Annotated in this window: 216 protein-coding genes, 1 pseudogene and 1 riboswitch (1 of these 218 cut by a window edge); of the genes and pseudogenes, 124 read left to right on the top strand and 93 right to left on the bottom strand. The window is 71.9% G+C overall.

Annotation, left to right across the window (positions count from 1 at the left end; translation table 11 throughout):
* The first annotated feature begins 168 nt into the window (after positions 1–168).
* Entirely contained in the window at positions 169–1,539 is a 1,371-nt protein-coding gene (locus U5C87_RS17310; protein ID WP_330473737.1) for an MBL fold metallo-hydrolase, read from the top strand.
* A gap of 217 nt (positions 1,540–1,756) precedes the next feature.
* A complete protein-coding gene (locus U5C87_RS17305; protein ID WP_330473736.1) occupies positions 1,757–2,314 on the top strand; it encodes a rhodanese-like domain-containing protein in 558 nt (185 codons plus the stop codon).
* A 121-nt stretch (positions 2,315–2,435) separates the two neighbouring features.
* On the opposite strand, the gene U5C87_RS17300 is transcribed toward U5C87_RS17305, so the two are convergent.
* Both U5C87_RS17300 and trxA read right to left on the bottom strand, forming a co-directional pair.
* On the bottom strand, positions 2,436–2,699 hold the full coding sequence (locus U5C87_RS17300) for a metal-sensitive transcriptional regulator (RefSeq protein ID WP_330476713.1): 264 nt from the start codon (positions 2,697–2,699) through the stop codon (positions 2,436–2,438).
* A gap of 63 nt (positions 2,700–2,762) precedes the next feature.
* Positions 2,763–3,140: a thioredoxin gene (gene trxA, locus U5C87_RS17295; RefSeq protein ID WP_330473735.1), complete on the bottom strand. Its 378-nt coding sequence runs from the start codon at positions 3,138–3,140 to the stop codon at positions 2,763–2,765.
* Positions 3,141–3,329: 189 nt separating this feature from the next.
* On the opposite strand from trxA, the gene U5C87_RS17290 reads away from it, so the two are divergent.
* From U5C87_RS17290 to U5C87_RS17250, 9 genes are all read left to right on the top strand, one after another.
* Positions 3,330–3,656 carry a rhodanese-like domain-containing protein gene (locus tag U5C87_RS17290; protein WP_330473734.1) on the top strand — a complete coding sequence of 109 codons (327 nt, stop codon included), beginning with the start codon at positions 3,330–3,332 and terminating at the stop codon, positions 3,654–3,656.
* Between the two features lie 106 nt (positions 3,657–3,762).
* Entirely contained in the window at positions 3,763–3,930 is a 168-nt protein-coding gene (locus U5C87_RS17285; protein WP_330473733.1) for a hypothetical protein, read from the top strand.
* A 115-nt stretch (positions 3,931–4,045) separates the two neighbouring features.
* The gene (locus U5C87_RS17280) at positions 4,046–4,855 is read left to right on the top strand and encodes a sulfite exporter TauE/SafE family protein (RefSeq protein WP_330473732.1); all 810 of its coding nucleotides are present in this window, start codon (positions 4,046–4,048) and stop codon (positions 4,853–4,855) included.
* On the top strand, positions 4,855–6,138 hold the full coding sequence (locus U5C87_RS17275; protein ID WP_330473731.1) for an MFS transporter: 1,284 nt from the start codon (positions 4,855–4,857) through the stop codon (positions 6,136–6,138). Before U5C87_RS17280 ends, U5C87_RS17275 begins: the two co-directional genes overlap by 1 nt.
* Before the next feature lie 16 nt (positions 6,139–6,154).
* Complete coding sequence (locus tag U5C87_RS17270) at positions 6,155–6,640, top strand: hypothetical protein (protein ID WP_330473730.1); 486 nt, start codon at positions 6,155–6,157, stop codon at positions 6,638–6,640.
* A gap of 174 nt (positions 6,641–6,814) precedes the next feature.
* Complete coding sequence (locus U5C87_RS17265; RefSeq protein ID WP_330473729.1) at positions 6,815–7,012, top strand: hypothetical protein; 198 nt, start codon at positions 6,815–6,817, stop codon at positions 7,010–7,012.
* Between the two features lie 575 nt (positions 7,013–7,587).
* Positions 7,588–8,094, top strand: coding sequence for a hypothetical protein (locus tag U5C87_RS17260; protein ID WP_330473728.1), 507 nt, complete (start codon positions 7,588–7,590; stop codon positions 8,092–8,094).
* Positions 8,091–9,320 carry an NRAMP family divalent metal transporter gene (locus U5C87_RS17255; RefSeq protein ID WP_330473727.1) on the top strand — a complete coding sequence of 410 codons (1,230 nt, stop codon included), beginning with the start codon at positions 8,091–8,093 and terminating at the stop codon, positions 9,318–9,320. Before U5C87_RS17260 ends, U5C87_RS17255 begins: the two co-directional genes overlap by 4 nt.
* The gene (locus U5C87_RS17250; protein WP_330473726.1) at positions 9,320–10,141 is read left to right on the top strand and encodes a hypothetical protein; all 822 of its coding nucleotides are present in this window, start codon (positions 9,320–9,322) and stop codon (positions 10,139–10,141) included. The genes U5C87_RS17255 and U5C87_RS17250 overlap by 1 nt, the downstream gene beginning before the upstream one ends.
* Positions 10,142–10,333: 192 nt before the next feature.
* Here the strand turns inward: U5C87_RS17250 and U5C87_RS17245 are convergent, their stop codons facing one another.
* Positions 10,334–11,521, bottom strand: a complete 1,188-nt coding sequence (locus U5C87_RS17245) for a zinc-dependent alcohol dehydrogenase (RefSeq protein WP_330473725.1) — start codon at positions 11,519–11,521, stop codon at positions 10,334–10,336.
* A gap of 217 nt (positions 11,522–11,738) precedes the next feature.
* Here U5C87_RS17245 and U5C87_RS17240 point away from each other — a divergent pair, with 217 nt between their 5' ends.
* Positions 11,739–14,153 (top strand): molybdopterin oxidoreductase family protein, encoded by a 2,415-nt coding sequence (locus U5C87_RS17240; RefSeq protein WP_330473724.1) that lies wholly within the window; start codon positions 11,739–11,741, stop codon positions 14,151–14,153.
* Positions 14,150–14,632, top strand: a complete 483-nt coding sequence (locus U5C87_RS17235; RefSeq protein ID WP_330473723.1) for a hypothetical protein — start codon at positions 14,150–14,152, stop codon at positions 14,630–14,632. The genes U5C87_RS17240 and U5C87_RS17235 overlap by 4 nt, the downstream gene beginning before the upstream one ends.
* A 453-nt stretch (positions 14,633–15,085) precedes the next feature.
* On the opposite strand, the gene U5C87_RS17230 is transcribed toward U5C87_RS17235, so the two are convergent.
* From U5C87_RS17230 to U5C87_RS17170, 13 genes are all read right to left on the bottom strand, one after another.
* A complete protein-coding gene (locus U5C87_RS17230) occupies positions 15,086–15,664 on the bottom strand; it encodes a DUF2231 domain-containing protein (RefSeq protein WP_330473722.1) in 579 nt (192 codons plus the stop codon).
* A gap of 79 nt (positions 15,665–15,743) precedes the next feature.
* Positions 15,744–16,631, bottom strand: a complete 888-nt coding sequence (locus U5C87_RS17225; protein WP_330473721.1) for an MBL fold metallo-hydrolase — start codon at positions 16,629–16,631, stop codon at positions 15,744–15,746.
* 109 nt (positions 16,632–16,740) lie between these two features.
* A complete protein-coding gene (locus U5C87_RS17220) occupies positions 16,741–17,616 on the bottom strand; it encodes a hypothetical protein (RefSeq protein ID WP_330473720.1) in 876 nt (291 codons plus the stop codon).
* A 200-nt stretch (positions 17,617–17,816) separates the two neighbouring features.
* Positions 17,817–18,485, bottom strand: coding sequence for a lytic transglycosylase domain-containing protein (locus U5C87_RS17215; protein WP_330473719.1), 669 nt, complete (start codon positions 18,483–18,485; stop codon positions 17,817–17,819).
* A gap of 364 nt (positions 18,486–18,849) precedes the next feature.
* A complete protein-coding gene (locus tag U5C87_RS17210) occupies positions 18,850–19,452 on the bottom strand; it encodes a hypothetical protein (protein WP_330473718.1) in 603 nt (200 codons plus the stop codon).
* Positions 19,449–20,189 carry a class I SAM-dependent methyltransferase gene (locus U5C87_RS17205; protein WP_330473717.1) on the bottom strand — a complete coding sequence of 247 codons (741 nt, stop codon included), beginning with the start codon at positions 20,187–20,189 and terminating at the stop codon, positions 19,449–19,451. The genes U5C87_RS17210 and U5C87_RS17205 overlap by 4 nt, the downstream gene beginning before the upstream one ends.
* Positions 20,186–20,833: a helix-turn-helix domain-containing protein gene (locus tag U5C87_RS17200; RefSeq protein ID WP_330473716.1), complete on the bottom strand. Its 648-nt coding sequence runs from the start codon at positions 20,831–20,833 to the stop codon at positions 20,186–20,188. Before U5C87_RS17200 ends, U5C87_RS17205 begins: the two co-directional genes overlap by 4 nt.
* Before the next feature lie 81 nt (positions 20,834–20,914).
* Positions 20,915–21,664 (bottom strand): hypothetical protein, encoded by a 750-nt coding sequence (locus tag U5C87_RS17195; protein ID WP_330473715.1) that lies wholly within the window; start codon positions 21,662–21,664, stop codon positions 20,915–20,917.
* 22 nt (positions 21,665–21,686) lie between these two features.
* The gene (locus U5C87_RS17190; protein ID WP_330473714.1) at positions 21,687–21,890 is read right to left on the bottom strand and encodes a hypothetical protein; all 204 of its coding nucleotides are present in this window, start codon (positions 21,888–21,890) and stop codon (positions 21,687–21,689) included.
* 53 nt (positions 21,891–21,943) lie between these two features.
* The gene (locus U5C87_RS17185; protein ID WP_330473713.1) at positions 21,944–23,530 is read right to left on the bottom strand and encodes a DNA polymerase IV; all 1,587 of its coding nucleotides are present in this window, start codon (positions 23,528–23,530) and stop codon (positions 21,944–21,946) included.
* Between the two features lie 143 nt (positions 23,531–23,673).
* On the bottom strand, positions 23,674–24,459 hold the full coding sequence (locus U5C87_RS17180; protein WP_330473712.1) for an ROK family protein: 786 nt from the start codon (positions 24,457–24,459) through the stop codon (positions 23,674–23,676).
* A gap of 88 nt (positions 24,460–24,547) precedes the next feature.
* Entirely contained in the window at positions 24,548–25,759 is a 1,212-nt protein-coding gene (serA, locus tag U5C87_RS17175; protein WP_330473711.1) for a phosphoglycerate dehydrogenase, read from the bottom strand.
* A gap of 58 nt (positions 25,760–25,817) precedes the next feature.
* Positions 25,818–26,534: a GntR family transcriptional regulator gene (locus tag U5C87_RS17170; RefSeq protein ID WP_330473710.1), complete on the bottom strand. Its 717-nt coding sequence runs from the start codon at positions 26,532–26,534 to the stop codon at positions 25,818–25,820.
* A 16-nt stretch (positions 26,535–26,550) separates the two neighbouring features.
* Between U5C87_RS17170 and U5C87_RS17165 the strand changes: the two genes are divergently transcribed.
* From U5C87_RS17165 to U5C87_RS17155, 3 genes are all read left to right on the top strand, one after another.
* Positions 26,551–29,376: an FAD-binding and (Fe-S)-binding domain-containing protein gene (locus tag U5C87_RS17165; protein ID WP_330473709.1), complete on the top strand. Its 2,826-nt coding sequence runs from the start codon at positions 26,551–26,553 to the stop codon at positions 29,374–29,376.
* 78 nt (positions 29,377–29,454) lie between these two features.
* A complete protein-coding gene (locus U5C87_RS17160; protein ID WP_043415599.1) occupies positions 29,455–29,841 on the top strand; it encodes a VOC family protein in 387 nt (128 codons plus the stop codon).
* Positions 29,842–29,929: 88 nt separating this feature from the next.
* On the top strand, positions 29,930–30,193 hold the full coding sequence (locus tag U5C87_RS17155) for a DUF1905 domain-containing protein (RefSeq protein ID WP_330473708.1): 264 nt from the start codon (positions 29,930–29,932) through the stop codon (positions 30,191–30,193).
* Positions 30,194–30,209: 16 nt separating this feature from the next.
* Here U5C87_RS17155 and U5C87_RS17150 read toward each other — a convergent pair whose 3' ends face one another.
* Positions 30,210–30,593, bottom strand: coding sequence for a MerR family transcriptional regulator (locus U5C87_RS17150; RefSeq protein WP_330473707.1), 384 nt, complete (start codon positions 30,591–30,593; stop codon positions 30,210–30,212).
* A gap of 171 nt (positions 30,594–30,764) precedes the next feature.
* On the opposite strand from U5C87_RS17150, the gene U5C87_RS17145 reads away from it, so the two are divergent.
* Both U5C87_RS17145 and U5C87_RS17140 read left to right on the top strand, forming a co-directional pair.
* A complete protein-coding gene (locus tag U5C87_RS17145; RefSeq protein ID WP_330473706.1) occupies positions 30,765–31,205 on the top strand; it encodes an Hsp20/alpha crystallin family protein in 441 nt (146 codons plus the stop codon).
* A gap of 13 nt (positions 31,206–31,218) precedes the next feature.
* Positions 31,219–31,545, top strand: a complete 327-nt coding sequence (locus U5C87_RS17140; protein WP_330473705.1) for a hypothetical protein — start codon at positions 31,219–31,221, stop codon at positions 31,543–31,545.
* Between the two features lie 279 nt (positions 31,546–31,824).
* Here the strand turns inward: U5C87_RS17140 and U5C87_RS17135 are convergent, their stop codons facing one another.
* Positions 31,825–32,322, bottom strand: coding sequence for a hemerythrin domain-containing protein (locus U5C87_RS17135; protein WP_330473704.1), 498 nt, complete (start codon positions 32,320–32,322; stop codon positions 31,825–31,827).
* 250 nt (positions 32,323–32,572) lie between these two features.
* On the opposite strand from U5C87_RS17135, the gene U5C87_RS17130 reads away from it, so the two are divergent.
* Together U5C87_RS17130 and U5C87_RS17125 are read left to right on the top strand one after the other, a co-directional pair.
* Positions 32,573–33,367, top strand: a complete 795-nt coding sequence (locus U5C87_RS17130) for a histidine phosphatase family protein (RefSeq protein ID WP_330473703.1) — start codon at positions 32,573–32,575, stop codon at positions 33,365–33,367.
* A gap of 1 nt (position 33,368) precedes the next feature.
* Positions 33,369–34,265: an NAD(P)H-hydrate dehydratase gene (locus U5C87_RS17125; protein ID WP_330473702.1), complete on the top strand. Its 897-nt coding sequence runs from the start codon at positions 33,369–33,371 to the stop codon at positions 34,263–34,265.
* 62 nt (positions 34,266–34,327) lie between these two features.
* Here the strand turns inward: U5C87_RS17125 and U5C87_RS17120 are convergent, their stop codons facing one another.
* Entirely contained in the window at positions 34,328–35,284 is a 957-nt protein-coding gene (locus U5C87_RS17120; RefSeq protein ID WP_330473701.1) for an SDR family NAD(P)-dependent oxidoreductase, read from the bottom strand.
* Between the two features lie 122 nt (positions 35,285–35,406).
* Between U5C87_RS17120 and U5C87_RS17115 the strand changes: the two genes are divergently transcribed.
* Together U5C87_RS17115 and U5C87_RS17110 are read left to right on the top strand one after the other, a co-directional pair.
* Positions 35,407–37,005: a phytoene desaturase family protein gene (locus U5C87_RS17115; RefSeq protein WP_330473700.1), complete on the top strand. Its 1,599-nt coding sequence runs from the start codon at positions 35,407–35,409 to the stop codon at positions 37,003–37,005.
* Positions 37,002–37,460, top strand: coding sequence for an SRPBCC family protein (locus tag U5C87_RS17110; protein ID WP_330473699.1), 459 nt, complete (start codon positions 37,002–37,004; stop codon positions 37,458–37,460). The genes U5C87_RS17115 and U5C87_RS17110 overlap by 4 nt, the downstream gene beginning before the upstream one ends.
* A gap of 13 nt (positions 37,461–37,473) precedes the next feature.
* Here the strand turns inward: U5C87_RS17110 and U5C87_RS17105 are convergent, their stop codons facing one another.
* Genes U5C87_RS17105 through U5C87_RS17095 form a run of 3 tightly spaced genes read right to left on the bottom strand, consistent with a single transcriptional unit; the run spans position 37,474 to position 40,633 of the window.
* A complete protein-coding gene (locus tag U5C87_RS17105; RefSeq protein WP_330473698.1) occupies positions 37,474–38,208 on the bottom strand; it encodes a glycosyltransferase in 735 nt (244 codons plus the stop codon).
* Positions 38,205–39,581: a bifunctional PIG-L family deacetylase/class I SAM-dependent methyltransferase gene (locus U5C87_RS17100; protein WP_330473697.1), complete on the bottom strand. Its 1,377-nt coding sequence runs from the start codon at positions 39,579–39,581 to the stop codon at positions 38,205–38,207. The genes U5C87_RS17105 and U5C87_RS17100 overlap by 4 nt, the downstream gene beginning before the upstream one ends.
* Positions 39,575–40,633 (bottom strand): acyl-CoA dehydrogenase family protein, encoded by a 1,059-nt coding sequence (locus U5C87_RS17095; protein WP_330473696.1) that lies wholly within the window; start codon positions 40,631–40,633, stop codon positions 39,575–39,577. The genes U5C87_RS17100 and U5C87_RS17095 overlap by 7 nt, the downstream gene beginning before the upstream one ends.
* Positions 40,634–40,851: 218 nt before the next feature.
* Here U5C87_RS17095 and asnB point away from each other — a divergent pair, with 218 nt between their 5' ends.
* The 3 genes from asnB to U5C87_RS17080 are packed head-to-tail and all read left to right on the top strand — an operon-like array spanning position 40,852 to position 45,874.
* Entirely contained in the window at positions 40,852–43,638 is a 2,787-nt protein-coding gene (gene asnB / locus U5C87_RS17090) for an asparagine synthase (glutamine-hydrolyzing) (RefSeq protein ID WP_330473695.1), read from the top strand.
* Positions 43,635–44,585: a polysaccharide deacetylase family protein gene (locus U5C87_RS17085; protein WP_330473694.1), complete on the top strand. Its 951-nt coding sequence runs from the start codon at positions 43,635–43,637 to the stop codon at positions 44,583–44,585. Before asnB ends, U5C87_RS17085 begins: the two co-directional genes overlap by 4 nt.
* On the top strand, positions 44,582–45,874 hold the full coding sequence (locus tag U5C87_RS17080; protein ID WP_330473693.1) for a YncE family protein: 1,293 nt from the start codon (positions 44,582–44,584) through the stop codon (positions 45,872–45,874). Before U5C87_RS17085 ends, U5C87_RS17080 begins: the two co-directional genes overlap by 4 nt.
* Positions 45,875–45,913: 39 nt before the next feature.
* Here U5C87_RS17080 and U5C87_RS17075 read toward each other — a convergent pair whose 3' ends face one another.
* Positions 45,914–47,194 carry a hypothetical protein gene (locus tag U5C87_RS17075; protein ID WP_330473692.1) on the bottom strand — a complete coding sequence of 427 codons (1,281 nt, stop codon included), beginning with the start codon at positions 47,192–47,194 and terminating at the stop codon, positions 45,914–45,916.
* Between the two features lie 405 nt (positions 47,195–47,599).
* On the opposite strand from U5C87_RS17075, the gene U5C87_RS17070 reads away from it, so the two are divergent.
* The 5 genes from U5C87_RS17070 (at position 47,600) to U5C87_RS17050 (ending at position 53,315) form a co-directional block, all read left to right on the top strand.
* Positions 47,600–48,433: an ABC transporter substrate-binding protein gene (locus U5C87_RS17070; RefSeq protein ID WP_330473691.1), complete on the top strand. Its 834-nt coding sequence runs from the start codon at positions 47,600–47,602 to the stop codon at positions 48,431–48,433.
* A 42-nt stretch (positions 48,434–48,475) separates the two neighbouring features.
* On the top strand, positions 48,476–49,258 hold the full coding sequence (locus U5C87_RS17065) for an amino acid ABC transporter permease (protein WP_330473690.1): 783 nt from the start codon (positions 48,476–48,478) through the stop codon (positions 49,256–49,258).
* A complete protein-coding gene (locus tag U5C87_RS17060) occupies positions 49,255–49,998 on the top strand; it encodes an amino acid ABC transporter ATP-binding protein (RefSeq protein ID WP_330473689.1) in 744 nt (247 codons plus the stop codon). The genes U5C87_RS17065 and U5C87_RS17060 overlap by 4 nt, the downstream gene beginning before the upstream one ends.
* A 139-nt stretch (positions 49,999–50,137) precedes the next feature.
* Positions 50,138–51,244, top strand: coding sequence for a glycerophosphodiester phosphodiesterase family protein (locus U5C87_RS17055; RefSeq protein ID WP_330473688.1), 1,107 nt, complete (start codon positions 50,138–50,140; stop codon positions 51,242–51,244).
* 52 nt (positions 51,245–51,296) lie between these two features.
* Positions 51,297–53,315, top strand: coding sequence for a phosphocholine-specific phospholipase C (locus U5C87_RS17050; protein WP_330473687.1), 2,019 nt, complete (start codon positions 51,297–51,299; stop codon positions 53,313–53,315).
* Positions 53,316–53,351: 36 nt separating this feature from the next.
* Here the strand turns inward: U5C87_RS17050 and U5C87_RS17045 are convergent, their stop codons facing one another.
* The 3 genes from U5C87_RS17045 to U5C87_RS17035 are packed head-to-tail and all read right to left on the bottom strand — an operon-like array spanning position 53,352 to position 55,875.
* Positions 53,352–54,083, bottom strand: a complete 732-nt coding sequence (locus tag U5C87_RS17045; protein WP_330473686.1) for an NAD-dependent epimerase/dehydratase family protein — start codon at positions 54,081–54,083, stop codon at positions 53,352–53,354.
* Complete coding sequence (locus U5C87_RS17040) at positions 53,978–54,451, bottom strand: NAD-dependent epimerase/dehydratase family protein (protein WP_330473685.1); 474 nt, start codon at positions 54,449–54,451, stop codon at positions 53,978–53,980. The genes U5C87_RS17045 and U5C87_RS17040 overlap by 106 nt, the downstream gene beginning before the upstream one ends.
* Positions 54,448–55,875 (bottom strand): glycosyltransferase 87 family protein, encoded by a 1,428-nt coding sequence (locus U5C87_RS17035; RefSeq protein ID WP_330473684.1) that lies wholly within the window; start codon positions 55,873–55,875, stop codon positions 54,448–54,450. The genes U5C87_RS17040 and U5C87_RS17035 overlap by 4 nt, the downstream gene beginning before the upstream one ends.
* Positions 55,876–55,989: 114 nt before the next feature.
* Here U5C87_RS17035 and U5C87_RS17030 point away from each other — a divergent pair, with 114 nt between their 5' ends.
* The 7 genes and pseudogenes from U5C87_RS17030 to U5C87_RS17000 form a co-directional block, all read left to right on the top strand.
* Positions 55,990–56,550 carry a hypothetical protein gene (locus U5C87_RS17030; RefSeq protein ID WP_330473683.1) on the top strand — a complete coding sequence of 187 codons (561 nt, stop codon included), beginning with the start codon at positions 55,990–55,992 and terminating at the stop codon, positions 56,548–56,550.
* A complete protein-coding gene (locus U5C87_RS17025; protein WP_330473682.1) occupies positions 56,547–57,179 on the top strand; it encodes a molybdopterin-dependent oxidoreductase in 633 nt (210 codons plus the stop codon). The genes U5C87_RS17030 and U5C87_RS17025 overlap by 4 nt, the downstream gene beginning before the upstream one ends.
* Entirely contained in the window at positions 57,179–57,616 is a 438-nt protein-coding gene (locus U5C87_RS17020) for a hypothetical protein (protein WP_330473681.1), read from the top strand. The genes U5C87_RS17025 and U5C87_RS17020 overlap by 1 nt, the downstream gene beginning before the upstream one ends.
* A 47-nt stretch (positions 57,617–57,663) precedes the next feature.
* Positions 57,664–58,347, top strand: a complete 684-nt coding sequence (locus U5C87_RS17015; protein ID WP_330473680.1) for a glycosyltransferase family 2 protein — start codon at positions 57,664–57,666, stop codon at positions 58,345–58,347.
* Positions 58,344–59,048, top strand: a complete 705-nt coding sequence (locus tag U5C87_RS17010; RefSeq protein ID WP_330473679.1) for a TIGR04282 family arsenosugar biosynthesis glycosyltransferase — start codon at positions 58,344–58,346, stop codon at positions 59,046–59,048. Before U5C87_RS17015 ends, U5C87_RS17010 begins: the two co-directional genes overlap by 4 nt.
* Entirely contained in the window at positions 59,045–59,806 is a 762-nt protein-coding gene (locus U5C87_RS17005; protein WP_330473678.1) for a class I SAM-dependent methyltransferase, read from the top strand. Before U5C87_RS17010 ends, U5C87_RS17005 begins: the two co-directional genes overlap by 4 nt.
* Positions 59,803–60,663: pseudogene (locus tag U5C87_RS17000) on the top strand (glycosyltransferase 87 family protein); the annotation flags it as partial. The gene U5C87_RS17005 and the pseudogene U5C87_RS17000, both read left to right, overlap by 4 nt.
* A gap of 314 nt (positions 60,664–60,977) precedes the next feature.
* Here the strand turns inward: U5C87_RS17000 and U5C87_RS16995 are convergent.
* The 5 genes from U5C87_RS16995 to U5C87_RS16975 are packed head-to-tail and all read right to left on the bottom strand — an operon-like array spanning position 60,978 to position 69,171.
* Complete coding sequence (locus tag U5C87_RS16995) at positions 60,978–62,225, bottom strand: MFS transporter (RefSeq protein ID WP_330473677.1); 1,248 nt, start codon at positions 62,223–62,225, stop codon at positions 60,978–60,980.
* 28 nt (positions 62,226–62,253) lie between these two features.
* Positions 62,254–63,003 carry a respiratory nitrate reductase subunit gamma gene (narI, locus tag U5C87_RS16990; RefSeq protein WP_330473676.1) on the bottom strand — a complete coding sequence of 250 codons (750 nt, stop codon included), beginning with the start codon at positions 63,001–63,003 and terminating at the stop codon, positions 62,254–62,256.
* Positions 63,000–63,689 carry a nitrate reductase molybdenum cofactor assembly chaperone gene (gene narJ / locus U5C87_RS16985; protein WP_330473675.1) on the bottom strand — a complete coding sequence of 230 codons (690 nt, stop codon included), beginning with the start codon at positions 63,687–63,689 and terminating at the stop codon, positions 63,000–63,002. Before narJ ends, narI begins: the two co-directional genes overlap by 4 nt.
* Positions 63,686–65,401, bottom strand: coding sequence for a nitrate reductase subunit beta (narH, locus tag U5C87_RS16980; RefSeq protein ID WP_330473674.1), 1,716 nt, complete (start codon positions 65,399–65,401; stop codon positions 63,686–63,688). Before narH ends, narJ begins: the two co-directional genes overlap by 4 nt.
* On the bottom strand, positions 65,401–69,171 hold the full coding sequence (locus U5C87_RS16975; RefSeq protein ID WP_330473673.1) for a nitrate reductase subunit alpha: 3,771 nt from the start codon (positions 69,169–69,171) through the stop codon (positions 65,401–65,403). The genes narH and U5C87_RS16975 overlap by 1 nt, the downstream gene beginning before the upstream one ends.
* 287 nt (positions 69,172–69,458) lie before the next feature.
* On the opposite strand from U5C87_RS16975, the gene U5C87_RS16970 reads away from it, so the two are divergent.
* Entirely contained in the window at positions 69,459–70,154 is a 696-nt protein-coding gene (locus U5C87_RS16970) for a helix-turn-helix transcriptional regulator (protein WP_330473672.1), read from the top strand.
* 55 nt (positions 70,155–70,209) lie between these two features.
* Positions 70,210–70,416, top strand: coding sequence for an ANTAR domain-containing protein (locus U5C87_RS16965; protein WP_030146373.1), 207 nt, complete (start codon positions 70,210–70,212; stop codon positions 70,414–70,416).
* A gap of 267 nt (positions 70,417–70,683) precedes the next feature.
* Here the strand turns inward: U5C87_RS16965 and U5C87_RS16960 are convergent, their stop codons facing one another.
* Complete coding sequence (locus U5C87_RS16960) at positions 70,684–71,040, bottom strand: hypothetical protein (RefSeq protein ID WP_330473671.1); 357 nt, start codon at positions 71,038–71,040, stop codon at positions 70,684–70,686.
* Between the two features lie 272 nt (positions 71,041–71,312).
* On the opposite strand from U5C87_RS16960, the gene U5C87_RS16955 reads away from it, so the two are divergent.
* A complete protein-coding gene (locus U5C87_RS16955; protein WP_330473670.1) occupies positions 71,313–73,589 on the top strand; it encodes a molybdopterin cofactor-binding domain-containing protein in 2,277 nt (758 codons plus the stop codon).
* Positions 73,590–73,600: 11 nt separating this feature from the next.
* On the top strand, positions 73,601–74,077 hold the full coding sequence (locus U5C87_RS16950) for a (2Fe-2S)-binding protein (RefSeq protein WP_330473669.1): 477 nt from the start codon (positions 73,601–73,603) through the stop codon (positions 74,075–74,077).
* A 91-nt stretch (positions 74,078–74,168) separates the two neighbouring features.
* On the opposite strand, the gene U5C87_RS16945 is transcribed toward U5C87_RS16950, so the two are convergent.
* A complete protein-coding gene (locus U5C87_RS16945) occupies positions 74,169–74,420 on the bottom strand; it encodes a hypothetical protein (protein ID WP_330473668.1) in 252 nt (83 codons plus the stop codon).
* A 177-nt stretch (positions 74,421–74,597) separates the two neighbouring features.
* The gene (locus tag U5C87_RS16940; protein WP_330473667.1) at positions 74,598–76,349 is read right to left on the bottom strand and encodes a serine/threonine-protein kinase; all 1,752 of its coding nucleotides are present in this window, start codon (positions 76,347–76,349) and stop codon (positions 74,598–74,600) included.
* 195 nt (positions 76,350–76,544) lie between these two features.
* On the opposite strand from U5C87_RS16940, the gene U5C87_RS16935 reads away from it, so the two are divergent.
* From U5C87_RS16935 to U5C87_RS16920, 4 genes are all read left to right on the top strand, one after another.
* Positions 76,545–77,732 (top strand): YihY/virulence factor BrkB family protein, encoded by a 1,188-nt coding sequence (locus tag U5C87_RS16935; RefSeq protein WP_330473666.1) that lies wholly within the window; start codon positions 76,545–76,547, stop codon positions 77,730–77,732.
* A gap of 87 nt (positions 77,733–77,819) precedes the next feature.
* Positions 77,820–79,031, top strand: a complete 1,212-nt coding sequence (locus tag U5C87_RS16930; RefSeq protein ID WP_330473665.1) for an FUSC family protein — start codon at positions 77,820–77,822, stop codon at positions 79,029–79,031.
* A gap of 68 nt (positions 79,032–79,099) precedes the next feature.
* Positions 79,100–79,300 (top strand): hypothetical protein, encoded by a 201-nt coding sequence (locus U5C87_RS16925; RefSeq protein ID WP_330473664.1) that lies wholly within the window; start codon positions 79,100–79,102, stop codon positions 79,298–79,300.
* 32 nt (positions 79,301–79,332) lie between these two features.
* Complete coding sequence (locus tag U5C87_RS16920) at positions 79,333–79,728, top strand: MerR family transcriptional regulator (RefSeq protein WP_229674791.1); 396 nt, start codon at positions 79,333–79,335, stop codon at positions 79,726–79,728.
* A gap of 15 nt (positions 79,729–79,743) precedes the next feature.
* On the opposite strand, the gene U5C87_RS16915 is transcribed toward U5C87_RS16920, so the two are convergent.
* Positions 79,744–80,169: a hypothetical protein gene (locus U5C87_RS16915; RefSeq protein ID WP_330473663.1), complete on the bottom strand. Its 426-nt coding sequence runs from the start codon at positions 80,167–80,169 to the stop codon at positions 79,744–79,746.
* 558 nt (positions 80,170–80,727) lie between these two features.
* Here U5C87_RS16915 and U5C87_RS16910 point away from each other — a divergent pair.
* From U5C87_RS16910 to U5C87_RS16885, 6 genes are all read left to right on the top strand, one after another.
* Positions 80,728–81,381: an MBL fold metallo-hydrolase gene (locus U5C87_RS16910; RefSeq protein ID WP_330473662.1), complete on the top strand. Its 654-nt coding sequence runs from the start codon at positions 80,728–80,730 to the stop codon at positions 81,379–81,381.
* Between the two features lie 22 nt (positions 81,382–81,403).
* Positions 81,404–82,210, top strand: a complete 807-nt coding sequence (locus tag U5C87_RS16905; RefSeq protein WP_330473661.1) for an ABC transporter ATP-binding protein — start codon at positions 81,404–81,406, stop codon at positions 82,208–82,210.
* Positions 82,186–83,757: a hypothetical protein gene (locus U5C87_RS16900; protein ID WP_330473660.1), complete on the top strand. Its 1,572-nt coding sequence runs from the start codon at positions 82,186–82,188 to the stop codon at positions 83,755–83,757. Before U5C87_RS16905 ends, U5C87_RS16900 begins: the two co-directional genes overlap by 25 nt.
* Before the next feature lie 121 nt (positions 83,758–83,878).
* Complete coding sequence (locus tag U5C87_RS16895; protein WP_156035042.1) at positions 83,879–84,052, top strand: hypothetical protein; 174 nt, start codon at positions 83,879–83,881, stop codon at positions 84,050–84,052.
* Complete coding sequence (locus tag U5C87_RS16890) at positions 84,049–84,738, top strand: cytochrome b N-terminal domain-containing protein (RefSeq protein ID WP_330473659.1); 690 nt, start codon at positions 84,049–84,051, stop codon at positions 84,736–84,738. Before U5C87_RS16895 ends, U5C87_RS16890 begins: the two co-directional genes overlap by 4 nt.
* Positions 84,735–85,667: a hypothetical protein gene (locus tag U5C87_RS16885; RefSeq protein WP_330473658.1), complete on the top strand. Its 933-nt coding sequence runs from the start codon at positions 84,735–84,737 to the stop codon at positions 85,665–85,667. The genes U5C87_RS16890 and U5C87_RS16885 overlap by 4 nt, the downstream gene beginning before the upstream one ends.
* Positions 85,668–85,736: 69 nt before the next feature.
* Here the strand turns inward: U5C87_RS16885 and ppgK are convergent, their stop codons facing one another.
* Both ppgK and map read right to left on the bottom strand, forming a co-directional pair.
* Positions 85,737–86,495, bottom strand: coding sequence for a polyphosphate--glucose phosphotransferase (gene ppgK / locus U5C87_RS16880; protein ID WP_330473657.1), 759 nt, complete (start codon positions 86,493–86,495; stop codon positions 85,737–85,739).
* 96 nt (positions 86,496–86,591) lie between these two features.
* On the bottom strand, positions 86,592–87,476 hold the full coding sequence (gene map / locus U5C87_RS16875; RefSeq protein ID WP_330473656.1) for a type I methionyl aminopeptidase: 885 nt from the start codon (positions 87,474–87,476) through the stop codon (positions 86,592–86,594).
* Positions 87,477–87,588: 112 nt separating this feature from the next.
* On the opposite strand from map, the gene U5C87_RS16870 reads away from it, so the two are divergent.
* A complete protein-coding gene (locus U5C87_RS16870; protein WP_330473655.1) occupies positions 87,589–87,807 on the top strand; it encodes a methionine aminopeptidase in 219 nt (72 codons plus the stop codon).
* Positions 87,808–87,897: 90 nt separating this feature from the next.
* Here the strand turns inward: U5C87_RS16870 and panB are convergent, their stop codons facing one another.
* On the bottom strand, positions 87,898–88,791 hold the full coding sequence (gene panB, locus U5C87_RS16865) for a 3-methyl-2-oxobutanoate hydroxymethyltransferase (RefSeq protein ID WP_330473654.1): 894 nt from the start codon (positions 88,789–88,791) through the stop codon (positions 87,898–87,900).
* Positions 88,792–89,035: 244 nt separating this feature from the next.
* Here panB and U5C87_RS16860 point away from each other — a divergent pair, with 244 nt between their 5' ends.
* From U5C87_RS16860 to U5C87_RS16845, 4 genes are all read left to right on the top strand, one after another.
* Positions 89,036–91,357, top strand: a complete 2,322-nt coding sequence (locus U5C87_RS16860; protein WP_330473653.1) for an immune inhibitor A domain-containing protein — start codon at positions 89,036–89,038, stop codon at positions 91,355–91,357.
* 166 nt (positions 91,358–91,523) lie between these two features.
* Positions 91,524–92,861, top strand: a complete 1,338-nt coding sequence (locus tag U5C87_RS16855; protein WP_330473652.1) for a glutamine synthetase family protein — start codon at positions 91,524–91,526, stop codon at positions 92,859–92,861.
* Between the two features lie 50 nt (positions 92,862–92,911).
* Entirely contained in the window at positions 92,912–95,944 is a 3,033-nt protein-coding gene (locus U5C87_RS16850; protein ID WP_330473651.1) for a bifunctional [glutamine synthetase] adenylyltransferase/[glutamine synthetase]-adenylyl-L-tyrosine phosphorylase, read from the top strand.
* The gene (locus U5C87_RS16845; protein ID WP_330473650.1) at positions 95,941–97,209 is read left to right on the top strand and encodes an MFS transporter; all 1,269 of its coding nucleotides are present in this window, start codon (positions 95,941–95,943) and stop codon (positions 97,207–97,209) included. The genes U5C87_RS16850 and U5C87_RS16845 overlap by 4 nt, the downstream gene beginning before the upstream one ends.
* An 81-nt stretch (positions 97,210–97,290) precedes the next feature.
* Here the strand turns inward: U5C87_RS16845 and U5C87_RS16840 are convergent, their stop codons facing one another.
* The 4 genes from U5C87_RS16840 to glnA all read right to left on the bottom strand — a co-directional run bounded on the left by U5C87_RS16840 (position 97,291) and on the right by glnA (position 102,122).
* The gene (locus tag U5C87_RS16840; protein WP_330473649.1) at positions 97,291–98,331 is read right to left on the bottom strand and encodes a peptidoglycan-binding domain-containing protein; all 1,041 of its coding nucleotides are present in this window, start codon (positions 98,329–98,331) and stop codon (positions 97,291–97,293) included.
* Between the two features lie 144 nt (positions 98,332–98,475).
* Positions 98,476–99,951 carry an MFS transporter gene (locus tag U5C87_RS16835; RefSeq protein WP_330473648.1) on the bottom strand — a complete coding sequence of 492 codons (1,476 nt, stop codon included), beginning with the start codon at positions 99,949–99,951 and terminating at the stop codon, positions 98,476–98,478.
* Positions 99,948–100,391 carry a DUF1810 domain-containing protein gene (locus U5C87_RS16830; RefSeq protein WP_330473647.1) on the bottom strand — a complete coding sequence of 148 codons (444 nt, stop codon included), beginning with the start codon at positions 100,389–100,391 and terminating at the stop codon, positions 99,948–99,950. Before U5C87_RS16830 ends, U5C87_RS16835 begins: the two co-directional genes overlap by 4 nt.
* A gap of 306 nt (positions 100,392–100,697) precedes the next feature.
* On the bottom strand, positions 100,698–102,122 hold the full coding sequence (glnA, locus tag U5C87_RS16825; protein ID WP_330473646.1) for a type I glutamate--ammonia ligase: 1,425 nt from the start codon (positions 102,120–102,122) through the stop codon (positions 100,698–100,700).
* Between the two features lie 196 nt (positions 102,123–102,318).
* On the opposite strand from glnA, the gene U5C87_RS16820 reads away from it, so the two are divergent.
* Positions 102,319–102,804, top strand: a complete 486-nt coding sequence (locus U5C87_RS16820) for an RDD family protein (RefSeq protein ID WP_330473645.1) — start codon at positions 102,319–102,321, stop codon at positions 102,802–102,804.
* Positions 102,805–102,918: 114 nt separating this feature from the next.
* On the opposite strand, the gene U5C87_RS16815 is transcribed toward U5C87_RS16820, so the two are convergent.
* From U5C87_RS16815 to lipB, 5 genes are all read right to left on the bottom strand, one after another.
* Positions 102,919–103,653: a DUF4191 domain-containing protein gene (locus tag U5C87_RS16815; RefSeq protein WP_330473644.1), complete on the bottom strand. Its 735-nt coding sequence runs from the start codon at positions 103,651–103,653 to the stop codon at positions 102,919–102,921.
* A 5-nt stretch (positions 103,654–103,658) separates the two neighbouring features.
* On the bottom strand, positions 103,659–104,684 hold the full coding sequence (gene lipA / locus U5C87_RS16810; protein WP_330473643.1) for a lipoyl synthase: 1,026 nt from the start codon (positions 104,682–104,684) through the stop codon (positions 103,659–103,661).
* 108 nt (positions 104,685–104,792) lie between these two features.
* Positions 104,793–105,839, bottom strand: coding sequence for an ABC transporter permease subunit (locus tag U5C87_RS16805; RefSeq protein WP_330473642.1), 1,047 nt, complete (start codon positions 105,837–105,839; stop codon positions 104,793–104,795).
* Positions 105,836–106,807, bottom strand: coding sequence for an ABC transporter ATP-binding protein (locus U5C87_RS16800; protein ID WP_330473641.1), 972 nt, complete (start codon positions 106,805–106,807; stop codon positions 105,836–105,838). The genes U5C87_RS16805 and U5C87_RS16800 overlap by 4 nt, the downstream gene beginning before the upstream one ends.
* A 127-nt stretch (positions 106,808–106,934) precedes the next feature.
* Positions 106,935–107,594: a lipoyl(octanoyl) transferase LipB gene (lipB, locus tag U5C87_RS16795; RefSeq protein WP_330473640.1), complete on the bottom strand. Its 660-nt coding sequence runs from the start codon at positions 107,592–107,594 to the stop codon at positions 106,935–106,937.
* Positions 107,595–107,630: 36 nt separating this feature from the next.
* Here lipB and U5C87_RS16790 point away from each other — a divergent pair, with 36 nt between their 5' ends.
* Both U5C87_RS16790 and U5C87_RS16785 read left to right on the top strand, forming a co-directional pair.
* Positions 107,631–108,698 carry a Gfo/Idh/MocA family protein gene (locus tag U5C87_RS16790; protein WP_330473639.1) on the top strand — a complete coding sequence of 356 codons (1,068 nt, stop codon included), beginning with the start codon at positions 107,631–107,633 and terminating at the stop codon, positions 108,696–108,698.
* A gap of 165 nt (positions 108,699–108,863) precedes the next feature.
* A complete protein-coding gene (locus U5C87_RS16785; RefSeq protein WP_330473638.1) occupies positions 108,864–110,465 on the top strand; it encodes a serine/threonine-protein kinase in 1,602 nt (533 codons plus the stop codon).
* On the opposite strand, the gene U5C87_RS16780 is transcribed toward U5C87_RS16785, so the two are convergent.
* From U5C87_RS16780 to lpdA, 3 genes are read right to left on the bottom strand one after another with little or no spacing between them, the layout of a single operon-like run.
* The gene (locus U5C87_RS16780; protein WP_330473637.1) at positions 110,443–111,351 is read right to left on the bottom strand and encodes a TIGR01777 family oxidoreductase; all 909 of its coding nucleotides are present in this window, start codon (positions 111,349–111,351) and stop codon (positions 110,443–110,445) included. The two genes, U5C87_RS16785 and U5C87_RS16780, sit on opposite strands and share 23 nt — an antisense overlap.
* A gap of 27 nt (positions 111,352–111,378) precedes the next feature.
* Positions 111,379–113,211: a 2-oxoglutarate dehydrogenase, E2 component, dihydrolipoamide succinyltransferase gene (gene sucB / locus U5C87_RS16775; RefSeq protein ID WP_330473636.1), complete on the bottom strand. Its 1,833-nt coding sequence runs from the start codon at positions 113,209–113,211 to the stop codon at positions 111,379–111,381.
* Between the two features lie 31 nt (positions 113,212–113,242).
* The gene (lpdA, locus tag U5C87_RS16770; RefSeq protein WP_330473635.1) at positions 113,243–114,622 is read right to left on the bottom strand and encodes a dihydrolipoyl dehydrogenase; all 1,380 of its coding nucleotides are present in this window, start codon (positions 114,620–114,622) and stop codon (positions 113,243–113,245) included.
* A gap of 200 nt (positions 114,623–114,822) precedes the next feature.
* Between lpdA and U5C87_RS16765 the strand changes: the two genes are divergently transcribed.
* Complete coding sequence (locus U5C87_RS16765; RefSeq protein ID WP_030146335.1) at positions 114,823–115,170, top strand: hypothetical protein; 348 nt, start codon at positions 114,823–114,825, stop codon at positions 115,168–115,170.
* Between the two features lie 130 nt (positions 115,171–115,300).
* Entirely contained in the window at positions 115,301–115,489 is a 189-nt protein-coding gene (locus U5C87_RS16760; protein ID WP_030146334.1) for a DUF5302 domain-containing protein, read from the top strand.
* Positions 115,490–115,558: 69 nt separating this feature from the next.
* On the opposite strand, the gene U5C87_RS16755 is transcribed toward U5C87_RS16760, so the two are convergent.
* On the bottom strand, positions 115,559–117,028 hold the full coding sequence (locus U5C87_RS16755) for a leucyl aminopeptidase (protein ID WP_330473634.1): 1,470 nt from the start codon (positions 117,026–117,028) through the stop codon (positions 115,559–115,561).
* Between the two features lie 194 nt (positions 117,029–117,222).
* Here U5C87_RS16755 and gcvT point away from each other — a divergent pair, with 194 nt between their 5' ends.
* On the top strand, positions 117,223–118,341 hold the full coding sequence (gcvT, locus tag U5C87_RS16750; protein WP_330473633.1) for a glycine cleavage system aminomethyltransferase GcvT: 1,119 nt from the start codon (positions 117,223–117,225) through the stop codon (positions 118,339–118,341).
* Positions 118,342–118,494: 153 nt separating this feature from the next.
* Here the strand turns inward: gcvT and U5C87_RS16745 are convergent, their stop codons facing one another.
* Genes U5C87_RS16745 through U5C87_RS16720 form a run of 6 tightly spaced genes read right to left on the bottom strand, consistent with a single transcriptional unit; the run spans position 118,495 to position 124,247 of the window.
* The gene (locus U5C87_RS16745; RefSeq protein ID WP_330476712.1) at positions 118,495–119,301 is read right to left on the bottom strand and encodes an adenosylcobinamide-GDP ribazoletransferase; all 807 of its coding nucleotides are present in this window, start codon (positions 119,299–119,301) and stop codon (positions 118,495–118,497) included.
* A complete protein-coding gene (locus U5C87_RS16740; protein ID WP_330473632.1) occupies positions 119,301–119,921 on the bottom strand; it encodes a bifunctional adenosylcobinamide kinase/adenosylcobinamide-phosphate guanylyltransferase in 621 nt (206 codons plus the stop codon). Before U5C87_RS16740 ends, U5C87_RS16745 begins: the two co-directional genes overlap by 1 nt.
* Complete coding sequence (locus U5C87_RS16735) at positions 119,918–120,772, bottom strand: ECF transporter S component (protein WP_330473631.1); 855 nt, start codon at positions 120,770–120,772, stop codon at positions 119,918–119,920. Before U5C87_RS16735 ends, U5C87_RS16740 begins: the two co-directional genes overlap by 4 nt.
* Positions 120,769–122,391: an ABC transporter ATP-binding protein gene (locus tag U5C87_RS16730; RefSeq protein ID WP_330473630.1), complete on the bottom strand. Its 1,623-nt coding sequence runs from the start codon at positions 122,389–122,391 to the stop codon at positions 120,769–120,771. The genes U5C87_RS16735 and U5C87_RS16730 overlap by 4 nt, the downstream gene beginning before the upstream one ends.
* On the bottom strand, positions 122,388–123,473 hold the full coding sequence (locus U5C87_RS16725; RefSeq protein ID WP_330473629.1) for an energy-coupling factor transporter transmembrane component T: 1,086 nt from the start codon (positions 123,471–123,473) through the stop codon (positions 122,388–122,390). The genes U5C87_RS16730 and U5C87_RS16725 overlap by 4 nt, the downstream gene beginning before the upstream one ends.
* Positions 123,474–123,488: 15 nt before the next feature.
* On the bottom strand, positions 123,489–124,247 hold the full coding sequence (locus U5C87_RS16720; protein ID WP_330473628.1) for an SCO2322 family protein: 759 nt from the start codon (positions 124,245–124,247) through the stop codon (positions 123,489–123,491).
* A 92-nt stretch (positions 124,248–124,339) separates the two neighbouring features.
* Positions 124,340–124,491, bottom strand: a riboswitch (cobalamin riboswitch).
* Between the two features lie 34 nt (positions 124,492–124,525).
* Here U5C87_RS16720 and U5C87_RS16715 point away from each other — a divergent pair.
* On the top strand, positions 124,526–124,741 hold the full coding sequence (locus tag U5C87_RS16715; RefSeq protein ID WP_030146325.1) for a hypothetical protein: 216 nt from the start codon (positions 124,526–124,528) through the stop codon (positions 124,739–124,741).
* Complete coding sequence (locus U5C87_RS16710) at positions 124,738–126,105, top strand: serine hydrolase domain-containing protein (protein WP_330473627.1); 1,368 nt, start codon at positions 124,738–124,740, stop codon at positions 126,103–126,105. Before U5C87_RS16715 ends, U5C87_RS16710 begins: the two co-directional genes overlap by 4 nt.
* Positions 126,106–126,146: 41 nt before the next feature.
* Here the strand turns inward: U5C87_RS16710 and U5C87_RS16705 are convergent, their stop codons facing one another.
* From U5C87_RS16705 to U5C87_RS16695, 3 genes are all read right to left on the bottom strand, one after another.
* Positions 126,147–126,725 (bottom strand): DUF3043 domain-containing protein, encoded by a 579-nt coding sequence (locus U5C87_RS16705; protein ID WP_030146323.1) that lies wholly within the window; start codon positions 126,723–126,725, stop codon positions 126,147–126,149.
* A gap of 100 nt (positions 126,726–126,825) precedes the next feature.
* Positions 126,826–127,413, bottom strand: a complete 588-nt coding sequence (locus U5C87_RS16700; protein ID WP_330473626.1) for a protein-L-isoaspartate O-methyltransferase family protein — start codon at positions 127,411–127,413, stop codon at positions 126,826–126,828.
* Positions 127,414–127,502: 89 nt separating this feature from the next.
* Complete coding sequence (locus tag U5C87_RS16695) at positions 127,503–128,312, bottom strand: methyltransferase (RefSeq protein WP_330473625.1); 810 nt, start codon at positions 128,310–128,312, stop codon at positions 127,503–127,505.
* Positions 128,313–128,399: 87 nt separating this feature from the next.
* On the opposite strand from U5C87_RS16695, the gene U5C87_RS16690 reads away from it, so the two are divergent.
* A complete protein-coding gene (locus U5C87_RS16690; protein ID WP_330473624.1) occupies positions 128,400–129,770 on the top strand; it encodes a dipeptidase in 1,371 nt (456 codons plus the stop codon).
* A 65-nt stretch (positions 129,771–129,835) separates the two neighbouring features.
* Here the strand turns inward: U5C87_RS16690 and U5C87_RS16685 are convergent, their stop codons facing one another.
* The gene (locus U5C87_RS16685; protein ID WP_330473623.1) at positions 129,836–130,624 is read right to left on the bottom strand and encodes a metallophosphoesterase family protein; all 789 of its coding nucleotides are present in this window, start codon (positions 130,622–130,624) and stop codon (positions 129,836–129,838) included.
* Between the two features lie 6 nt (positions 130,625–130,630).
* Positions 130,631–131,821, bottom strand: a complete 1,191-nt coding sequence (nadA, locus tag U5C87_RS16680) for a quinolinate synthase NadA (protein ID WP_330473622.1) — start codon at positions 131,819–131,821, stop codon at positions 130,631–130,633.
* A gap of 137 nt (positions 131,822–131,958) precedes the next feature.
* On the opposite strand from nadA, the gene U5C87_RS16675 reads away from it, so the two are divergent.
* The 4 genes from U5C87_RS16675 (at position 131,959) to aat (ending at position 135,482) form a co-directional block, all read left to right on the top strand.
* The gene (locus U5C87_RS16675; protein ID WP_330473621.1) at positions 131,959–133,125 is read left to right on the top strand and encodes a glycerate kinase family protein; all 1,167 of its coding nucleotides are present in this window, start codon (positions 131,959–131,961) and stop codon (positions 133,123–133,125) included.
* 130 nt (positions 133,126–133,255) lie between these two features.
* Positions 133,256–133,633 carry an iron-sulfur cluster insertion protein ErpA gene (gene erpA / locus U5C87_RS16670; RefSeq protein ID WP_030146316.1) on the top strand — a complete coding sequence of 126 codons (378 nt, stop codon included), beginning with the start codon at positions 133,256–133,258 and terminating at the stop codon, positions 133,631–133,633.
* A 135-nt stretch (positions 133,634–133,768) separates the two neighbouring features.
* Positions 133,769–134,755: a carbohydrate kinase family protein gene (locus U5C87_RS16665; RefSeq protein WP_330473620.1), complete on the top strand. Its 987-nt coding sequence runs from the start codon at positions 133,769–133,771 to the stop codon at positions 134,753–134,755.
* Positions 134,756–134,807: 52 nt separating this feature from the next.
* Positions 134,808–135,482, top strand: coding sequence for a leucyl/phenylalanyl-tRNA--protein transferase (gene aat / locus U5C87_RS16660; protein ID WP_330473619.1), 675 nt, complete (start codon positions 134,808–134,810; stop codon positions 135,480–135,482).
* Here aat and U5C87_RS16655 read toward each other — a convergent pair.
* Both U5C87_RS16655 and U5C87_RS16650 read right to left on the bottom strand, forming a co-directional pair.
* Positions 135,451–135,711, bottom strand: a complete 261-nt coding sequence (locus tag U5C87_RS16655) for a sulfurtransferase TusA family protein (RefSeq protein WP_330473618.1) — start codon at positions 135,709–135,711, stop codon at positions 135,451–135,453. The genes aat and U5C87_RS16655 overlap by 32 nt on opposite strands.
* Positions 135,708–136,991 carry a cysteine desulfurase family protein gene (locus tag U5C87_RS16650; protein WP_330473617.1) on the bottom strand — a complete coding sequence of 428 codons (1,284 nt, stop codon included), beginning with the start codon at positions 136,989–136,991 and terminating at the stop codon, positions 135,708–135,710. Before U5C87_RS16650 ends, U5C87_RS16655 begins: the two co-directional genes overlap by 4 nt.
* 144 nt (positions 136,992–137,135) lie before the next feature.
* On the opposite strand from U5C87_RS16650, the gene ctaC reads away from it, so the two are divergent.
* Genes ctaC through U5C87_RS16635 form a run of 3 tightly spaced genes read left to right on the top strand, consistent with a single transcriptional unit; the run spans position 137,136 to position 140,235 of the window.
* Positions 137,136–138,062 (top strand): aa3-type cytochrome oxidase subunit II, encoded by a 927-nt coding sequence (gene ctaC, locus U5C87_RS16645; RefSeq protein WP_443082073.1) that lies wholly within the window; start codon positions 137,136–137,138, stop codon positions 138,060–138,062.
* The gene (gene ctaD / locus U5C87_RS16640; protein WP_443082072.1) at positions 138,062–139,828 is read left to right on the top strand and encodes an aa3-type cytochrome oxidase subunit I; all 1,767 of its coding nucleotides are present in this window, start codon (positions 138,062–138,064) and stop codon (positions 139,826–139,828) included. Before ctaC ends, ctaD begins: the two co-directional genes overlap by 1 nt.
* A gap of 5 nt (positions 139,829–139,833) precedes the next feature.
* Positions 139,834–140,235, top strand: coding sequence for a cytochrome c oxidase subunit 4 (locus U5C87_RS16635; RefSeq protein ID WP_330473616.1), 402 nt, complete (start codon positions 139,834–139,836; stop codon positions 140,233–140,235).
* Positions 140,236–140,671: 436 nt separating this feature from the next.
* Here U5C87_RS16635 and U5C87_RS16630 read toward each other — a convergent pair whose 3' ends face one another.
* The 6 genes from U5C87_RS16630 to ctaE all read right to left on the bottom strand — a co-directional run bounded on the left by U5C87_RS16630 (position 140,672) and on the right by ctaE (position 146,404).
* Positions 140,672–141,025 (bottom strand): metallopeptidase family protein, encoded by a 354-nt coding sequence (locus U5C87_RS16630; protein WP_330473615.1) that lies wholly within the window; start codon positions 141,023–141,025, stop codon positions 140,672–140,674.
* A 103-nt stretch (positions 141,026–141,128) separates the two neighbouring features.
* Complete coding sequence (locus U5C87_RS16625; protein ID WP_330473614.1) at positions 141,129–141,692, bottom strand: DUF2231 domain-containing protein; 564 nt, start codon at positions 141,690–141,692, stop codon at positions 141,129–141,131.
* 256 nt (positions 141,693–141,948) lie between these two features.
* Positions 141,949–143,715: a cytochrome bc1 complex cytochrome b subunit gene (qcrB, locus tag U5C87_RS16620; protein ID WP_330473613.1), complete on the bottom strand. Its 1,767-nt coding sequence runs from the start codon at positions 143,713–143,715 to the stop codon at positions 141,949–141,951.
* Positions 143,712–144,821 carry a cytochrome bc1 complex Rieske iron-sulfur subunit gene (gene qcrA, locus U5C87_RS16615; protein ID WP_330473612.1) on the bottom strand — a complete coding sequence of 370 codons (1,110 nt, stop codon included), beginning with the start codon at positions 144,819–144,821 and terminating at the stop codon, positions 143,712–143,714. Before qcrA ends, qcrB begins: the two co-directional genes overlap by 4 nt.
* Positions 144,822–144,870: 49 nt before the next feature.
* The gene (qcrC, locus tag U5C87_RS16610; RefSeq protein ID WP_330473611.1) at positions 144,871–145,680 is read right to left on the bottom strand and encodes a cytochrome bc1 complex diheme cytochrome c subunit; all 810 of its coding nucleotides are present in this window, start codon (positions 145,678–145,680) and stop codon (positions 144,871–144,873) included.
* A gap of 61 nt (positions 145,681–145,741) precedes the next feature.
* Positions 145,742–146,404 carry an aa3-type cytochrome oxidase subunit III gene (ctaE, locus tag U5C87_RS16605; protein ID WP_443082071.1) on the bottom strand — a complete coding sequence of 221 codons (663 nt, stop codon included), beginning with the start codon at positions 146,402–146,404 and terminating at the stop codon, positions 145,742–145,744.
* Between the two features lie 274 nt (positions 146,405–146,678).
* On the opposite strand from ctaE, the gene U5C87_RS16600 reads away from it, so the two are divergent.
* Positions 146,679–147,149, top strand: a complete 471-nt coding sequence (locus tag U5C87_RS16600; RefSeq protein WP_330473610.1) for a response regulator — start codon at positions 146,679–146,681, stop codon at positions 147,147–147,149.
* Positions 147,150–147,152: 3 nt separating this feature from the next.
* The gene (gene trpD / locus U5C87_RS16595; RefSeq protein WP_330473609.1) at positions 147,153–148,202 is read left to right on the top strand and encodes an anthranilate phosphoribosyltransferase; all 1,050 of its coding nucleotides are present in this window, start codon (positions 147,153–147,155) and stop codon (positions 148,200–148,202) included.
* Between the two features lie 72 nt (positions 148,203–148,274).
* Here trpD and U5C87_RS16590 read toward each other — a convergent pair whose 3' ends face one another.
* A complete protein-coding gene (locus U5C87_RS16590) occupies positions 148,275–148,559 on the bottom strand; it encodes an Lrp/AsnC family transcriptional regulator (RefSeq protein ID WP_030146300.1) in 285 nt (94 codons plus the stop codon).
* 19 nt (positions 148,560–148,578) lie between these two features.
* Complete coding sequence (locus U5C87_RS16585; RefSeq protein ID WP_330473608.1) at positions 148,579–150,372, bottom strand: DEDD exonuclease domain-containing protein; 1,794 nt, start codon at positions 150,370–150,372, stop codon at positions 148,579–148,581.
* Between the two features lie 400 nt (positions 150,373–150,772).
* On the opposite strand from U5C87_RS16585, the gene U5C87_RS16580 reads away from it, so the two are divergent.
* A complete protein-coding gene (locus U5C87_RS16580) occupies positions 150,773–151,111 on the top strand; it encodes a hypothetical protein (protein ID WP_330473607.1) in 339 nt (112 codons plus the stop codon).
* A gap of 89 nt (positions 151,112–151,200) precedes the next feature.
* Complete coding sequence (locus tag U5C87_RS16575; RefSeq protein WP_330473606.1) at positions 151,201–152,610, top strand: hypothetical protein; 1,410 nt, start codon at positions 151,201–151,203, stop codon at positions 152,608–152,610.
* Between the two features lie 3 nt (positions 152,611–152,613).
* Here the strand turns inward: U5C87_RS16575 and U5C87_RS16570 are convergent, their stop codons facing one another.
* The gene (locus U5C87_RS16570) at positions 152,614–154,404 is read right to left on the bottom strand and encodes an AMP-dependent synthetase/ligase (protein WP_330473605.1); all 1,791 of its coding nucleotides are present in this window, start codon (positions 154,402–154,404) and stop codon (positions 152,614–152,616) included.
* Positions 154,405–154,632: 228 nt separating this feature from the next.
* On the opposite strand from U5C87_RS16570, the gene U5C87_RS16565 reads away from it, so the two are divergent.
* The 4 genes from U5C87_RS16565 to U5C87_RS16550 are packed head-to-tail and all read left to right on the top strand — an operon-like array spanning position 154,633 to position 157,304.
* Positions 154,633–155,076 (top strand): SRPBCC family protein, encoded by a 444-nt coding sequence (locus tag U5C87_RS16565; RefSeq protein WP_330473604.1) that lies wholly within the window; start codon positions 154,633–154,635, stop codon positions 155,074–155,076.
* Positions 155,077–155,082: 6 nt separating this feature from the next.
* Positions 155,083–155,616: a hypothetical protein gene (locus U5C87_RS16560; protein ID WP_330473603.1), complete on the top strand. Its 534-nt coding sequence runs from the start codon at positions 155,083–155,085 to the stop codon at positions 155,614–155,616.
* Positions 155,613–156,581, top strand: a complete 969-nt coding sequence (locus U5C87_RS16555; protein ID WP_030146293.1) for an ROK family glucokinase — start codon at positions 155,613–155,615, stop codon at positions 156,579–156,581. Before U5C87_RS16560 ends, U5C87_RS16555 begins: the two co-directional genes overlap by 4 nt.
* 39 nt (positions 156,582–156,620) lie before the next feature.
* Positions 156,621–157,304, top strand: a complete 684-nt coding sequence (locus tag U5C87_RS16550; protein WP_330473602.1) for an endonuclease/exonuclease/phosphatase family protein — start codon at positions 156,621–156,623, stop codon at positions 157,302–157,304.
* Positions 157,305–157,314: 10 nt separating this feature from the next.
* On the opposite strand, the gene U5C87_RS16545 is transcribed toward U5C87_RS16550, so the two are convergent.
* A complete protein-coding gene (locus U5C87_RS16545; protein WP_330473601.1) occupies positions 157,315–157,953 on the bottom strand; it encodes a hypothetical protein in 639 nt (212 codons plus the stop codon).
* A 177-nt stretch (positions 157,954–158,130) separates the two neighbouring features.
* On the opposite strand from U5C87_RS16545, the gene U5C87_RS16540 reads away from it, so the two are divergent.
* From U5C87_RS16540 to U5C87_RS16525, 4 genes are all read left to right on the top strand, one after another.
* Complete coding sequence (locus tag U5C87_RS16540; RefSeq protein ID WP_330473600.1) at positions 158,131–158,997, top strand: lysophospholipid acyltransferase family protein; 867 nt, start codon at positions 158,131–158,133, stop codon at positions 158,995–158,997.
* The gene (gene macS / locus U5C87_RS16535) at positions 158,954–160,360 is read left to right on the top strand and encodes a MacS family sensor histidine kinase (protein ID WP_330473599.1); all 1,407 of its coding nucleotides are present in this window, start codon (positions 158,954–158,956) and stop codon (positions 160,358–160,360) included. The genes U5C87_RS16540 and macS overlap by 44 nt, the downstream gene beginning before the upstream one ends.
* The gene (locus U5C87_RS16530) at positions 160,357–161,070 is read left to right on the top strand and encodes a response regulator (protein WP_443082070.1); all 714 of its coding nucleotides are present in this window, start codon (positions 160,357–160,359) and stop codon (positions 161,068–161,070) included. The genes macS and U5C87_RS16530 overlap by 4 nt, the downstream gene beginning before the upstream one ends.
* A 108-nt stretch (positions 161,071–161,178) precedes the next feature.
* On the top strand, positions 161,179–162,615 hold the full coding sequence (locus U5C87_RS16525; RefSeq protein ID WP_330473598.1) for a class II 3-deoxy-7-phosphoheptulonate synthase: 1,437 nt from the start codon (positions 161,179–161,181) through the stop codon (positions 162,613–162,615).
* Positions 162,616–162,696: 81 nt separating this feature from the next.
* Here U5C87_RS16525 and U5C87_RS16520 read toward each other — a convergent pair whose 3' ends face one another.
* From U5C87_RS16520 to U5C87_RS16510, 3 genes are all read right to left on the bottom strand, one after another.
* The gene (locus tag U5C87_RS16520; RefSeq protein WP_330473597.1) at positions 162,697–163,596 is read right to left on the bottom strand and encodes a DMT family transporter; all 900 of its coding nucleotides are present in this window, start codon (positions 163,594–163,596) and stop codon (positions 162,697–162,699) included.
* Positions 163,597–163,606: 10 nt separating this feature from the next.
* Positions 163,607–165,604, bottom strand: coding sequence for a Stk1 family PASTA domain-containing Ser/Thr kinase (gene pknB, locus U5C87_RS16515; RefSeq protein WP_330473596.1), 1,998 nt, complete (start codon positions 165,602–165,604; stop codon positions 163,607–163,609).
* A gap of 71 nt (positions 165,605–165,675) precedes the next feature.
* The gene (locus tag U5C87_RS16510) at positions 165,676–166,641 is read right to left on the bottom strand and encodes a lytic transglycosylase (RefSeq protein ID WP_330473595.1); all 966 of its coding nucleotides are present in this window, start codon (positions 166,639–166,641) and stop codon (positions 165,676–165,678) included.
* 306 nt (positions 166,642–166,947) lie between these two features.
* Here U5C87_RS16510 and U5C87_RS16505 point away from each other — a divergent pair, with 306 nt between their 5' ends.
* Positions 166,948–167,346, top strand: a complete 399-nt coding sequence (locus U5C87_RS16505; RefSeq protein ID WP_330473594.1) for an Rv2175c family DNA-binding protein — start codon at positions 166,948–166,950, stop codon at positions 167,344–167,346.
* 43 nt (positions 167,347–167,389) lie between these two features.
* On the opposite strand, the gene U5C87_RS16500 is transcribed toward U5C87_RS16505, so the two are convergent.
* Positions 167,390–168,496 (bottom strand): polyprenyl synthetase family protein, encoded by a 1,107-nt coding sequence (locus tag U5C87_RS16500; RefSeq protein WP_330473593.1) that lies wholly within the window; start codon positions 168,494–168,496, stop codon positions 167,390–167,392.
* Between the two features lie 94 nt (positions 168,497–168,590).
* Between U5C87_RS16500 and metF the strand changes: the two genes are divergently transcribed.
* Positions 168,591–169,499, top strand: coding sequence for a methylenetetrahydrofolate reductase [NAD(P)H] (metF, locus tag U5C87_RS16495; RefSeq protein ID WP_330473592.1), 909 nt, complete (start codon positions 168,591–168,593; stop codon positions 169,497–169,499).
* A gap of 124 nt (positions 169,500–169,623) precedes the next feature.
* On the opposite strand, the gene U5C87_RS16490 is transcribed toward metF, so the two are convergent.
* The 3 genes from U5C87_RS16490 to U5C87_RS16480 form a co-directional block, all read right to left on the bottom strand.
* Positions 169,624–170,019, bottom strand: coding sequence for a hypothetical protein (locus tag U5C87_RS16490; RefSeq protein ID WP_330473591.1), 396 nt, complete (start codon positions 170,017–170,019; stop codon positions 169,624–169,626).
* A complete protein-coding gene (locus tag U5C87_RS16485) occupies positions 170,016–170,180 on the bottom strand; it encodes a hypothetical protein (protein ID WP_330473590.1) in 165 nt (54 codons plus the stop codon). Before U5C87_RS16485 ends, U5C87_RS16490 begins: the two co-directional genes overlap by 4 nt.
* Positions 170,181–170,318: 138 nt before the next feature.
* Complete coding sequence (locus U5C87_RS16480) at positions 170,319–171,032, bottom strand: DUF4126 domain-containing protein (protein ID WP_030146279.1); 714 nt, start codon at positions 171,030–171,032, stop codon at positions 170,319–170,321.
* A 497-nt stretch (positions 171,033–171,529) separates the two neighbouring features.
* Here U5C87_RS16480 and U5C87_RS16475 point away from each other — a divergent pair, with 497 nt between their 5' ends.
* The 6 genes from U5C87_RS16475 to U5C87_RS16450 all read left to right on the top strand — a co-directional run bounded on the left by U5C87_RS16475 (position 171,530) and on the right by U5C87_RS16450 (position 179,262).
* On the top strand, positions 171,530–171,964 hold the full coding sequence (locus U5C87_RS16475; RefSeq protein ID WP_330476708.1) for a DUF6504 family protein: 435 nt from the start codon (positions 171,530–171,532) through the stop codon (positions 171,962–171,964).
* Between the two features lie 39 nt (positions 171,965–172,003).
* The gene (locus U5C87_RS16470; RefSeq protein ID WP_330473589.1) at positions 172,004–172,453 is read left to right on the top strand and encodes an SAV_6107 family HEPN domain-containing protein; all 450 of its coding nucleotides are present in this window, start codon (positions 172,004–172,006) and stop codon (positions 172,451–172,453) included.
* A 224-nt stretch (positions 172,454–172,677) separates the two neighbouring features.
* A complete protein-coding gene (locus U5C87_RS16465) occupies positions 172,678–176,658 on the top strand; it encodes a DNA polymerase III subunit alpha (RefSeq protein ID WP_443082139.1) in 3,981 nt (1,326 codons plus the stop codon).
* A gap of 63 nt (positions 176,659–176,721) precedes the next feature.
* Positions 176,722–177,486, top strand: coding sequence for a class I SAM-dependent methyltransferase (locus U5C87_RS16460; RefSeq protein WP_330473587.1), 765 nt, complete (start codon positions 176,722–176,724; stop codon positions 177,484–177,486).
* A 42-nt stretch (positions 177,487–177,528) separates the two neighbouring features.
* On the top strand, positions 177,529–178,788 hold the full coding sequence (dinB, locus tag U5C87_RS16455; protein ID WP_330473586.1) for a DNA polymerase IV: 1,260 nt from the start codon (positions 177,529–177,531) through the stop codon (positions 178,786–178,788).
* A gap of 75 nt (positions 178,789–178,863) precedes the next feature.
* Positions 178,864–179,262, top strand: a complete 399-nt coding sequence (locus U5C87_RS16450; RefSeq protein ID WP_030146273.1) for a DUF3040 domain-containing protein — start codon at positions 178,864–178,866, stop codon at positions 179,260–179,262.
* Between the two features lie 135 nt (positions 179,263–179,397).
* Here U5C87_RS16450 and U5C87_RS16445 read toward each other — a convergent pair whose 3' ends face one another.
* A complete protein-coding gene (locus U5C87_RS16445) occupies positions 179,398–179,886 on the bottom strand; it encodes a DUF456 domain-containing protein (protein ID WP_330473585.1) in 489 nt (162 codons plus the stop codon).
* Between the two features lie 71 nt (positions 179,887–179,957).
* Positions 179,958–180,182 carry a DUF7455 domain-containing protein gene (locus U5C87_RS16440; RefSeq protein ID WP_030146271.1) on the bottom strand — a complete coding sequence of 75 codons (225 nt, stop codon included), beginning with the start codon at positions 180,180–180,182 and terminating at the stop codon, positions 179,958–179,960.
* A 351-nt stretch (positions 180,183–180,533) separates the two neighbouring features.
* On the opposite strand from U5C87_RS16440, the gene U5C87_RS16435 reads away from it, so the two are divergent.
* From U5C87_RS16435 to U5C87_RS16405, 7 genes are all read left to right on the top strand, one after another.
* The gene (locus tag U5C87_RS16435; protein WP_330473584.1) at positions 180,534–182,666 is read left to right on the top strand and encodes a DNA gyrase/topoisomerase IV subunit B; all 2,133 of its coding nucleotides are present in this window, start codon (positions 180,534–180,536) and stop codon (positions 182,664–182,666) included.
* A 406-nt stretch (positions 182,667–183,072) separates the two neighbouring features.
* A complete protein-coding gene (locus U5C87_RS16430; RefSeq protein WP_052358264.1) occupies positions 183,073–184,083 on the top strand; it encodes an AAA family ATPase in 1,011 nt (336 codons plus the stop codon).
* A 24-nt stretch (positions 184,084–184,107) separates the two neighbouring features.
* The gene (locus U5C87_RS16425; RefSeq protein WP_330473583.1) at positions 184,108–184,995 is read left to right on the top strand and encodes a DUF58 domain-containing protein; all 888 of its coding nucleotides are present in this window, start codon (positions 184,108–184,110) and stop codon (positions 184,993–184,995) included.
* The gene (locus U5C87_RS16420; protein ID WP_330473582.1) at positions 184,982–185,464 is read left to right on the top strand and encodes a hypothetical protein; all 483 of its coding nucleotides are present in this window, start codon (positions 184,982–184,984) and stop codon (positions 185,462–185,464) included. The genes U5C87_RS16425 and U5C87_RS16420 overlap by 14 nt, the downstream gene beginning before the upstream one ends.
* A complete protein-coding gene (locus tag U5C87_RS16415; RefSeq protein WP_330473581.1) occupies positions 185,455–186,444 on the top strand; it encodes a VWA domain-containing protein in 990 nt (329 codons plus the stop codon). The genes U5C87_RS16420 and U5C87_RS16415 overlap by 10 nt, the downstream gene beginning before the upstream one ends.
* Positions 186,441–187,451, top strand: coding sequence for a VWA domain-containing protein (locus U5C87_RS16410; protein ID WP_330473580.1), 1,011 nt, complete (start codon positions 186,441–186,443; stop codon positions 187,449–187,451). Before U5C87_RS16415 ends, U5C87_RS16410 begins: the two co-directional genes overlap by 4 nt.
* Entirely contained in the window at positions 187,448–188,311 is an 864-nt protein-coding gene (locus tag U5C87_RS16405) for a hypothetical protein (protein WP_330473579.1), read from the top strand. The genes U5C87_RS16410 and U5C87_RS16405 overlap by 4 nt, the downstream gene beginning before the upstream one ends.
* Before the next feature lie 22 nt (positions 188,312–188,333).
* Here U5C87_RS16405 and U5C87_RS16400 read toward each other — a convergent pair whose 3' ends face one another.
* Genes U5C87_RS16400 through U5C87_RS16390 form a run of 3 tightly spaced genes read right to left on the bottom strand, consistent with a single transcriptional unit; the run spans position 188,334 to position 192,820 of the window.
* Positions 188,334–189,596, bottom strand: a complete 1,263-nt coding sequence (locus U5C87_RS16400; RefSeq protein ID WP_330473578.1) for a sucrase ferredoxin — start codon at positions 189,594–189,596, stop codon at positions 188,334–188,336.
* Positions 189,593–192,145 (bottom strand): DNA gyrase/topoisomerase IV subunit A, encoded by a 2,553-nt coding sequence (locus tag U5C87_RS16395; protein WP_330473577.1) that lies wholly within the window; start codon positions 192,143–192,145, stop codon positions 189,593–189,595. Before U5C87_RS16395 ends, U5C87_RS16400 begins: the two co-directional genes overlap by 4 nt.
* A gap of 54 nt (positions 192,146–192,199) precedes the next feature.
* The gene (locus tag U5C87_RS16390; protein WP_330473576.1) at positions 192,200–192,820 is read right to left on the bottom strand and encodes a nitroreductase family protein; all 621 of its coding nucleotides are present in this window, start codon (positions 192,818–192,820) and stop codon (positions 192,200–192,202) included.
* Between the two features lie 55 nt (positions 192,821–192,875).
* On the opposite strand from U5C87_RS16390, the gene U5C87_RS16385 reads away from it, so the two are divergent.
* The 4 genes from U5C87_RS16385 (at position 192,876) to U5C87_RS16370 (ending at position 198,166) form a co-directional block, all read left to right on the top strand.
* Positions 192,876–195,575 (top strand): bifunctional acetate--CoA ligase family protein/GNAT family N-acetyltransferase, encoded by a 2,700-nt coding sequence (locus U5C87_RS16385; protein WP_330473575.1) that lies wholly within the window; start codon positions 192,876–192,878, stop codon positions 195,573–195,575.
* 116 nt (positions 195,576–195,691) lie between these two features.
* Positions 195,692–196,291: a DUF5998 family protein gene (locus tag U5C87_RS16380; protein ID WP_030146259.1), complete on the top strand. Its 600-nt coding sequence runs from the start codon at positions 195,692–195,694 to the stop codon at positions 196,289–196,291.
* 22 nt (positions 196,292–196,313) lie between these two features.
* On the top strand, positions 196,314–197,462 hold the full coding sequence (locus U5C87_RS16375; protein ID WP_330473574.1) for an alkaline phosphatase family protein: 1,149 nt from the start codon (positions 196,314–196,316) through the stop codon (positions 197,460–197,462).
* 11 nt (positions 197,463–197,473) lie between these two features.
* The gene (locus U5C87_RS16370) at positions 197,474–198,166 is read left to right on the top strand and encodes a thymidine kinase (RefSeq protein WP_030146257.1); all 693 of its coding nucleotides are present in this window, start codon (positions 197,474–197,476) and stop codon (positions 198,164–198,166) included.
* Positions 198,167–198,233: 67 nt separating this feature from the next.
* Here U5C87_RS16370 and sepH read toward each other — a convergent pair whose 3' ends face one another.
* Positions 198,234–199,895: a septation protein SepH gene (gene sepH, locus U5C87_RS16365; protein WP_330473573.1), complete on the bottom strand. Its 1,662-nt coding sequence runs from the start codon at positions 199,893–199,895 to the stop codon at positions 198,234–198,236.
* 164 nt (positions 199,896–200,059) lie between these two features.
* Here sepH and U5C87_RS16360 point away from each other — a divergent pair, with 164 nt between their 5' ends.
* From U5C87_RS16360 to U5C87_RS16350, 3 genes are read left to right on the top strand one after another with little or no spacing between them, the layout of a single operon-like run.
* On the top strand, positions 200,060–200,695 hold the full coding sequence (locus U5C87_RS16360) for a trimeric intracellular cation channel family protein (protein ID WP_030146255.1): 636 nt from the start codon (positions 200,060–200,062) through the stop codon (positions 200,693–200,695).
* Positions 200,696–200,753: 58 nt separating this feature from the next.
* Complete coding sequence (locus U5C87_RS16355; RefSeq protein ID WP_330473572.1) at positions 200,754–201,920, top strand: ferrochelatase; 1,167 nt, start codon at positions 200,754–200,756, stop codon at positions 201,918–201,920.
* Positions 201,921–201,928: 8 nt separating this feature from the next.
* Entirely contained in the window at positions 201,929–202,816 is an 888-nt protein-coding gene (locus U5C87_RS16350; protein WP_330473571.1) for an inositol monophosphatase family protein, read from the top strand.
* A gap of 139 nt (positions 202,817–202,955) precedes the next feature.
* On the opposite strand, the gene U5C87_RS16345 is transcribed toward U5C87_RS16350, so the two are convergent.
* Positions 202,956–203,141: a hypothetical protein gene (locus U5C87_RS16345; RefSeq protein ID WP_030146252.1), complete on the bottom strand. Its 186-nt coding sequence runs from the start codon at positions 203,139–203,141 to the stop codon at positions 202,956–202,958.
* A 348-nt stretch (positions 203,142–203,489) separates the two neighbouring features.
* On the opposite strand from U5C87_RS16345, the gene U5C87_RS16340 reads away from it, so the two are divergent.
* From U5C87_RS16340 to U5C87_RS16320, 5 genes are all read left to right on the top strand, one after another.
* A complete protein-coding gene (locus tag U5C87_RS16340; RefSeq protein ID WP_030146251.1) occupies positions 203,490–203,789 on the top strand; it encodes a DUF4193 domain-containing protein in 300 nt (99 codons plus the stop codon).
* A gap of 53 nt (positions 203,790–203,842) precedes the next feature.
* Positions 203,843–204,340 (top strand): dUTP diphosphatase, encoded by a 498-nt coding sequence (dut, locus tag U5C87_RS16335; RefSeq protein WP_030146250.1) that lies wholly within the window; start codon positions 203,843–203,845, stop codon positions 204,338–204,340.
* A gap of 103 nt (positions 204,341–204,443) precedes the next feature.
* Positions 204,444–205,214, top strand: a complete 771-nt coding sequence (locus U5C87_RS16330; protein WP_330473570.1) for a DUF3710 domain-containing protein — start codon at positions 204,444–204,446, stop codon at positions 205,212–205,214.
* 43 nt (positions 205,215–205,257) lie between these two features.
* On the top strand, positions 205,258–205,653 hold the full coding sequence (locus U5C87_RS16325) for an OB-fold nucleic acid binding domain-containing protein (protein ID WP_030146248.1): 396 nt from the start codon (positions 205,258–205,260) through the stop codon (positions 205,651–205,653).
* Positions 205,646–206,374 (top strand): DUF3159 domain-containing protein, encoded by a 729-nt coding sequence (locus U5C87_RS16320; RefSeq protein WP_330473569.1) that lies wholly within the window; start codon positions 205,646–205,648, stop codon positions 206,372–206,374. Before U5C87_RS16325 ends, U5C87_RS16320 begins: the two co-directional genes overlap by 8 nt.
* 26 nt (positions 206,375–206,400) lie before the next feature.
* Here the strand turns inward: U5C87_RS16320 and U5C87_RS16315 are convergent, their stop codons facing one another.
* Both U5C87_RS16315 and U5C87_RS16310 read right to left on the bottom strand, forming a co-directional pair.
* Positions 206,401–207,087, bottom strand: a complete 687-nt coding sequence (locus U5C87_RS16315; RefSeq protein ID WP_030146246.1) for a potassium channel family protein — start codon at positions 207,085–207,087, stop codon at positions 206,401–206,403.
* Between the two features lie 23 nt (positions 207,088–207,110).
* Positions 207,111–207,773 carry a potassium channel family protein gene (locus U5C87_RS16310; protein WP_030146245.1) on the bottom strand — a complete coding sequence of 221 codons (663 nt, stop codon included), beginning with the start codon at positions 207,771–207,773 and terminating at the stop codon, positions 207,111–207,113.
* 204 nt (positions 207,774–207,977) lie between these two features.
* Here U5C87_RS16310 and U5C87_RS16305 point away from each other — a divergent pair, with 204 nt between their 5' ends.
* The 8 genes from U5C87_RS16305 (at position 207,978) to U5C87_RS16270 (ending at position 219,319) form a co-directional block, all read left to right on the top strand.
* Positions 207,978–209,939 carry an APC family permease gene (locus U5C87_RS16305; protein WP_330476707.1) on the top strand — a complete coding sequence of 654 codons (1,962 nt, stop codon included), beginning with the start codon at positions 207,978–207,980 and terminating at the stop codon, positions 209,937–209,939.
* Positions 209,936–211,204, top strand: a complete 1,269-nt coding sequence (locus tag U5C87_RS16300; protein ID WP_330473568.1) for a class I SAM-dependent RNA methyltransferase — start codon at positions 209,936–209,938, stop codon at positions 211,202–211,204. The genes U5C87_RS16305 and U5C87_RS16300 overlap by 4 nt, the downstream gene beginning before the upstream one ends.
* 83 nt (positions 211,205–211,287) lie before the next feature.
* Positions 211,288–211,695 (top strand): acyl-CoA thioesterase, encoded by a 408-nt coding sequence (locus tag U5C87_RS16295; RefSeq protein ID WP_052358121.1) that lies wholly within the window; start codon positions 211,288–211,290, stop codon positions 211,693–211,695.
* Positions 211,696–211,800: 105 nt separating this feature from the next.
* Positions 211,801–212,271, top strand: a complete 471-nt coding sequence (locus tag U5C87_RS16290; RefSeq protein WP_330473567.1) for an Hcp family type VI secretion system effector — start codon at positions 211,801–211,803, stop codon at positions 212,269–212,271.
* A gap of 44 nt (positions 212,272–212,315) precedes the next feature.
* Complete coding sequence (locus U5C87_RS16285; RefSeq protein ID WP_330473566.1) at positions 212,316–213,596, top strand: methyltransferase; 1,281 nt, start codon at positions 212,316–212,318, stop codon at positions 213,594–213,596.
* 86 nt (positions 213,597–213,682) lie between these two features.
* Positions 213,683–216,475, top strand: a complete 2,793-nt coding sequence (acnA, locus tag U5C87_RS16280; protein WP_330473565.1) for an aconitate hydratase AcnA — start codon at positions 213,683–213,685, stop codon at positions 216,473–216,475.
* A 214-nt stretch (positions 216,476–216,689) separates the two neighbouring features.
* The gene (locus U5C87_RS16275; protein ID WP_330473564.1) at positions 216,690–217,841 is read left to right on the top strand and encodes a peptidase C39 family protein; all 1,152 of its coding nucleotides are present in this window, start codon (positions 216,690–216,692) and stop codon (positions 217,839–217,841) included.
* A 131-nt stretch (positions 217,842–217,972) separates the two neighbouring features.
* Entirely contained in the window at positions 217,973–219,319 is a 1,347-nt protein-coding gene (locus U5C87_RS16270) for a peptidase C39 family protein (RefSeq protein WP_330473563.1), read from the top strand.
* Positions 219,320–219,434: 115 nt separating this feature from the next.
* Here U5C87_RS16270 and U5C87_RS16265 read toward each other — a convergent pair whose 3' ends face one another.
* Positions 219,435–220,202: a VOC family protein gene (locus tag U5C87_RS16265; RefSeq protein ID WP_330473562.1), complete on the bottom strand. Its 768-nt coding sequence runs from the start codon at positions 220,200–220,202 to the stop codon at positions 219,435–219,437.
* 31 nt (positions 220,203–220,233) lie between these two features.
* Here U5C87_RS16265 and U5C87_RS16260 point away from each other — a divergent pair, with 31 nt between their 5' ends.
* From U5C87_RS16260 to U5C87_RS16250, 3 genes are all read left to right on the top strand, one after another.
* Positions 220,234–220,626 (top strand): hypothetical protein, encoded by a 393-nt coding sequence (locus U5C87_RS16260; RefSeq protein ID WP_030146235.1) that lies wholly within the window; start codon positions 220,234–220,236, stop codon positions 220,624–220,626.
* Positions 220,627–220,749: 123 nt separating this feature from the next.
* Positions 220,750–222,615, top strand: coding sequence for a 1-deoxy-D-xylulose-5-phosphate synthase (dxs, locus tag U5C87_RS16255; RefSeq protein WP_330473561.1), 1,866 nt, complete (start codon positions 220,750–220,752; stop codon positions 222,613–222,615).
* 78 nt (positions 222,616–222,693) lie between these two features.
* Positions 222,694–223,011, top strand: a complete 318-nt coding sequence (locus U5C87_RS16250; RefSeq protein ID WP_330473560.1) for a hypothetical protein — start codon at positions 222,694–222,696, stop codon at positions 223,009–223,011.
* 37 nt (positions 223,012–223,048) lie between these two features.
* Here the strand turns inward: U5C87_RS16250 and sigJ are convergent, their stop codons facing one another.
* Positions 223,049–223,966 carry an RNA polymerase sigma factor SigJ gene (gene sigJ, locus U5C87_RS16245; RefSeq protein WP_229674799.1) on the bottom strand — a complete coding sequence of 306 codons (918 nt, stop codon included), beginning with the start codon at positions 223,964–223,966 and terminating at the stop codon, positions 223,049–223,051.
* Between the two features lie 50 nt (positions 223,967–224,016).
* A complete protein-coding gene (locus tag U5C87_RS16240) occupies positions 224,017–224,949 on the bottom strand; it encodes an NAD-dependent epimerase/dehydratase family protein (protein WP_443082138.1) in 933 nt (310 codons plus the stop codon).
* Between the two features lie 288 nt (positions 224,950–225,237).
* Here U5C87_RS16240 and U5C87_RS16235 point away from each other — a divergent pair, with 288 nt between their 5' ends.
* Both U5C87_RS16235 and U5C87_RS16230 read left to right on the top strand, forming a co-directional pair.
* A complete protein-coding gene (locus tag U5C87_RS16235; RefSeq protein WP_330473557.1) occupies positions 225,238–226,464 on the top strand; it encodes a substrate-binding domain-containing protein in 1,227 nt (408 codons plus the stop codon).
* A 16-nt stretch (positions 226,465–226,480) separates the two neighbouring features.
* On the top strand, positions 226,481–226,942 hold the 5' portion of the coding sequence (locus U5C87_RS16230) for an ABC transporter ATP-binding protein (protein WP_330473556.1). It continues 273 nt past the right edge of the window; 462 of the gene's 735 nt are visible here — the first part of the coding sequence; it begins with the start codon at positions 226,481–226,483; its stop codon lies off the right edge, out of view.

The raw sequence follows: 226,942 nt of genomic DNA, 5'->3' as shown, positions 1-226,942 counted from the left end.
GTGTCAGCCCGATCGACCCGGGCCAGCATGGCCCGGGTCGATCCGATTTGACCCTCGGGCCGGTCCGTGTGAGGTTTGACGGCATACCCCTTGGGGTACCAGTTGGGATGAGCGTTGCTCGCGAAAGACGTTCGGACGCAACGAAGCCGAGACGAGAGGGATAACCGCATGCCCCGCATCATCACGATCGAGACGCCGAGCCTCGGCGACCGCACGTACCTCGTGCACGACGGCCGCAAGGCCTTCGTCGTCGACCCCCAGCGCGACATCGACCGGGTCACGGAGGCGGCCACCCAGGCAGGCGTCACCATCACCCACGTCTTCGAGACCCACATCCACAACGACTACGTCACCGGCGGGCTCGCGCTCGCCCGTGCCACGGGCGCGAGCTACCACGTCAACGCGGAGGACTCGGTGTCCTTCGAGCGCACCCCGATCCGTGCCGGCGAGACCGTCGCGGTGTCGGAGTCCCTGACCGTGCGGGCCATCGCCACCCCCGGCCACACGTTCACGCACCTGTCCTACGCGCTCGAGGAGGACGGCGAGAACGTGGGCGTCTTCACCGGCGGCTCGCTGCTCTTCGGCACCACCGGACGCCCGGACCTGCTGGGGCCCGAGCACACCGACGCGCTGGTCCGCCACCAGTACGCGTCGGCCCACCGGCTCGCCGACGAGCTGCCGGACGACGCCAGCGTGCTGCCCACGCATGGCTTCGGCAGCTTCTGCTCGGCCGGATCGGGCGGTGGTGGCGACTCCTCCACGATCGGCGCCGAGAAGAAGGCCAACGCCGCCCTCACCGACACCGAGGAGGCCTGGGTGGCCGACGTGCTGGCAGCGCTCGAGGACTACCCGGCCTACTACGTCCACATGGGGGCCGCCAACGCCGGAGGTCCAGAGGCGCCCGACCTCAGCGAGCCCCGTCGGGTCGACAAGGAGGCCATTGCTCGCAGCCTCGAGGCGGGGGAGTGGGTCATCGACCTGCGCACCCGCACCGCATATGCCGCCGGCCACGTGCGCGGCAGTCTCAACATCGGCCTGGACGGCCAGTTCTCGACCTACCTCGGCTGGCTCATCCCGTGGGGCACCCCCCTGACGCTGCTGGGCGAGTCCGCCGAGCAGGTGGCCGACGCCCAGCGCGAGCTCGTCCGCATCGGCATCGACGAGCTGCAGGGCAGCGCCACCGGAGGACCGCGGGACTGGAGCGAGGGCGCGCCCGGCGCATACGAGCGTGCGACCTTCGCCGACCTCGAGCAGGTGCGCCACCACCGCAAGGTGGCCGTCCTCGATGTGCGGCGCGCCTCGGAACACGCCGCCTCGCACATCGAGGACGCCGTCAACATCCCCATCCACCAGCTGCTCGAGCGCCTCGACGAGGCGCCCTCAGGGGAGACGTGGGTGCACTGCGCGAGTGGCTACCGCGCCTCGATCGCCGCCTCGGTCCTCGCGGCCGACGGTCGACACGTCGTGCTCGTCGACGACGACTTCGACCAGCACGTCAAGGACGCCGCCCTTCCCGTCGTGGAGGACGCCCGCGTCTGACACCACAGACCCGGGGTCGGGTCCTTCCCCCAGAGCCGACCCCGTGCAGCGCCCACCGGTGTCTCGAAGACCGGGCGGCGCAGCCCGTTCGAGTCGCGCACCCCCCCGCGCGGCTCGAACGGGCGACCCCCACACCAACCAACCCCTCAGGAGACGCATGTCTGCCCCCTTCCCTGCATCTACTTCGCGGACGACCGCCTCTGCCACACGACCCACCGTGCTCGACGCGACCGCCGTCGAGGAGTGGCTCCAGCAGCCCGACGCCCCGACTCTCATCGACGTGCGGACGCCGGGAGAGTTCGCCGGTTCCCACATCCCCGGCTCCTACAACGTCCCTCTGGACCTGCTCAAGGAGCACCGCAAGGAGCTGAGCCGTGAGCTCCAAGACCATTTCGTCCTCGTGTGCCGCAGTGGCGCGCGCGCCGAGCAGGCCAAGGAGTCGCTGGCGTCGGTGGGCGCCGCGCTGCCCACCCTGCACGTGCTCGACGGCGGGCTCGCCGCCTGGGAACGTGACGACCGGCAGGTCGTGCGCGCCCAGCCGCGCTGGGAGCTGGAGCGCCAGGTCCGGCTCGTCGCCGGCTCCATCGTGCTGGCAGCCGTGCTGCTGTCGGTCCTCGTGCCCGGCGCCAAGTGGGTGGCTGCTGCCATCGGCGCAGGTCTGACCCTCGCGGCCATCTCGAACAGCTGCCTGATGGGGATGATGCTGGCCAAGCTTCCCTACAACCGGCGCACGTCCCCCAGCATCGATGAGGTCCTGGCCGCGTTGCGGCCCTGATCGGCCTTCACTCGACGTGACACATCGCCCCGGACGGAAACCCGTCCGGGGCGATTCGTCTCGACCGGCTCACCGGCAGCCGTGTGCGCCCGAGGCAGCACCCGACGAACCGCATGGCCGTTCAGGCCAAGGTGAGGAAGAGCTTCTCCATCAGCTCCCGGTCGGCGGTCGAGTCGCTCTCCGGATTGGCCAGACACTCGCGCAGGCCCGAGGACACGACCGCAAAGCCCGCCCGGTTCAGGGCGCGGCTGACGGCGGCGAGCTGCGTGACGATGTCCTGGCAGTCGCGGCCCTCCTCGATGAGGCGGATGACACCGCCGATCTGGCCCTGAGCGCGCTTGAGGCGGTTCAGGACGGGAGTCATGTCGTCGGGATCGAGCGTCACCATGCTGGCGGTCCTTCGTCGTGCTGCGGGTGGGGGATGGGTGCTGTCATGCCAGGAGCAGTCTCAGACGGACGCCGCGTCGGAGCGCTGCGCGGCGACCTGGCGGCGCACGTCGTCCATGTCGAGACCGCGCACGGCGGCGATGACCTGCTCGAGCGCTGACGCGGGCAGGGCCCCGGGCTGGCTGAAGACGAGGATGCCCTCGCGGAAAGCCATCAGCGTCGGGATCGAGGTGATGCCGGCGGCCCCGGCCAGCTGCTGCTCGGCCTCCGTGTCGACCTTGCCGAAGACGACGTCAGGGTGCTGCTCCGACGCCGCCTCGTAGACGGGCGCGAACATGCGGCACGGGCCGCACCACGAGGCCCAGAAGTCGACGAGCACGATGCCTTCGTCGGTGACGGTGGACTCGAAGTCGGCGCTGGTGAGGTCACGAGTGGTCATGAGGTGCTCCTTACAGAGGTTCTTATACCCGGTGGGGTATACAACGAGAGAGTCGGTCGACTCATTCCCACCTGGGGCGTGGGCCATGTTGCGAGACGTGCATCGATTGGCGCGAGGCCTCGTCTTCGGTTATCTTCAAATGGATCTTATACCCCCAGGGGTATCATTGCGAGACTGAAGGAGTCTTCCATGACCGTGACCGTCACCATCGATGAGCTCGCCGCGGCCCGTGCCGACGGTGCGGTCGTCGTCGACGTCCGCGAGCCCGGCGAGTACGTCGCCGGCCACGTCCCCGGTGCCCGGCTCATGCCGATGGGCCAGCTGGCGTCACGCGCCGCAGACCTGGACGTCGCGCAGCCCGTCTACGTCATCTGCGCCAGCGGCAACCGCAGCCGCGCCATGGCCGACCTGCTCGTGCGCCTGGGCTTCGATGCCCGGTCCGTCGACGGCGGCACCAGCGCCTGGCACGGCTCCGGCCGGCCCGTCGTCACAGGCGCTCGAGCCGACGCAGCCTGACCGACGCAAACCCGCCACGCGGCATACGCCCCTTCCATCACCCCCCACCGCGCCCTGCGCGGGAACCCATCCCCGGCACCCGCCGACAACACCAAGGAGAACCACCATGTGTCGACCCGCCACCTGCCGGACCTGCGGCAAGACGACCTGGGCCGGCTGCGGCCAGCACGTCGACCAGGTCATGCGCAACGTCCCCGCCGGCCAGCGCTGCGCCGGCCACGAGAAGAGCGAGTCCGCGTCGGGCGGCTTCCTCTCGAAGCTCTTCAACCGCTGAGCCGCGCCCCGTACACCGTGACGTACCGCCGGTCAGCCGCAGCAGCCGCTGACCGGCGGAGCGTCGGGGGACACCCGGTGTCCCGACGACCACTCCCACGAGAGGACCACCCCGCATGCTGATCGCCATCCCGCTCGGGATCGCCATCGGACTGTCGCTCGGCGCACTCGGTGGCGGCGGCTCCATCCTGACCGTCCCCGCCCTGGTCTACGTGCTGGGACAGGATGCGCGAACGGCCACGACGAGCTCGCTCGTCATCGTGGGCCTCACCTCCTTGCTCGCCCTGGTGCCGCACGCCCGGGCCAAGCGCGTGCGCTTCACCCAGGGGCTTCTGTTCGGCCTCCTCGGCACCGCCGGCTCCTTCGCCGGGTCCGCGCTGTCGACAGCCGTGCGCCCGACGACCCTGCTCACCGCGTTCGCCGCCCTCATGCTCCTCGTGGCGGCCCTGATGATCCGTCGCACCGTGAAGGCATCGCGCGAGCTGGCGCACGCCATCGACCCCACCGTCGAGCCCATGCTCACACTGCGCCCCTTCAGCTGTGCCTGCCCGCGGGTCGCCAAGGTCGTGGTCACCGCGACGGTCGTCGGTCTGCTCACCGGCTTCTTCGGCGTCGGCGGCGGCTTCGCCCTGGTCCCCGCCCTCGTGCTCGCCCTCGGCTTCCCGATGCCGGTTGCCGTCGGCACCTCCCTGCTCGTCATCGCCGTCAACAGCGCCACGGCGCTCACCGCCAGGCTCGGCTCCGGCGCAGGTCACCTCGACTGGAGCCTCATCGGGGTCTTCACGGCTGCTGCCGTCGTCGGCAGTCTCGTCGGCGGACGCATCGCCAGCCGCGCCAACCCGCGGCACCTCACCCTCGCCTTCGCCACGCTGCTCGTGCTCGTCGCGCTCTACACGGGCGCCCGGTCGCTCGGCCTGGTCGGCTGATGGTGCAGACCGCCGGTCATCGGGGCGAGCGCGGCGTCGTGCTGGGGCTGCGCCCCAACCTCCCGCAGTTCGTGCTGCTGGTCGCGGTCAACGCCCTGGTCGGCGGGATGCTCGGCCAGGAGCGCACCGTGGTGCCGCTGCTGGGCAAGGACGTCTTCGGGCTGACCGGCTACACGGCCGGGCTGGCGTTCATCCTCGTCTTCGGTCTCGCCAAGGCCGCCACGAACTATGTCGCCGGGACCTGGATGGACCGCTTCGGCCGCAAACCGGTGCTCGTGGCCGGCTGGGTCGTCGCGCTCCCGGTGCCGTTGCTGCTCATCTGGGCGCCGAGCTGGGGGTGGGTCATCGCGGCCAACATCCTGCTCGGTGTCAGCCAGGGCATGACCTGGTCCACCACCGTGGTCATGAAGATCGACCTCGTCGGCCCCGCCCTTCGCGGGCTGGCGATGGGGTTCAACGAGGCTGCCGGGTATGCCGCCGTGGCCGTCACGGCGCTGGCCACCGGCTACCTCGCGCAGGCCCACGGCCTGCGCCCGGTCCCGTTCTTCCTCGGCATCGCCTACGCTGCCCTCGGCCTCGGCCTGTCCACCCTGGTGGTCAAGGAGACGCGCGGTCACGCCCGCCTCGAGGCGGCAGGCCACGTGGGCCGCCCGGACGGTCGCCACGACCACCTGCACGGCGAGCTGACCAACCGGCAGGTCTTCACCCAGACCAGCTTCCGCGAGCCGGCTCTGTCCGCGGCGAGCCAGGCCGGGCTGGTCAACAACCTCAACGACGGCCTCGCCTGGGGCGTCTTCCCGATCCTCTTCGCCGGCGCCGGTCTGTCCGTGGCGAAGATCGGCATCCTCGCGGCCATCTACCCGGCCGTGTGGGGCCTCGGGCAGCTCGCCACGGGTGGCCTGTCGGACCGTGTCGGGCGCAAGGGGATGATCGCCTCGGGGATGATGCTGCAGGCCGGGGCTCTGGCGGTCATCGCCGCGGTCGACTCCTTCCCCCTCTGGGCATTCGCTGCGGGCCTGCTCGGGGCCGGCACCGCCATGGTCTATCCGACCCTGCTGGCCGCCATCGGCGACGTCGCACACCCCGCCTGGCGCGCCCGGGCCGTCGGGACCTACCGGCTGTGGCGCGACGCCGGCTTCGCCGCCGGCGCAGTCCTGGCTGGAGTCGTCGCCGATGCCTTCGGGGTGCGCGCTGCCGTCTGGGTCGTCGCCGCCCTGACCGCCCTCTCCGGGCTCGTCGTGGTCATGCGCATGTACGAGACCCGCCACCATCCCAGGTCCTGACGCCGGGGATGGCAGCATGAGTCCCGCCACCGGCCGCAGTCGCCGGCCGGCATCGGAAGAAGCCTCGGTCGCCGGCTGGCTGCTCATCGCGATGGGTGTCCTGACGATCGTCCTGCCATCCCTCAGTCTCGGAGGCCGCTGGTCCAGCGTGCTCGCTGCGGCGTCCGGGCGAGCCGCGTCCGGAGTGGCCGGTGCGTCCTCGGCCCGTGGCCGCTGGCTCTCGACCCTGGTGCTCGGTGCGGTCTACGGTCTGGCGGGGTTCTGCTCGGGGCCGGTTCTCGGTGCCATCCTCACGCTCGACTCCTCCGCCCTCGAGTTCGGCGCGCAGGACGCGGTGGCGGCGTGGACTGCTGACGTGCCGGTATGGGTCGCCCCGGTCGCAGTGGCGCTCGTGGCCGGGGTCGTCGCCATTCGACGTGCCGCTTCGCGGGAGCATGCACCGAGCGGCAGGGGTCACGATGCGGAGGATCCGTCCGGCCCCCATCGAAGCTACGACCCTTGACGGTCCCGGCCGCCAGGGTGCCTCGGGTCCGCTGCGTTCGGCCAACGTGGCGACCCATACGGATGTCGTCCTCGTCGACATCCGTATGGCGGGGCCGGCTGGAGTGCGCCCGAGTGGGTACCCACAACAGGACTCGGAGCCACGACGGCCCCGGCACGACGGCCAGGAGGAAGCATGGAGATTGAGAGGCGACAGCTCGTCGAGATCCTCGAGAACCGGGGCGACCACGAGCAAGCGCAGCAGGCTGAGGCTGAGCTCCCGGACCCCGTCGACACGGAGCAGCACGAGGACGACCTGAGGCGTTTCCGCATCAGACACGACGAGCTGCCTGGCTGGCACAGCGGGCCGGTCGGCGAGGGCGGGGACTCCTGACCTCATCCGGACGAGGTCCCGGGAGCGCGACGCCCCTCATCCCCGTTTCGCGGTGGTCGCCAGTCCTCACGGAGTGACGCTGCGCGAAGGCGAACGGTCTCCCGGTGCGCTTCTCCGGCGGCGGAGATACCCGATCGTCTTTCGGAGAGAGGGCGCTGCCCGTGAGGCAACGAGCGTCACCGCGCGTTCGCGCGGCCCTCCGTTACACCCTCCCGGTGCGGGGTATTCGAGTGACGTGCAGAAGTCGGTGCGAGAGCTCATCGGAGAACTGGCTCAGGTGGAAGACGAGATCCGTCTTCTCACCGTCCGTGAACGGGGTGGAATGCCAGCGGGATACGCGGGGAGCGTGCCGACCTCCAGTGGCTGGATCGACTCCCACTCCGCCGAGCTCCATGCACTCCGCGCTCGCGCCGACGAGCTCTGTCGGCTCCTGAGAGTGCACGACAGTGACGAACCCGACCGCGACTGACTGGGTAGGGGGAGGGCATGACCGAGGGCTTCGCACTTGGCGGGGGATGGTTGCTCTACGTCCTTGGTCTGGGCTATCTGACGTGGCGGCTGCTACGGAGCCACCGATGACGATGCCGGCCGCACGCCCGCCGGATCTCGTCCATGGCGAGCCGCGCTCACGCGGGGGGTGGCCCCGTGCCACAGCGTTCGCGGCCGCGCTGGCAACCGCCTCTCTGACTGCCTGCGTCGCACCGGCGCTGGATTCGGGAGCCTTCCAGCGCAACGCGATCGAGGCGCTGGACTCGGCCGTGAGTGACACCCGCACCGGCGCCGTCGCAGTGGAGGGGCTCCTCGAGGGACGACTGACACGGCCCTTCGCGGACACCGTGATCACCCAGAGCGAGGACGCCATCGGTCCGGTGGAGGACAGCTTCGGCTCGGTGGACCCTCCGGGCTCGAGCGACGTCCGGTTGCGCAAGGACGTCGGGGACCTGCTCTCGGACGCCGGCGATGCGCTGGCCGATGCCCGCATCGCAGTGCGCCACGGGGACCGGACCGGGATGGCGCAGAGCGTGATCCGCCTGCGGGCCCTCGCCGACCGTCTGGAGGCACGGGCGGAGCGACTTTCGTGAAGAAGCTCTTCGCCGTCGCCCTGGGAATCCTCACCGCCATAGGCGGATTCGTCGACATCGGCGACCTCGTGACCAATGGGCTCGTCGGGGCCAGGTTCGGGCTGTCCCTGGCCTGGGTCGTGGTCGTCGGCATCATCGGCATCTGTGCCTTCGCGGAGATGAGCGGAAGGGTCGCCGCCGTGAGCGGCCGCGCCACCTTCGACCTCGTGCGCGAGCGGCTGGGTCCGCGAATGGGCCTGCTGAACCTCGGTGCGTCCATGGCGGTCACGTTGCTGACGTTCGCCGCAGAGATCGGTGGTGTGGCCCTGGCCCTTCAGCTCGCCACCAGCGTCAACCCCTATCTGTGGATGCCGGTCGTGGGTGCGGCCGTGTGGATCGTCCTCTGGAGAGTCAAGTTCTCGGTGCTGGAGAACGCGTTCGGGCTTGCGGGGCTCGCACTGGTCGTCTTCGCGGTGGCACTGTGGAAGCTCGGACCGGACTGGGCGGACCTGTGGCGTCAGGCTTCCCGTCCGTTCGTGCCGCACGACGAGAGCCACACGACCTACTTCTACTACGCCATCGCTCTGTTCGGTGCTGCCATGACCCCCTACGAGGTCTTCTTCTTCTCGTCCGGGGGAGTGGAGGAGCGATGGACAACCGACGACCTGGGCACGATGCGGGCCAACGTCTTCATCGGCTTCCCGCTGGGAGGTCTGCTCTCCGTCGCGATCGCGGCCGTGGCTGCCGTCGTCTACCAGCCACAGCGCATCCAGGTGGAGAGCCTCGGACAGATCGGCATGCCCGTGGGGCAAGCCCTGGGCGTGCTGGGTGTCGCCCTCGTGCTGCTGGGATTCTTCGCCGCGACGTTCGGGGCCGCCTGCGAGACGGGACTGTCCGTCGGGTACAGCATCGCCCAGTACCTGGGCTGGCAGTGGGGCAAGTACGTCACCCCTCTTCGGGCGGCGCGCTTCCACACCGTCGTGCTGCTCTCCACGGTGATCGCCGTCGGTCTGCTGCTGACCACCGCGGACCCGATCATGCTGACGGAGTACTCCGTGGTCTTCAGCGCCGTGGCCCTACCGCTGACGTACTTCCCCATCCTGGTCGTCGCGAACGACCGCACGTACATGGGGAGTCACGTCAACGGCCGCTTCGCCAACCTCCTCGGGACGGCGTACCTCGTGCTGATCCTCGTCGCGGCTCTCGCTGCCATCCCGCTGATGATCGTCACGAGGGCGGGCCAGTGATGTCCCTGCGTGCCGAGGAGGCACAAGACGTCGTGCTCCGCCTGCTGGACCACCAGATCGTCGGTCCGGACCAGCAGCTGCTGGGCAACGTCGACGACCTCGAGGTCGTCGGTGGCGGGACGCAGTGGTCGGTGACCGGCATCATGGTCGGGCCTGCGGCACTGAGCGGGCGCCTTCCCGGATTGCTGGGTGAGTGGGTGTATGCCGTGTGGCATCGGCTGCACCCGGCCGCGGACCCCTTGCCTGTCGTCATCCCCATCGAGCACGTGACCTCCATCGACTCCGCGGTGCACGTCGACCCCGCTGCTGCACAGGCTCTGACGAGCTCGTTCGGTCTGGAGTGGTGGCTGCGCGAGCACGTCGTGTCGCGGCTGCCATGGGCGACCTCCGGCGCGGACGACCTCACCCTCAGCGGGAGCCCCTCCTCGCCTACTCAGACGGGTTCGGGCCCGCAGCCACCGGCGCGGGTGCCGCTGAGGGGAGCCCGAGGGATCAGCAGCATCCTGGGACGCGACGTCCTGACGCCGGATGGCCGACGTGCCGGGCGGGTCAGTGAGCTGCGCTGTCTCGGTGCCCCTCGGGAAGGTCCCCAGAGGGCGCTGCAGGTCCGTTGGGTCATCTTCACCCGCCATCTGGCGGCCTCCCAGCTCGGCTACTCCGTCGACCGGCGACAAGGTCCGTGGCTGGTGCGTCGCCTGGTTCGTGCGTGGCAGCAGCACGATCGCCTCGTGGAGGTGGAGCACCTTGCGGGGCTGGACGCCCCGGACGACAACTTGACACTTCGGAGCTCGGCTCGCGCGCGACATCCGCACGACGCATGACGCATGACGCATGACGCGCCACCGAGTCACGTCAGGGCGGAGCCCGGGGTGCACGGCACTGTGGTTTCAAGGCCGTGCACCTGGGCCGATGGTGGCAGTCCTGTCGCCAGCAGGTCTCTAGTCCTGTCCACCGTTGCCGCCGAGGCGACAGCGCCGCGCTCGGCGCCCCTCGGGCGGGTGACGCGGACCACCTCAGCCGTGCGGCTTCAGCTGCACCTTGATGTGCCCGTCCCTCTTCTCCTGGAACGCCTTGTACGCCTCGGGCGCCTCTTCGAGTGGAAGTCGGTGCGTGGCGAAGTCGTCCACCCCGAGGGGGTCGTCGTCCGACAGCAGGGGCATGATGTCGTCGACCCACCGCTTGACGTTGCACTGGCCCATGCGCAGCTGGATCTGCTTGTCGAAGAGGGTGAGCATCGGCAACGGGTCTGCCGCCCCACCGTAGACGCCGCTGAGCGAGATCGTGCCGCCGCGGCGGACGATGTCGATGGCGGAGTAGAGCGCCCCGAGACGGTCGACCCCCGCCACCTCTTGGAGAGGTGCGGCGATGAATCGTGGGAGGAGCCCGGCAGCCTTCTGCACCGCCTTGGTCGCCGGCGAGCCGTGGGCCTCCATGCCGACCGCGTCGACGACGGCGTCCGGCCCTCGCCCCTGCGTCAGGTCGCGGATGACATCACCGAGGTCCGACTCGTGCTCGGCGAGGTCGAGGACCTCGATCCCGCGGCCGGCCACTCGTCGTAGCCTCTCCGGGACGAGGTCGACGCCGATGACGCGGTATCCCTTGAACGCGCCGATGCGGCACGCGAAGTCACCGACCGGCCCGAGACCGAGGACGACGAGCGTGCCTCCGTCGGGCACGGCGGCATACTCCACCGCCTGCCACGCGGTGGGCAGGATGTCCGAGAGGTAGGCGAAGCGGTCGTCCGGCGGACCCTCGGGCAGCTTGATGTGCGTGAACTGCGCCTGCGGCACGCGGAGGTACTCGGCCTGGGCTCCGGGCACCTGGCCGTAGAGCTTGGTGTACCCGAAGAGGGCCGCGCCCGTCCCCTGGTCGCGGACCTGCGTCGTCTCGCACTGGGTGAACAGCCCGGCCGAACACATCCAGCAGTGCCCGCACGAGATCTGGAACGGGATGGCGACCCGGTCACCGACCTTGAGGTCGCCGGTCTCTGTGCCGACCTCCTCGACGATCCCCATCGGCTCGTGACCGATGATGTCGCCCGGCGTCATGAAGGCCGCCAAGGGCTCGTAGAGGTGCAGGTCCGACCCGCAGATGTTGGTGGTCGTCAGTCGGACGATCGCGTCGGTGGGTTCCTCGATCCGGGGGTCGGGCACGTCCTCGACGCGGACGTCCTGCTTCCCCTGCCAGGTGACTGCTCTCATGTGACGGCTCCGTAGCTGGTAGCGGTCGGGCCAGACTCTGAGCCCGATGATGCTTCCCCCGTGCCCATCACTGCAGTGGCGTAACGGCTTTCTCGGGATCTTCGACGCGATGCGGGGCGAGGGCCGCTCCGGGGGTAAGGGAGGCGCGACGGGTCGGCCGCGCGGCCGGCTCATGACGCCGCTTCGCCGACGGCCTGACGCCATGAGGAGAGCCGCTGTGCCCACGCACGATCGCATCATCGATGTCTGGGGAGACCGCACCCCGTATGCCAGGGGTGGCCGCTGGCCCGAACGAACGGACCAGCACCTCGCGGCCGGCACCACCGACCAGGAGGTGGAGAAGTGGGTCAGGTCGGCGTCCACGCTGCACTCCAACGGCGACGCGTTCGACGTGGCCGTGCGTGACGGGCGCGTCGTCGGGGTGCGTGGCCGGGCCGGAGACCGGGTCAACCACGGACGGCTGGGGCCCAAGGACCTCTTCGGCTGGCAGTCGACCCACTCAGCGGACCGCCTGACCACGCCGCTGGTCCGACGCGATGGCCGGCTGGTCGAGTGCTCGTGGGACGAGGCCATGGACGCAGTGGTCGGCCGCACGAAGCAGCTCCTCGAGGAGCAGGGGCCCAGTGCCGTCGGCTTCTACACCACCGGTCAGCTCTTCCTCGAGGAGTACTACACGCTGGCACTCGTGGCGCACGGCGGGATCCGCACCAACCACGTGGACGGAAACACCCGACTGTGCACGGCCACGGCCGCCGAGGCGCTCAAGGAGTCCTTCGGCAGTGACGGCCAGCCCGGCTCCTACACCGACGTGGACCACGCCGACGTCATCGCGCTCTTCGGGCACAACGTCGCGGAGACCCAGACCGTGCTCTGGATGCGGATGCTCGACCGCCTTGCGGGTGACGACCCACCAGCCCTCATCTGCGTCGACCCGCGCCGCACGCCGGTGGCCGAGCACGCCACGGTCCACCTGGCGCCACGTCCGGGCACCAACGTCGCGCTGATGAACGGGCTGCTCCACGAGATCATCGCGTCCGGCCACGTCGACGACGCCTGGGTGCAGGCGCACACCGTCGGCTACGCGGACCTGGAGAAGCTCGTCGCCCGATACACCCCCGAGGTGGTCGGCACCATCTGTGACGTGCCGGCGGCCGACGTCCGGGCCGCCGCCCGCCTCATCGGCGAGGCGGACGCGCTGCTGTCGACGGTGCTCCAGGGCTTCTACCAGTCCCACCAGGCGACCGCAGCTGCGGTGCAGGTCAACAACGTCCACTTGTTGCGCGGCATGATCGGGCGTCCCGGCTGCGGCATCCTGCAGATGAACGGGCAGCCGACGGCCCAGAACACCCGCGAGTGCGGTGCAGACGGCGACATGGCCGGCTTCCGCAACTGGAGCAACCAGGCCCACGTCGAGGATCTCGCCAAGGTGTGGAACCTCGACCCGAAGAAGATCCCGCACGCCACCCCGCCGACCCACGCGATGCAGATCATGCGCTACGCCGAGGACGGCTCCATCCGCCTGCTGTGGGTGTCGGGCACCAACCCAGCGGTGTCGATGCCGGAGCTGTCGCGCATGCGCTCGGTCCTCTCCCAGGAGCGGCTGTTCCTTGTCGTGCAGGACATCTTCCTCAGCGAGACGGCGCAGCTCGCCGACGTCGTGCTGCCCGCCGCGGCGTCCCACGAGAAGACCGGCACCCTCACGAACGCCGACCGCACCGTCCACCTGTCGGAGAAGGCGGTCGATCCGCCGGGCGAGGCGCGCTCGGACCTCGAGATCTTCGCCGACTTCTCCCGGCGAATGGGTCTGCAGGACAGGGACGGTGACCCGCTCGTCCCGTGGTCGACCCCCGAGGAGGCGTTCGACGCCTGGCGCGAGTGCAGCCGAGGGAGACCCTGCGACTACAGCGGGCTCAGCTACGGGAAGCTGCGTGGGGCCAGTGGCATCCAGTGGCCCTGCACGGAGGCAGCGCCCGACGGAACGGAGCGCCTCTACGAGGGCGGGGTCTTCTGGGCTGCTCCCGACGAGTGCGAGACCTACGGGCGGGATCTCGAGACCGGTGCGCCCGTGGAGGCTGGGGAGTATCGCGCCCTCAACCCGTTCGGTCGGGCCGTCATCAAGGCGGCGGACTACCGACCCGCGCACGAGCTGCCCGACGAGGCGCATCCGCTCCAGCTGATCACAGGGCGCACGGTCTACCACTTCCACACCCGGACCCGCACGGGACGGGCGCCCGAGCTCCAAGCGGCGGCGCCCGAGGTGTGGGTGGAGGTGTCGGCGCACGACGCGCGCACCCATGGCCTGTGCGAGGGTGACGTCGCCGAGGTCCGCACCCGTCGCGGGGAGGTGAGGGCGCGGGTGCGGGTGAGTGGAATCCGGCCCGGGGTGGCCTTCCTCCCGTTCCACTACGGCTACTGGGACACCGAGCTCGGCCACCGCCCCGGCGAGCACGGTCGGGCGGCCAACGAGCTGACTCCCACCATGTGGGACCCGGCCTCGAAGCAGCCGATCTTCAAGACCGCTGCCTGCTCCGTCCGCAAGGTCGCCGACGGCGACGGCACTCCGGCACCTGCACCGGACATCGCCGCCTCTGCGCGCGTGTCCGCCGAGACCACGGAAGGCGCGTCACGATGAGGATCGGCACCGTCCTGAGGGACCTGCACCACGACGAGAACGAGCTGTGCCAGACCCTTCTGAGGATCGCGGACAAGCACCGTGCCGACCACGAGGTCTACTACGTCGGCCGGGACCTGGCCCAGTGGAGTGCGCGACACGTGCGCGAGATCGCCGCGATCGCCGGCGAGTTCGGGGAGGACCTGGACCCCTCGGCGGACGGTTCGCCCTCGGTCGCCGACCAGGCTCGTCGCTGGGTGTCCGAACGCAGCGCTCGAACGTCGCAGATGGAGCTCGTCATGGTGCGCGACCTTCGGGAGGTCTACCTGCGCGCCTCCAGCGTGCTGACGGACTGGGAGATGATCGGCCAGGCAGCGCAGGCCATCGTCCACGACGACCTGCTCGCGCTGGCGACAGCATGTCAGGCAGACACCAAACGCCAAGCCACGTGGGCGAACTCGAAGATCAAGGAGTCCTCGACGCAGGCGCTGGTCGTGTGAGCTCCGCGGCGCAGGACGAGCCTCCAACCATGGCGGCTCGGGCCCACAGCCCGAGCTGCGGGTCGTGGTGCGTCCACTCGGGAGCCCCCTGCCGCTGGGCTTTCTCGGCCTCATGGTCGCCGCGGTGGCCACGGTGGCCTCAGCGATGCTGCAACTGGCAGGCCCCTCCGTTTCGCCGTGACGGGCATCGGTGAGCTCGCCGCGTCGCGGGGCTGGGTCTCGAGCGCCGACGGCGTCGGTTTGCTGCTGGGACTCGATACCACCTAGGCAGCCCTCTCGTTCGAGCTCGAGGACGTACGGCACCGTGACGTGCTGTCGACCGGTCGCCGTGGCGCCGGTGCGAACGTCATGACGGCGTCGGCCGCGGACGGCTTGGTGTCGGTCCCTCACGAGGGCGGGGTTCGCGAGGAGCTGTGACGGTCGGGCCACACTGCGCGACAACGCCGCTCGCGCTCAGGACGGCGTGGGCCCTGTCGCGGTGGACGAGCTCGTGCCGACCTTCTCGCCGATGGCCAGGTGCCCGCCCAGGTAGGCCGAGGCTCCGGACACGGACAGCCCACCCAACGCCAGGCCCACCCCGAGACCTCGCCGACGCGGCCGCACCGCCCACGACGCGGCATACAGCACGAGCGACGCCGCGTTCAGGGAGGCGTGGACGGCTGCCACGCGACGCTGCCGCACCCCGAGGCCGTCGTACTCGGCGAGTCCGGTCAGCACCGCGGCTGGGGCAGAGGCGAGCCCTGCGGCGACGAGCCGTCGCGCCGCGCCGGCGGCGCCCGGTCCGCCCGCCACGTCGAGCAGCGACGCGGACGTCCAGAAGCCGATCGGAAGGTCGGTCAGGAACGGGTGGGCTGCGTGGCCCACGACCTGACCGGTGACCACCCGTCTCCAGGTCCCGCGACCCTTGGCCAGCGCGGCCAACGGCGCGAGCGCGCCTGCAGGGGCGTCGATCGCGGCGCGATCCTCGACGAGGCGCCCGAGCAGTCGGGTGGCGGCGGGGGAGCGGGTCGTTGAGCTGTCAGTGACGTCCATGCCCGCCCTCTACCCGCTCGCCGAGCCGGTGAACCGCCAGCCACCGAGGAGGCGGCGGTCACCAGATTGGCACGGACGCTCAGCCGGGCCGCCGGGGGAACCGACCCGCTTCCGGAGGGAGGCCCGGGTCCGTGAGGTCGAGCCGCTCACCCGGTCCGACCGGACGGATGACGCGCAGGCCGGCATCGTCCGTCGCGCGGAGGAAATCCCGCAGTGGCGAACGGAAGACGCCGTAGTCCGAGTGGTGCACCGGCACTGCTTGTCGGGGAGAGGTCCTCCGGACGAAGTCCACTCCCTGGTCCGCGTCCATGGTGACGGTGTGCATGAGGATCCGTGTGCCTCCGAGATGGACGACGGCGGTGTCGATGTCGGGGAAACGTGACCGGATCCCGTCGAGGTGGCTCCCCGTCAGAGTGTCACCGCTGACGTAGAGGCGGTGCCGCAGCCTGCCCGCGACGCGGTGCTCGACGACCGAGCCCATGACGGGCGGGAGGGCTGCGCGCAGCAGTCCGCGGGCGTGGATCGCCGGGACGGACGTGATGGTCAGATCCTCCTCACCGTGCGACATGCTGACCTGGTCCCAGAAGGAGAGCCCCTGGGTCGTGAAGCCCCAGCGGCTCAGGCGACGGGCCGCCTGTTGAGTGGTCACGACAGGAACGTCACGGCTCAGTCCGTGGCGGGCTACTCGGTCGAAATGGTCTCCGTGCAGGTGGGAGAGCAGGACCGTGTCGAGACGCGGGAGCTGCTCCACGGTGATCGCAGGGTCGGTGAGCCGACGCGACCACAGGCCCTTGCCGAGGTAGGCCCGCTGGCCCCGGTGCAGGAAGTTGGGATCCGTGAGCAGGGTGAACGAGCCGAGCTCGATCACCGTCGTGGCCGTCCCGATGAAGGTCAGTGCGGCTTGGGGGAGCGACGTCGGCTCAGCGTCTCCGGTCCGCGCGGTGTCGGCAGTCGACGAGTCGTCCATGAGATCTCCGTCGGCGCTCGGGCGGACCGTCGATCCGGGCCCGCATGCGATGGGAGTACCCACTTGGCGCGCCACAAACCCTCGGCTGTCCGGGTGCGGGCCGCACGGCTCAGCTCTGCTGTGGCGATGGCCCTTCGGCGCCCACAGGATGGTGGAGGACTGTTCGGGCGTAGGCAGCTATCGGCGGCTCGGTGCTCAACCGCGGGGCGCAGGCAGCGGTGCATCGGGTGAGGACCGTGCTTGCGGCCGTGAGCGCCTCTCGCAGTTCGGCGGCGTCGACGCCGGCCACCGTGTCCTCGATGTGCGGCGGCAGGTCCTCGGGGCTGTCGTCGAGGACCTGCGGCAGTCCGTGCTGTGGATACGACGTTCCCCTTCCTGCGGCCCACAGCTGCCAGATGACCTCTCGCGCCTCGTGCAGCCGAGCATGCGCTTCCCACAACGATCCCCGGTGCAGATACTTGTCGGCATCGAGCAAGGCGCGCCACCCGCGAAACGCCCATTCGTGGAGCTGCTCCGCCGACACCGCGTACGCGGATCGTTGTGCGTCGACCGATGGGGGAGCGGTGGCGGCCCGGTAGACCGTGATGAAGTCCGGCGCAGCATCACCGCGGCGCACGTCCTCCTCGGCGACCACGGCGAGGTCCAGCTGGAGGCGATCGGCGTACTGGACGAACACACGCCGGATCACGCGCTCGTGCGAGGTCGAGCCGTCCCGCAGCACGTCGACCACCTCGCCCGCCTCGCCGAGTGAGGCGACGAGCGCGCTCTCCACCTCTTCGATGACATCTCGTCCGACGAGCCCACGGGGTGCCATGACACCGATGGCGGCGTCTACGTCGGACAGCTCATCGGCGACCCCGCGGCCGATCGAACACCCCACTGACAAGGACGACACGTCCGCTCGATCGGAGCACCACGCCGCGAGCCACTCGATCGCGCTCCGCTGCCGCGCCGGTGCGAGCAGCTGGGAAAGGGTCTCGTCCACACGAGCCATCGTCCCAACTCGACCCTGCTTTTGGGCCGTGACGTCCAAGGATGAAGCCAGCCCCACGACGTCGACGCGTAGGTCCGAATGATGGTGCGACCGGAGCTGAGCGGCCACCGGGGCCACCTCGGCGGTGCGGTCAGGTTGCCCGTCCCATGGCGGCCGATGCGGATGGGTTCGGTGTGCTTCGAGCTCGCCTGTCAGCCTTTCGAGGCCGACCGGCCGTAGGCCTCGGCGGCGCTGAACACCTTGCGGACATACGCGTCGGAGGCGTTGTAGCGCAGCACGGCTCGCGTCCAGCCCGAGCCACTTCGAAGGTCGAGCCCGCCTGAGCACAGGTGCCGCGCCGCCCCGAAAGCAGCATCGTCGATGTCAGAGGCGTCCACGACGCCGTCCGCGTCTGCGTCGGCGCCGAAGGTGCGCCATGAGCTGGGAAGGAACTGCATCGGGCCGATGGCGTGCTCCCAGGTGTCGTCGCCGTGCATGCGTGCTCCGTCCGGGTCGGGCCGGATCGCGGCCACCCCGCCTTCGCCGTCGAGCGCCGGACCCACAATGCGCGGGGAGGTGCGGCCGTCCTTGAGCAGGCGAGTTCCGGCGATCGTCCCGTGGGCGGACTCCACCTCACCGATGGCTGCCAGCGTCGCCCAGCCCAGGTGGCACCCGGGGCGGGACGTGGCCTCGAGGATCGAGGCCCTGCCGTAGGCGCGCAGAGCCACGAGAGGGATCCCGGTGCGCTTGGCGGTGCGCGCCAGCCACGCCGGGTCAGGTGCGGCCATGACCCCTTCAGCGTTGGCATCACGGCCGTCCCGCGTTGACCCTGCCTCGGCATCGCGCACGGCAGGCGCGGTCAGGGCGGAGATGTCGACCATGTTGACGAGGGACCTTGACGCCGGCGCCTCGACGACTCTGCCGGACCGGTGGCCGGCGAACCATGCCGCGCCCAGGAGGGCGAGGGGGAGGACGAGTACGGCCGCTTGGGCCGAGAAGGGGCGCGGGCGTTGTCGCGAACGTCTGGGCACCGTCAGCCGAACCGGCCGGTGAGGTCGTCGGCGGTCAGTTGCCGCTGTGCCGCCAGGGCGGCCTTCATGGCCGCACAGGACCGGACATCCAAGGAACTTCCACGCATACCGCCATCTTGGTGGATCAGACTCCAGAGCCGTGTCAACGGTCCTGCCGGCGCGCTGTGCGGGACATCGGCGCGGAGCCGACGTGTCGGGCGCTGTATGCGTGCTGTCAGGAGTCGAGCTGGTGGGTGCCGGTCGACGACGAGCTCAGTGCGCTGGCGGACCGGCTTGCGAGGTAGATCTGCACGTTCTCGGCAACGCGCTCGAGCGGTCTCGGTGGCAGGTAGGCGTGGGCGCCCGCGTCGAGCAGTCGGCCGACGGGGCCGGCGATGTCCAGGCAGAGGTCGGGGTCGAGGATCTCGGTGACGATGATCTGCGCGTGGGGGAAGAGCTCGCTCCAGCGGTGGATCAGCCGCGGGCTGTACGGCGAGGTGAGAACGACGTCGGCGGTGTCCGGCGCGTCGTGGAAGTCGAGGACGACCCAGTCCCGCCCGAAGGACTCGCGCAGGAGCTCACGCGCCCGGCCGCTGAGACGCATCGTCGTCGCGAGGACCTTGGGACCTTCGCGCAGGTCGCCGGGGGCGTCGGTGTGCGCGGTCGATGAGGGCGGCATGAGTTCGCCCTCGAGGACCGCGGGCGCGTACACGAGTGTCCCGACGGTGGTCCCCTCTCGCCGAAGCAGGACCGACCCGGACGCCAGGAGGCCCTGAAGCCACGCACGGCGACCTGCGTCGAGTGCGTCGAGGTCGATGACGGCGGGCGGCGCGGTCATGGCGACTCGAGGACGAAGAACAGGAAGCAGATGAAGCGGCGCCCCGTCGGGGGCAGCAGCTCGCTGGGAGTCTCGGGGACGGCGGCTGGCTCGGTCACCGCGGTGATGACCAGGCCGGAGTCGAGGAAGGCGTCGAAGACGTCCTGCAGGGGCCGGTGCCAGTAGGTCAGGGTGAACGAGGCGCCGTCGTGCTCATGGTCCTCGGAGTACCGGGTCAGGGCGAAGTAGTCCTGGTCCTGGTAGCAGAACGCGTAGACGAAGGGGTGGATGATCGAGATGAGGAGCTGCCCGCCGGGCTTGAGGACCCGGCGCAGCTCGGCAAGGGCCGGCGCCCAGTCCTGCACGTAGTGGAGTGCGAGCGAGCAGGTGACGACGTCGAACTCGTCGTCGTCGTACGGCAGCGGTTCGGACAGGTCAGCGACCCGGACGTCGGCGTCGCTGCCGAGGCGCTCCCGGGCGATGCCGACCATGGCGGGGCTGAGGTCGAACCCGACCACGTCGGCGCCGCGCTCGCGCAGATCGGCCATGAGCGGACCGTGGCCACAGCCCGCGTCGAGGACTCGCTTGCCGGTGACGTCGCCGGCGAGGCGCAGCATCTCGGGTCGGGCGTACCAGGCGTTGAACAGGCTGGTGTCGTTGGCTGCCGCGTACGTGGCGGCGAAGTCGTCGTAGTCAGCTGCGACAAGGGCGCCAGGGGCATCGGGCGTGGAAGGGACGGTGTAGGCGGTGTCGGTCATGGATGCTGCTCCCTCTGAGGTGCGTCGTCGACGGCGGAGATGTCCTGGACGAGGGCGCCCAGGACGACCCCGTAGTACGCGTGGCGCTCCTGGCCGTCCTCGACCTCGGTCAGGGTGCGGGAGATGTCCGTCCAACGGTCGAGGAGCTCGGCCACCTCGCGGCGCATCTGCTGCAGCTCGGTGTCGCTCAGGCGCACCGCGAAGTCGTCGCTGATGGTGCGGCGCTCGCCGCTGGGGACGTCCGTCGGATCCGGCGTCCGGTGGACGGCCCGATGCAGCGCAAGGACGTGAGCTTCCGCCACACGCCGGACCGTGACCACCGCAGGCTGACCGCCGTCGCGGCGCAGCATCGCGTCGAGGTCGATCTCGAAGCCACGGTCGGAGGTCAGGCGCCACCAGCGCTCACGCCCGTTCTCGGCCCGCTCCGGGTTCTCCTCGATCAAGCCGTGCTTGGCCAGCTGACGCAGGTGGAAGCTCACGGAGTTCGCCGGCTCATCCACCGCCGCAGCGAGATCCACGGCGCGAGCCGTTCCGCTCCGGGACAGCTCCCCGAGCAGTCGCATTCTGACCGGATGCGTGACCGCGAGAACCGCTTTCGGGTCGATGAGCCGGGTGGGGGACAGGCGCGGTGGGTCATCCGTCACGCCGCCCACGGTGCCCTACTGCCAGAGAAAGCGCAAGAGGGCTTGCGCAAGAAGACTTGCGAATCAGCTCACGCGCTTTTCTCAGCGAGTGCGGGCGGTCGTCGGCCGGGTCGTGGCGTCGAGAAGCACCGATGTTCCGGTCTTCGGAGCAGGCTCGCCCGGCGCGCTGACGAAGGCGTAGACCCTGCCGGGTGAGGGGCGCAGCACCTGGGTGCGGGCGAACTCCAGGACCGTGGCCGCCGAAGGGCCCCGGACGTACAACGTCAGCTGGTCGTTCTCGACGAAGGGGCCGTGCACCGTCACTCCCGCTTGTGGTCCTGCGGCCGCGGCCTGCCTGAGGGTCTGCGGGAGTGACCGCCACCACGTGGCCACGGGTATCTCCGTCCCGTAGGAACCAAGGACGAGCCGGGCCTCGACCTGGTCAGGCGGGACGGGCTCGCGCTGGTACCGGGGCGCTGGAGGCAAGCCGTCTGCGGTGATGGTCCAGTTGTCCGAGCTGCAGGCGCCCTCGCGGCGGGCGACCACGGTGCCCTGCAGGTCGCGAGCCACGAGCTGGTCGCGGTCGCACTGCTGGCTGCCGGACGCCTGCCAGTACCCCTTCGTGCCCCACACGAGCGAGCTCCACCCCGCCCCGCCCGGAGAGTTCAGGGTGTCCGCACGCTCGATGAGCAGCGGGCGACCGGTCTCGTTGGAGACGTCGAGATACGGATACGGCTCCCGCAACCCGTAGAAGAGCAGCAGCATCAGGCCGACATAGCCGGCGACGCCGACACCGATGACGATGAGGACGACCCGCAGCGCCTTTCCGGCGACGGCCTTGGTCCCGCCCATCACGTCCCCCTGTCCTTGCCCGTCAGGCTAGAAGCGGCAGCCGATCAGGTCTGCCGATCGCGCGACAGCGTGCGGCAATCGTGACCTCGGCGCCGGTGGGCGCCTCATGGATCCGGCGACAGGTCACGAGGAACGCGTTGGCGACCACGTCCGCGGTGTCAGACGGCTGCGCGACGCGGCATGCGGCATACGTGAGCACTTCCAAGTGCGTGCCGGCGAACAGCACACCACGCGACCCGACGGGCCGACGTCCATCACCTGTCCACGACGGGGAGAGCGTTACACCTGAGAGTCACGAGAGCCCGCAGGCGTGCCCGCGGAACCGTCCGGGGTCCGGCGAGTCGACTCGTCCGGCAGCAGCATCGCGGTGAGCTCATCAGCCTTGCCCAGCGTCGCCAGCGATGTCAGGCGTGCCGGGGGGCATGGCTCCGGCGGGTGCACCCGCATGAGCAGCTCCCGACGGATGTCGAACCTGCGATCCGGTCCGGGGCGGGTGTTCGGGCCCTCGAACCGGACGGTGACCAGACCGTCCTCGTCCCGCACCACCCAGCCCGCGCCGTGATCCGGGTGCGAGACGTCGAGGCCGAGCGCGACGGTGTGTGGGGTCAGGGGTGCCGGCAGCCGTTCCTCGTCCCCGTCGTCCGCATCGTCCTCCAAGGCGAGGCGGCCGACGACCTCATCGAGCGTTGCATCGTCCGGGAGGTGGCTCTCGTCCGGTGTCGGGACAGGATCCAGCGACGTCGAGCTGCCGGTGGGCTCCTCTGCAAGGACCTCAGAGTCCAGCAGGCCGTCGACAGCAGCGCCGCCGGCCTCGTCCTGCGGCAGACGCAGCTGCGCCCAGTGGGTCAGCCCGGACAGGGACACCCCCAGGAGGCGGACCGGCTCGACCGGGTTCGCCGCCGTGAGCGCCGCGTCTGCGGCCTCGCGCAGCTGGTCGGCCTCGGCGGTCGGGTGGGCCAGGGTGACCGAGCGGGTCAGGGTGGTGAAGTCGGACAGGCGGACCTTGACGGTGACCGTCCGTGCCCCGCCGCCCTGGCGCCCGAGCCGGCGCAGCGCCCGTGCGAGGACGTCCTCGAGCGCGCCCGGCAGCTCCCACCGAAGCAGGTCCTGGGCGAAGGTCCGTTCTGCACCCACGCTCTTGGCCTCGCGCTCCACGACGACAGGGCGGGGGTCGTCCCCGCGCGCGAGCCGATACAGGTTCCATCCTGCGGCGTCCCCGAGGACCCGCACCAGGTCATCACGCCCGGCTGCGCGCAGGTCCGCGACGGTGCGGATGCCCAGGGTGCGAAGGGTGGCCTCCGTGGCAGGGCCGACACCCCACAGGGCGCCCACCGGCTTCGGCATGAGGAACTCGTCCTCCTTCTCACCGGGCACGACGGTGAACCCGTGTGGCTTGTCCGCGTCGGACGCCAGCTTGGCGATGAGCTTCGAGCGGCCCAGCCCGACGGAGACCACCAGCCCTGACCGGTTGTAGATGAGCCGGCGTGCCAGGTCAGCGGCCGTCACCGGGTCGGCAGCGAACGGTCCCGCGGCCAGGTCGACGAACGCCTCGTCGAGGCTGACGGGCTGCACGAGCGGTGACAGCTGCCGCAGCGTGTCCATGATCAGGGCGCTGTGCGCGGCGTACGCGGGGAAGCGGGGTGTGAGCACGGTCGCGGCCGGGCACAGGACCCGCGCCTGGGACATCGGCATGGCCGACCGGCACCCGACGGCGCGCGCTGCGTAGTTCGCGGTGGCGACGACCCCTCGTGGGCCGGTCCCGCCGACGAGGACCGGGGACCGCGCCAGGGACGGCTTGTGCCGGGTCTCGACCGAGGCGAAGAAGGCGTCGGCGTCCACGTGCATGACGCTCGCGTCCTCACGCACTGCTCCGCCCTCCTCCCGCGTTTTCCTGGGCCGGCGGCTCCCGTGGGTCGCCGGACTACCGACTCACTCTGCCGTACGCGGACGGACGAGCAAGCAGGCCCGTCCGCTCGAGCCGGATCGCCGTCTTCAGGAGAGCGCGCCGGTCAGACCGGGGCTGCGGCTGCGCGTGCGGCATGCGTGGCGCCGCGCACCACCAGGGTGTCCGGGTCGGGGTCCACCTGGACGGCGCAGGCGAGCCAAGGATCGGGCAGGGCGAGCCCTGCCGCGGCCTCGATCGCGGCATCGACGTAGCCCGGGTAGGCCAGGGTGCCGCCGGCCAGCACGACCAGGCGCGGGTTGACGAGGCAGACGAGGGTCGCCAAACCTGCACCGAGGGCCTGTCCCGCCGCGGTGATCGCGGATCGGACCTCTGGATCGCCGGCGCGGGCGCGCGCCGTCACGTCCTCGGGTGTGAGCTGCAAGGCCTTCAGCACCGCTGCACCCGAAGCCAGCTCGTCGAGCGTTCCCGGACGTCGAGCCGTGGGGCCGGGCGCCACGAGCGGGATGCTGCCGAGCTCGCCGGCCCAGCCGTTCGCCCCTGCATGCACCTGGCCCGCCCCCGTGAAGGCCGTGGCGATGCCGGTGCCGACCACGACCACCGCCACGTCACCGACCTGTGGCTGTTCGGTGAGCACGCCGGTCAGGGCGGCGCGCACGTCGTTGAGGAGGGTGCCGACCGGGACCGCGACGCCGACGGCCCGCACGGCATCGAACGACGTGGGATCGCCGGGTGGGTCGAGGTCCTCGACGAAGGCGTCGATGGCCGCGTCGAGCTCGGCCGGCCGAGCCTCGGGGCCGGTGGCGGTCCGGCGCTGGGCGACGACGTGACCGTCGGCGTCGACGGCACGGCAGAGCAGCTTCGTCCCTCCGATGTCGACGCCCACGTACATGCCGTGACCCTCTCACGGGCGCGGCTTCCTGGCTGGCGCCAGGACGAGGTCCGCGAGCCCGTTCGTCAGCGAGCCCGTGCTCAGACCGTCAGGCGGAGGTGTCCTGGTGCCAGGTCTCGAGGTGGACGGCCTCGGCGACGTGGCGCAGCGACTCGAGGGTCTCGGGAGTCACGTGGTCGTCGGTGTCGGTGACGACGTAGCCGAGCTCGCCGCGGGTCGCGAGCGACTGGCCGATGACGTTGGCGCCGGCCTCGGCCAGGGTGCGGTTGATCGAGGCGAGCACTCCCGGGACGTTGCGGTGGAGCAGCGCGATCCGGAACGCCCCCTCGCGTGCGGCCGGGGCGACGTCGGGGAGGTTCACCGACAGCGCGGTGGCGCCGTCGAGGATGTATGCGGAGAGCTTGCTCGACACGAACGTGCCGATCTCCTCCTGTGCCTCCTCGGTCGACCCGCCGACGTGGGGCGTGAGGATGACGTTGTCGAGGCCACGGAGGGGTGACTCGAACAGGTCGCCCTGGGCCTTGGGCTCGACCGGGAAGACGTCGATCGCGGCGCCCGACAGGTGACCGCTCAGGATGTGCTCGCGCAGGGCCAGGTCGTCGACGACCATGCCGCGAGAGGCGTTGATGAAGACTGCGCCGGGCTTCATCTTGGCGAACTGCTCCGCGCCGAACAGGCCTGCGTTGCCGGGCCGGCCGTCGACGTGGAGGCTCACGACGTCGGACTCCTCGAGGAGCTCGTCGAGCGAGCCCATGCGCTGGGCGTTGCCGTGCGCGAGACGGTCCGCGGTGTCGAAGAAGGCGACGCGCATGCCGATGGCCTCGGCCATGTTGGACAGCTGCGTGCCGATGTTGCCGTAGCCGACGATGCCGAGCGTGCGGCCGCGGGTCTCGTAGGCACCCTTGGCCGACTTGTCCCAGACGCCGTCGTGCATCCGCTGCGTCTTCTCGGGGAGGCGGCGCGCGAGGGCGAGGATCTCACCGATGACGAGCTCCACGACGCTGCGGGTGTTGGAGAAGGGCGCGTTGAAGACGCCGATGCCGAGCTTCGTCGCGTGCTCGAGGTCGACCTGGTTGGTGCCGATGCAGAAGCAGCCGATGGCGCGCAGGTCGGGGGCGGCGTCGAGGACGGCGCGGGTCACCTTGGTGTTGGACCGGATCCCGACGACCGAGACACCCTTCAGGGCCTCGATGAGCTCGGCCTCGCCCAGTGATCCCGTGCGCGTCTCGACGTCGAAGCCGTGGCGGCGGAACGTCTCCTGGGCGACGGAGTGGACGTTCTCCAGCAGCAGCACCTTCACGCGTGTCTTCTCCTTGGTGTCGTGGTCGTTGTCGGGTCGTGTCGCTCTTCAGGCTGCCTCATCCGGCGGCCGCGGCGTGCCGGTGGGCGCTCTGTGAGACGCCGGTCGGCGCAGCAGGGTCGGCCCGCAGGGTGCGGGCCAGGAGGCCGCCGGTGTGCTCGAGGTGGTGGCGCATGGCGCGTTCCGCCGCGGCGCCGTCGCGCGCGAGGACCGCAGCGACGATGGGCTCGTGCTCGTCGCAGATCTCCGGCAGGGTGCGTCCGGCGGTGGTCGTGGGCGGCCCGAGCAGGGCGGTCGTGGCCCGGAGCCGCTCGATGATCGCGGCAGCGCGGCGGTTGCCGCCGGCCCGCACCAGGCAGTCGTGCAGCTGCTGGTCGGCGACCCAGAAGCGGTCCTCGTCGTGGACGGCCGCGCCCAGGGCCTCGAAGGCCGCCCTGATGGCTGCGTGCTCGTCGTCGCTCGCGTGCTCGGCGGCGCGGCGCGCGGCGTCCGGCTCGAGGGCGAGGCGGATCTCGAAGATCTCGAGGATGTCGCTGGCCCGGGGGAGCACCACCCGGAAGCCGCGGTTGCGCTCGATCTCGACGAGCCCGGCCTCGGCCAGCCGCAGCAGGGCCTCACGGACCGGGCTGCGCGAGACGTCGAGCACCTCGGCGAGCTGGTAGACGGAGTAGGTCCGGTCCGGCACGAGCTCGCCGGCGACGACGCCGGCGCGGATCGAGTCCACGACCGCGTCGGCCAGCGAGGGTGCGCCGCGGGAGAGGGACAGCCGAACCATGCGTAACATGTTACTCATGGTCGAGGTGGTTGCTGACGTGGTGCACGCGCTCGAGCGCGCCGGGCTCGAGGTTCGCGCCGACGCGGGGACGCGCAGCATGTACTCCTCCGACGCGTCGCTCTACCGCATCCCCCCGCTCGCCGTCGTGCGGCCGCGTGACGTCGACGACGTCGCCGCCACCTTGGCCGTGGCCCGCGAGACGGGCGTCCCGGTCACGTCCCGCGGTGCCGGGACGTCGGTAGCGGGCAACGCGGTCGGTCGTGGTGTCGTGCTCGACTTCTCCCGTCACCTGGGCCGCGTGCTGTCCGTCGACCCCGAGACCCGCACGGCCGTCGTGGAGCCGGGGACGGTGCACGCGGTGCTGCAGAAGGCGGCCGCCCCGCACGGCATACGCTTCGGTCCCGATCCCTCGACGCACCCACGCTGCACGATCGGCGGGATGATCGGCAACAACGCGTGCGGCTCCCGCTCGCTGGCCTACGGACGCACCTCCGACAACGTCGCGGGACTCGAGCTCCTCACTGCCGCAGGGCAGTTCCTCTCCACCGGCTACGACGAGAGTGGTATGCCGTGTGCCCGGGGAGCCGACGACGTGATCGCCGGCGTCCGTGCCGTGATGTCGCGTCACCTCTCGACGGCGCGCACCGAGTTCGACCGTTTCGGGCGACAGGTCTCCGGCTATGCAGCGCACCACCTGCTGCCCGAGCGCTTCGACCTCACCCAGGCCCTCGTCGGCTCGGAGGGGACGCTCGGCGTCATCACGCAGGCGACCGTCAAGCTCGTCGTCGACGCGCCGGTGCGCGTCGTCGTCGTCCTCGGCTTCCGCGACATCGTCAGCGCCGGACAGGCCGCGCCCGCAGTCGTCGCGCACGGTCCGACCTCCTGCGAGGGCCTCGACTCCCGACTCATCGACGTCCTCCGTGCGCGTCGCGGCCCCGATGCGATCCCGCCTCTGCCACGCGGGCAGGCTTGGCTGTTCGTCGAGTTCGCGGGTGAGGACCTCGGTGAGGTGACCGCCCGAGCCCGCGCGCTGGTCGGGGAGGGCCTCGCTGACGACGCGGTCGTCGTCCAGGACCCGCGCGTGCAGGCACGACTGTGGCGCATCCGAGAGGACGGTGCCGGGCTCGCCGGCCGGGCCCCGTCGGGCAAGCCGGCCTGGCCCGGGTGGGAGGACGCCGCGGTGCCGCCCGCTCGGCTGGGGGAGTACCTCGCCGCCTTCGACGAGCTCGTCAGCTCCTACGGCATGACCTCGGCACCGTTCGGCCACTTCGGCGACGGCTGCATGCACGTCCGGCTCGACCTGCCGCTCGACCAACCGCACGGCACGGCGACCATGCGCGAGTTCCTCACCGAATCCGCCCGCTTGGTAGGCGGATTCGGAGGATCTCTGTCCGGTGAGCACGGCGACGGACGAGCCCGCTCCGAGCTGCTGCCCCACATGTACTCCGCCGACGCGATCGCGCTCTTCGGCGGCATCAAGCACGCCTTCGACCCCGGCAACCTGCTCAACCCCGGCGTGCTCGTCGATCCCGACCCGGTGGACGCCGACGTGCGACCGGCCGGCCACTTCCCGGTCCTCAGCCTGGCGATGGCCTACCCGCACGACGACGGGAACCTCGCCCAGGCGGTGCACCGCTGCACCGGGGTCGGCAAGTGCCGGGCCGACAACTCAGCGGCCGGTGGCGTCATGTGTCCCTCGTACCTCGCGACCCGTGAGGAGAAGGACTCCACGCGCGGACGCGCGCGGGTGCTCCAGGAGGTCGTCCGCGGTGAGCTGCCCTGGTCGCACCCGTCCGTCCACGACGCGATGGACCTGTGCCTGTCGTGCAAGGGGTGCGCGTCGGACTGTCCCACCGGCATCGACATGGCCACCTACAAGTCCGAGGTGCTGCACCAGACGTACCGTCGTCGGCTGCGCCCTCGCTCCCACTACACGCTCGGCAAGTTGCCGATGTGGTCACGCCTCGCCGGACGGGTGCCCGGGGTGGCCAACCGAGCTCTCACCCTGCCGCTCCTCAAGCCCGTGGCCCTGTGGATGGCGGGCGTCGACCGCCGACGCACGATCCCGGCCTTCGCCGCGAGGCCTTTCCGTCGCACCTTCGCGCCACGACGGTCCGAGCTGAAACCCGTTGTGCTGTTTGCCGACTCGTTCACGGACTCCTTCTCGCCCGAGGTGGCCGAGTCCATGGTCCGGGTGCTGCGCGACGCCGGCTACGAGCCGAGGCTGCCGAGCGGCTCGGTGTGCTGCGGCCTCACCTGGATCACGACGGGACAGCTGGACTCGGCCAGGAGCATCCTGCGGAAGACCGTCGCCGCGCTCGCCCCCGACGCGCGGGCCGGCATCCCCGTCGTCGGCATCGAGCCGTCCTGCACGGCGGTGCTGCGCTCGGACATCCACGAGCTGCTCCCCGGCGACGAGGACGCCGCCCTCGTGGCGTCGAGCGTCCGCACGCTGTCGGAGCTGCTCGCCGAGACGCCGGACTGGACGGCCCCGGACCTGACGGGCACGACCGTCGTGGCCCAGCCGCACTGCCACCACCACGCGGTCCTCGGCTGGAAGGCCGACGCCGACCTGCTCGCCGCCACCGGAGCCACGGTCCAGACCCTGTCCGGCTGTTGCGGGCTCGCCGGCAACTTCGGGGTCGAGATCGGCCACTACGAGGTGTCGGTCGCCGTGGCGGGCCAGAACCTGCTGCCCGCGATCGACGCGGCGCCCGATGCGGTCGTGCTGGCCGACGGCTTCTCGTGCCGCACCCAGGTGGCGGACCTGCGCGAACGGCCGTCCGTGCATCTGGCGCAGCTCCTCGACGCGGCACGTCCGGGCGGTTCCTCCACAGGGTGATCCGACGCGCGGGCACCGGCACGGGGATGGCCGGGCGTCCGCACTGCGCGTCGCGAGTCGGTCGCCTAGCGTGGGCACGTGGTCACCTCCGGCTTGGTCAACGTGTTCACCCAGGACATCGAGAAGGCTCTGGGCTTCTACCAAGGCGTGCTCGGGCTGCCCGAGTACTTTCGGACGCCGAGGGAGGGAGTCCCCGAGCACGTCGAGATGAGGGCCGGTGGCTTCGTCCTGGCGATCAGCTCGGCAGAGGCGGCGAAGCGCGTGCACGGTATCGAGGTCGAGACCGGGCGCGCGGCGATGTCGCTCGTCTTCTGGGTCGACGACGTGGACGCCACGTTCCACGCGGTCACGGCCGCAGGCGTTACCGCGCTGACGGCGCCGCACGACACCGGCAACGGCAACCGCAACGCCGTCGTGCGTGACCCCGACGGCACGCTCGTCGAGTTCGTCGCCAAGCGGTCCTGAGCGGCCAATCACCTCGCGGGCCGTTCCTCTGCAAAGACCCGGGTCAAGGCTGGCATCGTGTGTCGCCCCGGCCACTAGTGTCGCTCGCATGACGACCTTCAGGACGGTGCTCGAGTCCACCGGCGGCAACAACGTCGGCATCGTGGTGCCCGAGTCGACCGTGCTGGCGTTCGGCCGCGGGAAGCGCGTGCCGGTCATCGTCACGATCGACGGTGGTTACACCTATCGGACCACCATCGGCGTCATGGGCGGCCGCTACCTCGTCTCGTTCAACGCGGAGACCCGGAAGCAGACGGGCCGCGGTTCCGGCGACGAGGTCGAGGTCGATCTCGGCGCCGATCCGGAGCGCTGACCTCGGCCGTCGCCGATCAGGCGCCGGACTGCCGCGCCGCGGCCCGGGACCGGGACTGTCCATCCGGTCGGGCGTCGATCTCCCTGCGCAGCCGGGTGTTCTCGTCCTGCAGGTCGAGCAGCATGCCGACGCCGGTGAGGTTCACACCGGTCGCCATGAGCTCGGCGATCCGCCGCAGCCTCGTCAGGTCGTTGGCGCTGTAGCGGCGAGTGCCTCCACTGGTGCGGTCCGGCGTCAGCAGGCCCCGTGACTCGTAGAGCCTCAGGCTCTGCGCCTCGAGGCCGACGAGCTCCGCGGCCACGGTGATGCCGTACACGCCGCGATCGAGGTCGTCCTCGGGGTCGTTGGCGGGGTCGTTCGCGGGGTCGTTCGCGGGGTCGGAATCGGGTCGGCTCGGCACGTCCGCGCGCCTCCTCTCCTGGGATCCCGTGAAGGGCCCGACGTTCCTCGCCGCGACCTCTTGCATGATCATCTCGTGGGTGCTACAAAAAATCTATAGCGCATGCCATAGATCGCAACGGGCGATCGTGGTCACCGTGGAGCATCACCTGACACGATGGAGGTGAAGACGATGCTGATGCGCACCGACCCCTTCCGAGAGTCCTTCCGAGACCTGGACCGCGTGGCCCAGCTCGCCTTCGGGGCGGCCGGCACCCTCGCCCGACCCTCGGCCATGCCGATGGACGCCTGGCGCGACGGGGACACCTTCCACGTCGAGCTCGACCTGCCGGGCGTCGACCCGCGCTCGATCGACCTCGACGTCGAGCGCAACGTCGTGACCGTCAAGGCCGAGCGGCCGCCGCGGGCGAGCGACGCGGACCTCATCGCCGCCGAACGTCCGAGGGGCGTGTTCAGCCGGCAGCTCGTGCTCGGCGACAGCCTCGACACCGAGCGCATCGAGGCGAGCTACGACGCAGGAGTCCTCTCCCTGTCGATCCCTGTGGCGGAGAAGGCCAAGCCGCGCAAGATCGCCATCGCCCACCAGGACGAGCGTCAGGCCATCACGAGCTGAGGCGGTGGCGGTCGTGGTCACGCCGATCCTCCCTGGCGACTCCTTCCCTGCCGTCGAGGAGGCCGTCGACGAGCTCTTCGTCGAGCTGATGTGCGCCGACGAGGAGCTGCTGGCCGCTGAGTTCGAGGCGATCATCGCCGCCGGGTGGCCGGAGCAGCCACGGGTTCCTCCGCCGCACCGGTGCGAGCCGACCGAGCCCGGCAGGCGTCCGGACGGACGCGTCGTCTCCGAGGCGGTCCGGGTCGCGAGTCGTTCATGGCGTATGCCGTCACGCCAGCCGGAGCGGGAGCGCTCGCCCCCGTTCGGGCGAGGACCAGTCCGGACGGGTCAACTGAGCTGAAGGAGGAGGTGGGTTCACCGAGATACAGCCACGACACGCAGGTCGCGTCCTCGGGTGGGTTCGTGCCACCCGAGGACGCGACGTGTGTGCGCGAGGGTCAGGCTGCGTGGCTGCAGCGCGAGCAGGTGCAGTCCTCGCAGCTGCACGAGTCGCACGTGCAGCCTTCAGGGCAGTTGGCGCAGTCGCAGGGGCTGTCGGGCTCGGTCTCGATGGGGACGGGGGGGATCTGTCCGCTCACAGGGTGCTCCTTCTCTCGATTGCTCGGTATCGCCGGTGTCGTCAGGAGACGACGGCGTCGATGGCCTTCTTCATGGCGCTCGGCTGCTCCGGACGTCGCGGGGCCTTCTTCTTCGCCGCCAGCAGCTCCTCGCCGAGCTCCTGCAGCTGCTTGCGCCCGAGCCCCTCGCGGACCTTCGGGAACCAGTCCTGCTCCTCCTCCTGCATGTGGTGCTCGACGTTCTCGATGAGGACCGTCGTCTTGGCGTCGAAGCGCTCGTCCGTCGCGTCCATGGTGGAGAGCTCGACGCACAGCACATCCGCGACGTGGTGCTCCTCGTACGACTCGAGCACGTCGTCCTCGAGGTCGGGCAGCAGCTCACGGACGCGTGGGTACATCACCTCGTTCTCGATGTAGGTGTGCACGGTCAGCAGCTCGAGGATCGTGTCGACGATCCCCTGCTTCTGCACGGGCGTCAGGTCGGCCTTGCGAAACGCTCGGAACTGCTTGCGGACCTCCTGGTGGTCGTCCTTGAGCAGGACGATGGCGTCCGTCGACATGTGGGCTCCTCCGGGTGTGGCTCATCTGGTGTCGGGGCGCCGGTGGCGACCCCTCGTGGTCCTCGTACCCATCCCGCCCGACGGCCAACGAGCTCTTTCTGCGCTCGAGCCCGTCCGTGGACCGCACCGGGCGCGTGGCGTGACCGGCATGAGCTCCCCGGTTGGGTCGGCGCGTGGTGGGTACCCGTCAGGCACCCGGCAGCGGGACCGGGCGCTCCTCGGGGGCGTCCGTCGACGAGGAGGAGTCTGCGTGTCGTTCGAACCCACTGATGCAGGACCCGGCCGTGCAACCGCCGAGCCAGGAGGCCCGCAGGTCGCGGAGCTCGTGCTCGTGCGCCACGGCGAGAGCGTCGGCAACGTCGCCGACGACGATGCTCGCCGACGCGGCGCCGGTCGCCTGGAGCTCGACACCCGTGACCCTGACACCCCGCTGTCCGAGCGCGGAGAACGACAGGCGCAGGTGCTCGCCCGCCACGTGGCGACGGGTGAAGCCGACGCACCCGAGGTGGTGCTCTCCTCGCCGTACGCCAGGGCCGCCTCGACGGCGCACGTCGTCGCCTCGGCGGTCGGGCTCGACCCCGTCCTCGACGAGCGGCTGCGCGAGCGTGACCTCGGCATCCTCGACGGGCTCACCGGCGTCGGGATCCGCGAGACCCTGCCGGACGAGGCGGAGCGGCGGGCCCGTCTGGGGAAGTTCTACTACCGGCCGCCGGGAGGTGAGAGCTGGACCGATGTCGCGCTGCGGGTGCGCCACGTCGTCCGCGACCTCGCACAGGTCTACCCGGACCGCCGGGTGTGGGTCTTCACCCACCAGGCGGTGATCATGAGCTTCCGGCTCGTGCTCGAGGGGCTCGACGAGCAGTCCCTCCTCGACGTCGACCGCAACGAGCCGCTGGGCAACTGCTCCCTGACCCGCTACCGGCGCCGGGACGGCGCGAGCCTCGAGCTCGTCAGCTTCGCAGACACCCGGCACCTCGACGTCTCGGCGGTGGAGAGCACCCGTGAGCCCACGCCCGAGCCCGCCGTAGAACGAGGGAGCGCCTGACATGCAGAACGAGACACCCGTGCCCGTCGACCCTCAGCTGTTGCGGAGCATGCCGCTGCCGGCCACCGACGGGGACAAGTCGGAGCGCGGCACGGTGCTGGTGGTCGGAGGCGCCCGCCAGACACCGGGAGCCGTCCTGCTGGCCGCCGAGACCGCGCTGCGCCTCGGCGCCGGCAAGGTGCAGGTCGCCACGGCCGAGGACACCGCGGCCGCGGTGGCCGCAGCGCTGCCGGAGGCCTTCGTCGAGCCCCTGCCCGCCACGCACGACGGGGAGCTCGCCGTTGCCGGTGCCGACCGCGTGGTCGAGCTCGCGGAAGGGGCCGACGTCGTGCTGGCCGGTTGCGGACTCGGGGACCCTGAGGCCGCGAATCTCTTCCTGGCGGACGTCATCCCGCAGATCGAGGTCGACCTCGTCCTCGACGCGCTCGGGACGGCCTACCTGACGCATCGCGCCGACGGGGTGCGTCATCTCGAGGGCCGGGTGCTGCTCACCCCCAACGTCACCGAGGTCGCCGCCATGCTGGGACGGTCCGACAAGGCGGTCGAGAAGGACCTGCTCTCTGCAGTCCGCGAGCTCGCGGAGGCGACGGGGGCCGTCGTCCTCAGCGGCAGCGACACCTCCTACGTCGCCACGGCTGACGGTGACGCCTGGTGCTCCGACGCCGGCCCGACCTCGCTCGCCACAGCGGGCTCCGGTGACGTCAAGGCAGGCGCCGTCGCAGGGCTGGTGGGGCGGGGCGCATCTCCCCAGGTGGCGGCGCTGTGGGGCGCCTGGATCCACGCCCGGGCGGGGGAGCGCCTCGAGCAGTCACGACCGGGATTCCTGGCCCGTGACGTCGTCCTGGCGATCCCCGAGGAGCTGGCCAGGACGGAGGCAGAGGAGCACGGCCGGGAGTGACGCCCCGCGTGCCCGGCTCGCCTCGGGGTGGACTCCCGCCCAGGAGGCCGGCCGTGACGGGACTACGTCCGACGACCGAGGCCCCGTCGCACCGCAGTGCTCACGTGCCTGATGGCGGCGCCGACACCTGAACCGTGCCCGCCCTCGAGGCGGTTGTCCTCAGGGACGCTGCGCCGCACGTTCCCCTCCGTCGGCGGCATGACGTCGGACCGGTCGGACGCGAGCCGGCCGAACAGGGGCCCGACCCAGGCGTCGAAGACCCGCGGCAGCAGCACGAAGCCGAGCCGGGTGACCCCGTCGAAGGCGCCGCCGTGCGTGACCGGCCGCGGGTGCTCGAGGACGTGGGCCACGAGGCCGCCGGCTTTCTCGGCCGACCACACGACCGGTGGCGGCTGCCCGGCCGGCCCCCCGGCATACGCAGCCTGTCGGTAGATGGGCGTGTCGATGCCGGGCAACGAGACGTAGGAGACGTGCAGGCCGGGCACGTCGCGGTTCTCGACGAGCGCCTGCCGCGCGAGCGCGCGCACGCCCCACTTGCTCACGGTGTAGGCGCTCATCGTGGGGACGGCGATGTGACCGATCATCGAGCCCACGAGCACGACCGAGCCGCGGCGCCGGGCGCGCAGGTGCGGGAGCGCGTGCCGCAGCATGTTGGCCGAGCCGAGCAGGTTGGTCTGCACCACGGCGTCGAAGAGGTCCGCGGACAGCTCCTCGAGTCGCCCGTAGGCCACGACGCCTGCGCAGCTGACCACCCCGTCCAGGCTCCCCTCGAGCCGCACGACCTCGGCGACCGCACGTGCGACGGCTGCGTCGTCGCGCACGTCGGCGGGCAGGACCAGGACCGACGGGGCGCCGAGGGCGCGGCACTCCTCGGCCGCCCGTCGCAACGGCTCCTCGCCGCGGGCGAGCAGGGCAAGTCGCCGGCCGCGTCGCGCGAGCTCGTGGGCGGCCGCGAGGCCCACCCCGCTGGAGGCGCCCGTGACGAGGACGACCGGCGTCGGGGGAGAGGTCTGGGGCATCGCCGGGCTCCCCGGTGTCGTCGGATCCATGCAGGCGACGTGCCCGGTGCGGGTGTGTCGCAAACGTCCGGTTAGCCCGCGAGGGCAGCGGGTACGGCACGACCACCGGACGAGAGGACATCGTGACGACGACGGATGCCGTGGTCATCGGCAGTGGGCCCAACGGGCTCGTGGCTGCCAACCTGCTCGTGGACGCCGGCTGGTCGGTCGTCGTCCTGGAGGAGCAGCAGACCCCCGGGGGCGCCGTCCGCAGCGACGACTCGGTCGCGCCGGGCCACGTCCACGACACCTTCAGCTCGTTCTACCCCCTCGCCGCCGGGTCCCCGACGATACGTGGTCTCGGCCTCGAGGAGCACGGCCTCGAATGGGTCCAGGCGCCCTCCGTGCTCGGCCACGCCTTCCCCGACGGTCGGTGGGGCGTGCTGCACCGCGACCGTGGCGCGACCGCTGCGGGGCTCGACGAGCAGGCCCGCGGCGACGGCGACAGCTGGCTGGCGCTCTGCGACACCTGGGACCGCGTCGGGGACGACCTCATCCGTTGCCTGCTCAGCCCGTTCCCTCCCGTCCGCGGGGGTGCGGGGCTGGGGCGCCAGGTCCTGAGGCCCGGGGGCATGGAGCTGGTGCGCGAGATGCTCATGCCCGCCCGCAGTCTGACGGAGAAGCTCTTCCGCGGCGAGGCCGCCCGCATGCTCGTCGCGGGCAACTCGGCCCACGCCGACATCGGGCTCGAGTCGCCCGGCTCAGCCGCCATGGGACTCCTGCTCGCCCTGCTCGGGCAGACCGTGGGCTTCCCGGTCCCGCGTGGCGGTGCCGGCGAGCTCTCGGCGGCCATGGTCCGTCGCCTCGAGTCCCGCGGAGGCGAGCTGTGCCTCGGGGAACGAGCCGAGGGCGTACGCGTGCAGGACGGTCGCGCGGTCGCCGTGCGGACCGCGTCCCGCGAGCTCTCCGTCGGACGGGCCGTCCTCGCCGACGTGTCGGCGCCTGCGCTCTACGGCGGCCTCGTGCCGTGGGACCAGCTTCCGACCCGCCTGCGGCATCGCATGGGCCGCTTCGAGTGGGACCCCTCGACGATCAAGGTGGACTGGGCCCTCGACGGCGCCGTCCCGTGGGCGGGTGCGCCCGAGCTGTCACCGGGCACCGTGCACATCGCGGAGTCGCTGGACGGACTGAGCCTCTCGGGGAGCCAGGTCGCCGCCGGGCTCGTGCCGGAGCAGCCGTTCCTCCTCGTCGGCCAGATGGGCGTCGCCGACCCCAGCCGGGTGCCGTTGGGGCACGAGGCCCTGTGGGCGTACACCCATGTGCCACAACGAGTTCGGGGTGATGCGGGGGCCGGCAGGTCCGACCTGCGCGAGGTGCGTGGCACCTGGGACGAAGCCGACCTCGACGCGATGGCCGAGCGCATGGAGCAGCGTGTCGAGAGCCGCGCCCCGGGGTTCCGTGACCGCATCATCGCCCGTCGAGTGCTCAGTCCGCGCGAGCTCGAGGCCCGCGACGCCAATCTCGTGGGAGGCGCCATCAACGGTGGCACCGCCGGTCTGCATCAGCAGCTCGTCTTCCGCCCCGTCGCGGGTTCCGGACGGCCCGAGACACCGGTCAAGGGGCTCTACCTCGCATCGGCCTCGGCCCACCCCGGCGGCGGGGTGCACGGTGCGTGCGGCGCCAATGCCGCCCGAGCCGCCCTGTGGCACCACACGATCCGACCCCCCTGGAGGCGCACATGAGCACCACGACCCGTACGATCCACGCCACACCCGACGCCGTCTTCGACGTGCTGTCCGACGGATGGAGCTACGGCCAGTGGGTGGTCGGGGCCTCGCGCGTGCGAGACGTCACTCCCGGCTGGCCGGCGGAGGGCTCCCACATCCACCACTCCGTCGGCGCCTGGCCGATGCTCATCGACGACGCGACGACAGTCCGCGCCTGCGAGCGTCCGACGCTGCTCGAGCTCACGGTGCGAGCCTGGCCCTCGGGGGAAGGCACCGTGCGCATCTCGTGTCGCCCCAACGGTGCCGGCACCGACGTCACGATGGAGGAAGACGCCACCAAGGGCCCTGCCGCCCTGATCCCCAAGGCCGCTCGGGACCTCGTGCTCGACCGTCGCAACCGTGAGTCCCTGCAACGACTGGCGATCCTCGCGGAGCAGGCCTCGGCGGGCGGGGACCGCTCCGAGCCCTGACCGACGACCCGCGTCAGCCGGCGAGCGACGTGCTCTGGTCGAGCTCGCTGAGGAAGTGCGCGAACCCGCCCGGCGCGCGCCCACGCATACGACCGGATGTCCGAAGGTGCAGGGCGTCGGAGGCCACGCAGGTGCCGCCCGAGCCGCGCACGCGCTCGACGAGGCCCACGTCCTCGTGCACGACGAGGGCCTCGAAGCCGCCACTCTCCACGTAGCTCGACAGGCGCACGCCGAGGTTGGCGCCATGGACGTGGTGGTGCCCCTCGCGGAGCTGGTGGAGCGATCGCCATCGCGCCAGGACGGCAGGGTCGAGGTCGTGGTGGTCGGGCTCGACCGTGCCCGTCACGAGGTCCACCCCGGCATCGGCCAGGATCGCCTGGCGCACGAGCCAGTCGGCGGGGACGGCGCAGTCCGCGTCGGTGTTGGCCACCCAGTGGCGACCGCGCTCCGTGGCCGGCACCCAGTCCGTCGCGGACGCGACGCCCTGCGCCCGGGCGGCACCGACGTTGCGACAGCCCACCTCGACGACGCGCACGTCCGCGTGTCGACGGGCGACGTCACGCGACCCGTCGGTGCACGCGTCGAGCACCAGCGTCACGTCCACCGCGATGGCCGGGCGCGCGGCGCGGAGCTCGGCCACGGCGGCGTCCAGCGTCGAGAGCGTGCGGGGCAGCAGCTCCTCCTCGTCGTTGGCGGGCACGACGACGTGCACGTGCGTCAGGTCTCCGGTGGGTGCAGCGGCGCTCACGACGACCCCGCCCGGTGCGCCGTGGTGCGGGAGAGCACGTCCAGCCGGAAGTCGTCCTCGACGTGCGTCACGACGACGGGCAGCCGGGAGGCATCGCGCCAGATCTCGTGCACGCGTGCCCCGTCGAGGGGCCAGCCGCGCACCGGGTGCCGCCAGTGGCACAGCACGACCGCACCGTCCTCGTCCAATGAGGCCTCGACGCGGGCGACCAGCTGCTGCAGGCGTTTCGGGCTGAGGAAGTAGCCCACTTCGGAGACGACGACGAGGTCGAAGCGGCCGTCCGGCCACTCCTCGGGGACGCTCCGCTGCTCGACGGACACCGCGCCGATGCCATCCGTCGAGTCGAGGAACTCCCGCGCGGCACGGGTCGCGCTGGCGCTCTCGTCGACGACGGTGAGCCGGTCGCACCGCCGGGACAGCTCTGCGGAGAGCGCTCCGACCGAGCCGCCGACCTCGAGGGCGCGGGAGTAGCGGCGACGGGGGAGCGCGGCCAGCGTGACGTCCCGCTTGCGCTGCTCGTACCAGCTCGTGTGCACCTCCCACGGGTCGTCGGCCGACTCGTGGAGTCGCTCCAGGGTGTCGTCGCGCACGGGCCCGAGCCGGAGGTAGACCTCGACGTCCCGACGGAAGTGCTCGAGCATGCCGTCGTGGAGCACGGCCTCGTCTCCTGCGGCGTCCGAGAGCGGAGCCACCTGGGTCCGGTGCAGGGCCACGGCCGCGTCCTTCGCCGCTCGCGCCTCGTCGGGCAGGGGCAGCACCTGCAGGTCGGCCCACGGCGCCTGCGCCGGCTCGCACCAGTGCCAGAGCCAGACGGGGTACTCCCACAGCGTCGCGTCGGTGCGCCACGCGGCCACAGCCGCCGCGCGCCCGGCGGCGTCGTGGTCGGAGTGGCCGTCGGCGCGCCAGGGAGCCACGAGCAGCGTCCTGCCGCCCTCCTCCCCGACGACGTCGACGAGGGCCGTCACGACGGCGTCCTCGTGGTCAGGGACCGACCCGTCGGGCAGGCCGAGTCGCTGCAGCATCCCCTCCGGGGCCAGGCGGCGCAGGGCTGCGCGGGACTCCTCGACCCGGAGCCGCGCCAAGTCATCCGGACTCGTCGAGGGAGACCCGGGGTGCGATCCCTCGCCGTCCGTCAGCAGCAGGACGACGACCTCGAGGCCGTCCCGCGCCGCCTGGTGGATGAGACCGCCGGCGCCCAGCGTCTCGTCGTCCGGGTGGGCCGCCACGACGACCAGGCGCCGAGCGCCGGTCTCGGCCGGGCGACCCACGCGGACCGCGTGATCCCACTCGGGACGCTCGCGCCACAGGTCCTCGGGGGTGCCGGCCTCGGAATGGGTGAAGTCCCGGGCCGGACTGCCGGGGGCCGTCACCACGGCGGTCCGGTCCGGGCGCTCCGGTCGCCGTCGAGCAGGAGTCGCCCGAGGGCCGCCTCGTCACGCTCGGCATGCTCCTGACGGAGGTAGAGCTGGAGGTCTGCCACCCGTCCGGCGTGGTCGTCCTCGAGGGCGAGCGGCGCGGGGCCGGTCGCGTGGCCGACGCGTTCGAGCACCGTCTCCGCGGCCCGGGCCACGACGTGGCGGACGCGGAGCGCGAGTGCCGAGCCGTCGGCCCCGGTCGCCCGCCCGTCGTCGACGCGCACAGCCGCGTCGGCCAGCGTCGTCCTCGCCGCCCAGAGAGCGGCATCGACCGCGCCGAGGTGCATCTGCGCGATCTGGTCGGGCTCACGTCCGCCGCCGACGAGCCGGCGCGCGACCCCGACCGCGCCACCGAACCAGATCGCGGCGACCCCCATGGCGCCCCAGGCGAACCCGGGTCGCTCGAGGTACCACCCGGTGGGCCCGACGGGGGCGGCCCCGCTGTGCTCGAAGGCCACGGGACCGCTCGTCACCGTCGGGAGGCCGCGGGCGAACCACGCCGCAGGCTGGACCGTCACGCCGTTGTCCTCACCCAGCGGGACGGCATACAACCTCCGCGTCGTCTCCCCGTCCCACGCGGTGACGAGGGCGTGCGAGAGGGTGCCCGCGAGCGAGCACCACGGCTTGGTGCCGTCGAGACGCGCACCGAGGGCGCCGGCGGCCCCGTCGTCCGTCGCGGTCAGCCGCACCCCGGGGCCCTCCGCCGCGAAGACGCCCCACGTCGCCGCCTCGGTGGTGTCCGGGACCGCGTGGCCGGCCGAGCGCGCCTCGGCGAGGATCGACAGCGCGTCGAGGTGCGGCTCGACGGCGCGGGCGGCGGTCAGGCTCACGGCGGCGACCGACGCGAGGGAGGTCCACAACGCAGCGGTCTCGCCGCGTCCCGGCAGCGGGAAGGCGCTCGGGTGGCGCCGCACGAGCTCGAGGGCGGCGAGCGGATCGGCCTGCGGGTCGAGGTCGGCGATCACCGCCTCGACGGTCGCGTCGCGCGGTGGGGCGTCAGCAAGGTGCACGGGCCGCACCATCACGAGGGCTCCGCGGTCGAGGTGGACAGGACGCCGGGAGGGAGGGTCACGAGCGACACATACCCAAGCTCCGCCGAAGGCCGGCGAGGTGCGGCGCACGCTGGGAAACTGGTGGGGCCCGGCCAGTGTGCGGCCTGCGCCCAGCGTCCTCTCAGGCGCGTCTGTCAGACATGGCCGGTCAGACAAACGTTGGGAAGGGACTGCCCGTGTGTGGCATCGCCGGCTACTTCGGCCTCGGCCCGGACCGTGGGCTGCTCGAACGGATGGGCGCGGCCCAGCGGCACCGCGGACCGGACGACCAAGGCACTTTCGTGGACGGTCCGGTCGGCCTGGCCCACCAGCGCCTGTCGATCATCGACCGTGAGGGTGGGCGCCAACCCATGGCCACGGCCGACGGGCGCTTCGTCCTCGCGTACAACGGCGAGGTCTACAACTACCGGACGCTGCGCGCCCAGCTCGAGGCGGAGTCGCGCACGTTCGTGACGCAGAGCGACACCGAGGTCGTGCTGCAGGCGTATGCCGCGTGGGGGGCCGACGCCTTCGACCGGTTCAACGGGATGTTCGCCCTCGCCGTCTGGGACCGCGACGAGCAGACCCTGACCCTGGCCCGCGACCACTTCGGGATCAAGCCGCTGCACCTCAGCCGGGTGACGACTCAGGACGGCGGCGTGGGCGGAGCGACCGGGACCGGCGAGGCGTGGCTCTTCGCGAGCGAGATGAAGCCGATCCTCGCCACCGGCCTGCGGGACCCGGCGCCCGACGAGCGCACGATCTACCGCTACCTGCGCCACCGGGTGCACGACGACGGGGCGTCGACCTTCTTCGAGGGCATCGAGCGGCTGCTGCCGGGGGAGATGGCCACGATCAGCGCGCGCGGTCTCGAACGGCGCCAGTTCGCCACCCTGCAGCAGGACCTCGTCGCGACCCGTCCGCCGGCCACCGGCGCGGGTCCCGAGACCGTCGCTGCGATGCGGGAGGGGCTCAAGGAGTCCATCGCGCTGCGGCTGCGCGCCGACGTGCCCGTGGGCACCTCGCTGTCCGGCGGCCTCGACAGCTCGGCGATCGCCGTCGGCATCGACCGGCTGCTCACCGCGCACGACGACTCGGCCGTGGCCGTCGGTCACCGTCAGCAGACCTTCTCGGCGGTCTTCTCGGGCTATCGCAACGACGAGGAGCGCTGGGTCGACGACGCGGTCGCAGCCTGCTCGGACCGGGTCGAGTCGCACCGCGTACGGCCCACGTCCGACGAGATGTTCGCCGACCTCGCCGACTTCGTGCGGACGCAGGAGGAGCCCGTCGTCTCGACGGGTCCGTACGCGCAGTACCGGGTCATGAAGGAGGCGAGCCGTCACGTCACCGTCATGCTCGACGGGCAGGGCGCCGACGAGATGCTCGCCGGCTACGTGCCCCAGACCGTGACGCACCTGCGCGACCTGCTGAGGCGCGACCGCCGGGCGGGCATCGCCGAGGCGTTCGCCACCCGTGACGTCCTGGGCACCGTGGTGCGGGCCCGGCTGCGGACCCGCATCCGTGGCGGCGGATCCTTCGGCGAGCTGCTGCGACCGGAGTTCGTCGCGGACCACGCCGACGACAGGTATGCCGTGGCCGGGGCCGACCTGCGCCACCGGCTCGTCCACGACCTCTTCGTCGCGTCCCTGCCGGCGCTGCTGCGCTACGAGGACCGCAACTCCATGCGCTTCTCCGTCGAGGGGCGCGTACCCTTCCTCGACCCGCAGCTGGTGCGCACCGTCTTCGCCATGCCCGACGACGCGATCATCAGCGGCGGCTGGAACAAGGCGGTCCTGCGGGACGCGGAGCAGGACGTCCTGCCGCCCTCGATCACGCGGCGCCGCAACAAGATCGGGTTCACCACGCCGCAGAACGAGTGGTTCCACGAGCAGCGCGAGCAGATCTACCGGGTGTTCCTGTCCGAGTCGTTCGCGCGCCGGCCGTACTTCGACCAGGCCGAGGTGCTCAGCGCGTTCGACCTGTGGCTGAGCGGCCGAGGGTCGCTGGACTCGATGGCCTTCTGGCGCATCCTCAACCTCGAGCTCTGGCTGCGCGAGTTCATCGACCCACGACCCGAGCCCGAAGAGTCGGCCCGGCCCGCAGCGGTTCCCACGGTCGGGACCAGCCGCGGCACGGCGGTCGACCTCGTGCTCTCCGACGGCTCGCTGGCGCGCCGGCACCTGGTCGGCACGCCTCGCGTCACCGGCCAGGACGACCTGACGAGCCTCGTCGTCCAGCACGTCACCGCGTACCTCGACGGGTTGGGGGACGAGCGACCGGCCGCGGCCCGGTCCCGGCGGTGGTACGTGTTCGTCTCCGGGAAGGTCGTGGCCACGACGCAACACCGGACGTTCGACGTCTGGGACATCCCGGTGACCCGGACCGCGCGGCTGCTCAGCCGGCAAGCCGCCCGTACCGGTGCAGGCATCGGTTTCGGTTCGCCCTTCGCGATGCAGCTCGCGATCGACGAGGTCGGCCTGCCCCGCGTGCTCACCGCCGCGGCGGCGGACGCCGCGGGACGACTGGTGGGGCGCCGTGGCCTCTTCGAGAGAGAGGTCGGCAGCATCGTGGCGGGCAGCGACGATCGGGAGCAGGGCTCCGCACCGGCAGCGAACACGTCGTTCAGGCTCGCCCCCAAGGACCCGGCAGCCGTGGCAGCCACCCTCAGCAAGGCACTTCGTCAGGCCCTGCCGGACGCGCTCGCCGCGACGTTCTGCGGCACGGTCGTGGTGGACGCAGACGATCGCGGGTGCACCGTCCTCGGCACGGACGCTGCGACCCCCGTCGTCCGTCTGGAGCAGATGCTCGCCGACGACCCGTGGGGTCGCGGCGCCGGGCAGACACCCCTCGCCCTCGTCCTCGACGACCGTCGCGTCGCCTCCGCAGAGCCACGGGGTCGAGACCACCATCGGCAGGCGTCGGTCTCGCCGCTGTCGGTGCCGGCGCGAGCTCGTGTCGGCCACTCGACCGGATGGCCGGGATGACGGATCCGCAACCGGACACCACCGTGCCCGACGGCCCGGACGCCAGCGAGCTGCCTTTGCCTGCCGACGCATCCGCATCCGAGGACCACTCCGCCAGCCCCGCGGCCTCCCGCCGCACCGTGCTGGCCGCCGCTGCCGGCGTCATCGGCGCCCTGGGTGTCGCGGCGTGCTCGCCCGCCGGGACGTCAGGGGCGCCGGGGACGCCGACGACCGGGGGACCGGTCGGGACGAGTGCTGCGACAGGGCTGGCGGCCTCACCGAACCCCAGGACCACCGGCAGTGGAGCCCGGGTAACGACGGGCACCACGGCGTCCCCGACGCCGGGACGGCAGTCGGTCCTGGCCTCGGCCGGAGAGGACATCGGCTCGGGACCGCGGGACGTCCCGGCGGTCGCACTCACCTTCCACGGGGCCGGTCCCGCGGCGCGGACGTCCGCCGTGCTCGCCGTCGCCCGCGCGCACGGCGCCCACCTCACCGTCTTCGCCGTCGGCCAGTGGCTGCGGGCGAACCCCGCTCTCGGGCGGGCGATCCTGGCGGAGGGACACGACCTGGGCAACCACACGTGGAGCCACCAGCCGATGCGGCGGCTGACGGCGGCCGAGGCCGAGACGGAGGTCAGCCGAGGAGCCGCCGAGGTCGCGTCGGTCCGAGGATCCGCCGGCCTGCTGTTCCGTCCCTCGGGGACCCCGACGAGCACGGCGGTCATCCGGGCAGCGGCCCGCGCCGCGGGCTACCAGCGGTGCATCTCCTACGACGTCGACCCGCAGGACTTCCTCGACCCCGGCGCCAGCGCGGTGCGGGACCGCACGCTGGCGGCAGTCCGCGCCGGGAGTATCGTCAGCCTCCACCTGGGTCACGCCGGCACGGTGGCCGCGTTGCCCGGCATACTCTCCGGCCTGCGGACACGCGGACTCCGGGCGGTCACGGTCACCGAGCTGCTCGCATGACGGGCACGCTTGGGAGAGTGGGGTGCTCGCGTGCCGCAGTCGTGGGCCGGGCCGCCGTGGTCGTGCTGGCCGTGGCCTCGGTGCTCGCGAGCTGTTCGGTCGCCCAGACGTCCGCGACGGGTGCGCCGTCGACGCTGGAACCGGGTGCCACGTCCGGGACGACCACGACCTCCGGACCGAGCCCGTCCTCGAGCCCGACCGCACGGGCCGCGTCCGAGCTCTCGGGACCGTACGCATTCACCGGGGCCTCGAACCTGTCGACGGAGGCCGAGCGCGCCCGGCCCCTCGTCTACGTGCCGAACCAGCGCGCCGGGACCGTCCAGATCATCGACCCGAGGACGTATGCCGTCATCTCCACCCGGGCCGTTCCCCGCTCACCCGAGCACGTGGTGCCGTCACACGACCTGCGCCGGCTCTGTGTCAACAGTGACGCGGGCAACGCCCTGACCCCGATCGACCCCCGCACCGGCAGGATGGGCGCCCCCGTCCCCGTGCGCGACCCGTACAACCTCTACTTCACACCTGACGGGAAGCATGCCCTCGTCATGGCCGAGCGGCTGCGGCGGGTCGACGTCCGAGACGCCCGGACGATGGCCCTGCAGAGGTCGTTGCCGGTGCCGTGCAAGGGCGTCAACCACGCCGACTTCACGGCTGACCTGACCCGCGTCGTCGTCAGCTGCGAGTTCAGCGGGCAGCTCGCCGTCCTCGACGCGTCAGCCACCCGAGTGATCCGCATCGTCGACCTCAACCGGGTCGCGACACCCGGGGCGACGTCCCCGACACACGCGCGGTCCATGGGTGGGCCCGCCGGCATGCTCGCGGCGGGCGCGAGCTCGATGCCGCAGGACGTCCGGCTCGCTCCCGACGGACGGTCCTTCCTCGTGGCGGACATGCTCCGCAACGGGGTGTGGGTGCTCGACGCGGCCACCTTCGCCGTGCAGCGCTTCGTGCCCACGGGCCGCGGGGCGCACGGCATCTACCCCTCCCGTGACGCGCAGCGCATCTTCGTGAGCAACCGCGACGAGGGGAGCGTCACCGTGCTGGACGCCGTCCACCTGCGCCGGCTCGCCACCTGGCGCCTGCCCGGTGGCTCGCCGGACATGGGCGGAGTCACCGCGAACGGACGCGAGCTGTGGTTCTCGGGGCGCTACGACGCCTGCGTCTACGTGATCGACACCGTCACCGGGAGGCTGACGCACCGGATCCCGGTGCGACCCGGTCCGCACGGCCTGCTCGTCTGGCCGCAGCCGGGCCGCTACTCCCTCGGGCACACCGGCAACATGCGCTGACGAGGCGGCGCGGTCGGCGACAGATGTCCGACGGGCGGGTCAGCCGCCCCCGATCCGCCCGGCGATGATGCTCGTGATGACGACGGAGGTGATGGTCACGGTCGAGAAGCCGGCCACGATCATCTTCGGCAGGATCTCGTGCTCGATCGCCGCGACCTCCTCGGGCGTCTCGCCGGCACCCTTGGCCGCCTCCTGGGACAGGATCATCGTGCCGGGGAAGCCGTAGAGCGAGGTGAGCCCGATGGCAACCGACATCGGCACGCTGTAGCCGAGCAGCTTGCCGACGAGGGCCGAGAAGCCGGTGATCCCGACGACGCCGAAGACGAACGCGATGAGCAGGGGGCCGGCCAGGGCGGCCACGTCCGACGGCTTCACCGTGGCGAGCGGACCGAAGACGAGGATCATGACCGCGATCATCATGAGCCCGAACGCGTCGATGCCCGAGAGCACCGACGGCCTGAGGATGCCGGCCGTCCGGAGGGCGATGCCGAGGACGAGCGCCACGACGAACGTGTTGAGGATGCCGTCGGTGAGGTTGTTGATCCCGAGGCTGACGAGGACCACGGCCCCGACGACGAAGAGCGTCCCCGCCGTCGTGCGCAGGAAGGCCGGCAACCTCGTCTCGGGTGCGGGGTCGGGTGCGGGGGCGGGTGCGGTGTCTGGCGCGGGTGGGGCTGCGCCCGTGGACGGGTTGTCGTCGGCGGCGGCCGACGCGGCGCCTCCCGCCGCGACGAGCGTGCCCGCGCGGTACTCGGCCTTGAGCCGGGCCGCCTCGCGCCGCAGGATGATCGAGGTGAGGGGGAAACCGATGAGGCCCTGAAGCGCGGCGATGAGCACGGGGAAGACGGCGATGCTCGTCAGGCCGACCCCGAGGGCGGCCTCCTGGACGATGAGGACCGAGATCGCCCCACCGCTCAGCGCACTGGTGCCGGCGATGACGAAGTCGAGTGCCTGCGCGTAGCCGTCGGCCGCAGAGCCGCTGATACGCGGCCCGAAGAGGAAGCCGGCGAGCAGCAGGGTGAGCCCGATGCCGACCACGGTCGCGATGCCGACGAGCAGCGTCTTCCACTGCTTCTTGAAGTCGTCGAGGCTGATCATCGTGCCGAGGTGCACGATGACGAAACCCACGACGACGCCGGCCAGCGCCAGCAGGCTGGAGCTGGCGAGGAGGTCCTCGGGGAAGACGTCGGTGAGGAACCCGACGAGGAAGATGATCGAGGCGACGAAGAGCGAGGACAGCAGCGACTGCGTCTTCTTCGCGACGAGGTCGCTGACGGTCCAGACGAGCATGACGATGACGAACGCGAGCACCGGGTTCACGGTGGCCTCAGCTTCCTCGTGGCGGGTCGGTGGGGCGTGGGTGGTGCACCGAGCGTGCTGGACCCGGCCGCACACGGATTCCCCCTCGGTGGGTGATCCGCACCGTTCCCGGTGCTCAACCCTGCATCCGTGCGTGGTCGCTGCTGGGCGGAGCCGGCGAAGATGGACCCGATTATCACTTCGCGTTACTCGTCCTATAACGTTCTGTAGGTCAGGACGTGCGCCGGCGACGCCACTCGTCCTGTCAGGCCGTCCGGTCGCGCGTCGACGACGATGCGCGCGGACACCGCACTCCTGCAGCGACGCTCGCGCACCCGGCGCTTCGCCATGCCCTGACGCACCCGACCTGCCGACCTGCCCGAGCTGCTGACCTGCCCGACCTGCTGACTCCCAAGGACCTCACCCATGCCTCTGCTCACGCGCTCCGTCACCGCCTCCGCCGTTGCCCTCGTCGCCCTGTCGCTCGCAGCCTGCGGCGGTGGGTCCACGGCGACCGAGAGTGCAGCGGACAACCCCTACGACCTCCAGCAGCCCGGGACGCTCCGTGCGGGCACCCTGACGGACGCACCGCCGAACGTCTTCCTCAAGGACGGTAAGTTCACCGGCTTCGACAACGACCTGCTGACCGCCGTCGCCGCCAAGCTCGGCCTCAAGGTCGAGTTCGTCGGGACCGAGTTCAGCTCACTGCTGGCGCAGGTCAAGACGCGCAAGTTCGACGTGGGCTCGTCCTCGATCAGCATCACCGAGGCGCGCAAGAAGACCGTCGACTTCACGAACAAGTACGACTTCGGCTTCCTCGGCCTCGACGTGCCGAAGGGCTCGAGCATCACCTCCTTCGACCAGCTCGCCGGCAAGCGCGTCGTCGTCGTCCAGGGCACGGTCCAGGACGACTACGCCACGCGCGAGAACCTCGACCCCGTCCGCGTGCCCGACTACAACGCGGCGCTGAACCAGCTGCGCACCGGCACCGCCGACGCCTGGATCACCCCCGCCGAGATCGGTGAGAAGACGGCCGGCGAGTCCGGGGGCAAGGTCCTCGCCGTGGCCAAGCAGCTCGACCCGGGCGGCATCGCGTATGCCGTGGCGCCCGGCAACGACAAGCTGCGCGCGGCGCTCGACAAGGGCATCGACGCCGTCGTCGCCGACGGCACGTGGGCGAAGCTCCAGAAGCAGTACTACCCGAGCCGCGAGATCCCGGCCGACTTCAAGCCCGGCAGCGGCTCCGCCGCGTCGCAGTGACGCGACCGTCCTAGACCACACCATCACCGAGAGGAGGGCCGGATGGACATCCTGACCACGTTGCGGGAGACCTTCTTCGACCTCGACGCCATGCGCGAGGCCCTGCCGGAGCTGCTCCGCGTCGGCCTGCCCAACACGCTCATCCTGGCCCTCACCTCGGCGGTCATCGGCACGGTGCTCGGCATGGTGCTGGCCGTGTGCGGGCTCTCGCACCGACGCTGGTTGCGTTGGCCTGCAAGGGTGTTCACCGACATCTTCCGCGGTCTCCCTGCTGCCGTGACGATCCTGCTCATCGGGGTCGGCCTGTCGCCCGTGGGGCTGCAGATCTGGGGTCCCAACCCCTACCCGCTCGGTATCCTCGCGCTCTCGCTCATCGCGAGCGCCTACATCGGCGAGATCTTCCGGTCCGGCATCCAGAGCGTCGACGACGGGCAGCTCGAGGCGGCCCGGGCGCTCGGCTTCAGTCGTCCGTCGGGCATGCGCCTCGTCGTCATCCCGCAAGGGGTGCGGCGCGTCCTGCCAGCGCTCGTCAACCAGTTCATCGCGCTCATCAAGGAGAGCTCGCTCGTCTACTTCCTCGGCCTGCTCGCCAGCCAGCGCGACCTCTTCCGGATCGGGCAGGACGCAGCCGCCAACACCGGTAACCAGTCGGCACTCGTCCTCGCCGGCCTGTTCTACCTTCTCGTCACCGTCCCGCTGACCCACGCCGTCAACGCCATCGACCGCCGTCTGCGGGAGGGCCGCCGCGCCGACGGCGCCGACGGCGGTGACGGGGTGGACGACCGCGTCGAGGCGCCCGTCGCCCAGACCCAGGAGGCCCGATGACCACCGCTCCCGTCCACGGCGTCGCCGTCGCGACCCGCGACGTCCACCTCGCCTTCGGCGCCAACCGCGTGCTGCGAGGCGTGGACCTCGAGGTCGCGGCCGCGACGACGGCCTGCGTCATCGGTCCCTCGGGCTCGGGCAAGTCGACGCTGCTGCGCGTCGTCAACCGGCTCCTCGAGCCGGACCGTGGCGACGTGCTGCTCGACGGGCGGAGCGTGCTGCGCGACAACCCGGACGCGCTGCGGCAGCGGGTCGGCATGGTGTTCCAGCACTTCAACCTCTTCCCGCACAAGACCGTCCGTGCCAACGTGACGCTCGGTCTGACCAAGCTCAAGGGACTGCCCAAGGACGAGGCGGACGAGAAGGCCCTGCACCACCTCGACCGCGTGGGCCTCGCGCACAAGGCCGACGTGCGCCCCGGCAACCTTTCCGGCGGCCAGCAGCAGCGCGTCGCCATCGCCCGCGCCCTCGCCATGGAGCCCGAGGTCATGCTCTTCGACGAGGCCACCTCGGCCCTCGACCCGGAGCTCGTCAAGGGGGTCCTCGCCACGATGGCCGAGCTCGCCGCCGAGGGCATGACGATGCTCGTCGTCACGCACGAGATGGGCTTCGCCCGATCGGTCGCGCAGCAGGTGCTATTCATGGACCACGGGCGGGTCGTCGAGTCCGGAGCCCCCGACCAGCTGTTCGAGGCGCCGGAGACCGAGCGCCTGCAGCGCTTCCTCTCCCAGGTGCTCTAGCCCCGATCAGGGGTGTTCGTCCCGTTTTCGCCGCTGTTGGGCGAGGGTTCACGGCAGCGCCATGTCATGGGCACCTCGGCGGGGTGAGCGGTCCCTAGCGTCGAGGGGTCAGTCCGGCCCCGAGCAGAGGACCCCCCCGATGCGTGTGCGACAGCTCCTGATCAGCCTGGCCCTGGCGGGCCCCTTCGCGGCAGGAGCCCTCGGGCAGGCCGCCGCCACCGCCGCCACCGTTGCGACCACCGCAGGGGAGACCGGTCACGGCTACGGCGTCCGGCCGCAGAAGACCCACTTCGACCTGCAGGCCCACCGCGGCGGCATCGGCATGACGACCGAGGAGTCGCTCGAGGGCTTCGCCAAGGCCATGCGACTCGGTGTCACGACGCTCGAGCTCGACACGCAGGTCACCAGGGACGAGAAGGTCGTTGTCAACCACGACCGGCAGGTCAGCGCGACGAAGTGCCGCGACACCGCGCCGGTCACGCTGGGGGACCCGATGTACCCGTACGTCGGCAAGTACATCAAGGACCTCACCCTCGCCCAGGTGAAGTCGATGGACTGCGGCTACCAGCAGCTCCCGGGCTTTCCCGACCAGGAGCGGGTCGCCGGCTTCCGGATAATCGAGCTCAAGGACGTCCTCGACCTCGTCAAGGCCTACGACGCCAAGCAGGTCACCCTCAACATCGAGACCAAGGTCGAGGCGGGAGCCCCCGAGCAGACCGCCCCGCGTGACCTCTTCGTCCGCCGGGTCTACGAGGAGATCCACGCCTCCGGCATCGAGGACCAGGTCACCATCCAGTCCTTCGACTGGGGCGCGCTCAACGTCATGCACCGGCTCGCGCCGACGTGGCCGCTCGTCGCCCTGACCAACTACGACTTCCTTCAGGTCGGCAGGCCCGGCGCGTCGCCGTGGCTCGGTGGCGTCGACGCCGACGACTTCGGCGGTGACTACGTCGCGACGGCCGCTGCCGCTGTCCCCGGCCTGACGGCGCTCTCGCCCAACTACGGCTTCCCGCAGAACGGCACGGTGGCCGACCCCGGCTTCCGCTTCTACCCCGACCGAGCCATGGTCGAGTCGGCCCACGCCCGCGGCCTGAAGGTCATCCCGTGGACCTGCGACGACCCGGCGACGGTGAGCGCCCTCATCGACCTCGGCGTCGACGGTGTCATCACCGACTACCCCAACCGGGTCCGCCAGATCATGGTCGACCGGGGCATGCGCCTGCCCAAGGCGTACGCGCCCCGCTGAGCCCCACGGCATACACCACCTTCACGAATCCTCCACCACACCAGGAGTTCCCATGGTCGACCTCGACCGACGTCGCTTCCTCCGGATCGCCGGGGGAGCCGCGGCGGCGACGATGCTCAACGAGAGCATCGCGCGCGCTGCCTCCATCCCCGCCAACCGCGCGACCGGCTCGCTCAAGGACGTCGAGCACATCGTCGTCCTGATGCAGGAGAACCGGTCCTTCGAGCACTACCTCGGCAGCCTGCGCGGCGTCCGCGGCTTCGGCGACCCGCACCCCGCGCGCCTGCCCAGCGGCAAGAACGTGTGGCACCAGTCCGACGGCGCGCGCGACGTGCTGCCCTTCCATCCCACCGTCGACGACCTCGGTGCCGCGTTCCTCGAGGGCCTGCCGCACAGCTGGACGGACGGCCAGGCGGCGGTCAACAAGGGGCACTACGACGGGTGGGTGCCGGCCAAGGGCACGACGACGATGGCTCATCTGGAGCGTCAGGACGCGGCGTTCCACTACGCGCTCGCCGACGCCTTCACGGTGTGCGACGCCTACTACTGCTCCTTCATCGGCAACACCGACCCCAACCGCTACTACCTGTGGTCGGGGTGGACGGGCAACGACGGCAAGGGCGGCGGCCCCGTCCTCTACAACGACGAGCTCGGCTACGACTGGCGCACCTACCCGGAGCGGCTCGAGCAGGCCGGCGTCTCGTGGAAGGTCTACCAGGACGAGGGCACCGGCCTCGACGGCGCGGGCTCGTGGGGCTGGACGTCCGACCCCTACATCGGCAACTACGGCGACAACTCGCTGCTCTACTTCAACCGCTACCGCGACGCGAAGCCGGGAGATCCCTTCTACGAGAGGGCGCGTCGCGGCACGAGGGCCCGAGACGGACAGGACTACTTCGAGCTGCTCCGCCGCGACGTCGAGGCAGGCACCCTGCCGTCCGTCAGCTGGATCGCGGCGCCGGAGGCCTTCAGCGAGCACTCGAACTGGCCGACGAACTACGGGGCCTGGTACATCTCCAAGGTCCTCGACACCCTGACGTCGAACCCCGAGGTCTGGGCCAGGACGGTCCTGCTCATCACCTACGACGAGAACGACGGCTTCTTCGACCACCTCGTGCCGCCGCACCCGAACTCGCCCGTCATCCCCGGCGCGTCGACGGTCTCGACGGTGGACGAGTTCTATGACGGTGAGCACGGTCCAGGCGCCTACGGCATGGGCCCGCGCGTGCCGATGTTCGTCGTCTCGCCGTGGAGCACCGGCGGCTGGGTCAGCTCGGAGACGTTCGACCACACGTCGGTGATCCGGCTCATGGAGACACGCTTCGGGGTCAAGGAGCCCAACATCACCCCGTGGAGGCGCTCGGTCGCCGGCGACCTGACCTCGGCGTTCGACTTCGGGAAGATCGAAGAGAAGGTGCCAGCACTCCCGAGCACGACGAGCTGGAAGCCGTTCGACGACCAGCGTCACCCGTCGTACCGGCCCACGCCGCCCGCCGAGGCGTCCATGCCGTCGCAGGAGCCGGGCACGCGTCCTGCGCGCCCGACGCCGTACGCGCTCGAGGTGCGGGAGGTCGCCACGCGTGGCGCCGTCACCGTCGACCTCGAGAACCGCGGGCGCCGCGGCACGCACGTGCAGGCACGCCTGGTCGAGCCTGCGGGTGCGCCGCACAGCTACACCGTGGGCGCGGGCGACGAGCTGCGGGCGAGCTGGCCGGTCAGTGGGGAGTACGACATCCACCTGCACGGCCCGAACGGCTTCTTCCGACGCTTCGCCGGCGACACGCGGACCGACCGGGTGCGCGTCGAGGTCTCGAGGATCGGGCGCACGCAGCACCTGTCGGTGGCCGTCGAGGCGCCCCGCGGGGTGCGCGTCACGATCGACGACGCGTATGCCGGGACATCCGTCGTCGGGAAGCGGGCCTTCGTCGTCGACACCTCCGTCAACGGCGGGTGGTACGACCTGACCGTGGTCGCGCACGACGGCACGTTCCTGCGGGGACTGGCCGGTCACCTCGAGACGGGTCGCCCGTCCATCAGCGAGCCGGCCCTGGGGCGCACGGCCACGCGCTGACGCGGCCCGGCCCGCAGAGGGATCGTCCCGCCCCGCTCACCCGGCACGCCGTCTGGTGGGCGGGGCGGAGCCGGCCGGTGGCCGCAGCGGCGCGTGCGCGAGCTCGAGCATCCCCTCCTCGAACCCGATCCGGGCCCGCCACCCGAGCTCGGCCGCAGCGCGCTCCGAGCTGGCGGTGACGTGCCGCACGTCACCGCTGCGGTATCCGCCGGTGACGACCGGGGCGAGCCCGCCGGCAGCGGTGCTGAGCGCCGCGGCGAGCTCCCCGATCGTGTGCACGACGCCGCTGCCGACGTTGTAGGGGCGCATCGTCGCGGGCGGTCGCGACCCGGTGGCCTCGAGCGCCACGGCCACTGCGTCGGCCACGTCGCGCACGTGGACGAGGTCGCGGCGCTGCGCCCCGTCCTCGAGGACGAGCGGTGCGTCACCCCGTTCGACGGCCGACCGGAAGATGGAGGCGACACCCGCATACGGGGTGTTCATCGGCATCCGCGGACCGTAGACGTTGTGGAAGCGCAGGGCGATGGCGCTCCCACCGCAGGAGAGCGCCCAGGCCGTCGCGAGGTGCTCCTGGTGCAGCTTCGTGGCGGCATACACGTTCTGCGGGTCGAGCAGCGAGCCCTCGCCGACGAGCGTGGGCCGGAGCGCCCCACCGTCGACGCCTACGGGATCGAACCGTCCGGCCTCGAGGTCGACGCGGCGGCGCGGGCGCGGACGCACGACCGTGCCTGTCTCGTCGAGGTAGTCGCCGTCGCCGTAGACGACCATGGAGACGCCAGCACGAGACGCCGGACGTCGGCACGGGCCATCGCCCCGAGAAGCACGGCGGTGCCGGTTGCGTTGGTGTGCACGTAGTCCTCCGTGTCGGCGAAGTCGACGCCGAGGCCGACCTTGGCCGCCAGGTGCACGACGCGGTCACAGCCCACGAGGGCGCCCGCGACGTCGCGCGTCGAGGTGGTGTCACCCACGACGACCTCGACGCCGCGGAGCCCCCGGAGCGGGCTGAGGTCCGGCGCCGGTCCGTGCACGTCGGGTCGCAGCGAGTCCAGGACGCGCACCCGGTGACCGTCGCGGACGAGGGCCTCCACGACGTGCGACCCGATGAACCCCGCGCCCCCCGTGACGAGCGTGGTCATGCGAGCACCTCCTCGTGCGCGACGGCGCGCGGCGTGCCGGCGCGGCGTCTCAGGAGCCATCCGGCCACGACGACCACGACGGCGAGAGGGACCACGCCGCGCATCACCGCGACCTCCGGGACGAGCAGGTGGGCGGTCATGACGACGGGGACCACGAACCACTCCCAGCGGCCGGTGAGGGCGATGAAGGGCACGAGCACGAGCGCGTACCACGGGTAGGGCGAGCTCAGGACGAGGAGCATGGCGCCCGCACCGACGAGCTGCGCGGTCCACGGGTCGTCGGGGTCGGCGAGGCGCCACTGGGCCACGGCGACGACGACGAGGGCGACGACCGACACGGCGGAGGCGGCCGGCCCCGGCACGACGAGGTTCGCCAGGGTGAAGCCGTCACCGCTCTCGTATCCCTGCTCCCGCAGGTAGCCCGGCAGGTAGCCGAGCACGGCCCCGCCCGAGACGAGCACGAACGGGACGTAGACCACGACGAACGTCACCGCTGCGGCGGTGACCACCTTGACCGGGCTGAGGCGGACGAGGGGCAGGGCTGCCGTGCCGGGCACGAACTTGACCGCAGCGGCGAGCCCGAGCAGCACCCCGACGAGAACGGGACGTCGTGTCGCCGGCCCGGGGTCAGCCCGGCCCGTGCGGCCCGGCACGACCACGAGGGCAGCCGCCGCGAGAGTGGCGCCCACGACGAGCGCCACGCCGAGCGCGTCGACGTGGGAGTTCGTGACCGCCTCCGAGGCCACGAACGGGCACCACCCCCACCACGCCGCCCGGCACGGGTCGAGCCCGCGGCGGGACAGCAGGCGCATCACCATGAGCGTGACCGCCACGACGAGGACCAGGCCGGCCAGCTGCATCGGCCACCACGTCGCGCTCGGAGGGACTGCGCCGCGCACGAGCGCGAACCAGCCCTGCGCGACCGGCGGGTAGATGGTCGGGACGGACGGGCGGTTCAAGGTCGTGCAGAGCATGTCTCCGTCCGGGACGCTGCGCGTCGTGACGACGCGCGAGCCCGCGCAGCGCGCCGTGCCGTCGGACGCGGCCGTCGCCGGTGGGAAGAGCCAGGGCTCGCGCACCCCGTCCAGGGCGTCGGAGACGGGCGCGTGGGCGTACGGCGAGATGCCCGCGTCGCTCACGATCCCGTCCCAGGCGTAGCGGGCCGAGTCGGTGCTGGTGTTCGGCGGGCCGGCCATGGCGGCGACGCCGATGGCCACCGTGCCGAGCACCACGAGCGCGGCCGCATGCCGCCGGGGCAGCCCCCGCTGGGACCACCACGCCACCGCGAAGAGGACCCAGGCGACCGCGGTCCACCCGAGCAGGGGCAGCGCGTCGGCCCCGTCGAAGATCGACTCGGCCGCGATGAGCCGGGACGTCACGACGGCGAGCGCGACGAGCGTCAGGGTGGTCAGGGCGGTTCTCACCCGACCGATCATGCCGACGTCGGCGCCGCCGGAACGCTTCCGCACCAACGGCGTTCGCACTTCGTAAGAAGTCCGTCATGGTCGTGGCGGAGCTCGCACCCGACGCTGGAGAGCGTGAACCGACTCACGCAGAACATCGACGACCTCGTCGTCCCACGGCTGGAAGCCGTCCGCCGCGGGCTCGACTCGCCGGCGCGCACGACCCGGAACGCGGTCGTCATCGGGCGGCTCCTCGGAGCCGACCTGGTGGTCGTCCTGCTCACGGGGATGTGGAGCCACGTCGTGCAGGAGCCGCCGACGTGGCTCACGCTGCCGACGCGTCCGGCCGGCCTCTACCAGTGGACGCAGGGCGCGCACGTCCTTCTCGGCACCATGATGCTGCCCCTCGTGCTCGCCAAGCTGTGGGTGGTCTACCCGAGGCTCTTCGAGTGGCCTCCGGTCACCTCCCTGCCCGGTGCCGTCGAGCGGCTGTCGGTGGCGCTGCTCGTGTCGACCAGCCTCCTCCAGCCGGTGATCGGCCTCGTCAACACCTTCCAGTGGTACCCGTGGCCGTTCCCGTTCCGGCAGACGCACTACGCGCTCGCCTGGGTGATGGCTGGAGCGGTGCTCCTCCATGTCGCGGTGAAGCTGCCGCTGATCGTGACCCACTGGCGTGCGGGAGGTGGATCCCGTTGAGGCGCCGAGAGATCGATGCCTCGAAGTCAGCCGACCAGGTGTCGCGGCGCACGTTGCTCACGTCCACGGGCCTCGGAGTCGCAGCGCTGGGTCTGCTCGGCGCCGGACAGACCGTCGGCTGGCTCGAGCCCCTGGCCCGGGTCGTCCCGCGGGACCGGAACGTCGGGCCGCAGGGCGTGCCCGTCAACCGCACCGCGGCGCAGGCCAGGGTCACCACCGCCGCGATCGACCCCGGGTGGCGGCTGCTCGTGCGCACCCCGACGTCGAGCACCTCCTTCTCGCGGGAGAGCCTGCTGGCCATGCCGCAGTCGCGCTCGGCGCTGCCGATCGCCTGCGTGGAGGGCTGGAGCGCCGACGGCGTGTGGGACGGCGTCGCGCTGCGGGACCTGCTCGTCGCGGCCGGTGCCTCGCCGGGGTCGCGCCTGCGCCTGACGAGCCTCGAGCGGGACGGCGCCTACCGGGTCACCGAGATGCCGGGGGAGTATGCCGCCGACCCCCTGACGCTCGTCGCGCTCGCCCTCGGGGGCCGACCCCTCCACGTGGAGCACGGCTACCCGGCACGGGTCATCGCACCCGGACGTCCCGGGGTGCTCCAGACCAAGTGGCTCTCCTCGATCGAGGTGCTGTGATGCGAGCCGTCCGGGTGCTCCTCGTGGTGGTCGGTGCGGGCCTCGTCGCCGTCGGGGTGGCCGAGGCCCTCGCGCACCTCACCGTCGGGCAGCTCGGGGGCCTCGGTGTCTGGCTGGCCGGTGCCATCGTCGTGCACGACGCACTGGTGGCGCCGGCGACCGCAGTCGTGTCGCGGATGATCGAGCGGGGCGGTCGCGCCCTGTCGCCTGCCTCTCGTGGCATCCTGCGCGTCGGTCTCGTCGTGGGCTCCGTGCTGACCCTCGTGCTGGTCCCCGGTGTCGTGGCCCAGGGTCGAGGCACCTCCAACCCCACGGTCCTCACCCACGACTACGCGGTGACGCTCGGCGTCGTCTGGGCTGTGGTCGCTGTGGTCGCTGTGGTCACTGTCGCGAGTGTGCTTGTGTTGCAGCGTCGTTCGGACGTTCGCGGTTCGTAAGGACTTCGCAACACCGTTGCCCGTGCCGGCCTCCTAGCGTCAGTGACGTGCATCCGACGTCAGCCAGCAACGTCCTCGTCGACATCATCCTCCCGTGCCTCGACGAGGCCCGGGCCCTGCCCGCGGTGCTCGCTGCCGTGCCGACCGGTTGTCGTGCGGTCGTCGTCGACAACGGTTCGACGGACGGCAGCGCGGCCATCGCGGCGCGGCTCGGCGCCCTGGTCGTCAGCGAGCCCCAGCGTGGCTACGGAGCGGCGGCCCACGCCGGTCTGTGCGCGGCCACCGCGCCGCTGGTGGCCTTCTGCGACGCCGACGGCTCGCTCGACCTGGCGGACGTGACCCGGCTGGCCAGGAGGGTCGTGGCCGGCGACGCGGACCTCGTCCTCGGACGGCGTCGCCCGGTCTCGGGTGGGGCGTGGCCCCTGCACGCACGGCTCGCCAACCGCGAGCTCGCGCGGAGGATCCGGCGCCGGACCGGACTGGTCCTCGCGGACCTGGGCCCGCTGCGGGTCGGTCGGCGCGAGGCCCTCCTGGGTCTCGGACTCACCGACCGGCGCAGCGGCTACCCGCTCGAGACGGTGCTGCGGGCGCAGGCGGCCGGGTGGCGCATCCGCGAGGAGGACGTGGCCTATGCGCCCCGGGTCGGGCGCTCGAAGGTGACGGGCACGGTCCGGGGCAGCCTCCAGGTGGTCCTCGACATGTCGCGCTTGCTCGCGGAGACGGCACGATGACGACGCTCGCGGTCGTGGCCAAGGAGTGCGTGCCCGGTCGGGTGAAGACCCGGCTGTGCCCGCCCCTGACCCCGGCGCACGCCGCGCTCGTCGCACGGGCAGCCCTGACGGACACCCTCAACGCGGTGCGTCGTGCCGGAGGCCGCCCGCTCCTCTATCTCGACGGAGTCGAGACAGACTGCGCTGCAGACGGTTTCGAGGTGATGACGCAGTGTGATGGGCCGCTCGACGTGCGTCTGGCCCATCTGCTCGACGCGTGCGAGGGGCCGACGGTGCTCATCGGGATGGACACCCCGCAGGTCGACGCGCGGCTGCTCCGTCGGCTTGCGTCCGAGCCGTGGCCCGACGACGTCGACGCCTGGTTCGGGGCGGCGGCCGACGGCGGCTTCTGGCTGCTCGGGCTGCGGGAGCCGACGGGCGACGTCGTGCGCGGTGTCCCGATGTCCCTCGCGTCGACGGGGGACGAGGTGCGCGGCCGTCTCGACGCGGCCGGCCTGAGGACCCGCGACGTCCCCGTCCTCGTCGACGTCGACACGGCGGCCGAGGCCGTCGCGGTCGCTGCTGCGGCGCCGCGGAGCCGGTTCGCGGCCCAGTGGCACGCCTCGATCGCCGAGCTCTCCGAGACCGCCGAGCTCGCCGGCGCTGCTCGGGCCACTCCCGGGTCCGTGCCGGCGGCGCCTCCCGCCGCGGTGGCGTCATGAGGCTCTCCGTGAGCGCCGCGGTGACGACGGCGTCGCAGGAGCCGGTGGAGGCCACGGCCCACCCTGGGACGGGGCCGGCAGAAGGCCGCACCGTCCACTTCGGTCACGGGGGAGCCCTGCCCTACGAGGTCGCGCTGGCTCTCGGCATCGGCACACTGCTCCTGCGGCCGCGGGATGCGCCGGGGGTGACGCCCTGGGTCGTCGAGGTGGCCCGCTACCTCGACGACGCGGACCGCGTCGACCGCCTGCTGCTGCGGCGGACGTCCGGCTCCGTGCTCGACGTCGGCTCCGGCCCGGGACGCATGGTGGCCGAGGCCCGTCGGCGCGGCCGGGTCGCGCTCGGCATCGACGTCTCCCCGGCCGCCGTCGCGGTGGCCCGTGCCGCCGGACGGCCGGTCGAGCACTGCTCGGTCTTCGACGACGTGCCCGGGGAGGGCGGTTGGGGGACGACGCTCCTGCTCGACGGGAACATCGGGATCGGCGGTGACCCGGAGGTGCTGCTCGCCCGGTGCGCCGAGCTCACTGCCCCAGGCGGCATCGTGGTCGTCGAGAGCGACCTCGACCCCGAGCGTGACCACCGTTTCGCCGCAGTGCTCGTCGCAGCGGATGGCTCGGGCAGTGCTGCCTTCCCGTGGGCGGTGGCCGGCTCACGAGTCGTCGAGTCCGTCGCGAGGACGGTCGGTCTGGCTCCGCACGGACGGCTGAGGCGCGGTGGTCGGCACTTCGTCCTCCTGCGTCGCGGCGACGCACGGCAGTGACCGTGCCGAGCACGTGGGCCACATGTGTCAGGTGGGCCACGTGGGTCAGGTGGCCAGGTCGGGCGCTGCTCGCCGTGGCGCTGGTCGTCGCGACGATCGTGGCGGTCCGTGGTGGGCACGTCGACCTCGAGGTCTACGAGCGTGCCGGTGAGCGCTGGCTCTCGGGTCTCGACCCGTATGCCGTGCGTCCGGAGTACCCCTTCACCTACCCGCCGTTCGCCGCCGTCCTCGCCGCCGCTGTGACGCTGGCGCCGTCGCTCAGCCTCGTGGTGCTCGGGGTGACCACCGCCGGAGCGGCCGCCTGGGCGGCGCAGACCGTCTGGCTGTCCGACCCCGACCCTGCGGACGGCGCCGACGGGGGAGCGGTCCTCGCGACGGCCCGCGCCGACCGCCTCCCCGTGGTCCTGGCCCTCGCCGTCGGCAGCGAGCCGGTGCTGCGTGGGCTGCACCTCGGCCAGGTGAACGGCGTCGTCGTCGGGCTCGTGCTCGTCGACCTGCTCGTGGTCCCGGCGCGTCACCGGGGCTGGCTCACCGGGCTGGCCGCGGGGCTGAAGCTGACGCCGCTGGTCTTCGGGTTGCACCTCGCGGTGCGTCGGGAGGGCCGCGCACTGGCCCACCTGGCTCTCGGCTTCGTCCTCACGGTCGTGATCGGGCTGGTGGCGCTGCCGCGGTCGGCCGTCCGCTTCTGGAGCGAGCTCGTCGTCAGGGCCGACCGGGTCGGCGACCCCGGCTACGTGGACAACCAGAGCCTCCTCGGAGCCGCGACCCGAGCCGTGCCCGGAGCGGCGGTCCCGGTGTGGGTCGTGGCCGGCGTGGTCGTGCTCGGGCTTGCGGTGGTGGCCATGGTCCGGCGACGCAGGCGGCCTCCCGTCGAGGGGGTCGTCGTCGCCGGCCTGGCCGGTCTCCTCGTCTCCCCGATCTCGTGGTCGCACCACTGGCTGCTGCTCCCCGCGGCGGGCCTGCTCTGCTGGCGCGAGGGCGCACGGCTGCTGGCCGGCGTGACGGTCGTGGTGGCCGTCACCGCACCGCACTGGTCCACGGCGCTCACCGGGCTGCCAGGCCCGGTCGGGCAGCTCGCGGCGAGCTCGGTCACCGTGGTGGGCGTCGCGTGCCTGGCCGCCCTCGCCCGGCCCGCACCCGCACCCGCACCGACGGCGGGCCGGCCGGTGGCTCAGGCCCGACGGGGCCGCCGCTCCGGTGAGCTCGTGACGGCCGACCGGATGCCGATCTGGGAGAAGACCAGGGCCGTGGCGGCGACGACGGCGAGCAGCACGAGGCCCACGCCGTACTGCGGCAGCAGCTTCTCGTACGTCGCGCCGAGCACGAGCGGTGGGAAGTAGCCACCGAGGCCGCCCGCCGCGCCGACGAGGCCGGTGACGCTGCCGACCCGCTCGGCCGGCGCCGCCTTGGCCACCCAGGCGAAGACCCCTCCGGTGCCCAGGCCGAGGAAGAACGCGATGGCCACGAAGGAGATCCCGGCGGGCAGCTCGAGCGGGGGCCGGAGCGCGAGCACGACCGCGAGGACCGTGGTGCCGGCGAGCGAGATGGCGAGCACCCGGCGCGGGCCGATGCGGTCGCTGAGGCTGCCGCCGAGCGGGCGGGCCAGCACCGCCGCGATGGCGAAGCCTGCCGTGCGGGTGCCGGCTGCCGTGAGGTCGAAGGAGTAGACGTCCTTGAGGTAGGTCGGCAGGTACGTCGAGAAGGCGACGAACCCACCGAACGCGACGGCATACAGGAACGACATCTGCCAGGTGATCGGCAGGCGCAGCGCTGCGGCGAGCTTGGGCACGACGGGGTCGGTGTTGGGGTGCCAGACCGGCGAGTTGCGCATCCACGTCCAGCAGATCGCGGCGGTCGCCGCCAGCGCGACGGCGAGGATGACGTGCGTCGTCGTGTAGCCGAACCACGTCACGAACCGCGGGGTGAAGAAGGCCGACAGGGCGGTGCCACCCATGCCGGCGCCGAACACGCCGGTCGCGAAGCCGCGCCGGTCGGCGCGGAACCACGCGTTGACGAAGGGGATGCCCACCGCGAACGTCGTGCCCGCGATGCCGAGGAAGAAGCCGAAGACGAGCATGAGCGGGAAGGAGTGCGCGTTGCCCGCGACGGCGACGAGCAGCACGAACGGGATGCTCGCCAGGGTCAGCAGGGGGAACATGACGCGGCCGCCGAAGCGGTCGGTCAGCGCCCCGACCGGGATGCGCCCGACCGAGCCGACGAGCACGGGAGTCGCGACGAGCAGCGCCTTCTGGCTGCTGCTCAGGCCCATCTGGCCGGTGTAGCGCACCCCGAGCGGGCCGATGATGTTCCAGGCCCAGAACGTGATGGTGAAGGCGAAGAGGGCGAGCGCGAGGTTGCGGGTCTGGCCGGACAGGTCGGGTTCGGCGTCCGCGCGGGGGCTGGCCGCGGTCTGGCTCATGGTGGCTCCTGGTGGTGGGTCGGGCCGCTCAGCGGCGAGGGTCGCGGTCTGTCGTGCCGACGCCGCTCCAGCCGGGACGGCTCGCTCGGTTGCCGGAGGTCTGGCGGTCGCGGGACCGGTAGACGATGTAGGGACGGAAGAGGTAGTGCAGCGGCGCCGTGAAGGCGTGCACGAGCCGCGTGAAGGGCCACAGCGCGAAGAGCAGCATCCCGACGATCGCGTGGATGTGGAACTGGATCGGTGCCGCGGCCATCGAGGCGACGTCGGGCCGGAGCAGGAAGACCGACCGGAACCACGGCGAGACCGTCTCGCGGTAGTTGTGCGCCTCGCTGCCGGCCCCGACGCTGACGAGCGTCGTCCAGAGGCCGAGGACGATCGCACCGACGAGCAGGACGTACATCAGCTTGTCGTTCCGCGTCGTCGCCATGAAGACGGGCCCGGTCGTGCGGCGCCGGTAGACGAGGATGAGGATGCCGGCGAGCGTGCACACCCCGGCGATGCCGCCGAAGAGCAGGGCGTTGAAGTGGTAGAGCCCTTCGCTGACCCCGACGGCGTCGGTCCACGACTCCGGTATGACGAGACCTCCGACGTGCCCGAAGAAGACGAGCAGGATGCCGAAGTGGAAGAGCGGCGACCCGATGCGCAGGAGCCGCGACTCGTAGAGCTGCGACGAGCGGGTCGTCCAGCCGAATTTGTCGTAGCGGTAGCGCCACACCGTGCCGCCGACGAGGCTGGCGACGCACAGGTAGGGGAGCACGCCCCACAGGAAGGTGTTCATGACGGCGCCCCTGACGTCGAAGCCGACGGGATCGGTTGCAGCGGAAGCAGTCTCGGGTCGTAGGGCTCCAGCCCCACGGACTCGCTCGGGTGCGGTCCCGTCATCCCGACCATCTCCATGACGGCCGCGCGGTCCGCCGGGGAGTCCCCGGGAAGGGTTGCGCACACGGCGACGACGGCACCGGCATACGGACTCTGCCTCTCCTGCAACGCGATCCGCAGCAGCTCGAGGCTCGCGCGGTAGTCCTGGAGGATGGTGCGACCCGCGTCGGCGTCCACCCGAGCGGCGAACTCGAGCACCATCGGGAGGTAGTCGGGCAGCTCACCGTGCGTGTCGACGACGGCTCCACTGCTGCGGTATGCCGTCTTGAACCGTCCCAGCACCTCGCCGCGTCGGCGGGTGTCCCCGTCGGTCCAGTAGGACAGGTAGAGGGCATGCTTGCGACTGAGGTCGAAGGTGTCGACGTAGGTGCGCTGGACGTCGGCGAGCGGCCCAGAGCCCAGGTGGTCGAGGACCTCGGCGAGCGGTGTGGTGGCTGGGGAGGGCCCCCGCTCGGCCAGCGCCCGCCGCATGGCCGGGACCTCGGCGACGAGCTCGGCGGTCGGGTAGTCGAGGCAGCGACCGGCCACGAGGTGCACGACCCGGTCGTCGGCGACCGGCGCTGCCCGGCGTCGCAGCCCGATCACGACGCGTCCCCGGTGCGGCCGCCGTCGCTGCCGTTCGCGCTGCCGTCGGGGAAGAGCCCGGGAGGGGCGCCGCGACCGTCCCAGTTGAGCAGGTTGACGCGGCCGCGCAGCTCGCCGGAGGCCGTGGTCGGAGTCGTCGAATCGGACGTCTGGCGCTGCTTCAGCGCGTTGAACGTCTCGACCGCGACGGGCGCCGGCCGGCCGCTCGCCTCACCGAACGGACCCGACTCGTACATCCCCGGACCCTCGTCGAAGTCGAGCGAGCAACCGATCTCCTCGAGCTCGTGCGCGCGCTCGACGTGGGCGGTCGGGATGACGTAGCGCTCGTCGTACTTCGCGATCGCCATGAGGCGGTACATCTCGTACAGCGTCTCCTCGTCGAGGCCCACGGCCGCCGGGATCGACGGGTCCCCGTCGCGCCCCAGTGCGACGTCGCGCATGTAGGCGCGCATCGCGGCGAGCTTGCGGAGCACGTCCGTGACGATGTCGGTGCGCCCGGCGGTGAAGAGCTCGGCGAGGTAGTCGACGGGGATCCGGAGCGCCTCGATCGCTCCGAAGAGCACGCCCCGGTCCTCGGCGTCATGTCCTTGCGCCGCAAGGAGATCCACGACCGGAGAGAGTGGCGGGACGTACCAGACCATCGGCATGGTGCGGTACTCCGGGTGCAGCGGGAGGGCGACGCGGTACTTCTTGGCGAGGGCGTAGACCGGTGACCTCCGCGCAGCGTCCATCCAGTCGTCGGGTATGCCGTCGCGCCGGGCGGCCGCGATGACCTCGGGGTCGCTCGGGTCGAGCAGGAGGTCGAGCTGCGCCTCGTAGAGGTCAGCCTCGTCGGGGGTCGCGGCTGCCGCGGTGACGCGGTCGGCGTCGTAGAGGAAGAGCCCGAGGTAGCGCAGCCGGCCGACGCACGTCTCGGAGCAGACGGTGGGCAGGCCGACCTCGACGCGCGGGTAGCAGAAGGTGCACTTCTCGGCCTTGCCGCTCTTGTGGTTGAAGTAGATCTTCTTGTACGGGCAGCCGGTGATGCACTGGCGCCAGCCGCGGCACCGGTCCTGGTCGACGAGGACGATGCCGTCCTCCTCGCGCTTGTAGATCGCGCCGGACGGGCACGAGGCCATGCACGAGGGGTTGAGGCAGTGCTCGCAGATGCGGGGGAGGTAGAACATGAACGTCTGCTCGAGCTCGAAGCGGACCTTCTCCTCGGACTCGCGGCGCACGGAGTCGTTGAGCTTGGCGACGATCGGGTCGAGGTGGCCCATCTCGCTCGTGCCGCCGAGGTTGTCGTCCCAGTTCGCCGACCACGTGATCTTCGTGTTCTCACCGGTGATGAGCGACTTGGGCCGCGCGACGGGGAAGTCGTCGCCGAGGGGTGCCTCGACGAGGGTCTGGTAGTCGTAGGTCCACGGCTCGTAGTAGTCCGCCAGCTTGGGCTGCACCGGGCTCGCGAAGATGCCGAGGAGCTTCTGCACGCGGCCGCCGGCCTTGAGCTTCAGGCTTCCCCGATGGGTGAGCGTCCACCCGCCCTTCCACGTCTCCTGGTCCTCGTAGCGGCGCGGGTAGCCCTGACCGGGACGCGTCTCGACGTTGTTGAACCAGACGTACTCGGTGCCGGCGCGGTTGGTCCACGCCTGCTTGCACGTGACCGAGCAGGTGTGGCACCCGATGCACTTGTCGAGGTTCATCACCATGCCCATCTGGGCCATGACTCGCATCAGTAGGTCACCTCCTGGGAGCGCTTGCGGACCGTGGAGACCATGTCGCGCTGGTTGCCGGTCGGTCCGAGGTAGTTGAACGTGTAGGACAGCTGGGCGTAGCCGCCGATGAGGTGGGTCGGCTTGACGAGCAACCGCGTCACCGAGTTGTGGATGCCGCCCCGGCGCCCCGTGGCCTCGGACTTCGGGACGTCGATGGTGCGCTCCTGGGCGTGGTGGACGTAGACGACGCCCTCGGGCATGCGGTGGCTGACGATCGCGCGTCCGACGAGCACGCCGTTGTCGTTGACGCACTCGACCCAGTCGTTGTCGGCGACGTCGATGGAGCCGGCGTCCTGCGGGCTCATCCAGACGGCGGGGCCTCCGCGCGAGAGCGAGAGCATGAGCAGGTTGTCCTGGTACTCGGAGTGGATCGACCACTTGGAGTGGGGCGTCAGGTAGCGGACCGTCACCTGCTTGCCGCCGTCGGGTCCGAGCCTCGGCTCGCCGAAGAGTCGGTGCATGTCGAGCGGTGGCCGGTAGATCGGCAGCGCCTCGCCGACGTCCTGCATCCAGTCGTGGTCGAGGTAGAAGTGCATGCGGCCGGTGAGGGTGTGGAAGGGCTTGAGCCGCTCGATGTTGACGGTGAACGGCGCGTAGCGCCGGCCGCCGGTCTCGGACCCGGACCACTCGGGCGAGGTGATCACCGGCACCGGCTGGACCTGCGTGTCCGCGAAGGTGATCCGCTTCTCCTCGGACCCCTCGGCGAGGTCGACGAGCTTCTTGCCGACGCGCTCCTCGAGGCTGCGGAAGCCCTGCACCGCCAGGTGCCCGTTCGTCGTGCCGGAGAAGGTGAGGATCGCCTCGGCCAGCTTGGCGTCCGTGTCGATCGCCGGGCGGCCGTTGCCGGCGCCACCCAGCATGACACCGTTCTTGGCCGCGAGCCGGCCCACCTCCTCCTCGACGCGGTACGTGACGTTCTTGACCGTGAAACCGAGCGTGTCGGCGAGCGGTCCCACGGAGGCGAGCTTCTCGGCGATGGCCGTGTAGTCGCGCTCGACGAGCTGGAAGACAGGCATCGTCTTGCCCGGGGTGCCGGGCTGCCCGGTGGTGCGCCAGTCGACCGCGCGCCCTCCGGGCTGGGCGGTCTCGCCGACAGTGTCGTGCATGAGTGGCACGCTGACGAGGTCCTTGCGCACGCCGAGGTGGGTGCGTGCGAGGTCCGAGAGCTTCTCCGCGAGCAGGTGGAAGAGCTCGAAGTCGCTCTTGGCCTCCCACGGCGGGTCGATGGCCGGGGTGAACGCGTGCACGAACGGGTGCATGTCGGTCGAGCTGAGGTCGTGCTTCTCGTACCACGTCGCCGCGGGCAGCACGATGTCCGACAGGAGCGTCGTCGAGGTCATGCGGAAGTCGGCCGACAGCAGCAGGTCGAGCTTGCCCTCAGGCGCCTCGTCGTGCCACTTCACCTCGGACGGCCTTGGTGCGTTGGGGTTCTCGCTGCCCATGACGTTGTGGTGCGTGCCGAGCAGGTTGCGCAGGAAGTACTCGTTGCCCTTGGCCGAGGAGCCCATGAGGTTGCTGCGCCAGAGCACCAGCGTGCGCGGCCAGTTCTCGGGGGCGTCGACGTCCTCGACGGCCGAGGTGAGCGAGCCGTCGTGCAGGGCACCGGCCACGTATGCCGCGGGGCTGGCGGCGGTGCCCGCGTCGACGGCGGCCTGGGCGTCCTCGGCCACCTGGAGCGGGTTGGTGCCGAACTGCGGGTAGAAGGGCATCCACCCCATCCGCGCGGACTGCGCGATGGTGTCTGCCGTGTGCTTGCCGGCCAGGTGGCCCTTGGCGAGAGGGGAGTTCAGCGAGTCGGCCGAGTAGCCGTCGTTGCGCCACTGGTCGGTGTGCATGTACCAGTACGACGTTCCCGTCATGGTGCGTGGCGGCCGTCCCCAGTCGAGCGCGTTCGCCAGCGAGATCCAGCCGGTGATGGGCCGGCACTTCTCCTGGCCGACGTAGTGCGCCCAACCGCCGCCGTTGCGGCCCATGCAGCCGGTGAGGACGAGCAGCGAGAGGATCGCGCGGTAGGTCGCGTCACCGTGGAACCACTGGCAGATGCCGGCACCCATGATGATCATCGAGCGGCCCTGTGACTGCTCGGAGTTCGTCGCGAACTCGCGCGCGATGCGGATGCACTGCTCGGCGGGGACGCCTGTCACCTCGGCCTGCCACGCCGGCGTGTAGGGCGTGGTCACGTCGTCGTAGCCAGTCGGCCACGCGCCCGGCAGACCCGGCCGCTCGACGCCGTACTGGGCGAGCATGAGGTCGTAGACGGTCGTCACGAGGTGGCCGCCGACGCGGCGGGCGGGTACGCCCCGGCGCAGCACCGAGCCGGTGCCGTCGGGTTCGACGAAGGCCGGGAGCAGCACCTCGACGGGTTCGGTGTCGCCTCCGGCCATGGTGAGCGCCGGCGTGACGCCCTCGAGGTCGAGGTTCCACCGGCCCTTGCCGGAGTCCGCGTAGCGGAAGCCCATCGAGCCGTTGGGCACGACCGGCTGACCGGTCGTGCCGTCGAGCAGCACCGTCTTCCAGGCATCCTCGTCGGCGACCGTGGCGCCGTCGGCCGCGAGGTCGGCGGCGGTGAGGAACTTGCCGGGCACGAACGCGCCGGCGCCCGCGTCACCCGGCGCGGCGGCATACTCACCCTCGGCGTCCTCGAGACGGATGAGGAAGGGCAGGTCGCTGTAGGTGCGCACGTAGTCGGTGAAGAAGTCGACCTCGCGGTCGACGAAGAACTCCTTGAGCAGCACGTGTCCCATCGCCATGGCGAGCGCCGCGTCGGTGCCGGCCTGGGCGGGCATCCACTCGTCGGCGAACTTCGTGTTGTCGGCGTAGTCAGGACTGACCGTGACGACCTTGGTGCCGCGGTAGCGCACCTCCGCCATCCAGTGCGCGTCGGGCGTGCGGGTGACGGGGACGTTGGAGCCCCACATCATGAGGTAGGTCGCGTCCCACCAGTCGCCCGACTCGGGGACGTCGGTCTGGTCGCCGAAGACCTGCGGGCTCGCGACGGGCAGGTCGGCGTACCAGTCGTAGAAGCTCGTCATGACGCCGCCGATGAGCTGGATGAAACGCGTGCCCACGCAGTGCGACACCATCGACATGGCCGGGATCGGTGAGAAGCCGGCGACCCGGTCGGGGCCGTACTCCTTGATGGTGTGCACGTGGGCAGCGGCGGCGATCTCGACGGCCTCTCCCCACGAGGCGCGCACGAGTCCGCCCTTGCCGCGAGCGCTCTGGTAGCGCCGGCGCTTCTCCGGGTCGGTCGTGATCTCGTGCCAGGCCGCGACCGGGTCGCCGAGTCGCGCCTTGGCCTCGCGGTACATCTCGAGCAGGACGCCCCGCACGTAGGGATAGCGCACGCGCGTGGGGGAGTAGGTGTACCAGGAGAAGGCCGCGCCGCGGGGACAGCCGCGGGGCTCGTACTCCGGTCGGTCCGGGCCGACAGAGGGGTAGTCGGTCTGCTGCGTCTCCCAGGTGATGATCCCGTCCTTGACGTAGACCTTCCACGAGCAGGAGCCGGTGCAGTTGACGCCGTGGGTCGACCGGACGACCTTGTCGTGGCTCCACCGGTCGCGGTAGAAGACGTCGCCGGCGCGGCCACCCTCACGGAAGACGGCGCGGCCGTCGTCGGACTCCTCCCACCGCGTGAAGAACCGTCCGGTCTTGAGCAGTGCCGCCGAAGCCGGGCCGTCGACACCCCCGGACGCCTGCGCTGGGCTGGAACGGTAGGCGGCACTCACGGGCGCTCCCACGGTCGGACGGTGAGGTGGGACTGGGGGCGCACGGATCCTCCAAATCGGCGACGGAGATCGTCCAAACGATCGGTTGCACTGCGCTCGAGGAAAGGCGCAGTGCCGCCGCCCGCTGCTCGAACTGGGCCTCACGCTACTGCTGCGAGGGCGGTTCGGCGCGGCAAACACGGGGGCAGAACGCCGTTTTTGGCCCTGGCGGCTCGAGTTTGCCAGGTCGTCGCTATCCTCCAAATCAACGAAATGGAGAGTGCGTGCCAGAGAACGACAGTGACGTCATGGCGTCATCGACCCGCAGAGCCGTCCTCGAGCTGCTGCAGGATGCCCAGCTACGACCGGACCCCGGAGTCACAGCGGCCGAGGTGGGGGACGCGCTGGGCCTGCACGTGACGACGGCGCGGTTCCACCTCGAGCGGATGGTGACCGCCGGCATCGTCGTGACGGCCGAGAGGCGAGGGTCCGTGGGGCGTCCGCGGAAGATCTACCTCGCGGCCGAGGCTGGGACCGCACCGCTCGCGAGCCCCGAGGCGCTGCAGGCCTTCACCGAGCTGCTCACGAGTGCGTATGCCGGTGCGGCGGACGGGTCGCCGGTCGACCCCGAGCAGGCCGGGCGGCGATGGGTCGAGGAGCGGAGCACGGCGCCGGCGCCGCCGTCGGCAGCGAGCGCCGGAGCCTGGCTCGGCAAGGTCGGGATGGCTGTGGACCTGCTCGACGAGTGGGGCTATCGGCCCGAGCTGCGCACCACGGGCCGCGGTCGCACCGTCGAGCTGACCCTGCAGGAGTGCCCCTTCCTGACCATGGCCAAGGCGCACCCGGACGTCGTCTGCGGCATCCACCGCGGCCTCATCCGCGGCACCATGGCGACGGTCGGCGAGGAGGCCGCCGAAGTGGACCTGCAGCCCTTCGTCACCGAACGCACCTGCCTGGCCAGGCTGACGACGACGGCCGACTTCCGCCGCGACGCCCTGTCCTGAGCCAGCCCCCGGCTCCGACCGCTCGTACGGGTCGTCGGGTGGGTATGGCGGTGGTGTGAAGGAACTGCCCCAGCCCGCCCCGTCCTGCTCGCAGGACGGCATCGACGTGGCGGTGGCGATCGACCTCGTCATGCTCGAGCGGGGACTCAGCGCCGACGAGGCCTACGAGCTCATGCGGGTGGGCGCCGAGAGGACCGGGCGCGACCTGCGCTCCGTGGCGAGCGACGTCATCGACCTCGGGACCTCTCGCCTGCCGCGCTGACCCTCCTGCCCTGAGGCGGCACACCGGCAGCGCCACGAGCCAGTCCCGTGTCCGCGGCCGCACGGCACACGACCACGTCTCGAGCGACATGCTCCACCGCCCCGACAGGAGCCAGGGCTGTCGACGTCAGGCGTCGACGTCAGGCGTCGACGTCAGGCGTCGAGGTCAGGCGGCGAGCTCAGGCGGTGGGGTCGAGGCCCCGTGTGGACGGCACGAGCAGCCGCCGCACCGCAAGGCGGCTCACGAGCAGGGTGAGGATGAGCGCCGTCACCGGCACGAAGCTCCCGAGGCTGACCCGGTCGCCGAAGACGAGGTCGACGAGCTCGAGCACGACGAACTGCTGCCGACCAGGACGCCCCAGAGCAGCAGCCCCGCCACCACCTTGCCCAGCGGGGTCCGGGCCGCCGTGAAACGCGCCCGCGCACGCTTCTTGATGCGGACGACGACCTCGAGAACGCCCTTGAGCAGCACCGCCGTGAGCAGCGAGAGCGTGAACGTCTCGCTGATGACCGAGGGGAGGTACTCGACGAAGAGGCCCAGCACCACGACGTAGACGAGGACGTCCACGAGGTCGGGCGCCCAGCGGCTCATCGCGGTGGGAGTCGAGTCGTCCTGGGTCGCCACCGGGGTCACTCTAGGGCGACCGCGAGGACCAGGCCGTGACATCGCGTCGACCGGCTCGTTGAGTCAGGGCAATCCGTGGCCGTCCGCACGACGAACCACGGACGAACGAGCACGAAACCGCACGAAGCACCACCACGCGCAGGCCAGCCTCCACCCCCGGCACCCCGGCCCCGCGTGACCGTTCCGAGAAGGGACTCCTGTCGATGACGACAACCTCTGGCCACCCGCATGCCGAAAACGCCGCCCGAGAGTCGGGCTCGCCGCCCGGTGGAGTGTCGCGGAGGAGGTTCATCGGCTTCGTCGTCGCCGGTGCCACCCTCACGGTCGCGGCGGAGATCGGGGGCGCGGAGCCCGCGTCGGCCGCGGTCCCCAGCGTCCCGCAGGTGCCCGAGCTCTACGACCTCGGCGACCTGCAGACGCACTCGGCCCTGCCGACCTCGCAGCTGATCCGCATCACCGTCGACGACCACGGGCTGGCCCACTTCGCCATCCCACGCATGGAGGTCGGCCAGGGCATCACCACCGCTGCGGCGATGATCATCGCCGAGGAGCTGTCCATGCGGGTCGAGGACGTCCGCGTGACGCTGGCGCCGGCCCGACCGGAGCTCGTCTTCAACCAGCTCACGGGCGGCTCCAACACGATGCAGTCGATGTTCACGCCGATCCGCGTCGCGGCCGCCGTGGCCCGGGGCGCGCTCCTGCAGGCCGCGGCCACCGAGCTCGGTGCGACCGTGGCCTCGCTCGTGGCCAAGGGCGGCGTCGTCACCGCTCCCGACGGCAGCAGTCGGACGTATGCCGAGCTGTCGGGCGCCGCTGCGAGCTCGACGACCACGGCCGTCGACGTCGAGCTGTCCCCGACGAGCTCGTTCGACGTCGTCGGCACTCCCCGCAGCAGGGTCGACGCGCTCGAGGCCGTGACCGGTCGCAAGCGCTTCACGATGGACCTCGACGTGCCCGACGCGCTGCCGACGATGGTCTGCCGCCCTCCGACGCTCAACGGCTCGCCGCGCAGCATCGACAACCTCGCTGCTGTCCAGGGCATGCCGGGGGTCACCGACGTCGTCGCCGTCGACACCGGCGTCGCCGTGCGCGCAGCGACGTTCGGCCAGTGCATCGACGCCGTGCGGGCGCTGCGCGTCACGTGGGCCGGAGGAACGGTCGAGGGGGAGTCGGACGACTCGGTGCTTGCTCGTCTCAAGGCCGCGGAGCTGCCGATGGCCGTGCCCAAGGTGCCGCTGCTGACCCAGACCGTCGACATGAGGTTCGAGTTCATGTTCCGCAGCAGTGCGGCCCTCGAGCCGAACTGCGCGATCGCGGACGTCCGTGACGACCGCGCGACCGTGTGGGCCGGACTCAAGGCGCCGATCGTCGCCCAGCGCAACATCGCCAAGGCGCTCGGCCTGCCGATCGCGAAGGTCGACGTCAACGTCGTCACGGGCGGAGGGTCCTTCGGGCACAAGCTCTTCGGCGACGCGGCCATCGAGGCCGCGAAGATCTCGAGGGCGATGCGCAAGCCCGTCAAGCTCCTGTGGCACCGGGCGGACGAGCCTCGCCAGGGGCGTACGCACCCGATGGCGACGTCGCGCATCCGCGCCACGCTGCTCGCGGGCGAGGTGCTCACCTTCGAGCAGCGGCACACGAGCATCAAGACCGACTTCTCGCACGGGCTCGGCGAGCGGCTCACGGCGATGGCCTCCGAGCTGCCGGCCGGTCTGGGCAACCTCGGCCTCGCCGAGTCGATCTTCACCCTGACCCAGGAGCTGCCCTACGACTTCGGCGTCGTGACCCAGCTGCTCAGCGAGGTCGACATGGGCTTCAACACCGGCAGCATGCGCAACATCTACTCGCCCGACGTCGCCTGTGCCAACGAGCTGTTCATCGACCAGCTCGCCAGGAAGGTGCGCAAGGACCCGCTCGCCTTCCGCCTCGCGTTCCTGCGCAACGAGCGCGTCAAGGCGTGTCTGCGCAAGGTCGCCGAGGTCGGGCAGTGGGGCCGGTCGATGCCGGCCGGCACCGCCCAGGGGATCGCGATCCACTCCGAGTACAAGGGCGCGACGGCGGTCCTCGTCGAGATCGACTGCCGTCCCGAGACGGTGGGGCGGCAGATCCGCGACGCCGTCACGGGACCCCGGGTCACCAAGGCGGTCATCGCCGTCGACGCGGGACTCGTCGTCAACCCCCGCGGCCTGGAGGCGCAGATGATGGGCGGGGTGTCTGACGGCATCGCCCTCGCGCTGACGAGCAGCAACCACCTCCAGGACGGCCACTTCCTCGAGGCGAGCTGGGACAACTACTTCTACACCCGCCAGTGGAACGTGCCGCCGAGCTTCGAGTGCATCGTCATGCCCTCGGATGCGCAGCTGCCCGGCGGGGCGGGGGAGGCCGGCGTCGCCGCCTCCGTCGCCGCGACGGCCTGCGCCTTCGCCCGGGCGACCGGCACCGTCCCGACCCGGTTCCCGATCAACCACGGGACGGTGTCGTTCACCCCCAAGACCTTCGTCCCGCCGGTGCCGCCGTCGCCCACCGACGGCCTGACCCACACCTACTGAGGAGCATCTCCATGGCACAGCACACCTTCCGGGTGAACGGCGAGGCCGTCACGGTCGACGTCGCCGACGACGTCAGGCTCCTCTGGGTCCTGCGCGACGTCCTCGGCATCACCGGACCGAAGTACGGCTGCGGGATCAACGTCTGCAAGGCCTGCACCTCGCACATCAACGGCAAGGCCTTCAACCCCTGCTCGGTGCAGGTCAAGGACGTGGGCCCGGACGACGAGATCACGACGATCGAAGGCCTCCCCGACACGGTCGGCGCCGACCTGCACCCCATGCAGGAGGCGTGGCTCGAGCGGGACGTCGCCCAGTGCGGCTACTGCCAGCCGGGCCAGATCATGGCTGCGGTCGCCCTCGTGCGCAAGGTGCGGGCCGAGGGTCGCCAGATCACCGACGAGGACCTGGACGGCATCCGCAACGTCTGTCGGTGCGGCACCTACAACCGCATCCGGGAGGCGGTCCGGGACGGCGCGGCCCGAATGTAGCCGACGTCTGAAGGGCCTCCCAGCAATACCGTCGCGATACCGTGGCTTGCACGTTCCTTGAGACTTTCTTGCAGAAATCGGGCATTAAGGATCATTGGGCCGAATGGGGCTGGTACACCTGTACCTGGCAGACCGGCCGCAGCGACGAGCCGGCCACCGCGACCAGGGAGACCTCGATGAGCGCAATGACGCCGAGCGACGACGAGACGATCGCCACGGTGATGACGGGGACCGAGCGAGCCGCCATGCTCGAGCGTCTCGTGCAGGCCTGCACGACGAGCGTCGTCGCACCGGTCGGGGCCTCGCGGAACCGGGCAGGGCACTCCACGCGTTCACTGGTCATGTGGCGCTGCCCGTGACGAGTCGCCGCGTCGTCCGCTGAGCCCCATCCCGAGCACCCCGCCGACCGCGGCGCCCCGCCCACGATCTGAGGGCATGGCCACCCGAACGCGGTCGGCGGGGCTCGGTGCGTCCGGGGCCGGACGACGTGGTGCAGCGCCCACGCGTCAGCCGGCCGCGCTCAGAGCCGGCGGCTGCTGAGCACCGACGAGCGGTCGATCTTCAGGACCCCGCCGTCGTCGACGAGCGTGTACGACGTGCGCTCCTCGTAGCGGCGGCCGTCGGCGAAGGCGTAGCGCAGGGTAGCGACGACCGATCCCGGTGCCGACCCCGACGCCTGACGGACGCTCACGGAGTCGACCGACGACCAGAAGCGCTCGTACGTCGAGCGGCTGCCCGCCGTCGTCGACCGGTAGCGGTCGGTGAGGCGGGCCCACCCGGCGTCCCTGTTGTCGGGGAGCAGGGCGTAGTAGTCGCGCACGGCCTTCGCGAGCTCGGCGTCGGTCGTGCCGGCGGGCGCCGTCGAGGGTGTCGTGGACGGCGCCTTCGAGGGCGTCGACGGCGTCGACGGCGTGGGGGTGGGCTTGGCCGGCGTGCTCGCCGAGGGCTGCTCGGCCTTGGACGTGCTGGGAGCCGGAGTGCTCGGCCGCGGTGCGGCGCTCGAGGTCACCGGGGGCGGTGCGGCCTGGCCGGCCGAGGGGCGTTCGCCCTGCAGGGCCCAGACGACCAGTCCGAGACCCACGAGCACGATGACGCCCGCCAGCAGGAGCAGGCGCCGGCGTCGCTCGGCCGGTGCCTCCCGGGTGGTGCCCGGAGGGATGGCGTATGCCGGGTGGCCGCCCCGGTCCTCCACAGCGGGCTCGCGAGTGGGCTCCTCGACGGGCCCCATGGTGGGCTCCGGGGCGGGCTTCTCGACCGGCTCCACGGGCGCTGCGGCGGCGGACGTCGCGGGTGCCGCGGCTGCCAGGCGGGAGGTGGGCGCCGTCGTCGGCGCCGACGGTTCGGCGGCTCCTGCAGCGGCTCCTGCAGCGGCGGCGGCCCCTGCCACGGGCAGCACCCGCGTCCGGTTCGGGCGGTCCGTGTCGGGCCGGTCGTCGACGTCCCGGGTCGCGCGCCCCGCGGCGATCTCGGCGAGCTGGTCCGAGACCTCCCGCATCGACGGGCGGTCCTCGGGCGCGGCGGCGAGCATCGCGAGCAGGAGCGCGGTCAGGGGTCCGTCCGACGGCGGGTCGATCGAGCCGGAGGCGACCCGGTGCAGCAGCGCCATCGCGTTGTCGCCGGTGCCGAAGGGCGGCGAGCCCTCGACGGCGGCATAGAGCGTCGCGCCGAGGGAGAAGACGTCCGAGGCCGCGCTCGACGACGTGCCGCGGGCGACCTCGGGTGCGAGGTAGGCCGGGGTCCCGGTGACCATCCCGGTCGACGTGAGCGAGGCGTCACCCAGCGCGTGGGAGATGCCGAAGTCGGTGATCCGCGCCGTGCCGTCGTCGGCGACGAGGACGTTGCCGGGCTTGACGTCGCGGTGCACGATGTCGGCCCGGTGCGCGGCGGCGAGGGCCGCGGCGAGCTCGCTCCCGATCCGGGCCACCTCGCGCGGCGGCAGCGGCCCGCGCTCGGTCAGCACGGCCTGGAGGCTGCGCGAGGGGAGGTACTGCATGACGAGGCACGGCGAGCCCTCGTGGTCCACGACGTCGAAGACGGGAACGGCGTTGGGATGGTGCAGGCGCGCCGTGATCCGGGCCTCGCGCATGGCACGGTCATGGGCGACGCGGGCCTCGTCGTCCGGCAGGCCGACGGGGGAGTGCAGCTGCTTGACGGCCACGGCGCGGTTGAGCCGCTCGTCCCAGGCCAGCCACACGTGCCCCATGCCGCCGGTGCCGATCCGGTTCATCAGCCGGTAGCGGTCGGCGATGAGGACGGGAGGTGCTTCCGCCATCCTCGTCTCCTTCCGGTGCGCGCGCGGGATCGGGCTCGTCGCTGCGTGGTGCGTGGTGGTGCATGGGTGGTGGTGCGTCTGGGTCGTACCCACACCAGCGCCCCATGCTGCCACTGGTCCGCCCGACGCATCGAACCGGGTGCTCGAGGCGCCGCTGCGGGTGCGCCGTCCCCGTCCACTGGGTACGCGGGGGGCATGGCTCCAGCAGACGACCACGTGCGCGACCCCTCGAAGCACAGCGACCGCGCTCCCGACTCTTCCGGCGACGTCGCTCGCGACTCCGCCCACGACTCGGCCCGCGACCCCGCCCACGACTCGGCCCGCGACTCGGCCCGCGACCCCGCCCACGACTCGGCCCGCGACTCGGCCCGCGACTCGGCCCGCGACTCGGCTCCCGAATCGCCCCGTGACTCGGCGCCGGACAGCCCGACGGACCTGCCGCGCTCCTCCCTCGTCGCCGTGCTCAAGCGCGCGCGCGTCGAGTTCAAGCGTGACAACCTCACCGACCTCGCGGCGTCGCTGACCTACTACGGCCTGCTCTCGATCGCGCCGGCCCTCGTCGTGCTCGTCGCCGCTCTGGGGCTGCTCGGCCGTGATGCCACGGCCCAGGTCGTCGACCAGGTGCAGGCCGTGGCACCGGGCTCCAGCGCCGACTTCGTGCGCACCCTCATCGCCCAGGCGCAGGCCAACCGGACCGGTGCCGGCCTGGGCGCGGTGCTCGGCCTGCTCGTGGCGTTGTGGTCGGCCTCCGGCTACGTGTCGGCGTTCATGCGAGCCTCGAACGTCGTCTACGACATCCCTGAGGGCCGTCCGATCTGGAAGACCGTGCCGATCCGGGTCGGGGTCACCCTCTTCGCCGTCGTCGTGATGATCGTCAGTGCGGTCATCGTCGTGGTGAGCGGTCCGGTCGCCGAGCAGGTCGGGGGGCTCGTCGGGGCGGGCGACACGGCCCTGCTCGTCTGGGGCGTGCTCAAGTGGCCCGTCCTGCTGATCCTCGTCTCCGTGCTCTTCGCGGTGCTGTTCTGGGCCAGCCCCAACGCGAAGCAGGGCGGCGTCAAGTGGGTCAGCCCCGGCGGCATCATCGCCGTGCTCATCTGGCTCGTGGTCTCCGGGCTCTTCGCCGTCTACGTCGCCTTCTTCTCGTCGTACAACAAGACCTACGGCTCACTCGCCGGGGTCGTGGTGTTCCTCGTGTGGCTCTGGCTGACGAACATCGCGATCCTGCTCGGGGCCGAGGTCAACGCCGAGCTCGACCGCAGCCGCGCCATCGCGGAGGGGGTGCCCGAGGACCTCGAGCCGTTCGCGGAGCCGCGCGACACCCGTGCCATGGACGACATCGACAAGCGGGCGGTCGCCGAGGCCGCCGAACGCAGGTCGAGCTGACCTCCGGGGCCCCCTAGAGTGGGGCTCGTGGGAGACGACGCACGCGTCGTGCCGGGCGTGTGGGCACCCCGCGGGGGGCGGTGACCGGTGAGCCAGTGGCAGGACGACACGAGACAACGCCTGCGCGCCCTGCGCCGGGCGCTGCACCAGCCCGGCCCCGAGCGCGACGCGCTCCTGCTGCTCGTCAAGGCCGCCATCGCGACGGTGCTCGCGTGGCAGTTCGCCGTCCGGGTGCTCGACAGCCCGGTTCCGTTCTACGCACCCATGGCGGCCCTGCTCGTCGTCGACCGCACGATGGTGCGCTCGCTCTCGGCGAGCGCGCAGCGCATCGCAGCGGTGGTCCTGGGCCTCAGCGTCGCCTGGGTCGTGGCGACCGTCTTCGGCGTCTACTGGTGGACGATGTTCGGGGTCATCCTCGTCTCGCTCGTCATCGGGCGGTGGTCGAGGCTCGGCGACCACGGCATCCAGGTGCCGGCGATGGTGCTGCTGTCGCTCATCACCGCAAAGGGGACCAACGAGGAGTTCACCTACCTCACGATCGTCGAGACGATCGCGGGCGGCGTCATCGGGGTGGCCACCAACGCGATCGTGTTCGCGCCGCTGCACCTGACCAAGCCCCGCCAGCGGGTGTCGGCCCTGGCCCGGCAGGTGCGCGAGCTCCTCGACGAGATGGCGGAGGGGCTGCGCGGCGACTGGGACGCGACGGCGGCGAACCGGTGGTACCGCCGCGGCACCGAGATCGCCGAGAAGGCGCCCTATGTCCTCGAGGACATCCGCACGGGGCGCGAGAGCATGCGGTTCAACCTGCGCGACAACATCCGGCCGGCCGACATCGACTGGGAGGGCTACGAGCACACCGTCAAGACGCTGCGCCGGATGCTCTGGCAGGCCACCGGCATCGCCCGGACCCTCGTCGACGCCGCGGACGAGCGACGGCACCAGCCCACCCCGTCGGAGTCGTTCCTCGCGGAGTACGCCGACGCCCTCGGAGGTCTGGCGCGGGCGGTCTCGCAGTTCGGGAAGCACGACGACGAGGCGGCCGCGAAGTTCGACAACGGCATCCGGACGGCATACGACGTGCTGACCAGGCTTCGCGAGGAGGTGCGCACGACCCCGCTCGAGGACCCCGACGAGTGGCCCGTCTACGGCTCGCTCATCAGCGACTCGTTGCGGGCGCTCGCCGAGCTCGAGGCCGCCCGCGAGTCCGCGGTCGTGCCCACCGACACGGGGTCCCTGCGGCTGCCGCCGGCGTCGTCGCCGGTCTGGTCACGCCTGCGGCAGGGGCGCAGGAGTCCCTGACGGAGGCTGCGTAACCTGCCCGGCGCTCTGCTCGTTCCCAGACAGACCGTCGACGACAGGAGACCGCCGTGCCGCACCCGAGCTCCAGCCAGGACCCGTCGACGAGCCCGCCGTCCGCCGAGTGCCGGTGCTGGACCTGGCCGGCTGCGCAGCAGCGCCGGCTCTCGGGGGTCCTCGGCGTCGGACGGTCGCGGCAGCGGCGCCTGCGCTCGACCCTGTGCCGGGTCACGGACGACGGTCGCGAGCACCCCTCCACGCCGCACGCTTGACTTCGAGTGCACTCCAACCCCGACCATGGGGGGTGACTGTCACCGCACCGGCCGAGGGACTGACCATCGCCGAGGCCGCCGAGCGCACCGGCCTGACCCCGCACACCCTGCGGTACTACGAGCGCGACGGGCTCATGCTCCGGGGCGTGCGCCGCACGAGCTCCGGCCACCGCGTCTACACCGAGCGCGACCTGACGTGGGTCACGATGCTGACGCGCCTGCGCGCCACGGGGATGTCGATCCGCGAGGTCAAGGCGTATGCCGCCCTGTGCCGTCAGGGCGACGGCAACGAGACCGAGCGACTGGCCCTCCTGCAGACCCACCGGGCCCGGGTGCTCGCGCAGCTCGCCGAGGTCCACGACCACCTCGCGGCGATCGACGTCAAGATCGAGATGTACGAGGCCAGACTCACGCACGTCGACGCCTGACCGTACGCCGATCTCCTAACGACGCAGCGCGTCCCGCAGGTTGACGACGAGGACGACGACCGCGACGGACACGAGGACCCAGTAGCTGACGATTTGCCAGTGGCCTGCGAACTCGCCCGCGAGCACCACGGCGCCGATGACGAGGACGACGCGGACGGCATACGCCAGGAAGAAGCCGCGGGTGAAGGCCTCGATGCCGAGGAGCAGCGCGAGCAGCACGACGACCCCCAGCGGACGGTCGGTGACCTCGGGCTTGAAGAGCCCCGCGACGAGGTAGATGACGATCGGCGTGCTGACGACGGCCCAGGCCCCGAGCAGCCGGTCGCGCGAGCGCTCGCTGGAGGTGATCGGGGTCCGGCGGTGGGACAGGTGCGCGTGCGGCGACGGCGTGGAGGTAGTCGCCGGGCAGGTAGGCGCCCGAGTGGGATCCGGCGCCGGCATGGACGACGGGGTGCCGTCCGTCGACCGTCGCGAGGTCGGGGTCGTCCCAGCGGCGCCGGAGGTCGTCGCCCGTCTCGTCGTGGGCGCTGAAGACCACCCAACGGGGCGGGGGCAGGCCGTCGTCGTCGAGCGTGCCGGTGCCGTCGAGGTAGACCGTCACCTGCTCCCAGTCGCCCTCGTGCTCGTTGACGCCCGAGAAGCCGGACCGCCAGTTGTTGAAGGCGTAGAAGAACCAGTACTGGCAGACGACCCACCCGTCGCTGCGCACGACGCGGCCGTAGTACGTCGGGCGGTCGGGGGAGAGGTGCTCCTGCTGCGCGGCGTACGCGGCTGCTGCGCTGCCACCGGGCACCGAGCCGCGCAGCAGCAGCGAGAGGCGGCTCAGCGTGTCGATGCTCCGGCCGAGCAGGCCCACCTGGGCCAGGCGGCTGCCGGCACGGAAGCCGGGTCGGGCGCCGGGCCGCGCCCGCCGGAGGCGGCCACGCACGCAATGGCTTGGCCGCAGGCGTGGGCTGTGTCTCCCCCGTCGGCCGACCCGGCGCGTGGTTAGGTGGAGCCATGCGCGTGACTCACCTCGGACATGCATGCCTCCTCGTCGAGGCCGCCGACCGTCGCATCCTCATCGACCCGGGCAGCTTCTCGTCGGGGTTCGAGGACCTCTCCGACCTCGACGCGGTGCTCGTGACCCACAACCACGCGGACCACTTCGACGCCGAGCGGGTCGCCGCGCTGCTGCGCTCCAACCCGAGCGCCACGGTGCACACCGACCCCCTGACGGCGGAGAAGCTGCGCGCCGAGGGGCTCGACGCGGTGCCGTCACGGCAGGGCGAGGACTTCGCCGTCGGCGACGTGACCGTGACACCCGTCGGCGAGCTGCATGCGTTCAACCACGCGAAGATGCCGCGCATCCCCAACGTCGGCGTCGTCCTGCGGGCCGACGGCGAGCCGTCGCTCTACCATCCCGGCGACGCCTACGACGGCGAGCCCGGACAGGTCGACGTGCTGGCGCACCCCCTCAACGCGCCCTGGGCTGCCAGTCGCGACTCCATCGACTTCGTGGGCCGCATCGCGCCCCGGGTGTTCATCCCGATCCACGACGCGCTGCTGAGCGAGCTCGGGCACCGGATGTACTCCGGCCACGTCGAGCAGTTCTCGGGGGTGGAGGGCCTGACCTACGTCCCCCTCCGAGACGCCGAGTCCGCGACCTTCTGACGCTCGACGTCGGGGGAGCGACATGAGCGACATCACCGATCTGCCTGCGCCGCAAGGAGGCCCGGCCGACGGGCCGGCCATCGCACTGCGCGGCCTCGGCAAGCGCTTCGGCGACCTCATCGCCGTCAAGGGCATCGACCTCGACGTGCCGCGGGGCTCGTTCTTCGGTCTCGTCGGACCCAACGGTGCCGGCAAGACGACGACCCTGTCGATGGTCACCGGGCTGCTGCGACCCGACGCCGGCCAGGCGTTCGTCCTCGGCCGCGACGTCTGGTCCGACCCGGTCGCGACCAAGCGCCTCATCGGGGTCCTCCCCGACGGGCTCAAGCTCTTCGACCGCCTCACGGGCCTCCAGCTCATCACGTATGCCGGGCTGCTCCGGGGCATGTCCCGCGAGCTCGCGTCGGAGCGGGCTGCCGAGCTCGTGGCCGCCCTCGGCCTGACCGAGGCCCAGGGCAAGCTGGTCGTCGACTACTCGGCCGGCATGACCAAGAAGGTGACCCTGGCGTCGGCGCTCGTGCACGGCCCACGGGTGCTCGTGCTCGACGAGCCGTTCGAGGCCGTCGACCCCATCTCGGCCGCGACGATCCGGCGGATCCTCTCCGGGTTCGTCGAGTCCGGTGGCACGGTCGTCCTCTCGAGCCACGTCATGGACCTCGTCGAGCGCATCTGCACCCATGTCGCCGTCATCTCGGACGGCACCGTCCTGGCCGCGGGCGAGCTCGACGCCGTCCGGGGCGGCCGCACGCTCGAGGAGCGCTTCGTCGACCTCGTCGGCGGGTCCACCGAGGTGGTGGGGCTGTCGTGGTTGCGCACCTCGTCCGACTGAAGCTCACCCTGCTGCGCAACATCTTCCTGCGCAGCCGGGCCCAGGCGATCGGCGCCGTCGTCGGCATCGTCTACTTCGCCGTGCTCGTGGCCGGGCTCGCCGTCATCCTCGCGACCTTCCGGGCCTCGCTCGATGCCGCGCGCGTCGTCATCCCGCTGGCCGGCGCCGCCGGGATCATCCTCTGGACGGTCGTGCCGCTCTTCTCGTTCGGGTCGGACCCGACGCTCGACCCGGGGCGCTTCGCCACCTTCGCCGTGCCGCACCGCGACCTCGCCGTCGGCCTCCTGGCGGCCGCGCTCGTCGGGCTGCCCGCGATCGCCTCGACGGTGCTCGCGCTCGGTGTCGTCGTGGCGTGGTCGCACACCGCGCTGTCGACGGCCGTCGCCGTCGTCGCGACCGCCATCGGCCTGCTCACTGCCATCACGACGAGCCGCTGGGTCTCGGCGATCATGACGAGCGCCATCTCGAGCCGCCGGGGGCGTGACGTCGTCGCGGTGCTCGGGCTGCTGCTGCTCGTCGTCCTCGGCCCGGCCGTGTCCGTGGTCGCCAACCTCGGGAGTGACCTGCGCGGGATCGCCACGACGGCTGCGGGGATCGTCGCCTGGTCGCCCCTCGGCTGGGCCTGGGCCGCGCCGGGCGACGTGGCCGCCGGTGACCTGGGCGTCGGGATCGTCCGGCTGCTCCTGGCCGCAGGCCTGCTCGTGGTCGTCTTCCAGCTCTGGTCGAGGGTGCTGCGCGACGAGATCGACAACCCGCGCGCAGTGTCGCGCACCGACTCGGGTGCGTCGCTGGGCGACGACCTCGGACTGCTAGCGCGGCTGCCCGGCACGCCGCCCGGCGCCGTGGCCGCGCGGGTGCTGACCTACTGGCGGCGTGACCCGCGCTACCAGATCAGCATGGCCATGACGCCGCTCGTCCCGCTCGCGCTGCTCGTGCCGTTCATCGCCGGCGACGTCCCGTGGACGCCGCTGCTCATGGGCCCGCTCGTCGCCTTCCTCCTCGGCTGGAGCGAGCACAACGCGGTCGCCTACGAGTCCGACGCGCTCTGGCTGCACGTCGTGTCCGGGGTGTCGGGCCGCGACGACCGGCGCGGGCGCATCGTGCCGGCACTGCTGCTCGCCGCCGTCCTCGTGCCCGTCTACGTCCTCGTCGGGGTCGCCGTCGCCGGACGGTGGGACCTGCTCCCGGCCGTGCTCGGCCTGTCGGTGGGCCTGCTCGGGTCGGGGTATGCCGTGTCGAGCGTCATGAACGTCGTGCTGCCCTACCCCGTGCCGGAGTCGGGGGAGAGCCCCTTCAACGCGCCACCGGGGGCCGCGGGGATCACCATCGCGGCACAGTCGATCGCCAGCCTCGCGACCATCGCGCTCACGGCCCCGACGGTCCTGCTCGCCTGGCTGGCGTGGCAGGGGTCGGCGTGGGCCGGTTGGGCCGCCGGACTCGTCGGGGTCTGCCTCGGCGTCGTCGTGGGTCTCGTCGGGGTGGCGACGGGTGCCCGCCTCTACGACCGGCGCGCGCCGGAGCTGCTGTCGACCCTCCGACGCGCCTGAGCGTTCCCTGCGAAGTTCCGGTTCCGGTGCGCACCGGCCCCGCAGCGACCTACTCTTACGTCGTGTAGTAGATCTGCGCCGGGCAGGAGGACTCACATCTTCGCGCTCCCGGAGGCCAGACATGATCACCCAGTTGCTCGCCGTGTCACAGCCGGTGCCCGCAGGGCCAGTCGTCCAGTGGGGCTGGCTGACGATCACCGTCGCCAACCTCGTCGTCATCCTCGCGATGGTCGTCGTCTTCGTGCTGGCGCTCGTGCTGCCGTTCCCCTCCGACCGTGAGGACGAGGACCGATGAGCAGGGCGGAGGTCTCCCCGCGCGCCACGTCGGCGGCGTCCTCGGCCGGTGCGGGACGCACGACCTGGACCACCGCCGTCACGCGGTGGGTCGAGGGCCTCGTTCCCAAGGGCCAGTGGCTGCCTGACCGGCAGCCGGTCTACGTCGCGTCGTGGATCTACGTGTTCGGGGTCGCCTGTCTCAGCAGCCTCGTCGTCATCATCGTCTCGGGCCTGGTGCTGACCCTCGGCGGTGTCACGTGGTGGCACACGAGCTCGTTCGGGCACTTCGTCAACTCCGTGCACCTCTGGAGCGTCGAGCTGTTCTTCGCCACGATGGTGATCCACCTGTGGGGCAAGTTCTTCATGGCCTCGTGGCGGGGCAACCGCGGAATGACCTGGGCGACAGGCGCGCTCGCCTTCTTCGGCTCGTTGGGGACGGCCTTCACGGGCTACCTCATCCAGACCAACTTCGACTCGCAGTGGATCTCGACCCAGGCCAAGGACGGGCTCAACGCTGCCGGCATCGGGGCGTACTTCAACGTCATGAACCTCGGGCAGATGGTGCTGTGGCACGTCTCGCTCCTGCCCCTGGTCGTCGGCGCCATCGTCGCCGTGCACGTGGTCCTCGTGCGGCGTCGGGGCGTCGCGCCACCCATCGGCGCGACGGACCCGACGGCTGATGCCGGTGGGCAGGTGGCGCCATGAGCAGGGGGACCGGTGGATGGGGACCCACGCCCGACGCGCACGCCTTCCCCACCCGCCGCTACGACCTCGTCAAGGAGTTCGTCATCGCGCTCGCGGTGGTCTCGTTCCTCTCCGTCGTCGCCGCGCTCGTCTTCTCCTCGCCGGACGAGCCGGCGATCTCCTTGCAGCAGTGGGCTCCTCAGGCTCCGTCCGACGTGGTCGCCACGGCCGCCGGTGAGCTGGCCGGGACGACGACGAGCGCCGGCTACGGTCCGCCGTACAACACCGCGAGCGAGGGGCAGAGCCTGGGGCCGGTCGACCTGCAGTCGCTGCCGGGTGTCACCCAGCCGGTCGACTCGGCCAAGGACCTCGTCCTCGACCCGGTGCGCACCCTCACCTCCGACGCCGCCTCCAGCGCCGCCGTTCGGGTGTGGGACGCGGCGTCCGCGGACCGGCAGCAGGCGTGGGCCTCGGCCTACGTGGACGCGCTGGCCGCCGCGCCGGACGGTGACCCGGCCAAGGTCGCAAGCGGGGACTACGGACCGGTCCCGGCCATCGCCGCAGCCGAGCTGCGACTGGCCGAGAGCGGCTCGCTCGAGGGCCTGCTCACGTCGCGCACGAGCTTCTTCGGGGTCGACAGCACCAAGGCGCTGCTGCTCCTCGCGGACGGCACCCACCTCGAGGACGCGGCGCGCGCGCAGAACCTCGGCGGGGACCAGTGGGGCATCATGAACGAGACGGGCAACTACCCGGGCCAGCCGTGGCTGTGGCTGTACTCGCTGTGGTACCAGGTGCCGCCGTTCTCGACGTCGGACAACGCCGAGATCGCCGTCTGGGCCCTGATGATCGTGCTCAGCATCGGCTTCGTCTGCATCCCGCGGATCCCCGGGCTGCGGACGCTGCCGAAGCACCTCGGGGTGCACCGCCTGGTCTGGCGCACCCGACGCTGAGAAGCGCACCGAGAAGCGCACGTTGGCGTATGCCGGGTGGCGGGCCACCCGGCACACGCCGACGTCTCGTCAGGCCAGGTCGACGGCCAGGTGCGCGGCGCCGATGATGCCGGCCTGGTTGCGCAGCTGCGCCGGGACGATCGGGCAGCGCAGCTTGAGCTTCGGCAGGAAGTCGTCGCTGTCCTTGGAGATGCCGCCACCGACGATGATGAGGTCGGGGGAGAAGAGCTTCTCGATGGTGTCGTAGTAGGTCTGGAGCCGCTCGACGTACTCGTCCCAGGACAGGCCCTCGATGTCCTTGATCGACGACGCGGCGCGGTCCTCGGCGTCGTAGCCGTCGATCTCGAGGTGGCCGAGCTCGGAGTTCGGGACGAGCCGGCCGTCGTGGATGATCGCGCTGCCGATGCCGGTCCCCAGGGTCGTGAGGATGACGAGGCCCTTGACCCCCTTCGCGGCGCCGTAGTACATCTCCGCGAGCCCGGCTGCGTCGGCGTCGTTGAGGACCGTGACGGCACGGCCGGTGTGCTCCTTGATGAGCGCCTCGGCGTCGGTGTTGATCCACGACGGGTCGATATTGGCGGCCGACAGCACGGTGCCGCGGATGACGACGGCCGGGACCGTCACGCCGATGGGGGAGTCGCCCGTCACGTCGGCGAAGTGGTCGACGATCTGGTCGACGACCTCGGCGACGGCGTCGGGCGTGGCCGGCTTGGGCGTCAGGATCTTGAGCCGCTTGCCGGCGAGCTCACCCGCCTTGAGGTCGACCGGGGCACCCTTGATGCCGCTGCCGCCGATGTCGATGCCGAGGGGCTTGCCGTGCTTGGCCATGGTCCGTGCTTCCTTGTCGAGGACGTGGTCGGGTCAGCGGGTGGTGCTGGTGGTGCGAGTGCGGGGTGCGCGTGAGTCCCCGCGCAGCAGGACGGCTCAGGCGGCGCCTGCGCCTTCCTCGGGAAGGGTCAGGATCTCGTTGCCGTCGTCGGTGATGACGATGGTGTGCTCGAACTGGGCCGAGCGCTTGTGGTCGCGGGTGACGACGGTCCAGCGGTCGTCCCACATGTCCCACTCGTGGGTGCCGAGGTTGAGCATCGGCTCGATGGTGAACGTCATGCCCGGCTCGATCACCGTCTCGTAGTGCGGCGCGGCGTCGTAGTGCGGGACGATGAGGCCGGAGTGGAACTCGAGGCCGATACCGTGGCCGGTGAAGTCGCGCACGACGCCGTAGCCGAAGCGCTTGGCATAGCTCTCGATGACGCGGCCGATGACGTTGATCTCGCGGCCGGGCCGGGCCGCGCGGATGCCGCGCATCATGGCCTCGTGGGTGCGCTCGACGAGCAGCCGGGACTCCTCGTCGACGTCGCCGACGAGGTAGGTCGCGTCGGTGTCGCCGTGCACGCCGTGGATGTAGGCCGTGACGTCGATGTTGACGATGTCGCCGTCCTCGAGGGGGCGCGCGTCGGGGATGCCGTGGCAGATGACCTCGTTGACGCTCGTGCACACCGACTTGGGGAAGCCCTTGTAGCCGAGCGGCGAGGGGTAGGCGCCGTGGTCGAGCATGTACTCGTGGGCGACGGCGTCGAGCGCGTCGGTCGTGACGCCGGGAGCGATGGCCTTGGAGGCCTCGACCATGGCCGTCGCGGCGATGCGCGAGGCGATCCGCATCTTCTCGATGGTCTCGGCGTCCTTGATCCGCACGTCGCCGTCCTCGCGCGGGTTGGGCACGTCGACGTAGTGCGGCCGTTCGATCGAGGCGGGCACCGGTCGGCGCGGACTGAGGGGGTGTGGCGACACCCGCGGCTGGAGCAACGGCATACGGTGGAGTCTAGGTCGTCGGCGGGTGGCGTCCACGCGTGGCGTTCACGACGCGGACCCGTCCGCTCCGACGGTGAAGTGGCAAGAGTCCGAGGAGAGAAGGAGTGCGCACGTGAGCTTCTGGTACAACGTCGACACGGGTCAGGTCGAGACCGATGACAACCGCAGCCGTGGCGAGCAGGTGCTCGGCCCGTACGCCACCGAGGCGGAGGCGCGGGCAGCGCTCGACACCGCCCACAAGAAGACGGAGCAGTGGGACTCCGAGGACCGCGACTGGAACGAGCGCGGGGCCACGGGGTCCGGGGCGGCGTCGGGTGACGGCGACGCCTGAGCCCGACGGCCGGTCCTGATCGAGGACGTTCCGGCCCACACGCCCACGGCGCCCGTGCGGTCCTCCTCGGACCGGACGGGCGCCGGCGCGTCAGGACTCGAACGAGTGCTCGGCGTCGGGGAAGGCGCCCGACTCGACGTCCGCGGCATACGCCCGTGCGGCGTCGAGCAGGGTGCCGCGCAGGTCGGCGTACTTCTTGACGAAGCGCGGGGCCTTGCCGGTGCGCAGGCCGGCGAAGTCGCTCCACACGAGCACCTGGGCGTCGGTGCCGTTGCCCGCGCCGATCCCGATCGTCGGGATGCTCAGCACCTCGGTGACGCGGGCGGCGACGGGTGCCGGCACCATCTCGAGCACCACGGCGAAGGCCCCGGCGTCCTGCAGGGCGCGCGCCTCGTCGACGAGGGCGTCGGCGGCGTCACCGCGGCCCTGCACCCGGTAGCCCCCGAGCTGGTGCTCGCTCTGCGGCGTGAAGCCGACGTGGGCCATGACGGGGATGCCGGCGTCGGTGAGCGTCTTGACGAGGGGGACCATCGCGGTGCCCCCCTCGAGCTTCACGGCGTGGGCGAGGCCCTCCTTCATGAGGCGGACGGCGCTGGCGAAGCCCTGCTCGACGGAGGCGCCGTAGGAGCCGAACGGCAGGTCGGCCACGACGAGGGCGCGGCGCGCGGCCGAGGACACGGCCCGTACGAGCGGGATCATCTCCTCGAGCGTCACGGGGACGGTCGTCTCGTAGCCGTAGACGTTGTTGCCGGCCGAGTCGCCGACGAGCAGGACGGGGATGCCCGCCTCGTCGAAGATCTGGGCGGCATACATGTCGTATGCCGTGAGCATCGCCCACCTGCGACCCTCGGCCTTCATGGCGTGCAGGTGGGGGATGCGCACCTTGCGGGGTGACGGAGCGCCGCCCTCCGCCGGGGTGGGGGCCTGCGCACCCCTGCTGCCGGCACCGTAGGGACTCTGCTCCTCGGGAGCGTCTGTGCTCATCCGGGGAGCATATCGGTGAGCCCGAGAGCCCGGTCTGTGACGGGTGGGACCCGTATACGACCGGGGCGGGTTAGCCAAGACCTGGCACCCACTCCTTTACGAAGATTTTACGTTCTTGGCGACGAACTGCCTTACGGCACAAGTTTTTTCGATTTGCCTGTGACTGGACGCCACATTGTCTGTGATCTGTGCTGTTATACGCGAGGTGCCGGATCACGGCGCCTTGTGACCAGGAGGACAGAACGTGAACAAGCGCCATTGGAGCGCTGTCTCGGGGTTGGCCGTTGGGGCGCTCGTCGTCACCGGCCTCACCGCCCCGATGCAGGCTCAGGCAACGCCCGTCGCCAAGGCCCCGGTGAGCGGTGACCCCGCGGCCGCGCAGGCCTCTCGGCCGGACAACCTGCCCAACCCCCTCGCCGAGGCCCAGAGCGCCGAGCGCAAGGACGCCGTCGCCAAGCTCCTCAAGGGCGAGGCCACGACCAAGACCATCAACGGCAACCGCGTCATCGAGGTCAAGGGCAAGGGCAAGGACGGCAAGCCGGGCAAGTCCCGGTACGTCAACTACCCGGTGAACCGTGAGGAGGACATCTTCACGATCCTCACGGACTTCGGCACGCAGACGAAGTCCCCGTTCGACACGACCCCCGGTCCGGTGCACAACCAGATCGCCTCGCCGGACCGCAACTGGGACGGCAACAGCACCGACGACAACTCGACGTACTGGACCAAGGACTTCAACCGGGACCACTACCTGGAGATGATGTTCGGCAACGGTGAGTCCTTCAAGGACTTCTACCTCAAGCAGTCCAACGGCCGCTTCCTCGCCAAGGGTGACGTCTCCGACTGGGTGACCGTCCCCTACAACGAGGCCCGCTACGGCGCCAAGAACAACGCCGACGGCTACTGGAACTACGTCAAGGACACCGCGACGGCCTGGTACAACGCGCAGAAGGCGGCCGGCAAGAGCGACGCCGACATCAAGACGTACCTCGCGCAGTTCGACAAGGTCGACCGCTACGACTACGACGGCGACGGCGACTTCAACGAGCCCGACGGCTACATCGACCACTTCCAGGCGATCCACGCCGGCGAGGGCGAGGAGGCCGGCGGTGGTGCGCAGGGCGTCAACGCCATCTGGTCGCACCGCTGGTACGCCTTCTCCACCGACGCCGGCAAGACCGGCCCCGACTTCAACAAGCTCGGTGGCGTGCCGCTCGGCAGCTCCGGCATGTGGATCGGTGACTACACGACCGAGCCCGAGAACGGCGGCCTCGGCGTGTTCGCGCACGAGTTCGGTCACGACCTCGGCCTGCCCGACCTCTACGACACCAACGGCGGAGACAACAGCACCGCCTTCTGGACGCTCATGAGCGGCGGCTCGTGGCTCAACCGCGGCAAGGGCTCGATCGGCACGACGCCCGGCTACATGGGCCCGTGGGAGAAGCTCCAGCTCGGCTGGCTCGACCACAAGGTCGTGCCGTTCGGTGAGGACACCTCGGTCAAGCTCAGCCAGGCCGACCTCGCCACCAAGAGCGGCTCGGTGCAGGCCCTCATCGTGCCGCTGCCCGAGCGCACGGTGACCTCCGAGCGCAACACGCCCCACTCCGGCAAGGCCGAGTGGTGGAGCGGGTTCGGCGACAACCTGAACTCGACCCTCTCGCGCACGGTCGACCTCACCGGTGCCAAGACGTCCGCGTCGGTCAACGCCTGGGTCCAGGGCAACCTGGAGAAGGACTACGACTACATGTACGCCGAGGTCTCCACCGACAACGGCGCCAACTGGACCCAGATCGGGACGCCCGTCAACGACGTCTTCGGCTGGACCCAGAAGTCGTGGGACCTCTCGGCCTACAAGGGCCAGAGCGTCCTGTTCCGCTTCCGCGTCGCCACCGACGGCGGCGTCTCGAGCGAGGCCTTCGTGGACGACGTCAGCGTGACCACGGACGGCGTCGCCGGCCCGGTCGACGACGTCGAGTCGGGTGCAGGTGCCTGGACGGCCAAGGGCTTCTCGATCATCGACGGCACGTCGTCCAAGAAGGTCCAGGACTTCTACCTCGCCGAGAACCGCGTCTACAGCGGCTACGACGCGACGCTGAAGACCGGTCCGTACAACTTCGGCTGGGGCAACAGCAGGCCCGACTGGGTGGAGCGCTTCCCCTACCAGAACGGCATGCTCGTCTGGTTCGCCAACGGTGAGTACGGCGACAACAACACCATCGACCACCCCGGTGGCGGTCAGGTGCTCCCGGTCGACGCCCGCCCGGCGCCGGTCATGCTCAACAACGCCACGGGTCCGCAGACGATGCTCGGCAACCGCCGTCAGCCGTTCGACGCGACCTTCGGCCAGGAGCGGACCGACGCGGTCACCTTCCACCGCAACGGTGTCGAGACGGTCGTCCCGTCGCAGCCGGCGATCCCGACGTTCGACGACTCGGTCGTCGACCGCTACTGGTCGGCCAAGAACCCGCTCGGCTCCACCAAGGTGGCCGGTTCGGGCACGACGATGACGGTCACCAAGACCCGTGACGGCGGCAACGAGCTGCAGGTCAAGGTCGCCTTCAAGTGACCTCCGACTGACGTCCGCGTCATGAGACCGAAGGGCCCCCGGGACACCTCCCGGGGGCCCTTCGCACGCGCACCACACGGCATACGACCCCGTTGACGACGCACCTGCCGTCCCGAGGATCGTGTGTCGCAACATCCGTGAAACAGCCATGCGGCAGGATCGAGACATGAACCGTCAGGAAGAGTTCGTGCTGCGCACGATCGAAGAGCGCGACATCCGCTTCGTCCGTCTGTGGTTCACGGACGTGCTCGGCACCCTCAAGTCCGTGGCCGTGGCCCCGGCCGAGCTCGAGGGGGCCTTCGCGGAGGGCATCGGCTTCGACGGTTCGGCCATCGAGGGCTTCGCCCGCGTCTACGAGGCCGACATGCTCGCCAAGCCCGACCCGTCGACCTTCCAGATCCTTCCGTGGCGCGGCGACCCGCCCGGCACCGCCCGGATGTTCTGCGACCTCCAGCTGCCCGACGGCACGCCGAGCTTCGCCGACCCGCGGCACGTGCTGCAGCGAGCCCTCGGCAAGGCTGCCGACCTCGGCTTCACCTTCTACACCCACCCCGAGATCGAGTTCTTCCTCCTCGAGCAGGGCCGCGACGCGCAGGGACGCCCGATCCCGGTCGACGACGCCGGCTACTTCGACCACGTGCCGCACGGCACCGGCCACGACTTCCGCCGGGCCGCGATCACGATGCTCGAGAACATGGGGATCTCGGTCGAGTTCAGCCACCACGAGGGTGCACCCGGCCAGAACGAGATCGACCTGCGCTACGCCGACGCGCTGAGCACGGCCGACAACATCCAGACCTTCCGCACGGTCGTCAAGGAGGTCGCCCTGAGCCAGGGCATCTACGCGACGTTCATGCCCAAGCCGTTCTCGGAGCACCCGGGGTCCGGCATGCACACGCACCTCTCGCTCTTCGAGGGCGACTCCAACGCCTTCTTCGAGGCGGGAGCGCCCTACCAGCTGAGCAAGGTCGGCCGTCAGTTCATCGCCGGCCTGCTGCGGCACGGGGCCGAGATCGCCGCCGTCACCAACCAGTGGGTCAACTCCTACAAGCGCCTCTGGGGCGGGGGAGAGGCGCCGGCCCACCTGACGTGGGGGCACAACAACCGGTCCGCCCTCGTCCGGGTCCCGATGCACAAGCCCAACAAGGGCCAGTCCACCCGCGTCGAGGTCCGCTCGCTCGACTCGGCCTGCAACCCCTACCTCGCGTTCGCGGTGCTCCTCGGCGCCGGGCTCAAGGGCATCGAGGAGGGCTACAAGCTGCCGCCCGAGACCGAGGACGACGTCTGGAGCCTCACCGACTCCGAGCGCCGCGCCATGGGCATCAAGCCGCTGCCGTCCTCGTTGGGCCGCGCGCTCGAGGTCATGGAGGAGAGTGAGCTCGTCGCCGACATCCTCGGCGAGCACGTCTTCGACTTCTTCCTGCGCAACAAGCGTCAGGAATGGCTCGACTACCGCCACGAGGTCACCCGCTTCGAGCTCGAGCGCTACCTGCCCCGTCTCTGACGGAGCGCGAAACACCCACTCACACCTGGCGATTCGACGGTCCGGCACTCATGTCATCACGCACCAGCACGACCGAGGGCGCTCTCGCCCGGCTCGGCTTCGCCGACCCCGACCGAGCCGTCGGTCTCGTCGACGACCGGGCGCTGCTGCCGATCCGGGCCGCCGTGGCCGACGGTCAGCTCGACGAGATCGCCGGCGTCATGGCGGAGACCGCCGACCCCGACCAGTGCCTGCTGGGCCTCGTGCGGGTCGCGGAGTCGCTCGCTCGGCTCGCGGACGACCCGGGCTGGGGGATCACGGCGTTCGCGACCGAGCTCGCCGCGCCGGGCGTCGGGCGTGAGCGCGTCCTGGGCGTGCTCGGCGCCTCGAGCGCCCTCGTCGACGAGCTGGTCCGCCACCCGGAGCACTGGGTCGACGCCGCCCGCGCGGAGCGGCGCCCGGGTGACCAGGTGCGCACCGATCTCGTCGACGCCGTGGGTGAGGGCCGCGGGGACCACACGGCGCACGACGCCCTGCGGATCGCCTACCGGCGTGGGCTGCTGCGCATCGCCGCCCTCGACGTCACTGCCGCAGACCCGCTCGCCGAGATGCCGGCGGTCGGCGAGGCCCTGGCCGAGCTGGCCGAGGCCGCCCTCGAGGCCGCGCTCGTCATCGCCCGCGAGGAGTACGGCGACGGCCACGAGGCCTGTCGGCTCGCGATCATCGGGATGGGCAAGACCGGCGGCGGCGAGCTCAACTACGTCAGCGACGTGGACGTCATCTTCGTCGTCGAGCCGGCCGACGGCGCCGACGAGGAGACCGCCCTGCGCGTCGGCACCGCCCTCGCAACAGCGACCATGCGGGCCTGCTCGACGCCGACCCCGGAGGGCAGCCTCTGGCCCGTCGACGCGGCGCTGCGACCCGAGGGCAAGCAGGGGCCGCTCGTGCGCACCATCAACAGCCACAAGGCCTACTACGAGCGCTGGGCCAAGACGTGGGAGTTCCAGGCCCTCCTCAAGGCGTGGGTCTCCGCAGGGGACAAGGAGATCGGGCTGCGCTACAAGGCCGAGATCTCGCCGATGGTGTGGGAGGCCGCCGGGCGCGACCACTTCGTCGAGGACGTGCAGGCGATGCGCCGGCGGGTCGAGCAGCACGTCCCGGCCAACGAGGCGGCCCGCCAGCTCAAGCTCGGCCCGGGCGGCCTGCGCGACGTCGAGTTCAGCGTCCAGCTGCTCCAGCTCGTGCACGGGCGCACCGACCCCAGCCTGCGCTCCGCGACGACGCTCGAGGCGCTCTCAGCCCTCGCCCGTGGCGGCTACGTCGGACGCGAGGACGCCGCCGTGCTCGACCGGGCGTACCGCCACCTGCGCTGCCTGGAGCACCGCATCCAGCTGCACCGTCTCCGGCGCACGCACCTCATGCCGGTGGCCGAGGCCGACCTGCGCCGGCTCGGTCGCGCCATGGGCCACCGCACGCACCCGGAACGCGCCGTCGTCGCCGACCGGCAGGCCGCCGCCCGCGAGGTGCGCCGGCTGCACGAGCGCCTCTTCTACCGGCCGCTGCTCGCGGCCGCCGCCAAGCTCAGCCCCACCGAGGCTCGGCTCAGCCCGGAGGCGGCGCAGCAGCGCCTGCTCGCGCTCGGCTTCCGCGACCCGGCCGGCGCCATGCGCCACATCGAGGCCCTGACGACCGGTGTCAGCCGCCGCGCCGCGATCCAGCGCACCCTGCTCCCGGTCATGCTCGGGTGGTTCGCCGACGAGGCCGACCCCGACGCCGGACTGCTGTCGTTCCGTCGTGTCTCCGACGGGCTCGGCACGACGCACTGGTACCTCAAGATGCTTCGCGACGAGGGCCGTGCCGCCGACCGGCTCGCGCACTGCCTGGCTCGCAGCCGCTATGCCGCCGACCTGCTCGTGCGCTCCCCGGAGAGCGTCTCGATCCTCGGCGACGACAACGGACTGACGCCTCGGAGCCGTGACACGATCACCGCGAGGATGCAGTCCGCGGCCGGTCGGCGCGACTCGGCCGCCGATGCTGTGGCCGCGATCCGCGCGATCCGGCGCCACGAGCTGCTCCGCATCGTCATGGGTGATCTCGTGGGGGTCATCGACCTGGCCGGGGTCGGCCAGGCCCTGACCGACCTCACGGGCGCGACGATCCAGGTCGCGCTCGAGGTCGCCACCCAGGAGGTGGAGCGGCGCGAGGGCCGCCCCGTCGGGGGCGACATCCTCGTCGTCGCCATGGGCAGCCTCGGCGGCCGGGAGCTCGGCTACGCCTCGGACGCCGACGTCATGTTCGTCCACCAGCCGCACCCCGGCTCCTCGGAGCAGGACGTCCAGACCCTCGCGACGATGGTCGTCCAGGAGCTGCGCAAGCTCCTCTCCGGGTCCGGACCCGACCCCGGTCTCGGCCTCGACGCCGACCTGCGCCCCGAGGGCAAGGCCGGCCCGCTGGTGCGCAGCGTCGACTCGTTCCGCACCTACTACGAGCGCTGGGCCCTCACGTGGGAGTTCCAGGCCCTGCTGCGGGCCACCCCGATCGCGGGACCGCAGGAGCTGGCCGACGCCTTCCTCGCACTCATCGACCCGCTGCGGTGGCCCGAGGGCGGCATCAGCGAGAGCCAGGTGCGCGACATCCGCACCCTCAAGGCTCGGGTCGAGAGCGAGCGCCTGCCTCGGGGCGCCGACCCCCGGACCCACCTCAAGCTCGGTCGTGGCGGCCTCACCGACGTCGAGTGGGTCGTGCAGCTGCACCAGCTCCGGCACGCGCACGAGCGTCCGGCGCTCCGGGTGACCGGCACCATGGCGGGCCTCGCGGCACTGAGCGAGGAGGGCCTCGTCTCGGTGGAGGATGCCACCGCTCTCCGGGAGGCCTGGCGCCTCGGTGCGCTCATGCGCAACGCCGGTGTGCTGTGGCGCGGCAGGGCCATCGACAGTGTCCCGTCGGACCTGCGCGACCTCGACGGGATCGGGCGCATCATGGGCCGTTCCGCCGGTGAGGGAGCGGCCTTGGCCGAGCTGTGGCGCCGGGTGGCGCGGCGCTCGCGCCACGCCACTGATTTCAACTTTTACGAGTCCCCACCTCGGGGTAGCGTCGTCCCGTGATTCGGAGCGAGGGCCAGGCCGGCAGTGTGCCGACGTACGGCGCCGTTCTCCGGGTGCCGCGCTACCTCCCGATCTTCCTGGCCAACGCGCTGTCGATGTGGGGCGACTACATCGCCCGCGTCACGGTCGCGGCCGTGGTCTACGAGCGGACGAGGTCGCCGCTCGCGACGGCGACGACCCTCGCCGTCAGCCTCGTGCCGACCTTCTTCGGACGCAGCCTCGTGGGTCCCATCGTCGACCGCTTCCCCTACAAGTGGGTCCTCATCTGGTCCCACCTCGTCCGGGCGGCGTGCGTGCTCGTCATCATGTGGCTCGTCTTCACGACCTCCACGTTGTGGCTGATCTTCCTCGTCCTCTTCGCGCTCGAGCTCGTCGGTGGTGCCTCGACGGCGTCCAACATGGTGCTGCTCACCGACCTCTTCGAGGACCGTCACCTCTACGCACGTGCCGTGGGGCTGGGTGCCATGTCGGAGCAGTTCAACCAGGCCATCGGTCTGGCGGTCGGTGGCGGGCTCGTCGCGCTCGTCGGCGCCGAGACCGGGCTGCTCCTCGACCTGCTCACGTTCGTCGTCGCGGCTCTCGTCATCCTCTTCGTCGTGCCGCTGCGGCCGGTCACCGGGGAGCGCGGCAAGGGCTTGCGTGGATTCGTCCGCGACCTCTCCACCGCCGCGGGCGACCTCGCCCGTCACCCGGTCCTCGCGCGCCTCGTCACGTTGAGCGCCGTGGCCAGCCTCGGCATCGCGGCCCCCGAGGCCCTCGCCATCCCGATCGCGGGCCGCAACGGCTGGGGCGGAGCGCTCATGGCCGCGCCGATCATCGGGGCCGTCGTCGGCATCCTCGTCGTCGGCCGGCGCGACGTGCACCAGCAGAACCAGTCGATCGTGCCGCTGGCCCTGCTCATGCCGCTGCCGCTGCTCGCGACCGCGCTGCACCCGCCGATCTGGGTTGTCGCGGCGCTCTTCTTCGTCTCGGGCATGCTCCAGGCGTTCATGGTCCCGCTGCAGGCGACCTTCGCGCTTGTCACCGAGCCCGCCCTCCGGGGCCGTATTTTCAGCCTCGCCGGCAGCGTGTCCATCGCGGCGGCCGGACTGTCGTTCCTGGCTGCGGGCTGGGTCGGCCAGCACACGAGTGCCCACCAGGGCGTCGCGGTCTGTGCCGCCGTCTGCCTGGCCCTCATCATGGTCGTCGCCGCCACGTGGCCGCACCGCCGCGTGCGCACGGCCGTGGACCACGCGTATGCCGCGACGTCCTCCCGCGCCGCCTGACCGTCGCGCAGCAGGCACGTCACACGAACATGGTCGCCGAGGCCCGTGGGCCTCGGCGACGGTGGTGGTGGACGTGGTGGGTCAGCGACGCATGCCGTTGGCGGCCAGCAGCGCCCGCCACGTCGGCGAGTACATGACGCCGCTGGCCGGGAGACCGTGCTTGCTCTGCCAGGCCTTGACGCGGCTGGTCGTCGTGGAGCCGAAGGTGCCGGTCGCGGGCGAGACCCCGACAGCCTTCTGCAGGATCGTCACGGCCGGGCCCTTCATGCCGGGGCGCAGCACCATCCCGGACCGCGGCACGAGCTCCTTGAGCAGCGCGCTGGCACCGGAGGGCGCCTTGACGGTGGCGTAGCGCGGGCAGGGCCGGGCGTTGGGGGCAGCGTTGCCGGACGACCAGTTGAGGTCGGCGGGGCGACAGGGGCCCCAGTCGACCGGGGCGACCGCCTTGGTCCAGAACGAGGTCCGGCCGTTGGCGCCCTCCCACGAGAGGCTGAGGTGGATGTGGTTGCGGTGGCACGCCGTGTCGTAGGACGTGGACGGCGTCGTCGCGCAGGTGCTGTAGGGACGCCACCCCTCGGCGGGGCGGTAGGAGCTCCACATCTTGTTGTTCCAGATGATGTACATGACGCCGAGGCGACGGGCGTTCGCGTAGGGGTTGCCGGCCTTGTCGGTGCTGAGCAGCCAGCTGATCAAGGCGGTGGCCTGCGCTCGCTGGGTGGCGTTGCGCACGTTGAAGAAGGTGTCGACGGCCCGGCCGTCGAAGTGCTCCGAGGACGGGGTGAGCGCCGAGGTGCAGGGACGCGACAGTCCGTAGGTGTTGGCATACGTCGCCTGGATGAGCTGGGCGAGCTTGAGCGAGCCCGTGCGCGTGCGCAGGTCGCACCCGGTCGGCGGCACGTAGGGCGAGAGCCCCTCGATGGCGGCGGGCAGGCCGGTGGGCGTGGCGGGGACCGGGACGCCGCCCGCGGAGGCGCTCGGCGCGGCGGCCGGCAGGAGCACGAGAGAGGCGAGGACGGACAGCACGAGGCCGAGGCGCCCGAAGCCCCGGAGGGCTCCGAGGCCCCGGAGGGCTCCGAGGGCTCTGGTGCCTCCGGGAGGGGGAGTCGCTGAGGTTGGCTTCATCGGAACTTCCAGACACGGTCGTGAGGCGAGGCCACCGACCGGAGCGCCGATGACGGTTCGATTCAAACCTTTTGTCCCTTTTCGGCGCAGCCGTTTGACGAAACCGGTTCGCTGCGACCGGCGTGTCGTGCTGGACGTATGCCGTCAGGCGTCTCGTGCGCGCCGGCGCCGACCCCGGAGGTCGAGGGCGCTGGCCAGGAGCGCGACGGCGACGAGCACCGCCGCGACCCGCAGGGCCGCGGAGGCTTGGAGCCCCTGTCCGGAGGCGGCTCCGGAGTAGAAGACCGCGCCCACGAGTGCGATCCCGGCAGCCGTGCCGATGCGCTGGCCGGTCTGGAGCAGACCACCCGCGGTGCCAGCCCGCTCGACGGGCACCCGGTCGACGGTCAGGGTGATGTTGGGGGAGATGACGAGGCCGCTGCCGATGCCGGCGACGAGGAGGGGGCCGGCGAGCCACCAGCCGAGCGAGGAGCCGTGGACGGTGCCGAGGACGACGTCGACGGCGATGATGCCGACGAGGACGATGCTGAGCCCGACGGTGACGAGCGACCGTTCGAAGCGGCTGACGAGGCGGCCTCCGATCGTCGAGGTCACGGCCGAGCCGGCCGCGAACGGGGTGACCGCGAGACCCGCGAGCAACGGCGTGTAGCCCAGCTGCTGCTGGAAGAAGATCGTCAGCACGAAGAAGATGCCGGTGAAGCCGGCGAAGTAGATCGTGCCGACCGCAGCCCCTGACGCGTAGCCGGGTACCTGGAAGAGCGCGAGGTCGACGAGTGGGCTCCGGCCGCGGCGGGTGTAGGCCCGCTCCCACGCGAGGAAGCCGACGAGGAAGGCCAGCCCGACGACGGAGACCCACCACGGGACGCTCGCACCGCCACGTCCGCTCTCCACGACGGGCAGCAGGATGCCGAGCACACCGGCGCCCAGCAGCACCACGCCGACGGGGTCGCCGTCGATGCGCCGGGTGCGGTCGCGCTCCGGCGGGTCGGGCAGCCAGCGCATCGCCAGCACCACCGCCGCCGCGGCGATCGGGAGGTTGACGAAGAAGATCCACCGCCAGCCGGTCTGCTCGCCGAGGCCGTCGAGGATGAGGCCCCCGACGACGGGCCCCACGGCCGTCGAGATCCCGATCGTCGCGCCGAGCAGGCCGAAGGCGCGCCCGCGTTCGGCGCCCCGGAAGAGCTGCTGGATCAGGCCGGAGACCTGGGGGTTGAGGATGCCGCCGGCGGCCCCCTGCACGAGCCTTGCCACGACGAGCAGGGCGCTGCCGGGCGCGAGTCCGCAGGCGAGGCTGGCGAGTCCGAAGAGCACGACACCGACGACGAAGACGGTTCGCCTGCCCAGGACGTCGCCGATGCGGCCGGAGGGCACGAGGGTGAGGCCGAAGGCGAGGGCATAGCCGGACACGACCCACTGCAGGTCGCTCGGCGTGGCCTGCACCCCGGACTGGATCGAGGGCAGGGCGACGTTGACGATGCTGACGTCGAGGAGCGTCATGAAGCCGGCGACGAGGCAGACCCACAGGGCCTTCCACCGTCGCGGGTCCGGACTGTCGGCAGTATCCGTGACCGGGGCGGAGTCTCTGGTGCCGGTGTCGCGGTCGGCGCGCTCCACGGTCACGAGCCGAGGATCCCGGTCGTGGCGTCGTCGCGGCGGCCACCGAAGAAGTGCTCGAGCACGCGCGCGAAGGGCTCGGCGTCGGCAGGGTCGTCCGCTGCTCGCTCGAAGAGCGTCATCGACGAGCGCAGCTTCGTCGCGTCGATGGAGCCGAGCACCTCGACCGGGTCGCTGGTGTCGAGGCCGTCCAGCGCCTGCGCACACTCACGGAGGCGGGGTCCGAGAACGGGATGGCGCAGGTAGGCGCGTGCCTCGGGGAGGCCCGACACGGCATACGCCCTCGCTGTCTCGCTGCGTCCGAGACCCGCCACCTGCGGGAAGACGAACCACATCCAGTGACCGCGCTTGGACCCGGCCCTCAGCTCGGCCAGCGCGGACGCGTAGGTGCCGCCTGCATCCTGGGCGCGCACGAACCGCTCGAGGTCGGGGGAGTTCTCGGTCATGCTCAATGACGTACCCGACGTGGGTCGCGACCCGACGAAACCCTCGACAGCCGCACCGCTGCCGGACGCGCGGAACGCGGGCCCCGGTGTCGGGACCCGCGTTCCGGGCTGTCACAGAGCTGTCGCTCCGTCGGATGTCGCTCCGCTGCGCTCCGCTCAGAGGTCGCCGAGTCTGATGTTCGACCTCTGGCTCCGCTGCGCTCCGCTCAGAGGTCGCTGAGTCTGATGTTCGACCTCTGGCTCCGCTGCGCTCCGCTCAGAGGTCGCTGAGTCTGATGTTCGACCTCTGGCTCCGCTGCGCTCCGCTCAGAGGTCGAAGTACATCTCGAACTCGTGCGGGTGCGGGCGGAAGCGGATCGGGTCCACCTCGTTCTTGCGCTTGTACTCGACCCACGCCTCGATGAGGTCGGCCGTGAACACGTCGCCCTCGAGGAGGTAGTCGTGGTCGGCCTCGAGCGCCGCGAGGACCTCGGGCAGCGAGCCCGGGACCTGCTGGATCGCAGCGTGCTCCTCGGGCGGCAGCTCGTAGAGGTCCTTGTCGACCGGCTCCGGGGGCTCGATGCGGTTCTTGATGCCGTCGAGGCCCGCCATCAGCTGGGCGGCGAAGCAGAGGTACGGGTTCGCCGACGGGTCGGGAACGCGGAACTCGATGCGCTTGGCCTTCGGCGACGTGCCCGTGATCGGGATGCGGACGCACGCCGAGCGGTTGCGGGCGGAGTAGACCAGGTTGACCGGGGCCTCGTAGCCGGGGACAAGGCGGTGGTAGGAGTTCACCGTCGGGTTGGTGAAGGCGAGCAGCGACGGCGCGTGCTTGAGCAGGCCGCCGATGTACCAGCGCGCGATGTCCGACAGGCCGCCGTAGCCCCGCTCGTCGTAGAAGAGGGGCTCGCCGTCCTTCCAGAGCGACTGGTGCGTGTGCATGCCCGACCCGTTGTCGCCGAAGAGCGGCTTCGGCATGAAGGTCGCGGTGTGGCCCTGCGCCCAGGCGGAGTTCTTGACGACGTACTTGAACTTCATGAGGTCGTCGCCCGAGTGCAGCAGCGTGTTGAAGCGGTAGTTGATCTCCATCTGGCCTGCGGTGCCGACCTCGTGGTGGCTGCGCTCGACGTTGAGACCGACCTCCTTGAGCTCGAGGCAGATCTTGTCGCGGAAGTCCGCGAAGTGGTCGACGGGGGAGACGGGGAAGTAGCCGCCCTTGTAGCGGGTCTTGTAGCCCCGGTTGCCGCCCTCCTCCTCGCGGCCGGTGTTCCACGCGGCCTCGATGGAGTCGAGGTAGTAGTAGGACGCGTTCGCCTTCGTCTCGAAGCGCACGTCGTCGAAGATGTAGAACTCGGCCTCGGCGCCGAAGTAGGCGGTGTCGGCGATGCCCGTGGACTTGAGGTACTCCTCGGCCTTGCTCGCGATGTTGCGCGGGTCGCGGCTGTAGCGCTCGTCCGTGAACGGGTCGAGGATCGAGAAGTTCATGACCAGCGTCTTCTCGACGCGGTACGGGTCGATGAACGCGGTGGCGGGGTCGGGCACGAGCTTCATGTCGGACTCGTGGATCGCCTGGAAGCCGCGGATCGAGGACCCGTCGAACATCTGGCCCACGGTGAAGAAGTCCTCGTCGACCGACTCAGCCGGCACGTTGAAGTGCTGCATGACACCGGGCAGATCACAGAACCGAATGTCGACGAACTTGACGTCCTCGTCCTTGATGTACGCAAGGACCTCGTCGGCTGAGCTGAACATCCAACCTCCTGATGTGGGGCGAGGTCGTCCGGTCCTGGTGCTCCTCAGAGCGTCAGGGGGCGTGGGACGGCCCCGTGCTGTCGGTGTCGACACTATCGACAACCGATTTCTCTGCCATGACCCTCATGTTTCGCCGGTGTTACGGATGGACAGGCCCGGGCAAACCGTAGGGACCGGGTCTCGTTACGCTGGTCCCGTGGTGGACCGCAAGGACTTCGGGTCATGGCTCCAGGGCCCCCGTGAGCGCACGAGCGCCGACGCGCAGTACCGGGGCCGCGACCTCGGCCTGCCCCAGCACGGACCGGGGTCGGTGGCCGGCTTCGGCATCCGCCTCGTCGGCGTGCTCATCGACTGGGCGATCGCCTCCGTCATCGCACGCGGTCTGTTCGGCGTGCCGCTGCCGTTCTCGCAGCCGCCGGCCTCCGGAGGCCAGAGCTTCATCGTGCTCGCCGTCTTCGGCGTCATGCACCTGCTCCTCGTGGGCACGGTCGGGTTCACGATCGGTCACCGGATCGTGGGCCTGCAGGTGCGCTCCCTCGGCGGCAGCGGTCGGGTGCTGCCGGTGCAGGCCCTGGCGCGCACCGTGCTGCTGTGCATGTTCATCCCTGCCGTCGTCTGGGACCGCGACGGCCGCGGCCTGCACGACAAGGCTCCGGGCACCGTCATCGTGCGCACCCGTTGATCTGGCGCTGACCTCGCGTCGCACATCGACTGCCGGCGTATGCCGGAAGACCGGCTCCCACGGGGAGCCGGCCTTCCGCATACGTGAAGTTGGTGCCGCTGACGCGGCCCGGGATCACTTGCCGCGCAGGGCCTTGCGGTCCATGCGGGCCCGCATCGGGTCGACGCCGGGCGGCAGGGGAGCACGGAGGCCACCGAGCGCCTTGAGGCGCTTGTTGACCAGGGCCATCTCGTCCTTGGTGATCTGCGGCTTGAGGCGCTGGACCTTGCTCGCGAGCTTGGGGAGGGGGACCTCGTTCTCGCCCGAGCCGACGCGCATCGTCGTGACCGGGACACCGGGGGCGACGCGCTCGACGCGCTTCTTCTCGGTGGCGAGCAGCTTCTGGACGCGGGCGGTCGGACCCTCGCCGACGAGCACGACGCCGGGGCGACCCAGCGCGCGGTAGACCATGGCGGCCGAGTTGATGTCGCCGGGACGGGCGACATCGGCGGCCACAGGCTCGCGGTCGGTGTACCAGCCGCGGCGGATCGAGGTGAGCGCAGCCCCGGCGGCGCCGGCCTGGCCCTCGATCTGGCTGTAGGCCGCGCGCTCGGCACGCCGGCTCATGATGATCGTCGCGGCGAGGATGCCGAACAGCACGCCGAAGATGCCGAAGATCCACGGCAGCTTGACGATGAAGCCGACGACGAGGAGCACCCCGAAGACGACGAGGAACGACAGCAGCATGAACCAGCCGATGACCGGGTCAGCCTGCTTGGAGACCCGATAGACGTCTCGGATCTGGGACAGTCGTCCCTGCTTCTTCTCCTGGGGCGCGCTGCTCGCGTCGCCGTCCTTGTTGCGTGCCATGGTGCTCAGGATACGGCGCCCTGGCCGCGCGCCACCAACGACGCCGCCTCCTGGCGGGCGGGGGACTCGGCGGCCTCGGCGAGGTGCGACAGGTGCGCCGGGATCTCGCGGCCCCACTTGCGCATCGCGGTCGCCCACAGGCGGCCGGCGCGGTACGACGAGCGGACGAGCGGACCGGCCATGACGCCCTTGAAGCCCATCTGCTCGGCGACCTCGGACCAGTGCACGAACTCCTCCGGCTTGACCCACCGGTCGATCGGGTGGTGCAGCTTCGAGGGGCGGAGGTACTGGGTGATCGTGAGGATGTCGCAGCCGGCGTCGTGCAGGTCGCGGATGGCCTCCTCGATCTCGGTGTCGGTCTCACCCATGCCGAGGATGAGGTTGCTCTTGGTGACGAGCTGCGCCTCGCGCGCCATCGTCAGCACCTGCAGCGACTTCTCGTAGGTGAACGCGGGACGGATGCGCTTGAAGATGCGCGGCACCGTCTCGAGGTTGTGGGCGAAGACCTCGGGCCGCGCGTCGAAGACCTGGCTCACGAGCTCGGGCTTGGCGCCGAAGTCGGGCGGGAGGATCTCGACGCCCGTGTTGGGGTTGAGCAGGTGGATCTGGCGGATCGTCTCGGCATAGAGACCGGCCGCGCCGTCGGGCTGGTCGTCGCGGGCGACGCCGGTGACGGTGGAGTAGCGCAGGCCCATCTGGGCCACCGACTCGGCCACGCGGCGCGGCTCGTCGAGGTCGAGGGAGGTCGGCCGGCCGGTAGCGATGTCGCAGAAGTCGCAGCGCCGGGTGCAGACGTCACCACCGATGAGGAAGGTGGCCTCCTTGTCCTCCCAGCACTCGAAGATGTTGGGGCAGCCGGCCTCCTGGCACACCGTGTGCAGGCCCTCGGACTTCACCATCGAGTGCAGGGCGGTGTACTCGGGACCCATCTTGGCGGTCGTCCGGATCCAGGACGGCTTGCGCTCGATGGGGGTCTCGGCGTTGCGCGCCTCGACGCGCAGCAGACGACGGCCGTCGGGAACGACAGACACACGGGCTCCTTGGTCGGGATTTGCTGCTCCGCACAGGTTACGCCCCCGTGCGGACATCCCCGGACGCGGCCGATGGCGTATGCCGTCTGCCGACGTCCCCGGCGCCCCTCAGCTCACGTCGCGCCTCCGGAACGCGACGAGCCCGACCGCCACGATGGCCACGACGACCCCGAGCAGGAAGACCCAGCCCTGGGTGTAGGTGATGGTGTGCTGCGTGTACTCGCAGCGCGCGTCGGTGCACGACTCGGCGAAGTACGTCGAGCCCTTCTCGACGAAGGCCTCGATGTTGTGCAGCACCGACCAGCGCTGGAGCCGGCCCTGCAGGAAGGACTGCACGGCGATGCCCTCGACGACGACGGCGTAGCCGAGCACGACGCCGACGATCGCCGCGGTGTGGCGCAGCAGCAGGCCGAGGGCCGCGCCGATGAGTCCTGCGCCCACGGCGAGCGCCACGACGCGCAGCCCGAGCAGCGCCAGCGGGTCGGTGAGCTGCGGCGGGTCGGGCAGGACGAGGTCGTCGCCGGGCCGGTTGACGACGGCGACCATGCGCGCGCCCAGGTTGCCCAGGACGAGGCCGAGCAGGGCGACGCCGGCGCCGGCGAGGGCTGCCGCGGTCAGCTTGCTGGAGGCGACCCGCAGCCGCCGCGGGGCGAAGGTCAGCCACGTCCCCATCGAGCCGGTGGAGAACTCCGCCCCGACGAAGCTGGCCCCGAGCAGCAGGGCGACGAAGGCGAGCAGCAGCGCCCCGACCTTGGCGATGCCCTCGGTGATGACGTCCGCCACGGGCAGCACGAGACCCATGTCCTCGAGCGTGGGGGTCTGCTGCTGGTCGCAGCCGAAGTCGATCGCCGGGTCGCCGCTGCGGTCGCGCTCCATCGCCTCCTGCTTCTTGCACTCCTCGAGCATCTGCGGGGCCTGCTGCGTCATGGTGCGGAAGTCATCGAGCTGCTGGGCCAGCCGCTCGGGAGCGCTCGCCGTGTAGGCGTTGTAGACCATCGCGCCGGTGAACAGCACGACGGCGACGGCGGTGGCCTTGGTGAGGTGGCGCCACCACAGCCGGCGCAGCTCGACGCCGACGAGCCCGGCGAACGAGGTGCCCTTGGGTCGGCGTTCGGTGCGGGGCCGGGAGTCGGGGGAGACGAGGGTCTCGCTCATGACGCACCTCCGTCCGAGCGGCCACCGGCGACCCGGTCGGCCTCGCTCCCGAGGCCTTCACCGGCGGTGAGTGCGAGGAACGCCGACTCGAGGTCCGCACGCACCGGCACGAGCTCGCTGACGTAGAGGCCGTGGCCCGCGAGCGACCGCGTCACGGCGGAGGGGTCGTCCGTCCCGACCAAGAGGTATGCGTCGTCGCGGGTCAGCGTGAAGCCCTCGGCCTGCAGGACCTGGGCGGCCCGATCGGGCGAGGCGACGCCCACCCGGACCTGGCCGACGCCGCTGGTGCCGGCACCGCCGAGGATGTCGCTCACGCGGCCCTCGGCCAGGAGCGAGCCGTGCCCGATGATCGACACGGTGTCGGCCACCTGCTCGACCTCGGCGAGGATGTGGGAGCTGACGAGCACCGTCTTGCCTTGTGCGCCAAGGGATCTCATGGTGTCGCGCACCTCGCGGATGCCGGCCGGGTCGAGCCCGTTGGTCGGCTCGTCGAAGATCAGCAGGTCCGGGTCCTTGAGCAGCGTGGCCGCGATGGCGAGGCGCTGCTTCATGCCGAGGGAGAAGCCCGAGTAGCGGTCACGTCCTCGGTCGCCGAGGTGGGTGGCCTCGAGCACCTCGTCGACGCGGTGGCGCGGGCTGCCGATGGCCCCGGCGAGCAGGACGAGGTTCTGTCGGGCCGTGAAGGTCGGGAAGAACTTCGGCGACTCGACGATGGCGCCCACCCGGTCGATGACGTGCGGCAGGCGCTTCGGGACCGCCTCGCCGAAGACCTCGGCCGTGCCGGAGTCGGCGCGCACGAGGCCGAGCAGCATCCGGATCGTCGTCGTCTTGCCCGACCCGTTGGGGCCGAGGAAGCCGTGCACCCCGCCGAGCGGCACGGCCATCGACAGGCCGGTGACGGCGACGCGTCGCGATCCTCGGCTCAGGTACGTCTTGCGTAGGTTGACGGTGCGGACGGCGACGTCCATCGATCCCCCTGGTTCGACCGGCTGGTGGTCGTCACCCTAGGGGGTGGCACCTGGTCTCGCAGCGGACGCGACGGTCACGACACGGCATACGCCAGGACCCGCGTCCGGACGGGCGCGGGGCGCGTCGTCAGGCGAGGACGCGGCGGTTGGGCTGCAGCGTCGGCAGGATGTCGGCGAGGTGCTTCTCGACGTGCGGCAGCACCTCGGTGACGGGCACGTCGCGACCGAGCTCGAACGACAGCGAGGTCACGCCCGCCCCGACGATGCCGCACGGGATGATCACCTCGCCCCACGAGAGGTCGGGGTTGCAGTTGAACGCGAAGCCGTGCATCGCGACCTGGCGGCTCACGCGGATGCCGATGGCGCCGATCTTGCGTCGGGGGCCGCGGTCGTCCTCGGCGATCCACGTGCCGCTCTCGCCCTCGACCCGGCCCGCCTCGACACCGAAGTCGGCGCAGACGCGGATCATCATCTCCTCGATGTGGCGGACGTAGCCGACGACGTCGATGGGGGCGGGGAGCCGGACGATGGGGTAGCCGGTGATCTGGCCCGGCCCGTGCCAGGTGATCTTGCCGCCGCGGTCGACGTCGATGACGGGCGTGCCGTCGTTCGGTCGCTCCTGCGGCTCGGTGCGCTTGCCGGCGGTGTAGACCGCCCGGTGCTCGAGGAGGTAGACGGTGTCGGGCTCCTCGCCCGCGACGACCTTCGCGTGGGTGTCGCGCTGGACCTGCCAAGCCTGCTCGTAGTCGACGAAGTCGGGGTCGAGGCCGAGGTGGACGAAGCGCATGCGGCCACCCTACGCCGGGCGGCATACGATGCCGGAATGCCTGCCACCGCGCCGTCCCCGTCCACTCCGCTGCGCGTCGGGCTCGTCGGCTACGGCTCGGCCGGGCGCGGCATCCACGCCCCCCTCATCGGACGGGCCGGGCTCACGGTGGCGGCCGTCTCGACGTCCAACGCGACCCGCGCCGACGAGGTGCGCGCCGACCTGCGGGAGGCCGAGGTCGTCCCCGACCTCGAGACCCTTCTCGGCGTCGACGGACTCGACCTCGTCGTCCTCGCGTCCCCGAGCGGTGTCCACGCCGAGCAGGCGGAGCGGGTCATCGAGGCCGGCCTGCCGCTCGTCGTCGACAAGCCGCTCGCCGTCGACGCCAGCAGCGCCCTCGACGTCGTCGACCTCGCGGCGCACCACGGCGTCCCGCTCACGGTCTTCAACAACCGGCGCTTCGACCCGGAGCTCGCGGCGCTGCGCATCGTGCGCGACGAGGAGCTCGTCGGCGAGATCTGGCGTGCCGAATACCGTTGGGACCGTTGGCGTCCCGTGCCCAAGCAGCGCTGGCGCGAGCAGGTGCCGGCCGAGGAGGGCGGCGGCCTGCTGCTCGACCTGCAGACCCACCTCGTGGACCAGGCCGTGCTGCTCCACGGAGAGGTCGAGTCGGTCTACGCCGAGGTCGACTCGCGCACGACCGTGGCGGAGGACGACACGTTCCTCGCGTGCCGGCACACCTCGGGCGTCGTCAGCCACGTCATGTCGAGCTCGGTCAACGGCGCCCCCGGCCCGCGGGCCCGGGTCAACGGGTCGGCCGGGTCGTTCGTCATCGGCCGGCAGGTCGACGACGTCAGCGCCTTCACCGAGTTCGAGAACGACGGCGACGCCATCGGCTGGGTCGTGCGCGGCGACGAGCGCGTGCCCGGACCCGTCGTGACCGACGCGGACCAAGCCAACTTCTACCGGGCCGTGGCGGCCGCCCTCGTCTCGTCCGACCCGCAGGCGACGATGCCCGTCGACCCGCGCGACGCCGTCCACGTCCTCGCCGTCCTCGACGCCGCCCGGATCAGTGCCCGTGACCGCCGCGTCGTCGAGGTCGTGACGCCGGGCCAGACGCCCTGACCCGGCCGACAGACCTGACTCGGCCCTGACGGGCTCGCTCGCGTATGCCGGGTGGCGGGGCCCCCGGGTCTTGCCGGTCGGCCGGCGGGGTGGTCGCAGGGCTCGTCCTCGATGGCCTGTGGATGACCAGCCCGGGGCTCGTCCCCGGACTGCTTGCATGAGCGGGTGACCGACAACGAGCGACCGCAGACCCCGCAGCGGCCCGACGTCCCGGGGCACCGCGTCGAGGCGGTGATCGGGACCGGGGCCTCGGCCGTCGTGTGGTCCGGCACCGACGCCACCGGTCGACGGGTCGCGATCAAGGTCCCGCACCGCGGCCGTGACGAGCTCGACCGCCAGCAGTCCGTCGCCGAGCAGCAGGTGCTGCTCGCGGTGCAGCACGACCACCTCGTGCCGCTCCGCTCGGTGGTGCCCCTCGCCGACGGTCGCGAGGCCCTGGTCTTCGACCTCGTCCGGGGCGCGCAGCTCGCGGGCATGGTGCGCAGCCGTGGACACCTCCGCCCCGGCGAGGTCGTCACCGTCCTGACCCCCGTGTGCGAGGCTGTGGCCCGCCTCCACTCGGCTGGGGGCCTGCATGCCGACATCTCACCCGGCAACATCACGGTGACCGACGACGGCCGCCCGGTCCTGCTCGACCTCGGGGCCGTCCGGGTGGCCGGTCGCGACCCCGGTGCCGTGCACGGCACGCCCGGCTTCGTGGCCCCGGAGGTGCGCCTCGGATCCGAGCCCGACGAGGCGGCCGACGTCTACGCCCTGGGCGCCGTCGCGTGGTTCTGCCTGACCGGCAACGGCGCCCCCGACACGACGATCCGCCTCGACCCCGAGACGATCGTGAGCCATCTCGGTCCCGAGCTCGCCGAGGTCGTCGGGGCCGCCATCGACCCCGAGCCGACCCTGCGACCCGGCGCCGCCGAGCTGGCGCGGCTGTTCTACGACGCCGCGACGCCCGAGCCCGTCGAGGTGGTCGTCGGCCCGGACGAGGCGTCGGCCCTGACGCACCGGCTGCGCGCCGACGCGGGCCGTGAGCCGGTGCCGGCTCCGTCGCCGCCACGCCGCTGGCCCCGCCGGGTGCTCGCGTCGGTGCTCGTCGCGGCCCCCTTGCTCGCTGCTGCCGGTTGGGCCCTGACGGCCCGAGGCGCCGACGCAGCCCCTGAGCCGGCTCCCCATGCAGCGGTGACGGGCCGCGCCACCTCCGCCGCCGCCCCCTCCGCCGCCCCCTCCGCCGCCCCCACCGCCAGGTCCTCCGCCAGGCCCAGCGCCTCGACCGCAGCCGCCGGTGCTTCCGCTCCCCGTCCGCCGGTGCCTCGGCCCACGGCGTCCCGAGCTCCGGCTCCGGCGGCTCCGGGCCTCGACCGGGTGCTCACGGACCCGTCGAGCCCGTCCCGGCAGGCCGAGGACCTCGTGCAGGTCCTGAGCGACCGCCGCGCCGCGTCGCTGGTCGCCCGAGACGCGGCCACGCTGACGGGCGTGCACGCGCCGGCCTCAGCCAGTCTCACGAGCGACCGGGCCCTCGTCAGCGGGCTTCTCGAGACGCACACCCGGTGGGAGGGGCTCCGCCTCGAGGTGGCCGACGCCGTGTTCGTGTCGGGGACGTCGACGGAGGCTGTCGTGCGTGCCCGCGTCGACTGGACCGCCTACGTCGTCGTCGACGCCGCGGGCGCGCGCTCACCCCGCCCGGCCGACGCCGGGCGTCAGCTCGACTTCCGCCTCGTGCGCGGGGAGCCGGGGTGGCGGATCAGCGCGATCAGCGCTGCACCAGCCACCTGACGGCGCCCTCGAGGTCGGGGTGCTCGAAGGTGAAGCCGGAGGCGAGCAGCGCCTCGGGCTCGACGCGCTGGCTCGCGATGACGTAGTCGGCGAACTCGCCGATGACGGCCCGTAGGGCGAAGTGCGGGGCCGGCACGAAGGCCGGACGCGACAGCGCCGACCCGATGGCCGACGCGATCTCGCGCTGCCGGGCCGAGCCCGGCGCGGTGAGGTTGAACGGGCCGGTCAGGTCCGGCCGGTCGACGAGGTGCAGGATCGCGCGGACCTCGTCGACGAGGGTGATCCACGGCCACCACTCACGGCCCGATGCCATCGGACCGCCGAGGCCGAGGCGACCGAGGAGCACCACCTGCTCGAAGGCTCCGCCCTCGTGCGCCATGACGAGACCGGTGCGCGTGAAGGCCACCGGGAGCCCCGCATCGACGGCCGGCTGCGCGGCGCCCTCCCAGCGCACGACGACCCCGGAGAGGAAGTCCTGCCCCGGCGCGCTGGACTCCGTGAGGTGCTCGTCGCCCCGGTCGCCGTAGTAGCCGACGGCCGAGGCGTTGACGAGACGGATGGCCTCGCCCGTGCGCTCCTGGTGGGAGACCAGCGCCTGCGCGACCGTGCCGGTGGCGTCGGTGCGTGAGCGCTCGACCTCACGCTTGTGCTCGGCGTTCCAGCGGCGGTCGCCGATGCCGACCCCGGCGAGGTTGACGACGGCGTCGACGCCGTCGAGCGCGGAGGGGTCGAGCCGGCCCGTGGCGGGGTCCCACTGGACCTCGTCCGGAGCCGACGGGGAGTGGCGCACGAGTCGGACGACCTCGTCGCCGCGCTCGGCGAGCGCACGACGAAGCGCGCCGCCGATCAGGCCGGACGAGCCGGTGACGGCGACGCGCTTCGTCATGGGGTGCTCCTCATGGTGTGGGGGACCTCAGGCCTCGAACTGGCCCTCTTCGAGCCGGGCCTTCATCGTGCCGAGGAACCGAGCGGCGTCGGCCCCGTCGACGATGCGGTGGTCGTAGGACAGCGCGAGGTACATCATCGAACGGATCGCGATGGTCTCGCCGCCGTCGGCGTCGGTGACGACGACGGGCCGCTTGACGATCGCGCCGGTGCCGAGGATGGCCACCTGCGGCTGGTTGATGATCGGCGTGTCGAAGAGCGCACCGCGGCTGCCGGTGTTGGTGATCGTGAAGGTGCCGCCGGCGAGGTCGTCGGGCGTGATCTTGTTGCTACGGGTGCGTGCAGCGACGTCGGCGATCGCACGGGCGAGGCCGGCGATGTTGAGGTCACCGGCGTTCTTGACGACCGGGACGATGAGGCCCTTCTCGGTGTCGACGGCGATCGAGAGGTTCTCGCTGCCGTGGTAGACGACCTCGTCGCCCTCGATGCTCGCGTTGACCATCGGGTGCGCCTTGAGCGCCTCGGTGGCGGCGAGCGCGAGGAACGGCAGGAAGCTGAGCTTCGTGCCCTCGCGGGCCTCGAAGTCGCCCTTCACCTTGGCGCGCAGGCGAGCCACCTTGGTGAGGTCGACCTCGACGACCGTGGTGAGCTGGGCCGAGACCTGCAGCGACTCGACCATGCGCGAGGCGATGACCTTGCGCAGGCGGGTCATCTTCTCGCGGGTGCCACGCTTCGGCGAGACCGAGGCGGCGGCGCTGGGGGCGGACGGCGCCGGAGCGGCGGCCGCAGCCGGTGCGGACTGGGCGGCGGGCTGGGCTGCCGGTGCCTTGGCGGCCTTCGCGGCCTCGGCGGCGTCGAGCACGTCCTGCTTGCGGATGCGGCCACCGACGCCGGTGCCGGTGACTGAGTTCAGGTCGACGCCGTGCTGTCCGGCGAGCTTGCGCACGAGCGGGGTGACGTAGGCGGCTGCGTCGTCCCGCGACGGAGCCTCTGCGGGAGCCGCAGCCTCGGGGGACTGCTGGGCCGGCGGGCGCTCGGCGTCGGCGGCCTTACCTGCAGCTTCCTGGGTGGCCTCCTCCGGCTTCTCCTGCGCGGGGGCCTTCTCCGGCTCGGGCGCCTTCTCGGGCTCCGGGGCCTTCTCGGGCTCCGGGGCCTTCTCGGGCTCCGGCGCCTTTTCCGGCTCGGGCGCCTTCTCGGCCGGCGCGGCGGGGGCGGACCCGCCGATGACGGCGAGGTCGGCGCCGACGGGCACGGTGTCGTCCTCCTGGACGAGGATCTTCGTCAGCTTCCCGGCGACCGGGGAGGGGATCTCGGTGTCGACCTTGTCGGTCGAGACCTCGAGGAGCGGCTCGTCGACGGCGACGTCGTCGCCCTCGGCCTTGAGCCAACGCGTCACGGTGCCCTCGGTGACCGACTCGCCGAGGGCCGGCATCGTCACGGTCTGGCCGTCGCCACCGCTCGAGGCGGACGCCTCTGCCTGCGGCTTCTCGGCGGCGTCGGCCTCGGGCTCGCTCGTGGCCGGCTGGGGCTCCTGCTCGGTGCTCGGCGCCTCCGGGGCGGGAGCGGACTCCTCGGCCGGGGCCGACTCGGCGGCGGGCGCGTCGTCACCGCCGGACGGGGCAGCGCCGTCGCCGATGACGGCGAGGTCGGCGCCCACGGGGACGGTGTCGTCCTCCTGCGCCAGGATCTCCTGCAGGGTGCCCGCCACGGGGGAGGGGATCTCGGTGTCGACCTTGTCGGTCGAGACCTCGAGCAGGGGCTCGTCGACCTCGATGCGGTCACCGACGTTCTTCAGCCAGCGGGTGACGGTCCCCTCGGTGACTGACTCACCCAGGGCCGGCATGGTCACGCGTTCTGACATGACGTGTTCTCTCCTCTTCCCAGTTTCTGGCTCAAGCGTGTGCGTGCAGGGGCTTACCCGCCAAGGCCAAGTGTGCCTCGCCGAGAGCCTCGTTCTGTGTGGGGTGCGCGTGGATGAGACCGGCGACGTCCTCCGGGTGCGCCTCCCAGTTGACGATGAGCTGTGCCTCGCCGATCTGCTCGCCCATCCGGGCGCCGATCATGTGGACGCCGACGACGGGTCCGTCGACCTGGCGCACGAGCTTGACGAAGCCCTGCGTGCCGAGGATCTGGGACTTGCCGTTGCCGCCGAGGTTGTACTCGTAGGTCGCGATCTGGCCGTGCTTCTCGCGGGCTTGGGCCTCGGTCAGACCGACGCTCGCGATCTCGGGGTCGCAGTAGGTGACGCGCGCGATGCCGCTCTCGTCGATCGGCGTCGGCGCGAGTCCGGCGATCTCCTCCGCGACGAAGATGCCCTGGGCGAAGCCGCGGTGGGCGAGCTGCAGCCCCGGCACGATGTCGCCGACGGCGTAGACGCCCGGGACGCCGGTGCGCAGCCGCTCGTCGGTGGTCACGAAGCCGCGGTCGACGGTGACGCCGGCGGCCTCGTAGCCCAGGCCGTCGGTGACGGGGCCGCGTCCGACCGCGACGAGGAGCAGGTCGGCCTCGATCGTCTCGCCGGACTCGAGCGAGACCGTGACGACGTCACCCTGCTGGGTGGCGCCGGCGAAGCGCACGCCGGTCTTGAAGGCGATCTTGCGCTTGCGGAAGGAGCGCTCGAGCTGCTTGCTGATGGCCTCGTCCTCCGCCGCGACGAGCCGCGGGAGGGCCTCGACGATGGTGACCTCGGAGCCGAAGCTCTTGAAGACGGAGGCGAACTCGACGCCGATGACGCCGCCGCCGAGCACGACGACGCGCGCCGGCACGTGGTCGATGGACAGCGCCTGCTCGCTCGTCATGATGCGGCCGCCGATCTCGAGACCGGGGAGCGACTTCGCGTAGCTGCCCGTGGCGAGCACGACGTTGCGGCCGGTGAGGCGGCGGTCGCCGACGACCACGGTGTTCGGGCCGTCGAGGACGCCCGCGCCCTCGACGTAGTCGATCTTCGCTGCCTTGACGAGGCCCTGTAGCCCCTTGTGCAGGCGGCTGACGACGCCGTCCTTGTAGGCGTTGACGCCGGACATGTCGACGGACTCCAGCGTCGTCCGCACCCCGAACGAGGCGCCCTCGCGGGCGACGTCGGCCACCTCCGCCGCGTGCAGCAGCGCCTTGGTGGGGATGCAGCCCTGGTGCAGGCACGTGCCGCCGAGGCGCCCCTTCTCGACGAGCGCCACCGAGAGCCCCAGCTCTGCCGACCGGAGGGCACAGGCGTAGCCGCCCGACCCTCCACCGAGAATGACGACGTCGTAGTCGCTGGCGGCATCAGCCGGCATCTGGATGTGCTCCTTCTGGGTGGATCGTCCGCTGGGGCCGTCGTGCGGCACAGGGCGGGAACGTGCAGGAGTACGCGGTGGTGGGCGTACGGGGGGTCGTGCAAGAGCATCTTGTCATTGATCGTGTGCGAGGGCACAGGCAGGTCGGGCCCGGCGCGTGCCGACCTCGTGGGCACGGCCTGACCACGTACAGTGCCGCCATGGGCTGGTTCTCACGACGCGGCAGCCGCAAGGGCGCCGTCTTTCCCGGCCGCTCCGACGGGCCGAAGATGGAGATCGACCGCAAGGCGGTCGAGCAGCACCTGCGCAGCTTCGTGGAGTCCCGCCTCGGGGTCGAGGCCTACGTCGAGCCCGCCACGAGCGTCACCCCGACGACGATCGTGCTCATCGCCTGGGACGGCGAGTGGACGCGCCGCGCGGTGGGCTCGCCCAAGGACGGGTTCGAGATCAGCCAGAAGCTCGGCGTCCCCGTCTACGACGTCAACAAGACCGGCTACCCCAACCGGATGCGCGAGTGGAGCAAGCGCCGACGGCAGGGGGACGCCTGACCGCACGACCCGGCATACGACCCGACACCAGGTCGCCGAAAGCGAGTGGACCGGGCCCCGGTTCGCTGACAGGGTGAAAGGCGTCCAGTCCGTGCCGGACTCGGCGCCGCAGCACACAGGAGGTTCTCGAATGTCGAAGCAGGATGGCGCGTCCAACGGGCCGAGCGAGGAGATGAAGGCCAAGTTCCGGGCCGCGCTCGACAAGAAGCACGCGCACGGTGGCAAGGACGTCTCCGACGACCACGACCACTCCAAGGTGCACGGCGCCCACGGCCCCGCCAAGGCCCAGCAGATGTTCCGTCGCAAGTCCGGCGGCTGAGCCCCGCCGCAGCGACGCGAAGAGGCCACGTCCCCGAGCGGGACGTGGCCTCTTCGCGTGCTGCGCGGCTCAGACGTAGGACTCCGCGATCCCGACGAGGGTCCGCACGCCGAAGCCGGTGCCGCCCTTGGGCCAGTAGCCCGTCGGGGCCTTGTCGTTGAAGGCGGGCCCGGCGATGTCGAGGTGGCTCCACGGGATGCCCTCGCCGACGAACTCGGACAGGAAGATCCCGGCCGTCAGCATGCCGCCCTCGACGCCACCCTTGTGGGCCAGGTCGGCGTTGATCGACTCGAGCGCAGGACGCAGCTCCTGGGGCAGCGGCATCGGCCAGACCGCCTCGCCCACCGAGGCGGCGGCGTCGACCACGCGGGCGCGGAAGGCGTCGTCGTTGCCCATGACGGCCGCCGTGTTCGCGAGCGCGACGACCTGCGCGCCCGTCAGGGTGGCGATGTCGACGATGGCGTCCGGCTTGCTCTCGGAGGCCAGCGCGATGCAGTCGCCGAGCACCATGCGGCCCTCGGCGTCGGTGTTGAGCACCTCGACGGTCTTGCCGCCGCGCATCGTCACGACGTCGCTCGGGCGCTGGGCCGTGGAGCTCGGCATGTTCTCGGCCAGGCCGAGGTAGCCGGTGACGGCGATCGGCAGGCCGAGCTCGGCGATGGCGAGGACGGCGCCCGCGACCGCGGCGGCGCCGGCCATGTCGCACTTCATCGTCAGCATCCCGTTGGCCGGCTTGATGCAGAGGCCGCCCGAGTCGAAGGTGATGCCCTTGCCGACGAACGCGATCGACGCCTTGGGCCGCGAGGGCGCGTAGCTGAGGACCGCGATGCGCGGGTCGTTGGCCGAGCCCTGCCCGACGCCCACCGTGCCGCCGAAGCCGCCGGCACGCAGTGCCTTCATGTCGTAGGACTTGAGCTTGACCTTCGTGCCCTTGATGCGGTCGGCGAGCGAGTCGACGAACGTCTCCGGGTAGAGCAGGTTGGGCGGCAGGTTGACGAGGTCACGGGTGTAGGCGACGGCCTCACCGAGCGCTGCCGCCCGCTTGACCGCCTTGCGCGAGCTCGCGTCGGCCGGGCCGACGAGCGCGACGGCGTCGACGGCGTCGGTGCTCGTCGTGCCGGCCTTGGACACGGCGTACGCACCGAGCGCCACTCCCTCGGCGACGGCGGAGACGATCTCAACCGACGTGCCCGGCACGACGACGGCGACCTTCTTCTTCTTGTTCAGCGAGCGGATCGCGCCGCCGATGCCCTTGCGCAGGTCCTCGAGGTCCGCGGCGTCGCCCGAGAGGGCTCCGACACCGACGAGCACGACGAGCTTGGCGGTGACCTCTGGCACGGCCGCGAGGGTCGTCACCTCGCCGACCTTGCCGGCCAGCTCGAGGTCGGCGACGACGGACTTGAGGTGCGAGACGGTCTTGCGCGGGAGGCCGTGGCCGGGCGCCAGCGTGGCACCGCCGTCGCCGGGCACGAGCGCCACGACGAGGGCGTCGCCGGGGGTGTCGGCGGCCGAGCGGTTCGAGATGGTCAGGTTGGCCACGTGGGACTCCTTGGTCGGGGTGCTCCCGGGCGGACGATGTCCAGCGTCCTCGGGTGCCGCGGGAGCGGATCTGGTGATGCGCGTCGTCGGTGCAGGGTCGGGTGCTCCAGAGTGCCCCCGTCGCCCCGCGGGTGGGCGGCGTTCGATGATAACGAGCGCAGGCGGCATACCCGGTGGGCGGTAGGTTGGCGCTCATGACGACAGCGACGTCGGGGACGACCGCCCCGCTCACCTCACCCCTGCACGACCGCCACGTCGCCCTTGGCGCGAAGATGGCCGACTTCGGCGGCTGGGACATGCCGATCGAGTACCCCGGCGGCGGCGTCGTCGCCGAGCACACCGCGGTGCGCGAGCGCGTCGGCATCTTCGACGTCAGCCACCTCGGCAAGGCCTCGGTGACCGGCCCGGGCGCCGCCGACTTCGTCAACGCGTGCCTCACCAACGACGTGCGCCGGATCCAGCCCGGGTCAGCGCAGTACACGATGTGCTGCGACGAGGCCGGCGGTGTCGTCGACGACCTCATCGTCTACCTCAAGGCCGACGACGACGTCTTCCTCATCCCGAACGCCGCCAACACCGCCGAGGTGGTGCGCCGCATGCACGCCGCCGCGCCCGAGGGCATCACCGTCACCAACCTGCACCGTGACTACGGCGTGCTCGCCGTCCAGGGCACGAAGAGCGACGAGGTGCTCGAGGCGCTGGGGCTGCCGACCGGTCACGACTACATGTCCTTCGTCGAGGCCGACTGGAACGGCGCGCCGGTCATCGTCTGCCGCACCGGCTACACCGGCGAGCGCGGCTACGAGCTCGTCCCGCGCTGGGACGACGCGCCGGCCCTCTGGGACGCCCTCGTCGAGGCGATCGAGCCGTTCGACGGCAAGCCGTGCGGCCTCGGCGCGCGCGACACCCTCCGCACCGAGATGGGCTACCCGCTCCACGGGCAGGACCTGTCGCTGCAGATCTCGCCGGTCCAGGCGCGCGCCGGCTGGGCGGTCGGCTGGAAGAAGGAGTCCTTCTGGGGCAAGGCCGCGCTCGAGTCCGAGAAGGCCAGCCCGACCCGCCTCATGCGCGGCCTGCTCGTGACGGGTCGCGGCATCCCGCGCGCCCACTGCACGGTGTCCTTCCAGGGCGCAGCGGCGGGAGAGGTCACCTCGGGCACCTTCTCGCCCACGCTCAAGCAGGGCATCGCGCTCGCGCTGCTCAACCCCGAGATCGCCGACGGCGAGACCGTGTCGATCGACGTGCGTGGTCGCGCGCTCGAGGCCACGGTCGTCAAGCCGCCGTTCGTGCAGGTCCAGGTCCGCGAGAGCTGACCTCGCGCTCTGCCGATGGCGTATGCCGGGTGGCGCGCTCTGCGAGCCACCCGGCACCCAGCCCCACCGTCGAGAGGCCACGAAAGGCCCCCGTGGGCACGTCGAGAGGCCACGAGTGGCCGTTGCGACGGTCGCGACGTGGTGGCGTGACGGTCAGGCGTGGGGGAGAGCGGTCACGACGACCGAGGCCGTGACGAGGCCGGCCGCTAGGGCGATCTCGAGGGCGGCGCCGATGACGTCCCCCGTGACGCCACCGAGGCGTCGCACGGCATGGGCCCGGGTCGCGACCGACGCTGACGCGCCGGCGAGGACGACGAGCACAGCCCCCAGCGCGCCTGTCCACCCAGCGAACCCGCCGAGGGGGGCGAGGGACGTCCCCAGCGCCGCGGACACGACACCCATCGCGACCACGAGGCCCAGCAGGCCGGCCCTCGTCACGGTCCCTGCCACGCCCTGACCGAGGCCCTCGGTGCGCGCTGCCGGTATGCCGGTGCGCGCGCACACCGCGCACGCGAGCCGGCTGGCCACGAGGGCCACGACGGCCAGGACGGTCCCGGCGGCGGTGCCGAGCAGGACTGCGAGGCAGGCGGCGTCGAGGAGCAGGACGAGGACGAGGGCCGCAGCCCCGGCGGGCCCGGTGTCACCCCGACGCATCACCTCGAGCGACCGGACCGGGTCGTGGCCCGACGTCAGGCCGTCGGCCAGGTCGGCGAGACCGTCGAGGTGCAGGGCGCGCGAGAGCAGCGCCGTGACGACGAGAGCCAGCACGGCGACCACTCCGGACGGCGCCCACCCCGCGGACGCGGCGACGCCCAGCGCGACCCAGGCGAGGGACGCGGGGACCGTCGTCAGGGGAGCGAGGAGCATCGCCCGACCGAGGACGGTCCGGTCGACGTGCACCGGCTGCGGGACCCGGAGTGCGGTGAACGTGCCGACCGCGAGCCGCCACGCGTCACGCATCACGCGTCCAGGGTCCGCGGTCTCGGCTGCCACGGCACGACCGGCGCGTCACTGAGGTCGACGATGCGGCCGGCCACGACGAGGTGCACCCGGGCGGCTGCCCGCGAGACGAGGGCGTTGAGCCGGCCCAGCTCGTCCTGGAAGAGCCGTCCGGAGGGTGTCGTGGCCACGAGCGACCATCCGACCTCGTTGGTCACGACCACGACGGGAACCGTTGCGGCGCAGAGGGACTCGATGAGCCGGTCGGCCTCCTGCCGGACCCTGGCCGAAGCGGCCTCGAGGTCGTCCCATCCGGCGTCGTCGACGACGGCGGTGAGCCACGTGCCGAGGCAGTCGACGAGGAGCGCACCGGTGGCGTCAGCGACGGCCGTCGCCACGTCCGTCGTCTCGAGGGTGCGCCACGACCCGGGCCGGCGCCGGCGGTGGCTCTCGACGCGCCGGCTCCACTCAGGGTCGGCCGGGTCGGCCGGTCGGCCCGTCGCGACGTAGGTGACGTCGGGGTGGTCCCAGAGCAGGTCCTCCGCGTGGCGGCTCTTCCCGCTGCGGATCGGGCCGGTGACGAGGGTCGTCGTCCGCGCCGCGCGGGCGCCCGTCGCGTCGGGCCTGTGCGGGCTGCTCATCGCCGAGGCTCCGCAGGCGTCAGAGACGCGGGAGCGCTCAGGTCGCTCCGCGGTGCGTCGAAGACGACGGGCACCCCGAAGGCCGCGCGCCGGGCGCCCCGTCGGAAGACGCGCAGGAGCGCGGGCCCGGCGAGCAGGACGAGCACCGCGTTGAGCACGCCTCTCGGCAGGTCCCAGCCGAGCGAGGTCGCGAGGTAGAAGAGGCCGTAGTTCGCGAGGTTCTCCGAGAGGGGGGCGCCCGGGACGAAGCCCATGCCGCTGGGGGCGTTCGTGCCGAGGAACGGCCAGAACCAGAGGTTCATGAAGAGGCCGAACGCGAGGCCGGTCACGAGGGCGTAGGCCGCGAGGACCCAGCGCTCGGCGCGTCCGCCCGCCCGGACCGGGAGCAGCCCGGCGCCGAGGCCGATGCCGCCGGCGCAGATCATCTGGAAGGGCAGCCACGGGCCGACGCCGCCCGTGAGCAGGGCTCCCGTGGTGACGGCGAGCGCGCCCGAGACGAAGCCGACGCCCGGGCCGAGGACGCGTCCCGCGACGATGACGACGAAGAACATCGGCTCCAGTCCGGCGGTGCCGGCGCTCAGCAGCCGGAGGCCCCCGCCGGCGGCTGCCGCGACCCCGAGGACCGCGATCGTCTTGGCATCGAGACGTCCGGCGGTGACCTCAGCGAGGCAGACGACGGCGAGCAGCCCGAGCAGCACGGCGAAGAGCCACGGTGCGTCGTTGCCGTGGTCGCGCGCGAAGTCGCCCGTGACGAAGAAGGGCCACGTGAAGGCGACGAGGCCGACGATGCCGACGACCGAGACGGCCACGACGGCCGGCCAGCGCAGCGGGATGACCCGCCGGCCGGTCACGCGATCCTCGCCAGTGCGCCGGCGACCTCGGCGACCGTGAGCCAGGTCTGGGGGAGGAGGACCTTGGTCACCTGCGGCGCGAACGCCGGGGAGGACGCGAGGACCTCGCGGGCCGGGCCGTCCGTGACGACCTCACCGTCGGCAAGGATGACGACGCGGTCGGCGACCTCGGCCGCCAGCTCGACGTCGTGCGTGGCGAGCAGGACCGTCGTCCCTTGGGCGGCCAGGCCGCCGAGCACCTCGCCGAGACGCTTCTTGGCGCCGTAGTCGAGGCCTCGAGTGGGCTCGTCGAGCAGGAGCACCTCGGGGGAGCCGGCCAGGATGACCGCGAGCGCGAGCTCGAGTCGCTGCCCCTCGGACAGGTCGCGCGGGTGGACTTCCGGGTCGATGCCGCCGGAGATGCGCTCGAGCAGGGCGCGGGCCGTGCCGGGTGCTGCCCCGAAGTCGTCGTCGGCGGCAGCGCACTCCGCCGCGACCGAGTCGGCGTAGAGGAGGAGCTCGGGCTGCTGGGGGACGAGCCCGACGACGCGCACCCGCTCGCTCGCCGACCGGGCGTGGGGGTCGACGGCATCTGCACCGACCCGCACGTGCCCACCGGCGAGCCGGTGCTGGGCCGCGACGGCGCCGAGGAGGGTCGACTTGCCGGCACCGTTGCGGCCCATGAGCGTGGTGACCGAGCCGCGGGCGACGGCGAGGTCGATCCCGTCGAGGACGACGCGCCCGCCGCGCGAGACGCGGACGCCGGCGAGGGTGACGGCGTCGCCCGGGCCGATGACCCGCAGGTCCGCGGCCGGGTGCGGCGTGCTGGCGCCGAGGGCCTCGCGCAGGGACCCGGCCTTGCGGCGGGCGTCCCGGATCGACAGGGGGGTCGGCGACCAGCCGACGAGACGGGAGAGGCCCACCACCGGCGGGTAGATGAGCGAGCGGAGCATCGCGTCCGCCGGGTCGAGCAGCTCGGACACGCGGCCCTCGTCGACGAGGACGACGCGGTCGGCGTGGTGGACGACCCGCTCGAGCCGGTGCTCGGCCAGCACGACGGTGACGCCGAGGTCGTGCACGATGCGGTGCAGAGACGCCAGAACCTCCTCTGCCGCAACAGGATCCAGCGCCGACGTCGGCTCGTCGAGCACGAGCACGCGGGGCCCGGCGGCGAAGAGGGCGGCGATCGCCACGCGCTGCTGCTGACCGCCCGAGAGGGTGCGCAGCGACCGCGCACGCAGCGGGGTCAGGCCGAAGAGGTCGAGCGTCTCCTCGACCCGGCGACGGATCGTCGTCGGGTCCAGACCCATCGTCTCCATGCCGTAGGCGACCTCGTCCTCGACGACGTCCGTGACGAACGTCGACGACGGGTTCTGCTCGACGAGCCCCACGACGGTGGCGAGGTCGCGGGGCCGGTGCTCGGCGGTGTCGAGCCCGTCGACGGTGACGCGGCCGGTCAGCGTGCCGCCGCTGAAGTGCGGGACGAGCCCGTTGATGGTGCGCAGCAGGGTCGACTTGCCGCTGCCCGTGGGACCCACGACGAGGACGAGCTCGCCCTCGGGGATCTCGAGCGTGACGTCGTGGAGGCTGGGAGCCGGGGCATCGGCGTACTGCACCGACACGTGCTCGAAGGTGATCACGGAGCGACCTCCCGGGGACGGGGTGTGAAGAAGGCCGGCGTCGCGGCGACGAGCACGGCGAGCACCGCGAGCAGGGGCACGGCGGGCAGCTGCGCCTGCTGGCTCGGCACGACGCCGTCCCAGCCCTGCGCGGAGGCGACGACGAGGACCGCGGCGGGCACGGCTCCGACGAGGACGGTGACGGTCTCGGTCCACGTCCACCGCTCTCGCCGGTGACCCGAGCGGTGGTCCCGCGAGGCCCCCACGAGCAGGCTCGACCCCGAGAGCACGGCGCCGAGCACGAGGACCGGCAGCCCGAGCACCCCGCCGGCCGAGGAGTCGAGCAGGCCGTAGAGACCGGCGAGGACGCCGACGAGACCGGCGAGCGCGAGCCCCGTCGCCGCGCGACGGCTCGTCGTGGTCGACCGGACCGCGCGACCGTAGCCCCGGGACTCCATCGACGCGGCCAGGCCGAGCGAGCGCTCGAACGCCGTCTCGAGCACGGGCACCGTGAGGCGCGCCATCTCCCGCAGGCCACGGCCGTCGCGGCCGCGCAGGGTGCGCGCAGCGCGCACGTCGCGGGCGTCGGTGAGCAGCTGCGGCGCGAACGTCAGGCCCACGACGACAGCCGTCCCGACGTCGTAGAGCGTGGCGGGGAGGTAGCGCAGCAGGCGGCGCGGGCTCGCGAGCGCGTTGGCCGCCCCGAGGCACGCGAGGACCGCGGCGAGACGCAGGGCGTCGTACGCGGCATACAGCAGCGACTCGAGCGTGACGGTGCCGCCGATGCGCACGGCGGCCGCCCAGTCCGGCAGCGGGACGCTGGGCAGGGTGAGCACGACCGTCTCGCCGACGATCCCGTTGCCGAGCAGCGCGGTCATGACGACGCGGAAGGCGACGACGACCGCGCCGATGACGAGGAAGGCCGGCAGCGGGTTGACGGTCGCGGGGTCACGGCGTTCGGAGACGACGAGGACGCAGACCCCGATGACGAGGAGCAGCAGGACCGGGTTGGTCGTGCGCGACGCGGCCGTGGCGAGCCCCAGACCCCACAGCCACCAGGCTGCGGGGTGCTGGAGGCGGGCCTTGTGCCGGGGCCGCGTCACGCTGGCCGGTGCTCCTCAGCCGTCCTGCCGGGCGCGCGACCGCGACCGCACGAGCAGGTAGCCGATGAGGGCGAGCAGGACCAGGCCGGCGATGACGTATGCCGCCACCGTCCCACCCGAGGTGCCCGACGCCGGCGTCGTGGTGACGTCGCCGGCCGTGGCTGCCGCGGGGGTGGTCGCTCCCGCTGACGGGGTTGCGGAGGGGGTGCTCGCCGGGGCCGCGATGGTCACGGGCTGGTCGGCGGCCTTGGCCTCGGGGGAGACCTCCTTGACTGCTCCGCCGCAGTCGGTCGTCGGGTAGCCGGCGACGCCGCAGACCAGGCCCTTCTCGGTGCGCACGTCGCCGGCGGTGGCGAGCACGGCCGCGCTCGTGGCGTCCGCGGCGACGACGGCACACAGCGCCTTGGGCTCGGGCGGGGTCGCGCCGTCGGCGGCGTCGGCCGGGCGGCCGAAGTCGACGACGAGACCGACGCGCTTCTTGCCCGCCTCGGCCGGCGTGCTGCCGCAGACCTGGTCGAAGGTGAGCACGGCGCGCGGGTAGCGGGTCGAGGCCTCGTCGGCGACGGCGAAGCGCCAGCCGTCCACGCTGCCGTCCTTGGGGACCGTCTGGTCCGGGCCCTTCTGCGCGAAGGTCCACGCGCCGTCGGCGAGCTGGTAGAAGCCCCAGTAGCGGTAGGCGGCGGCCTGGGCGGGCGCGACCGTCAGGGCGGACAGCGCCGCCGCGACGAGCGCGACGAGGACGACCCGGAACGGGGCACGACGGACAAGGGACACGGTTTCCTCCTCGCGGTCGGACACCATGTCGGGTCTGCTGGCTGACGCCGGCCCGGCGGGGTGACTCCGGTCCGCATTCCACGACAGACTGACAAAGGAGCCGGTAGGACGCGGGTTTTCCGACTGGTCACCCAGGGCCGGCTGGCGGCAGGGAGTGGCTTCACGGTTGCGGGTCAGCGCCGGAGTCTCACCGGCTTGCCCCATCGTCCTTCGGGTAAGGCGAACCGTCGCACGGCGGGCGGCCGCCCGTCAAACGAGCAGCCAACTAGGGTGTCGGCATGAGCGCTGACTGGTCCTGGCTGTTCCTCGACGCCCACGGCAACCCGATGGAGGGGGAGGGCCTGACCACCACGGGCTTCCCGACCCAGAGCGACGCCGAGAGCTACCTCGGGGAGTCGTGGCGTGAGCTGCTCGACGCCGGGGTCGAGGCCGTCACGCTGCGCGAGAACGACGCCGTCGTCTACGGCCCGATGAGCCTCCGGGCGGCGGAGTGAGCGCGTCCGCGACCGGCACGACCGGCACGGGCCTGTCGGCCGGGCTGGAGCGGGACCTGCTCGCGCGCGTCGTGACGGCGCAGCGCTCGTGGCGCTCGCCCGGCGTCAGCGTCGGCGTCGTCCGGGACGGACACCTCGTCTGGTCGGCGCACGTGGGGTCCGCCCGTCTCGGGACCCGCCCTGCCCCGGCGACCGACGACACGCAGTTCATGATCGGCTCGGTGACCAAGACGTTCACGGCGCTGACCGTCATGTCGCTGCGCGACGAGGGCCGGTTGTCGCTCGACGACACGCTCGAGACGTACCTGCCGGGCACAAGGCATGGCCGGGTTCCCGTGCGGCAGATGCTCGCCCACGCCTCCGGCCTGCAGCGCGAGCCCGTCGGCAACATCTGGGAGAGCCTCGAGGCGCCCGAGCGCGAGGAGTTCCTCGCCGGGGTCGAGCAGGCCGAGCAGGTGCTCCCCGGGCACCACGCCTTCCACTACTCCAACCTCGCCTACGGCCTGCTCGGTGCGGTCGTCGAGCGCGTCACCGGACAGGAGTGGGAGCACGTCGTGCGCGAGCGGGTGCTGGAGCCGCTGGGGCTGACCCGCACCGGGCTCGCCCCCGCCGACGATCGCGCCCTCGGTTACCAGGTCGACCCCTATGCCGGCACCGCGCGCGAGGAGCCGCTCTTCAGCCTGGGCGCGACGGCTCCCCTCGGCGGGCTGTGGTCGAGCGTCGCCGACATGGCTCGCTACGCCGCCTACGTCGCGCGGCCCGACGACCGGGTCGTGCGTCCCGAGACGGTCGAGGAGATGTGCCGGCCGCTCATCATGACCGACGTCGACGGCTGGAGCGGCGCCTACGGCCTCGGCTTCGGCATGGGCCGACGCGGCGACCGCGTCTACGTCGGGCACGGGGGCGCGATGCCGGGCTTCCTCACCGGCCTGCGAGTGCGGCGGGCGGACGGTGTCGGCGCCGTCGTCTTCGCCAACGCGACGTCCGGAGCGCTGACGCTCGGGCTCGCCACCGACCTCGTCGAGGCCGTCGTCGAGGCCGAGCCCACTCTCGCCGCGGCGTGGGTGCCCGAGGTGGAGCAGCCGGCCCTCGCGGAGCTGCTCGGCCTGTGGTGGTCCGAGGGGTCGCCGATCACGTTCTTCGTCCGCGACGGCGAGCTGTGGTCGCGCTTGTCCGACGACGAGCCGCTCTCCGAGACGCGCTACGCCGCCGAGGGAGCAGACCGCTTCCGGGCCGTGGCCGGTCGCGAGCGGGGCGAGGTCCTCGAGGTCGTCCGGTCAGCGGACGGGTCGGTCGACAAGCTCTACTTCGCGACGTACGCCGTAACGCGGGCGCCGCTGTCGTTCGCCGAGCTCCAGGGCTGAGCCTGGGGCTCGGCCCGGCGGACAGCCTCAAGCAGAGAGGCTCAGGCCGGGTGCTCGCCGCGGGCGACCTGCGGCTTCGGCATGCGGGTGCGGCGCATCTGGAAGGCGCGCATGATCGCGTACCACGCGTCGCCCTTCTCGGCCCCGCCGAACTTGTCCTCGACCTTGCGACGCGTCCGGCGCCACATCAGCACGGCGTCGCCGATGGCCACGAGGATGAGGCCGTAGACGAGCACGAAGACCAGGAGCAGCGCCCAGTTGGTGCGCACGAAGCTGAGCAGCAGCACGATGAGCATGATCGGCAGCATGAACTCGCCGATGTTCCAGCGGGCGTCGACCGTGTCGCGGATGAAGCGGCGGCGGGGGCCCTTGTCGCGGGCGGGGAGGTACTTCTCCTCGCCCGTCATCATGCCGGCCCGCTGCTTGGCCATCGCCTCACGGCGGGCCGCCTTGTCCTGCGCTCCGGCCGCCTTGCGGTCGGTGACGATGAGCGGACGCTTGTTGAGGGCCTCCTGCTCGCGCCGCTTGGGCGTGGGCCGGTTCTTGGCACCGGGGCGCGCCGGGTCGGTCGTGACCGTGGTGGCGAGCTCGTCGTTGAGGGTCTTCTTGCGTCCGAACACGTGCACACTCTAAGCCGAAGCGGGTCCCGGCCCTGCATCGCGGCCACGGCCACACGGCATACGACCGCGTCCGCTACCACCCACGACCGCGTCCGAGCGCTCAGGTCGTGCTGCCGGGCGCGGAGCGCAGCGGCACGAACCGGTAGTGCCCGTGCCGGCTCGTCGTGACGGACCCGTGGTCGCGGAGGACGAGCGTCAGGGAGCCTGCGACCGGCATGACGAGCCGACCGGGGTCGGCGAGCTGGTCGACCAGGGCCTGGGGGAGCGTCGGCGCTGCGGCCGACACGAGGATCCGGTCCCAGGGTCCGTGCTGCGGGTCGCCGAGCACGCCCGGCTCGGCCTCGTGGATGCTCGCCCACGGCGCATCGGCACCGGCGAGGTTGGCCGCGCCCCATCGCGCGAGGTCCGGCTCCAGCTCGACCCCCACGACCTCGCCGCCCGGGCCGGTGAGGTGGGCGAGCAGGGCCGTGGTCCAGCCCGAGCCCGAGCCGACGTCCAGCACGCGCTGGCCGGGGTGGACGTCGAGGAGGTGGAGCAGGTCGGCGACCGTGCTCGGCTGCGAGCACGTCTGGCCGTGGCCGATGAGGATGGGGATGTCGTCGCCCGCGCGCGAGCGCGCACCGCGGGGGAGGAAGGCCGCGCGCGGGACGGCCGCGAACGCCTGCTCGACGGGGTCTACCCGGTCCATCCTCAGACCCAAGCACGTCGGGGCCGCATCGTCAGCCCCGCCGGCAGCCCGATAGGAGCCCGATGGCAGCCCGATGGCAGCCCGAGAGGTCAGGCCCTGCGGCGCGCGATGACGTGGACGAGGGTGCCGAGGGCGCGGTACGGGTCGGTGGAGCCCAGCCGCTCCTCGACGTCGAGGAGCGCGGACAGCTCGTCACCCTCGGGGGCCGCCTCGTCGACGGCGACGTCGTCGCTCGCCACCCGGACGCCGTACCACGCGGCGACCTCGAGGCCGGCGGCCTCGCAGTCCGCGGTGAGCGAGGCCAGGGTGTCGGCTCGTGCGTCGACGCCGATCTCGTTGCGGTAGCGGGCGTCCCGGCCCTCGTCGGCGGCCCGTCGCTGCTCGTCGAGCATGGCGAGGGCTCCGGCCCAGTCGTGGCGGACGGCGGGTCGCCAGGCCATGGCCCCACCGTTGCGCGCGACGATCGACACGACGCCGCCGGGGGCCGCACGACGAGCGAGCGCGGCCACGGCGGCCCGGCTCTCGGGGAGGTACATGAGCACCCCGTGGCACATGACGACGTCGTATGCCGTGGGCCGCGTGACGCTGGCCAGCCCCGCGAGGTCGGTGGCCACGAGGGTGACGTGCTCGCGCTGCTGCTGGGTGAGCCCGGCGGCTGCCTGCTCGAAGGCTGCCCGCATGCGCCCGTCCGGCTCGACGGCGGTGACGGAGTGCCCCTTGCGGGCCAGGCGCAGCGCCTGGGTGCCCTGGCCGGCGCCGACGTCGAGGACGCGGAGCGGTCCGCGGGGGAGGTGGGCAGCGAGCTGGCGGGTGACCATCTCCTGGCGCACGACGTTGCGCAGGTTGCCGAGGCGCTCGAGCCACGGCTGCTGCCCGGCGACGAAGGTGTTGTCTCCCATCCCGCCGAACCTACCCAAAGGGGATGACGGGGGATGACGGCCCCGGCGGCAGGGACGTGCCGCGGCGGCGTCGGTAGGGTCGGGCTCGTGACTGACGCTGCCCTCACCCCCGACCAGATCCAGCAGATCCGCGACCGCGTGGCCGAGCTCATGCCGCACGTGCGCGCCGACCTCGAGGAGCTCGTGCGCATCCCGAGCGTCTCGGCGACGTCGTTCGACCAGAGCCAGGTGGCCCGCAGCGCCGAGGCCGTGGCCGAGCTGCTGCGCCGCGAGGGGCTCGACGTCGAGATCGTCGTGGAGGGCGGACGCCCGGCCGTCATCGGCCACCTCGACGGCCCCGAGGGCGCACCGACCGTCACCCTCTACGCCCACCACGACGTCCAGCCCCCCGGCGACGACGCCGACTGGGACACCCCGCCGTTCGAGCCCACCGAGCGCGACGGCCGTCTCTACGGACGTGGGGCGGCGGACGACAAGGCCGGCGTCATGGCCCACCTCGCGGCGCTGCGGGCCCACTCGGGCGCGCTGCCCGTCGGTGTCACCGTCTTCGTCGAGGGCGAGGAGGAGTTCGGCTCGGCCTCGCTCCCGACGATCCTCGAGAAGCACGGCCACAAGCTCGCCGCGGACGCCATCGTCATCGCCGACTCCGGCAACTGGGCCATCGGAGAGCCCGCTCTCACGACGACGCTGCGCGGCGGCGTCCGGGCCGTGGTCCGCGTCGAGACCCTCGACCACTCGGTGCACTCGGGCATGTTCGGCGGCGCCGCCCCCGACGCCGTCACCGCCCTCATCCGTCTGCTCGCCTCGCTCCACGACGACGCGGGCAACGTCGCCGTGCAGGGCCTCGACGAGGGCACGGCCGCCGACCTCGACTACGACGAGGCGCGCTTCCGCGAGGAGTCCGGGCTGCTCGACGGCGTCGAGCTCATCGGCTCCGGCTCGATCCTCACCCGGCTGTGGAACAAGCCGTCGATCACGACGATCGGCATGGACGTCACCTCGGTCGAGAAGGCCTCCAACACGCTCGCGGCGCGTGCGGCGGCCAAGGTCTCGATGCGCCTCGCGCCCACCCAGGACCCGCAGGCGGCGTTCGAGCTGCTCCGCACGCACCTGCTCGACCACGCGCCGTGGGGCGCGCGGGTGACCGTCGACCTCGAGGAGCACGGGTCCGGTTTCGCCGCCGACGCCGACGGACCCGTCTACGACGAGGCGCGCGCGTCGTTCGCCGACGCCTGGGGCACCGACCCCGTCGACATGGGCGTCGGCGGCTCGATCCCGTTCATCTCCGACTTCGTGGCCCGCTTCCCCGAGGCCTCGATCATCGTCACCGGTGTCGAGGACCCCGACACGCGCGCGCACGGCGCCAACGAGTCGCTGCACCTCGGCGAGTTCGAGAAGGTCTGTGTCGCCGAGGCGATCTTCCTCGCCCGGCTGGGAGCGCTGCGACCCGCCCACTGAGGCAGACGGCATACGCGATCGACGGCGGTCCCGGCAGCGTGCCGGGACCCCGCCGTCGTCGGTGCTCAGGTGGCGGCGACCGCGGACCCGCGGTAGCGCTGCTCGCGCAGCTCGAGGGCGTACGCGTCGGCACCCGGCATGCCGAGCCGCTCGGCCACCGCGACCTCCGCCTCGACGTCGTAGGGCACGCGGACGAACGAGATGCCGACATGGCCCGGCCCCTCGGCCGCGCCGGCACCGGCACCGGCACCGGGGGTGCCCTCGAGGACGACGTAGGGCGCGCCCGGGCCGTCGAGCGCGTTGCCGACCGACCCGGCGTTGAAGACGGTGATGCCGTAGTCGACCGAGAGATAGGCGCCGTGGATGTCGCCGTAGCCGACGATCGTGGGCACCGGGCCGCCGCCGGTGAAGTCCGTCTGCGCGACGAAGGCGCGGTGCTCGTCCTCGGTGGTCGGGGCGAAGACGCGATGGAACTCGCTGACCGCCGAGGCGTGGAAGAAGCGGATCGGCTGGCCGCTCAGCACGAGCTCGTGCACGTTGGGCAGCGCTGCCAGCCAAGCGAGCTCGTCGTCCGACAGGCGGTCGCGGACCCACTGGGCGTGCTCCCAGGGCTGCACGGCGTCACGCGCGATGAAGGTGTCCCAGTTGCCGCGGACGGTCGGGATCTCGCGCTCCCTCGTGAGGCGCACGCACTCGGACCCGCGTGGTCCCTTGCCGATGACGTCGCCGAGGTTGAGGACGTGCCGGATGCCCCGTCGGTCGATGTCGTCGAGCACGGCCTCGTAGGCCGTGACGTTGCCGTGGACGTCCGACAGGACGGCGACACGGTGGAGCTCGTTCGTGCCCGGCGCCACCCCGCCTCAGTCCTTGTGGGTCTTGCCCGGCAGGGCGAGCATGCGGTCGAGGGCGGCCCGCGCCTCGGCAGCGACCGTCGGGTCGACGCGGATCGGGTTGACGACACGCCCCTCGACGAGCGACTCGAGGGCCCAGACCAGGTGGGGCAGGTCGATGCGGTTCATCGTCGAGCAGTAGCAGACGTTCTTCTCCAGGAAGGCGATCCGCTGCTCCGGGAACTGCCGGGCCAGGCGCTGCACGAGGTTGAGCTCCGTGCCGACGACCCAGGAAGTGCCCGCGGGCGCGGCCGCGATGGTCTGGATGATCTTCTCCGTCGAACCGACCTCGTCGGCCAGCTCGACGACCTCGTAGCGGCACTCGGGGTGCACGATCACCTTGACGTCGGGGATGTCGCGGCGGGCGGCCTCGACGGCCTCGACCGAGAAGCGGCCGTGCACCGAGCAGTGACCCCGCCAGAGGATCATCCGGGCGCCCTCGAGCTGCTCGCGCGTCAGGCCGCCGTTGGGGCGGTGCGGGTCCCACACGACGCAGTCGTCGAGGGAGAGCCCGAGCTCGCGCACGGCCGTGTTGCGACCGAGGTGCTGGTCGGGCAGGAAGAGCACCTTGCCCTGGCCGTCGACGCCGCCGACCTGCTCGAAGGCCCAGTCGAGCGCGGTCCGGGCGTTGGAGCTCGTGCAGATCGTGCCGCCGTGGCGACCGGTGAAGGCCTTGATCGCGGCGGAGGAGTTCATGTACGTCACGGGGATCGTCCGGTCGGCGACACCGGCCGCGGCCAGCTGCTCCCAGCAGTCCTCGACCTGGGCGATGGCGGCCATGTCGGCCATCGAGCACCCGGCGGCGAGGTCGGGCAGGATCACGGTCTGCTCGTCGCTCGTGAGGATGTCGGCCGACTCGGCCATGAAGTGCACGCCGCAGAAGACGATGTGGGGCGCGTCGGGCCGGGCGGCCGCGTCGCGGGCCAGCTTGAAGGAGTCACCCGTGACGTCGGCGAACTCGATGACCTCGTCGCGCTGGTAGTGGTGCCCGAGCACGAACACCGAGTCGCCCAGAGCGGCCTTGGCGGCACGGGCGCGCTCGACGAGTCCGGGGTCGGAGGGTGCGGGCAGGTCGCCGGGACACTCGACGCCGCGCTCGGTGTGCAGGTCGGTGCCCTGACCGAGGACGAGGAGGGGGAGCGGGGCCGGTGCCGTCGTCATGCCCAGATCGTATGCCGCGTGCTGCCCTCCGAGCGCCACCGCCCGGGCCTGGCTCGGGGCGAGCGACGGGCGAGCGCCGGGCGAGCGCCGGGCGAGTGCCGGGCGAGCGCGGAGCGAGCAGTGGCAGGATTCCGAACGTGCACGTGATCATCGCCCCCGACTGCTACACCGGCACCCTCACCGCCTCCCAGGCCGCGGCCGCCATGGCCGACGGCTGGGCCCGCACGGCGCCGGGCGACCGCCTGACCCTCGTGCCCCTCTCCGACGGCGGCCCGGGCTTCGTCGACGTCCTCGCCGAGAACCTCGACGGAGAGGTCCACGCGGTCGTGACGACCGACCCGCTGGGACGCGAGGTGCCCGGCACCATCCTGCTGACGACCGGCGCAGGTGGGCGCACGGCATACGTGGAGTCAGCCCAGGCGGCCGGGCTGCACCTGCTCGCGCCCGACGAGCGCAACCCGACGCGCACCTCGACGACCGGTGTCGGGACGCTCGTCCTCGCCGCGCTCGACGCGGGCGCCCGACGCATCGTCATCGGTCTCGGCGGGTCCGGCACCAACGACGCCGGGGCGGGCCTGCTCGGCGCGCTCGGGGTCGGCCCGGCGGCCCGGCTCGGCCAGGGCGGACTGGCTCTCGGGGCGACGACGCCGGACGACGTCGCCGGGCTCGACGCCGCCCGCGACCGGCTCCGCGGCGTCGACCTCGTCATCGCGAGCGACGTCGACTCGCCGCTGCTCGGGCTCAAGGGCGCCAGTGCCGTCTTTGCTCATCAGAAGGGCGCGTCGGAGGAGGACGCGCAGCGCCTCGAGAACGCCCTCGGCCACTTCGCGAGCGTCGTGGCCCGCGTGCGGCCGCCGGCCAAGGACCTCCTCACCGGCACGCTGCTCAAGCCCGAGCGCGAGCCCGGTGCGGGCGCGGCCGGGGGACTCGGCTACGCCCTGCACCTGCTCGGTGCCCGCCGCGTCTCCGGTGTGGAGGCGGTGCTCGATGCGGTCGGCTTCGTCGACCTCGTGGCCTCTGCGGACCTCGTCGTCACGGGGGAGGGCACCTTCGACTGGCAGTCCCTCCGCGGCAAGGTCGTCGTCGGCGTCGCCGAGGCGGCCGCCCGCGTCGGGGTCCCCGTCATCGCCGTTCCCGGGCAGTCGCTCGTCGGCCGGCGCGAGGCCATGACGGCCGGCCTGTCAGGGGTGTACGCCGTCGCCGAGCGCCCCGACCAGGTGGCGGCATCGCTCGCCGAACCGGCTGCCCGCCTCGCCGAGCGGACCGCCCGCGTCGCCCGCACGTGGTCGCCGTCCGCGCCCTGAGGTGTCCGATCCGGGGGAGGATGCGCGGTTCCGGCAGGGCCCGACGTATCCTTGGAAGCGCCGGGAACACATCCGGCGCGGCATGGGTTCTCACCTCTGACCCATGTTCCACGACGTGAAGGACCAACACATGAGTGTCGAGACGAACGCATCTGCAGCCGAGGTTCAGACCGAGGCTCCCGCCCACGGTGTCGTCCTGACGGACGTCGCGGCCACGAAGGTCAAGAGCCTGCTCGAGCAGGAGGGTCGTGACGACCTCCGCCTGCGCGTCGGTGTCCAGCCCGGCGGCTGCTCGGGCCTGATCTACCAGCTCTACTTCGACGAGCGCAGCCTCGACGGTGACCTCGTCCGCGACTTCGACGGTGTCGAGGTCGTCGTCGACCGCATGAGCTCCCCCTACCTCGAGGGCGCCACGATCGACTTCGCCGACACGATCGAGAAGCAGGGCTTCACCATCGACAACCCCAACGCGGGCAGCAGCTGCGCCTGCGGCGACTCCTTCAGCTGAGCCGCACCGCACCACGCACGTCCGAAGGGCCCGACCGCACGGTCGGGCCCTTCGTCGTCCTCGCTCCTCGTCATCGCGGGCTTCCTCCTCCGAGGCCTGCGTGGGAGGCAGCTCGCAGGCGGGTAGGTTCGTCCCGTGCAGATCGCCATCACCGGTTCCATCGCCACCGACCACCTCATGACCTTCGACGGGCTCTTCGCCGACTCCCTCGTCGTCGAGCAGCTCGACAAGATCTCGCTGTCGTTCCTGACGTCCGACCTCCAGGTCCGCCGGGGCGGGGTCGCCGCGAACATCGCGTTCGGCATGGCCAACCTCGGCCAGCGTCCGCTGCTCGTCGGCGCGGTGGGTGAGGACTTCACCGACTACCGCAGCTGGCTCGAGCGCCACGGCGTCGACTGCGGGGCGGTGCACTACTCCGATTCCCAGCACACGGCGCGCTTCATCTGCACCACCGACAGGGACATGGCCCAGATCGCGACGTTCTACGCCGGCGCGATGAGCGAGGCCCGCGACATCGAGCTCGCCCCGGTCGCCCAGCGCGTCGGCGGCCTCGACCTCGTCGTCGTCGGCGCCAACGACCCCGAGGCGATGATCCGCCACTCCGACGAGTGCCGCAGCCGCGGCATCCCCTTCGCGGCCGACCCCTCGCAGCAGCTGGCCTTCTGCGACGGCCCGACGATCGCCCGTCTCATCGACGGCGCCGAGTACCTCTTCACCAACGAGTACGAGAGCCACCTCGCCTGCCAGAAGACCGGCTGGTCCGAGGACGAGCTCGCCGACCGCGTCCGTGTGCAGGTCAAGACGCGCGGCAAGGACGGCGTCACGGTCCGCGTCCGCGGCGAGGAGCCGGTCGAGGTCGGCATCGCCCGCGAGGTGCGCAAGGCCGACCCGACGGGTGTCGGCGACGCCTTCCGCGCCGGGTTCCTCACCGGCCTCGCCGTCGACCTCCCGGTCCGTCGCTGCGCCGAGCTCGGCTCGATGCTCGCGACCTACGTCATCGAGACCGTCGGCACCCAGGAGTACGTCCTCGGCAAGGAGCGCTTCCTCGAGCGGCTCGCCGAGGCCTACGGACCCGAGTCGGCCGCCGAGATCGGCCCCCACCTGTCCTGCCCGCGGCCGTGACGCCGCAGCCGGCCGGGCGCTGACGGCCCGCCCCCGAGACCGGAGCCCGTCCGTGCCCACGCCGCCGCCGCCCACCCCCTGGGACTTCGCGCTCGAGCGCGTGCCGCCTGGGGAGGATCTCATCGGCATCGGCGCCGACCTCAAGGTCGCGACCCTCTTCGAGGCGTACTCCGTCGGGGTGTTCCCGATGGGCATCGGCGACCACGGGACCGAGCCGATCGGCTGGTGGTCACCGGACCCGCGCGGCATCCTGCGCCCGCGCGAGCTCAAGGTGAGCCGGTCGCTGCGCAAGGCGGTCGCGCACTTCGAGGTACGCGTCGACACCGACTTCCGGTCGGTCGTCGAGGCCTGCGCGGCGCCGGACCGGGACGGGCGCTGGATCACCCCGGAGATCGCCGACGCGTACGTCGAGCTGCACGAGGCCGGGTGGGCGCACTCCATCGAGACGTGGCAGGACGGCGAGCTGGTCGGGGGCCTCTACGGTGTCGCGATCGGTGGCCTCTTCGCCGGGGAGTCGATGTTCCACCACGTCCGGGACGCCTCGAAGGTCGCCCTCGTCGGCCTGTGCGACCTGCTGCTCGCCGACGGAGACCCCCGCCGGCTCGTCGACGTCCAGTGGCAGACGCCGCACCTCGCGACGCTTGGCGTGCGCGAGGTGCCGCGCGACGAGTACCTCGCGATCCTGCCGACCGTCCTCAGGGCACCCCTGCCGGCGTGCTGGGCGTGACCACCTCGACCACGTATGCCGTGTGGCCCGCCTCCGCGCGCGCCTCGACGAAGAGGTGGCCGCGCATCCGGCACCACGCGGGGACGTCGTGCGCGGCCGCCGGGTCGGTGGCGAGCACGGTGACGACCCGCACGCCGGGGCGCTCGGCCACGACACGGGCCAGCCGGATGACGGGCAGCGGGCAGCGCTCGCCGCGGGCGTCGACGACCGCCTCGTCGTCGTCGCTCACAGGTCACCGACGCCGAGACTGTCGCGGACGCCGCGGACCGTCGGGGCGATGGCGGCCGTGAACGCCGCGACGTCGTCGGCCAGGCCGGGCGAGACCGCGGGCAGGGGAAGCGTGACGCGGACGTTGCCGTGGGTCAGCACCCCCATCGCCGCGAGCACGTGGCTGGGCTCGAGGGTGCTCGACGTGCAGGCCGAGCCGCTCGCCACCGCGTAGCCCGCAGCGTCGAAGGCCCCGACGAGCGCCTCACCGTCGACGTAGAGGCTCGAGAAGGTGACGACGTGGGGGAGTCGGTCCTCGGGGTCACCGACGACCTCGGTGTCGGGCACGGCCGCGGCCGCCGACCGGATGTCGTCGACGAGGCCCCGGGCGACCCGGGCGTCGTCCGCCCAGGTGGCCGCCGTCTGCTGCCAGGCCTCCGCCGCCGCGAGGACGAGCGGCACCCAGGGCGTGACGTCCGTGCGCCCGTGCTCGACGTCGGCCCGCGCCTGCGACCACTGCCACCGCACCCCCTCGCGCACGACGAGCACGCCGAGCGGTGGCCCACCCCACGAGCGCGCGTCGCCCACGAGGACGTCCCACGCCGTCGGCACGTCGTCGCGGCCCAGCGACGCCATCGCGTCGACCACGAGAGGTGTGCCGTGGGTGCTGGCCGCCTCCCGCGCAGCCTCGAGCGGCTGCCGGGTGCCGACCTCGCCGTTGGCGCTCTGCAGGACCGCGACGACGCTGCCCGGCACGGACAGGGCCGCCTCCCAGGTGTCGAGGTCGAGCCTCCCCGTCGGGTCGACGGCCACCTCGGCGAGGAGCGACGGGTCGTCGGCAGCCGCAGCCCGCGCCCGGCCTGGCACGAGGACCGCAGAGTGCTCCACCGCGGAGGCCACGGTGCGTGCGCCACGCCGGCGGGCGGCATACGCCATCCCGTCGACGGCCCGCTCCAGCGCGGTGGGACCGCTGGGCAGGAAGCTCACCTCACCGGGCCGCACGCCGAGCCCCGCGGCCACCACCTCGCGCGACCGGTCGAGCAGCGCCCGGGCTCGGCGCCCCTCGGCGTGCAGACGGGCGGGGTCGGCCCACCCGACGTCAAGGGCGGCGAGGAGGGTCTCCCGGGCGACCGGGTGGAGTGGGCCGGCGGCGGCGTCGAGCAGTCTGCGCGCGCCCTGCCCCGAGGTCTCGCGTGGGTCTTGTCGAGGGTTGTCGGAGAGCCCGCTCGACCCGCGCCGGGAGCCTCCGTGCGGGGCCGGAGGGACGAGTCCAACGTTCGTGCCCGGATCGTGACTGACCACTCCGCAACGTTAGCCGCCCCCTGCGGACAGCGTGACAAGTGGGACGGTAGGGTTGCGCCGTGGGCCTTGCTGCCCAGACGGTTTGACGTGAACACGTTCGACGCGCGCACTGCGCGCCCACGTACGGAACGAAAGGTGCACCTGGTGCCTGAGCACGAAGACACCCCAGCGGCATCGCCGGTGGTGACGTCGGTGGTAGGCGGGACCGGGCGGCGACGCACGGGACTGCGCATCGCCGGGATCGCCGCCCTCGCGGCACTGGCCCTCAGCGGTTGCCAGGGACAGGTGTCCAACGGATACCTCCCGCCCGTGGTTTCCGACAGCGGCCAGCGGGTGACCGACCTCTGGGTCGGCAGCTGGATCGCCGTTCTGGCCGTGGGTGCCATCACGTGGGGACTGATGCTCTACGCCGCCATCCGCTACCGCAAGCGCAAGGGTGACGAGACCCTCCCGGTCCAGCTGCGCTACAACGTGCCGATGGAGCTGCTCTACACCGTCATCCCGGTGTTCATGGTGGCCGTCTTCTTCTACTACACCGCGCGCGACGAGGCCGCCCTTGTCGACACGAGCACGAAGAAGGACCTCACGGTCAGCGTCGTCGCCAAGCAGTGGAGCTGGGACTTCAACTACATCGACTCCAACGTCCACGAGACCGGGGTCCACACCGAGCTCGACGGCACCGAGGGCAAGCGCGCCCAGATGCCCGTGCTCTACCTGCCCGTCAACAAGCGCGTCGAGTTCGTCCTCAACGCCCGTGACGTCATCCACAGCTTCTGGGTGCCGGCGTTCATGATGAAGATGGACATGCTCCCGGGCAAGACCAACAAGTTCCAGCTCACCCCGACCCAAGTCGGCACCTTCCAGGGCAAGTGCGCCGAGCTCTGCGGCGCCTACCACTCGCAGATGCTGTTCATGGTCAAGGTCGTGCCGCAGGCCGAGTACGACCAGGAGATGGCCCGCCTGAAGTCCATCGGCAACGAAGGCCTCATCCCCGTCGACGCCAGCCGCGAGCAGATGGTCCCCGGCGACGCCAACAAGATCCCCGCACCAGCTCGCACCGGGAGCAACTGATGACATCCGCAACGCTCAACCGTGAGGCCCAGGCCCCGGGCATGACGGCCGCGCGGCCGCGCCTGGCCAAGGGGCAGACGTTCGTGAAGTGGGTGACGACGACCGACCACAAGGTCATCGGCAACCTCTACTTCATCACCTCGTTCGTCTTCTTCCTGCTCGGCGGGCTGATGGCGCTGCTCATCCGTGCCGAGCTGATGGCGCCGGGTCTGCAGATCGTGGACAACCCGGAGCAGTACAACCAGCTGTTCACGATGCACGGCACGATCATGCTGCTGCTGTTCGCGACGCCGCTGTTCGCCGGCTTCGCCAACGCCGTGATGCCGCTGCAGATCGGTGCGCCGGACGTGGCGTTCCCGCGCCTCAACATGTTCGCGTACTGGCTCTACCTCTTCGGCGGCCTCATCGCCTCGGTCGGCTTCCTGACGCCCCAGGGTGCGGCCGCGTTCGGCTGGTTCGCCTACGCCCCGCTCTCGGACGTCAGCTACAGCCCCGGCGTGGGTGGTGACCTGTGGGTCTTCGGCCTCGCGCTCGGTGGTTTCGGCACGATCCTGGGAGCCGTCAACTTCATCACGACGATCATCTGCCTCCGCGCGCCCGGCATGACGATGTTCCGCATGCCGATCTTCACGTGGACCGTGCTGATCACCTCGCTGCTGGCGATCCTCGTCTTCCCGATCCTCGCGGCGGCGCTGTTCGCCCTCGGTGGTGACCGGCGGTTCGGGATGCACATCTTCGACCCGGAGAACAACGGGGCGATGCTGTGGCAGCACCTGTTCTGGTTCTTCGGGCACCCAGAGGTCTACATCATCGCGCTGCCGTTCTTCGGCATCATCAGCGAGGTGCTGCCGGTCTTCTCCCGCAAGCCGATCTTCGGCTACAAGACCCTCGTCTTCGCCACGATCGCGATCGCGGCGCTGTCGGCGAGTGTCTGGGCGCACCACATGTACGTCACCGGACAAGTGCTCCTACCGTTCTTCGCGGTGATGACGATGCTCATCGCGGTGCCGACCGGGGTGAAGTTCTTCAACTGGATCGGCACGATGTGGGGCGGCAAGGTCGTCATGGCCACCCCGATGCTGTGGGCCATGGGCTTCCTGGTCACCTTCCTCTTCGGTGGCCTGACCGGCGTCATCCTGTCGAGCCCGGCGCTCGACTTCCACCTGTCCGACAGCTACTTCGTCGTCGCGCACTTCCACTACACCGTGTTCGGCACCGTGGTCTTCGCGATGTTCTCCGGCTACTACTTCTGGTGGCCGAAGCTGACCGGGCGGATGCTCGACGAGCGGCTCGGCAAGATCCACTTCTGGATGCTGTTCATCGGCTTCCACATGACCTTCCTCATCCAGCACTGGCTCGGTGTCGAGGGCATGGCCCGCCGCTACGCCGACTACCTTCCGGAGGAGGGGTTCCAGGCGGCCAACATCGTCTCGAGCCTCGGCTCGTTCCTGCTGGGCGCGTCGATGATCCCGTTCGTATACAACGTGTGGAAGACGTGGCGCAAGGCTCCGCTCGTGGAGTCCGACGACCCGTGGGGCTACGGCGCCTCGCTCGAGTGGGCCACCTCGTGCCCGCCGCCGCGGCACAACTTCACGTCGCTGCCGCGGATCCGCTCGGAGCGCCCGGCGTTCGACCTGCACCACCCCGAGGCCGCGGCAGGTGTCGCGCCCCTCGCCGACCAGGGCACCCTCGTCCAGGTCATGGGCCCGGCGGACGTCGCCGGAGCCGAGAAGACCACCGCCAGCACCGAGAAGCGTGAGGACTGACCCCGATGCGCGTCGAGACCAAGCTCTTCCTCTACCTGTTCGTCTTCTTCGTCCCCGTCACCCTCATGTACGGCTTCTGGTCCAAGTGGGAGGAGCCGATCGGTGTCACCGCGCTGATCCTGACAGCCCTGCTGTTCGCGCTCAGCGGCTTCTACCTCTACATGACCGGCAAGAAGCTGCCGCTCCGACCGGAGGACAACGCGGCCGGTGAGATCGAGGACGCCGAGGGCAACTACGGCTACTTCGTCGCCAGCTCCTGGACGCCGCTGTGGCTCGCGGCCTCCGGCGCGATCATGTTCGCCGGGCTCGCGATCGGCTGGTGGCTCTTCATCATCGGTGCGATGTTCGCCATCGTCGCCGTGTGTCTCTGGGTGTTCGAGTCCTTCTCGGGCGAGTACTCCATCTGAGCCTGACTGACACACCACGAAGGGCCCCGGTCGACGATCGGGGCCCTTCGTCATTCTCGTCTCGTGCTCGTGCTCGTGCTCGTGCGCGTCTCGTGCTCGTCGGGGGAGGGCACCCTGCCCGGACAGCGGGAAGGGGAAGGCCGTCGGCCTTCCCCTTCGATCCGAACCCGGGCCTTCACGGCCCGTGCGGCTCGCAGTGCGATCGTGTGGGAGAGAACATCCGGTGCGCACCTCCATCCGATCGGTTGAGCGGTACCTCGACCGTAACTCCGCCGTGAGGTGACGTAAAGGGGCACTTTGACCGCACCCGACAAAGCGTCCCGGATGCGAGACGCCGTGCGCAGAGGGTCCTGCGCGGCGAGCCGCCGGAACGGGGAGCACGATGCCCGGGCCGTGACCTGGGGGCCTCGTGTGAGCCCGGGCAGCCCGTCACGCTTCAGCCCCAGCCGAGCTCGTGCAGGTGTGCGTCGTCGATCCCGAAGTGGTGGGCGATCTCGTGGACGACGGTGATGGCGATCTCCTCGCGCAGCTCCTCGGCGGACTCGCAGAGCCGCTCCAGGGGGCCCTGGAAGATCGTGATGCGGTCCGGGAGGGCCCCGGCACCCCACCAGCCGTCACGCTCGGTCAGCGGGGTCCCGTCGTAGACCCCGAGCAGGTCGGGATCCTCGTCCGGTGGCTCCTGCTCGACGAGCACCACGACGTTGTCCATGGCCTGCGCGAGCTCCGGCGGGATCGAGTCGAGGGCGTCTCCCACGGCTTTCTCGAACTCGGTGTCGGAGAGGTGGTGCATGGCCCGAGTCTGTCACGCGCGCTGGGGCGCACGAGCGTGTGCTCGCGCGCCCCAGCAACGGCAACCGTGACGGCCGAGATCGACCGGAGAGCCTTGGTGGTGCTCAGTTGCCGTCGTCGTCGCCACCGGACGGGGGAGTGGTCTGCGAGACCGCGTCGCCCCAGGCGGCCTGAGCGCCGCTGTGCCCGATGCGGACGACCTGGGTCGCGGTGCCCAGGGCAGCGACGAGCCCGACGACGGCGCCGCCCATGAGGAGCCACCGCGGGACGGCGTGGGTGCGGGTGGGGACCGCGCCGCTGCCGCCCGCGGCGGAGTGCGCGGAGTCGAGCTCGCGAGCCTTGCACTCACGTCGCGCCACGACGTAGAGGGCAGCGGCTCCGACGGCCAGGACGGCGACCCACGGGAGCAGGCCCTCCGCCAGCTGGGAGTGGGTCTCGATGAGGTCGCTGTGCTCGACGTGACGCTCGAGCGCCTCACCTGACTCGGTGGACAGGGGAGTCAGGACCACAGCCGCCACGGACAGGGCCAGAGGCATCCAGCCGGCCCACCGACGGAAGCGGGGCCAGACGGCGGCGAGGAGCACGGCCACGGCGGCCGCCGGCACCACCACGGTGGTGGCATGGACGATGAGCGGGTGGACCGGAAGACCGAAGATGGTGTCGAGCATGAACCTGCCTGTCGTTCAGGGGAGCGGGGACAGTCGTGCCCCCAGATGCTCTCGTCGACATCTCAGAGACTTCTCATAACGGACATAGGTCGCGCATGCGGGTTCGTCGACGCCTGGGGAGCTGGAGGACGCCAGGGGATGGCCGGGGACCCAGGGGATGGCCGGAGACGAGTGCGGACACGACGAGAGGGACCTCCCGCTGGCGGGAGGTCCCTCTCGTGTGTTTCGTGTGCCTCGGGTGAGGCGAGCGATGACGTCAGTCGTGCTGCTTGTCGGCCTTGATCGTCTCGCGCTCCCGGCCGGCACCCGTGGACTCGATGGCCTCGTGGCCGCCGTCGGGCACGTCGCCGTGGTCGCCGTGCTCGTGGTGAGCTGCCTCGAGCTCCGAGGGCGTCGCGGGTGCGACGCGGTCGCGGAAGTAGAAGTTCGAGAACTTCGCGCGCAGGCGCTCCTTGCGGGCGATCGGGCTGTCGACGCCGTTGGCGTCCTTGCCGGCCGTCAGCTGCAGCGGCTCCTGCGACTCGTGCTGGACCAGGACCCAACGCTCGTCGGGCGTGAGCGGGGCGTGGACCTCCTCGAAGCGACCGTCGGCGTAGCGCCAGATGGTGCCCGTCTCGCGGCCGTGCAGGACCTTCTGGCGGTCGGCACGCTGCAGGCTGAGGCAGATGCGCTTCGTGATCCAGAACGCCACCGGCGGGGCCACGAAGAACAGCACGCGCAGGGTCTGCGTGATGTCGTTGATCGACAGGTGCAGCTTGATCGCCATGAGGTCGTTGCCGGCGGCGAGGAAGAGCACGACGTACATCGAGATGCCTGCGATGCCGATCGCGGTGCGCGTGGGCGCGTTGCGCGGCCGGTCGAGCAGGTGGTGCTCGCGCTTGTCGCCGGTCACCCAGGCCTCGACGAACGGGTAGACGCCGATGATCGTCCACATCAGGGGCAGCAGCACGAGCGAGCCCGGGAAGATGTTCATGCTCCAGGTGAAGTTGCCCCACGAGACGAACTCGAGGAAGCCGGGGAGCAGTCGCAGGGCGCCGTCGGCGAAGCCCATGTACCAGTCAGGCTGCGAGCCCGCGGTGATGGGGGACGGGTCGTAGGGACCGTAGGCCCAGATCGGGTTGATCGTCACGACCGCCGAGATGAGGGCGATGACACCGAAGACGATGAAGAAGAAGCCACCGGCCTTGGCGATGTAGACCGGCAGGAGCGGGTAGCCCACGACGTTCTTGTTGGTGCGGCCCGGTCCGGGGAACTGCGTGTGCTTGTGCAGGAAGACCAGCAGGATGTGGGCCGTGAAGAGGCCGACGAGGATGGCCGGGATGAGCAGCACGTGCGCCGAGTAGAGGCGCGGGATGATCGCCTCGCCCGGGAACGCGCCACCGAAGATGAAGTAGCTCATGTACGAGCCGATGACCGGCGCCGACTGCATGAAGCCGTTCATGGCGCGGATACCGGTGCCGGAGAGCAGGTCGTCGGGGAGCGAGTAGCCGGCGAAGCCCTCGATGCAGGCCAGCAGCGACAGGATCGTGCCGAAGACCCAGTTGATCTCGCGCGGCTTGCGGAAGGCGCCGGTGAAGAACACGCGGGCCATGTGCACGAAGACCGAGACGACGAAGATCAGGGCGGCCCAGTGGTGGATCTGCCGGATGAGTAGACCGCCACGGATGTCGAACGAGATGGCGAGCGTCGACCGGTAGGCGTCCGACATCGTCACGCCCTGGAGCGGGACGTACGAGCCGTCGTAGACGACCTGGCTGGCGCTCGGGACGAACCAGAACGTCAGGAAGGCGCCCGTCAGCAGGCAGACGATCATCGAGTACATCGCGATCTCGCCCAGCATGAAGGACCAGTGGTCGGGGAAGACCTTCTTGGCGAGGAAGGAGACGCCCTTGGCGCCGCCCAGCCGGTCGTCCATCCACCCGGCGATGCCGCCGAGCGGCTTCGCGGCCGCGGCCCGCTCGTCGGCCTGACTGTCGCCGGCGCGCAGCGCGTCGGCGGGGCGAGTCTCGTTGATGGTGCTCATCGCGCACGCTCCCAGAAGCTCGGTCCCACGGGCTCGGCGAAGCCCTCGGGGGCGACGAGGTAGCCCGCGTCGTCGACGGTGATCTTGAGTTGCGGCAGCGGCCGCTTGGCCGGACCGAAGATGACGGCGCAGTCCTCGGTGAGGTCGAAGGTCGACTGGTGGCACGGGCAGAGCAGGTGGTGCGTCTGCTGCTCGTACAGGCCGACGGCGCAGCCGACGTGGGTGCAGATCTTGGAGTAGGCGACGACACCGTCGACACCCCAGTCCTTGGCCTTCTGCACCTTGATGAGGTCGGGGTCGAGGCGGATGAGGATGACCGCCGCCTTGGCCTTGGCCTCGAGGACGTGCTTGCCCTCGTCGAGGTACTTCTGCAGGGTCTCGGGCATCACGTGGAAGACCGAGCCGCTCGTGACCTCGTCGAAACGGATGGGCGTCATCTCGGGGTCGCGCATGAGCCGGATCGGCTTGCCGCCGTTGTCCTTGACGTCCCAGATGGTGTGCTTGAGCTCCTCGATGTCCGTCGGGCCGAGCGACCCGGCGACCTGCAGGCCGAGGGGGAGCGCGAAGAGGCCCAGGGCGCCGCCGAGGGAGTACTTGATGAGCGGGCGACGGGGGAGCTGCGTGGACTCGACGCCGGCGTTCACGACGGCGACGGCCTTGGCGCGGTCCTCGGGGCTCGAGGCCTGCTCGTGCCGCTCCTCGACGATCTCCTCGTCGGACATGAGCGTCTTGGCCCAGTGGACCGCACCGATGCCGATGAAGAAGATCGAGAAGCCGAGCGACAGACCGAGGACGACGTTCTGCGTCTTGGCCAGGCCGATGCCGGGGAAGAAGAAGGTCGCCTCGTCCGGGACGGCGAAGTAGCTGACGATGAACACCAGCGTGCCGAGCATCGACAGGGCGAACATCGTGGCGACCTGGCGCTCGGCGCGCTTGGCGGCCGCCGGGTCGTCGTCGGCCGCACGGTGCACGTGGGGAGGCAGACCGGGGTTCTCGAACTGGTCGACACCGGTGATGAGCGAGGCGGGCAGCACCTCGCGTCCCTCGCCGGACGTCCGCACGAGCGAGGTGCCCGTGCCCTGGTCCGTGGTCTCGTTGTCGTTCATCGGGTCGTGGTCCTGTCGTCGTTCGTGATCGAGGCGATGCAGCGCTGGCTCATGCGGCCTTCTTGCCGAGCCAGACCGCGCAGCCGATGAGGATGCCGAGCGCGAACACCCAGGCGAAGAGGCCCTCTGACACCGGGCCGAGGTTGCCGAGCGTCAGGCCGCCGACGTTGGCCTGGCTCTCCTGGGCCTTGAGGTAGGAGATGACCTTCTGCTTCGACTCGGGAGTGAGGTTCATGTCGTTGAAGACCGGCATCGACTGCGGGCCGGTGACCATGGCCTCATAGATGTGCTTCGGCGTGGTGTTGTCGAGGGCCGGGGCGTACTTGCCGCGGGTCAGCGCGCCGCCGGCGCCGGCGAAGTTGTGGCACATGGCGCAGTTGACGCGGAAGATCTGGCCGCCCTCGGCGATCGCCTTGTTGTTCTCGGGGGTGCCGGGCTGGATGACCGTCGTGTACTTCTCGTCGGGCACCGACGGGCCGGGGCCGAGGGAGGCGACGTAGGCCGCGAGGGCGGAGATCTGCTCGTCGTCGAACTTCACCTTGTTGACGGGCGCCTGCACGTTGGGGCCGGCCAGTGGCATGCGACCGGTGCCGACCTGGAAGTCGACCGAGGCGGCGCCCACGCCGACGAGGGAGGGGCCGGACTTGGTGCCCTGCGCGGCGACACCGTGGCAGGTGGCGCAGTTGGCGATGAAGAGGTCCTTGCCCTTGGCGACGTCGTCTGGGGCCGCGGTCGTCGCGGCGGCGTTGGCGTCCTTGGGGGCGAGGAACGAGTACGCGCCACCGGTCACGAGGAGGCCGAGCAGCAGCAGCACCGCGATCGCGGCGGGGTGTCGGCGTCGGGCGGCCAAGGCGTTCACTGTGGGTTCCTGTCGTCCATGGAGGTGGGGTTCGGGTTCGGGCGCGCGCTCATGCCGGAGGTCAGCGCAGGATGTAGATGGTCGCGAAGAGCGCGATCCACACGACGTCGACGAAGTGCCAGTAGTACGACGTCACCACGGCGCCGGTGGCGTTCGCGTGCGTGTAGCGGCGCGTCGTGAAGGTGCGGGCGATGATGAGCAGGAAGGCGATCAGGCCACCGGTCACGTGCAGACCGTGGAAGCCGGTCGCCATGTAGAAGACCGAGCCGTAGGCGTCGGAGCTCAGCGTGACGTTCTCGGAGACGAGCTCGGAGTACTCCATGACCTGGCCGGCGATGAAGAAGGCACCGAAGAGGTAGGTCAGGACGTACCACTCGCGCATGCCCCACCCCTTGAGGTCGAGCAGCTTGCCGGTGCGGGCCTTCTGGCCGCGCTCGGCCTTCCAGACGCCGAGCTGGCACCAGACGGAGGAGATGACGAGCACGAGGCAGTTGACGCTCGCGAACGGGAGGTTGAGCTTCTCGGTCTGGACCTGCCACAGGTCTCCGCGAACGGACCTCAGCTGGAAGTAGACCGCGAAGAGACCCGCGAAGAACATGAGCTCGCTGGAGAGCCACACGATGGTGCCGACGGCAACCATGTTGGGGCGCGTCGCCGGTCCGTGATGGGCCGGGGTCGCCACTGTGCTTGAAGGAACTGCCGATGCTGTCGCCACGTTGGACATTATTCCCACATTCCTGTCCGGCTGTGCGAGTGACCCCCCGCTTCGGGGCCCTTTCTCGCGCGGGTGTAGAGGATTCGTGACCATTCCGACACGAACCCTGAACAGCCGTGCCGCAGGCCGTTCGGGACCACCTTCCCACGGGCCTCCGGACCGTGGTCCCGCGGGTCGTCCTGCCGGGGCTCCGACCGGTCGTCCAGAGGCGCGTGCTGCGGGGCGTCGCGCCCGCACGAGGTCGGTGCTCCGGGTCACCGGCCGCCCCGGTAGCATCGGGCGCATGACCGCCTCGAACGACAGCGCAGCGCAGGCCACGTCCACCGACATCACGACGCCGGCGGCGTCGCAGCGACCGGTGGCCCGGGTCAGCGTGCTGCTCTACAGCGACGACATCACGACCCGCGACGCGGTGCGCGCGGCGGTCGGCCGTCGTCCCGCCAAGGACGTCGAGGTCGTCCGCTGGCACGAGTGCGCCACCGCCGACGCCGTCATCACCTCCGTGGAGTCCGAGCGGTTCGACATCCTCGTCCTCGACGGCGAGGCGGCCAAGGTCGGCGGCCTGGGCCTAGCCCGCCAGCTCAAGAACGAGATCTTCGAGTGCCCGCCGATCATCGTGCTCACGGGTCGGCCGCAGGACAGCTGGCTCGCGGCATGGTCGCAGGCCGACCTGGCCGTTCCGCACCCGCTCGACCCGATCGCGCTGACGTCGGCCATCGCCACGCTCGCGCGCTCGGGCGTGCCCACGGCCTGACGCATGGCGCCGGACACGACCACCTGGCCCTCCGTCCTCAGCGACCTCATCGCCGGTCGAGACCTCGACCAGGCGACGGCCGAGTGGTGCATGGGCCAGATCATGACCGGTGAGGCCACGCCCTCGCAGGTCGCAGGCTTCCTCATCGGGCTGCGCGCGAAGGGCGAGAGCATCGAGGAGATGCGAGGCCTCGCCGAGCAGATGCTCGCCCACGCCCGCCGCATCGAGGTCCCGGGACCCAGCCTCGACATCGTCGGCACCGGCGGCGACCGGGCCCACACGGTCAACATCTCGACCATGTCCTCGATGGTGGCCGCGGCAGCAGGCGTACGACTCGTCAAGCACGGCAACCGAGCGGCCTCGTCCTCGTCCGGGTCGGCGGACGTGCTCGAGGCCCTGGGCGTCGACCTGTCGCTGGCGCCCGAGCGCGTCGTCGAGGTGGCGTCCGAGGCCGGCATCACCTTCTGCTTCGCGCAGACCTTCCACCCCTCGTTCCGTCACACGGCCGTGCCGCGCCGTGACCTCGGCATCGGGACGGCGTTCAACTTCCTCGGCCCGCTGACCAACCCGGCCCAGCCGACGTATGCCGCGGTGGGCTGTGCCGACGCGCGCATGGCGCCGCTGCTGGCGGGCGTCTTCGCCGACCGGCGCAAGGACGCCGCGGTCTTCCGCGGCGACGACGGCCTCGACGAGGTCACCGTGTCGACGACGACCCACGTCTGGTGGGTCCGTGGCGGACTCGTCACCGAGCGCTCGCTCGACCCCACGCGTCTGGGGCTCGAGCTGCACCCCATCGAGGAGCTGCGCGGCGGTGACGCGGCGCACAACGCCCGCGTGGTCGTCGACACCTTCGCGGGGGCCACCGGCGCCGTGCGCGACGCGGTCCTGCTCAACGCCGGCATCGCACTCGCCCTGACACGGCCGGACTCGGGGTCGACGGACGCGGACTTCGACACCGACCTGCGGGCCGGGATGGATCGCGCCGCGCACGCGATCGACAGCGGCGCCGCCACGGATCTCGTGCAGCGATGGGTCAGCGCCACCCGGAGCTGACGAGGCACGTCCACCCGACGGCTCTCGGCTCCGGCCGTGCGAGGTCGAGCCGGAGCTCGGCAGACGGAGGCGTCAGTCGCCCTCGAGCCCGAGGCTGAACGCTGCCTCGAGGTCGTGCGAGGAGTAGGTGCGGAAGGCGATGTGCGTCGAGGTCCCGACGATGCCCTCGACCTTGTTGAGCTGGTCGGCGATGACGTCGGCGAACTCCTCGTGCGCCTTGACCCGCACCATGGCGATGAGGTCGGTGTCGCCCGTCACCGAGTAGACCTCGGAGACGGCCGGGATGTCGGCGATGGCCTCGGCCACCTCGGGGATCCGGTCGACCTCGCAGCTGATCATGACGATGGCGGTGATCACGAGGACACCCTAGCCGGGCCTACCCGGCCCGGCGCAGGCCGGCCGCGCGACCGGTTGCGCCGCCGTGGTCGGATCGACCGCCGGGACCTGACCGTGGGCCGGGCACGTCGTTGTCGAAGCCGACGGCGTCGTGGGCGGACGCGACGACTGGTTCGAGCTCGCTGCGAACCGAGCCGGCCCCGCCGACGGGACAGGTCCAGGACCCGTCGAGCTCGACGATGCGCACGCCCGGCGCCTCGAGCCACCGGAGCAGGATCTCCGTCTCCTCGGTCAGCGCGGAGGGGCGCTCGGGGGTGGGAGCGGGCACGACCTCGGCCGTGGCCTGCATGGACCGGACGTAGGTCATGGGGTCTGCCCCTCGCGGGCTGACGACGGTGCCGGCCAGGCGGCCGTGCCGGATCGAGACGAGCTCCCAGCCACCGAGGCCGCTGCGGCGGGCGGCGACGATCTCGGGTGAGCGGACGAGCGGCGCGAGCCGCTGGGCACGCGCCGCGCCGCGCACCAGCTGCAGGAAGCGGTCACGGACGCGGGCGGCGTCCTCGAAGCGCTCCTGCGAGGCCAGCTCCTCGAGCCTGGCCCGGAGGAGCTCGGCGCTGGGACGGGCGTTGCCGGTGAAGATGGCACGGCACTCCGCGACGACCACGGCGTAGTCGCCCTCGGACTGCGCGCCGGTGCACGGCGCGCCGCAGCGGCCCATGTCGGCGAGGGCGCAGGCCGTGCCGCGTCCGTTGAGGCGACCGGTGCACTGGCGCAGCGGCACGACCTCGTGGACCGCGTCGATGGCCGACTGCGCCGTGATGCGGGACCGGAAGGGGCCGATGTAGTGGGCCCCGTCGTCCTTGACCTGCCGGACGATCGACAGACGGGGGAAGCGCTCCTGCGTCAGCTTGACCCACATGACCTTGCGGCCGTTCTTCGATCGGCGGTTGAAGCGGGGCTTGTGCTCGTCGATGAGGCGCAGCTCGCGCACCTGCGCCTCGAGCGAGGTCTGGCACACGACGGGGTGGACCGCCTGGGCCAGACGGACCATCTCGGCCATCCGGCTGCGCTGCTCCGAGGCGGTGAAGTAGCTGCGGACACGGGTGCGGATGTCGCGGCTCGTGCCGACGTAGAGGACGCGGTCGCTGCCGTCCTTGAAGAGGTAGACCCCCGGGGCGCTCGGGAGCGGGTCGGCGAGGAAGCGCTTGCGGCGCTGCGACGGCGTGACCCGGGAGCTGTAGCTGGCGAGCTCCTCGAGGGTGTGCACACCGAGGTTGCCGACGCGCTCGATGAGGCCGTGGAGCACGTCGACCGTGGCGCGCGCGTCGTGGAGGGCGCGGTGGTCGGGCGTCGTCGGAGAGCCGAAGACCTGGGCCAGCGAGGAGAGCCGGTGGTTGGGCGACTCGTCCCGGACGACGAGCTGGCGCGCCAGCTGGAGGGTGTCGAGCACCGGGAAGCCGGGCCAGCGGGCTCCCGTCCGCGCGGCCGCGGCCTTGAGGAAGCCGATGTCGAAGCCGGCGTTGTGCGCGACGAGGACGCTGCCGGCCGCGAACTCGAGGAAGGCGGGGAGCGCACTGTCGATGCGCGGGGCGTCGCGGACCATCGAGTCGGTGATGCCGGTCAGGACGGAGATGAACGCGGGGATGGGCTCGGCAGGGTTGACGAGCGTCTGGAACTCGCCGAGCACCTCTCCGCCGCGCACCTTGACGGCGCCGATCTCGGTGATGCCGCACTGGGCCGGGGTGCCGCCGGTGGTCTCGAGGTCCACGACGACGAACGTGACACCGGCGAGGGGGGTGCCGAGGTCGTCGAACGTGGACTGGATGGCCTGCATGTCCTTGACCGTATGCCGGGGCGCCGACATCGCCACGGAGGCGCGGCGGGCGCACCCCCAGACGAACGCCCCGGCATCGCGACCGCATCGCCTTGTCCCGCAAGGGCGTCGGGGTCGCGGTCGGGCTGTCGGCGCGCCAGCGCAGCCGTCGTCGGGTGCCACGGACGGAGCTCCGGACGGCGCTCCCGACGGCACCGCAGGTGACCGCCGGCGAGGGCCGCGGTGAGTGCCGCGAGGGGCGGGAATGCAGGCCCCGGGTCCGACGTGTCGGCGGGGAGTGTCGGTGGGCGCACCTAGCGTCGGTCACGACAGATCGCAACGAGAGACGAAGGGTTGGACCGAGATGATGCTCGTCGACTGCCACACCTGCCCGGTGCGGGACGTCCACTGCGCAGACTGCATGGTGACCGCCCTGACGACGATACCGATCCGCTCGCACGCCGACGGACCCACCGCCGAAGGCCGGCGCACCGCACACGACCGGGGGCGTCGCACGGCCGTGGGCCACGGCGACCACCCCGACCACCACGACGCCTACGAGGTCGTCACGGCGCCCCTCGACCGAGCCGAGCGACGTGCCGTCTCGGCCTTCCTCGCGGCGGGGCTCGTCTCGACGGCGACGGCCAACGCCGTCCGCGCCGAGCTGGACCCCGTCGACCTCCGTCCGGTCGACCTCGTCCCGGTGGACGGGCGTCCGGGCGAGCTGGGCTCCCTCCGCCGGACCCGCAGGGCCGTCTGACCGCGGGGCCGTCCGGCCGCGGGGCTGGACAGCGGTCTCGTCCCCAGCGCCCGAGCCCCGGCCGCCGCGCTGCGTGACACGATGACGCCGTGTCCAGACCGAGCGGTCGTCCTACCGGTGCAGGCCGCGCCACCGGACGCGCCCCGGCTCCGGGCGCCGGCGCTGCCCGGCGTCGGGTGACGACCGGGATCGTCCTGGCGACGACGGCAGCCGTCCTCGTCAGCGGTTGCAGCACGGCCGCGCCCCCCGCGCCGTCCGACGTCACGAGCCGGCCGGGGACGGTGGAGGCGGCGACGACACGACCTACGTCGACCGACGTCGACCCCCGGGCCTGGGCCGGTGCCCGCAGTCGCGCCGCGACGGAGCTGCTCCGGGCCCGCGCCGCGGCCGCCGACCGGGGCGACGAGGCCGGATGGTTGGCGGCACTGGGCGACGGCGCCACGTCGCTGCGCACCGACCAGTCCGCCGTCCTCTCGCGCATGGTGGCGATGCAGGTGGGAGACCTGCATCTCGTGACGGTGCGCGAGGTGACGGAGCCCGTGCCCGCACCGAGCGGCACCCGAGTCGAGTGGGACGTCAGGGCCAGCTTCACCTACCGGCTTCGCGGCTTCGACACCACGCCGCGCAGCTTCGACCTCGACCTCACCTTCCAGGCTGACCCGGCTCGGGTGCAGGGTCTGAGCATCACCGCCTCGTCCCCCTCGGGCCGGCCCCAGCCCTGGGACCTCGCCGGGCTCGTCGTCCGTCGGTCGGCGGGCTCGCTCGTGCTCGCCGTCGGCGACGAGGCCCGGGTCCAGGAGGTCGTGCGTCGCGCGCGCACGGCCGCCTCGCGCGTGGCTGCGGTATGGGGCACTTCGCGACCCGCCGTGTGGGTGTCGCCGGCCAGTGACGCCGACGCCGCCAGGCTGCTCGGCCGCACGCCCGACCAGCTGCGTGGGGTGGCGGCCGCCACCGACGGTCCGCTGACCCCGGGCGAGCGGGCGGGTGCCGACCGCATCGTCCTCGTGCCCGGTGCCTGGTCCTCGCTGCGACCCGACGGGCGCGACGTCGTCATGACCCATGAGCTGACGCACGTCACGGTCCGGGCGTCGACGACTCGCGCCGTGCCGATCTGGCTGTCGGAGGGGTTCGCCGAGCTCGTCGCATACCAGCCCATCGACCTGCCGGAGGCGACTGCCGTCGCGCCGGCGCTCGACCGGGTCCGGTCGTCGGGCCTGCCGGCAGCCCTTCCTGCGGACGCCGACTTCGAACCGGGCTCGGGCTCGATCGCCGCTGCCTACGGGCTCTCGCTGTTGGCGTTGCGCACCGTGGCGGACCGCTACGGCACGCAGGCCGTCGTCCGCCTCTACCGTGCAGCGGCGGGCGGGATCACCGAGCCGACCGAGCGCCTCGACGACCGTGAGGCAGCCGTCGACGACGCGTTGGAGGCGACCGTGGGCCTGAGCCGGTCGGCGCTGGTGCGCCAGTGGCAGGCGCGCATCCGCGACCTGCTCCGGTGAGCCTCAGGCGTAGAGCTTCTCAACCTCGTCGCCGAAGTCCTTCATGACGACGTTGCGCTTGAGCTTGAGCGACGGCGTGAGATAGCCGTTGGCCTCGGTGAAGTCGCCGGGCAGGACCGAGAACTTGCGGATCGACTCGGCCTTGGAGACGGCGTCGTTGGCCCGGTCCACGGCCTCCTGGAGTGCCTCGAGCACCTTGGGGTGGGTGCGGGCCTGCTCGAGCGAGACGCCCTCGACGCCGTGGCTCTTGGCCCAGAGCGGCCACATCTCCTCGTCGAGCGTCAGGAGCACTCCGACGAAGGGCTTCTGGTCGCCGACGACGATGCATTGCGAGACGAGGGGATGGGAGCGCAGGCGGTCCTCGAGCACGGCGGGCGCGACGTTCTTGCCGCCGGCCGTCACGAGGATCTCCTTCTTGCGACCGGTGATCCGCAGGTAGCCGTCGTCGTCCATCTCGCCGATGTCGCCGGTGTGGAACCACCCGTCGACGATCGCGTCGGCGGTCGCCGTGGGGTTGTCGTGGTAGCGGGTGAAGACGCCGACGCCCTTGAGCAGGATCTCGCCGTCGTCGGCGATCCGGATGCCGGTGCCCGGCAGCGGCGGACCGACGGTCCCGATCTTGATCTTGTCGGGGGTGTTGACCGCGACGGGCGCGGTGGTCTCGGTGAGGCCGTAGCCCTCGAGGATGACGACGCCGATGCCGCGGTAGAAGTGGCCGAGACGGGTGCCGAGGGGGGCGCCGCCCGACACGGCATAGCGCACGTGGCCACCCATGGCCGCGCGGAGCTTGCCGTAGACGAGCCGGTCGAAGACAGCGTGCTGGACGCGCAGCCCGAGCCCGGGCCCACCGGTGTCGAGGGCCTCGCTGTAGGCGATCGCCACGGTCGCCGCGCGCAGGAAGATCTTGCCCTTGCCCTCCGCGGACGCCTTGGCCTCGGCGGAGTTGAAGATCTTCTCGAAGACGCGGGGGACCGCGAGCACGAAGGTCGGCTGGAAGCCCGCGAAGTCGTCGAGCAGGGTCTTGATGTCGGCCGAGTGGCCCATGCGGGCCTTGCCCGCGACGCAGAGCACCTCGATGAACCGCGCGAACACGTGCGCGAGCGGGAGGAAGAGCAGCGTCGAGGCGTTGTCGGTCAGCACGACCTGGCCGAGCTTCTCGATGGCGTTCTCGACGAGGTCGAGGAAGTTGCCGTGGGTCAGCTCGCAGCCCTTGGGCCGTCCCGTCGTGCCAGAGGTGTAGATGATCGTCGCGACGGAGCTGCGGTCGAGACCGGCGCGGCGTGCGGCGAGGTCGGCGTCCGCGACCTCGCGCCCCTGCTCGCGCAGCGCGTCGAGCCCGCCGCCCTCGATGGTGACGACGTCACGGAGCGAGGGCAGGTCGCCCCGGACCTGCTCGACCGTGGCTCGGTGGGCGTCGGTCTCGACGATGGCGAGGTGGGTGTCGGAGTCGGAGAGGATCCACTGCACCTGCTCGGCGGACGAGGTCTCGTAGATCGGCACGACGACGGCGCCCGCGCTCCATGCGGCGAAGTCGACGAGCGTCCACTCGTAGCGCGTGCGCGACATGAGGGCCACCCGGTCCCCGGGCCCGATGCCCGCGGCGACGAGTCCTCGGGCCACGGCCGTGACGTCGTCGGCGAACTGGGCCCACGTCACGTGGGTCCAGCCGCCCGAGGGTGTCTTGCGCGAGAACGCGGTCTCGGTCGGGTTCTCCCGGGCGTTGCGCACGGGGAGGTCCGCGAGGCTGCCCTCCGTCGTGACGGGGGCAAGGGGTGCGACGACGTTGTCCTTCACTGTCACTCCTGATCGCGGGGGTCCGAACTCTGCTGCACCTTACCGAGCGGTAACTGCCACGACCACGTCGCCATGATCACAGGGCGTCCTGCGGTCCCGGGCGCGTCGCCCCTCGGGGCAGGGCTGCCGCCGTCCCCATCTTGGCACGGGGCGGAAGCCCGACGGTCGAGGTCGCGTTGGCGGCCGGGTCGAGCGGCGCCGGCCGGTGGTCGCGATAGCCTTCGGCGCATGGCCGATCGCACCGAGTCCTCCATCGTCATCGACGCTCCTCCCGGTGAGGTGCTCGACGTCATCGCGGACTTCGAGGCCTACCCCGAGTGGGCCGGCGAGGTGAAGGACGTCTCCGTGCTCGCCGAGGAGGGTGACGGCTGGGCCGACCAGGTGCAGTTCACGCTCGACGCCGGTGCCATCAAGGACACCTACGTGCTCGACTACGAGTGGGACGTCGTCGAGGACGGCACGGGGGTCGTCTCGTGGTCCCTCGTCTCGGCGCAGGTCCTCAAGGCGATGAACGGCTCCTACACCCTCACGTCCGAGGGCACCGGCACGAAGGTGACCTACCGCCTCGCGGTCGACGTCAAGATCCCCATGATCGGACTGCTCAAGCGCAAGGCGGAGAAGGTCATCGTCGACACCGCGCTCAAGGAGCTGAAGAAGCGCGTCGAGGCCTGACCGACCGTGACGCCGTACGACGCACCCGACCCTCGGCCGGGCACCGTCGCCGAGGAGGCGGCGCTGCTCGTCGACCTGCTCTCCCAGCGCGGCTGGGGAGGCGGCTCATCGCGTATGCCGTCGGCCGCGCACCACGGGCACGCGGCCTCCTCGGGTGGGGAAGCCGACGAGGACGCCCGGTCGACCGACGGCCCGACCAGCCCGAACGGTTCGGCCGACCCGGACGCCCCACACGACCCGACCGGCTCGACCGGCTCGACCGGGGCGAGGTCCGAGTGCACCTGCGGCGGCACGACGCCCGCCGCCTGCCGGGTCTGCCCGGTCTGCCAGCTCATCGCCTTCGTGCAGCAGGTCAACCCCGACACCATCGACCGGGTCGCCGACTTCGTCGGCTTCGCCGCCACGGCGCTGCGTGACCTCGCGACCGCGCAGCGCGAGCGGCGCCCGGAGCCCGGCGCCGCGGACGCCGACACCCGCACCGACAGCCGCCCTGAAGCCAGCACCGAGAGCGACAGGACCCGACCGGGAGACAGCGCATGAGCAGGCGACTCGCCATCGGCATCGACATCGGAGGCACGAAGGTGGCCGGCGGCGTCGTCGACGAGACGGGGGCCATCACCCACCGCACGCGTCGTGACACCCCGCACCGCTCCACCTCACCCAGCGTCGTCGAGAACACCATCGTCGAGTCGGTCGAGGAGCTGCTGCGCCAGGTCGACCCCGACGACGTCGTCGCCGTGGGCATCGGGGCGGCCGGCTTCGTCGCCGAGGACCGTGCCACGGTCGTCTTCGCGCCGCACCTGTCGTGGCGCAACGAGCCGCTGCGCGCGGCCCTGTCGCAGCGCATCCACCTGCCGATCACGGTCGACAACGACGCCAACGCCGCTGCTTGGGCCGAGGCGTGCTTCGGCGCGGCTCGCGGCGAGTCGCACGTCGTCGTCATCACGCTGGGCACCGGCATCGGCGGCGCGCTCATCATCGACGGGCACGTCGAACGCGGACGGCACGGCATCGCCGGCGAGTTCGGCCACATGCAGATCATGCCCGGCGGCATCCGCTGCGAGTGCGGCAACCGCGGCTGCTGGGAGCAGTACGCCAGCGGCAACGCCCTGGTGCGCGAGGCCCGCGCCATGATCGAGGCCGGGTCGCCCGTCGTGGCCGACCTGCTGGCCCGCCTCGGTGGCGACGCTGCCGCCCTGACGGGGCCGTTCATCACCGAGGCCGCCCGTGAGGGTGACCCGACGGCTCGCGAGCTGCTCGCCGACATCGGCGAGTGGCTGGGCATCGGGCTGGCCAACCTCGCCTCGGCGTTCGACCCGGGGCTCTTCGTCATCGGCGGGGGAGTCAGCGCCGCGGACGAGATGCTCATCGGCCCGGCGCGCGAGGCCTTCCGCCGCCAGCTGCCCGGGCGCGGCTACCGTCCCGAGGCCCGCATCGTGCGCGCGGTCCTCGGCAGCGACGCCGGGCTCATCGGAGCCGCCGAGCTGGCCCGCGCCGGCCGCTGAGCGGTGCGCGCGGCGCGGCCGCAGCACCTGCTGCGGGTCATGAGCTACAACGTCCACGACCTGCTCGACGACCGCGCCGCTGCCGCTCGGGTCGTCCGCGGCGTCGACCCCGACGTGCTGTGCCTGCAGGAGGTGCCGCGCCGGCTCACGACCGAGCTCCGTCTGCCGCAGTTCGCCCGCGAGTGTCGTCTCCTCTGGAGGCGCGGCCGGCTCGGCACCGGCGGGACGGCGGTCCTCACAGCGCCACGCGTGGTCGTCCACCACGTGTGGCGAGGCCGCCTGCCCGTCCGCTTCCCCGACCGGACGCGGGGGTATGCCGCGGCCTCCGTCTCGCTCGGAGGTGACGCTTCCGGCGCTCCCGAGGTGACCGTCGTCAGCGTGCACCTCGGGCTCAAGGCTCCCGAGCGGCTGCGCCACGCCGCACTCGTCCTCGAGGGACTCGGCGACCGCGCCGTCGTGGCAGGCGACCTCAACGAGGGACCCGGCGGCACGGCATACGACCTCATCGCGGCGCGTCTCCCGCTGGCGTCCGCGGGCGCGTCGACGTTCCCGGCCCGACGCCCGACCGTCGCCCTCGACGCCATCTTCGCCGGACGCGCCCTCCGCGTCGTCCCGTCGTCCGACGTCCGTGACGGTCGTGGTGACGGGGTCGACGAGCTCGACCTCGCGGCGGGATCGGACCACCGTCCCGTCTGGGTCGATCTCGACCTGACGCCGAGGTGACGTGGCGGTCCTAGACGCGGGTGCCGTCGTCGAACGGGTCGCGCTCGTTGCCGCCGCGCAGGACGAGCAGCACGAAACCGACGACGACCATGGTCAGGGCCGTCACGACCCACCAGCCGCTGCCGTCGCGGTCGAAGAAGAGCACGTAGAGCAGCAGGAGGGGTCCACCGACGAGGCCACCGACGATGGCCCAGAACATCGGGTCCGTCTCGGCCGACGGGAGGGCGATCTCGGACGGCGGCACGAAGTGGTCCTCGTCGTCCACCACGCCGTCGGCGTCGTCCCGCGAAGGCGCGCCACCGCGCCACACGTGCGCGGTGGTGGGTGCGATCGGCAGCTCCAGCAGGCCGGAGGGACCGGACGGGCCGGCCGGCCGCTGCGGGGGCGCCGCCGGGTCGGTGCCATGGGGTGCCTGGGGCCGCTCGGGCTGAGCACGGTCGGACTGGGCCTGCTCGGACGAGGACGGCTCCGCCCCGGGGCGGTCCGTCGCGGCCACGGTCGAGGCTGCCTCGGACGCGTCCGCCTGGCCGGTGTCCTCGACGGTGTCGGTCGGGTCGGAGGCAGCGGCGCGGGGCAGCGGGTCAGGTGCCTCGGCGTCCCACCCGGCGATGATGCGCGCGAACTCCGCGTCGAGGTCCGGGTCGCTCACGGTCGGGGACTCCGGGTCCGTCGCGCGGGCAGGCCTGAGGCGGCTGCAGCGTCGGCAGGGACCGTCACGGTGGGACTCCTCGGGGGAGGCGACTGAACCCACTGATCCTCGCATGCCCCGCTGTGCGGGCGCGAGTGTCGTAGAGTTCGAGCCGTCACGGACGGAAGGCGGACACGGTTGTTCTACTGGTTCCTCAAGACGATCGTCATCGGGCCGATCGTCAGGCTCGTCTTCCGCCCCTGGGTGGAGGGCGAGGAGCACATTCCCGAGGAGGGTGCCGCGATCTTCGCGAGCAACCACCTGTCCTTCTCCGACTCGATCTTCCTGCCGCTCGTCGTGCCGCGCCGGATGACGTTCCTGGCCAAGAGCGACTACTTCACCGGCCGCGGCATCAAGGGCCGGCTCACCGCTGCGTTCTTCAAGGCCATCGGCCAGGTGCCCGTCGACCGTTCCGGCGGCAAGGCCAGCAACGCCGCGCTCAACTCCGGCCTCAAGGTGCTGCGACGTGGCGACCTGCTCGGCATCTACCCCGAGGGCACGCGCTCGCCCGACGGCCGCCTCTACCGCGGCCGCACCGGTGTGGCGCGGATGGCGCTCGAGGGCAAGGTCACCGTCATCCCCGTCGCCATGATCGGCACCGACAAGGCGCAGCCCACCGGCAAGGTCATCCCGCGGATCATGCGCGTCGGCGTCCGGGTCGGCAAGCCACTCGACTTCTCCCGCTACGAGGGCATGGAGGACGACCGCTTCGTCCTGCGCTCGATCACCGACGAGATCATGTACGAGCTGATGCTGCTCTCGGGCCAGGAGTACGTCGACATGTACGCCACCTCGATGAAGGACCGGCTCGTCTCCGCCGCCCGCGCCAAGGCGCGCGAGCTGCAGGAGGCCGCGAAGCCCGGCAGCGCCGCTCCCGAGCTCGAGGAGGCGCTCGATGCCGCCGAGGGCAGGGACCGTCCGTCGACAGGTGACCCGGCCACCGCGGAGGCGGCCGGTCCCGATGACTCCGACGACGGCGACGCTCCTGTCGTGGCGGCGTCCTGACGCGATGGCCGCCATGCGCTCCGGCGCCGGTCAGGACCACACGGGCGAGCCGGGAGGCCTTGGCTCGGCCGTGACGCCGGCGTCCGTGCCCTCCCTCCAGTCCTCGCCGTACGCCGACGCGACCGCCGTGGCCGCGTCGACGCAGGCGGTGCTGGACGACGAGCACGTCGTCGTCCGAGGGCTGTGGCGGGCCGTCGACGTCTTCCGCTGGCTCGCCCTCGCGTATGCCGTGTGGGCGGCCTGGGAGCGCCACGAGCAGATCGCGCACCTCGCCCTGGGCGTCGCCGTCCTCGGCGTCCTCGCCGGCTGGACCCTGGCGGTGACCCTGCGCCCGGTGCGCATGGTGCGTGCCTACGCGATCGAGCTCGCCATCGGCTGCTCGGCCATCCTCGCGACGCGCCTCGTCGACGACCCGGAGGTCATCACAGCGGGCGCCAAGACGATCCCGTCCATCTGGCCCACGGCCGCCGTCGTCGGGTTCGCGGTGCTGCGCGGCTGGCGCGGCGGGCTCGCCGCCGCGTCGGTCGTGGCGGCCTGCTCGTTCGTCGAGGTCGTCGAGCCGACGCCCAACACGATCACCAACTCGATCTTCGGGCTGCTGCTCGGCGGGTGCATCGGCTACTGCGTCGACCTCGCCCGCTCGAGCCACGCGGCGCTCGCCGAGGCGATGCGGCTCGACGCCGCGCGCGCCGAGCGCGACCGGCTGGCGCGCACCGTCCACGACGGAGTGCTGCAGACCCTCGCCTTCATCAACCGTCGGGCGAGCGACCTCGGGGGCGAGGCGGCCCGGCTCGGGGCGATGGCGGGGGAGCAGGAGCGCATCCTGCGCACGCTCGTCAGCCAGACCGACCTCGCCGAGGTGGGTCGCGCGGTGAGCGGCGACGCGGACCTGCGCGGGCTGCTGCGCCACGTCGAGGACGACGACGTGCAGCTCGTCTCCCCGGCCGATGCCGTGCTGCTGCCGCGACGCGTGGCCGACGAGGTCGTCGCCGCGGTCGAGGCGGCTCTCGACAACGTCCGACAGCACGCCGGCGACGACGCCAGGGCCTGGGTGCTGCTCGACGACGCCGGCGACGAGGTGGCGGTCACCATCCGCGACTCCGGGCGCGGCGTGCCGACCGGCCGCCTGGCGGAGGCCGTCGCGCAGGGCCGCCTCGGTGTCTCCTCGAGCATCCTGGGCCGGCTGGCGGACCTCGGCGGCACGGCCACCGTCACCTCGGGCCCCGCCGGCGGGACGACCGTGGAGATGCGGATCCCCAATCGCCGGACGGCAGGGTCGGCCAGCCGCCACCATGGTCGCCAACCGGACCGCCGCGCCGAGCGTCGGGCGGACGACGGTACCCACGGACGAGGAGCATCGTGACGGAGCAGGAGGACGCCATGCCGCAGCAGGGGAGCAGCACGCCGCCCGAGCACATCAGGGTCGTCGTCGCCGACGACCACCCGATGTGGCGCGACGCCGTGGCCCGCGACCTCGCCGACGCCGGTTTCGAGGTCCTCGCCACGGCCGACGACGGCCGCTCAGCCGTCGCCCGCACGCGCGCCACGGTGCCGGACGTCCTCGTGCTCGACCTGAACCTCCCGGGCCTCACCGGCGCACAGGTCTGCGCGGCCCTCGCCGCCGCGCAGGTGCCCACCCGGATCCTCATTCTCTCCGCGAGCGGCGACCACCAGGACGTCCTCGACGCCGTCAAGGCAGGCGCCCTCGGCTACCTCGTGAAGTCGGCGGGCCGAGAGGAGTTCCTCGCCGCCGTGCGAGCCACGGCCGCAGGCGAGCCGGTCTTCACCGCCGGCCTCGCGGGGCTCGTGCTCGGGGAGTTCCGTCGCGTCAAGGCGGCGGGCGGAGGCAGCCCCGAGCGACCCATCCCGGAGCTCACCGACCGCGAGACCGAGATCCTCAAGTACGTCGCGACGGGCATGGGCTACAAGGAGATCGCGGCGACGCTCTTCCTGTCGCACCGCACCGTCCAGAACCACGTGCAGAACATCTTCGGCAAGCTCCAGATGCACAACCGCGTCGAGCTCGTCCGCTTCGCCATGGAGCGGGGCCTCGACCTCGCGGACCCGACCTGACCGGACCGGACGCGTGCTGACCCGACCGACTGACGACCGGGCTGGGGCAGCGTCCGGCGCGACACGGCATACGCCATCGGTGGGCGCACGCCCCCGGGAGGTTTCGGGATGCGGACCCGGGCGGGAGCGGTACCCGGCGGCGTCTACGCTGACGGGGTGAACACGAGGACCGTCACCGCCGATGCCGGCCTCGAACCCGATCCCGGGTCCGAGGCTCTGGCCGCCCTCACGGCTGCCGCCGCCGAGCTCGAAGCCCAGCAGCAGCCTGCCTGGCCCGACACGGCCGCGCTGGCCGAGGTGATCGAGACCCTTGCCTCGTATCCTCCGCTCGTCTTCGCGGGCGAGTGCGACATCCTCACCGAGCGCATGGCGAAGGCCGCCGTCGGCGAGGCCTTCGTCCTGCAGGGCGGCGACTGCGCCGAGACGTTCGCGTCCGCGACCGCCGACAACATCCGCGACCGCATCAAGACGATCCTGCAGATGGCGGCGGTGCTGACCTACGGCGCCTCCGTGCCCATCATCAAGATCGGGCGCATGGCGGGGCAGTACGCCAAGCCGCGCAGCTCCACCGTCGAGACCCGCGAGGGCGTCACGCTGCCCGCCTTCCGAGGCGACATGGTCAACGACTTCGCCTTCCACGAGACCGCGCGCATCCCCGACCCGCAGCGTCTGGTCCGCGCCTACCACGCGAGCTCGGCCACGCTGAACCTCGTGCGCGCTTTCACCACAGGCGGATTCGCCGACCTGCGGCACGTGCACGACTGGAACCGCGGCTTCGTCGCCAACTCCGCCAACCAGCGCTACGAGAAGATCGCCAAGGACATCGACAAGGCCATGAAGTTCATGGCCGCGTGCGGCGCCGACTTCGACGCCATGCGCACCGTCGAGTTCTACGCCGCGCACGAGGCGCTGCTGCTCGACTACGAGCGTCCGCTGACGCGCATCGACTCGCGGTCCGGTCGCCTCTACGACACGTCGGGCCACTTCGTGTGGGTCGGCGAGCGCACCCGCCAGCTCGACGGCGCGCACGTCGACTTCGTCTCGCGCATCAGCAACCCCATCGGGGTCAAGCTGGGCCCGAAGGCCGACATCGACGAGGTCCTGCGCCTCATCGACAAGGTCGACCCCAACCGCACCCCGGGTCGCCTGACCTTCATCACGCGCATGGGTGCCGGCACGATCCGCGACGCCCTGCCGGCGCTCGTCGACAAGGTGACGGCGTCCGGTGCCACCGTTACGTGGATCTGCGACCCCATGCACGGCAACACGTTCGAGAGCCCGTCCGGCTACAAGACGCGCGACTTCGAGGACATCGTCGAGGAGGTCCGCGGCTTCTTCGAGGTGCACCAGTCGCTCGGCACGATCCCCGGCGGCATCCACGTGGAGCTCACCGGCAACGACGTCACCGAGTGCCTCGGCGGTGCGGAGAAGATCATCGACTCCGACCTCGAGAAGCGCTACGAGTCGGTGTGCGACCCTCGCCTGAACCACCAGCAGTCGCTCGAGCTCGCGTTCCTCGTCGCGGAGATGCTCGGCCAGGCCTGAGCGTCCTGCCAGTCCCGACTCGACGACCTCGCCCCCGGCGAGGTCGTCGAGTCGTCTCGGGCGGTCGGGGTTCGGCTCCCGTCAGACCTCGTGGTGGAGGGCCTCGGCCGGCAGCTCGCCCGGGCGCCGACGCGCGAGGAGCTCGACGGCATACATGGCCGTGAGCACGAGCGCCCCGCCCACGACCATCCGCAGGGTCGCCGCCTCGTCGCCGAGCGTCACGGCGAAGAACGCGGCGAAGACCGGCTCGAGCGTCATGACGATGGCCGCCCGGGTCCCCGACATGTGCGCCTGGGCCCACGTCTGGGCCCACAGCGCGAGGATGCTCGCGAACACCACCATGTACAGCACCGTGCCCCACTGTCCGGGAGTGCTCGGCAGCACGATGCCGCCGGGGAGCGCGCCGACGACGCAGATCACGGCGATGACGACCATCTGGACGACGGACAGGCCGGTCGCGATCTCCGAGGCGCTGTGCCGCCCCAGCCCGACGATGTGCAGCGCGTAGCAGGCCGCCGCCATCAGGGTGATCGCCTCGCCGACGCCCACCGACAGGCCGTTGAGCGACAGCAGGGCGAGACCGCCCGTCGCGAGTCCCACTGCGGCCCAGGTGGATCCGGGCACACGCTCACGCAGCAGCACCGCGGTGAAGACCGGCGTCAGCACGACGTAGGTGCCGGTGATGAAGGCCGAGACGGAGGCCGGGGTCGTCGCGAGTCCCTGCGTCTGGAAGATCTGGGCCAGCCCGTAGAGGGCTCCGAGACCCGTGCCGACGAGGACCTGGCGACGGCTGAGCGCACGGACGGGTCGCCAGAAGAGGACGAGCATGATGACGGCCGAGATGGTGAAGCGGACCGCGAGGAAGTCGATGGGAGGCAGGGCCCGGACGAGGTCGCGGATGAGGTAGAAGGTGGAGCCCCACACCGCCGTCAGGGCGACGAGCAGGATCGTGGCGAGGCGCGTCTGCGCCGCATGCTGCACGGCGGGCGCCTCAGACGATCGTCAGGTGGATCGTCGTGCCCTTCGGCACCGACGTGCCGGCGGCCGGGTCCTGGGCACGGACCTTCTTCTCGAAGAGGTCGCCGAAGGGGTACTGCTTGTCGACCTTGAGGCCGAGGTCGGTCAGCGCCTTGTCGGCGGCCGCGTCCGGCTGGTCGACGACGTTGGGCACCTGCACCATGACGGGGCCCTTGGACACGACGAGCTTGACCGCGTCGCCCCGGTGGAGCGTGCCCTTGTCAGGTGACTGCGAGACGACCTGCCCCGCAGGCACGGTGTCGCTGTTGACGTCCTCGCCGCGCTGTACCGTCAGCCCGGCCTTCGTCAGGGTGGCCGAGGCGGCGTCGAAGGTCGCGCCCGTGACGGTGGGGACCTCGATCGGCCGGCGTCCCTTGGAGACGACGACGGAGACGGCGGTGTTGCGCTTGACGGACTCGCCCGCGGCGGGGTCCTGGGAGATCACGACCCCCTCGGGGACCGTCTCGCTCCAGGCCTGCGACCTCTCGCCGAGGCGTAGGTTCAGCGGCGACAGGGCGGCGCCGGTCTCGCCGACCTTGGACCCGACGAGGGTCGGGACGGCGTAGCGCTCCTTGCCCTTGCTGACGACGAGGCGCACCGTGGAGTCCTTGCCGAGCTCGCTGCCCGCGCCGGGCTCGACGCTCAGCACCACACCCTGCGCCTTGGTCTCGGAGAACTCCTCGACGAGCTCCGTGGAGAGGGCGGCCTGCTGCAGCTCGCCCTCGGCCTGCGACACCGGCTGCCCCACGACGGCGGGGACGAGCGTCGAGCCACCCGGGCCGGCCGTGAACCACCAGCCGCCGAACGAGACCCCGCCCACGAGGAGGAGACCGGCGAGCCAGAGCGGCCACCGTCGGCGCGCACCGCGGCGACGGCGTCGCTCGATCGGCATGGCCGCGGTGTGCTCGAGGGCCGGTCCGTCCTCGTGGACCGGCAGGCCGGCGAGGGCCGCGGGGCCCATGTCGTGGGGACGGGTCCGGTGGCGCTCGGGGGATCCGGCTGCCTCGGAGCGGCGAGGACGGTCGGTGGGGGAGAGCTGCGTCGTCGAGGAGACGGGTGCCAGCACCGCGGTGCCGGCTGGATCGGTGCCGACGGCGGTGGCGCGCCGGTCGAGCTCGCCGGCCGACAGGCCGCGCCGGACCTCGCGCAACGCGGTCACGAAGGTCGTGGCGGACTCGAAGCGGTCGTCGGGCTCGACGGCGGTCGCGCGGGCGACGAGGTCGTCGAGCACCTCGGGGACGCCGGGCACGAGCGTCGACGGCGCGACGATCGAGCCGTGCACGTGGTTGTACGCGATCTGGATCGGGGTGCCGCCGGTGACGGCCTTGCGCCCGGTGAGCATCTCGAAGAGCAGCAGGCCAGCGGCGTACACGTCGCTGCGGGTGTCGGCGACCCCCCGCTCGACCTGCTCGGGCGAGAGGTAGGAGACGGTGCCCAGCAGGACGCCGGTCTGGCTCGTCGCGGCTTGGTTGGTGATCGCGCGGGCCAGCCCGAAGTCGGCGACCTTGACCTCGCCGTCGCGCCGGACGATGACGTTCTCGGGCTTGACGTCGCGGTGGATCATCCCGGCCGCGTGGGCGGCGCGCAGGGCGAGCAGGATCGGCTCGAGGATCGCGAGCGACTCGCGAGCGGTGAGCGGGGCCTCCTCGTGGATGACGTCCCGCAGGGTCTTGCCCTCGACGAGCTCCATCGCGAGGAAGACCTCGCCGTCGTCCTCGCCCTGGTCGTAGACGGCCACGACGTTGGGGTGGCTCAGGCGTGCCGCCGAGCGCGCCTCGGCCCGGAACCGCTCGACGAAGACGTCGTCGGTGGCGAGGCCGGGGCGCATGATCTTCAGCGCCACCTCCCGGTCGAGGCGTCCGTCCAGCGCAACGTAGACGGAGGCCATGCCTCCGTCTGCGAGGTGGGAGAGGATGCGGTACCGGCCGTCGATCACCCGACCGACGAGGGCGTCCGCCACGCTGGACGTCACGACGCGAAGTTTACGGGCTGATGCCGTGCATCCTGTGCAGGCCAGCCGCGGCGGGCCTGCACAGGACGCCCTCAGAGGCGGTTGTAGACGGCCAGCACGCTCGCGACGTAGCGCTTGGTGTCCTCGTACATGCCCTTGGTGCGGACCGAGTAGAGGCCCTGGTAGTAGCCGGCGATGGCCTGCTCGCGCGAGTCGGCGCTGGCCTGGAGGGCGCGGATGATGAGGACGCCTCCGGTGATGTTGTCCTGCGTGTCGAAGCGGTCGAGCGAGCGGCCCGCGAGCTGCGAGGCCCACGTCTGCGAGACCGGCATCAGCTGCATGACGCCCACGGCGTTGGTGTAGGACACGGCACGCTGGTACCAGCCGGACTCGAGCCATCCGATGGCGAGCGCCAGCTTGGGGTCCACGCCGTGCCGGGTCGCCGTCGCGCTGATCATCGCCTGGGTCTGCGCACGGGTGGGCACGGTCATGGCGGCGAGCTTCGCCTTGCTCTCGGCGACCGCCTGGGCCGTCTTGCTCGGGTACTGGTAGCCCGGCGGGGGAGTCGGCGCGGGGGACGGCGTGCTCGGCGAGGCCGCGGACCCGGTGCCCGGGACGGTGATCTTCTGGCCGACGAAGATGATGGTCGTGCTGCTCATCCTGTTGGCGGCCAGCAGCTTCGTCAGGGAGACGCCGTAGCGCTGCGCGATGTCGCTCATCGTGTCGCCGGAGCGCACGACGTAGGTCGTGTCGCCGGCCGACGGCTTCGGGGCCGAGCTCGTCGGACGCGTCGGCGTGACCGGGCCGGGCTTGGGCGCCTTGGTCGGGCCGGAGGCGCGGCCGGGGACGAGCAGCTTCTGCCCGGGCATGATCAGGGCGCCGCCGCGGGTGAGCCGGTTCTTCTCGACGATGGCGTGGACGGTCGTGCGGTGCGCGATCGCGAGGTGCCACAGGGTGTCACCGGGACGGACCGTCACGGTCTTCCACGGAGTCGTGGCCACGGGGGCGACAGCGGCATGGGCAGGCAGCGCGAGCGCGGCGACGTCGGCGAAGGGCATGGGCTGTGGAGTCCTTTCCTGGGGCCCGAGCTGAGTTCGTGGAGGGGCGTTCGGAAGGGGCGTCGGGTTCGGCGATGGTCCGCCTCCCGCAGAGACCTGCGGGAGGTGTGCGGTGGTGCAGGGTCGTGCAAGGTGCTCTTCGTGCTCGTGGGGCTTTTGTGAACGGAGTGGCGCCTGTGACGATAGCGCACAATTGAGCACTAAAGTTTAAATACACCAGTGTAATTCGTGCTCCGGACCCAGCTCGCTCGGCCTCGCCCCGCCGGGTGCACGGGGAGCGCGCCGACGGTGGCAGACTCTTGCCCCGTGAGCGAGACCCCTGCACCTCAGTCCGACGAGTCCACCAGCCGCGACCTCGAGTCCCTCGTCGGGGAGTGGCTGACCGTGCCCGACGCCGCCGAGCGGATCGGCGCGCCCCTGTCGCGCGTGCGTCAGTTCATCGCCGACCGCGAGGTCCTGGCTGCCCGCATCGGCGAGCGCCGGGTCACCGCGATCCCCGCGAAGTTCCTCGACGAGGCCGGCCCGCGCCCCGAGCTGCGAGGCACCTTCACCGTCCTCGCCGACGGGGGCATGGACGACGAGGAGATCATCGAGTGGCTCCACACCCCTGACGCGACGCTGCCCGTCGAGGGCGCGCCCATCGACGCGATGCTCGCCGGCTTCAAGACCGAGGTCCGCCGCCGTGCGCAGGAGCTCGCCCTCTGAGGTGACGCCGGCACCCCCCCGCGTATGCCGTGTGGCGCGGCCGTCAGGACCGGCGGGCCGTCGAGACCGCCACGAGCGCCTCGAGCACGTCGAGCGCCGACGCGTCGTAGGAGCCGGTCGCGCGCGCCCGGTCGACGGCCCGGACGGACTCGTCGGCCAGCACCGTGATGAGGCTCTCGACGCGCTCGACGGCGCCCGTGTCGACGAGCACCTGACGGATCGACTCGACGCCGCCGAGGTCGAGGTCGTCACGGCCCAGGAGGCTCTCGACGACCTCGCGCTGCGCGTCGGACGCCGCGTCGAGCGCGTGGGCGACGAGGACGGTGCGCTTGCCCTCGCGCAGGTCGTCACCCGCGGGCTTGCCGGTGGCCTCGGGGTCGCCGAAGACGCCGAGCAGGTCGTCGCGCAGCTGGAACGCCTCGCCGAGCGCGAGTCCGTAGTCGGAGAGCGGCGCGAGCGAGCCGTCGGGCGCGCCACCGACGAGGGCGCCGATCAGCAGCGGGTGCTCGATGGTGTACTTCGCGCTCTTGAAGCGGATCACCTTGCGAGCCGAGGCGATCCGGGCCTCGAGATCGAGGCCGTCCCAGCCGCGGGCCGACTCGAGCAGGTCGAGGAACTGGCCGCCCATCAGCTGCGTGCGCATGGAGTCGAAGAGCTGACGACCGCGGGCGAGCTCCTCGCCGGGCAGCCCGCACGTGGCATACAGCTCGTCGCACCAGGTCAGGCACAGGTCACCGGCGAGGATCGCGGTGCCCTCGCCGAACCGGTCGGCGTCGCCCGCCCAGCCACGCTGCTGGTGCAGCGAGGCGACGGCACGGTGCGCGGACGGCATACCGCGTCGGATGTCGCTGCGGTCCATGACGTCGTCGTGGAGCAGCGCCGCGCCCTGGAAGAACTCCATGCTCGCCGCGAGGCGCACGAGCGCGTCGGAGTCGGCGCCGCCGGCGGCGCGGTAGCCCCAGTAGAGGAAGCCGGCGCGCAGGCCCTTGCCGCCGGTCAGCAGGCCGGACACGGCCGACACGAGCGGAGCGGTCTCCTCGCCGATGGCGGCCAGCGACTGCGTGGCCCCGGCGATCTGCCCGTCGATCGCCTGCTGCACCCGACGGCGCAGCACGTCGAGGTCGGTGGGGGTCTGCACGGGGTCCTCCATCGAGTCGCGGGAATCGTGGTCAGCCTACGCGGCGCGCCGGCCGCCCCGTGAACAGCCCACGCACCGTGGACGCGCTCGGCCTAGGGTGTGCGGCATGGCACACGGCACGGCATCCTCGATGGCGCGGGCGGAGCGGTTCACGCGGTCCATCCCGGCGATGATCGAGGCCGACACCCCGACCTTCAGCTTCGAGTTCTTCCCGCCCAAGGACGACGCGTCCGAGGCGCAGCTCTGGGACGCCATCCGCCGTCTCGAGAAGGTGTCCCCGAGCTTCGTGTCGATCACCTACGGCGCCGGGGGAGGCACCCGCGACCGCACGGTGCGCCTGACCCAGCGGGTGCTCGAGGAGACGTCGCTGACGCCGATGGCGCACCTGACGTGCGTCGGCCACTCCGTCGCCGAGCTGCGCGGCATCGTCGGGTCGTATGCCGCCGCCGGGGTCCGCAACATCCTGGCCCTGCGCGGTGACCCGCAGGGCGGCCTCGGGCAGCCGTGGGTCGCCCACCCCGAGGGCCTCGACCACGCCGACGAGCTGGTCTCCCTCGTGCGCAGCCTCGGTGACTTCACCGTGGGCGTCGCGGCCTTCCCCGACGGTCACCCCGAGTCGGGCGACATCAGCGAGGACGCCGAGACCCTCGTGCGCAAGGAGCGCGCGGGCGCGGAGTTCGCCATCACGCAGATGGTCTTCGACGTCGACAACTACCTCCGGCTGCGCGACGAGCTGGCGCGACGCGGCTCCCGGCTGCCGGTGGTCCCGGCGATCATGCCGATCACCAACGCCCGTCAGGTGGTGCGCATGGCCCAGCTCGCCGGCCAGCCGATGCCGACGTCGGTCACCGAGCGCCTCGAGCGCCACGGCGACGACGCCGCCGGCGTGCGCGCCGAGGGGATGGCCATCGCGACGGAGTCCTCGCGACGCCTGCTCGACGAGGGCGCACCGGGCATCCACTTCATCACGATGAACCGCTCGTCGGCGACGCTCGAGGTCTTCGGCAACCTCTGACCCGAGGCAGGGTGAGAGCCGAGGACGACCGGCCCCCAGGGAAGGGCCGGCCGTCCGGTCGGGTGTTGCGTGCCTGGGCTGCTCAGGTGCTCAGGCGCGCTGCTCAGGTGCTCAGGCGCGCTGCTCAGGTGCTCGAGGGCGTGGTCGTCGCCGTGCCGTTCGGGGACGCGGGCACCTCGCCTTGCTGGGACTGCTGGCCCGACTGGCCCGGCTGCCCCTGCGGGCCGTCGCCGTCGTGGTCGCCACCCCGGCCGCCGGGCCCGCCCGACCCGCCGGGGCCGCCCTCCTGGACCGCCGTGACGGTGAAGGACGCGTCCACCTGCACGGTGATGCGGGTGCCGTCGGCCCGCACCATGTGGGCCTCGTAGACGCCGTCCGAGTCGGTCTCGACGCGCTCGATCGTCGCCGTCGGCTCCTTGGCCTTGGCGGCCGCCGTCACCTTGGCTGCGGTGTCGCCCGTGAGCAGCTTCTCGTCCGAGCGCATGGGCTTGCTCGGGTCGGTGTTGCCGTTGCCGTTCATGCCCGGGCCCCGGCACGCTCTCCGACCTGTCCGTAGGCGCCGCTCGTCGCGGTGCCGGTGCTGCCCGTCTCGTCCGCGCTCGCGAGGGCTGCCCCGCCGAGCGCGAGCGCCGACGCGGCCACGATGCCGGCCCCGGCCAGCGCGATGGTCTTGTGCTTCATGCGTTCCACTCCTTCGATGGGCTGGCCTCGTGCCAGCTGTGTCCACCGTCGGTGGCGGCCCTGTGCCGACCCCCTCGTCGGGGTGGGGAGGTCCTGTGAGACCGGGGTCGACCTGTGAGCCCGGTCAGGCCGAGGGCGTCAGGTCTCCTGGTCGAAGGGTTGCTCGAGCCGTTCGTCGGCTCGGGGTGGCGACGGAGGTGTGAGCGGCGGTGGAGGCGGCCCGGTCGGCGCGTCCTGCCCTCGGCGTCCGGACGGCACGGCGATGCCCACGCGTTCGCCCCACGCGTCGTAGCGGCGCTTGTAGCGGCGGATGCGGCCGGCCACCTTGTAGACGAGGAACGCCCCGAGCAGGAGCAGGACCAGCGCGATCGCCGCAGCCCACCACGGGTGGGCGATGGCCAGGGCCGTGACACCGGTGACCGTGACGTCCTCGGTGGTGCTGACGAGGACGTTGCTCGCCGGCTCGGGGGAGGTGTTGACGGCCGCGCGCAGGCCGGCCTTGATGCCGTGCGAGATGAGGGCGGTGACGCCACCGGTCGCGGCGCCGATCGCCGCGTCGAGGCTGGCCGTGTCGTGGCCGATGAGGTAGCCGATGGTGGCCCCGACCGCCGGCCTGACGACCGTGTGCACCGAGTCCCAGACGGAGTCGACGTAGGGGATCTTGTCGGCGAGCATCTCGACCGCGAAGAGGATGCCGGCGCCGATGAGCACGTCGGTGCGCGCCAGGGCGTTGGGGATCTGGCTGAGGTTGAAGATCTTGTCGGCGAGCCCGAGGACGAGCACGACCGCATACGCGTTGATTCCGCTGCCCCACCCGGTGGTGAAGGCCATGGGGATGAGCTCGGCGCCCACGACACTCCTTCGGTCGTGCGCCGGCGGGTGCGCCGGTGCGTCTGCTGCCGGGCCGGACGGCCGAGCACAGGTCCAACGTCCCTGACGCTCCCGCATTCCCGGAGGTCGCGCAACGGGGCGCGCTGCGGGTGCGGCGGACAGTGGGCGGACAGTGGGCGGACAGCGGAACGGGCCCGATCCGTGAGCGGACGGGACCCCTGCACCCCTCCGTTCGCGGACCGAACCCGCGGCTCCACCCTGCCGGTGGGGGCGACGGGCGGACCTGAGCACACGTACTCAGATCCGCCCGTTTCGTGCCATGTGCGTGGACCGTGCGGGTTGGCCCTGCCCGTGGAGCCGCGTCGCGCGGAGCGGCTCCCAGGGTCGTCTCGCCGGGGTTCCGGGCGCGTCCACGCCGTTCTTGACACGGTGTCGGCGGCGGGGGTTAGGGTTGTCGTATCGAACAGGTGTTCGAATAAAGATGTCAGTTCAGTCGTCGGTTGGTTGTCGGACCGCTCGTGTGGGGCGCGGGTGGTTCGGGTCGTGATGTCCGGCCTCGACGGGTCCGAGGGAGACGTGTCGTGGTGCGCAGGTTCAGTGACTCCGTGCAGGTGAGAGTGCGGGAGCAGGAGCAGTCCGGGGTGTCCCGGCAGCCTCCAGGAGGCGAGGCTTCCGGGGTGTCGCCCGAGGCCTTCATCTGGCGTGGTCGTCTCTACGTCGTGCGCGGCGTCCTCGCGCATTGGCGCGAACGACGGGCGTGGTGGCGCGACGCGCTCGACGCCGACGAGGCGCAGGTGCGTCCCGGCGAGACGCTCGTCGCCGCCGCGAGCGAGCAGCACGTCTGGCGGGTCGAGGCGAGCCCGGGCTGGTCGTTCGCCCCCGGGGTCTACGACCTCGCCCACGACGAGCTCCCGCGCGGCGACCACTGGTCGCTCGTCCGGGTCGCCGACTGAGACCACCCGTCAACACGTCCGGAAGAAGAGGAGACCACCGTGACCACCGCCCACTTGCGCCGCCCACCCATCTCGGTCGCCGTGCTCGACCTGCTCGAACGGGCCCGCACGACGCTCGAGTCCGCCTGCCGCACCAGCGAGGCGTCCGAGCGCTACCGCGACGCCCACCTCGGTGCCCTGCGCGCCGCGGCAGCCATCGTCGCGGCCCGCACCGCCCCGACCCCACGAGCGCGGCCCCGCAGCGTCTGGCAGGTGCTGCCCGGCGTCGCGCCCGAGCTGGGGGAGTGGGCCGCCTTCTTCGCCGCCTGCTCGGCCCACCAGTCGGTCATCGACCGCGGCGGCCACCTCAGCGCGCGCGAGGCCGACGACCTGCTGCGCCAGGCCGAGATGTTCCTGGAGATCGTCCAGGACCTGCTCGGGATCCCCCTGACGGTCCCGCTGCCGCAGTCGATCACGCCCGTCTCGAGGGGCCGGGCGACCGGAGGGTGACGACGAGCATGACAACACCCAGCATGACGACTCCCACCACGACGACGGCCAGCACGACGGCCAGCACGACGGCCAGCACGACCGGCTCCTTCGCGAGTCGCCTCACCAGCGCGCCGAGCCGTGCGGCCGGCGCGGCCGGCGCGGCCGGCGCGGCCGGCGCTGCCGGCGCTGTCGGCGGCACGGCCGAGAGCTTCGTGCACCTGCACGTCGCCTCCGGCTACTCCATGCGCTACGGCACGGCCAAACCCCACCAGCTCGTCGAGCGCGCGGCCGCGTTCGGGCAGCCCGCTCTCGCCCTGACCGACCGCGACGGCCTCTACGGGGCGGTCAAGTTCGTCCGTGCCTGCATGGAGCACGACGTCGCCCCGATCCTCGGGGTCGACCTCGCCGTCGGGCCCGAGCAGCCCGAGCGCCACCGGCCTGTCCGCACCCCGGTCCGCGGTGGCGCGCTCGTCGACCCACGACTGCCTCGCGTCACCGTGTTGGCCCGCGGCAGCAGCACCGGTCTCGCTCCGGGCGAGGGATGGGCGGCGCTCTGCCGCCTCGTCACCGCGACACACCTGCGCGGCGAACGCGGCAACCCCGTCACGACCGCGAGCCTCGTCGCCGAGCACGCCGGCGCGTTCGCGACGTCTCCCACGCCCTCGCCCGCCACCTCGCCCACCACGTCGCCCACCACGTCGCCCACCACGTCGCCCACCACGTCGCCCACCACGTCGCCCACCACGTCGCCCACGGCGGCGGCCGGTCGACGCATCGAGCCCGGCGGACGGCATACGCCATCGGTGGCGGACGGTAGGCCCTCCCGTCTCGTCGTGCTCCTCGGTCCCGACTCCGACGTCGGTCGCGCGGTGCTCGCCAAGAGGCGCGACCGTGCGCGGTCGGCCCTCGAGCGCTGGGTGGCCCTGCTCCCGCGCGGCGCCGTCGTCGTAGAGGTCGTGTGCCACGGCGGTCCCGAGCACCAGCCCGGCAGCCTCGGCCAGGCAGCCCGCATGCTCGCGCTCGCCCGCGAGGTCGGCGTGCCGAGCGTCATCACGGCAGCGGTGCGCCACACCGACCCGCAGGACGCCGCCATCGTCGACGTCCTCGACGCCGCCCGCCGGCTCGTCGCCCTCGACGCGCGCCACCTCGACCGCGTCACGACGGCCGGGCACCTGTCACCGACGCCCCTCATGCACGCGCTCGCCCTCGACGTCGTCCAGGTCTCCGGACCCGGTCTCGTCGGCGGTGGGGCGCTCGCCCGCGAGCAGGCGCGCGAGCTGCTCGCCCGCACCACGGCGCTCGCCGCCGAGTGCGTCCAGGACCCACGGGCCGACCTCGGCATCGGCTCGGTGCACCTGCCCGAGCCGGGGGTGCTCGGCATCCGGCCCGGCACCAACCCGCACCGCGTCCTCGCACGCCGCTGCCGCGAGTCCATCCCGGCCCGCTACCCGGGCCGCACCGAGAGCGAGCTCGTCGCCGTCAGCGACCGGCTCGAGGACGAGCTCGGGGTCATCGAGACCCTCGGCTACGCGACCTACTTCCTCACCGTCGCCCAGGTGTGCGACCTCATCCGCGAGATGGGGGTCCGGGTCGCGGCCCGCGGGTCCGGCGCGGGCTCGCTCGTCAACTACCTCCTCGGCATCTCCGGCGTCGACCCGATGCGGCACGGCCTGCTCATGGAGCGCTTCTGCTCGCCGCTGCGGGCCGAGCTGCCCGACATCGACATCGACGTCGAGTCGGCCCGGCGCACCGAGATCTACGAGCGCATCCTCGACCACTTCGGCGGCGACCGCGTCACCTGCGTCTCGATGATGGACACCTACCGGGTGCGCCACGCGATCCGCGACGCCGGCGCGGCGCTGGGTCTGCCGCCGCCCGAGATCGACGCCATGGCCAAGGCCTTCCCGCACATCGCGGCCCGCAACGTGCGCCACGCGCTCGCCGAGCTGCCCGAGCTGCGGGCCAGCGGCCTCGACGTGCCGCGGCTGCAGCTGATGTTCGACATCGTCGAGCGGCTCGATGGGCTGCCGCGGCACATCGCGCTGCACCCGTGCGGGGTCGTGCTCTCCGACTCCGTCCTGCTCGACCGCACCCCGGTCGAGGCGAGCTGGCTCGGCTTCCCGATGAGCCAGTTCGACAAGGACGACGTCGAGGAGATGGGGCTGCTCAAGCTCGACGTCCTCGGCATCCGCATGCAGTCGGCGATGGCCCACGCCGTGGCCGAGGTCGAGCGGGTCGACGGCGACCACGTCGACCTCGACGACGAGTCGCAGGTGCCCTTCGACGACGAGCCGACCTTCGAGCTCGTCCGGTCGACCAAGACCCTCGGCTGCTTCCAGATCGAGAGCCCGGGCCAGCGCGAGCTCATCGGTAAGTTCGGCCCGCGCACCTTCGAGGACCTCATCATCGACATCTCGCTCTTCCGGCCCGGGCCGGTCAAGAGCGACATGATCATCCCGTTCCTCAACGCCCGGCAGGGGTGGAAGGACCCCTCCTACCTCCACCCGACTCTCGTGCCGGCGCTCGAGGAGACCGAGGGCGTCGTCGTCTTCCACGAGCAGGTGCTGATGATCGTCGCCGAGACGACCGGCGTGACCCTCGCCCAGGCCGACGAGGTGCGCCGGGCGCTCGGCACCCCCGACGGCCAGAAGCGCATCGAGGCGTGGTGGCGGCCTGCGGCCCGCGACCGCGGCTACGCCCCCGACGTCGCCGACAAGATCTGGGAGGTGCTCAAGGCCTTCGCCTCGTTCGGCTTCTGCAAGGCCCATGCAGCAGCGTTCGCGCTGCCGACCTACCAGTCGGCGTGGCTCAAGACGCACCACCCGGCCGCCTTCCTCTCCGGGGTGCTCACCCACGACCCCGGGATGTATCCCAAGCGGCTCATCCTCGACGACGCCCGCACCTTCGGCATCGCGATCCTCGGCCTCGACGTCAACGTCTCGACCGGCGCCTACCGCTTCGAGCGCACCGACGACGGCGGCGAGGCCATCCGCCTCTCGCTCGCCGACGTCCACGGCATCAGCGAGGCCGAGGTCGCGCAGATCGTCGCCGGCCAGCCCTACTCGAGCCTCGCCGACTTCTGGCAGCGTGCCCACGTGTCGCGACCCGTCGCCGAGAAGCTCGTGCTCGCAGGTGGGTTCGACGCGCTGCACGACATCGACCTCGGTGGCCCGTCCCGTCTCGACGAGAGCGGGACCGGCGTCGTGGGCCGGTCCCGGGGCGGTCTCGGACGTCGTGGCCGGGTCACCCGGCGCGACCTGCTGCTCCACGTCGCCGAGCTCGACCGGTGGTCGTCCTCCCAGCGCTCGTCGCGCCGGTCCGGCTCCCGGGTCTCGGCCGCGAACCGGTCTGGCTCGACGCGGGGACGGGTCACGTCGGTCTCGGCCACCGGCGACATCAGGGCCCTCGCCGCCGCGCAGTCCCAAGCCTCCGCCGGGGCGCCCGAACACCTCGCGACGCAGCTGACGCTCGACCTCGGCGACACCCCGCGCCTCTCCGCGACGAGCGGACTGCCCGAGATGACCGGTCCCGAGCAGGTCCGGGCCGAGCTCGAGGTGCTCGGGCTCGACGCCAGCGGGCACGTCGTCGACTTCTACCGTCCGCTGCTCGACGCGCTCGGCGTCACCCGGGCGCGTGACCTCCTCGCCGGGCGCAGCGGGCGCGAGGTCCTCGTGGCCGGGGTCAAGGTCGCCACCCAGACCCCGCCGATCCGCACCGGGCGCCGGGTGGTCTTCCTCACCCTCGACGACGCCACCGGCCCGTCCGACCTCACCTTCTTCGAGGACGTCCAGGGCCCGTATGCCGCGACCGTCTTCCACTCGTGGCTGCTGCTCTGCCGCGGGGTCGTGCGGCGCACCGGCCCGCGCGGCGTGTCGATCCGGGCGACCGGTGCGTGGGAGCTCTCGGCGCTGCAGGACGCGTGGACCTCCGGCGGGATCACCGCCGTGCGTGACGCGCTCGACGCCGCCGACCGCGCTGCCTGGGACCGGGCGACCGCGCTCGCCGGAGCCGACGGGTCACCGGCCGGGGTCGGCGAGGGGCCCGAGGGTCGGCGGGTGCTCGTCCACGCGTCCGGGTTCAAGCAGTCCCCGTACGCCGACATCAAGCCGGCGGGCGAGGACGTCAGGGGTCCGCGGGGCACGAGCGGGCTCGTGCCCTCCGACACCGTGGGCGGTCCGCCACGCAAGCTGTGGCACGCGAGCCCGGGAAGCTCGGGGCACTAGGGTGAGGACGCACACGAAGCCCACGCAGCACCACGCGTACCACGTTCCCAGACGGAGGATCCCGTGCCCGACGAGCAGCGCCCCCAGCGACGTGGAGGGGTCCGGCCGTCGGCCGTCGTCTCGGCCGTGGGCCGCATCGCCGACGAGTGCAGCACCCACCTCGGCCGTCCGCTCGAGGTGCTCGACCTCGGCGGTGGCACCGGTGGAGTCGCCGTCCCGCTCGCCGAGGCCGGCCACCACGTCACCGTCGTCGACCCCAGCCCCGACGCGCTCGCCTCGCTTGCCCGACGGGCCCGCGAGGCCGGCATCGAGGGCCGTGTCACCGCCGTCCAGGGCGACGGAGACTCCCTGGGCTCCGTCCTGGCCGGTCGTCACGTCGACCTCGCCTGCTGCCACGGCACGCTCGAGTTCGTCGACGACCCTGCAGCCACGCTCCACGCGATCGCTGAGGCCCTCGGCAAGGGCGGCGTCCTGTCGCTACTCGTCTCGGGCCGGCTGTCCGTCGTCTTCGCCAAGGCCATCGCGGGAGAGTTCGGCCAGGCCAGGGCTGCCCTCGTCGACCCATCGGGCCGCTGGGGGAGCACCGACCCGCTGCCGCGCCGCTTCGACGTCGAGCAGCTCGAGTCCCTGCTCGCCGGCGCCGGTTTCACCGACGTCCGGGTCCGGGGCACCAACATCCTCGGCCACCTCGTGCCGGCCTCGCTCATCGACTCCGAGGCGGACCGTGTCGCCCTGGCCGAGCTCGACGAGCTGCTCGTCTCCGGTCCCGGGCGCGAGTTCCTCCGCACCCTCGGCAGTGCCCTCCACGTCGTCGCCCGTCGCGACTGACCGCGCCCGGGTGAGCACGTCGACCCGTCCGGCGGGCCGACGATGAGCCGCCGCCAGTTCACCGCGCCGACCCGCGGCAACGCCGAGCCGCCGGACGACACCGGCTGCACGGTCCTGCACGTCGACATGGACGCCTTCTACGCGTCCGCCTCGCTCATCTCGCGCCCCGAGCTGCGGGGACGCCCGGTCATCATCGGCGGGGCGAGCGGCCGCTCCGTCGTGCTCTCGGCGACCTACGAGGCGCGCGCCTTCGGCGTCACCTCGGCCATGCCGATGGCCCGGGCCCAGCGACTGTGCCCCCAGGCGGTCATCATCGAGCCCGACCACCGCCGCTACGCCGCGATCTCCGAGGCCGTCATGGCGACCTTCGCCACGATCACCGACAGCGTCGAGCCCCTCTCGCTCGACGAGGCCTTCCTCGACGTGTCGGGGGCCGTACGCCGACTCGGACGTCCCACGCAGATCGCCGAGCAGCTGCGCGACACCATCGCCGACGAGCAGGGCATCACCTGCTCGGTCGGGGTGGCCTCGACGAAGTTCGTCGCCAAGCTCGCCTCCACCCTCGCCAAGCCCGACGGGCTCATCGTCGTGCCCCGCGAGGAGGTCGTCTCGTTCCTGCACCAGCTGCCGGTCGGTGCGATCTGGGGCGTCGGTGACAAGACCGAGGAGCACCTGCACCGCCTCGGCCTGCGCACGGTCGCCGACCTCGCCCACACGCCCCTCGAGACCCTCCAGCGGGCCCTCGGCGACGTGGCCGGCCGCAGCCTGCACGACCTCGCGTGGGGACGCGACCCGCGCTCCGTCGTGCCCGAGCGGCGCGAGAAGTCGATCGGAGCCGACGAGACCTTCGCCCACGACATCGACGACCCGGTCCGCATCCACCGTGAGCTGCTGCGCCTCGCCGACCGCACCGCCGCGCGGGCGAGGTCGGCGGGGATGACGGGACGCACGGTCTCGATCAAGGTCCGCTTCTCCGACTTCACGACGATCACCCGGGCCAAGACGCTGCGCCACCACACCGACGTCTCGCGCGACATCTTCGCCACGGCGCGCGAGCTCTACGACCGCCTCGGCCTCCAGCGGGCGCGGATCCGGCTCGTCGGCGTCCGGCTCGAGGGCCTCGTGCCGTCGTCCGTCGCGCCCATCCAGGCCACCCTCGACGAGCCCGAGCACGGGTGGCGTGAGGCCGACCGGGCCGTCGACCGGGCCAGTGCGCGCTTCGGTGCCGGATCGGTGCGTCCAGCGTCACTCATGCCTGACCGACCCTCGGGTTCCCAACGTGAGCGGCGCGACTTATCCTGAGGGAAAGAAGTCCGTGTCGGCCGTTTCCGACATACGATTCGGGCACAGTCGATTTCGCACCATGGGAGGTGCCGGGTGGCACTCTCGGAACACGAGGAAGCACTCCTCCAGCAGATGGAGGAAGCCCTCTACGCCGAAGACCCTCGATTCGCGTCGCGCATCGAGAAGACGAAGTCACGCGGCCTCGGCCGTGGGCGCGTCGTCGTGGGCGTCGTCGCCGGGGTGGCAGGCCTCGCGCTGGTCGTGTTCTCCGCGATGAGCAGCAACATCTGGCTCGGCGCCGGTGGCTTCGCCATCATGGTCGCCGGAATCGTCTACGCCATCACGCCGTCGAAGACCAAGCTCGCGGCCGTGAACAGCGACGGCACGACCAAGCCCCGGCAGGGCAAGGTCAAGGCGAGCGCCCCCAAGCAGGGCACGTTCATGGAGCGCCTCGAGGAACGCTGGGAGAAGCGTCGCCGCGACCAGTGGTGACGACCGGCCCTCACCCTGACTCACACTGACAACGAGAAGGACCCCGACGACCTGTCGTCGGGGTCCTTCTCGTTGTCCGCGCGTGCGTGTGCCCTGGGGTGTTGTGCCCTGGGGGGTTGCTCGGGTGGTTTCGGGTCAGGGGCGGGTGACGTAGACGGCCACGCCCCACGTCGCGATGATCGCGAAGGCGGTCCCGAGCTCGATGCCGATGTTGAGCATCACGGCCCGGATCGCGTGCGTGGTGGCGCGCCGGGCTGCAGCGTGCTCACGGTGCTTGACGCGCTCGAGGACGTAGACCGCGAGCACGAAGCCGAGCGGGGCTCCGACCACCGGGACGACGAAGAAGCCCACCACGGCCACCGCCAGTGCGACGGCGACGATCGCGCCGTCGACGCCCGCGGTCTTCATCCGGCGCCCGGGGAGGACGTACTTCGCGACGAGGCCCACGGCATACAACACCGTGGCCAGCCCGAGAACGAGCCAACCCGGCCCGTCCTGACGCTCGAACGCCCATACGAGCGTCGCCCCCCAGACCACGATGAGTCCCGGGAGCACCGGGACGACGATGCCGACGGTGCCCACGACCATCACGAGCAGAACGAGGACGTTCGTCGCGGTGATCACAGGGCAGTCGTCGGCAGCGTTCGAGTCAGGAGGAGGTCAGGAAAGGGCCGGGTCGGAAGATCGCCTGGTGCTCAGCGTTCGTCCACGGGAGCAGAGCCCGGGATCTCGCTGAGTCGGTCCGTCTCGTCGCGGATGTCGAGAGCCTTGTCCTTCAGCGCCGGGAGGTGCTCCCGTCCGTGGTGCGCGCAGAAGAGCAGCTCTCCGCCGGAAACGAGGCGGGCGCGGATGTAGGCCTGAGCCCCACATCGGTCGCAGCGGTCAGCAGCAGTCAGTTCGGGTGCCAGTGCTGTCGTCATCGTATTTCGCCTCTTTCCTCCCTCGGGGGTTCCCCGGAGGGAAACCCTGCCATGTACCTACGACGCTCGAAGCGGTCCATCGGGTGGACCTCTCGTGCCTCGCGGACGTTCCAACAGTGAATCACGTCGAATCCTTCCCGACGATGAGGCTCGGTCCATGAGACGCCCGTCGCACCAACATCGTTACGTGTCGGTGATTCGCCGCCGCCCCCTGATGCGGATGGCCGAGCCGGCTCGAGCCCGGCGCCAGCGAGCCTCCGGGTGGCCGTCGGCGGCGGTGGCTAGGCTTCCCCTGCCAGCCCTCCACAGCCCGACCGCTGGCGGCTCCCGACCGAAAGAGATCGACACACCGTGGCCTCCGCCTCCCGTCCTGCTCCCTCCGGCAACGGCGACTACACCGCGCGCCACCTCCAGGTCCTCGAGGGCCTCGAGGCCGTGCGCAAGCGTCCCGGCATGTACATCGGCTCGACCGACCAGCGCGGTCTCATGCACTGCCTCTGGGAGATCATCGACAACGCCGTCGACGAGGCCCTGGCCGGCGTCTGCACCGGCATTGAGGTGATCCTCAGCGGCGACGGCTCCATCGAGGTGCGCGACAACGGTCGCGGCATCCCCGTCGACATCGAGCCGCGCACCGGCCTGTCCGGCGTCGAGGTCGTCTTCACCAAGCTGCACGCGGGCGGCAAGTTCGGCGGCGCGTCGTATGCCGCCACGGGTGGCCTCCACGGTGTCGGCGCCTCCGTCGTCAACGCCCTCTCCGCCCGTCTCGACGTCGAGGTCGACCGCGCCGGCAAGACGTACGGCATGAGCTTCCGCCGCGGCGAGCCCGGCACCTTCACCGACCGCGGGCCGGTGCACTCCCCGGACTCCGAGTTCACGCCCTACGAGAAGAAGAGCGCCCTGCCGGTCGTCGGCAAGGCCAAGCGCGGCGTCACCGGCTCGCGCGTGCGCTTCTGGCCGGACCGCCAGATCTTCCTCAAGGACGCCGAGCTCGACTACGACGCCATCCTCGGCCGCGCCCGCCAGACCTCCTTCCTCGTCCCGGGCCTGCGTCTCGTCATCCGTGACGAGCGCCGCCTCAAGGGCACCCCCGGCGAGGAGGGCCCCATCGAGGAGGTCTTCCAGCACGACGGCGGCATCACCGACTTCGTCGAGTTCCTCGCGCCCGACACTCCGATCACCGACGTCTGGCGCCTCGAGGGCTCCGGCACCTTCACCGAGACGGTCCCGGTCCTCGACGTCAACGGCCACATGACCCCGACCGAGCTCGAGCGCGAGTGCGGCGTCGAGGTCGCCCTGCGGTGGGGCCAGGGCTACGACACGAAGGTCCAGTCCTTCGTCAACATCATCACCACGCCCAAGGGCGGCACGCACGTCACCGGCTTCGAGCAGTCCATCGTCAAGGTCTTCCGCAAGCAGATCGAGGTCAACTCGCGCCGGCTCAAGGCCGGCAACGACAAGCCGGAGAAGGACGACATCCTCGCCGGCATGACCGCGGTCGTCACGGTGCGCCTCGCCGAGCCGCAGTTCGAGGGCCAGACCAAGGAGGTGCTCGGCACCAACGCCGTGCGCGCCATCGTCGCCAAGGTCGTCGAGCAGGAGCTGACCGAGCGCCTCACATCGACCAAGCGAGGCGACAAGGCCCAGTCGGCCCTGCTGCTCGAGAAGGTCGTGTCCGAGATGAAGTCGCGCATCAGCGCGCGGCTGCACAAGGAGACCCAGCGCCGCAAGAACGCCCTCGAGAGCTCCACGCTGCCCTCGAAGCTGCGCGACTGCCGCACGACCGACGTCGAGCGCTCCGAGCTGTTCATCGTCGAGGGAGACTCGGCGATGGGCACCGCCAAGGAGGCGCGCAACTCCGAGTTCCAGGCGCTGCTGCCGATCCGCGGCAAGATCCTCAACGTCCAGAAGGCGTCCGTGTCGGACATGCTCAAGAACGCCGAGTGCGCCTCGATCATCCAGGTCATCGGGGCCGGCTCGGGTCGGAGCTTCGACCTCGCCTCCGCCCGCTACGGCAAGGTCATCATCATGACCGACGCCGACGTCGACGGCGCCCACATCCGCACCCTGCTGCTGACGCTCTTCTTCCGCTACATGCGTCCCCTCGTCGACGCCGGACGCGTCTACGCGGCGATGCCGCCGCTGCACCGGCTCGAGGTGATCAACGCCGGGGCGAAGAAGAACGAGCTGATCTACACCTTCAACGAGCCGGAGATGCGCCGCACGCTCGCCCGTCTCGAGAAGTCGGGCAAGAAGATCAAGCAGCCCATGCAGCGCTACAAGGGCCTCGGCGAGATGGACGCCGACCAGCTCGCCGACACGACGATGGACCCGCGCCACCGCACCCTGCGCAAGGTCACCATGCGTGACCTCGAGGCCGCCGAGCGCGTCTTCGAGCTGCTCATGGGCAACGAGGTGGCGCCTCGCAAGGACTTCATCATCGAGTCCGCCGCCGAGGTCGACCGCGAGCGCATCGACGCCTGAGCGGAACCGTTCGACCCCTTCCGAGTGTCGGTGGGGTGTGGGGAGCGTCGGCGCGGCACAGCCTGGCGTGCTTACGATGTGTCCTGCCGGCGCGACTCCCTCCGCCGGTACGCGTCGAGAAGGGGAATCGATGGTGGGCAACGTCAATGCCGAGGAGTCGGTCGCCGACGAGCAGACCGGCGCGTCCGCAGGCGCCGCTGAGCAGGACGGTCTCGGGCAGGACGGTGTCGGCCACGACGGTCTCGGCCACGACGGTCACGACCAGCACGGTGTCGACGGTGAGACCTTCACGGTGCGTCTGCCCGGCTCGGTCCCGGACGACGCCGTCGTCCCCGAGGAGCCCAGCCGGCTCTCCGGGTCGCCCGAGGCGCCGGACGACGACGTGGCCGTCGCCGGCATCGACACGGTGCCCGACCGCACGGCCCCGGCACCGGCGCGCTACCTGACCCCGGACGAGCTGCACTGGGCCGGCGAGACCGTCGAGGCCATCTCGACGGCGTTCGCGTCCAAGGTCGTCGGCCAGGCACGGCTGCAGGAGACGCTCCTCATCGCCCTGCTGACCGGCGGGCACGTCCTGCTCGAGAGCGTCCCCGGCCTCGCCAAGACGACCGCGGCGCAGACCATCGCCCAGGCCGTCGGCGGCCGGTTCCACCGCATCCAGTGCACGCCTGACCTCCTCCCGAGCGACATCGTCGGCACGCAGGTCTACAACCAGCACTCGGGCACCTTCGAGACCCAGCTGGGGCCGGTGCACGCCAACTTCGTGCTCCTCGACGAGATCAACCGCAGCAGCGCGAAGACCCAGTCCGCGATGCTCGAGGCGATGCAGGAGCGGCAGACCTCCATCGGCGACAAGAGCTACGCGCTGCCCGACCCCTTCCTCGTGCTGGCCACCCAGAACCCCATCGAGCAGGAGGGCACCTACCCGCTGCCCGAGGCGCAGATGGACCGCTTCATGCTCAAGGACGTCCTGGACTACCCGTCCCCGGCGGAGGAGGCAGAGGTGCTGCGACGCATCGACTCCGGCGTCTTCGTCACGGCGTCCGAGCCCGTCGTCTCCGTCGCCGACGTCAAGCGCCTCCAGGCCCTGGTGGGCCGTGTCTACATCGACCCCGCGATCGTCAACTACGTCGTCGGCATCGGCTACGTGACGAGGCACCCGCGCGACTACATCGAGCCGCGCCTCGCCGGCTACGTCGACTTCGGGGCCAGCCCCCGCGCGAGCATCGCGTTCACGAGCGCCGCTCGCGCCCGTGCCCTCATCGACGGGCGCAACCACGTCGTGCCCGACGACGTCAAGGCCCTGACGCACCGGGTGCTCCGGCACCGCGTGACGCTCGGCTTCGAGGCGGCCGCCGACGAGGTGGCCGTGGAGAGCATCATCGACGCGATGGTCAACGGGATCCGCACTCCCTGACCGGGAGCCGGACGAGGACGCGACATGACGACGACGCTGCTGACGCGGGTGAAGAGCAAGCTCTTCGTCCACGCGCACCGCAAGTCACGCAGCCTGCTCGAGGGGGAGTACGCCTCGGTCTTCCACGGCCGAAGCCTCGACTACGACGACCTGCGCGACTATGTCCCCGGGGACGAGGTGCGCGACATCGACTGGCGCGCGACGGCGCGCCACCAGGCCCCGCTCGTCAAGCGCTACGTCGCGACGCGCAAGCAGAACCTCATGCTTGTCATCGACACCGGTCGCGGCATGGCGGCCACGACCCGGAGCGGCGAGCCGAAGAAGTCGGTCGCCATCGCGGCGGCGGGGCTCGTGGGCTACCTCGCCCAGCGTCACGGTGATCTCGTGGGGCTCGTCCGGGGCACGGCGGCGACGACCGTCGCCCACGACCTGCGCGGGTCGGAGGCCCATCTCGAGCTGTTGCTGCGTGCCGTCGACGCCGCGACGGTCCTCGACGGCGACCAGAGCAACCTCGCGACACAGCTGCGCTGGATCGTCCGGCACGTCCGGCGCCGCCTCGTGCTCCTGGTCGTGGCCGACGACAAGGAGCTCGACCCGACGCTCGACGAGCTGCTGCGCCGGCTGCACGTGCAGCACGAGATCCTGTGGATCACCGTCGAGGACGCGGACCCCACTGCCCTGACCGGCGACCGGACGGCCTACGACGTCGCCGACACCTACACGCTCCCGACCCTCGTGCGCCTGGACCCACGGGTGCGCACGGCGTACGCCGCATCCGTCACCGAGCGCGTGCAGCGCACCGCCGCACTGCTTGACCGCCGCGGCATCAACCACGCCCGCGTCGGCTCGTCCGACGAGGTCGTGGCCACGGTCTTCGCCCTGCTCGAGAGGCAGCGCCGTGCCCGTCGCTGACGCGCCGCCGCCGGGCTTCTACGCCCCCGACCCGTATGCCGCCCGGTGGCTGTGGATCGGCATCGGCATCCTCGCGCTCGTCGCCGCCTGGTACGCCTGGGTCTGGTGGTCGACCCGGGAGCGCAAGGTCGTCGTGCCGCCGCGCGTCGCGCCGGACCGGCTGACGCGGCTGCGTGCGGACTACACGCGCCAGATCGACCTCGTCCTCGCCCGCGCGGCCGCCGAGGAGATCAGCCAGCGCCGGGCGCACCAGCAGCTCAGCGTCCTCGTGCGTCACTTCGTCCAGGAGGTCTCCGGCATCGACGCGCCGACCATGACGTTGACAGAGCTCAACGCGAAGGGTTCGCGGCTCACGCCGGTGTCCGAGGTCGTCGGCACGCTCTACCCGGGCGAGTTCGGGCCGCGCGAGACCGCGACGCTCACCGGCGCCGGCACGGTCGCGAAGCAGGTGGTGGCCCGATGGAGCTGAACGGACCGGACCTCAAGTGGCCGGGAGTCCTCGCCGTCGGCACGCTGCTCGCGGTCGTGATCGCGTATGCCGTGTACCGCCTCATGTCGCGCCGGCAGGCTCGCGCGTCGGCCGCGGTCGCCAACTCGAGCGCGCTGACCGAGCTGCCCGAGTTCCGCAGGGCGCTGCGTCGCCACCGGGTCCGGATGGCGATGCTCGCCGCGAGCGCCGTGCTCCTCGGGGGCGCGGCGCTGGTGGGCGCGGCGCGTCCGCTCGACACGACCGTCGACCGTCCGCAGACCCGCAGTCGCGACATCATGCTGTGCCTCGACATCTCGGGTTCGATGGCCGCCTACGACGCGACGCTGGTCTCGACGTTCAAGACGCTCGTCAAGAGCTTCCAGGGAGAGCGCATCGGCCTCGTCATCTTCAACAGCTCGGCCGCGACGGTCTTCCCCCTCACCGACGACTACGACTTCATCAACGACGAGCTCGACTCGGCGGCGCGTGCGCTCACCGGCGACCCGGCATACGACTCCTTCTTCGCGGGCACCTTCAACGGCCGCGGCACCTCGCTCATCGGGGACGGGCTCGCGACGTGCGTCTCGAGCTTCGACAAGGTCGACCTCCAACGGGCGCGCTCGCTCGTGTTCGCGACCGACAACCACCTCGCCGGACGTCCCATCATCGACGTCGACGAGGCGGGCGCCCTCGCCAAGGCCAAGGGGGTCCGCGTCTACGGGCTCAACCCCGAGGAGGACGGCGCCGACCAGGAGGCCACCGACATGCGCGAGATCGTCACCGGCACGGGTGGGCGCTACTACGCCATGAGCGACCAGTCGGCGATCAAGGGCATCGTGGACTCCGTGCAGGCCCAGGAGGCGACGCTCATCGACGCGGCCTCGCGCTCGCTCTACTCCGACAACCCGACCCTGCCGATCACGCTGGCCGGGCTGGGCCTCGTCGGCGTCATCGGCGCGACGAGGCGGTGGGCGTCGTGAGCCTGCTCCCCGTCGGCCCGTGGCCGGTCCTGCTCGTCCTCATCGTCGCTGCGCTGGCAGCGGTGTGGTGGAACCCGTCGTCGCGCTCGCTGCCGGGGGAGTCGCGGGCCACCCACTGGCGGCTCACCGCCGCGGTGCTGCTGCTCGGCGCGGCTGCTCTGCGCCCTGCCGTCCCGGGCGAGCAGGTCGACACGAGCGCCGCCAACCTCAACGTCTACTTCGTCGTCGACACGACGAGCAGCATCATCGCCGAGGACTACGGCGACGGCAGGCCGCGCATCGAAGGGGTCTCATCCGACATCTCGGCCATCGCGGCCGCCCTGCCCGGAGCTCGCTATTCCGTCGTGACGTTCGACCAGGAGGCGCGCGTGCGCCTGCCGCTCACGACCGACACGACGGCGCTCGACGCGGCGGTGCAGACGCTGCTGCCGGAGTCCTACGAGGTCTCGCGCGGCTCCTCGGTGACCGAGGCGGACGCCCGGCTCAAGACGCTGCTCCAGCAGGCCGACGCCCGCACCCCGGAGCGTGGGCGGGTCGTCTTCTACCTCGGCGACGGCGAGCAGACGGCTGCCGACCCACCGGCGCCCTTCGACATCGACAAGCGGCTCATCAACGGCGGCGCCGTGCTCGGCTACGGCACGACCGAGGGCGGCCGGATGAAGGCCACGCGCTCGCGGTTCGACACGAGCAGCGACTACATCAAGGACCCCGCCACGGGCGAGGACGCGCGCTCGGTCGTCAGCGAGGACACCCTGCGCACCATCGGCGACCAGCTGGGCCTTCGCTACGTCCACCGCGAGGCCGGTGACGCGATCGGGCCGGCCGTCGACGGCATCGACCTCGAGCGGTTCGGCACGAGCGAGCAGATCGAGAAGCAGAAGGTCATGGCCCGGCGCGAGCTGTACTGGCCGCTGCTCATCGGGGTGGCCGGCATCGCCGCCTGGGAGCTCGGGGCCGGGATCACGGCCCTGGTCCAGACCCGTCGCCGGAAGGAGACGAGCGCATGACCCTGCTCGACGACCGCTCGGCCCGGGCCGACACGGCGGCCGACAGTGACGGCGTCGCCGCGACGGGCGTCCGCGGGCGTCTGCGTCTGCGCCGCCGTGGCCGCCGGCCCCTGCCGCCCCACCTGCGCCGTCGTCGCCGCCGTCTGCTGCTCGCCTCCGCGCCGGTCGTCGTCCTGCTCGTCCTCGTGGCCGCGCGCCTCGTCTCGCTCAACCTCGTGCACGCGCAGACGCTCGACGCCTACGAGGCCGGCGACAAGCCCCGGACGCTGCTCTGGGGCGAGCGCCAGGGCTGGGTCAACGTCGTCGAGCAGTTCCGTTCGCCCTTCGCCATCGGTGACGCCCACGTCCTGTCGGGGCACTTCGAGCTGGCCCGCCCGTGGTTCGAGCAGGCCTTCGAACAGGTGCCCAAGGGCGGCATCGACGACTGCAAGGTGCGCGTCAACCTCGGCCTGACGTACGAGGCCCTCGGCGACGCCGCCAAGGCCCGTGAGCGCACCGACGAGTGGAAGCAGTACTACGACAAGGGCATCACGATCACCAAGGAGCGGCCGCCCGTCTGCGAGGCGCCGGAGGGCGGCCAGACGGGCGACCAGCTGCAGCAGGCCCAGCAGCGGATGGAGCAGAAGAACGCCGACGCGCCGCCGAAGGACGAGCCACAGCCCGACCAGCCCCAGCCCGGCCCGAGCCAGCCGGCGGACCCGCAGCCCGATCCCGGCAACACCCCGAGCCAGCAGGAGCAGGACTACCTCAAGGAGCAGCAGCGCCAGAACACCATCGAGCGCAACCAGCAGCAACAGCAGCAGGGTGGCGACGACACGGTGCCCGGCGACAGCTCGCAGACCGTCCCCAAGCCGTGGTGACCGCGGCAGGGCGCGTCCTCGCCTAGAACCACGCCTCGAGGATCGAGGCTCGGTGCTCCATCACCTCGATGGCCTTCTTGCCGCACGACTCCGGCCGGGTGCGACCGACCGGCTCGCGCGTGACACCGACCCGCCAGCGGCGCCCGTCGGCGTGCGTGACGATCACCTCCGAGCCCTCGTCCGACGCCTCGGGCTGGCCGGCCCAGAGGGCGGCGATCCGGGTCTCGCCGGTCTCGGCCCTGACGTGCGACTCCGCGCACTGGGAGACGCCCGGGACGCCGGAGCGCCCGCGGTCGTGCAGCGGACCGAGCAGCTCGGCCGGCAGGTGCCCGGACTCGCTCGCAGCGAGGACCCACTCCGAGGCGGGTTCGTCGAGGCGCGCGAGCGTCTGACCCCATGGGAGCAGCACGGCGGTCGGCGCGAACCGGTGGCCGCCCGTGTGCGAGACCTCCCAGGCCCGCCCGGGCGCGACCCGGGCCGCGTGGGCTGCGAGCGGACGCCCGCGCACCGCGCAGCAGACGTCACGCCGGCCGTTGGTGCACACGAGCAGGGTCGGTGCAGTGGGGCGCGACCCGAGGAGCGAGGCCTGGACGAGCGCCTGGCTGCCGCGGGCCAGGGCGCCCCAGTCGAGACCGAGCAGGTCCCCGACGTCGTCGACCTCGGCCGTCAGCAGCCACGCCTCGTCGGGACGGGCGCCGGCGTGGGCGACGAGCACGTGACGCGGCCCGTCGTGCGCCGGGTGGCCGCCGGGACGACGGACGAGCATGAAACGCCCTCCCGCTCGGCTCGTCCGGGCGTCCAGCTCGGCCCCGAGGTCGCGGTCGAGGTGTGACTCGCGGGCCGCGTCGCGTCCCCAGGGCCCGGGCTGCTCGACGCAGACGAAGAACCGGGCCGTCGCGGCGGTGCCGTAGGCGCTCGTGCCGTCGTGGTCCCACTGCACCGAGCAGGCATCGCTGGCCGGCGTGCCGTACCCCGTCGTCGCAGGGTGCTCGGCGTGCTCCGTCGGCTCAGCGTGCTCAGCGTGCTCGGCGCGCACCGTCTCGGCGGCGGGTTCGACGGCCTCAGAAGACTCGGCGGACGTCGTGGCCTCCGCAGGGGCAGCCGAAGGAACGGACGGCTCGTCCGCGCCCGCGGTTCGCTCCTGGCGCGCGTCGTCGGCCGGCACGTCCGACGCACCGGTGAGGGCGTCGACGACCGAGGTCACCGTCGCCGAGGCGGCCGCCCCGGCTGCGGCGGCTGCCGCGGCGGCCCGTCGGGCTGCCTTCGCGCCCCCGGACGGGCTCACGCGCCGCCCCCGTCCGTGCCGCCGTCGGTCCCGGCGTCGATGGCGCCGGCCTCGGGGCCGGCCGAGCCGTCGGTGGGCGTCACACCGGAGGACTGGTCGGCTGCCGGGGGACCGGCGACGTGCGCGATGACCGCGGTCATCGCGACACCGGAACCGTCCCGTCGGCCGTCGGCCGCGGGCAGCTCGATGGCGACGCCGTTGGCGGCCGCCGCACGAGCCGGCTCGTTGCCGGCGAAGGCGAGCACGAGGGTGTCCTCGCCGCGGAGGAACCGGTGGCACCGGACGCCTCCGGTCGCGCGCCCCTTGGCGGGGTACTCGGCATACGGCGTCACCTTGAGCGAGCCTCCCTCGGTGCCGGGCAGGGCACCGGACGACCCGGAGGACGTGACGACGACGCCCTCCCTGGTCGGGTCGACGACACCGAAGAAGACGACGCGCCCGAAGCCCCCCAGCTTGATCCCCGCCATGCCACCGGCCGAGCGGCCCTGCGGGCGCACGGACTTCGCGGGGAAGCGCAGCAGCTGTGCGTCGCTGGTGAGGAAGACGAGGTCGAGGTCGTCACGGTCGGCGACGGCGGCCCCGACGACCCGGTCGCCGTCCTTGAGGCTGATGACGTCCCAGTCGTTGCTCTTCGGCGCGTCCGGCGTGACGCGCTTGACGACACCGCTGGCGGTGCCGAGCGCCACGACGGGCGCGTCCGCACCGATCGGCACGATGGTCAGCGGCTCCTCGCCCTTGCCGAGGTCGACGTAGGCAGCGAGGGGAGCGCCGCCGGAGAGGCTCGGCGCGCCGTTGGTCGGCGGGAGCGTCGGCAGGTCGAGGGCCGAGAGGCGCACCATCCGGCCGGCGCTCGTGACGAGACCGAACTCGCCGCGGGCGGTCGTGCGCACCGCGCCGATGACGACGTCGTGCTTGGAGCGCGACCCCTCGGTGGTGACCGGCTCGGCGGTGCCGGTGCGGGCCAGCAGGCCCGTGGAGCTCAGCAGCACCCAGCACGGGTCGTCGGCGATCTCGAGCGGCGAGGACGCGGTGGCCGTCGCGCTGGCACCCGAGCTCTCGAGGAGCACGGTGCGGCGCGGCGTGCCGTGGGCCTTGGCGACGTCGGCGAGCTCGGTCGAGACGAGCTTGAGGAGCAGCTTCTCGTTCTCGAGCAGGGCCCGCAGCTCCTCGATGGCGCGCTCGAGCTCGGACTTCTCGTTCTCGAGCTCGATGCGGGAGAACTTCGTCAGGCGGCGCAGCTGGAGGTCGAGGATGTAGTTGGCCTGCAGCTCGGAGAGGTCGAAGACGTCCATGAGCCGCGCGCGGGCGGTCGCGGCGTCGTCGGAGCTGCGGATGACCTGGATGACCTCGTCGATGTCGACGATGGCGATGAGCAGGCCCTCGACGAGGTGCAGTCGCTCCTCGCGCTTGGCGAGCCGGTGTGCCGTGCGGCGCCGCACGACGTCGGTGCGGAAGTCGACGTAGACCTTGAGCAGCTCCTTGAGCCCCATGGTCCGCGGCTGGCCCTCGACGAGCGCGACGTTGTTGATGCCGAAGTTCTCCTCCATCGGCGTCAGCTTGTAGAGCTGCTCGAGGACGGCGTCCGGGTTGAAGCCGTTCTTGATCTCGATGACGAGGTTGAGGCCCTGCGTGCGGTCGGAGAGGTCCTTGAGGTCGGCGATGCCCTGGAGCTTCTTGCCCTGGACGAGGTCCTTGATCTTGTCGATGACCTTCTCGGGCCCGACGAGGTAGGGCAGCTCGGTGACGATGATGCCCTTGCGGCGCGGGGTGATCGACTCGATGCGGGCCGTGGCGCGGGTGCGGAAGCTGCCGCGTCCGGTGAGGTAGGCGTCGCGGATGCCCTCGAGGCCCACGATCTTGCCGCCGCAGGGCAGGTCGGGCCCCGGGACGAACTTCATGAGGTCCTCGAGCGAGCACGTCGGGTTGGCGATGAGGTGCCGCGCGGCGCCGATCACCTCGACGAGGTTGTGTGGCGGCATGTTCGTCGCCATGCCGACGGCGATGCCGGCCGCGCCGTTGACGAGCAGGTTGGGGTATGCCGCGGGCATCACTCCCGGCTGCAGCTGGGTGTCGTCGTAGTTGGGGACGAAGTCGACGGTGTCCTCGTCGAGTCCCGCGACCATGAGCAGGGCCGCGTTGGCCATCCGCGCCTCGGTGTACCTCGCCGCGGCCGGGCCGTCGTCGAGGGAGCCGAAGTTGCCGTGGCCGTCGACGAGCGGCAGCCGCAGCGTGAACGGCTGGGCCATGCGCACGAGGGCGTCGTAGATGGCCTGGTCGCCGTGCGGGTGGTACTTGCCCATCACCTCGCCGACGACGCGCTGGCTCTTGACGTGGCCGCGGTCGGGGCGCAGGCCGAGCTCGTTGGCGCCGTAGAGGATCCGGCGCTGGACGGGCTTCAGCCCGTCACGGGCATCGGGCAGGGCCCGGCTGTAGATGACGCTGTAGGAGTACTCGAGGAAGGCGTTCTGCATCTCCTCCTCGACGTCGATGCCGACGATCTTCTCCTCGAAGTCCTCCGGTGGAGGCGGGGGGGTCTTTCCACGGGCCATGCCGGGTGGTGCTCCTTGCCTAGCGGGTCAACGCCCCATCATCGCGCAGGGCCCTCACGCGTTCTCACCTGCCACGCCGAAACGGCCCCAGTGGGCCACCTCGCGACCGGTGCGCCGGTGGCGACGCAGGCTCGGGCTCCGAGGTCCCGGGACGGCATACCCGATCGACACGACGCCGACGATCGTGCGGGAGGCGGGGACGTCGAACGCCTCGTGGACGGCCGTGTGCCGCTCCGGCGGCACGCCGAAGAAGAGGCTGCCGAGGCCCTCGTCGGTCGCGGTGAGCAGGATGAGGAGCGAGGCCATGCCGGTGTCGACGTCCCAGTAGGGGACGGGCCAGCGCGCCTCGTCCCGGTCGGTCCACCCCTTGTCGGGTGCGGCGTAGCGGTCGAGGTAGGCGTCCTTGTGCGAGAGGCACAGCACGAGCACGGGTGCCTGGCGTATGCCGTCCAGCCACCTGTCGGGGGCCGCGCCCGGTTCCGTGGTGGCCGTCCAGAACGCGTCCCGCTCGGCCGCCGTGCTGAGCACGACGAAGTCCCAGCCCTGGCTGAAGCCGGCGCTGGGGGAGCGGACGGCGTTGGCGAGGCAGCGCTCGACGACCTCACGGGGGACCGGTCGGTCGGGGTCGTAGCGGCGGACCATGCGTCGGGAGCGGACGACCTCGGTGAACTCCATGCGCACAGACTCCCATCTCCCGGGCTCGCCGGGCCGGGCGTGACACCATGACCCCATGGAGGGTGGCGAGCTCGGCGACGACACCGGCGCCATGGAGCGCGTGTCGGCGCACTCCACGGGTGCTCCGGTCGAGTGGGAGGCAGACGTCGTGCTGCGCGACGGCACGGTCGCGCACGTGCGTCCCATCACCCCCGACGACGCCGAGGGCATCCGTCACTTCCACAGCCTGCAGTCCGCCGAGTCGATCTACCTGCGCTTCTTCGCGCCGCTGCGCGAGCTGAGCGACCGCGACATCCACCGGTTCACGCACGTCGACCACCACGACCGCGTCGCCCTCGTGGCCACGCTCGACGGCGAGATCATCGGCATCGGCCGCTACGACCGGATCGACCCGAGGTCGGCCGAGGTCGCCTTCAACATCTCGGACCACTACCAGGGCAAGGGCATCGGCTCGGTCATGCTCGAGCACCTCGCCGCGATCGCGCAGGAGATGGGCATCAACCGGTTCGTCGCCGAGGTGCTGCCGCAGAACCGCAAGATGCTGACGGTCTTCAAGGAGGCCGGCTACGAGGTCACGCACCACATCGAGGACGGCGTCGTCGAGGTGTCCTTCGACATCTCGCCCACCGAGCAGAGCAAGGCCGTGCAGCTGTCGCGCGAGCACCGCGCCGAGGCTCGGAGCATGCACACGATCCTCTTCCCGGAGCGGGTCGCGATCATCGGCGCGAGCCGACGCGAGGAGTCGATCGGGGCCCTCGTCATGCGCAACATCCTCGCTGCCGGCTACCAGGGCGAGCTCTACCCGATCCACCGGGTGGCCGAGCAGATCCAGGGCGTGCCGGCCTACCCCTCGATCCACGACGTGCCCCACCCGGTGGACCTCGCCATCGTCGTGGTGCCCGCTGCGCAGGCCGTCGACGTCGTCAAGGACTGCGGCAAGGCCGGGGTCAAGGCGCTCCTGGTCCTGTCGGCCGGCTTCGCCGAGGCGGGCGAGGAGGGGATCCGCCTGCAGGAGAAGCTCCGTCGCCGGGTGCGCCGCGCCGGCATGCGCATCGTGGGCCCCAACAGCTTCGGGATCGTCAACAACGACCCGGCGGTGCGGCTCAACGCCACGCTCGCGTCGGTCATCCCGAGCAAGGGCCGGCTGGGCCTGTTCGCGCAGAGCGGCGCGCTCGGCGTCGCCGTGCTGGCCTCGGCCGCGCGGCGTGGCCTCGGCATCTCCGTCTTCGCCTCCGCCGGCAACCGCGTCGACGTCTCCGGCAACGACCTCATGCAGTACTGGATCGACGACCAGGAGACCGACACGGTCGGGCTCTACCTCGAGTCGATGGGCAACCCCCGCAAGTTCTCGCGCATCGCCCGGGCGCTCGCCGCCGTCAAGCCGGTCGTCGTCGTCAGCTCGGGCGTCTCGAGCTTCGCCGCCCCGCCCGGACACCGCACCCGCGTCACCAACGTGCCGCCGCAGGCCTTCCGCGCGCTGCTGCGCCAGGCCGGCGTCATCCGCGTCGAGAACGTCCACCAGCTCTTCGACGTCGCGCAGCTGACCCTCCACCAGCCCCTGCCCAAGGGCGACCGGGTCGCCATCGTCGGCAACTCCGACGCCCTCGGTGCGCTGAGCGCCAGCGCCTGCCTCAGCTGGGGCCTGAAGGTCACCCACGGGCCGGTCTCCCTGCAGCCGCAGGCCTCCGCCGAGGAGTTCGCGGCAGCCCTCGACGCAGCGTTCGCCGACCCGGAGGTCGACAGCGTCGTCGCGGCCTTCATACCGCCCCTCGTGACCCCGGACGAGGAGGTGCACATGGCCGTGCGCAACATCGTCGCCGATCACGAGAAGCCTTGTGTGGCAACGTTCCTCGGCATGCGGGGCGTGGGCGACGGGCTGTCCTACGAGCAGGGCGGTGTGCGTCGCTCGGTGCCGGCGTACTCCATGCCCGAGGACGGCATCCGCGCGCTCAACGCCGTGACGCGGTATGCCCTGTGGCGCCAGCGCGACCGCGGCACCCCGGTCGCTCCCGTGGGTATCGACCGGCTCCGTGCGGAGTCGCTCATCGAGGGCTACCTCGCGGGCAGTCCCGAGGGCCGCGCGCTGACGCGCGAGGAGGCGCGCGAGCTGCTCAGCGCCTACGGCATCCGCGTGTGGCCCGCGGTGGAGGTCTCGGGAGTCGACGCCGCGGTCGCGGCCGCGACCGAGCTGACGTTCCCCGTCATCCTCAAGTCGACGTCGCCGGTGGTGCGCCACCAGCCCGGGCTCGTCGGGGTCCGCGGCGACCTCGTCGACGCCGAGGCGGTCCGCGACGCGCACGCCTCGCTCAGCCAGCGTCTCGGGCCCCTGGGCGCCGACCGGTTCGTCGTCCAGCGCATGGCGGTGCCCGGCGTCTCGTGCGTCATCCGTGCGAGCGAGGACCCGCTCTTCGGCCCGGTCGTCAGCTTCTCGGTCGCCGGGCCGCCCACCGAGCTGCTCGACGACGTGGCCCACCGCATCCCGCCGCTCACCGACGTGGACGTCACCGACCTCATCGACGGCGTCAAGGCGGCGCCCCTGCTGAGCGGTCACCGGGGAGCGGCGCCCGTGCACCGGGCGGCGCTCGCCGACCTCATCGCCCGCCTCTCGGTGCTCGCCGACGACCACCCGGAGCTGTCGTCGGTCGAGCTGAACCCCGTCAACGCGTGGACCGGTGGCGTCGACGTGCTCGGTGCCGAGGTCGTCGTGCGTCCTGCGCTGGTGCGCAAGGACCCCGGCCGGCGGCGGATGACCTGACGCGTACGCGACGGGGTGCCGACGAGGACGACGCCCGGCGCTGCTGATGAGCGCGGCAGGCCACGGCTGTGGGCTGCCGCGACGGAGCCATCGCCCACCAGTGCAAGGATGGGGTCATGCGACGCGCGATCCCGGGCACCGGCCAGGCCCTTCCCGAAGACCTCACCGAGGCGATCACCCGTGCCGGCTACTACCCCTCGCTCGTCTGCGACGTCGTCGAGTCGGCCATCGCCGACGACGAGGTCGTCTCGCACCTCGTGCACCAGGAGACGACCTTCGACCACGAGACGGTGCGTCGTCACGTCACCGTCCTCGTCGTGACCCCGCTGCGCCTCGTCATAGCGCACGCCGACGACCACGCCGAGTCCGAGGACAAGCTCATGGCGACGGCCACCACCGAGACGGTGCCGCTCGCCGCCGTCCGCGGCGTCATGCTGACGCACGTCGTGGCCCAGCCCGACACCTTCACTCCGGGCACGCACGGCCGCGACCTCACGCTGACGCTCGGCTGGGGCGCCGTCAGCCGGCTCGACATGATCCCGGCCCAGTGCGGCGACCCCGACTGCACGGCCGACCACGGCTTCGAGGGCACCATCGCCTCCGACGACATCTCCCTGCGCATCAGCTCGGCCGCCGACGGCGAGGACGCCGTCGGCCGGGCCATGCACTTCGCCCGCGTGCTCTCGGCGAGCATCGGCGGCGGCACGGCCCACTGACCGGGTCGCCGTGCCTGCCGACGTGACCGCCCACGCCTCCACCCCGACGGACTGGTCCGCCGGGACGCTCGCCTCCGTCCTCCCGTCGGTCGCCGACCGCCTGGGGGTGGGGAGGTATGCCGGCCACGACGTCTTCGACCTGCCTGCCGTGCCGCGCACGGTCGTCGTGCTCGTCGACGGGCTCGGCCACGACCTGCTGCGCCAGCGCAGCGGGCACGCCCCCTTCCTGCGCAGCCTGCTCGGCACCGCGCACCGGGTGCCGTGCGGCTTCCCCACGACGACCGCCACGTCGATGGGGACGTTCGGCACCGGTCTGCCGCCCGGGTCGCACGGCCTCGTCGGCATGCAGGTGCTCGACCCGGCGACCGACCGGCTGCTCAACGAGCTGTCGTGGGAGGACGGCCCCGACCCGCGGGCGTGGCAGCCCAACGAGACGGTCTTCGAGGCAGCCGAGAACGCCGGCGTCAGCGTCACCATGGTCGGACCCCACTACTTCGACGGGTCGGGCCTGACCACCGCAGCCCTCCGGGGCGCCCGCTTCCGCGCGGCGCGTTCGCTCGAGGACCGCGTCGACGCCGCAGTGGCCGCGGTCCGGGCCGCGCCCCGCTCGCTCGTCTACCTCTACTGGGGCGAGGTCGACAAGATCGGCCACGTGCACGGCTGCCAGTCCTGGCAGTGGGGCGACGAGGTCGAGTCCGTCGACGCCGCGCTGCGGCAGCTCGCTGCGCGCGTCCCGGACGACACGTCCATCGTCGTCACGGCCGACCACGGCATGGTCGACGTCCCCTTCCACGACCGCATCGACCTCGCGGGCGAGCCCGAGCTCATGGCCGGTGTCCGCCACCTCGGCGGGGAGCCGCGCAACCTCCAGCTCTACGCGGAGTCCGGCTCGGCCGCCGACGTGCAGGCCGCATGGGCGTCCCGGCTCGGGGACCGCGCCCGCATCCTCACCCGCGAGCAGGCGGTCGACGAGGGCTGGTTCGGGGCCGTGCGCGCCGGGGTCGAGCGACGGATCGGTGACCTCATCGTGGTCATGGACGGGTCGTTCGCCGTCGTGCACTCCGGACTCATGCGTCGCGAGGTCGTAGCGCTCCTCGGCCTGCACGGGTCGACGAGCGACGCGGAACTCGCCGTGCCCGTGGTCGTGGTGCCTCCCCGCCGGGGCGCCTAGGGTGGTGCCTCGTGGCTGAGCTCGTCTTCTTCTCCGGGACCATGGACTGCGGCAAGTCGACCCTCGCCCTCCAGATGGACCACAACCACGGTGCGCGAGGTCGGGTCGGCCTCATCTTCACCAAGATGGACCGGGCCGGCAGCAACGTCCTCAGCTCGCGCCTCGGTCTGTCGACGGGCGCGCTCGAGGTCGGTGACGATCTCGACTTCTGGGAGGCCATCGTCGGCCGGGCCACGGCGGGCACGCGCATCGACTACCTCATCTGCGACGAGGCCCAGTTCTACACGAGCGACCAGGTGGAGCAGCTGGCGCGCATCGTCGACGAGATGGACGTCGACGTCTTCGCGTTCGGCATCACCGCCGACTTCCGCACGGAGCTCTTCCCGGGCAGCAAGCGGCTGATCGAGCTGGCCGACAAGGTCCAGGTGCTCCAGGTCGAGGCGCTGTGCTGGTGCGGACGCCGGGCGACGACCAACGCGCGCGTCATGGACGGCGTCATGGTCGTCGAGGGCGAGCAGGTCGTCGTCGGCGACACCAAGCCGGGCACGACCGGGGTCGTCGAGTACGAGGTGCTCTGCCGCCGGCACTACATGCGGCGCATGACCTCGCACGCCGCCAAGGCCGCGGCGGTCTCACCCGAGGTGCTGCCCTTCGACCTCGACGTGTGCCCGCTCCCGCCACTGCCGATCACGCAGGCGGACTGAGTCCGGCTCGCCCGCACCCGCGAAGGGCGCGGACGCCACGCCGGTCCACCCCGGGGGCGGCGTCAGGTCACTCGTTCTTGCGGCCGAACATGATGTCGTCCCAGCTCGGCACGCTGGGTCGTCCGGACTTGCGGGCCGCCTGCGCGGGACGCGGAGCGGGCTTGGGCCGCGCCGCCGGGACGCGCTGCTCGACGACGTCGTCGCCGTCACCGTCCCCGCCGAACGAGCGCGCGCCCGAGGCGCCGGGGGAGCCGCTGCCCGACCCGGACCGACGACCCTCCGCGGGGATGCGGGAGACCGGGCGTGGCTCCTGCCGTCGGCGCGCCGCCGGTCGCAGGGGTCGCTCCTCGGCGGGCTCGTCGTCGAGGCCCTCGTCGAGGTCGGAGTCGACATCGGCGATGAGGTCGTCCTCACGAGCGTCATCGAGGGCAGGTGCGGAGTCGTGCTGCCGGTGGTCGGCGGCACGGTCCGTGGCCCGGGGGTGCGCGGGACGCTCGGGACGCTCGGGACGCACGGAGGCGTCGACGCCGCTGGCGCGGTTCGCGAGCTGCTGAGCCACGTCGCTCTCGTCGCCCTCGTGATCGTCCCGGAGCTCCTCGTGGTCCTCCGCATGGTCGTCCGCGTTGTCGACACCGCGGTGGTCCCGGTCGTCGTGGTCGTCGTCGACGGCCACTCGTGCGTCGCGCTCCACCTCGGGGCGGGCCTCGGCCACGGGGCCGGGGTCCGCCTCGGACGGTCGTTCCGGGACCTGACGCACCGGCTGGGTGGGCTCGGTGCGGCGCGCCTTGCGCTGGGCCGCCTCGACGCCGACGCGCTGCTCCACCGTGCCGGTCTTGACGACCTCGGGGTCGTCCTCGGGGTGGGTGTGGGCCGGCGGGGGGAGCTCGTCCCGGGGGTCCGCGGCGAGCTCCTCCAGAGGCAGGGCCTCCTCGGGAGCCTCGTCCAGCCCGGGCACTTCGGTGGACCTCGGGCGACGGCGGCGCCCGCGCTGGGAGCTGCGCTCGCGCATGGCAGCCATGAGGTCGACGGTCTCGCCCTCGCGGCGACGCGGGACGGCCGCGCCCACGCCGCCCTCGGCCTCGACGTCGTAGACGCGGCTGGGTCGGGTCGACGCTGCCAGGTGCGGCGCCGGGATCGGGCCGGGTGCCTGCTGGTCCTCGTCCTCGCTGAGCCAGCGGGCCTCGTCGTCGACCGCCGAGACGGTGCGGGCGAGCGGGTCGAACTGCCAGGCGGCCTCGCGCTCGCGGCCGCCGGCGTTGAAGGCCAGCAGCACGGTCCAGGCGCCCTTGTCGGTGCGTCGGGAGTCCCAGCGGACCGCGCCGGCGTCGATCTCACGAGTGCGCAGGCGCTCGGAAACCCGGGCGTCGAGCGTCGGGGCGCCGCCGTGGGACCCGCCGCGAGGACGTAGCCGGACCTGACGGGCCAGGCCGGCGACGTGCTCGCGCTCGGCCAGGATCGGGCCCTCGTAGCGGTGGACCTTCTCGACGGTCCATCCCGCGCGCTCGGCCACCTCCTCGGCGGTCATGCCGGCCCGGATCATCGACTGGACGTCCTTGGGGCGCAGGCCCCCCGAGACCTCGATCTGCAGCTGGCCGAGCCGTGGACGGTCGCGCCGCGCCGCGGCACGGAGCGCCTCGTCGAGCGGCACCGAGTAGCGGTTGCCCTCGTCGTCGGCCAGCAGCAGGTGCAATCCGTCCTCGTGGACGCCGACGAGCCTGAGGTGCTGCATGGGTGGGTCTCCCGGGGTGCCGAGTCTGCGTGGTCGTGCCTGTCTGCGTCGACGTCCCGCCGGCCGGGTGAGGGGCCTCGCCGGGTGCGTCGTGCAGTCGAGCATGCCACCGGGCCGGGTGCGCGCCAAAGCGCCCACGCCGCACGGGTACCGTTTGCCTTGGCATGCCTACCTCGTTCGCGTCCGCGCAGCTCGCCCTCGACCTCGTCGGCGTGTTCGTCTTCGCGCTCTCCGGGGGTCTCGTCGCCGTCAAGAAGCGCTTCGACCTCTTCGGCGTCCTCGTGCTCGCGTGCGCCGCGGCGCTCGGCGGCGGCATCGTGCGCGACCTGCTCATCGGCGACATCCCTCCGGTCGGCATCAGCGACTGGCGGCTGCTGACGGCCGCGGCCCTCGGTGGGCTCGTCACCTTCCTCTTCCATCCCGGCGTCGAGCGCATCACCCGCTTCGTCCGCGTGCTCGACGCGGCGGGCCTCGGCGCCTTCGCGGTCGCCGGCAGCCTCAAGGCCGTGACGACGCCGGGCGTCTCACCCGTGGCCGCCGTCCTCGTCGGTGTCATCACGGCCGTCGGGGGAGGCGTCGTGCGCGACGTGCTCGCCGGCCAGGTCCCCGAGGTGCTGCGCCGCGAGCTGTATGCCGTGCCGGCCATGCTCGGGTCCGTGGTCGTCGTCGTGGCGGCGCAGCTCGGGTCCCTCCAGGACTGGGTGCTGTGGACGGCCGCCGGGGTCGTCTTCGCCCTGCGCATGCTCGCGGTGCACCTGCACCTCAACGCCCCGACCCCGCTGCGCTCCAATCCCACGTAGCCCGCGCGCCGAACGACGGGCGAAACCCCTGACCCTGCTCACGACCGATGGCGGAGAGATGACACCAGACGCAGCACCCACCCCCCAGCCCGCTCCCGACGCCACCCCCGAGGCCACGACCGAAGGATCCGACGAGCGCTCCCCGCTCGAGCCGTACGACGCCGTGCTCCTGCTCGGCTTCGGCGGTCCCGAGGCCCCCGAGGAGGTCATGCCCTTCCTGCGCCGGGTCACCGCGGGCCGCGGCATCCCCGACGAGAGGCTCGAGGCCGTCGGCGAGCACTACCACCACTTCGGTGGGCGCAGCCCGATCAACGACCAGAACCGGGCCCTCATCGCTGCGCTCCGGGCCGAGCTCGACTCCCGGGGCATCGACACCCCGATCGTCTGGGGCAACCGCAACAGCGCCCCCTTCATCGACGACGCCCTCCGCGAGAGCCACGCCGCCGGCCACCGCCGGGTCGTCGCGCTGACGACGAGCGCCTACTCGTGCTACTCGTCGTGCCGGCAGTACCGCGAGAACCTCGCCGACGCGGCAGCCGCCGTCGCCGAGGAGGGGATCGCGCTCGAGATCGACAAGGTGGCGCAGTACGCCCGCCGCCCCGGTTTCGCCGAGGCCAACGCCGGTGAGCTCGTGCGCTCGCTGCGCGCCCTCGACGGGGCGCCGGACTCGGAGGTCGCGCTGCTGTTCGTCACCCACTCCATCCCGGACGCGATGGACGACACGTCCGGACCGGGCGACGGAGAGGGCAACCTCTACCAGCGCCAGCACCTGGCGCTCGCCTCGCAGCTGACGGAGGAGGCCAACCGCGTCCTCGGCCGCGACCTGACGGGCGAGCTCGTCTTCTGCTCGCGCTCCGGGCCGCCGAGCCAGCCCTGGCTCGAGCCCGACGTCAACGACCGCATGCGCGAATTGGCGGCCGCCGGCGTCCGTACCGTCGTCACGGCCCCCATCGGCTTCGTCAGTGACCACATGGAGGTCGTCTACGACCTCGACACCGAGGCCCAGGAGACGGCCGACGAGCTCGGCCTGACGCACGTGCGCGTCCCGACCGTCGGCACCGACGCCGCCTTCGTCCGCGACCTCGTCGACGCCCTCCTCGAGCGCGCCGCCGAGGCCCGCGGCGAGGACGTGCCGCAGTTCGAGGGCCGCATGCCGTCGGTGTGCGCCCCCGGGTGCTGTCCCAACCTGCGCCAGGCGCGTCCGGCCCTGTGCGGCAGCGACTGAGGACCACGATGACCGGCACCCCACCCGCACCCGACCTGCCCGAGGGCCTCACCGTCGAGGCGCTGCAGCAGCTCTGCGTCCGCTTCGCCACCGAGGCTGCCCGCTTCATCCGTGACGAGCGACCCGAGCGCGTGGGGGTCGCCGCCACGAAGTCGAGCGAGACCGACGTCGTGACCGTCATGGACCGGCGCTCGGAGGAGCTGCTGCACCGGCTGATCCAGCAGGCCCGCCCCGATGACGGCATCCTCGGCGAGGAGGGCGCCGACGTCGCCGGCACCTCCGGGCTGACGTGGGTCATCGATCCCATCGACGGCACCGTCAACTACCTCTACGAGGTGCCGGCGTATGCCGTGTCCGTGGCCGTCGTCGTCGGCGACGCGCACTCCCAGGGCGGCTGGGTCCCCGTGGCCGGCGCGGTCGCCGACCCGAGCCTGCGCCTCGTGCACCACGCGGGACGCGGCAGGGGCGCCTGGACGGGCCCCGAGGACCCGGCGAGCGGCGACGAACCCCTGCGCCTCTCGGTGTCGGGCGAGGACCGTCTCGGCCGCACACTGCTCGCGACCGGGTTCGGCTACGACCCGCAGGTCCGGGCCCGTCAGGCCGAGGTCCTGCTGCGGGTGCTCCCGCTCGTGCGAGACATCCGGCGCATCGGCAGCGCGGCACTCGACCTCGTCCGCGTCGCAGAAGGCTCGGTCGACGCCTACGCCGAGACCGGCCTCAACGCCTGGGACCTCGCGGCCGGCTGGCTGATCGTCCTCGAGGCCGGCGGTGTCGTCCTCGGTGCGGGGGAGGGCGAGGCCAGCGCGCCGGGCAAGGCCCTCACCGTCGCTGCCGGCCCGGCGCTCGCGCCGGAGGTGCGCCGACTCTTCGTCACCACCGGCGACGCGGCGGGCTGACCTGGCAGGCGAGGGGGCCGCACACGACGAACGCCCCACCCGGCCGTGCCGGGTGGGGCGTCTGTCGTACTGGGGACGCGGACGGCATACGTCCTCGAGACGCGCTCAAAGCGCTCCCCGGGCACCGCCCGGACGCTGCTCAGGCCGCCTGGAACGGCTCGAGCTCGGGGACGCGGATGCCGTTCTCGGCAGCGAGGCGGGCGAAGGACTCCAGCTCGCCGGTGTGCACCTGCACCCGGAAGTCGTCCCCGGCCTGCCGCGCGTCGGCGAGGTCGCCCAGCGCGTCGTTGACACGTTGCCTGATCTGGTCGACGAACTCGGTCATGGGTGCCACCTCCGGGCCTGGGTTGTCGATCGGTCGAGTCCGCAGACCCTACCGCGCCGTGGGACCCCCAATGTGCACCCGCGATGGTCGGCGGATGGCAAAGGACAGGTGAACAGTTGGTCCGAAAACGGCAGGCATTGGGCGTGCGTCCCGTCTGCGTCTCAGCCGTTGGCGCGGACAACGTGACAACGCCGTGGGGATCGGGCACCATACGCGCACGCGGACATGTTTCGTTGCTGTTAACAGCGTCGTCGACAGCATCCCTCCCACGGGAACAAGCGCGGGCCTACGAGCGTTCTCCGCGTCACAGACCGCAAGGCGCATCACGAGTAGAAGTGAGACAACGAGATGGCAACCGATTACGACGCGCCACGCAAGACTGACGACGACCTGAACGAGGACTCCATCGAGGAGCTCAAGTCACGTCGGGTCGACAAGACGTCGTCCAGCGTGGACGTCGACGAGACCGAGCAGGCCGAGGGCTTCGAGCTCCCCGGCGCCGACCTCTCCGGCGAGGAGCTGTCGGTCCGCGTGCTGCCCAAGCAGGCCGACGAGTTCACCTGTGGACGCTGCTTCCTCGTCCACCACCGCAGCCAGCTCGCCAAGGAGAGCAACGGCATGATGATCTGCACGGAGTGCGCGGCCTGAGCGCATCTCCGACCGGGCAGCAGCACCGCCCGGAGCCAGTAGGGTCGGTCCTCGTGACCGACCCTTGTGCTGTCCCGGTGCGGCTGCTCGACCCGGACCTGCCGCTGCCCGTCTACGCCCACCCCGGCGACGCAGGTGCCGACCTGTGCGCCCGGGTGGACGTGACGATCGAGCCGGGCGAGCGGGTGCTGGTGCCGACCGGGGTCGCGCTGGCGCTGCCTCCGGGGCACGCCGGCTTCGTGCACCCGAGGTCGGGGCTCGCGGCGCGACACGGCATCTCAATCGTCAACGCGCCCGGAACCGTCGACGAGGGCTACCGGGGGGAGATCCTCGTCAACCTCGTCAACCTCGACCCGCGCGAGCCCTTCGAGGTCCGGCGCGGCGACCGGATCGCCCAGCTCGTCGTCCAGCGCGTCGAGCGGGTGCAGTTCGTCGCCGTCGATTCGCTCGACGAGACCCGTCGGGGGGACACTGGACACGGATCCACCGGTGGCTTCGGTCCCGGGGGCGCCGCCTCGCCGACACCGGGGGAGTCGCCCAGCGAGGCGTGATCATCGGATACGGTTCGCCGGGCGCTGCGTCAGCGCCGCGACGACCACCTTTCCGGACGGGCACGACGCCCGCCGGGCAGCAGGACTCTAAGGACGGAATGACGTGGGACTCTTCAGCCGGGGCAAGTCGAAGGACCGCCCGGACGCCGATGCCGTGGACACCGACCTGACCGACGACGGCCTCGACCGCGGCGACCAGGACGATGTCGCCAGTGCGTATGACGACGCGGACGCGCCGGCCGGTCGCGACGCCTCCACCGGCCCGCTCGACCGCAGCGAGGTCGACGACGACAGCGACTACCTCAACCTCGGCGCCATCTGGCTGCGCGGGCAGCAGGGCATGGAGCTGCGCCTCGAGGTCAACGAGCAGGAGCAGCAGATCACCGGCGTCACGGCCGTGCTCGGCGAGTCGGCGGTCCAGCTGCAGGCCTTCGCCGCCCCGCGCACCGAGGGCGTCTGGATCGACATCCGCAACGAGATCGCCGCGAGCATCGTCGACGCCGGCGGCACCGCAGAGGTGCTGACGGGCGAGTTCGGCGAGGAGCTGCTGACGCGGATGCCGCAGGCCGACCCCGAGGGCCGGACCGTGTTCATGCCGGCCCGCTTCGTCGGCGTCGACGGGCCTCGCTGGTTCCTCCGCGCCGTCGTCTCGGGCCGCGCCGCCATCGAGCCCGCTGCGGCCGAGGGCGTCCACGAGGTCATCCGGACCGCGGTCATCGACCGCGGCGAGGAGGCCATGCCGCCGCGCGAGCTGCTGCCGCTGCGCCTGCCCGACGCCGACGGCGCCGCCCAGGCCGATGCCGGCGACGGCACCGACGGTGGTCCCGACCTCAACCCGTTCGAACGCGGCCCCGAGATCACCGAGGTCCGTTGATGTCCCGCCCGTGTCCGGCACCGCCTCGAGGCGAGGCGCGCCCGTGACCACGGGCCAGCCCGGCGCGCTGCGGCGGCTCACCGAGCGACTGACGCGCTCGGCGCACGAGATCGAGGCCGCCGAGCTGCGGCGCGAGTCCTCCGACCTGGCCGGTGTCGTCCACATCGGCGACGCGCCCCAGCGCACCACGGTCACGGTGTGCGGCGAAGTGCGCTCGGTGACGCTTCGCCCCCGCGAGGAGACCCCGGCCCTCGACGTCGAGGTCTGGGACGGCACGGAGTCGTTGCACCTCGTGTGGCTCGGCCGCCGCCGCATCGCCGGCATCGTCCCCGGCATCAAGATCCAGGCCACGGGACGCATCACGAACCGCCGGAAGGTCATGACGATGTTCAACCCCGCCTACGAGATCATCGGCAGGGCAGGCCAGGCACATGGCTGAGGCCGAGGGCGAGGCCACCGTGTCGGGTGCGGGGGAGGGCGACGGGGTCGTGCGCTCCGAGGCCGACCTGCGTCGCTACGACACCGTCGAGGAGCTGCTGCGCGACAAGCTGTCCGAGGCCCTCGGCGGCTGGCGCGGGGCCGTCGAGTCGGCGGTGCCGACGCTGGCGTTCGCGCTCGTCTGGGCCCGCACCGAGAACCTCCGCACGGCCCTGGTCGTCGCCGGGGTGTGCGTCGCCCTGCTGCTCGTCGTCCGGCTCGTGCAGCGCCAGGACCCACGCTTCATCGCGTATGCCGCTGCGGGAGTGGCGATCTCGGCGTTCTTCGCGCTCCGGTCGGGCAAGGCCGAGGACGCCTTCCTGCCGGGGATGCTCCAGAACGCCGGGCTCCTTGTGCTCCTGCTCGTCACCAACCTGACCCGCTGGCCGCTGTTCGGCTTCGTCGTCGGTGTCGCCGAGCCCGAGGCCTTCGCCGAGAACCCCACGTGGTGGCGTCGCCACTCCGGCATCGTGACCGTGGCTGCCCGCCTGGCCTGGGTGCTCATCGCCCTCAACGTCGTGCGGCTCGCCATCATGGTCCCGCTCTACCTCGCCGAGCAGGTCGCGGCGCTCGGCGTCGCCAAGGTCGTGCTGGGCTGGCCGGCCTACCTCGTCGCCATCACCGCCATGGGCGCGATCCTGCTGCGCGGTCGCACCCCGATCGACCCGAGCCGCATCGCCTGAAGCCGGGACCCGGCCGTCGGGACGCGTCAGTCCTCGGTGTCCGCGTGGTGCCGCTCGCCCGGGGCGACGAGGTCCTGGAGGCGGTCCTCCTGCTCCGTCGTGGTGATGAAGAGCAGCTCGTCGCCGGCCTCGATCGCGTCGTCCGGCGTGGGCGCCAGCGGCCGCTCCTCGCGGATGATCGCCACGAGCACGGTGTCGGTGGGCCAGTCGACGTCACCGACGCGGCGGCCGGCGAAGGGGCTGCCCTCGGGCAGGGTGATCTCGACCATCGAGGCGCGACCCTGCTGGAACTCGAAGATCCGCACGAGGTCACCGATGCTGACGGCCTCCTCGATGAGGGCCGTCATGAGGCGTGGGGTCGACACCGCGACGTCGACGCCCCACGACTCGTCGAACATCCACTCGTTCTTCGGGTTGTTCACGCGCGCGACGGTGCGCGGCACGCCGAACTCGGTCTTGGCCAGCAGCGAGAGCACGAGGTTGGCCTTGTCGTCGCCGGTGGCGGCGACGCAGACATCGGACTCCTCGAGCCGGGCCTCCTCGAGGGCGGCCAGCTCGCAGGCGTCGGCGAGCAGCCACGACGCCTCGGGCACGCGGGACGCCTGCACGTCGTCGGCGTCCTTGTCGATGAGCAGCACCTGGTGCCCGTTGCCGAGCAGCTCACGGGCGATGGACCGGCCGACGCTTCCGGCTCCGGCGATGACGACGCGCATGGGGGTTTCTTCTCCTGTGCCGGTCAGTGGGGGGCCGGGGCCTGGTCGCAGAGCCGCTCGACCCGGGCGAGGTCGTCGCGCGGGACGGTGAGGTGCACGAGGTCACCCTGCTGCACGACCATGTCGGGACGGGGCAGGGTGCCCTCGCCGAGGCGGGTGACGTAGGCGACGCGGGCGCCGGTCTGCTCCTCGACCTCGGTGAGGTGCCGGCCCACCCAGGCCTCGGCCAGGGGCACCTCGGCGATGACGATCTTGCCGCTCGGGTCGGTCAGCTCGGGGACGGCGCCCTGGGGGAGCAGTCGCTGGATCATCTGGTCGGCGGTCCAGCGCACCGTGGCGACGGTGGGGATGCCGAGGCGCTGGTAGACCATGGCGCGCTGCGGGTCGTAGATGCGGGCCGCGACGTGCTCGACCCCGAACGTCTCGCGCGCCACCCGGGCCGCGAGGATGTTGGAGTTGTCGCCGCTGCTGACCGCCGCGAACGCGTAGGCCTCACGGATGCCCGCGGCGATGAGGGTGTCCCGGTCGAAGCCGATCCCCGTCACGGTCTGGCCCTCGAAGGAGGTGCCGAGCCGGCGGAACGCCGAGGCGTCGGCGTCGATGATCGCGACGTCGTGGCCGCCCCTGCCCAGGGTGCGGGCGAGCGTCGACCCGACGCGGCCGCATCCCATGATCACGAAGTGCACGGACGCGACGCTACACCGTGACGGGGCTGCCCACCCCGCAGGCCGCGCACGCCGCCCAGCCCGTGAAACGACCGTGACGGCATACGTTCTCGGGCGCGTGTCCGCGGCGTCCCGAGTGGGTCGGTGCAGCACGACGATCCGTCATACAGTGTCGTCGTGCCCGGTACCGGTTCGCTGTTCAAGCGCCTCCTGCTCGGTCGCGCGATGCGCAGCGACAAGCTCGGGGAGACCCTCCTTCCCAAGCGGCTCGCGCTGCCGATCTTCGCGAGCGACGCGCTGTCGTCGGTGGCCTACGCGCCCGACGAGATCCTGCTCATGCTCGGCCTCGCGGGCGGCGCGTTCGTCGCCACGCACAGCTGGCAGGTCACGGTCGCGGTCGTGCTCGTCATGGTCGTCGTCGTCGCGTCGTACCGGCAGAACGTGCACGCCTACCCCTCGGGAGGCGGCGACTACGAGGTGGCGACGGTCAACCTCGGCCCCCGAGCCGGGCTCACCGTCGCGAGCGCCCTGCTCGTCGACTACGTCCTGACCGTCGCCGTGTCGATCTCGTCGGGCGTGCAGAACGCCGCCACGGTGCTCGGCTTCGTGCGCGGCCACGAGGTCATCGTCGCCGTCGGCCTCATCGCCTTCCTCACCGCCATGAACCTGCGCGGCGTCCGTGAGTCCGGCAAGGCCTTCGCGGTGCCCGTCTACGCGTTCATGCTCGCCATCATCGGCATGGGCGTCTACGGCTTCATCCAGCACTTCACCGGCTCGCTCACCCCGGCCGAGAGCGCGGGCCTGACGCTCAAGCCGGAGGAGGGTCAGGGCCTGACCGGCCTCGCGGCGGCCTTCCTGCTGCTGCGTGCCTTCTCGTCGGGCTGTGCGGCCCTGACCGGCGTCGAGGCGATCAGCAACGGCGTGCCCGCCTTCAAGAAGCCCAAGAGCGACAACGCCGCCACCACGCTGCTGCTCATGGGGACGCTGTCGGTCCTCATGCTCGGCTCGATCATCGCCCTCAGCCAGTGGACCGGGGTCAAGATCGCCGACGACCCGGGAGCCCAGCTGCTGCGCGACGGCCAGCCGGTCGGCGACTCCTACGTGCAGCACACGGCCATCGGCCAGCTCGCCGAGTCGGTCTTCGCGAACTTCCCGGTCGGCGTCGTCTTCGTCTCGATCGTCACCGGGCTGATCCTCGTGCTGGCCGCCAACACCGCCTTCAACGGCTTCCCGGTGCTCGGCTCGATCCTCGCCCGCGACGGCTACCTGCCCCGCCAGATGCACACCCGCGGTGACCGGCTCGCCTTCTCCAACGGCATCCTCATCCTCGCCGGTGCGGCCATCGTGCTCGTCATCGTCTTCAAGGCCGAGGTCACGGCGCTGATCCAGCTCTACATCGTCGGGGTGTTCGTCTCCTTCACGACGAGCCAGGTCGGCATGGTGCGGCACTGGACGCGCAACCTCCGGCTCGAGCGCAACCCCAAGGAACGCGCGCGCATGCAGCGCTCGCGCGTCATCAACGCGGTCGGCGCCGCGATGTCCGGGACGGTGCTCGTCGTCGTGCTCCTCACGAAGTTCCAGGCGGGGGCGAAGTACGCCATCCTCGCGATGGTCGTCCTCTTCGTGCTCATGCTCGGCATCAAGAAGCACTACAACCGCGTGCGCGACGAGCTCGCCATCGACTGGGACGTCGAGCGGCCGATGCTCCCGAGCCACGTCCACGCCATCGTCTGCATCTCCAAGGTGCACAAGCCGACGATGCGCGCGCTCGCCTATGCCCGGGCGAGCCGTCCCTCCTACCTCGAGGCGGTCACGGTCGACGTCGACCCGGACGAGACCCAGACGCTGCTCGACGAGTGGGACAAGCGCGACATCCCCGTGCCGCTCAAGGTGCTGAGCTCGCCCTACCGGCAGATCACCAAGCCGATCCTCGACTACGTCCGCTCGATCCGCAGCGGCAACCCCCGCGACATCGTCACGGTCTACCTGCCGGAGTACGTCCTCGGGAAGTGGTGGGAGCAGATCCTGCACAACCAGAGCGCGCTGCGCCTCAAGGCACGTCTGCTCTTCACGCCGGGCGTCATGGTCGTCAGCGTGCCGTGGCAGCTGCAGTCCTCCGAGGGCGCCGAACGGGACTGGATCGACGAGCCGCCGATCAGCGGGTCCGTGCGCGGAGGAGCCCTGTGAGTGGGCGCCAGACCCGCGAGCGCGCAGCGGGTGGCGAGTCCCTCGTCGGCCGGGAGTGGACCGTCGAGGTCGGGCCGGTGGCGCACGGCGGTCACTGCGTGGCCCGCCACGAGGGCCAGGTGGTCTTCGTGCGCCACACCCTCCCCGGCGAGCGCGTCGTCGCCCGTGTGACCGAGGGCCGCGTGGGTGACAGCTTCGTGCGCGCCGACGCCGTCGAGGTGCTCGAGGCGGCGTCCGGTCGGGTCCCGGCTCCCTGCCCGTATGCCGCCCCCGGCCTGTGCGGTGGGTGCGACTTCCAGCACGCGTCCCTGACGACGCAGCGCGAGCTCAAGGCGGCCGTCGTGCGCGAGCAGTTCGCCCGCGTCGCCGGCCTCGAGGTCGACGTCGACGTGCGCCCCGTGCCCGGTGACGAGGACGGCCTGCGCTGGCGCACCCGCGTCGAGTTCGCCGTCGACGGGTCCGGCCGGGCCGGCCTGCGGCGCCACCGCTCCCGCGACGTCGTGCCCGTCGACGACTGCCTCATCGCGACCCGGGGCGTCATCGACTCCGGGGTGCTCGACACCGAGTGGCCCGACCTCGAGTCGGTCGACGTCGTCGACGCCGTGCACCCGGACGAGCCGGTGCTCGTGCCGCTGCCCGCACCCGAGGGGGCGGGCGACGGTGGCGTCGTCGGCGAGCTCGCCCGCGACGGCGACTGGGAGGGCGAGTACGTCGTCGCGGCCCGCGGCTTCTGGCAGGTGCACCCGGGAGCGGCGTCCACCTTCCTGTCGCGCGTCGTCGCGCTGCTGGGCGCCGAGCCCAGCGACCGCGTCGTCGACCTGTATGCCGGGTCGGGGCTGTTCACGATGCGCCTCGGCGAGCTCGTGGCGCCGGACGGCTTCGTCCTCGGCGTCGAGGGTGACCGCGTCGCCGTCGAGAACGGCGCCGTCAACACCGAGCACCTCGAGAACGTCGAGTGGCGCGCCAACCGCGTAGACCGCGAGCTGCGCTCGCTCGTCGGGCAGGGCGTCACCGCGGACCTCGCGGTGCTCGACCCACCCCGCACCGGTGCGGGCAAGGACGTCATGGGCCTGCTCGCCCGGATGGCGCCACGGCGCGTCGTCTACGTCGCGTGCGACCCCTCGGCGCTCGCGCGCGACGTCAAGGCCGCCGCGACGCACGGCTACTCGCTCGCCTCGCTCGAGGCCTGGGACGCGTTCCCGATGACTCACCACGTCGAGTGCATCGCCGTGCTCGAGCCCCGGGACACCGCCGCCACGTCCTGATCGGTGTCCTCGGTCTCCCCGCTCCAGGAGGCCTCACCCGCCCCGATGGCGGGAGCACCGAGCCGTCACGAGACGATGAGCGCATGTCGTTCAGCTACCCCGTGGCCGTGAAGTTCTCCGAGATCGACCTGGCAGGGGTCGTGTTCAACTCGCACTACCTGACCTGGTGCGAGGACGCGAAGATGGCCTTCCTCGACAGCGTCGGCTACGGGCCCTACCGCTTCGCCGACGAGCACCGGCTGGCCCTCGTGCGGCACGCCGAGATCGACTGGACCGCAAGCCTCAAGCCCCTGGACCACGCCGACATCCGGGTGGTCGTCGAGCGCATCGGCACGTCGTCGTTCACGCTCCGGCACGAGATCTGGCGCCGGGGCGAGGCGTCGCTGCTCACGGCGACGTGCGTCATCACCTACGTCTGGTTCGACACCGAGGCCGGTGCCTCGGCGCCGCTCGACCCCCACTTCCGCGAGGCGCTCGAAGGAGCGGTGTGAGGTCCGCGGTCACCGGACCGTAGGAGCCCGCCCCCTCGAACCCGCTCGACGGCCGCCGCGCGGTGCTAGCGTCGAACGGAGTGCTCGGCATCGGGTGGAGGCGACATGGATGCGTTCATGAAGTTCAACGGCATCGAGGGCGGCAGCCAGAGCAAGGACCACAAGGGCGCCGTCGACGTGCTCTCCTGGAACTGGGGCGTCACGGCGTCGGCACCGACCGGCGCCGGCGGCGGAGCCGGGGCGGGCCGGGCGCGCGCCCACGAGCTGCGCCTCGTGCACCACTACGACCTCGCCTCCCCGCAGCTGACCTCGTTCGCCGCCACCGGCAAGCACCTCAAGGACGCCGTGCTCAACGTCGTGCGGCCGGGGGCCCGCAAGGACTTCCTCACCGTGACGATGAAGGACCTCGTCGTGACCGAGGTGCTCGTCTCCGGCGACGAGGAGGTCGTGGACGAGGAGGTGGCCCTCCAGCCGGCCTGGATCCGCTTCGACTACGCCGAGCCCGGACCCGGTGGGGGAGCGACGGGCCGCACGTCCAGCGTCACGTGGGACATCCGATCGAACAAGATGGGCTGACCCCGGTTCCGGGCGCACCGGCCCCTCCGCGCCGTCCCGGGTCCGTGGACGAGCGGCTCGAGCTCGCCCTCGCGCGGATCCGCGCCGGTGACGGACCCGGCGCCGAGGCCGTCCTCGCCGACGTGGCCGGTGCTCCGACCGCACCGGACGACGTGCGTGTCGTGCACCTGCGCGCCGTCGCGGCCCACCTGCGCCGCGACGAGGAGGCCGCGGAACGGCTGATGGCATCGGCGCTCGCGGCCACGACCGACCCGACGCTGGTCGCGAGCCTGCACAACGACCTCGGCAACATGCGGCTCGAGGCCGGTCGCCCGGGCGCCGCCGTCGCGTCCTACGAGGCGAGCCTCCTCGTCCAACCCGAGGACGCACCGACATGGGCCAACCTCGCCACGGCCCGCCGCCATGCAGGTGACCCCGTCGGTGCCGGCCGCGCCGGCCTGCACGTCCTGGAGCTCGAACCGGGTGCTGCGCTCGGTCGTGCGGCCGTCGGTGCCGCCCTGCTGCACCTGACTGGTCAGGGGCGGTCCGCCGAGGCCCTCGACCTGGTCCGTCGGTGGGCCGAGCTCGACCCGGACCACCCGGGTGCCCGGCACCGCCTGGCAGCCCTCGGCGGGCTGCCGGCTCCGGAGCGCGCCCCGGACGACTACGTCGCGACGCTCTTCGACGCGAGCGCCGAGGACTTCGACGACCACCTGGCCGGCCTCGGCTACCGGGCGCCGGCCCTCGTGGCCGACCGCGTGGCCGCGCTGCTCGGTGAGGCCGCCGGCGAGCTGGACGTGGCCGACATCGGGTGCGGCACCGGCCTCGTCGGCGACCTCGTGCGACCGTGGGCCCGCAGCCTCGTCGGGTGCGACCTCTCGGTGGGCATGCTGCGCCGGGCCCGGCTGCGCGGGTGCTACGACGCCCTGCACCACGCGGAGCTCAGTGCGTTCCTGCGAGCCCGGCACGCGGCATACGACCTCGTCGTCTGTGCGGACACGCTGTGCTACCTCGGCGACCTCGAGGCGGTGACCCGGGCGGTGGCCGGCGCGCTGCGCCCGGGAGGGACCTTCGTGGCGACCGTCGAGCACCTCGACGACCCGACCCGACCGTGGCGGCTGACGCCGACGGGGCGCTACGCGCACGGCACCGAGCACCTCCGGGCCGTCTCCGCCCTGGCCGGCCTGAGCGACGTCACCACGACACCGGTGCACCTGCGACTCGAGGCCGGCGAGCCGGTCGAGGGGCTGCTGTGGTCTGCGCGGCGACCGACCGCCGCTGCCCGGCCCCAGGGGGCAGACAGCAGTCCGAGCGAGGGCGAGGATGGGCGGGTAGGGAGGGACTGACATCGACGAACCCGTGTGTTTTGATATATCTTGACGTCAAGATAAATCGAGCACCGTGACATCAGAGTTGCTGGAAGGAGCCCGTCGTGGGCAGTGTTGACAGCTTCAAGGCCAAGGGGACCCTCGAGGTCGGGGGTCAGTCCTACGAGATCTACCGGCTCGCAAGGGTCGAGGGGCAGGAGACCCTGCCGTACAGCCTCAAGGTCCTCCTCGAGAACCTCCTGCGCACCGAGGACGGCGCGAACATCACCGCCGACCACATCCGCGCCATCGGCTCGTGGGACGAGAACGCCGAGCCGGCGACGGAGATCCAGTTCACGCCCGCGCGCGTGATCATGCAGGACTTCACCGGCGTCCCGTGCGTCGTCGACCTCGCCACGATGCGCGAGGCCGTCGCCGACCTCGGCGGCGACCCGGCCCGGATCAACCCGCTCGCCCCGGCCGAGCTCGTCATCGACCACTCGGTCATCATCGACGTCTTCGGCCGCGCCGACGCCTTCGAGCGCAACGTCGAGATCGAGTACCAGCGCAACAAGGAGCGCTACCAGTTCCTGCGCTGGGGCCAGACCGCCTTCGACGACTTCAAGGTCGTCCCGCCGGGCACCGGCATCGTCCACCAGGTCAACATCGAGCACCTGGCCCGCACGGTCATGGTGCGTGACGGCGTCGCCTACCCCGACACCTGCGTCGGCACCGACTCGCACACGACGATGGTCAACGGCCTCGGCGTGCTCGGCTGGGGCGTCGGCGGCATCGAGGCCGAGGCGGCCATGCTCGGCCAGCCAGTGTCGATGCTCATCCCGCGCGTCGTCGGCTTCAAGCTGAGCGGCTCGATCCCCGTCGCAGCCACGGCGACCGACGTCGTGCTCACCATCACCGAGATGCTGCGCAAGCACGGCGTCGTCGGCAAGTTCGTCGAGTTCTACGGCGAGGGCGTCTCGCAGGTACCGCTCGCCAACCGCGCGACCATCGGCAACATGAGCCCCGAGTTCGGCTCGACGTGCGCCATCTTCCCGATCGACGAGGTCACGCTCGACTACCTACGCCTCACGGGCCGCTCCGACGAGAGCGTCGCCCTCGTCGAGGCGTACGCCAAGGAGCAGGGCATGTGGCTCAAGGCGGGGCCCGACCAGCCCGAGGCCCGCTACAGCGAGTACCTCGAGCTCGACCTCGGGACGGTGGTGCCCTCGATCGCCGGCCCGAAGCGTCCGCAGGACCGCATCGCCCTGACCGACGCCAAGGAGTCCTTCCGCAAGGTGCTCCCGACGTACGTCGCACACGACGAGGGTGACGCGGGCGCTGCCTCCTCGTTCCCGGCCAGCGACCCGTCGCCCCAGGGCACGACCGACGGGACCAACGGCGGCTCGAAGCCGGCCGACGAGGGCGACGGAACCGGTCGCCCGTCGAAGAAGGTCAGCGTCACGGATGCCGAGGGCCGCACCTTTGAGATCGACCACGGCATCGTCTCGATCGCCTCGATCACGAGCTGCACCAACACGTCCAACCCGTCGGTCATGATGGCGGCCGCGATGCTCGCCAAGAACGCCGTCGAGAAGGGCCTGTCGGTCGCCCCGTGGGTCAAGACGTCGATGGCCCCCGGCTCCAAGGTCGTCACGGGCTACTACGACAAGGCCGGCATGTGGCCCTACCTCGAGAAGCTCGGCTTCTACCTCGTCGGCTACGGCTGCACGACGTGCATCGGCAACTCGGGCCCGCTCAACGACGAGATCTCCAAGGCGATCAACGACAACGACCTCGCGGTCACGTCGGTCCTGTCGGGCAACCGCAACTTCGAGGGGCGCATCAACCCCGACGTGAAGATGAACTACCTCGCGAGCCCGCCGCTCGTCATCGCCTACGCCCTCGCCGGCACGATGGACTTCGACTTCGCGTCGCAGCCGCTCGGCCAGGACGCCGACGGCAAGGACGTCTTCCTCGAGGACATCTGGCCGGCTCCGGCCGACGTCGAGCGCACCATCGCGGCCTCGATCAGCCAGGAGATGTTCACCGAGGACTACGCCGACGTCTTCGCCGGCGACGAGCGCTGGCAGTCCCTGCCGACCCCCGAGGGCGACACCTTCGCGTGGGACGGCGAGTCGACCTACGTGCGCAAGCCCCCGTACTTCGACGGCATGTCGATGGAGACGACGCCCGTCGTCGACATCGAGGGCGCTCGCGTGCTCGCCAAGCTCGGCGACTCGGTCACGACCGACCACATCAGCCCGGCCGGTGCGATCAAGAACGACAGCCCCGCCGGCAAGTACCTCGCCGAGCACGGCATCGAGCGCAAGGACTTCAACTCCTACGGCTCGCGCCGCGGCAACCACGAGGTCATGATCCGTGGCACGTTCGCCAACATCCGCCTGAAGAACCTCCTCCTCGACGGTGTCGAGGGCGGCTTCACGCGCGACTTCACCCAGGGCGGCGAGCAGACGACGATCTACGACGCCGCGCAGAGCTACGCCGCTGCGGGCACTCCGCTCGTGATCCTCTCGGGCAAGGAGTACGGCTCGGGAAGCTCGCGCGACTGGGCCGCCAAGGGCACGAGCCTGCTGGGGGTCAAGGCCGTCATCGCCGAGAGCTACGAGCGCATCCACCGCTCCAACCTCATCGGCATGGGCGTCATCCCGCTGCAGTACCCCGCGGGCCAGAACGCCGACTCGCTCGGCCTCGACGGCACCGAGACCTTCTCGATCACCGGCATCACGGCCCTCAACGACGGCACGACGCCCAAGACCGTCAAGGTCGTCGCCACGAAGGAGTCGGGCGAGACCGTGGAGTTCGACGCGGTCGTGCGCATCGACACCCCCGGCGAGGCGGACTACTACCGCAACGGCGGCATCCTCCAGTACGTCCTGCGGTCGCTCGTCAACGGCTGACCTGCACCGCCCGACGGGCCCCGTCCGCCGCTCCCAGCGGCGCGCGGGGCCCGTCGTCGTTCCCGGCGTCCCCGACGTCCCGGCAGGACGTGCCGGAGCCCCTCGATGGCGTATGCCGTCCGCCACGGACGGGCGCGTCCCCGCCCTCCCCGGGCGGGCCGGTTCGGCCGGACCCGGCCGGGCGGCATGCGCAGCCGGATGGCATGCTCGTCGCGTGACTGAGCGACACGCCCTCCTGACCGTGTGGGAGACCGGTTTCGACTGGTCGACCGCGCCCGACGCCGACCACGTGGACGTCCACGCCGACGATGCCGAGCCGGTCACCTACGCGGCACGCGTGTGGGAGTCACCCGTCGTCGAGTCGCCTTTCGCCGCAACCGAGCTCATCCCGTCGTGGAACGCCCGGACTCCGGCCGGCACCTGGCTGCTCATCGAGGGTCGGGTCGCCGGACAGGGCGGCTGGACGCCGTGGTTCACCTTCGCGCGGTGGGCCGAGGACGACCCGGCGGGGGAGTCGCCCATCACCCGCACCACGCTGCGGGACCAGCACTTCGCCACCGGCTGTGTCGAGACGGACACGTGGGTCGCGGCCCCCGGCCACGGCGTCGAGCGGTGGCAGCTGCGCGTGACCGCCCACGCCGTCGCTGCCGACGAGATCGATTGGCCCACAGTCACGCTCGTCGCTGTCGTCGCCTCGCGCTTCGAGATCGCGGCCGACGAGCCGACGAGCCTGCCGGGGGTCGGCCGAGACCACGAGATTGCGGTCCCGCCCCGGTCACAGCGCCTCCATATCGCCACCTTCCCCGAGTGGGACAACGGTGGGCAGTCGTGGTGCTCCCCGACGTCCACGACGATGCTGCTCGAGCACTGGGGCCGGGCTCCCGAGGGCGACGAGGTGGCCTGGGTCGGGCACGAGGTCGACCCCGAGGTGGTCCACGGGGTGCGGCGCGTCTTCGACCGCTCCTACGGCGGCGCCGGCAACTGGGCCTTCAACACCGCCTATGCCGGCACCCGCGGCCTGCGCGCCTACGTCACGCGGCTGCGCGACCTGACCGAGGCCGAGGCGTTCGTCGCCGCCGGTGTGCCGCTCGTGGTGTCGGTGACCTTCCGGGAGGACGAGCTCGACGGCGCCGGCTACGAGACCAGCGGGCACCTGCTCACGATCGTCGGCTTCACGGCCCAGGGTGACGTCGTGTCGAACGACCCGAACTCGCACCGGGTCGCGAGCAACGACGAGGTGCGCACCGTCTACCGGCGCGACCAGTTCGAGCGGGTCTGGCTGGGCGACAACGGGGGTCTGGCCTACGTCATGCACCCACGGGACGTCGCCCTTCCCGCGGCGCCCGCAGAGGCCAACTGGGGGTGAGGACGGTCAAGCGCACGTAAATTTCCTGCGCTTGCTGCTCACATCGCGAGAATCTTTCACGCGAAGGCCCTGCGGGGCGGTGGCCCGGGTGTTGACTGACCGCGCCCCAGCCCCCACCCGGAAGGTGTGCCATGACGCATCCCACCCCTCCTGTCGTCCCTGCCGTCCCCGCTGCCGCCGTCGCCTCGCCGAGCCGCCGCGTCCTGCTCGGCTCGGCCGCCGCTGTCGGCGTGGCCGGTGTCGCCGGTGTCGCCGGTGCCGGGTCGGCCGCTGCCTCGTCCGTTGCCTCGTCGGTCGTCGCGTCCGACCCGGGCGACCGGCACATCTCCTACCGCGAGTGGAGTGGCCGGCACCTCGGCCCCCTGCGCTTCACGGGACAGCGCGACCACGTCGACCCCTTCGACACGACCGCGACCTCGCGGTCCTACGACGTCGCGACGTGGGTCTCGCCCGTGGTCCGGCCCGGCTTCGGCCTCACCGAGCTCGTGGCGTCGTGGAACGCCGACACCCCCGGCCGGTCCTGGGTCGAGGTGTCCGTGCGCGGACGCAGCGGCGGCGTCGCCACCAAGGAGTACGTCCTCGGCCGCTGGTGCCGCTACGACCCGGCCCAGGGCGGCGGCATCCACCGCACGTCGGTCAAGGGGCAGGGCGACACCGTGGCCACGGTCTACACCGACACCCTCGCGACCCGCACCGGGCACGTCCTCGACGAGTGGCAGCTCGTCGTGCGGCTGATGCGTCCCACCGGCACCCGGCAGACGCCGCGGCTGCGGTCGGTCGGGGCCATGGCCTCGGCCCTCCCGGACACCGAGCGCGTGCCGCGCAGCGCCAACGGCCGGGCCCGCGGCCGGGTGCTCGACGTCCCCACCTTCTCCCAGGAGACCCACATCGGTCACTTCCCCCAGTGGGACAACGGGGGAGAGGCCTGGTGCTCCCCGACCTCGACCTCGATGGTGCTCGCCTACTGGGGCGCGGGACCCCGTCGCGACGAGACGGCCTGGGTGACCGAGGCGATGCCCGACGAGGCCGACCCGCAGGTCGACTTCGCCGCGCGCAACGTCTACGACTACACCTACGACGGCGGCGGCAACTGGCCGTTCAACGCCGCCTACGCGGCATCGCGCCCGCGGATGCGCGGCTTCGTGACCCGCCTGCGGTCGCTGACCGAGGCCGAGGAGTTCATCGCCGCTGGCATCCCGCTCGTCACGTCGGTGTCCTTCGAGAAGGACGAGCTCGACGGTGCCGGCTACGGCACCAACGGACACCTCATGGTCGTCGTCGGCTTCACCCGCGACGGCGACGTCGTCTGCAACGACCCCGCCTCCCACCTCGTCCGCGACAACGCCCAGGTCCGAGTCGTCTACGACCGGGAGCAGTTCGAGAACGTCTGGGTGCCGCACAGCGGCGGCATCGTCTACGTCATCCACCCCGAGCGGCACCGGCTGCCCCGGGCTCCGCGCCGCGAGCCCAACTGGTGAGCGCTCGCTTCGGGACGCTGTAGCGAAGTGCCCACTCGACCTGTCCTGACGTCGAGTGGGCACTTCGTCACGCGCGGTCGGGTGTGTGGACGCTCTCCCGCGTGCGCACCGATCGTCAGCGGCCGAGGCCGGAGCGGGGGTCCCGGTCGGTGACGCAGTAGAGCGCGCCGGCGGGGTCGCGCAGCGTGGTCCAGCCGCCGCCATGGTCGGCGACGACGGTCGCGCCGAGGGCCTCGTGGCGGGCCACCTCGGTCGGCCGGTCGTCGCAGGCCAGGTCGAGGTGGCCGGTGACAGGCCCACCCTCGGAGGCCCCGAGCCGCTGGAGCAGGAGCCGGATCGGGATCCCGTCCGGGCGCACGAGGTGCCTGAACTCCGGCCGGCTCACCGACCCGCGCACCGGCCACCCAGTCAGGGCGGACCAGAAGGCGCACTCCGTCTCGTAGGCGTCGGCCGGGATGTCGAGACACACCTGGTCGACGACGCTCTCGTGCTCCTGCGGCCAGCGGGTCGGCCACGGCCGCTCCGAGAGCACCTCGTGGACGAAGCAGAAGACGAACCCGCCGGGCGAGCGCAGCACGACGTAGCCGTGCTCGGACCGGTGCACCACCTCGGCTCCCAGCCCTTCGGCGCGAGCGGCGGAGTCCGCTTCCGAGGTCACGTGCAGGTCGAGGTGCAGGCCGGGGGCTGTCGTCGAGCCACCGCTGGTGCGCTGGATCTTCAGGAACGGGTCGCCGACCGGAGGGACGAGCGTCGTGAACTCGGCGTGCTCTCCGCGAGGCGGCGACACGGCATACGCCGTCACCGCGGACCAGAAGCGGGTGCTCGCCTCGTGGACGTCCGGCGGCAGGTCGAGGAAGGCCGTCACCCAGCTGACCGTCGTCATGGTCCGAGACTAGGCGAGGCAGACTGGGGGCATGCCGAGTCCGACACCCCCGGTCCAGCACGGGCACACCCCTCCCGGGTGGCCGCCGGGCGTCCCGCCGGCGCACACGCCGGGCTGGGAGGAGCGCGCCGTGCTGTGGCTGCTCGACCAGTGCCCCCCGGACTACCGGGCGTATGCCGGGTGGCGGCGTCACCCGATCGCGCTCGCGTGGCTCGCCGGCCGGCACCTCGACGGCCAGGTCGTGGCGATGCGCGACGCGTGGCGGGAGGCCCGGGTCGCCATCGGCCCCCACGTCCCGGCCGAGGCGCTGACCGAGATCCTCGGCCAGATCGAGGCCGAGGGTATCCGGCTGCTCGCGGCGTCCCGCTCGGCGAGGCTGCTCCACGAGGCGCTGCAGGGCAAGGTGTTCGCGCCGCGGCTGTGAGAGTTGTGTGACGAGGTCGACAGCGTCCGGTGCGCACCGTTGGGAGCCCCCGCGCGTTGACCCGTAGACTCGACCGACCCACCCGTGTGGGAACGGACCGACCCACCGAGAGGACGACGCAGCGTGGCCCTGCTGGAGACGATCACGAGCCCGGCGGCGCTCAAGGCGCTGTCGGCCGACCAGCTGCCGACGCTGGCGGAGGAGATCCGCACGTTCCTCGTCAGCGAGGTCTCCAAGACGGGTGGCCACCTCGGGCCCAACCTCGGCGTGGTCGAGCTGACGATCGCGTTGCACCGGGTCTTCGACTCCCCGCGCGACACGCTCGTCTTCGACACCGGCCACCAGTCCTACGTGCACAAGCTGCTCACCGGGCGGCAGGACTTCAGCAAGCTGAAGAAGAAGGGCGGCCTGTCGGGCTACCCGAGCCGCGCCGAGTCCGAGCACGACGTCGTCGAGAACTCGCACGCCTCGACCGCGTTGTCGTGGGCCGACGGCATCGCCAAGGGCCGACGCCTGAGCGGCGAGACCGACCGGCACACCGTCGCCGTCATCGGTGACGGCGCCCTCACGGGCGGCATGGCCTGGGAGGCCATCAACAACATCGCCGTCGACAAGACCCTTCCGCTCGTCATCGTCGTCAACGACAACGAGCGCTCCTACGCCCCGACCATCGGCGGGCTCGCCGACCACCTCGCCACGCTGCGCACGACCCGTGGCTACGAGCGCTTCCTCGACTGGGGCAAGCGCTCGCTCGCCAGGACGCCCGTGGTCGGCGGGGCGATGTTCGAGACGCTGCACGGCGTCAAGAAGGGCATCAAGGACATCGTCGCGCCGCAGGGCATGTTCGAGGACCTCGGGCTGAAGTACCTCGGCCCCGTCGACGGCCACGACGAGCAGGCGCTCGAGCGGGCGCTGAGCAAGGCCAAGGACTTCGGCGGTCCGGTCATCGTCCACGTCATCACCCAGAAGGGTCGCGGCTACCAGCCCGCCATCGACGACGACGCCGACCAGTTCCACAGCGTCGGCAAGATCAACCCGGAGACCGGGCTGCCCTTCGAGGTCGGCGGCCGCATCTGGACCGACGAGTTCAACGAGGAGATGGTGGCGATCGGGCGCGAGCGTCCCGACGTCGTCGCCCTCACCGCTGCCATGCTCATCCCCGTGGGCCTCGACGGCTTCGCCGCCGCCTACCCCGACCGGGTCTTCGACGTCGGCATCGCCGAGCAGCACGCCGTGACGATGGCCTCGGGCCTCGCCTACTCCGGGATGCACCCCGTCGTCGCCGTCTACGCGACCTTCCTCAACCGTGCGTTCGACCAGCTCCTCATGGACTGTGCGCTGCACAAGGCCGGCGTGACCTTCATCCTCGACCGTGCCGGCGTCACGGGCAGCGACGGCGCCTCGCACAACGGCATGTGGGACATGACGCTCACCTCCATCGTTCCGGGTCTGCGCCTCGCGGCGCCCCGCGACGGCGACCAGGTCAAGCGCCAGCTGCGCGAGGCGCTCGACGTCGCCGACGCACCGACCGTGATCCGTTTCCCCAAGGGTGACGTCGCGGACCCGCTGACGGCCTTGCGCTCCGCCGGTGATGTCGACGTGCTCTTCGAGAACTCGGGCGGCGACGTCGACCTGCTCCTCGTCGGGGTCGGCGCCTTCGCCGGGCTCGCCATCGAGGCGGGCGAGAAGATCGCTGCCCACGGCCGCACGGTCCGCGTCGTCGACCCCCGCTGGGTGCTTCCCGTCAGCGACGACGTCGTGTCGCTCGCGCGGCAGGCGGGCGCCGTGGCGGTCGTGGAGGACAACCTCGTCAGCGGCGGGGTCGGCGCGGCCGTGACCCTCGCCCTGCGCGAGGCCCGGCTCGAGGTCCCGGTGCACACCTACGGCATCCCGAAGCGCTTCCTCGACCACGCGTCGCGCGGCCAGATCCTCGAGGAGCTCGGCCTCACCGCCGACCAGCTCGTCGTCGACCTCGAGGGCCGGCTCTGATCCCGACCCCATGAAGACGGTGGCGTGCATCGGTTCCCACCCAGCCGCTGCACAGCCCCGTTGCCTAGGATCGGGCCCATGCAGCTCCGAGACGCCACCGACGTGACGACCGCGCCCATCGCAGCCCTCGGACTCGTCGGCGGCTACGTCGTCGCCCGCGAGAGCGGGGTCCGTCCGCTCGGCGGCGTCGTGCTCGGCGCCGCCGGACTGTATGCCGGCCGCAGCTGGGTCGCCAAGGCCGGGGGAGGCGCCGCCGCCGGGCTCGCAGCGATCTACCTCGGCGGCTTCGCCGGGTCGCACGTGCTCGCGAAGAAGATCGGCGCCTGGCCGTCAGTCCTCACCGTGGCTGCCGTCAGCGCGGCGGCCTCGTGGGCCGTCGCCGACCGGCGCGGCTGACCTTCGAGTCGACCTCGGCCGGAGCCCGTCCGGAGACTCAGTCTCCGGGACGTTCGCCGCCCAGCCGGCGGACGAGGGCGTAGGCGTCGCCGACGGGGCCGAGGTGGACGAGCTTGTCGGGGTTGACGACCGCTCGGACGCCCGCGACCTGTCCGTCGACGACGTCGAGGGCCCAGACGGCGAGCAGGCGGCCCTCGACGAGGAACATCGCGCCCGGGTCGCCGTTGACCTCGGCGAGCCGGATCTCCACGTCGGGCAGCCGGCGCAGCGCGCGCAGCCAGTTGGTGAGCGTGTGCGCTACGCGGCTGCGACCGCGCTGCGAGCGCGCCAGCGACGGCGCCTTGCCGCCCCCGTCACCGACGAGCTCGACGTCGTGCGCGAGCAACGACTCGAGGCCGGCGAGGTCGCCGGTCCGGGCGGCGGCGAAGAAGCGGCTCGCCAGCTCGGTCTGCTTCTCGGCCGTGGCCGTGAACCGCGGGCGCCGCTCCTCGACGTGCCGTCGCGCCCGCACGGCGAGCTGGCGCACGTTGGCCTCGCCCTTGCCGACGATCGTCGCGACCTCGTCGTAGCCGTAGCCGAACACGTCGTGGAGCAGCAGCACGGCGCGCTGCTCCGGCGACAGGCTCTCGAGCAGCACGAGCAGCGCCATGGACAGCGAGTCGGCGGTCTCGGCCTGACGCGCCGGGTCCTGGGCGGCCGCCGACCCGTCCGTGAGGAGGGGCTCGGGCAGCCAGTCCCCGACGTACCGCTCCCGACGGACCCGCGCGGACCTCAGCTCGTCCATCGCGAGTCGGGTGGTGACGGTCGCCGTGAACGCCCGTGGGGAGGCGAGCTGCTCGCCTGCCTCGAGGGAGCGGTGGACCCGCAGCAGCGCCTCCTGGACGACGTCCTCCGCCTCGGCCACGCTGCCGAGCATCCGGTAGGCGATGCCGAACGCCACCGGTCTCAGGCTCACCAGCAGCTGCTCCCGTTCGGGCGAGGCTGCCGGCGCGACGTCGTCGCCGCTCACGCCGCCGCGCCGCCCTCGACGCGCACCTGAGCACCGAGCTCGCGGAAGCCGTCCCGCCACGTCGCGTGCGCCGGGCTCCAGCCCAGCTCACGCCTGGCCTTGGCGTTGGACGCACCCCGCAGCTCGGTCATCATCACGGCGCCAGTCTCGCCCGCGAGCAGCTTCCCGACCAGCCGGGGCACCCGCATCGGCGCGGGCGCGCCGAGCGCCTGGGCCAGCAGCGGCAGCCACGTGGCCACGGTCGCCGGCTCGTCGTCGACGACGTTGTAGACGCCCGGGGCGCCACGTTCGACGGCGGCGACCGTCGCGTCGGCCGCGTCGGCGATGTGGACGAACGACCACACGCCGCCTCCGTCGCCGACGACGGGGAACCTCCTGCGGCGGACGACCTCGGTCTGCTCACCGTCGGGGCCGAGCGAGGTGTGCGGGCCGTAGAAGCCGCCGTACCTCAGGACGAGGCCCTCGGTCCACGTCGCAGCGAGCACCGCGTCCTCGACGTGCCGGATGGCACCGACCGTCTGCTCCATCCCGGCCGGGGGTTCGGTGCCGAACGGGTCGTCCTCCGTCTTCACCGTGCCGCCCACCCGGTCGTAGCCGGCGAAGAAGCTCTGTGCCACGAACCGTGTCACCCCCACCGCCCGGGCCGCTGAGAGCAGGTGGTCCGTGCCCTCGGTCCGCAGCCGGTTCGTCCCCGCAAACGCCCGGTCGAAGTGGCGCATGTCCATCGGCCCGATCGCGGTGAGCTGGTGCACGACCACGTCCGGGCTCGCCGTGGCGACCGCCCGGGCCACCTGGTCCGGGTCGAGCGCGTCCGCCACCACGGGGACCGCCCCCAGCTCGCGCAGCAGCTCCCGCTTGGACTCGCTGCGGCTCATCCCGTGAACCTCGTGCCCGGCTCGAACCAGACGCGGCACCAGCTGCCGCCCCATCGCACCCGTCGCCCCTGCCACCAGGATCCTCATGTCGTGCTCCTTCACTCGTCGGTTGCGTGCCTTCACCCATCTGGACGAGACAGCAGCCCGTCCCGTGACACCTCGCGGGGAAATGATGGTCCGACCCCGCGACGGTGGGGGCGAGACACATGCCGAGATCGTCTTTGTGGCGTCCGGTCCCACCGCCGTCCGTTCGAGGCTGAACTACTTTCGCCGAAACGGTTGGGCGTCAACGGATCTCGTTGCAGCAAAGGCGCGAGCGCCCGCCAGAGGTGGAGGACATCGGTGTCCAAGCGGTGGAGTCTCGCGCTCGCGAGCGTCATGATCACGCTGTCGGTCGCGGCCTGCGGGTCTCCGGGCCAGCCGGGTGCACCGGCCGACAACGGCACGGCCGGCGCCGGGGGAGCGTCGGGCAACTCGGGCGCGCCGTACAAGGTCGGCCTCGTCTACTCCAAGTCCGGTCCGCTCGCCACCTACGGCCAGCAGTACCGCCAGGGCCTCACGGCCGGCATCGACTACGCCACCAAGGGGACCGGCGCGGTCGCCGGCCGCACGATCTCGATCACCGAGCAGGACGACGCGGGTGACCCGGCCAAGGCCGTCGCCTCCGCGACCGATCTCATCGGACAGGGCAACACGATCATCGCCGGCTCGACGTCGAGCGGCGTCGCCCTGCAGGTGGCCCCGCTGGCCAAGGACAACAAGGTCCTCTTCATCTCGGGTCCGGCAGCGGCCGACGCCGTGACGGGCGCGAACCGCTACACCTTCCGCTCCGGGCGCCAGACCTACCAGGACGTCGCGACCGCGGGCAGCATGCTCGGCGACGTCAAGGGCAAGAAGGTCACGGTCCTCGCCCAGGACAGCGCCTTCGGCAAGGCGAACGTCGCCGCGGTCACGGCCGTCCTCGGCGCGAAGGGTGCGACCGTGAGCTCCGTCGAGGTGCCGGCCGCCGCCACCGACCTGACGCCGTTCGCCACCAAGGTCAAGGGCGCCGCCCCGGACCTGCTCTTCGTCGCCTGGGCCGGTGCCAACGCCACCGCCATGTGGACGACGCTCGGGCAGCAGGGCGTCTTCGACACCACGAAGGTCGTCACCGGCCTCGACATCAAGGCCACGCACGCCCTCTTCGGCGAGGTGGCCACGAAGATCAACTTCCTCTCGCACTTCTTCGAGGGCGCGGCCGACAACGCGGCGTACCAGGCGCTCGACGCGGGCCTGAAGAAGCAGGGCGCCACGGTCGACCTCTTCACCAACGACGGCTTCGTGGCGGGCCAGATGATCGTCCACGCGCTCGAGGCGGGTGGCGGCGACGTCGAGAAGATGGTGACCTCGCTCGAGGGCTGGAAGTTCGACGGCCCCAAGGGCTCGCTCGAGATCCGCGCCGAGGACCACGCCCTGCTGCAGCCGATGTTCACGGCGTCGCTGAAGAAGGACGGCAGCAACGTCGTCCCGCAGCTCGTCGACACGCTCGGGGCCGACGCCGTCGCACCGCCCGTCACCCCCTTCAAGTGACCGGACACCACCGGTCGTGATCAGCGCAGAAGCGGTCGGCTGGAAGGTCGGCGGCGCCCAGATCCTCGACGACGTCTCCCTGACCGTGGGGGCCGGTGAGCTGCTCGGCATCATCGGCCCCAACGGCGCGGGCAAGTCGTCGTTCGTCAACATCCTCAGCGGGGTGACGCGTCCGTCCAGTGGCCGGATCACCTTGCAGGACAGGGACGTCACGCAGGCGAGCGCCACGCGCCGTGCCCGGATGGGACTGGCGAGGTCGTTCCAGACGTCGGCCCTCTTCGACGGTCTCACGGCCGGGGAGAACGTGCGCCTGGCGGTGCAGGCGTCCGGCGCCGCGCCCTTCTCGCCGTTCCGCCCCGCGGGCTCGGCGACCACCGGCGTCATCGACTCGCTGCTGGACAGGGTGCGTATGCCGGGTCGCGCGGCGACGCTGGCGCGTGACCTCTCGCACGGCGACCGTCGCAAGCTCGAGCTCGCC

It is taken from the genome of Terrabacter sp. C0L_2 (genome assembly GCF_036352015.1).
GTDB classification, from domain to species: Bacteria; Actinomycetota; Actinomycetes; order Actinomycetales; family Dermatophilaceae; genus Terrabacter; species Terrabacter tumescens.
This window is presented reverse-complemented; position numbering and strand designations above follow the sequence as displayed.

What these genes read in the sequence shown, in the direction of transcription:
- U5C87_RS16830 (WP_330473647.1), bottom strand. Translation starts at nt 100,391, where the DNA reads ATGACCGAGAACTCCCCCGACCTCGAGCGGTTCGTGCGCGCCCAGGAT.
- U5C87_RS17055 (WP_330473688.1), top strand. Translation starts at nt 50,138, where the DNA reads ATGCGTGTGCGACAGCTCCTGATCAGCCTGGCCCTGGCGGGCCCCTTC.
- U5C87_RS16940 (WP_330473667.1), bottom strand. Translation starts at nt 76,349, where the DNA reads ATGGCGGAAGCACCTCCCGTCCTCATCGCCGACCGCTACCGGCTGATG.
- U5C87_RS17110 (WP_330473699.1), top strand. Translation starts at nt 37,002, where the DNA reads ATGAGCACCACGACCCGTACGATCCACGCCACACCCGACGCCGTCTTC.
- U5C87_RS16625 (WP_330473614.1), bottom strand. Translation starts at nt 141,692, where the DNA reads ATGCTCGACACCATCTTCGGTCTTCCGGTCCACCCGCTCATCGTCCAT.
- U5C87_RS16485 (WP_330473590.1), bottom strand. Translation starts at nt 170,180, where the DNA reads ATGAAGCACAAGACCATCGCGCTGGCCGGGGCCGGCATCGTGGCCGCG.
- U5C87_RS16790 (WP_330473639.1), top strand. Translation starts at nt 107,631, where the DNA reads ATGCCTGCCACCGCGCCGTCCCCGTCCACTCCGCTGCGCGTCGGGCTC.
- ctaE (WP_443082071.1), bottom strand. Translation starts at nt 146,404, where the DNA reads ATGTCCAACGTGGCGACAGCATCGGCAGTTCCTTCAAGCACAGTGGCG.
- narI (WP_330473676.1), bottom strand. Translation starts at nt 63,003, where the DNA reads ATGAACACCTTCCTGTGGGGCGTGCTCCCCTACCTGTGCGTCGCCAGC.
- U5C87_RS16425 (WP_330473583.1), top strand. Translation starts at nt 184,108, where the DNA reads ATGACGACGACGCTGCTGACGCGGGTGAAGAGCAAGCTCTTCGTCCAC.
- erpA (WP_030146316.1), top strand. Translation starts at nt 133,256, where the DNA reads ATGAGTGTCGAGACGAACGCATCTGCAGCCGAGGTTCAGACCGAGGCT.
- macS (WP_330473599.1), top strand. Translation starts at nt 158,954, where the DNA reads ATGACTCCGACGACGGCGACGCTCCTGTCGTGGCGGCGTCCTGACGCG.
- U5C87_RS16765 (WP_030146335.1), top strand. Translation starts at nt 114,823, where the DNA reads ATGGGCTGGTTCTCACGACGCGGCAGCCGCAAGGGCGCCGTCTTTCCC.
- U5C87_RS17080 (WP_330473693.1), top strand. Translation starts at nt 44,582, where the DNA reads ATGACGGGCACGCTTGGGAGAGTGGGGTGCTCGCGTGCCGCAGTCGTG.
- U5C87_RS17260 (WP_330473728.1), top strand. Translation starts at nt 7,588, where the DNA reads ATGACGATGCCGGCCGCACGCCCGCCGGATCTCGTCCATGGCGAGCCG.
- U5C87_RS17170 (WP_330473710.1), bottom strand. Translation starts at nt 26,534, where the DNA reads ATGGTTCGGCTGTCCCTCTCCCGCGGCGCACCCTCGCTGGCCGACGCG.
- U5C87_RS16945 (WP_330473668.1), bottom strand. Translation starts at nt 74,420, where the DNA reads ATGACCAGTGAACGCGTGGAGTGCCCTGCCCGGTTCCGCGAGGCCCCG.
- U5C87_RS16585 (WP_330473608.1), bottom strand. Translation starts at nt 150,372, where the DNA reads ATGCAGGCCATCCAGTCCACGTTCGACGACCTCGGCACCCCCCTCGCC.
- U5C87_RS16550 (WP_330473602.1), top strand. Translation starts at nt 156,621, where the DNA reads ATGAGCTACAACGTCCACGACCTGCTCGACGACCGCGCCGCTGCCGCT.
- U5C87_RS16380 (WP_030146259.1), top strand. Translation starts at nt 195,692, where the DNA reads ATGCGACGCGCGATCCCGGGCACCGGCCAGGCCCTTCCCGAAGACCTC.
- U5C87_RS16815 (WP_330473644.1), bottom strand. Translation starts at nt 103,653, where the DNA reads ATGGCACGCAACAAGGACGGCGACGCGAGCAGCGCGCCCCAGGAGAAG.
- U5C87_RS16510 (WP_330473595.1), bottom strand. Translation starts at nt 166,641, where the DNA reads ATGCCCTTCGCCGACGTCGCCGCGCTCGCGCTGCCTGCCCATGCCGCT.
- U5C87_RS16740 (WP_330473632.1), bottom strand. Translation starts at nt 119,921, where the DNA reads ATGAGCAGCCCGCACAGGCCCGACGCGACGGGCGCCCGCGCGGCGCGG.
- U5C87_RS16250 (WP_330473560.1), top strand. Translation starts at nt 222,694, where the DNA reads ATGCAGCTCCGAGACGCCACCGACGTGACGACCGCGCCCATCGCAGCC.
- U5C87_RS16855 (WP_330473652.1), top strand. Translation starts at nt 91,524, where the DNA reads ATGAACCGTCAGGAAGAGTTCGTGCTGCGCACGATCGAAGAGCGCGAC.
- U5C87_RS17020 (WP_330473681.1), top strand. Translation starts at nt 57,179, where the DNA reads ATGCGAGCCGTCCGGGTGCTCCTCGTGGTGGTCGGTGCGGGCCTCGTC.
- U5C87_RS17010 (WP_330473679.1), top strand. Translation starts at nt 58,344, where the DNA reads ATGACGACGCTCGCGGTCGTGGCCAAGGAGTGCGTGCCCGGTCGGGTG.
- U5C87_RS17270 (WP_330473730.1), top strand. Translation starts at nt 6,155, where the DNA reads ATGAGTCCCGCCACCGGCCGCAGTCGCCGGCCGGCATCGGAAGAAGCC.
- U5C87_RS16745 (WP_330476712.1), bottom strand. Translation starts at nt 119,301, where the DNA reads ATGCGTGACGCGTGGCGGCTCGCGGTCGGCACGTTCACCGCACTCCGG.
- U5C87_RS17235 (WP_330473723.1), top strand. Translation starts at nt 14,150, where the DNA reads ATGAGGATCGGCACCGTCCTGAGGGACCTGCACCACGACGAGAACGAG.
- nadA (WP_330473622.1), bottom strand. Translation starts at nt 131,821, where the DNA reads ATGACGACGGCACCGGCCCCGCTCCCCCTCCTCGTCCTCGGTCAGGGC.
- ctaD (WP_443082072.1), top strand. Translation starts at nt 138,062, where the DNA reads ATGACATCCGCAACGCTCAACCGTGAGGCCCAGGCCCCGGGCATGACG.
- U5C87_RS16405 (WP_330473579.1), top strand. Translation starts at nt 187,448, where the DNA reads ATGACCCTGCTCGACGACCGCTCGGCCCGGGCCGACACGGCGGCCGAC.
- U5C87_RS16600 (WP_330473610.1), top strand. Translation starts at nt 146,679, where the DNA reads ATGACCGCCTCGAACGACAGCGCAGCGCAGGCCACGTCCACCGACATC.
- map (WP_330473656.1), bottom strand. Translation starts at nt 87,476, where the DNA reads ATGCCGTTGCTCCAGCCGCGGGTGTCGCCACACCCCCTCAGTCCGCGC.
- U5C87_RS16840 (WP_330473649.1), bottom strand. Translation starts at nt 98,331, where the DNA reads ATGAAGCCAACCTCAGCGACTCCCCCTCCCGGAGGCACCAGAGCCCTC.
- U5C87_RS17145 (WP_330473706.1), top strand. Translation starts at nt 30,765, where the DNA reads ATGCTGATGCGCACCGACCCCTTCCGAGAGTCCTTCCGAGACCTGGAC.
- trpD (WP_330473609.1), top strand. Translation starts at nt 147,153, where the DNA reads ATGGCGCCGGACACGACCACCTGGCCCTCCGTCCTCAGCGACCTCATC.
- dinB (WP_330473586.1), top strand. Translation starts at nt 177,529, where the DNA reads ATGAGCCGCCGCCAGTTCACCGCGCCGACCCGCGGCAACGCCGAGCCG.
- metF (WP_330473592.1), top strand. Translation starts at nt 168,591, where the DNA reads ATGGCACACGGCACGGCATCCTCGATGGCGCGGGCGGAGCGGTTCACG.
- U5C87_RS16320 (WP_330473569.1), top strand. Translation starts at nt 205,646, where the DNA reads ATGGCTGAGGCCGAGGGCGAGGCCACCGTGTCGGGTGCGGGGGAGGGC.
- U5C87_RS17265 (WP_330473729.1), top strand. Translation starts at nt 6,815, where the DNA reads ATGGAGATTGAGAGGCGACAGCTCGTCGAGATCCTCGAGAACCGGGGC.
- U5C87_RS16970 (WP_330473672.1), top strand. Translation starts at nt 69,459, where the DNA reads ATGGCGTCATCGACCCGCAGAGCCGTCCTCGAGCTGCTGCAGGATGCC.
- U5C87_RS16345 (WP_030146252.1), bottom strand. Translation starts at nt 203,141, where the DNA reads ATGACCGAGTTCGTCGACCAGATCAGGCAACGTGTCAACGACGCGCTG.
- U5C87_RS16395 (WP_330473577.1), bottom strand. Translation starts at nt 192,145, where the DNA reads ATGGCCCGTGGAAAGACCCCCCCGCCTCCACCGGAGGACTTCGAGGAG.
- sucB (WP_330473636.1), bottom strand. Translation starts at nt 113,211, where the DNA reads ATGTCAGAACGCGTGACCATGCCGGCCCTGGGTGAGTCAGTCACCGAG.
- U5C87_RS16780 (WP_330473637.1), bottom strand. Translation starts at nt 111,351, where the DNA reads ATGACGAAGCGCGTCGCCGTCACCGGCTCGTCCGGCCTGATCGGCGGC.
- ppgK (WP_330473657.1), bottom strand. Translation starts at nt 86,495, where the DNA reads ATGGCCAAGCACGGCAAGCCCCTCGGCATCGACATCGGCGGCAGCGGC.
- lpdA (WP_330473635.1), bottom strand. Translation starts at nt 114,622, where the DNA reads ATGCCGGCTGATGCCGCCAGCGACTACGACGTCGTCATTCTCGGTGGA.
- U5C87_RS16700 (WP_330473626.1), bottom strand. Translation starts at nt 127,413, where the DNA reads ATGGACCGGGTAGACCCCGTCGAGCAGGCGTTCGCGGCCGTCCCGCGC.
- U5C87_RS16580 (WP_330473607.1), top strand. Translation starts at nt 150,773, where the DNA reads ATGGTGACCGCCCTGACGACGATACCGATCCGCTCGCACGCCGACGGA.
- U5C87_RS16805 (WP_330473642.1), bottom strand. Translation starts at nt 105,839, where the DNA reads ATGAGCGAGACCCTCGTCTCCCCCGACTCCCGGCCCCGCACCGAACGC.
- U5C87_RS16800 (WP_330473641.1), bottom strand. Translation starts at nt 106,807, where the DNA reads ATGGACGTCGCCGTCCGCACCGTCAACCTACGCAAGACGTACCTGAGC.
- U5C87_RS16555 (WP_030146293.1), top strand. Translation starts at nt 155,613, where the DNA reads ATGAGCAGGCGACTCGCCATCGGCATCGACATCGGAGGCACGAAGGTG.
- U5C87_RS17280 (WP_330473732.1), top strand. Translation starts at nt 4,046, where the DNA reads ATGCTGATCGCCATCCCGCTCGGGATCGCCATCGGACTGTCGCTCGGC.
- U5C87_RS16895 (WP_156035042.1), top strand. Translation starts at nt 83,879, where the DNA reads ATGATCACCCAGTTGCTCGCCGTGTCACAGCCGGTGCCCGCAGGGCCA.
- qcrB (WP_330473613.1), bottom strand. Translation starts at nt 143,715, where the DNA reads ATGAGCACCATCAACGAGACTCGCCCCGCCGACGCGCTGCGCGCCGGC.
- U5C87_RS16350 (WP_330473571.1), top strand. Translation starts at nt 201,929, where the DNA reads ATGACCGGCACCCCACCCGCACCCGACCTGCCCGAGGGCCTCACCGTC.
- U5C87_RS16885 (WP_330473658.1), top strand. Translation starts at nt 84,735, where the DNA reads ATGAGCAGGGGGACCGGTGGATGGGGACCCACGCCCGACGCGCACGCC.
- U5C87_RS17290 (WP_330473734.1), top strand. Translation starts at nt 3,330, where the DNA reads ATGACCGTGACCGTCACCATCGATGAGCTCGCCGCGGCCCGTGCCGAC.
- U5C87_RS17005 (WP_330473678.1), top strand. Translation starts at nt 59,045, where the DNA reads ATGAGGCTCTCCGTGAGCGCCGCGGTGACGACGGCGTCGCAGGAGCCG.
- U5C87_RS17155 (WP_330473708.1), top strand. Translation starts at nt 29,930, where the DNA reads ATGACGACCTTCAGGACGGTGCTCGAGTCCACCGGCGGCAACAACGTC.
- U5C87_RS17165 (WP_330473709.1), top strand. Translation starts at nt 26,551, where the DNA reads ATGGTCGAGGTGGTTGCTGACGTGGTGCACGCGCTCGAGCGCGCCGGG.
- U5C87_RS16565 (WP_330473604.1), top strand. Translation starts at nt 154,633, where the DNA reads ATGGCCGATCGCACCGAGTCCTCCATCGTCATCGACGCTCCTCCCGGT.
- U5C87_RS17065 (WP_330473690.1), top strand. Translation starts at nt 48,476, where the DNA reads ATGGACATCCTGACCACGTTGCGGGAGACCTTCTTCGACCTCGACGCC.
- U5C87_RS16315 (WP_030146246.1), bottom strand. Translation starts at nt 207,087, where the DNA reads ATGCGCGTCGTCATCGCCGGAGCCGGAAGCGTCGGCCGGTCCATCGCC.
- U5C87_RS16950 (WP_330473669.1), top strand. Translation starts at nt 73,601, where the DNA reads ATGGCACAGCACACCTTCCGGGTGAACGGCGAGGCCGTCACGGTCGAC.
- U5C87_RS16290 (WP_330473567.1), top strand. Translation starts at nt 211,801, where the DNA reads ATGGATGCGTTCATGAAGTTCAACGGCATCGAGGGCGGCAGCCAGAGC.
- qcrA (WP_330473612.1), bottom strand. Translation starts at nt 144,821, where the DNA reads ATGAACGACAACGAGACCACGGACCAGGGCACGGGCACCTCGCTCGTG.
- U5C87_RS16465 (WP_443082139.1), top strand. Translation starts at nt 172,678, where the DNA reads ATGCGCTACGGCACGGCCAAACCCCACCAGCTCGTCGAGCGCGCGGCC.
- U5C87_RS16905 (WP_330473661.1), top strand. Translation starts at nt 81,404, where the DNA reads ATGAGCGACATCACCGATCTGCCTGCGCCGCAAGGAGGCCCGGCCGAC.
- U5C87_RS16850 (WP_330473651.1), top strand. Translation starts at nt 92,912, where the DNA reads ATGTCATCACGCACCAGCACGACCGAGGGCGCTCTCGCCCGGCTCGGC.
- U5C87_RS17210 (WP_330473718.1), bottom strand. Translation starts at nt 19,452, where the DNA reads ATGACCGCGCCGCCCGCCGTCATCGACCTCGACGCACTCGACGCAGGT.
- U5C87_RS17180 (WP_330473712.1), bottom strand. Translation starts at nt 24,459, where the DNA reads ATGTACGTGGGCGTCGACATCGGAGGGACGAAGCTGCTCTGCCGTGCC.
- U5C87_RS16415 (WP_330473581.1), top strand. Translation starts at nt 185,455, where the DNA reads ATGGAGCTGAACGGACCGGACCTCAAGTGGCCGGGAGTCCTCGCCGTC.
- U5C87_RS16715 (WP_030146325.1), top strand. Translation starts at nt 124,526, where the DNA reads ATGAGCGCTGACTGGTCCTGGCTGTTCCTCGACGCCCACGGCAACCCG.
- U5C87_RS17230 (WP_330473722.1), bottom strand. Translation starts at nt 15,664, where the DNA reads ATGGACGTCACTGACAGCTCAACGACCCGCTCCCCCGCCGCCACCCGA.
- gcvT (WP_330473633.1), top strand. Translation starts at nt 117,223, where the DNA reads ATGACGACAGCGACGTCGGGGACGACCGCCCCGCTCACCTCACCCCTG.
- U5C87_RS16760 (WP_030146334.1), top strand. Translation starts at nt 115,301, where the DNA reads ATGTCGAAGCAGGATGGCGCGTCCAACGGGCCGAGCGAGGAGATGAAG.
- U5C87_RS17195 (WP_330473715.1), bottom strand. Translation starts at nt 21,664, where the DNA reads ATGGGCGGGACCAAGGCCGTCGCCGGAAAGGCGCTGCGGGTCGTCCTC.
- glnA (WP_330473646.1), bottom strand. Translation starts at nt 102,122, where the DNA reads ATGTTCAGCTCAGCCGACGAGGTCCTTGCGTACATCAAGGACGAGGAC.
- U5C87_RS17045 (WP_330473686.1), bottom strand. Translation starts at nt 54,083, where the DNA reads ATGGTCGTCTACGGCGACGGCGACTACCTCGACGAGACAGGCACGGTC.
- U5C87_RS16630 (WP_330473615.1), bottom strand. Translation starts at nt 141,025, where the DNA reads ATGCACCACCTCTCCGACACCGAGTTCGAGAAAGCCGTGGGAGACGCC.
- U5C87_RS17060 (WP_330473689.1), top strand. Translation starts at nt 49,255, where the DNA reads ATGACCACCGCTCCCGTCCACGGCGTCGCCGTCGCGACCCGCGACGTC.
- U5C87_RS16360 (WP_030146255.1), top strand. Translation starts at nt 200,060, where the DNA reads ATGCCTACCTCGTTCGCGTCCGCGCAGCTCGCCCTCGACCTCGTCGGC.
- U5C87_RS16295 (WP_052358121.1), top strand. Translation starts at nt 211,288, where the DNA reads ATGTCGTTCAGCTACCCCGTGGCCGTGAAGTTCTCCGAGATCGACCTG.
- U5C87_RS16305 (WP_330476707.1), top strand. Translation starts at nt 207,978, where the DNA reads ATGCGCAGCGACAAGCTCGGGGAGACCCTCCTTCCCAAGCGGCTCGCG.
- trxA (WP_330473735.1), bottom strand. Translation starts at nt 3,140, where the DNA reads ATGACCACTCGTGACCTCACCAGCGCCGACTTCGAGTCCACCGTCACC.
- U5C87_RS17040 (WP_330473685.1), bottom strand. Translation starts at nt 54,451, where the DNA reads ATGACCACGCTCGTCACGGGGGGCGCGGGGTTCATCGGGTCGCACGTC.
- U5C87_RS16260 (WP_030146235.1), top strand. Translation starts at nt 220,234, where the DNA reads ATGCCGAGTCCGACACCCCCGGTCCAGCACGGGCACACCCCTCCCGGG.
- U5C87_RS16525 (WP_330473598.1), top strand. Translation starts at nt 161,179, where the DNA reads ATGCGGACCCGGGCGGGAGCGGTACCCGGCGGCGTCTACGCTGACGGG.
- U5C87_RS16910 (WP_330473662.1), top strand. Translation starts at nt 80,728, where the DNA reads ATGCGCGTGACTCACCTCGGACATGCATGCCTCCTCGTCGAGGCCGCC.
- U5C87_RS17250 (WP_330473726.1), top strand. Translation starts at nt 9,320, where the DNA reads ATGTCCCTGCGTGCCGAGGAGGCACAAGACGTCGTGCTCCGCCTGCTG.
- U5C87_RS16265 (WP_330473562.1), bottom strand. Translation starts at nt 220,202, where the DNA reads ATGACGACGGTCAGCTGGGTGACGGCCTTCCTCGACCTGCCGCCGGAC.
- U5C87_RS17120 (WP_330473701.1), bottom strand. Translation starts at nt 35,284, where the DNA reads ATGCCCCAGACCTCTCCCCCGACGCCGGTCGTCCTCGTCACGGGCGCC.
- U5C87_RS17205 (WP_330473717.1), bottom strand. Translation starts at nt 20,189, where the DNA reads ATGACCGACACCGCCTACACCGTCCCTTCCACGCCCGATGCCCCTGGC.
- U5C87_RS17225 (WP_330473721.1), bottom strand. Translation starts at nt 16,631, where the DNA reads ATGGACGACTCGTCGACTGCCGACACCGCGCGGACCGGAGACGCTGAG.
- U5C87_RS16355 (WP_330473572.1), top strand. Translation starts at nt 200,754, where the DNA reads ATGACACCAGACGCAGCACCCACCCCCCAGCCCGCTCCCGACGCCACC.
- U5C87_RS16385 (WP_330473575.1), top strand. Translation starts at nt 192,876, where the DNA reads ATGGAGGGTGGCGAGCTCGGCGACGACACCGGCGCCATGGAGCGCGTG.
- U5C87_RS16500 (WP_330473593.1), bottom strand. Translation starts at nt 168,496, where the DNA reads ATGGAGGACCCCGTGCAGACCCCCACCGACCTCGACGTGCTGCGCCGT.
- U5C87_RS16440 (WP_030146271.1), bottom strand. Translation starts at nt 180,182, where the DNA reads ATGACGACAGCACTGGCACCCGAACTGACTGCTGCTGACCGCTGCGAC.
- U5C87_RS16995 (WP_330473677.1), bottom strand. Translation starts at nt 62,225, where the DNA reads ATGAGCCAGACCGCGGCCAGCCCCCGCGCGGACGCCGAACCCGACCTG.
- U5C87_RS17050 (WP_330473687.1), top strand. Translation starts at nt 51,297, where the DNA reads ATGGTCGACCTCGACCGACGTCGCTTCCTCCGGATCGCCGGGGGAGCC.
- sepH (WP_330473573.1), bottom strand. Translation starts at nt 199,895, where the DNA reads ATGCAGCACCTCAGGCTCGTCGGCGTCCACGAGGACGGATTGCACCTG.
- U5C87_RS16935 (WP_330473666.1), top strand. Translation starts at nt 76,545, where the DNA reads ATGGCTCCAGCAGACGACCACGTGCGCGACCCCTCGAAGCACAGCGAC.
- panB (WP_330473654.1), bottom strand. Translation starts at nt 88,791, where the DNA reads ATGAGCACAGACGCTCCCGAGGAGCAGAGTCCCTACGGTGCCGGCAGC.
- U5C87_RS17245 (WP_330473725.1), bottom strand. Translation starts at nt 11,521, where the DNA reads ATGAGAGCAGTCACCTGGCAGGGGAAGCAGGACGTCCGCGTCGAGGAC.
- U5C87_RS16240 (WP_443082138.1), bottom strand. Translation starts at nt 224,949, where the DNA reads ATGGGGCGGCAGCTGGTGCCGCGTCTGGTTCGAGCCGGGCACGAGGTT.
- U5C87_RS17125 (WP_330473702.1), top strand. Translation starts at nt 33,369, where the DNA reads ATGCAGAACGAGACACCCGTGCCCGTCGACCCTCAGCTGTTGCGGAGC.
- U5C87_RS17215 (WP_330473719.1), bottom strand. Translation starts at nt 18,485, where the DNA reads ATGGTCGACATCTCCGCCCTGACCGCGCCTGCCGTGCGCGATGCCGAG.
- lipB (WP_330473640.1), bottom strand. Translation starts at nt 107,594, where the DNA reads ATGCGCTTCGTCCACCTCGGCCTCGACCCCGACTTCGTCGACTACGAG.
- U5C87_RS16390 (WP_330473576.1), bottom strand. Translation starts at nt 192,820, where the DNA reads ATGGAGTTCACCGAGGTCGTCCGCTCCCGACGCATGGTCCGCCGCTAC.
- U5C87_RS16695 (WP_330473625.1), bottom strand. Translation starts at nt 128,312, where the DNA reads ATGGGAGACAACACCTTCGTCGCCGGGCAGCAGCCGTGGCTCGAGCGC.
- U5C87_RS17085 (WP_330473694.1), top strand. Translation starts at nt 43,635, where the DNA reads ATGACGGATCCGCAACCGGACACCACCGTGCCCGACGGCCCGGACGCC.
- U5C87_RS17285 (WP_330473733.1), top strand. Translation starts at nt 3,763, where the DNA reads ATGTGTCGACCCGCCACCTGCCGGACCTGCGGCAAGACGACCTGGGCC.
- U5C87_RS17310 (WP_330473737.1), top strand. Translation starts at nt 169, where the DNA reads ATGCCCCGCATCATCACGATCGAGACGCCGAGCCTCGGCGACCGCACG.
- U5C87_RS16340 (WP_030146251.1), top strand. Translation starts at nt 203,490, where the DNA reads ATGGCAACCGATTACGACGCGCCACGCAAGACTGACGACGACCTGAAC.
- U5C87_RS16635 (WP_330473616.1), top strand. Translation starts at nt 139,834, where the DNA reads ATGCGCGTCGAGACCAAGCTCTTCCTCTACCTGTTCGTCTTCTTCGTC.
- U5C87_RS17275 (WP_330473731.1), top strand. Translation starts at nt 4,855, where the DNA reads ATGGTGCAGACCGCCGGTCATCGGGGCGAGCGCGGCGTCGTGCTGGGG.
- U5C87_RS16915 (WP_330473663.1), bottom strand. Translation starts at nt 80,169, where the DNA reads ATGCCGGCGCCGGATCCCACTCGGGCGCCTACCTGCCCGGCGACTACC.
- U5C87_RS16490 (WP_330473591.1), bottom strand. Translation starts at nt 170,019, where the DNA reads ATGAACGGCAACGGCAACACCGACCCGAGCAAGCCCATGCGCTCGGAC.
- narH (WP_330473674.1), bottom strand. Translation starts at nt 65,401, where the DNA reads ATGCGAGTCATGGCCCAGATGGGCATGGTGATGAACCTCGACAAGTGC.
- U5C87_RS16890 (WP_330473659.1), top strand. Translation starts at nt 84,049, where the DNA reads ATGAGCAGGGCGGAGGTCTCCCCGCGCGCCACGTCGGCGGCGTCCTCG.
- U5C87_RS16270 (WP_330473563.1), top strand. Translation starts at nt 217,973, where the DNA reads ATGACGCATCCCACCCCTCCTGTCGTCCCTGCCGTCCCCGCTGCCGCC.
- U5C87_RS17135 (WP_330473704.1), bottom strand. Translation starts at nt 32,322, where the DNA reads ATGTCGACGGACGCCATCGTCCTGCTCAAGGACGACCACCAGGAGGTC.
- U5C87_RS17070 (WP_330473691.1), top strand. Translation starts at nt 47,600, where the DNA reads ATGCCTCTGCTCACGCGCTCCGTCACCGCCTCCGCCGTTGCCCTCGTC.